Annotated in this window: 209 protein-coding genes, 2 tRNA genes and 3 pseudogenes (2 of these 214 only partly in view); 75 read left to right on the top strand and 139 right to left on the bottom strand. The window is 64.6% G+C overall.

The window, feature by feature from the left end:
* Together OIK44_RS02355 and OIK44_RS02350 are read right to left on the bottom strand one after the other, a co-directional pair.
* Window positions 1-37, bottom strand: the beginning of a protein-coding gene (locus OIK44_RS02355) for an FxDxF family PEP-CTERM protein (protein ID WP_273669053.1). Its footprint begins 503 nt before the window's first position; only the first 37 of its 540 coding nucleotides appear in the window; it begins with the start codon at window positions 35-37; the stop codon falls past the left edge of the window.
* A 243-nt stretch (window positions 38-280) separates the two neighbouring features.
* Window positions 281-1171 (bottom strand): LysR family transcriptional regulator, encoded by an 891-nt coding sequence (locus OIK44_RS02350; RefSeq protein ID WP_273669052.1) that lies wholly within the window; start codon window positions 1169-1171, stop codon window positions 281-283.
* Window positions 1172-1285: 114 nt separating this feature from the next.
* Between OIK44_RS02350 and OIK44_RS02345 the strand changes: the two genes are divergently transcribed.
* The 3 genes from OIK44_RS02345 to OIK44_RS02335 all read left to right on the top strand — a co-directional run bounded on the left by OIK44_RS02345 (window position 1286) and on the right by OIK44_RS02335 (window position 6297).
* Window positions 1286-2275, top strand: a complete 990-nt coding sequence (locus OIK44_RS02345; protein WP_273669051.1) for a cyclase family protein — start codon at window positions 1286-1288, stop codon at window positions 2273-2275.
* Window positions 2276-2343: 68 nt separating this feature from the next.
* Window positions 2344-4074, top strand: a complete 1731-nt coding sequence (locus tag OIK44_RS02340) for a CehA/McbA family metallohydrolase (RefSeq protein WP_273669050.1) — start codon at window positions 2344-2346, stop codon at window positions 4072-4074.
* A 153-nt stretch (window positions 4075-4227) separates the two neighbouring features.
* Window positions 4228-6297: a prolyl oligopeptidase family serine peptidase gene (locus tag OIK44_RS02335; RefSeq protein WP_273669049.1), complete on the top strand. Its 2070-nt coding sequence runs from the start codon at window positions 4228-4230 to the stop codon at window positions 6295-6297.
* Between the two features lie 47 nt (window positions 6298-6344).
* On the opposite strand, the gene OIK44_RS02330 is transcribed toward OIK44_RS02335, so the two are convergent.
* The 3 genes from OIK44_RS02330 to OIK44_RS02320 all read right to left on the bottom strand — a co-directional run bounded on the left by OIK44_RS02330 (window position 6345) and on the right by OIK44_RS02320 (window position 9139).
* Window positions 6345-7121: a LytR/AlgR family response regulator transcription factor gene (locus OIK44_RS02330; RefSeq protein ID WP_273669048.1), complete on the bottom strand. Its 777-nt coding sequence runs from the start codon at window positions 7119-7121 to the stop codon at window positions 6345-6347.
* Window positions 7114-8388 (bottom strand): histidine kinase, encoded by a 1275-nt coding sequence (locus OIK44_RS02325; protein ID WP_273669047.1) that lies wholly within the window; start codon window positions 8386-8388, stop codon window positions 7114-7116. The genes OIK44_RS02330 and OIK44_RS02325 overlap by 8 nt, the downstream gene beginning before the upstream one ends.
* Before the next feature lie 121 nt (window positions 8389-8509).
* The gene (locus OIK44_RS02320; RefSeq protein WP_273669046.1) at window positions 8510-9139 is read right to left on the bottom strand and encodes a LysE family translocator; all 630 of its coding nucleotides are present in this window, start codon (window positions 9137-9139) and stop codon (window positions 8510-8512) included.
* Window positions 9140-9222: 83 nt separating this feature from the next.
* Between OIK44_RS02320 and OIK44_RS02315 the strand changes: the two genes are divergently transcribed.
* Window positions 9223-10548, top strand: coding sequence for an aminotransferase-like domain-containing protein (locus OIK44_RS02315; RefSeq protein ID WP_273669045.1), 1326 nt, complete (start codon window positions 9223-9225; stop codon window positions 10546-10548).
* A 4-nt stretch (window positions 10549-10552) separates the two neighbouring features.
* On the opposite strand, the gene OIK44_RS02310 is transcribed toward OIK44_RS02315, so the two are convergent.
* Window positions 10553-11584, bottom strand: coding sequence for an RNA methyltransferase (locus OIK44_RS02310; RefSeq protein ID WP_273669044.1), 1032 nt, complete (start codon window positions 11582-11584; stop codon window positions 10553-10555).
* 233 nt (window positions 11585-11817) lie between these two features.
* Between OIK44_RS02310 and OIK44_RS02305 the strand changes: the two genes are divergently transcribed.
* Entirely contained in the window at window positions 11818-12123 is a 306-nt protein-coding gene (locus OIK44_RS02305) for a hypothetical protein (protein WP_273669043.1), read from the top strand.
* Between the two features lie 360 nt (window positions 12124-12483).
* Here the strand turns inward: OIK44_RS02305 and OIK44_RS02300 are convergent, their stop codons facing one another.
* Window positions 12484-12981: a VOC family protein gene (locus OIK44_RS02300; protein ID WP_273669042.1), complete on the bottom strand. Its 498-nt coding sequence runs from the start codon at window positions 12979-12981 to the stop codon at window positions 12484-12486.
* 193 nt (window positions 12982-13174) lie between these two features.
* Here OIK44_RS02300 and OIK44_RS02295 point away from each other — a divergent pair, with 193 nt between their 5' ends.
* A complete protein-coding gene (locus tag OIK44_RS02295; RefSeq protein ID WP_273669041.1) occupies window positions 13175-13582 on the top strand; it encodes a hypothetical protein in 408 nt (135 codons plus the stop codon).
* A gap of 161 nt (window positions 13583-13743) precedes the next feature.
* On the opposite strand, the gene OIK44_RS02290 is transcribed toward OIK44_RS02295, so the two are convergent.
* From OIK44_RS02290 to OIK44_RS02255, 8 genes are all read right to left on the bottom strand, one after another.
* The gene (locus OIK44_RS02290) at window positions 13744-14196 is read right to left on the bottom strand and encodes a hypothetical protein (protein ID WP_273669040.1); all 453 of its coding nucleotides are present in this window, start codon (window positions 14194-14196) and stop codon (window positions 13744-13746) included.
* A 507-nt stretch (window positions 14197-14703) separates the two neighbouring features.
* Window positions 14704-15552, bottom strand: a complete 849-nt coding sequence (locus tag OIK44_RS02285) for a hypothetical protein (RefSeq protein ID WP_273669039.1) — start codon at window positions 15550-15552, stop codon at window positions 14704-14706.
* Between the two features lie 146 nt (window positions 15553-15698).
* Complete coding sequence (locus tag OIK44_RS02280) at window positions 15699-16322, bottom strand: hypothetical protein (protein WP_273669038.1); 624 nt, start codon at window positions 16320-16322, stop codon at window positions 15699-15701.
* Window positions 16323-16941: 619 nt separating this feature from the next.
* Entirely contained in the window at window positions 16942-17214 is a 273-nt protein-coding gene (locus OIK44_RS02275) for a hypothetical protein (protein WP_273669037.1), read from the bottom strand.
* Window positions 17215-17305: 91 nt separating this feature from the next.
* Window positions 17306-17500 carry a KTSC domain-containing protein gene (locus tag OIK44_RS02270; RefSeq protein ID WP_273669776.1) on the bottom strand — a complete coding sequence of 65 codons (195 nt, stop codon included), beginning with the start codon at window positions 17498-17500 and terminating at the stop codon, window positions 17306-17308.
* A 79-nt stretch (window positions 17501-17579) separates the two neighbouring features.
* On the bottom strand, window positions 17580-17795 hold the full coding sequence (locus OIK44_RS02265; protein ID WP_273669036.1) for a DUF6434 domain-containing protein: 216 nt from the start codon (window positions 17793-17795) through the stop codon (window positions 17580-17582).
* Window positions 17796-17909: 114 nt separating this feature from the next.
* The gene (locus tag OIK44_RS02260) at window positions 17910-18587 is read right to left on the bottom strand and encodes a ribonuclease T2 family protein (protein WP_273669035.1); all 678 of its coding nucleotides are present in this window, start codon (window positions 18585-18587) and stop codon (window positions 17910-17912) included.
* A 105-nt stretch (window positions 18588-18692) separates the two neighbouring features.
* Window positions 18693-20516: an ATP-binding protein gene (locus OIK44_RS02255; RefSeq protein WP_273669034.1), complete on the bottom strand. Its 1824-nt coding sequence runs from the start codon at window positions 20514-20516 to the stop codon at window positions 18693-18695.
* A 226-nt stretch (window positions 20517-20742) separates the two neighbouring features.
* On the opposite strand from OIK44_RS02255, the gene OIK44_RS02250 reads away from it, so the two are divergent.
* The 3 genes from OIK44_RS02250 to OIK44_RS02240 all read left to right on the top strand — a co-directional run bounded on the left by OIK44_RS02250 (window position 20743) and on the right by OIK44_RS02240 (window position 28406).
* Window positions 20743-22587, top strand: a complete 1845-nt coding sequence (locus tag OIK44_RS02250; protein WP_273669033.1) for a putative bifunctional diguanylate cyclase/phosphodiesterase — start codon at window positions 20743-20745, stop codon at window positions 22585-22587.
* Between the two features lie 120 nt (window positions 22588-22707).
* Entirely contained in the window at window positions 22708-27576 is a 4869-nt protein-coding gene (locus tag OIK44_RS02245; RefSeq protein ID WP_273669031.1) for a response regulator, read from the top strand.
* Window positions 27564-28406, top strand: a complete 843-nt coding sequence (locus tag OIK44_RS02240; protein WP_273669030.1) for a CheR family methyltransferase — start codon at window positions 27564-27566, stop codon at window positions 28404-28406. The genes OIK44_RS02245 and OIK44_RS02240 overlap by 13 nt, the downstream gene beginning before the upstream one ends.
* Before the next feature lie 40 nt (window positions 28407-28446).
* Here OIK44_RS02240 and OIK44_RS02235 read toward each other — a convergent pair whose 3' ends face one another.
* The 3 genes from OIK44_RS02235 to OIK44_RS02225 form a co-directional block, all read right to left on the bottom strand.
* The gene (locus tag OIK44_RS02235) at window positions 28447-29160 is read right to left on the bottom strand and encodes a hypothetical protein (protein ID WP_273669029.1); all 714 of its coding nucleotides are present in this window, start codon (window positions 29158-29160) and stop codon (window positions 28447-28449) included.
* Between the two features lie 138 nt (window positions 29161-29298).
* Entirely contained in the window at window positions 29299-29859 is a 561-nt protein-coding gene (locus OIK44_RS02230; protein WP_273669028.1) for a neutral zinc metallopeptidase, read from the bottom strand.
* 212 nt (window positions 29860-30071) lie between these two features.
* A complete protein-coding gene (locus OIK44_RS02225; RefSeq protein WP_273669027.1) occupies window positions 30072-30698 on the bottom strand; it encodes a glutathione S-transferase family protein in 627 nt (208 codons plus the stop codon).
* A gap of 267 nt (window positions 30699-30965) precedes the next feature.
* Between OIK44_RS02225 and OIK44_RS02220 the strand changes: the two genes are divergently transcribed.
* Window positions 30966-33620, top strand: coding sequence for a M1 family metallopeptidase (locus OIK44_RS02220; protein ID WP_273669026.1), 2655 nt, complete (start codon window positions 30966-30968; stop codon window positions 33618-33620).
* A gap of 530 nt (window positions 33621-34150) precedes the next feature.
* On the top strand, window positions 34151-34858 hold the full coding sequence (locus OIK44_RS02215) for a YceI family protein (RefSeq protein WP_273669025.1): 708 nt from the start codon (window positions 34151-34153) through the stop codon (window positions 34856-34858).
* Between the two features lie 4 nt (window positions 34859-34862).
* Here OIK44_RS02215 and OIK44_RS02210 read toward each other — a convergent pair whose 3' ends face one another.
* Entirely contained in the window at window positions 34863-35492 is a 630-nt protein-coding gene (locus tag OIK44_RS02210; RefSeq protein WP_273669024.1) for a LysE family translocator, read from the bottom strand.
* Between the two features lie 200 nt (window positions 35493-35692).
* Between OIK44_RS02210 and OIK44_RS02205 the strand changes: the two genes are divergently transcribed.
* Together OIK44_RS02205 and OIK44_RS02200 are read left to right on the top strand one after the other, a co-directional pair.
* A complete protein-coding gene (locus tag OIK44_RS02205) occupies window positions 35693-38527 on the top strand; it encodes a hybrid sensor histidine kinase/response regulator (protein ID WP_273669022.1) in 2835 nt (944 codons plus the stop codon).
* A gap of 93 nt (window positions 38528-38620) precedes the next feature.
* Entirely contained in the window at window positions 38621-39160 is a 540-nt protein-coding gene (locus tag OIK44_RS02200; RefSeq protein ID WP_273669021.1) for a hypothetical protein, read from the top strand.
* 13 nt (window positions 39161-39173) lie between these two features.
* Here the strand turns inward: OIK44_RS02200 and OIK44_RS02195 are convergent, their stop codons facing one another.
* Window positions 39174-42278 carry an NAD(P)-binding protein gene (locus OIK44_RS02195; RefSeq protein WP_273669020.1) on the bottom strand — a complete coding sequence of 1035 codons (3105 nt, stop codon included), beginning with the start codon at window positions 42276-42278 and terminating at the stop codon, window positions 39174-39176.
* A 117-nt stretch (window positions 42279-42395) separates the two neighbouring features.
* On the opposite strand from OIK44_RS02195, the gene OIK44_RS02190 reads away from it, so the two are divergent.
* A complete protein-coding gene (locus OIK44_RS02190; RefSeq protein ID WP_273669019.1) occupies window positions 42396-43058 on the top strand; it encodes an HD domain-containing protein in 663 nt (220 codons plus the stop codon).
* 440 nt (window positions 43059-43498) lie between these two features.
* Window positions 43499-44386, top strand: coding sequence for a PAS domain-containing protein (locus OIK44_RS02185; RefSeq protein ID WP_273669018.1), 888 nt, complete (start codon window positions 43499-43501; stop codon window positions 44384-44386).
* A gap of 455 nt (window positions 44387-44841) precedes the next feature.
* Here OIK44_RS02185 and OIK44_RS02180 read toward each other — a convergent pair whose 3' ends face one another.
* Window positions 44842-45030 carry a hypothetical protein gene (locus tag OIK44_RS02180; RefSeq protein WP_273669017.1) on the bottom strand — a complete coding sequence of 63 codons (189 nt, stop codon included), beginning with the start codon at window positions 45028-45030 and terminating at the stop codon, window positions 44842-44844.
* Between the two features lie 224 nt (window positions 45031-45254).
* Here OIK44_RS02180 and OIK44_RS02175 point away from each other — a divergent pair, with 224 nt between their 5' ends.
* Genes OIK44_RS02175 through OIK44_RS02165 form a run of 3 tightly spaced genes read left to right on the top strand, consistent with a single transcriptional unit; the run spans window position 45255 to window position 46712 of the window.
* On the top strand, window positions 45255-45512 hold the full coding sequence (locus OIK44_RS02175; RefSeq protein WP_420213808.1) for a hypothetical protein: 258 nt from the start codon (window positions 45255-45257) through the stop codon (window positions 45510-45512).
* A gap of 43 nt (window positions 45513-45555) precedes the next feature.
* A complete protein-coding gene (locus tag OIK44_RS02170; RefSeq protein ID WP_273669016.1) occupies window positions 45556-46131 on the top strand; it encodes a chromate transporter in 576 nt (191 codons plus the stop codon).
* Entirely contained in the window at window positions 46128-46712 is a 585-nt protein-coding gene (locus OIK44_RS02165) for a chromate transporter (RefSeq protein ID WP_273669015.1), read from the top strand. Before OIK44_RS02170 ends, OIK44_RS02165 begins: the two co-directional genes overlap by 4 nt.
* A gap of 31 nt (window positions 46713-46743) precedes the next feature.
* Here the strand turns inward: OIK44_RS02165 and urtE are convergent, their stop codons facing one another.
* The 5 genes from urtE to urtA form a co-directional block, all read right to left on the bottom strand.
* On the bottom strand, window positions 46744-47442 hold the full coding sequence (gene urtE / locus OIK44_RS02160) for an urea ABC transporter ATP-binding subunit UrtE (RefSeq protein WP_273669014.1): 699 nt from the start codon (window positions 47440-47442) through the stop codon (window positions 46744-46746).
* Window positions 47443-47444: 2 nt separating this feature from the next.
* Window positions 47445-48284 (bottom strand): urea ABC transporter ATP-binding protein UrtD, encoded by an 840-nt coding sequence (gene urtD / locus OIK44_RS02155; protein ID WP_273669013.1) that lies wholly within the window; start codon window positions 48282-48284, stop codon window positions 47445-47447.
* The gene (gene urtC, locus OIK44_RS02150) at window positions 48281-49372 is read right to left on the bottom strand and encodes an urea ABC transporter permease subunit UrtC (protein WP_273669011.1); all 1092 of its coding nucleotides are present in this window, start codon (window positions 49370-49372) and stop codon (window positions 48281-48283) included. The genes urtD and urtC overlap by 4 nt, the downstream gene beginning before the upstream one ends.
* Window positions 49369-50982, bottom strand: coding sequence for an urea ABC transporter permease subunit UrtB (urtB, locus tag OIK44_RS02145; RefSeq protein ID WP_420213807.1), 1614 nt, complete (start codon window positions 50980-50982; stop codon window positions 49369-49371). The genes urtC and urtB overlap by 4 nt, the downstream gene beginning before the upstream one ends.
* Before the next feature lie 76 nt (window positions 50983-51058).
* The gene (urtA, locus tag OIK44_RS02140; RefSeq protein WP_273669009.1) at window positions 51059-52312 is read right to left on the bottom strand and encodes an urea ABC transporter substrate-binding protein; all 1254 of its coding nucleotides are present in this window, start codon (window positions 52310-52312) and stop codon (window positions 51059-51061) included.
* A gap of 289 nt (window positions 52313-52601) precedes the next feature.
* Between urtA and OIK44_RS02135 the strand changes: the two genes are divergently transcribed.
* Window positions 52602-56231, top strand: coding sequence for an AAA domain-containing protein (locus OIK44_RS02135; protein WP_273669008.1), 3630 nt, complete (start codon window positions 52602-52604; stop codon window positions 56229-56231).
* Window positions 56232-56237: 6 nt separating this feature from the next.
* Here the strand turns inward: OIK44_RS02135 and OIK44_RS02130 are convergent, their stop codons facing one another.
* Window positions 56238-57011, bottom strand: coding sequence for a DUF4349 domain-containing protein (locus tag OIK44_RS02130; RefSeq protein WP_273669007.1), 774 nt, complete (start codon window positions 57009-57011; stop codon window positions 56238-56240).
* A gap of 36 nt (window positions 57012-57047) precedes the next feature.
* Window positions 57048-57806 (bottom strand): SDR family oxidoreductase, encoded by a 759-nt coding sequence (locus OIK44_RS02125; protein ID WP_273669006.1) that lies wholly within the window; start codon window positions 57804-57806, stop codon window positions 57048-57050.
* 483 nt (window positions 57807-58289) lie between these two features.
* Here OIK44_RS02125 and OIK44_RS02120 point away from each other — a divergent pair, with 483 nt between their 5' ends.
* The 3 genes from OIK44_RS02120 to OIK44_RS02110 are packed head-to-tail and all read left to right on the top strand — an operon-like array spanning window position 58290 to window position 63567.
* A complete protein-coding gene (locus tag OIK44_RS02120) occupies window positions 58290-58868 on the top strand; it encodes a DUF2760 domain-containing protein (protein ID WP_273669005.1) in 579 nt (192 codons plus the stop codon).
* Window positions 58865-60730, top strand: a complete 1866-nt coding sequence (locus OIK44_RS02115; RefSeq protein ID WP_273669004.1) for an Hsp70 family protein — start codon at window positions 58865-58867, stop codon at window positions 60728-60730. The genes OIK44_RS02120 and OIK44_RS02115 overlap by 4 nt, the downstream gene beginning before the upstream one ends.
* Window positions 60727-63567: an Hsp70 family protein gene (locus OIK44_RS02110; RefSeq protein ID WP_273669003.1), complete on the top strand. Its 2841-nt coding sequence runs from the start codon at window positions 60727-60729 to the stop codon at window positions 63565-63567. The genes OIK44_RS02115 and OIK44_RS02110 overlap by 4 nt, the downstream gene beginning before the upstream one ends.
* Before the next feature lie 46 nt (window positions 63568-63613).
* On the opposite strand, the gene OIK44_RS02105 is transcribed toward OIK44_RS02110, so the two are convergent.
* Both OIK44_RS02105 and OIK44_RS02100 read right to left on the bottom strand, forming a co-directional pair.
* Window positions 63614-64885, bottom strand: a complete 1272-nt coding sequence (locus tag OIK44_RS02105; RefSeq protein ID WP_420213806.1) for a YncE family protein — start codon at window positions 64883-64885, stop codon at window positions 63614-63616.
* Between the two features lie 2 nt (window positions 64886-64887).
* The gene (locus OIK44_RS02100) at window positions 64888-65721 is read right to left on the bottom strand and encodes a creatininase family protein (protein ID WP_273669002.1); all 834 of its coding nucleotides are present in this window, start codon (window positions 65719-65721) and stop codon (window positions 64888-64890) included.
* Window positions 65722-66052: 331 nt separating this feature from the next.
* On the opposite strand from OIK44_RS02100, the gene OIK44_RS02095 reads away from it, so the two are divergent.
* Window positions 66053-66898: an alpha/beta fold hydrolase gene (locus tag OIK44_RS02095; protein ID WP_273669001.1), complete on the top strand. Its 846-nt coding sequence runs from the start codon at window positions 66053-66055 to the stop codon at window positions 66896-66898.
* A 15-nt stretch (window positions 66899-66913) separates the two neighbouring features.
* Here the strand turns inward: OIK44_RS02095 and OIK44_RS02090 are convergent, their stop codons facing one another.
* The 3 genes from OIK44_RS02090 to OIK44_RS02080 form a co-directional block, all read right to left on the bottom strand.
* Window positions 66914-67798, bottom strand: a complete 885-nt coding sequence (locus OIK44_RS02090; protein WP_273669000.1) for a CPBP family intramembrane glutamic endopeptidase — start codon at window positions 67796-67798, stop codon at window positions 66914-66916.
* A gap of 169 nt (window positions 67799-67967) precedes the next feature.
* Complete coding sequence (locus tag OIK44_RS02085; protein WP_273668999.1) at window positions 67968-68366, bottom strand: GFA family protein; 399 nt, start codon at window positions 68364-68366, stop codon at window positions 67968-67970.
* A 178-nt stretch (window positions 68367-68544) separates the two neighbouring features.
* Complete coding sequence (locus OIK44_RS02080; protein ID WP_273668997.1) at window positions 68545-69111, bottom strand: YceI family protein; 567 nt, start codon at window positions 69109-69111, stop codon at window positions 68545-68547.
* A gap of 318 nt (window positions 69112-69429) precedes the next feature.
* Between OIK44_RS02080 and OIK44_RS02075 the strand changes: the two genes are divergently transcribed.
* The 5 genes from OIK44_RS02075 (at window position 69430) to OIK44_RS25650 (ending at window position 75729) form a co-directional block, all read left to right on the top strand.
* Window positions 69430-69921, top strand: coding sequence for an RNA polymerase sigma factor (locus OIK44_RS02075; protein ID WP_273668996.1), 492 nt, complete (start codon window positions 69430-69432; stop codon window positions 69919-69921).
* Window positions 69918-70940 (top strand): FecR family protein, encoded by a 1023-nt coding sequence (locus OIK44_RS02070; RefSeq protein WP_273668995.1) that lies wholly within the window; start codon window positions 69918-69920, stop codon window positions 70938-70940. Before OIK44_RS02075 ends, OIK44_RS02070 begins: the two co-directional genes overlap by 4 nt.
* 108 nt (window positions 70941-71048) lie before the next feature.
* Complete coding sequence (locus OIK44_RS02065; protein ID WP_273668994.1) at window positions 71049-73952, top strand: TonB-dependent receptor; 2904 nt, start codon at window positions 71049-71051, stop codon at window positions 73950-73952.
* A gap of 20 nt (window positions 73953-73972) precedes the next feature.
* Window positions 73973-74554 (top strand): biliverdin-producing heme oxygenase, encoded by a 582-nt coding sequence (locus OIK44_RS02060; RefSeq protein ID WP_273668992.1) that lies wholly within the window; start codon window positions 73973-73975, stop codon window positions 74552-74554.
* Between the two features lie 11 nt (window positions 74555-74565).
* Entirely contained in the window at window positions 74566-75729 is a 1164-nt protein-coding gene (locus tag OIK44_RS25650) for a TonB family protein (RefSeq protein ID WP_337587189.1), read from the top strand.
* Between the two features lie 30 nt (window positions 75730-75759).
* Here the strand turns inward: OIK44_RS25650 and OIK44_RS02045 are convergent, their stop codons facing one another.
* Genes OIK44_RS02045 through ssuE form a run of 5 tightly spaced genes read right to left on the bottom strand, consistent with a single transcriptional unit; the run spans window position 75760 to window position 80218 of the window.
* Complete coding sequence (locus OIK44_RS02045) at window positions 75760-76617, bottom strand: ATP-binding cassette domain-containing protein (protein WP_273668991.1); 858 nt, start codon at window positions 76615-76617, stop codon at window positions 75760-75762.
* 9 nt (window positions 76618-76626) lie between these two features.
* A complete protein-coding gene (gene ssuC, locus OIK44_RS02040; protein ID WP_273668990.1) occupies window positions 76627-77397 on the bottom strand; it encodes an aliphatic sulfonate ABC transporter permease SsuC in 771 nt (256 codons plus the stop codon).
* A gap of 2 nt (window positions 77398-77399) precedes the next feature.
* The gene (ssuD, locus tag OIK44_RS02035; protein WP_273668989.1) at window positions 77400-78548 is read right to left on the bottom strand and encodes an FMNH2-dependent alkanesulfonate monooxygenase; all 1149 of its coding nucleotides are present in this window, start codon (window positions 78546-78548) and stop codon (window positions 77400-77402) included.
* Window positions 78549-78564: 16 nt separating this feature from the next.
* On the bottom strand, window positions 78565-79545 hold the full coding sequence (locus OIK44_RS02030) for a sulfonate ABC transporter substrate-binding protein (RefSeq protein ID WP_273668988.1): 981 nt from the start codon (window positions 79543-79545) through the stop codon (window positions 78565-78567).
* 49 nt (window positions 79546-79594) lie between these two features.
* The gene (ssuE, locus tag OIK44_RS02025; RefSeq protein ID WP_273668987.1) at window positions 79595-80218 is read right to left on the bottom strand and encodes an NADPH-dependent FMN reductase; all 624 of its coding nucleotides are present in this window, start codon (window positions 80216-80218) and stop codon (window positions 79595-79597) included.
* 277 nt (window positions 80219-80495) lie between these two features.
* On the opposite strand from ssuE, the gene OIK44_RS02020 reads away from it, so the two are divergent.
* The 5 genes from OIK44_RS02020 to OIK44_RS02000 are packed head-to-tail and all read left to right on the top strand — an operon-like array spanning window position 80496 to window position 85455.
* Window positions 80496-81716, top strand: a complete 1221-nt coding sequence (locus OIK44_RS02020) for an acyl-CoA dehydrogenase family protein (RefSeq protein ID WP_273668985.1) — start codon at window positions 80496-80498, stop codon at window positions 81714-81716.
* A gap of 6 nt (window positions 81717-81722) precedes the next feature.
* Entirely contained in the window at window positions 81723-82562 is an 840-nt protein-coding gene (locus OIK44_RS02015) for a methionine ABC transporter ATP-binding protein (RefSeq protein WP_273668984.1), read from the top strand.
* Window positions 82555-83217 (top strand): methionine ABC transporter permease, encoded by a 663-nt coding sequence (locus OIK44_RS02010; protein ID WP_273668983.1) that lies wholly within the window; start codon window positions 82555-82557, stop codon window positions 83215-83217. Before OIK44_RS02015 ends, OIK44_RS02010 begins: the two co-directional genes overlap by 8 nt.
* A gap of 30 nt (window positions 83218-83247) precedes the next feature.
* A complete protein-coding gene (locus OIK44_RS02005) occupies window positions 83248-84078 on the top strand; it encodes a MetQ/NlpA family ABC transporter substrate-binding protein (protein WP_273668981.1) in 831 nt (276 codons plus the stop codon).
* A gap of 9 nt (window positions 84079-84087) precedes the next feature.
* Window positions 84088-85455: an LLM class flavin-dependent oxidoreductase gene (locus OIK44_RS02000; RefSeq protein WP_273668980.1), complete on the top strand. Its 1368-nt coding sequence runs from the start codon at window positions 84088-84090 to the stop codon at window positions 85453-85455.
* Between the two features lie 33 nt (window positions 85456-85488).
* Here the strand turns inward: OIK44_RS02000 and OIK44_RS01995 are convergent, their stop codons facing one another.
* Complete coding sequence (locus tag OIK44_RS01995) at window positions 85489-86217, bottom strand: pyridoxine 5'-phosphate synthase (RefSeq protein ID WP_273668979.1); 729 nt, start codon at window positions 86215-86217, stop codon at window positions 85489-85491.
* Between the two features lie 210 nt (window positions 86218-86427).
* The gene (locus OIK44_RS01990) at window positions 86428-87192 is read right to left on the bottom strand and encodes an SDR family oxidoreductase (protein WP_273668978.1); all 765 of its coding nucleotides are present in this window, start codon (window positions 87190-87192) and stop codon (window positions 86428-86430) included.
* A gap of 190 nt (window positions 87193-87382) precedes the next feature.
* On the opposite strand from OIK44_RS01990, the gene bla reads away from it, so the two are divergent.
* Both bla and OIK44_RS01980 read left to right on the top strand, forming a co-directional pair.
* The gene (gene bla, locus OIK44_RS01985; protein ID WP_273668977.1) at window positions 87383-88276 is read left to right on the top strand and encodes a subclass B3 metallo-beta-lactamase; all 894 of its coding nucleotides are present in this window, start codon (window positions 87383-87385) and stop codon (window positions 88274-88276) included.
* 105 nt (window positions 88277-88381) lie between these two features.
* Window positions 88382-89242, top strand: coding sequence for a hypothetical protein (locus tag OIK44_RS01980; protein WP_273668976.1), 861 nt, complete (start codon window positions 88382-88384; stop codon window positions 89240-89242).
* Window positions 89243-89416: 174 nt separating this feature from the next.
* Here OIK44_RS01980 and epsC read toward each other — a convergent pair whose 3' ends face one another.
* Window positions 89417-90364, bottom strand: a complete 948-nt coding sequence (epsC, locus tag OIK44_RS01975) for a serine O-acetyltransferase EpsC (RefSeq protein WP_273668975.1) — start codon at window positions 90362-90364, stop codon at window positions 89417-89419.
* 162 nt (window positions 90365-90526) lie between these two features.
* Between epsC and OIK44_RS01970 the strand changes: the two genes are divergently transcribed.
* On the top strand, window positions 90527-91708 hold the full coding sequence (locus OIK44_RS01970) for a multidrug effflux MFS transporter (RefSeq protein ID WP_273668974.1): 1182 nt from the start codon (window positions 90527-90529) through the stop codon (window positions 91706-91708).
* 106 nt (window positions 91709-91814) lie between these two features.
* Here the strand turns inward: OIK44_RS01970 and OIK44_RS01965 are convergent, their stop codons facing one another.
* Window positions 91815-92255 carry a carboxymuconolactone decarboxylase family protein gene (locus OIK44_RS01965; RefSeq protein ID WP_273668973.1) on the bottom strand — a complete coding sequence of 147 codons (441 nt, stop codon included), beginning with the start codon at window positions 92253-92255 and terminating at the stop codon, window positions 91815-91817.
* Between the two features lie 169 nt (window positions 92256-92424).
* On the opposite strand from OIK44_RS01965, the gene pdxR reads away from it, so the two are divergent.
* Window positions 92425-93858 (top strand): MocR-like pyridoxine biosynthesis transcription factor PdxR, encoded by a 1434-nt coding sequence (pdxR, locus tag OIK44_RS01960; protein WP_273668972.1) that lies wholly within the window; start codon window positions 92425-92427, stop codon window positions 93856-93858.
* A 5-nt stretch (window positions 93859-93863) separates the two neighbouring features.
* On the opposite strand, the gene OIK44_RS01955 is transcribed toward pdxR, so the two are convergent.
* Window positions 93864-94292, bottom strand: a complete 429-nt coding sequence (locus tag OIK44_RS01955) for a hemerythrin domain-containing protein (protein ID WP_273668971.1) — start codon at window positions 94290-94292, stop codon at window positions 93864-93866.
* 188 nt (window positions 94293-94480) lie between these two features.
* Between OIK44_RS01955 and OIK44_RS01950 the strand changes: the two genes are divergently transcribed.
* From OIK44_RS01950 to OIK44_RS01935, 4 genes are all read left to right on the top strand, one after another.
* Window positions 94481-94924, top strand: a complete 444-nt coding sequence (locus OIK44_RS01950) for an RrF2 family transcriptional regulator (protein WP_273668970.1) — start codon at window positions 94481-94483, stop codon at window positions 94922-94924.
* Between the two features lie 103 nt (window positions 94925-95027).
* Window positions 95028-95264 (top strand): hypothetical protein, encoded by a 237-nt coding sequence (locus OIK44_RS01945; protein WP_273668969.1) that lies wholly within the window; start codon window positions 95028-95030, stop codon window positions 95262-95264.
* A gap of 154 nt (window positions 95265-95418) precedes the next feature.
* Window positions 95419-95913, top strand: a complete 495-nt coding sequence (locus tag OIK44_RS01940; protein ID WP_273668968.1) for a GNAT family N-acetyltransferase — start codon at window positions 95419-95421, stop codon at window positions 95911-95913.
* Between the two features lie 17 nt (window positions 95914-95930).
* A complete protein-coding gene (locus OIK44_RS01935; protein WP_273668967.1) occupies window positions 95931-96902 on the top strand; it encodes a hypothetical protein in 972 nt (323 codons plus the stop codon).
* A gap of 4 nt (window positions 96903-96906) precedes the next feature.
* Here the strand turns inward: OIK44_RS01935 and OIK44_RS01930 are convergent, their stop codons facing one another.
* Complete coding sequence (locus OIK44_RS01930) at window positions 96907-97545, bottom strand: Rossmann-fold NAD(P)-binding domain-containing protein (protein ID WP_273668966.1); 639 nt, start codon at window positions 97543-97545, stop codon at window positions 96907-96909.
* Between OIK44_RS01930 and OIK44_RS01925 the strand changes: the two genes are divergently transcribed.
* The 8 genes from OIK44_RS01925 to OIK44_RS01890 all read left to right on the top strand — a co-directional run bounded on the left by OIK44_RS01925 (window position 97538) and on the right by OIK44_RS01890 (window position 103997).
* Window positions 97538-97888, top strand: coding sequence for a hypothetical protein (locus OIK44_RS01925; protein ID WP_273668965.1), 351 nt, complete (start codon window positions 97538-97540; stop codon window positions 97886-97888). The two genes, OIK44_RS01930 and OIK44_RS01925, sit on opposite strands and share 8 nt — an antisense overlap.
* Before the next feature lie 5 nt (window positions 97889-97893).
* Window positions 97894-99561 carry a malonate decarboxylase subunit alpha gene (gene mdcA / locus OIK44_RS01920; protein ID WP_273668964.1) on the top strand — a complete coding sequence of 556 codons (1668 nt, stop codon included), beginning with the start codon at window positions 97894-97896 and terminating at the stop codon, window positions 99559-99561.
* A gap of 116 nt (window positions 99562-99677) precedes the next feature.
* Window positions 99678-99992 carry a malonate decarboxylase acyl carrier protein gene (gene mdcC / locus OIK44_RS01915; protein ID WP_273668963.1) on the top strand — a complete coding sequence of 105 codons (315 nt, stop codon included), beginning with the start codon at window positions 99678-99680 and terminating at the stop codon, window positions 99990-99992.
* The gene (locus OIK44_RS01910) at window positions 99989-100885 is read left to right on the top strand and encodes a biotin-independent malonate decarboxylase subunit beta (RefSeq protein WP_273668962.1); all 897 of its coding nucleotides are present in this window, start codon (window positions 99989-99991) and stop codon (window positions 100883-100885) included. Before mdcC ends, OIK44_RS01910 begins: the two co-directional genes overlap by 4 nt.
* Complete coding sequence (gene mdcE / locus OIK44_RS01905; RefSeq protein ID WP_273668961.1) at window positions 100885-101601, top strand: biotin-independent malonate decarboxylase subunit gamma; 717 nt, start codon at window positions 100885-100887, stop codon at window positions 101599-101601. The genes OIK44_RS01910 and mdcE overlap by 1 nt, the downstream gene beginning before the upstream one ends.
* Window positions 101585-102238, top strand: coding sequence for a malonate decarboxylase holo-[acyl-carrier-protein] synthase (gene mdcG / locus OIK44_RS01900; protein ID WP_273668960.1), 654 nt, complete (start codon window positions 101585-101587; stop codon window positions 102236-102238). The genes mdcE and mdcG overlap by 17 nt, the downstream gene beginning before the upstream one ends.
* Window positions 102238-103101 carry a triphosphoribosyl-dephospho-CoA synthase gene (locus OIK44_RS01895; RefSeq protein WP_273668959.1) on the top strand — a complete coding sequence of 288 codons (864 nt, stop codon included), beginning with the start codon at window positions 102238-102240 and terminating at the stop codon, window positions 103099-103101. The genes mdcG and OIK44_RS01895 overlap by 1 nt, the downstream gene beginning before the upstream one ends.
* On the top strand, window positions 103098-103997 hold the full coding sequence (locus tag OIK44_RS01890) for an ACP S-malonyltransferase (RefSeq protein ID WP_273668958.1): 900 nt from the start codon (window positions 103098-103100) through the stop codon (window positions 103995-103997). The genes OIK44_RS01895 and OIK44_RS01890 overlap by 4 nt, the downstream gene beginning before the upstream one ends.
* A gap of 42 nt (window positions 103998-104039) precedes the next feature.
* Here the strand turns inward: OIK44_RS01890 and OIK44_RS01885 are convergent, their stop codons facing one another.
* From OIK44_RS01885 to OIK44_RS01870, 4 genes are all read right to left on the bottom strand, one after another.
* On the bottom strand, window positions 104040-104729 hold the full coding sequence (locus OIK44_RS01885) for an aspartate/glutamate racemase family protein (protein ID WP_273668957.1): 690 nt from the start codon (window positions 104727-104729) through the stop codon (window positions 104040-104042).
* Window positions 104726-105184, bottom strand: coding sequence for a thioredoxin TrxC (trxC, locus tag OIK44_RS01880; RefSeq protein ID WP_273668956.1), 459 nt, complete (start codon window positions 105182-105184; stop codon window positions 104726-104728). Before trxC ends, OIK44_RS01885 begins: the two co-directional genes overlap by 4 nt.
* Before the next feature lie 9 nt (window positions 105185-105193).
* A complete protein-coding gene (locus tag OIK44_RS01875) occupies window positions 105194-105688 on the bottom strand; it encodes a hypothetical protein (RefSeq protein ID WP_273668955.1) in 495 nt (164 codons plus the stop codon).
* Between the two features lie 107 nt (window positions 105689-105795).
* The gene (locus OIK44_RS01870) at window positions 105796-106401 is read right to left on the bottom strand and encodes a LysE/ArgO family amino acid transporter (RefSeq protein ID WP_273668954.1); all 606 of its coding nucleotides are present in this window, start codon (window positions 106399-106401) and stop codon (window positions 105796-105798) included.
* An 89-nt stretch (window positions 106402-106490) separates the two neighbouring features.
* On the opposite strand from OIK44_RS01870, the gene OIK44_RS01865 reads away from it, so the two are divergent.
* Window positions 106491-107384: a LysR family transcriptional regulator ArgP gene (locus tag OIK44_RS01865; protein ID WP_273668953.1), complete on the top strand. Its 894-nt coding sequence runs from the start codon at window positions 106491-106493 to the stop codon at window positions 107382-107384.
* Window positions 107385-107401: 17 nt separating this feature from the next.
* Here the strand turns inward: OIK44_RS01865 and OIK44_RS01860 are convergent, their stop codons facing one another.
* From OIK44_RS01860 to OIK44_RS01820, 9 genes are all read right to left on the bottom strand, one after another.
* The gene (locus tag OIK44_RS01860) at window positions 107402-107887 is read right to left on the bottom strand and encodes a carboxypeptidase regulatory-like domain-containing protein (protein WP_273668952.1); all 486 of its coding nucleotides are present in this window, start codon (window positions 107885-107887) and stop codon (window positions 107402-107404) included.
* A gap of 164 nt (window positions 107888-108051) precedes the next feature.
* Window positions 108052-108729 carry a phasin family protein gene (locus OIK44_RS01855; RefSeq protein WP_273668951.1) on the bottom strand — a complete coding sequence of 226 codons (678 nt, stop codon included), beginning with the start codon at window positions 108727-108729 and terminating at the stop codon, window positions 108052-108054.
* A gap of 337 nt (window positions 108730-109066) precedes the next feature.
* Window positions 109067-109654 (bottom strand): C39 family peptidase, encoded by a 588-nt coding sequence (locus OIK44_RS01850; RefSeq protein ID WP_273668950.1) that lies wholly within the window; start codon window positions 109652-109654, stop codon window positions 109067-109069.
* 50 nt (window positions 109655-109704) lie between these two features.
* Window positions 109705-110391, bottom strand: a complete 687-nt coding sequence (locus tag OIK44_RS01845) for a hypothetical protein (protein WP_273668949.1) — start codon at window positions 110389-110391, stop codon at window positions 109705-109707.
* Window positions 110392-110841: 450 nt separating this feature from the next.
* Window positions 110842-112506, bottom strand: a complete 1665-nt coding sequence (locus tag OIK44_RS01840) for an NYN domain-containing protein (protein ID WP_273668948.1) — start codon at window positions 112504-112506, stop codon at window positions 110842-110844.
* Between the two features lie 118 nt (window positions 112507-112624).
* The gene (locus tag OIK44_RS01835; protein WP_273668947.1) at window positions 112625-113746 is read right to left on the bottom strand and encodes a dienelactone hydrolase family protein; all 1122 of its coding nucleotides are present in this window, start codon (window positions 113744-113746) and stop codon (window positions 112625-112627) included.
* Between the two features lie 235 nt (window positions 113747-113981).
* On the bottom strand, window positions 113982-114521 hold the full coding sequence (locus OIK44_RS01830) for a nitrogen fixation protein NifQ (RefSeq protein ID WP_273668946.1): 540 nt from the start codon (window positions 114519-114521) through the stop codon (window positions 113982-113984).
* Window positions 114518-115060, bottom strand: coding sequence for a molybdopterin-dependent oxidoreductase (locus tag OIK44_RS01825; RefSeq protein ID WP_273668945.1), 543 nt, complete (start codon window positions 115058-115060; stop codon window positions 114518-114520). The genes OIK44_RS01830 and OIK44_RS01825 overlap by 4 nt, the downstream gene beginning before the upstream one ends.
* Before the next feature lie 15 nt (window positions 115061-115075).
* On the bottom strand, window positions 115076-117067 hold the full coding sequence (locus tag OIK44_RS01820; RefSeq protein ID WP_273668944.1) for a TonB-dependent receptor plug domain-containing protein: 1992 nt from the start codon (window positions 117065-117067) through the stop codon (window positions 115076-115078).
* 246 nt (window positions 117068-117313) lie between these two features.
* On the opposite strand from OIK44_RS01820, the gene OIK44_RS01815 reads away from it, so the two are divergent.
* Window positions 117314-117646 carry a flagellar basal body protein gene (locus tag OIK44_RS01815; RefSeq protein ID WP_273668943.1) on the top strand — a complete coding sequence of 111 codons (333 nt, stop codon included), beginning with the start codon at window positions 117314-117316 and terminating at the stop codon, window positions 117644-117646.
* 32 nt (window positions 117647-117678) lie between these two features.
* Here the strand turns inward: OIK44_RS01815 and msbA are convergent, their stop codons facing one another.
* Window positions 117679-119526 carry a lipid A export permease/ATP-binding protein MsbA gene (gene msbA, locus OIK44_RS01810; protein WP_273668942.1) on the bottom strand — a complete coding sequence of 616 codons (1848 nt, stop codon included), beginning with the start codon at window positions 119524-119526 and terminating at the stop codon, window positions 117679-117681.
* A 210-nt stretch (window positions 119527-119736) separates the two neighbouring features.
* Between msbA and OIK44_RS01805 the strand changes: the two genes are divergently transcribed.
* The 3 genes from OIK44_RS01805 (at window position 119737) to OIK44_RS01795 (ending at window position 123933) form a co-directional block, all read left to right on the top strand.
* The gene (locus tag OIK44_RS01805; RefSeq protein ID WP_273668941.1) at window positions 119737-121431 is read left to right on the top strand and encodes a SulP family inorganic anion transporter; all 1695 of its coding nucleotides are present in this window, start codon (window positions 119737-119739) and stop codon (window positions 121429-121431) included.
* Window positions 121432-121553: 122 nt separating this feature from the next.
* Window positions 121554-122141: a GNAT family N-acetyltransferase gene (locus OIK44_RS01800; RefSeq protein WP_273668940.1), complete on the top strand. Its 588-nt coding sequence runs from the start codon at window positions 121554-121556 to the stop codon at window positions 122139-122141.
* A gap of 217 nt (window positions 122142-122358) precedes the next feature.
* Complete coding sequence (locus OIK44_RS01795) at window positions 122359-123933, top strand: oleate hydratase (protein ID WP_273668939.1); 1575 nt, start codon at window positions 122359-122361, stop codon at window positions 123931-123933.
* A 71-nt stretch (window positions 123934-124004) separates the two neighbouring features.
* Here OIK44_RS01795 and OIK44_RS01790 read toward each other — a convergent pair whose 3' ends face one another.
* The 11 genes and pseudogenes from OIK44_RS01790 to OIK44_RS01745 all read right to left on the bottom strand — a co-directional run.
* Window positions 124005-127124: a DUF748 domain-containing protein gene (locus tag OIK44_RS01790; protein WP_273668938.1), complete on the bottom strand. Its 3120-nt coding sequence runs from the start codon at window positions 127122-127124 to the stop codon at window positions 124005-124007.
* A gap of 249 nt (window positions 127125-127373) precedes the next feature.
* Window positions 127374-128136: pseudogene (locus OIK44_RS01785) on the bottom strand (transposase); the annotation flags it as partial.
* A 323-nt stretch (window positions 128137-128459) separates the two neighbouring features.
* Entirely contained in the window at window positions 128460-129764 is a 1305-nt protein-coding gene (locus tag OIK44_RS01780) for a TolC family protein (protein WP_273668937.1), read from the bottom strand.
* Window positions 129761-130468, bottom strand: a complete 708-nt coding sequence (locus tag OIK44_RS01775; RefSeq protein ID WP_273668936.1) for an ABC transporter ATP-binding protein — start codon at window positions 130466-130468, stop codon at window positions 129761-129763. Before OIK44_RS01775 ends, OIK44_RS01780 begins: the two co-directional genes overlap by 4 nt.
* Window positions 130469-130477: 9 nt before the next feature.
* A complete protein-coding gene (locus OIK44_RS01770) occupies window positions 130478-131743 on the bottom strand; it encodes an efflux RND transporter periplasmic adaptor subunit (protein WP_273668935.1) in 1266 nt (421 codons plus the stop codon).
* A gap of 195 nt (window positions 131744-131938) precedes the next feature.
* Window positions 131939-133153, bottom strand: a complete 1215-nt coding sequence (locus tag OIK44_RS01765) for an ABC transporter permease (protein WP_273668934.1) — start codon at window positions 133151-133153, stop codon at window positions 131939-131941.
* Between the two features lie 8 nt (window positions 133154-133161).
* Window positions 133162-134481: an ABC transporter permease gene (locus OIK44_RS01760; RefSeq protein ID WP_273668933.1), complete on the bottom strand. Its 1320-nt coding sequence runs from the start codon at window positions 134479-134481 to the stop codon at window positions 133162-133164.
* A 77-nt stretch (window positions 134482-134558) separates the two neighbouring features.
* Entirely contained in the window at window positions 134559-136184 is a 1626-nt protein-coding gene (locus OIK44_RS01755; RefSeq protein ID WP_273668932.1) for an ABC transporter transmembrane domain-containing protein, read from the bottom strand.
* Between the two features lie 14 nt (window positions 136185-136198).
* A complete protein-coding gene (gene lanKC / locus OIK44_RS01750; protein ID WP_273668931.1) occupies window positions 136199-138904 on the bottom strand; it encodes a class III lanthionine synthetase LanKC in 2706 nt (901 codons plus the stop codon).
* Between the two features lie 420 nt (window positions 138905-139324).
* Window positions 139325-139432 (bottom strand): class III lanthipeptide, encoded by a 108-nt coding sequence (locus OIK44_RS25670; protein ID WP_420213805.1) that lies wholly within the window; start codon window positions 139430-139432, stop codon window positions 139325-139327.
* A 670-nt stretch (window positions 139433-140102) separates the two neighbouring features.
* A pseudogene (locus OIK44_RS01745) lies at window positions 140103-140390 on the bottom strand (integrase core domain-containing protein); the annotation flags it as partial.
* A 138-nt stretch (window positions 140391-140528) separates the two neighbouring features.
* Here OIK44_RS01745 and OIK44_RS01740 point away from each other — a divergent pair.
* The gene (locus OIK44_RS01740; RefSeq protein WP_273668930.1) at window positions 140529-141506 is read left to right on the top strand and encodes an IS481 family transposase; all 978 of its coding nucleotides are present in this window, start codon (window positions 140529-140531) and stop codon (window positions 141504-141506) included.
* A 179-nt stretch (window positions 141507-141685) separates the two neighbouring features.
* Here the strand turns inward: OIK44_RS01740 and OIK44_RS01735 are convergent.
* The 9 genes and pseudogenes from OIK44_RS01735 to OIK44_RS01695 form a co-directional block, all read right to left on the bottom strand.
* Window positions 141686-142054, bottom strand: a pseudogene (locus tag OIK44_RS01735) (IS3 family transposase); the annotation flags it as partial.
* A 229-nt stretch (window positions 142055-142283) separates the two neighbouring features.
* Window positions 142284-142360, bottom strand: a tRNA-Arg gene (locus tag OIK44_RS01730).
* A 79-nt stretch (window positions 142361-142439) separates the two neighbouring features.
* Window positions 142440-142516 (bottom strand) — tRNA-Pro (locus OIK44_RS01725).
* Window positions 142517-142637: 121 nt separating this feature from the next.
* Complete coding sequence (locus OIK44_RS01720) at window positions 142638-144191, bottom strand: ShlB/FhaC/HecB family hemolysin secretion/activation protein (RefSeq protein WP_273668929.1); 1554 nt, start codon at window positions 144189-144191, stop codon at window positions 142638-142640.
* Between the two features lie 181 nt (window positions 144192-144372).
* Window positions 144373-151002, bottom strand: coding sequence for an MBG domain-containing protein (locus tag OIK44_RS01715; RefSeq protein ID WP_273668928.1), 6630 nt, complete (start codon window positions 151000-151002; stop codon window positions 144373-144375).
* A gap of 517 nt (window positions 151003-151519) precedes the next feature.
* The gene (gene glmM, locus OIK44_RS01710) at window positions 151520-152857 is read right to left on the bottom strand and encodes a phosphoglucosamine mutase (RefSeq protein ID WP_273668927.1); all 1338 of its coding nucleotides are present in this window, start codon (window positions 152855-152857) and stop codon (window positions 151520-151522) included.
* 34 nt (window positions 152858-152891) lie between these two features.
* Complete coding sequence (folP, locus tag OIK44_RS01705; RefSeq protein WP_273668926.1) at window positions 152892-153731, bottom strand: dihydropteroate synthase; 840 nt, start codon at window positions 153729-153731, stop codon at window positions 152892-152894.
* A 102-nt stretch (window positions 153732-153833) separates the two neighbouring features.
* A complete protein-coding gene (ftsH, locus tag OIK44_RS01700) occupies window positions 153834-155717 on the bottom strand; it encodes an ATP-dependent zinc metalloprotease FtsH (RefSeq protein ID WP_273668925.1) in 1884 nt (627 codons plus the stop codon).
* Window positions 155718-155925: 208 nt separating this feature from the next.
* Entirely contained in the window at window positions 155926-156609 is a 684-nt protein-coding gene (locus tag OIK44_RS01695) for an RlmE family RNA methyltransferase (RefSeq protein WP_273668924.1), read from the bottom strand.
* Window positions 156610-156651: 42 nt separating this feature from the next.
* Between OIK44_RS01695 and OIK44_RS01690 the strand changes: the two genes are divergently transcribed.
* The gene (locus OIK44_RS01690; protein ID WP_273668923.1) at window positions 156652-157125 is read left to right on the top strand and encodes a YhbY family RNA-binding protein; all 474 of its coding nucleotides are present in this window, start codon (window positions 156652-156654) and stop codon (window positions 157123-157125) included.
* A 42-nt stretch (window positions 157126-157167) separates the two neighbouring features.
* Here the strand turns inward: OIK44_RS01690 and OIK44_RS01685 are convergent, their stop codons facing one another.
* From OIK44_RS01685 to carA, 4 genes are all read right to left on the bottom strand, one after another.
* Complete coding sequence (locus tag OIK44_RS01685; protein WP_273668921.1) at window positions 157168-157617, bottom strand: DUF4149 domain-containing protein; 450 nt, start codon at window positions 157615-157617, stop codon at window positions 157168-157170.
* On the bottom strand, window positions 157617-158093 hold the full coding sequence (gene greA, locus OIK44_RS01680; protein ID WP_273668920.1) for a transcription elongation factor GreA: 477 nt from the start codon (window positions 158091-158093) through the stop codon (window positions 157617-157619). The genes OIK44_RS01685 and greA overlap by 1 nt, the downstream gene beginning before the upstream one ends.
* Window positions 158094-158199: 106 nt before the next feature.
* Window positions 158200-161430, bottom strand: coding sequence for a carbamoyl-phosphate synthase large subunit (gene carB, locus OIK44_RS01675; RefSeq protein ID WP_273668919.1), 3231 nt, complete (start codon window positions 161428-161430; stop codon window positions 158200-158202).
* Complete coding sequence (carA, locus tag OIK44_RS01670) at window positions 161423-162595, bottom strand: glutamine-hydrolyzing carbamoyl-phosphate synthase small subunit (RefSeq protein ID WP_273668918.1); 1173 nt, start codon at window positions 162593-162595, stop codon at window positions 161423-161425. The genes carB and carA overlap by 8 nt, the downstream gene beginning before the upstream one ends.
* Before the next feature lie 493 nt (window positions 162596-163088).
* On the opposite strand from carA, the gene OIK44_RS01665 reads away from it, so the two are divergent.
* The gene (locus OIK44_RS01665; protein WP_273668916.1) at window positions 163089-163508 is read left to right on the top strand and encodes a fucose-binding lectin; all 420 of its coding nucleotides are present in this window, start codon (window positions 163089-163091) and stop codon (window positions 163506-163508) included.
* A gap of 63 nt (window positions 163509-163571) precedes the next feature.
* Here OIK44_RS01665 and OIK44_RS01660 read toward each other — a convergent pair whose 3' ends face one another.
* From OIK44_RS01660 to pstS, 9 genes are all read right to left on the bottom strand, one after another.
* Window positions 163572-163976 (bottom strand): GlcG/HbpS family heme-binding protein, encoded by a 405-nt coding sequence (locus OIK44_RS01660; RefSeq protein ID WP_273668915.1) that lies wholly within the window; start codon window positions 163974-163976, stop codon window positions 163572-163574.
* A 74-nt stretch (window positions 163977-164050) separates the two neighbouring features.
* Window positions 164051-164956, bottom strand: coding sequence for a patatin-like phospholipase family protein (locus OIK44_RS01655; RefSeq protein WP_273668914.1), 906 nt, complete (start codon window positions 164954-164956; stop codon window positions 164051-164053).
* A gap of 135 nt (window positions 164957-165091) precedes the next feature.
* Window positions 165092-166408, bottom strand: coding sequence for a phosphate regulon sensor histidine kinase PhoR (gene phoR / locus OIK44_RS01650; protein ID WP_273668913.1), 1317 nt, complete (start codon window positions 166406-166408; stop codon window positions 165092-165094).
* Window positions 166409-166413: 5 nt separating this feature from the next.
* Window positions 166414-167103, bottom strand: a complete 690-nt coding sequence (locus OIK44_RS01645; protein ID WP_273668912.1) for a response regulator — start codon at window positions 167101-167103, stop codon at window positions 166414-166416.
* Window positions 167104-167108: 5 nt separating this feature from the next.
* Window positions 167109-167816, bottom strand: coding sequence for a phosphate signaling complex protein PhoU (phoU, locus tag OIK44_RS01640; protein ID WP_273668911.1), 708 nt, complete (start codon window positions 167814-167816; stop codon window positions 167109-167111).
* Between the two features lie 44 nt (window positions 167817-167860).
* The gene (gene pstB / locus OIK44_RS01635) at window positions 167861-168661 is read right to left on the bottom strand and encodes a phosphate ABC transporter ATP-binding protein PstB (RefSeq protein ID WP_273668910.1); all 801 of its coding nucleotides are present in this window, start codon (window positions 168659-168661) and stop codon (window positions 167861-167863) included.
* Between the two features lie 24 nt (window positions 168662-168685).
* The gene (pstA, locus tag OIK44_RS01630; RefSeq protein WP_273668909.1) at window positions 168686-169549 is read right to left on the bottom strand and encodes a phosphate ABC transporter permease PstA; all 864 of its coding nucleotides are present in this window, start codon (window positions 169547-169549) and stop codon (window positions 168686-168688) included.
* Window positions 169546-170562 carry a phosphate ABC transporter permease subunit PstC gene (gene pstC / locus OIK44_RS01625; RefSeq protein ID WP_273668908.1) on the bottom strand — a complete coding sequence of 339 codons (1017 nt, stop codon included), beginning with the start codon at window positions 170560-170562 and terminating at the stop codon, window positions 169546-169548. The genes pstA and pstC overlap by 4 nt, the downstream gene beginning before the upstream one ends.
* Before the next feature lie 124 nt (window positions 170563-170686).
* Entirely contained in the window at window positions 170687-171736 is a 1050-nt protein-coding gene (gene pstS / locus OIK44_RS01620; RefSeq protein WP_273668907.1) for a phosphate ABC transporter substrate-binding protein PstS, read from the bottom strand.
* Between the two features lie 276 nt (window positions 171737-172012).
* Here pstS and ppk1 point away from each other — a divergent pair, with 276 nt between their 5' ends.
* Complete coding sequence (gene ppk1, locus OIK44_RS01615; protein ID WP_273669772.1) at window positions 172013-174106, top strand: polyphosphate kinase 1; 2094 nt, start codon at window positions 172013-172015, stop codon at window positions 174104-174106.
* Between the two features lie 25 nt (window positions 174107-174131).
* Window positions 174132-174590, top strand: a complete 459-nt coding sequence (sixA, locus tag OIK44_RS01610) for a phosphohistidine phosphatase SixA (protein ID WP_273668906.1) — start codon at window positions 174132-174134, stop codon at window positions 174588-174590.
* Window positions 174591-174879: 289 nt separating this feature from the next.
* On the opposite strand, the gene OIK44_RS01605 is transcribed toward sixA, so the two are convergent.
* From OIK44_RS01605 to OIK44_RS01400, 42 genes are all read right to left on the bottom strand, one after another.
* Window positions 174880-176010, bottom strand: coding sequence for a polyamine ABC transporter substrate-binding protein (locus OIK44_RS01605; RefSeq protein WP_273668905.1), 1131 nt, complete (start codon window positions 176008-176010; stop codon window positions 174880-174882).
* Window positions 176011-176152: 142 nt separating this feature from the next.
* Window positions 176153-177511 carry a flagellar filament capping protein FliD gene (gene fliD / locus OIK44_RS01600; RefSeq protein WP_273668904.1) on the bottom strand — a complete coding sequence of 453 codons (1359 nt, stop codon included), beginning with the start codon at window positions 177509-177511 and terminating at the stop codon, window positions 176153-176155.
* A 185-nt stretch (window positions 177512-177696) separates the two neighbouring features.
* Window positions 177697-178017, bottom strand: a complete 321-nt coding sequence (locus OIK44_RS01595; protein WP_273668903.1) for a PilZ domain-containing protein — start codon at window positions 178015-178017, stop codon at window positions 177697-177699.
* Between the two features lie 62 nt (window positions 178018-178079).
* Window positions 178080-179459 (bottom strand): DNA repair protein RadA, encoded by a 1380-nt coding sequence (gene radA, locus OIK44_RS01590; RefSeq protein ID WP_273668902.1) that lies wholly within the window; start codon window positions 179457-179459, stop codon window positions 178080-178082.
* A gap of 67 nt (window positions 179460-179526) precedes the next feature.
* Window positions 179527-180615, bottom strand: a complete 1089-nt coding sequence (gene alr / locus OIK44_RS01585; protein ID WP_273668901.1) for an alanine racemase — start codon at window positions 180613-180615, stop codon at window positions 179527-179529.
* 238 nt (window positions 180616-180853) lie between these two features.
* Window positions 180854-181153, bottom strand: coding sequence for a hypothetical protein (locus OIK44_RS01580; protein ID WP_273668900.1), 300 nt, complete (start codon window positions 181151-181153; stop codon window positions 180854-180856).
* Entirely contained in the window at window positions 181150-181503 is a 354-nt protein-coding gene (locus OIK44_RS01575) for a hypothetical protein (protein WP_273668899.1), read from the bottom strand. The genes OIK44_RS01580 and OIK44_RS01575 overlap by 4 nt, the downstream gene beginning before the upstream one ends.
* On the bottom strand, window positions 181500-182015 hold the full coding sequence (locus OIK44_RS01570; RefSeq protein WP_420213804.1) for a glycoside hydrolase family 19 protein: 516 nt from the start codon (window positions 182013-182015) through the stop codon (window positions 181500-181502). The genes OIK44_RS01575 and OIK44_RS01570 overlap by 4 nt, the downstream gene beginning before the upstream one ends.
* Complete coding sequence (locus OIK44_RS01565) at window positions 182012-182263, bottom strand: hypothetical protein (RefSeq protein ID WP_273668898.1); 252 nt, start codon at window positions 182261-182263, stop codon at window positions 182012-182014. The genes OIK44_RS01570 and OIK44_RS01565 overlap by 4 nt, the downstream gene beginning before the upstream one ends.
* Window positions 182260-182628, bottom strand: coding sequence for a hypothetical protein (locus OIK44_RS01560; protein ID WP_273668897.1), 369 nt, complete (start codon window positions 182626-182628; stop codon window positions 182260-182262). Before OIK44_RS01560 ends, OIK44_RS01565 begins: the two co-directional genes overlap by 4 nt.
* 65 nt (window positions 182629-182693) lie before the next feature.
* Window positions 182694-184349 carry a tail fiber domain-containing protein gene (locus OIK44_RS01555; protein ID WP_273668896.1) on the bottom strand — a complete coding sequence of 552 codons (1656 nt, stop codon included), beginning with the start codon at window positions 184347-184349 and terminating at the stop codon, window positions 182694-182696.
* A complete protein-coding gene (locus OIK44_RS01550; RefSeq protein WP_273668895.1) occupies window positions 184346-185176 on the bottom strand; it encodes a hypothetical protein in 831 nt (276 codons plus the stop codon). Before OIK44_RS01550 ends, OIK44_RS01555 begins: the two co-directional genes overlap by 4 nt.
* A gap of 7 nt (window positions 185177-185183) precedes the next feature.
* A complete protein-coding gene (locus tag OIK44_RS01545) occupies window positions 185184-185783 on the bottom strand; it encodes a DUF4376 domain-containing protein (RefSeq protein ID WP_273668894.1) in 600 nt (199 codons plus the stop codon).
* Between the two features lie 58 nt (window positions 185784-185841).
* The gene (locus OIK44_RS01540; protein WP_273668893.1) at window positions 185842-186609 is read right to left on the bottom strand and encodes a hypothetical protein; all 768 of its coding nucleotides are present in this window, start codon (window positions 186607-186609) and stop codon (window positions 185842-185844) included.
* Complete coding sequence (locus tag OIK44_RS01535; RefSeq protein WP_273668892.1) at window positions 186606-186887, bottom strand: hypothetical protein; 282 nt, start codon at window positions 186885-186887, stop codon at window positions 186606-186608. The genes OIK44_RS01540 and OIK44_RS01535 overlap by 4 nt, the downstream gene beginning before the upstream one ends.
* Window positions 186884-187723 (bottom strand): hypothetical protein, encoded by an 840-nt coding sequence (locus tag OIK44_RS01530; RefSeq protein ID WP_273668891.1) that lies wholly within the window; start codon window positions 187721-187723, stop codon window positions 186884-186886. The genes OIK44_RS01535 and OIK44_RS01530 overlap by 4 nt, the downstream gene beginning before the upstream one ends.
* Complete coding sequence (locus OIK44_RS01525; RefSeq protein ID WP_273668890.1) at window positions 187720-189192, bottom strand: hypothetical protein; 1473 nt, start codon at window positions 189190-189192, stop codon at window positions 187720-187722. The genes OIK44_RS01530 and OIK44_RS01525 overlap by 4 nt, the downstream gene beginning before the upstream one ends.
* Window positions 189189-193991, bottom strand: coding sequence for a phage tail length tape measure family protein (locus OIK44_RS01520; RefSeq protein ID WP_273668889.1), 4803 nt, complete (start codon window positions 193989-193991; stop codon window positions 189189-189191). Before OIK44_RS01520 ends, OIK44_RS01525 begins: the two co-directional genes overlap by 4 nt.
* A 31-nt stretch (window positions 193992-194022) precedes the next feature.
* Window positions 194023-194286, bottom strand: a complete 264-nt coding sequence (locus tag OIK44_RS01515) for a DUF1799 domain-containing protein (RefSeq protein ID WP_273669770.1) — start codon at window positions 194284-194286, stop codon at window positions 194023-194025.
* Window positions 194287-194333: 47 nt separating this feature from the next.
* A complete protein-coding gene (locus OIK44_RS01510) occupies window positions 194334-194735 on the bottom strand; it encodes a phage tail assembly chaperone (protein ID WP_273668888.1) in 402 nt (133 codons plus the stop codon).
* A gap of 91 nt (window positions 194736-194826) precedes the next feature.
* Window positions 194827-195474 (bottom strand): phage tail tube protein, encoded by a 648-nt coding sequence (locus OIK44_RS01505; protein WP_273668887.1) that lies wholly within the window; start codon window positions 195472-195474, stop codon window positions 194827-194829.
* A 108-nt stretch (window positions 195475-195582) separates the two neighbouring features.
* Window positions 195583-195933 (bottom strand): DUF3168 domain-containing protein, encoded by a 351-nt coding sequence (locus tag OIK44_RS01500; protein ID WP_273668886.1) that lies wholly within the window; start codon window positions 195931-195933, stop codon window positions 195583-195585.
* A complete protein-coding gene (locus OIK44_RS01495; protein WP_273668885.1) occupies window positions 195930-196334 on the bottom strand; it encodes an HK97-gp10 family putative phage morphogenesis protein in 405 nt (134 codons plus the stop codon). Before OIK44_RS01495 ends, OIK44_RS01500 begins: the two co-directional genes overlap by 4 nt.
* Window positions 196331-196666: a phage head closure protein gene (locus OIK44_RS01490; protein ID WP_273668884.1), complete on the bottom strand. Its 336-nt coding sequence runs from the start codon at window positions 196664-196666 to the stop codon at window positions 196331-196333. Before OIK44_RS01490 ends, OIK44_RS01495 begins: the two co-directional genes overlap by 4 nt.
* On the bottom strand, window positions 196663-197268 hold the full coding sequence (locus tag OIK44_RS01485) for a head-tail connector protein (RefSeq protein WP_273668883.1): 606 nt from the start codon (window positions 197266-197268) through the stop codon (window positions 196663-196665). Before OIK44_RS01485 ends, OIK44_RS01490 begins: the two co-directional genes overlap by 4 nt.
* A 10-nt stretch (window positions 197269-197278) precedes the next feature.
* The gene (locus tag OIK44_RS01480; protein WP_273668882.1) at window positions 197279-199474 is read right to left on the bottom strand and encodes a hypothetical protein; all 2196 of its coding nucleotides are present in this window, start codon (window positions 199472-199474) and stop codon (window positions 197279-197281) included.
* Window positions 199475-199488: 14 nt separating this feature from the next.
* The gene (locus OIK44_RS01475; RefSeq protein ID WP_273668881.1) at window positions 199489-199677 is read right to left on the bottom strand and encodes a hypothetical protein; all 189 of its coding nucleotides are present in this window, start codon (window positions 199675-199677) and stop codon (window positions 199489-199491) included.
* A 48-nt stretch (window positions 199678-199725) separates the two neighbouring features.
* Entirely contained in the window at window positions 199726-201126 is a 1401-nt protein-coding gene (locus tag OIK44_RS01470) for a phage major capsid protein (RefSeq protein WP_273668880.1), read from the bottom strand.
* Between the two features lie 9 nt (window positions 201127-201135).
* Window positions 201136-201822, bottom strand: a complete 687-nt coding sequence (locus OIK44_RS01465) for an HK97 family phage prohead protease (protein ID WP_273668879.1) — start codon at window positions 201820-201822, stop codon at window positions 201136-201138.
* Entirely contained in the window at window positions 201800-203017 is a 1218-nt protein-coding gene (locus tag OIK44_RS01460) for a phage portal protein (protein ID WP_273668878.1), read from the bottom strand. Before OIK44_RS01460 ends, OIK44_RS01465 begins: the two co-directional genes overlap by 23 nt.
* Window positions 203017-204684, bottom strand: a complete 1668-nt coding sequence (locus OIK44_RS01455) for a terminase large subunit (protein WP_273668877.1) — start codon at window positions 204682-204684, stop codon at window positions 203017-203019. Before OIK44_RS01455 ends, OIK44_RS01460 begins: the two co-directional genes overlap by 1 nt.
* Window positions 204681-205175 carry a terminase small subunit gene (locus OIK44_RS01450; protein ID WP_273668876.1) on the bottom strand — a complete coding sequence of 165 codons (495 nt, stop codon included), beginning with the start codon at window positions 205173-205175 and terminating at the stop codon, window positions 204681-204683. Before OIK44_RS01450 ends, OIK44_RS01455 begins: the two co-directional genes overlap by 4 nt.
* A gap of 75 nt (window positions 205176-205250) precedes the next feature.
* Window positions 205251-205535: an HNH endonuclease gene (locus tag OIK44_RS01445; protein WP_273669769.1), complete on the bottom strand. Its 285-nt coding sequence runs from the start codon at window positions 205533-205535 to the stop codon at window positions 205251-205253.
* A gap of 295 nt (window positions 205536-205830) precedes the next feature.
* Window positions 205831-206274, bottom strand: coding sequence for a hypothetical protein (locus tag OIK44_RS01440; protein WP_273668875.1), 444 nt, complete (start codon window positions 206272-206274; stop codon window positions 205831-205833).
* 82 nt (window positions 206275-206356) lie between these two features.
* Window positions 206357-207430 carry a tyrosine-type recombinase/integrase gene (locus tag OIK44_RS01435; RefSeq protein ID WP_273668874.1) on the bottom strand — a complete coding sequence of 358 codons (1074 nt, stop codon included), beginning with the start codon at window positions 207428-207430 and terminating at the stop codon, window positions 206357-206359.
* The gene (locus OIK44_RS01430; RefSeq protein WP_273668873.1) at window positions 207427-207777 is read right to left on the bottom strand and encodes a hypothetical protein; all 351 of its coding nucleotides are present in this window, start codon (window positions 207775-207777) and stop codon (window positions 207427-207429) included. Before OIK44_RS01430 ends, OIK44_RS01435 begins: the two co-directional genes overlap by 4 nt.
* Window positions 207778-207795: 18 nt before the next feature.
* Complete coding sequence (dnaB, locus tag OIK44_RS01425) at window positions 207796-209136, bottom strand: replicative DNA helicase (RefSeq protein ID WP_273668872.1); 1341 nt, start codon at window positions 209134-209136, stop codon at window positions 207796-207798.
* On the bottom strand, window positions 209133-210005 hold the full coding sequence (locus OIK44_RS01420; RefSeq protein ID WP_273668871.1) for a hypothetical protein: 873 nt from the start codon (window positions 210003-210005) through the stop codon (window positions 209133-209135). Before OIK44_RS01420 ends, dnaB begins: the two co-directional genes overlap by 4 nt.
* Window positions 210002-210922: a DNA cytosine methyltransferase gene (locus OIK44_RS01415; protein ID WP_273668870.1), complete on the bottom strand. Its 921-nt coding sequence runs from the start codon at window positions 210920-210922 to the stop codon at window positions 210002-210004. Before OIK44_RS01415 ends, OIK44_RS01420 begins: the two co-directional genes overlap by 4 nt.
* The gene (locus OIK44_RS01410; RefSeq protein WP_273668869.1) at window positions 210919-211260 is read right to left on the bottom strand and encodes a hypothetical protein; all 342 of its coding nucleotides are present in this window, start codon (window positions 211258-211260) and stop codon (window positions 210919-210921) included. The genes OIK44_RS01415 and OIK44_RS01410 overlap by 4 nt, the downstream gene beginning before the upstream one ends.
* A gap of 164 nt (window positions 211261-211424) precedes the next feature.
* A complete protein-coding gene (locus OIK44_RS01405) occupies window positions 211425-211667 on the bottom strand; it encodes a hypothetical protein (protein ID WP_273668868.1) in 243 nt (80 codons plus the stop codon).
* 68 nt (window positions 211668-211735) lie between these two features.
* Window positions 211736-212179, bottom strand: a complete 444-nt coding sequence (locus tag OIK44_RS01400) for a phage regulatory CII family protein (protein ID WP_273668867.1) — start codon at window positions 212177-212179, stop codon at window positions 211736-211738.
* Between the two features lie 131 nt (window positions 212180-212310).
* On the opposite strand from OIK44_RS01400, the gene OIK44_RS01395 reads away from it, so the two are divergent.
* Window positions 212311-212505 (top strand): hypothetical protein, encoded by a 195-nt coding sequence (locus OIK44_RS01395; protein WP_273668865.1) that lies wholly within the window; start codon window positions 212311-212313, stop codon window positions 212503-212505.
* Window positions 212506-212524: 19 nt separating this feature from the next.
* Here OIK44_RS01395 and OIK44_RS01390 read toward each other — a convergent pair whose 3' ends face one another.
* Window positions 212525-212896, bottom strand: a complete 372-nt coding sequence (locus tag OIK44_RS01390) for a hypothetical protein (RefSeq protein ID WP_273668864.1) — start codon at window positions 212894-212896, stop codon at window positions 212525-212527.
* 150 nt (window positions 212897-213046) lie between these two features.
* Window positions 213047-213364 (bottom strand): helix-turn-helix domain-containing protein, encoded by a 318-nt coding sequence (locus OIK44_RS01385; RefSeq protein ID WP_273668863.1) that lies wholly within the window; start codon window positions 213362-213364, stop codon window positions 213047-213049.
* Between the two features lie 83 nt (window positions 213365-213447).
* Between OIK44_RS01385 and OIK44_RS01380 the strand changes: the two genes are divergently transcribed.
* From OIK44_RS01380 to lplT, 14 genes are all read left to right on the top strand, one after another.
* Window positions 213448-214236, top strand: a complete 789-nt coding sequence (locus OIK44_RS01380; RefSeq protein ID WP_273668862.1) for a LexA family transcriptional regulator — start codon at window positions 213448-213450, stop codon at window positions 214234-214236.
* Between the two features lie 65 nt (window positions 214237-214301).
* On the top strand, window positions 214302-214751 hold the full coding sequence (locus OIK44_RS01375) for a hypothetical protein (protein WP_273668861.1): 450 nt from the start codon (window positions 214302-214304) through the stop codon (window positions 214749-214751).
* 138 nt (window positions 214752-214889) lie between these two features.
* On the top strand, window positions 214890-215537 hold the full coding sequence (locus OIK44_RS01370; protein WP_273668860.1) for an Lcl C-terminal domain-containing protein: 648 nt from the start codon (window positions 214890-214892) through the stop codon (window positions 215535-215537).
* A 69-nt stretch (window positions 215538-215606) separates the two neighbouring features.
* Window positions 215607-216008: a hypothetical protein gene (locus tag OIK44_RS01365; RefSeq protein ID WP_273668859.1), complete on the top strand. Its 402-nt coding sequence runs from the start codon at window positions 215607-215609 to the stop codon at window positions 216006-216008.
* A 102-nt stretch (window positions 216009-216110) separates the two neighbouring features.
* The gene (locus OIK44_RS01360; protein WP_273668858.1) at window positions 216111-216299 is read left to right on the top strand and encodes a hypothetical protein; all 189 of its coding nucleotides are present in this window, start codon (window positions 216111-216113) and stop codon (window positions 216297-216299) included.
* A 21-nt stretch (window positions 216300-216320) separates the two neighbouring features.
* On the top strand, window positions 216321-216671 hold the full coding sequence (locus tag OIK44_RS01355) for a CYTH domain-containing protein (RefSeq protein WP_273668857.1): 351 nt from the start codon (window positions 216321-216323) through the stop codon (window positions 216669-216671).
* Entirely contained in the window at window positions 216668-217498 is an 831-nt protein-coding gene (locus OIK44_RS01350; RefSeq protein WP_273668856.1) for a DUF2303 family protein, read from the top strand. The genes OIK44_RS01355 and OIK44_RS01350 overlap by 4 nt, the downstream gene beginning before the upstream one ends.
* Before the next feature lie 34 nt (window positions 217499-217532).
* Window positions 217533-218141: an Lcl C-terminal domain-containing protein gene (locus tag OIK44_RS01345; protein WP_273668855.1), complete on the top strand. Its 609-nt coding sequence runs from the start codon at window positions 217533-217535 to the stop codon at window positions 218139-218141.
* A gap of 67 nt (window positions 218142-218208) precedes the next feature.
* Window positions 218209-218706, top strand: a complete 498-nt coding sequence (locus OIK44_RS01340) for an Lcl C-terminal domain-containing protein (RefSeq protein WP_273668854.1) — start codon at window positions 218209-218211, stop codon at window positions 218704-218706.
* 17 nt (window positions 218707-218723) lie between these two features.
* Window positions 218724-219080, top strand: coding sequence for a four helix bundle protein (locus tag OIK44_RS01335; protein ID WP_273668853.1), 357 nt, complete (start codon window positions 218724-218726; stop codon window positions 219078-219080).
* Between the two features lie 229 nt (window positions 219081-219309).
* Entirely contained in the window at window positions 219310-220473 is a 1164-nt protein-coding gene (locus OIK44_RS01330; RefSeq protein ID WP_273668852.1) for an RNA-directed DNA polymerase, read from the top strand.
* 18 nt (window positions 220474-220491) lie between these two features.
* The gene (locus tag OIK44_RS01325; protein WP_273668851.1) at window positions 220492-220677 is read left to right on the top strand and encodes an excisionase; all 186 of its coding nucleotides are present in this window, start codon (window positions 220492-220494) and stop codon (window positions 220675-220677) included.
* On the top strand, window positions 220677-221786 hold the full coding sequence (locus tag OIK44_RS01320) for a tyrosine-type recombinase/integrase (protein WP_273668850.1): 1110 nt from the start codon (window positions 220677-220679) through the stop codon (window positions 221784-221786). Before OIK44_RS01325 ends, OIK44_RS01320 begins: the two co-directional genes overlap by 1 nt.
* A 112-nt stretch (window positions 221787-221898) precedes the next feature.
* Complete coding sequence (gene lplT / locus OIK44_RS01315) at window positions 221899-223161, top strand: lysophospholipid transporter LplT (protein ID WP_273668849.1); 1263 nt, start codon at window positions 221899-221901, stop codon at window positions 223159-223161.
* A 1-nt stretch (window position 223162) separates the two neighbouring features.
* Here lplT and OIK44_RS01310 read toward each other — a convergent pair whose 3' ends face one another.
* Genes OIK44_RS01310 through tsaB form a run of 4 tightly spaced genes read right to left on the bottom strand, consistent with a single transcriptional unit; the run spans window position 223163 to window position 226200 of the window.
* Window positions 223163-224134, bottom strand: coding sequence for a DUF1853 family protein (locus OIK44_RS01310; protein ID WP_273668848.1), 972 nt, complete (start codon window positions 224132-224134; stop codon window positions 223163-223165).
* The gene (locus tag OIK44_RS01305) at window positions 224118-225023 is read right to left on the bottom strand and encodes a uracil-DNA glycosylase (RefSeq protein ID WP_273668847.1); all 906 of its coding nucleotides are present in this window, start codon (window positions 225021-225023) and stop codon (window positions 224118-224120) included. The genes OIK44_RS01310 and OIK44_RS01305 overlap by 17 nt, the downstream gene beginning before the upstream one ends.
* Window positions 225020-225490, bottom strand: coding sequence for a ribosomal protein S18-alanine N-acetyltransferase (gene rimI, locus OIK44_RS01300; protein ID WP_273668846.1), 471 nt, complete (start codon window positions 225488-225490; stop codon window positions 225020-225022). Before rimI ends, OIK44_RS01305 begins: the two co-directional genes overlap by 4 nt.
* On the bottom strand, window positions 225487-226200 hold the full coding sequence (gene tsaB / locus OIK44_RS01295) for a tRNA (adenosine(37)-N6)-threonylcarbamoyltransferase complex dimerization subunit type 1 TsaB (protein WP_273668845.1): 714 nt from the start codon (window positions 226198-226200) through the stop codon (window positions 225487-225489). The genes rimI and tsaB overlap by 4 nt, the downstream gene beginning before the upstream one ends.
* A 153-nt stretch (window positions 226201-226353) precedes the next feature.
* Between tsaB and OIK44_RS01290 the strand changes: the two genes are divergently transcribed.
* Window positions 226354-226714: the 5' portion of a thioredoxin family protein gene (locus OIK44_RS01290; RefSeq protein WP_273668844.1), read on the top strand. The gene runs 68 nt beyond the window's last position; 361 of the gene's 429 nt are visible here — the first part of the coding sequence; its start codon is at window positions 226354-226356; its stop codon lies off the right edge, out of view.

The following is a 226714-nucleotide window of genomic DNA, read 5'->3' as shown; positions in this document are numbered from 1 at the left end:
CCGAACCGGCGGCTTTAGCAAAAAAAGAAACATTCATTGTAAAACTCCTATTTTTATTACGAAATTAACGAAATGCTTGCATAAGATGACCATCTTGGTTCCGAAGGGAAACATGATTTCCATCAAGTTCAATCAAGGTCGCTAATGTAACACAAAATATACAGATGGCAATATAAAAATGAAATCTTTCATGTTTTTGAGACAAGCATCAATACGCCGCTAAGAAGCCTGTGCTGCGGTTCCGCGCTTTTGCGTCCCCGCCGTGGGCGCGCGCCGCCTCTCACGCGGCACTGAGCGCCTCGGCAAGAAAATCGACGAACACCCTGACCTTTTGCTGCGGGTGGCGCTGGTCCGGGTAGAGCGCGTAAATGCCGCGCCGCGCCATGCGCCGCCCCGGCAGCAAGCTCACCAGGGCACCGCTGTCGATCAGCGGGCGGGCAATAAAGCACGGCAAGGAACCGACGCCGAGGCCGGCCACCAGCATATCGGCCAGCAACATGCTGTTGTCGGCCGACAGGCGCGTCGGCAGCGCGATGCTGACCGCGCCCTCATCGCCCTCCAGTTGCCAGACGCCGGGGTGCTCGGCCAGGCGGTAGGCCAGGCAGTCGTGGCCGCGCAAATCCTCGGCCCGCTGCGGCGTGCCGCGCCGCGCCAGATAGGCCGGCGCGGCGCAAATCAGTTGCTCGACCTCGCCCAGGCGGCGCGCCACCAGCGAGGAGTCGGCCAGTTGCGTGCGCACCCGCAGCGACACGTCGAAACCCTCGGTGACGACGTCGAGCAGGCGGTCGTTCAAGGTCAGCTCGACGCGCAACTGCGGATAGCGCGCCATGAACTCGGCCAGCAGCGGCGACAACACCTTCAAGCCGAAGGACAGCGGCGCGTTGACGCGCAGGCAACCGGCGACGGCGCCGGCGCCGGCCGCCGTGGCCCGCTCCAGCGCGTCCAGCTCGTCGAGCAGGCGGCAACATTCGGCGTAGTAGACGCGCCCCGCCTCCGACAGACTCATGCGCCGCGTCGTGCGCAGGATCAACAGCGTGCCCAGACGCTCCTCCAATTGCCGCACCTGCTTGCTGACGGCCGCCGCCGATTGGCGTAAATCTTCGGCCGCCTTGCTGAAACTGTCACGCTGCACCACCTGGCGGAACACGCGCATGGCCGCGACCACATCCATATACTTTCCTTTTGGTTGAATATATCTGCACAAATTCAGCGATTATCATCGAATCGAATAATAATATCATGCACTCCTCGCCTCCCTGGAGGCCCACACAGACAGGAGTCACACATGCAAACAAGCACCCCCATCCGCCGCCTGCGCGCCCTCCCCCTGCTGCTGGCCCTGCTGGCCGGCGGCGCCTGCGCCGCCGAGCAAGTCGGCGTCAGCCCCTGGGGCGCCAAGGATGAAATCGGCCGCCTCAACCTGATCACGCCCGCCTCGCGCGCCGCCATCCTGGCCCGCGTCAGCGGCAAGCAAGCCTACGACCTGGCCGTCGACTACTTCGTCGGCATGCCCAGCTGGCAGGCGGCCGGCGACCCGCCCTACCAGATGTGGCTGACCCACACGCCGCACGGCAACATCGTCGCCGACCCGATGCAAGTCGGCGCGGACATGAACCGCCACGTCAGTTACACGGGCTCGGCCGTGTCCATGTACGCCCACATGGGCACCCACATCGACGCGCTGAACCACTTCGGCCTGAACGGCAAGATCTGGAATGGCTACACCGAGGCCGAGCACCTCGGCGACCGCGGCTGGACCGTCACCGGCGCGGAAAAACTGCCGCCCATCGTCGCCCGCGGCGTGCTCATCGACATCGCCGCCGCCAAGGGGCTGGCGCAACTGCCGGACAATTACCGCGTGACCCGCCAGGACTTGCGCCAGGCGCTGGAACGGCAGCAAACCAGCCTGCGCGAAGGCGACGTCGTGCTGATACGCACCGGCCGCATGCGCGACTACGACAACGCCCAGGTCTACATGGCCAATCCGCCCGGTCTGAGCCTGGACGCGGCCAAATTCCTCGTCGAGGACGGCGGCGCGATGGTGGTCGGCGCCGACAACCTGAGCTTCGAAACCTTCCCGTCCGAGGTCAGCGGCAACTACCTGCCGGTGCACACCTACCTGCTGGCGCAGAAAGGCGCGCCCATCCTCGAACTGGTCAACCTGGAGGCGCTGTCGCGCGACCGCGTCTACCAATTCGCCTTCATCGGCGCCTCGCTCAAATTCCGCGGCGGCGACGCCGCGCCGATCCGCCCGATCGCCCTGCCGATCGACTAAGGCCGGCGAACTTCCGCGGCCGCCGCGCAGTCTAACTGCAGGGCCATCGGGGCGCTACGGGAGGGGATATGGGCACGATAGCGGCATGCATGCTGCTCGGCATGCTGGCGGCGGCCGCGACGACGGGCGCGACTGCGCAGGCGCCGTTCGAGCACCGCGAATTCGACGCCACCCTGGACGCGCCATACCGGGCCGCGCCGGCGCAGGGGCGCAGCCCGGGGCGCGCCTTCACGCTGCACTTCAGCTACCCGGCCGCGCTGCGCGAACAAGCCGTCACCTGGCGCCTGGAATTGCTGGCGCCGTCGGGGCAGCCCGTGCAGCAGTGGTTCGGCGTGGCCCGCCTGTTCGAGCGCGCCGTCACGCTGCGCATCCCCTGGGGAGCAGGCAAGGACGCCGCCGCCCTGCCCGACGGCAACTACCAACTGCGGCTGCGCGCGCTGGCGCAAGAGCGCCGCGCCGGCATGGCGGCGCCGCTGGCGCCGCGCCGGGCCGCCGCCGGCGACCCCGGCCTCGCGGCCGCCGCGCGCACGCTGGCCGAGGGACAAGCCGGCCTGATCGAACAACGCTGGGACATCCTCGTCGGCAACCCGGCGCCGCCGGCGATGCCGGCCTTCCGCGCCCTGCCCGCGCGCGCCGCCCCGCCCGCCGCCGCGCCGGCGCCGGACGCGCTCCCCTATACCGTCTATTACGGCAACCTGCACAGCCAGACCCGGCACAGCGACGGCGGCGGCGACGTCGCCCACTGCAGCGGCGCCCAGGCGCCGCAAAGCGGCGCATTCGGCCCGGCCGACGCCTACGCCTTCGCCCGCGCGCACGGGCTCGACATCCTCTTCACGTCCGAGCACAACCACATGTACGACGGCTCCGACGGCACCAACGGCGACGCCGACGCGGCGGCCGCCAAAGCCCTGTACCACGCCGGCCTGGACATTGCCGCCGAATTCAACGCGGCCCACCCCGACTTCCTCGCCATCTACGGCATGGAATGGGGCGTCATCAACAACGGCGGCCACCTGAACATCTTCAACAGCGAAGAACTGCTGGGCTGGGAAGTCAACAACAGGAACGAGTTGCTGGCCGACACGCTGACGCCGAAAAACGACTACGCCAGCCTGTTCGCGCTGATGCGCCAGCGCGGCTGGATAGGCCAGTTCAACCACCCGGCCCTGAACGGGCAATTCCGCGTCGGCGGCGTCCCCTTCGGCTACAGCGCCGACGGCGACGCCGCGATGGCGCTGTGCGAAGTGATGAACAGCTCGGCCTTCTCGACCAATATGACGGAAACGGAAAGCCGCCGCAGCAACTACGAACTGGCCTGCAACAAAGCGCTCGAAGCCGGCTACCACCTGGCCTTCAGCAGCGACCAGGACAACCACTGCGCCAACTGGGGCGCGTCCTACAGCAACCGCACCGGCATCCTGATCCCGAACGGCGTGCCGCTGTCGCAGGCGAGCGTGCTCGACGCGCTGAAGGCGCGGCGCGTATTCGCCACCATGGACAAGCACGCACAACTGGTGCTGAGCGCCAACGGCCACCTGATGGGCGAGCGCTTCAACAACAGCGGGCCGCTGCGCCTGCTGGTCAACTACGCCAGCCTGGCCGGAGGCAGGGTCGCGACCGTCGCCATCTACGAAGGCGTGCCCGGCCGCAACGGCACGGTGACGCAACTGGCCAGTGTGGCGGACACCACGATCACACCGGCCAACGGCGAGCATTTCTACTACGCCAAAGTGACGCAGGACGACGGCAAAGTGCTCTGGTCGGCGCCCGTGTGGGTCAGCCAGGGCGCCTGCCCCTAAAGGGCCGCCAGCCGGGGACAGACCACGATTTCCCGGCAATCTTTCTTGAAAATCTTGGTGCTTATGGCAATTTGTGCCACATTATGGTTCTGGCCGCCCTATTGGAGATGGCGGCACCACCATGAAAGACATGCAATGCGATCATATCGAAAAATGGCCACCAGCGTCCTGCTGGGACTGGCGGCAGCGGGCGGCGCGCACGCGCACGGCGGCGCCGACGCCTACCAGTGGCTGGAAGAGGTCGGCGGCGACAAGCCGCTGGCCTGGGTCAAGGCCCACAACGCGGCAACCCAGAAGGAACTCGAAGGCCGGGAACAGTTCGCCCCCATGCACGCGCGCCTGAAAACCGTGCTCAACTCCAGCGAACGCATCCCCTACGTCAGCAAGAACGGCGACTATTACTATAATTTCTGGCGCGACGCCACGCATGTGCGCGGCATCTGGCGCCGCACCACGCTGGCCCAGTTCCAGCTGCCCGAGCCGGCCTGGGAAACCGTCATCGACCTCGACCAGTTGGCCAGGGACGAGCAGGAAAACTGGGTCTGGGGCGGCGCATCCTGCCTGTACCCGAAAGGCGAGCGCTGCCTCGTCTCGCTATCGCGCGGCGGCGGCGACGCCCACGTCGTGCGCGAATACGACATCGGCCAGCGCAGCTTCGTCAAGGACGGCTTCGCGCTGCCCGAGGCCAAGGGCGGCGCCTCATGGATCGACCAGGACACCGTCTTCGTGTCGACCGACTTCGGCGCCGGCTCGCTGACCAGTTCCGGCTACCCGCGCATCGTCAAGGAATGGCGCCGCGGCACGCCGCTGGCGCAGGCCCGCCTGCTCTACGAAGCGAAGAGCGAAGACCTCGGCGTCGGCGCCTACCGCGTCGTCACGCCCGGCTACGAGCACCAGTTCATCGAGCGCCAGATCGGCTTCTACAGCAGCGAACTGTTCCTGCGCAACGGCGACACCCTGACCCAGGTGGCCAAGCCGGACGACGCCAACGCCTACACGGTGCGCGACCAGCTCATCATCGAACTGCGCTCGGACTGGCGCGTCGGCGGCAAGACCTATCCGCAGGGCGCGCTGCTGGCCACCGACTTCCTGCGCTTCATGAAGGGCGAGCGCGTGTTCGAGCAATTGTTCACGCCGACGCCGACCAAATCGCTCGACGGCGTCACGGCCACGCGCAGCGCGCTGCTGCTCAACGAGCTGGAGAACGTCAAGAACCGCATCGTCGAACTGCGCCGCGTCGACGGCAAGTGGCAGCGCCGCGCCGTCGACGCGCCGGCCTTCGGCACGCTGGAGCTGGGCGCGCTCGACGCCACCGAGTCGGACCAGTACTTCCTCACCGTGACCGACTTCCTCAACCCGACGACGATGTATCTGGCGCAGGCCGGCGACAATGCCCGCACGGCCGTCAAGGCGCTGCCCGCCTTCTTCGACGCCAGCCCCTACGCCGTCAAGCAGTTCGAGGCGACGTCGCCGGACGGCGTCAAGGTGCCCTACTTCGTCATCATGGGCAAGGAAACCAAGCTGGACGGCAAAAATCCGACCGTGCTGTACGGCTACGGCGGCTTCGAGGTGTCGCTGAAGCCGTTCTATAGCGGCGTCACCGGCGAAGCGTGGCTAAAAAACGGCGGCGTCTACGTGCTGGCGAATATACGCGGCGGCGGCGAGTTCGGCCCGCGCTGGCACCAGGCGGCGCTCAAGGACCAGCGCCAGCGCGCCTACGACGACTTCATCGCCGTCGCCCAGGACCTGATCGCGCGCAAGGTGTCGAGCCCGCGCCACCTCGGCATCATGGGCGGCAGCAATGGCGGCCTGCTGGTCGGCGCCGTCATGGCGCAGCGCCCCGAGCTGTTCAACGCCGTCGTCTGCCAGGTGCCGCTGCTCGACATGCAGCGCTACAGCAAACTGCTGGCCGGCGCCTCGTGGATGGGCGAATACGGCGACCCGGACGATCCGGCGCAATGGAACTACATCAGCAAATATTCGCCCTACCACAACGTCTTCAAGGACAAAAAGTATCCGCGCACGCTGTTTACCACCTCGACGCGCGACGACCGCGTCCATCCTGGCCACGCGCGCAAGATGGTGGCGAAGATGCAGGAACAGGGCCACGACGTGCTGTACTGGGAAAACATGGAGGGCGGCCACGCCGGCGCGGCCAATAACGACCAGCAAACGCAGATGTGGGCGCTGACCTACACCTTCCTGCTGAACCAGCTGAAGTAAGCCGGCGAAGGCGGCGGCGGGCCTGGCGCCTGTCCGCCGCCAGCGCTTCACATATTGCGGAACAACGCCATGAAGGGCTGGCTCACCTGCAGCGTTTCCGGACGCGTCTTCAAACGCATCACCCCCTTGCCCATCTCGTCGCGCGTGACCGAGGCCACCGCCCGCAAATTGACAATCGTCGAGCGGTGGATCTGCTTGAAGATCGTCGGGTCCAGCGCGTCGAGCAATTCGCGTATCGGCTTGCGCAACAGCGCCTCGCCCTGCGGCGTCATCACCACCGTGTACTTGTTATCGGACTGGAAGTAGGCGACGTCGTCGACCATGATCAGGCGCGCCTCGTTGCCGGCGCTGGCCGTCAGCCACACCAGCGGCGGCGCCTTGGCCACCGGCGGCAGCGCGCCGCCCAGCTGGCGCAGCAGCGCCGCCAGCGCCGCGTCCGGCGCCGCGCCGGCTGCGGCGCGCGCCTTCAGGCGCTGCACGGTCGCCTGCAGGCGCGCCGCCGCGACCGGCTTCAGCAGGTAGTCGACCGCGCCCTTGTCGAAGGCGTCGACGGCGTACTGGTCGTAGGCGGTGACGAAGACGATCTGCGTCTTCGGGCTGGCCTCGGTCAGCGCCGCCGCCACTTCCAGGCCGCTCAGGCCCGGCATGCGGATGTCCAGGAAGGCCACGTCGGGCCGCAGCCGGGCGATCGCTTCCAGCGCGCTGCCGCCGTCGTCGCAGGCGGCGACGATCTTCAATTCCGGCCAGATGCCGGCCAGTTGCTCGATCAAGGCGTCGCGCAGCAACGCCTCGTCTTCCGCAATCACACAAGTTATTTCAGACATGTTCGCTGCCTATCAAGGTGGTGGTCGCCAGCGCGGCGGCCGGCACGGTGATGGTGGCCGCCACGCCGCCGGGGAAGTTGGCGATGATCGAGAACGAGGCCGTCGCGCCATACAGCAGTTGCAGGCGCTCGCGCACATTGCGCAGGCCGATGCCGGTGCCGCCGCCGTCCTGGCTGAAGCCGCGGCCGTCGTCGGCCACCGTGACCGCCATCGCGCCGCCGATGGCGCGCACGGAAATCCAGATGGCGCCGCCGCCCGGCTTCGGCTCCAGGCCGTGCTTGATCGCGTTCTCGGCCAGCGTTTGCAGCATCATGCCGGGGAAAGCCTGTCCGAGCAGCTCGGGCGCCACCTCGATGTGCAGGCTCAGGCGCGCGCCCATGCGTATCTTCATGATGTCGAGGTAGGCGCGCGTGCGCTCCAGCTCCGCGCCGATGGTCGAGGGCGCGTCGTCGGCGCGCGGCACCGCGTGGCGCAGGTAGAGGATCAGGTTGCCCAGCATGGCGTCGGCGCGGGCCGGGTCGCTGCGCGTCAGAATCTGCGCGCTGGCCAGCGTGTTATAGAGGAAGTGCGGCTCGACCTGGGCATGCAGCAGGTTCAGCCGGGCCATGGTCAGCTCCTTCTCGACGGCGCTCTGCCTGGCCTCGGCCTGCTCGCCGCGGCGGCGCTGCGCCACCCGCCGCGTGATGGCGCGGCCGATGGCCTCGGCGTTTTCCAGATTGCTGCCGTCGTCGACCAGGAACAAATCGCACCAGGCGGCCCGGCCCGGCTCGCAGATCAGCGTCACGCTGCCGGCGTCGCCGTTCGGCACCACCGTCGCCAGTATCTGGTTCGGGCGCAAGTCGAACCACTGCAGTATCCGCAAAGAGTCCAGGCCGCCGCCGCTGTATGGCGCCATGCGCTTGACCCGCGCGCGCACCTGCAGGCTGTCGCGGGCGCTCTCGATGGCGATACTGCCGGGCAGTTCGCGGATCGCCGCGTCGATCATGTCGAATCCCTCGCCGGCCTCGTATGGGATCTCGATCTGGCGCCGCTGGCGGTTCGACAGCGTGCTGTTGTTGACGACGCCGGCGACCAGGCGCACCCGCCGCAGATGCGAAAACGCGCTGACGATGGCGGCGCCGACCAGCATGAAGCCGATGAAAACGAAGATGTTGCCTTTGCGGCTGCCGTCGCTCAGCATGATCGAGGCCAGCGTCACCGCGATGAACAAATACGCGAGGAACCACGCCGCGGCGATGCGAAAAATGAACAGAACACTAGTTATCATGATGGCTTCCAAAGTGACGAGCTGACGCACACAATAGCAAGCGCCGGCGCGCCCGCCGCGTATTATGCGACGGAAGCCATGTTTACTGCGACGAAATGGCTGATTTCCGCCCCTCCCCCCGCTACGCGGGCCGCTGCATCAGCACCAGGCGCAGCGCCAGCGCCAGCATCAGCGCGGCCAGCGCATACGGCTGCAGCCGGGCGGCGGCCGGCCGGTCCGCGAAGAAGCGCCGCGCCGCGCCGCCGACGGCGCCCAGCAGGGCGTGGAAGACGACGCTGATCGCGGTCAGCACGCAGCCCAGCAGCAGCAATTGCGGCGCCACGGCGCCCCGCCCCAGGTCGGTGAATTGCGGCAGGAACACCATGAAAAACAGCAGCGCCTTCGGATTCAGCAGGCTGTTGAGCATGGAGCGCAGGAACACCGTCGCCAGCCCAATGCGCGCCCCCTCCTGCGCCTGCGGCGCGGGACGGCGGCGCAGCGCCTGGCCGGCCAGGTACAGCAGATACAGCACGCCGGCGTAGCGGATCAGCTCGAAGGCGGCCGGCCACGCGGCCACCACGGCCGTGACGCCGGTCGCCGTCGCCAGCGTCAGCAGCAAATCGGCGGCGCCTATGCCCAGCGCCGCCGCGACGCCGCCGCGCGCGCCGTGGCTGGCGCCCTGGGCGATGACGAAGGCCATGTTCGGGCCGGGCGACAGCAGCAGCATCGTCACGGCGGCGGAAAACATCAAGAGGGTGCTGAATGCGATCATGTTCAAGCCCAGGAAGTAAGCAAGTTTCCAGCATAACCGCGTTACCTGATACAGTTAAGGAATTGTCCTAGATACACGCCGCCATGCCCACCGTGCGCTACAAAACCATCGTCGACGACTTCCGCGCCCGCATCGGCAGCGGCGAACTGCGCCCCGGCGCGCAACTGCCGCCGCTGCGCGCGCTGATGCGCCAGCAGCGCATCGCGCTGGCCACGGCCACGCGCGTCTACAGCGAACTGGAGGCGGCCGGCCTGGTGGCCGGCGAAACGGGCCGCGGCACCTTCGTGCGCGACACCTCGCTGCCGCGCGGCCTGGGCCTGGAACAGCAGGCGGCGCGCCACGACGCCGTCGACCTGACCTTCAACTACCCGGCCCTGCCCGGCCAGGCCGAGATGCTGCGCGAAGGCTTGCGCAAGCTGGCCGGCGCCGGCGACCTGGACGCGCTGCTGCACTCGGCGCCGCAGGGCGGCCGCCCGCACGAGCGCCAGTCGGTGGCGCGCCACCTGCGCAACCGCGGCATCCGCGTGCCGGCCGAACAGGTGCTGATCGTCAACGGCGCGCAGCAGGGCCTGTCCACCGTCGTGCTGGGCCTGCTGAAACCCGGCGACGTGCTGGCCGTCGACGCCCTCAGTTATCCCGGCATCCTGCGCCTGGCGCAGCTGTTCCGCCTCGACGTGGCGGCGCTGCCGCAGCGCGACGGCGTCACCTGCCTGGACGCGCTGGAGGCGCTGTGCCGGCGCCGCCCGGTGCGCGCGCTGTACACGATGCCGACCATGCACAATCCACTCGGCTCGGTGATGGCCGAAGCGCCGCGCCGCCGCCTGGCCGCGCTGGCCGCGCGCCACGACTTCCTCCTGATCGAGGACGGCGCCTACGCCTTCCTCGCCGAACCGGCGCCGAAGCCGCTGTTCACCCACGCGCCGGAGCGCACCGTCTACGTCTCCGGCCTGTCGAAAAGCGTCGCCTCGGGCCTGCGTTTCGGCTTCGTCGCCGCGCCGGCGCCGCTGATCCCGGCGCTGGAACGGGCCATTCGCGCCTCGACCTGGAACACGCCGTCGCTGACGGTGGCTCTCGGCTGCGACTGGATCGAATCGGGCCAGGTAGACGCGCTGGAGGAGCGCAAACGGGCCGACGCCCGGCAGCGCCAAAGCCTGGCGCGGCGCGCGCTGCGCGGCTGCGCGATCACCGCGCACCCGAACTCCTACTATTTGTGGCTGACGCTGCCTGAGGAAGGGCGCGCCGACGGCGTCGCCGCGCAACTGCAGCGCCAGGGCGTGATGGTGACGACGGCCGAACCGTTCGCCGCGACGGCCCACGCGCCGCAGGCGCTGCGCCTGGCCATCGGCTCGGTCGCGTCCGAGGCGCTGGAGGCGGCGCTGCGCCAGGTGCGGCTGGCGGCGCTGGGCTAGGCCCTCAGGCGGAACGGATGGCGATCATGCCCGGCGCGGCGGCGACGGCGCGGGCGCGCAACTGGCCGCAACCGCCGTCGACCTCCTGCCCGGCCGAATCGCGCAGCTTGGTCAGCACGCCGCGCTGGCGCAGCGCGGCGGCGATCGCCCGCGCCCGCTCCCAGGTGGGGCGCTTGAATTCCAGGTCGGCGACCGTGTTGTAGGGAATCATGTTCAGCACCGCGTACTGGCCCTTGAGCAGGTCGACGATGCCGTCCATCTCGTCCTCGCCGTCGTTGACGCCTTCGAGCAGCGTCCACTGGTACTGGACCGGGTAGGCGGTGGCGCGGGCGTACTCCTGCCCCAGTGCGACCAACTGGCGCGGCGTCAGGCGCGGCGCGCGCGGCAGCAGCTTTTCGCGCAGCGCGGCCTTGGTCGTGTGCAGCGACAGCGCCAGCGCCGGCTTGACGGCGCCCTGCGGCAGGCGCTCGAACACGCGCACGTCGCCGACGCTCGAAAAAACCAGATTCTTGTGGCCGATATTGCCCTCGGTGCCCAGCAACTCGATGGCCTCCAGCACATTGGCAAGGTTGTGGGCCGGCTCGCCCATGCCCATGAAGACGACCTTCTTGACGGTCCGCAGGGTGCGCGCCAGCACGACCTGGGCGACGATTTCGCCGCTCGTCACCTGGCGAATCAAGCCGTCGCGGCCCGTCATGCAGAACTGGCAGCCGACGGCGCAACCGACCTGGCTGGACACGCACAGGCCGTCGCGCGGCAACAGCACGCTCTCGACGCTCTGGCCGTCGCCCAGGCCGACCAGCAGGCGCGCCGAGCCGTCGTCGGCGGGGTGGCAACTGAGCAGGCGCGCCAGCCCGTGCAGCTCGGCGTCCAACGCCGGCAGCGCCTCGCGCACGCCCTGCGGCAGGAAGTCCTGGGCGCGGCGCCGGCCCTGGTCATGCGGCTGGGCCTGCACCCAGTCGCGCAGCACGCGTTGCTCGTGCAAGGGCTTGGCGCCCAGCGCGCGCAGACGCTGGCGTATCGTTTCAATTTGCATGGGGTCGGCGGATAACGGAAGTCTGCCGTAATTTTATACGTTCAGGACCGCTCTGCCATAATTGTGACGACCTGTGATCCGCTTGGATTCCATGACAGGCTTTCGCCAGTATAGTTTGAGCGAAGGAATTTTGAATGACTCGCGGGTGTCTAGCAGACTCGTGGCGATTCACAATGGGCCTGGCGAGATTTCCCGCATTGGTCAAACAATGGTCGTTAATCAAGGAAATTGACATGCGTAACTCATACATATTTTTATTGCTTTTACTAACTTCCTCATTAGCTCTCCCTGTTGAAAACTCACCTCCAGACGTAAGGAAATTTATCTACAATGCGGGAGCTTGCGAACATCTTGGCGGAGAATATGACGGAGAGCTACCAAAGGAAGAAAAAGAGAAAATACGGAAAGATATTGACAAGTATTGCGGTGGCGCAAAAAGTCAATTTTCAGTTCTAAAAAATAAATACAAGAACAATCCAACATTACTCAAAAGAATAAAAAATAACTATAACGACAGTGTTGACAGCTATAGAAAATAATCCTAAAAAATAGGGCTATTCTTAAAATTTAATCGCCGCCTCTATCTCTATATGGCACTGTGCGATTAGCTGTTGAGAATTGGTGCAGTCGCCTTCTGAATATGACAGGAAAGCCGATCGGCGACGGCCCCCGAACGTTCAAAAAACCTGTCCTGTATTCAAAGCCCGGCCATCGGCGAAATCTGCAGGGTGATGGGCATTTCCAAGTCGACGCTCCACAACTACCTCGACAAGGCTGGACGCGATGGCTGCCGCCTGCCCCGCAAGAGTCCCGAACGGGCTCTTTGGGCGAGCTATATAGCTTCTCCACCACGTCGGTGGACCGCGCGCTGAAGGATTGTCATCGCCGGGATGGCGCCGCTAACCGGCGTGGGCGCGGCGCAATTCCTCGATGTCGAGTTTTTTCATCTTCAGCATCGCCGCCATGGTCCGCTGCGCCTTCTGCGGATCGGCGTCATTGAGCAGCTCGCCGAGCACCCGCGGCACCACTTGCCACGAGGCGCCGTATTTGTCCTTGAGCCAGCCGCATTGCTGGGCGTTGGCGTCGCCGCCCTCGGACAGCCGGGTCCAGTAGTGGTCGACCTCTTCCTGGCTGGCACAATTGATTTGAAACGAAACCGCCTCATTGAACTTGAAGACGGGGCCGCCGTTGAGCGCGGTGAAACCCTGTCCGTCCAGCTCGAAGGCGACGACCATGACACTGCCGGCCGGCTTGCCGTGCACTTCCTGGCCCGCCTCGCTGTAGCGCGACACGCTGGTAATTTTCGAATGGGGGAAGATGCCGGTGTAGAAATTGGCGGCCTCTTCGGCCTGGCTGTCGAACCACAGGCAGGGGGTGATCTTTTGAACGCTTTGCATGGTGTGTCTCCATTTAAAGGTTGGCGGCAATGCGGATGGCGGCGCGCCGTCCGCACGCCAGCATAACCCGCTGCGCCGCATGCGGGCGCGCCGCTGGCGCGGCTTGACAGTGCCGCAGTGGCAAAGGATACTTGTGTTGCGCCGCCGGCCATTGCGCCGCGCACGACCTCCCCCCCTCTTGAGTGCGGCCCCTATGCCAGAAGCGATCCCCTTCCCCATGCGCCAGGAATGCCCCCCCGGGGCCTGCGTCTGCGAGCGGGATGCGCTGCTGCGCGATCCGCAGGGCGACACGCGCATCCTGCGCCTGACGCGCGAAGAGGAAAAGAAGCTCATCCATCACATCGACACCATTTCCAGCTATGCCGACTTGCGCAAGCTCGGCGAGCGCATGCAGGCCCAGCTGGGCGTGGCGCTCGACATCACGCCCAGCGCGCGCGGCGTGCGCACGGTGCGCGGCTTCACCATCGCGCTGGCCGAGCGCCCCGGCCTGTGCCGCAAGACGCGGCAAACTGTCCCGGCGGCCGTGCGCAAATGTCTGGAACGCAATCCCGAAATCGTCTACGCGATCCTGAACGAGCGCGACTTACTGGGCCAGGGCTGAGGGCCGCAGCTTATCTGTAGTAACTCAGACTTGAGCTGACAACGACTGTCAGATGGATTAGAGTCTTCCTGGGGTGCAGTAGTTCCGACTTGTTCTGACCCACAACGTCCGATTCGCGACCGGCAGCATCCGCCCCATAGCGGACATTGGGGCTTGGCGGTTCATTTTTGATGAAGCCACTGCCCGGAGCCAGAGAACACCACTTGACGTGCAAGGTCAGTCCGGTCTTTGTCATTCCAAACAGAACACCGAATAGAAGGCCCAGAGGTAATCTCGCACTCACCGGATGGGTAGAAAAACTCACCGCCAAGCGCTTCGTCGTACAGCTTCTCGACCTGATAAATGGCACGGTCGCTCACGCCCGTAGCAGGTGCCGCAGTTACAAAAAACCAAGCCCGGTCGCCATTTATCAGTGGGAAGATGAACATCGGCTTAATGAGATCTTTCGCGTCAATGCCGACAAAGTGGTCGCAGACAGGGGGCGTTTTTGCCCCCTTCAGAAACGTTTGGGAACATCCGCCCTCAACGCGATAAGTACCTGGACTCAGTAAGCCTTGAGCTAACGCTGGAACACTGAAGGCTGCGAGGATCACTAGACTGGTGGAGTATTTCATACCGATTCGATTTATGAAGGTAAAGCGCTGCCGTGAAAAACAAAATGAAGGTCCGCTAATGGCCGAGAGCGGCGGGAAACTCATCGGCCCGTTGTACTCTTTCGTAACAGGCGTCGAGCAAGTACCTCCCCAAGAGGCTTATCGGCTGACTTCCGCCACTGCCTCGACTTGGTTGAATGAATGCTATTCTCTATCAAGGCTAGCTGCTCATCGTCGTTCGATTTCAACGTCTCCAACAATAAATGGTCTTGCGAGTGACGCTCAGCCCTGATGGCGAGCGCCTTCGATAAGGGAATGTTCTTGCGAGAAGCTTTACTATTTTCGCCGTAAGTATTTCGACGATCCTTCTGGTAGCTAAGACTTTTCTTTTCCTGAGGTGTTTTCAACAGTTTATCACTTTATCGCTTGTCATTTTCTTGGTGAACGGCCGCAACTGGCCGGTTGCCACCGTTGACAGATTACGCCCCCGAAGCCGCCTATCGTCCCGAAACAGATAGTGGGATACGGTCACTCCGCCGGCCAAGACAATTGAGTCTCTTCAGCAGATTTCGTCTGCTTAGCATTCTTATAGATTCCACTCATTCCTTGGAACGTGCTCTCAGACCTCATCGAATCTATCGTGTAAAACAACGGGACAGCATCAATCGATATAGCTCTATTAAATTGTCGTTCATCGTTTTCGAGGTAGAAGTCAAACTGCTGTATTGAGAAAAATGGCTGCCTTTTGAGCAAGCCTGGAAAAACTACTCCGTGCTTTTCTCTCCAGAATGAAGGGACAATCCTTACGATATAGCCTGCAAGAGAATCCCCACCCAGAAGGAATTTACGCATGCCCTCGATAAGAGATGCTTCCAGGGGCATTACTGAGCAGTGCTCCCAGTTGTCGAACGTCGATTTCCAGAACATGCCAATCACAAAATGATACAGCTGCCGAGAATCTATAGCCCGGAATAAATTGCTGCCTATGCTCAAAATCATATTGGGGCCATAACCGTTCCCAGGTGTTTTCCATAAATGCATAAGACTTTCTTTAAGAATTTTATACGCGGGGGACGGCATCTTGTTCTTGACGTCTACCCTGAGCATCATTTTTGAGTAGTAATCCTCACCTCTTACTGACATTAGTCCCTCGCACGTATCACATAACAGTGCTTGAACTATCTGTTTTCCCATTGAAAATACTCTGTTCTTCTTTGAAGTCCGGAGTAATAGCTTGGTATTCTCAGATTTGGATAGGTTAAGATATCTATAGACAGACTTTGGTAAGAAATGACTTTGGCGCAGAACCCTTGTTTGCCCATTATCCGGACCGCATAGAGCACATAGTCCCATCACTTCATCTATTTGGTTAGCCATCTAAATTTCTTTCTGCAAATAATTCATCGGCAAGCGCACACGTCCATAGGTATAAGGGCGTGGTATTGCGACGTCCGCTTTTGGCCGGTTGCTGTCCTTGGCGGCCTCCGCCCCGTTGCGGACGTCCAGCATTCCTAATTTCTAACCTATCTTTTATTGTAAAGGCGAAGTCGCGCAACCAGTATTCCGCAATACATTGAAGCTGCATTCTCCAATTTACCATCTTTTCGAAGGAGACGGGCCGCCATCAACTTCAGGTCAGTGTCATCTTCAATATTCTTGCTCCAATATGCGTCGCCAATTGCATCAAGCCCTCCTTGGCATATCTCAATGGCACTTTCATACTTGCGTTGAGAAATCGCGGACTCCCCATCCTGTAGCTGCCTGCTGACTTCCTCAACATCAGGCGCATGCCCTGGTACTATCCCTTCACTATTTTCTCGCAGCCGAGAGGACACAACCCATGCCGTAATTTCCCGGTCACTCTTCTTCATGGCGATGAATGAGACTTTTGTAAATCCTTTGTAATCGAACTTTGCAAACAGAGTATCTCCGGGAAGGACAAACCGGCCAGCCATCTTGCAGCTTACATCTGGTGCTGAATAAAACTGCAACCGCCCATCTCCAATAATATCGCGACCCGAACCGTAATCCGGAATGACGTTTGCAATATTATCACCAGCTTTGTCTAGCTTGTCACAGTCAACTCCGGCAAAAGCCTTAAATGGTAACAAAACGAGCGCGGCGAACAAAAACTTAATGATGCTCATGCTGTGTTTAATATATAAAATTTTTAAACCACTGTCGGATTCCAGCCGGAAAAGGTTAATCGCATCCGACACCCAATGTTACGAGTTGCCATTTCTTGTCGATAAATCGCAGCCCGAAAAAGTCCCAGCAAGTGTCATTGGCGGAGTAGTAGATGACCAAATCCTCTGCCTCTTTCCGAACTGACGGTCCCCACGCTCTCCCAGCTGGAAGTTGTTGTTGTTGGAGTTCATGATTGATGTCTTCCACAGGCCTTTCTTCAAATCCTGTTGGTGCTGCAATTCTGAATACTATTGACTGCGAGTGGGCTTTTTCAAATACCCGCTGGGCCCTGTTCTTGCCTGCACACAAAAACGTTTCAACAAGTTGCCAAGCACTCCCGGCATCTTGCCTAGTAAGCCCATAGACCTCTTGTCGTAGGCTTGCCTTTGTATTCGATGAGCACGCTTCCGGCAAGTTTGGAGGGGCGACAACATCCGTATTTGCAGACGCTATACCAGCGGTACTTACAAGAATTGTTAGCGAAAAGAGCCTCAATTTTATAAACCGCATGTGAATCATAAAGTTCTAGCGTTCATGTCAAGTGCTGAAGGTCCGGTGTTGGCCGGTACGAGTCATGTTCTAGTTGTTGAGGCGATAGATGCGCTCAACTTCGTCCAAGGACAGCTTTGTAAGGCCACCTTCTATTTCTTGCAACAGTGCAGATACTGGAAAATGTAAGGTGACAATTTCACCGCCTGGTCGTTCGACGGTAGTCCGGTAATCGTAAACTAGGTCGCAATCATCACCGAGGTAGTCTTCGATGAAGTCAGCAAGCTCATAGTCGCCCACAACAACGATGACATGCTCATCATTATGAAATCCAATTTGAATATGGGGCAAGACTTGCTTCATATTTTTCCTGCAAATTCAAATAAAAGCACCGATGTCGACCGACAGCTTTTGACTGACTGCCGACTAGTTCAATTTTTAGGCCAAATGCCGATTAACATTGATATCGGTCTTTGATGTGTTCATTGTAGTAAATACCCTTGGAGTAGGCACGCATAAACGCAGCATGCACATTCGGAGGTACTCGACAAAAATCATAACTATGCCCTTGCTGAAATTGGATTCGCATGCGAGCTGTTTGCTCGTCGTAACCAATCGCAACAATGGCACTGGAATGTACTCGAACCATTTGCATGGTAGCTCCCGAAAGTGTTAAAACTCAAAATGGTAAAGGCTGTTCGGTTGGGAAGGGCTGCTCCTGGCCGAACTCAGCCGCGCCCTTCGCGGCGTCGCACCCATTCGTCCACCACGTTGCCCATGTTCTTCGAAATACCGTTACGCACCCACGCCATCAGTTTACGGTCAAATTTAAAATCTGGCCCGCACTGACTACAAAGAAAGCGCCGAACGTTTTGCGTGTTCTTATAATCAGAATCAATTTCGGTTGTGCGCAAAATCACTCCTCCGTGCCAATCGAATTTCATCGTCAAATTCCTGCTATATCAAAAAACGTGAACGGCAGCTGTTGGCCGGTAGCGGCCTCTCAGAACTTTAACTCACCTGACAGCTAGTGCCAGGTGAAGTCTGAGCTAATACAGCTATCTGACGTTCGGCATCAGAAAACTCGCCTGGCCGCACGATTTGTTCGAGCGCCTGACCTCCTGGGCGCTGCAGCTTTGCGCGCCGCCGCTCTTGTCAAAGCAGGCGCGCATCTCGCTCAGGAAGCGGCCGCCGTCGCTGCAAAACGGCAGCACGGCGTTCGCCGGCATGGCCGGATTGGCCGCCATGAACGCCTGCACAAAATCGGCATTGCTGGCGCGCACGGGGCTGGCGGGCTGGCGGTAGGCGGCCGGAATGACGATCTGCTCCTTCAGCTTGGCCGACAAGTCAAAATAGGCGGCCTGCTCCAGCCCCGAGCAACTGCCGTGCTTGGCCCACTCGTGCCCGATCAAGCCCGGCGACGGGTAGATCGACGCGTATTTCGCCCTGACCGGCGGCGACAGCTTCGCCGCCGTGCAGTTCTGCGGATAGCCGTTGACGTACTGCGGCCACAAGCCATGCAGCACGAAGCCGAGCCGGCGCCCTGCCGCGCACTGGCCGGGGTCGTCGCGCTTGGCGCAGAAGGACGGCGACCAGCTCAGCGCCACCGCATAGTAATCGAACTCGCCGGCCACGCCGGACTGCTGCTGCGCGTCGCGCTGCGGGCGCCGCTCCGCCTGTGCGCCGCACGCCAGCGCCAGCAAGGCGACGAAGCAGAATGTTTGCCTTGATTTCAATGCATACTCCCAGTTGGTGGAAAAAATCTCGCCGCCTGCCTGCCGGGCCGCTTCCCGCGCTACGGGGGCGGGCAGCGGCCCGGCAGACTGACGCATGTCGGCCGTCTATAGGGCAGCGGGAAATCGCGGCGGCGCCTCTTCCGGCAGGCGGCGCGGCAGCGAAAACACGAAGCGGGCGCCCTGCCCCGGCGCGCTGTCGAGCCGCACGCTGCCCTTGAAGATCGCTTGCACGATGTTGTGCACGATCGCCAGCCCCAGCCCGGAGCCACCCTGCCCCATCTTGGTCGTGTAAAACGGGTCGAAGACCTTGCTCTGCAACGATTTCTCGATGCCGCAGCCGTCGTCCTCGTAGACCAGCTCGACGCACTCGCCCCGCTGCGCGGCGCTGATCGTCACGCAGCCGCCGCTGCGGCCCTCGAAGCCGTGGTTGATCGAGTTCGTCACCAGGTTGGTGATGATCTGGTCCATCGAGCCGGGGTAGCTGTCCATGCCGATGCCGGCGGGGATGCGCACGTCCAGCGTCGCCCGCGCGCGCCGCGTGATCGGCCCCAGCGCCGCCACCATTTCCAGCACCGTCTTGCGCAGGTCGAACACGCGGCGCTGCTGGCTGGCCTGGTCGACGGCCACCTGCTTGAAGCTGGTGATCAGCTCGCCCGCGTGCAGGCCGTTGCGTTCGATCAGCTCGCAGGCGCCCTTGCCGTTGAGCAGAAATTCCTCCAGCCCGGCCTGGGTCAGGCGCTTGCCGGCGGCGAGCTGGCCGACGCCGTCGATGGCCTCCTTCAGCGTCGACGAGGACAGCACGATATTGCCCAGCGGCGTGTTCAACTCGTGGGCGACGCCGGCCACCAGCCGGCCCAGCGACGCCATTTTTTCCGTGACGATGATTTGCTCCATGGCCTGCTGCAACTCGGCCGTCCGGGCGGCGACGCGTTCCTCAAGCCGGTTGTTGAGCGTGAGCAGCTCGACCTCGGCCAGCTTGCGCGCCGTGACGTCCGAATACGTGCCGATCAGCCGCAGCGCGCGGCCCTCGCCGTCACGGCTGACCACCATGCCGCGCGTGAGCAGCCATTTCCACTGGCCGCCGACCTGGAAGCGGTGCTCGCTGGTGAACTGGCTGGTGCGCCCATCCAGGTAGGCGCGCACATCGTCCATGACGAGCGGCAGGTCGTCCGGGTGCACATGCTGTTCCCACAAGGCGAACGGGACATGGTCGTCCAGTCCGCAAAAACCCAGTAATTCCAGGCAGCGCGACGAATAAAACACCGTCGCGGCGCCGACCTCCCAATCCCAGACGCCGTCGCCGGCGCCCTCCAGCGCGAAATGCCAGCGCTCCTCGCTCTCGCGCAGCCGCGCCAGCGCCTGCTGCTCGCCGGCGCGGATCTGCTGGAACTCCAGGCGCACCCGTTCGGCCTCGTCGGCGCGCAGCGCCGCGTCCTCGCGGGCGCGCACCCAGTCCGTGTGGATTTGCCGCAGATCGGCCTCGACGATGCCGCGGAATTGCTGCAGCAATTGCAGGAACAGCGAGCTGTACGGGTTTTCCTGCTTGTCGAGCACGCAGATGGTGCCGAAGACATGTTCGTCCGGCCAGATCAACGGCAGGCCCATATAGGAAATCATGCCCAGCTTGACGTCCGGATTGTTGCACCAGTGGGGGTCCGCCAGCGCATCGGGGACGATCAGGTGGCGGCGCGTGGCCATCACCGTTTCGCAGTACAGGCCGGTGCCCAGCGGCGCCAGCTCGTGCTCTTCGTAGGGGTTGCCCTCGGAATGGCTGGACAGGAAGACTTGGATCGACGGCGGCTCGACGCGCATGATCAGCGCGGCCGGAATCTTGACTATATTCGTCAGCAAGTCGAGCACATCTTGCCATTTTCGCAAAATATTCTGGCCGACCGCTACGTCGCGGGTGTCGATGCTTACTAAGTTCACCTGCCCTCCCTCTCGAAAACGACCAAGCCTGCGCCCGTCCCGGCGCCTTGCCGCGCGGCGGGCGAACGGCTTGCCGTGTTGCCTGCGGCTCATTATAAGTCAGAACCCGGCAAATATTCGCCACCGCGGCGGGCGTAATTAGGTCTTGACTCCGCCGGGCACTGGAGTATCTTTTAGACTTTACGCCGGTAGCGCCGACGCCCTCCGCCAAGGACCGACATCGAACGTGCTGATCCCCAAAGTCCTCCTCGTCAATGACGACCCGGCCAGCCTGCTGGCGCTCGAAAGCCTGCTGCTGGAGGCCGCCGCGCGGCAGGAATACGAGCTGCTCAGCGCCGGCTCGGGCAAGGAAGCGCTGCGCCAGGTGCTGCGCCACGACTTCGCCGTCATCCTGCTCGACGTCGGCATGCCCGGCATGGACGGCTTCGAGACGGCCGAGGCGATCCACTCGCACCCGCGCTCCTACGCCGTGCCCATCATCTTCATCACGGCCCATTACGCCGACGAAATCGACCGCCTGCGCGCCTACCAGGCCGGCGCGGCCGACTACCTGTTCACGCCCATCATTCCGCAAGTGCTGCAGACGAAGGTGGCCGTGTTCGTCGAAATGGCGAAAAAAACGATACTGCTGGAGAGCAAAACGGCGCAGTTGGCCAAGCTCAACCAGGACTTGCGCGTGCAGCGCCTGCAAGACCTGGAGCGCATCAACGCCGAGCTGGAGCAGGAGGTGGCCGAGCGCAAGCTGGCCGAGCAGCGCGCCAGCGAACTGGCCATCCGCGATCCGCTGACGGGCCTGGTTAACCGCCGCTCGCTGATCCAGCAGCTGGAACACGCCGTCAGCCTGGCCGACCGCCAGCGGGGCGAATTCGCCCTGCTCTTCCTCGACCTCGACAAATTCAAGGACGTCAACGACAGCTGCGGCCACGAGGTCGGCGACGAGCTGCTGCGCCAGGTGGCGGCGCGCCTGGTGGCGGCCGTGCGCGCCTCCGACGTCGTTGCGCGCCTGGGCGGCGACGAATTCGTCGTCCTCGTCGAAGGCAGGGTGGCCGCCGCCAACGCGGCCCGGGTGGCGCGCAAGATCGTCCAGGCGCACAGCCGCCCCTACGCCATCGGGCGCCGGCAGGTGCGCACCTCCAGCAGCATCGGCATCGCCCTCTACCCGCAGGACGGCGCGTCGGCGCAACTGATCATGAAGCACGCCGACCTGGCCATGTACCACGCCAAACAGCTGCAGCGCGGCGGCGTCAGCTACTTCCACGAAGCGTTCAACACCCGCGAGGCCGAGCGCGAGCAATGGCGCAAGGAACTGCGCGCGGCCCTCGACGACGGCCAGCTCGAACTGCGCTACCAGCCCATCGTCGACATCGCCGGCGGCGGCGTCGACGCCGTCGAGGCCCTGCTGCACTGGCACCACCCGCGCCTGGGCCTGCTGGCCGCGCGCGCCTGGCAGGCCCAGGTGCCGGACCTGGGCCTGCTCGACCGCTTCGACGAATGGAGCGTCGCGGCCGCCTGCGAGCAGGCCGCGCAATGGCGGGCGCAGACGCCGCCGTGGTCGGTGCCGCGCATCTGCGTCAACCTGATGGGCGCGCAACTGCGGCCCGAGCTGGCGCACCAGTTGCTCGGCCGGCTCAAGCGCCACGGCCTGGCGCCGGACAGCCTCGGCGTGGAACTGCCCGAAACGCTGCTGTGCGGGGCGGCAGCGCACTCGGACGCCGTGCTGGGCCTGCTGCGCGGCGCCGGCGTGCGCCTCAGCGTCGACCACTTCGGCAGCGCCGGCGCCGCCCTGGCCGTCTGCAAGACCCTGCCGCTGGACGAGCTGAAAATCGACGCCGGCTTCATCGCCGCCGTCGGCGACGGCGGCGGCGGCACCGACATGGTCGCCGCCATCGTCCTGCTGGCGCGCGCCCTGTCGCTCGACACCGTGGCACTGGGCGTCGACCACGCGGCGCAACTGGCGCAGCTGGCGGCGCTCGGCTGCCGGCGCTACCAGGGCGCGCTGGCGGGCGCGCCGCTGAGCGCCGCCGTCCTGCAACAAAAATGGCAGGAAGCCGACCGGCAAACGGCCGCATAATTGCCTGCTCCACATGATGTCAAGTCTGAAGCGGGCAAAAAACCGCCATGTCTAGACCTGACCCCAAAGTTGTTGTGCGAACATATTGCTTCAATCGCTGTGTCGACGAGGATCGCGCGTATGAATGGAATGACGGAGTTGGGCGGGGAGCTCGATGTGAAGCTGTTGCTGGCGACCTTGATGGCGCTGAAGAAGGGCGATTTTTCGGCGCGCATGCCGTCCGATTGGACTGGCATGGCCGGCAAGATCGCCGATACGCTCAACGAGATCATCGAGACGAAGGAGAATATGGTGCAGGCCGTCACCGAGGTCAGCCGCGTGGTCGGCCGCGAGGGCCGCCTGACCCAGCGCGCCTCGGTGCCGCATGTGGCCGGCGGCTGGGCCACCATCATCAGTTCCGTGAATACGCTGATCGACGATCTGGTGCGCCCGACCACGGAGATGGCGCGCGTCATCGGCGCCGTCGCCAAGGGCGATCTGTCGCAGACCATGGCGCTGGAGGTCGACGGCCATCCGCTCAAGGGCCAGTATCTGCGCGCCGCCACCACGGCCAATACCATGGTCGAGCAGTTGTCCTCGTTTTCCTCGGAGGTGACGCGGGTGGCGCGCGAGGTCGGCACCGAGGGCAAGCTCGGCGGCCAGGCCCAGGTCAAGGGCGTCGCCGGCACCTGGAAGGATTTGACCGACTCCGTCAATTCGATGGCCGGCAACCTCACTTCGCAGGTGCGCAATATCGCCGAGGTGACGACGGCCGTGGCCAACGGCGATTTGTCGAAGAAGATCACTGTCGATGTGCGCGGCGAGATTTTGCAGTTGAAGGACACCATCAACGTGATGGTCGACCAGCTGCGCTCCTTCGCCTCGGAGGTGACGCGGGTGGCGCGCGAGGTCGGCACCGAGGGCAAGCTGGGCGGCCAGGCTTATGTGCCCGGCGTCGGCGGCACCTGGAAGGATTTGACCGACAACGTCAATTTCATGGCCTCGAACCTGACCGGCCAGGTGAGGAACATCGCCGCCGTGACGACGGCCGTGGCCAACGGCGACCTGTCGAAGAAGATCACGGTCGACGTCAAGGGCGAAATTTTGGAGCTGAAGAACACCATCAACGTGATGGTCGACCAGTTGTCCTCCTTCGCCTCGGAGGTGACGCGGGTGGCGCGCGAGGTCGGCACCGAGGGCAAGCTCGGCGGCCAGGCCCAGGTCAAGGGCGTCGCCGGCACCTGGAAGGATTTGACCGACTCCGTCAATTCGATGGCCGGCAACCTGACCGGCCAGGTGCGCAATATCGCCGACGTCACCACGGCCGTGGCCAACGGCGACTTGTCGAAGAAGATCACGGTCGACGTCAAGGGCGAGATCCTGGAGCTGAAGAACACCATCAACGTGATGGTCGACCAGCTCAATTCCTTCGCCTCGGAGGTGACGCGGGTGGCGCGCGAGGTCGGCACCGAGGGCAAGCTGGGCGGCCAGGCCAACGTGCCCGGCGTGGCCGGCACCTGGAAGGATTTGACGGACGGCGTCAATTCGATGGCCGGCAACCTGACCGGCCAGGTGCGCAACATCGCCGACGTCACCACGGCCGTGGCCAACGGCGACCTGTCGAAGAAGATCACGGTCGACGTCAAGGGCGAGATCCTGGAGCTGAAGAACACCATCAACGTGATGGTCGACCAGCTATCCTCCTTCGCCTCGGAGGTGACGCGGGTGGCGCGCGAGGTCGGCACCGAGGGCAAGCTGGGCGGCCAGGCCTACGTTCCCGGCGTCGGCGGCACCTGGAAGGATTTGACCGACAACGTCAACTTCATGGCCTCGAACCTGACCGGCCAGGTGCGCAACATCGCCGCCGTGACGACGGCGGTGGCGCGCGGCGACCTGTCGAAAAAGATCACCGTCGACGTCAAGGGCGAGATCCTCGAGCTGAAGGACACCATCAACGTGATGGTCGACCAGCTCTCCTCCTTCGCCTCGGAGGTGACGCGGGTGGCGCGCGAGGTCGGCACCGAGGGCAAGCTGGGCGGCCAGGCCAACGTCTCCGGCGTGGCCGGCACCTGGAAGGATCTGACCGAGAACGTCAACCAGCTGGCGGCCAACCTGACCAACCAGGTGCGCGCGATCGCCGAGGTGGCCACGGCGGTGACGCGCGGCGATTTGTCGCGCTCGATCCAGGTGGAGGCGCGCGGCGAGGTGTCCTACCTGAAGGACAACATCAACGAGATGATACGCAACCTGAAGGAAACCACGCAGAAGAACGCCCAGCAGGACTGGCTGAAAACCAATCTGGCGCGCTTCACGCGCCTGCTGCAGGGCCAGCGCGACCTGCAGGCGGTGACGCGGCTGATCCTCTCGGAGCTGGCGCCGCTGGTGTCGGCCCACCACGGCGTGTTCTACATGATGGACTCGCAGGAGCACGACGCCCGCCTGCGCATGATCGCCAGCTACGGCTACCGCTCCAGCCGCAAGCTGCCGACCTCCTTCCTGCCCGGCGAGGGGCTGGTCGGCCAGTGCGCGCTGGAGAAGCTGCGCATCTGGCTCACCGACGTGCCGCGCGACTACATCGTCGTCTCGTCCGGCCTGGGCGCGGCGCCGCCGACCAACATCGTCGTGCTGCCCATCCTGTTCGAGCAGCAGGTCAAGGCCGTCATCGAGATCGCCTCGCTGGACCGCTTCACGGAAACCCATCTGTCCTTCCTCGACCAGCTGATGGAGTCGATCGGCGTGGTGCTCAACACCATCGAGGCGAACAGCCGCACCGAGTCGCTGCTGACGCAGTCGCAGTCGCTGGCCCAGGAGCTGCAGCAGACCAACCAGGAGCTGGCCGAGAAGGCGCGCCTGCTGTCCGAGCAGAACATCGAGGTCGAGCGCAAGAACCGCGAGGTCGAGCAGGCCAAGATGGCGCTGGAGGAAAAGGCCACGCAGCTGGCGCTGTCGTCGAAGTACAAATCCGAGTTCCTGGCGAATATGTCGCACGAGCTGCGCACGCCGCTCAACAGCCTGCTGATCCTGGCCCAGCAACTGGGCGACAACCCCGAGGGCAATCTGTCGGGCAAGCAGGTGGAGTTCGCCAAGACCATCCACGGCTCCGGCAGCGATTTGCTGACCCTGATCAACGACATCCTCGACCTGTCGAAGATCGAGTCCGGCACCGTCACGCTGGAACTGTCCGAGTACCGCTTCCAGAACCTGCGCAACTACGTCGACCGCACCTTCCGCCACATGGCCGAGGCCAAGCACCTGAGCTTCTCGGTGGAGCTGGCCGAGGCGCTGCCGGCGGCCATGATGACGGACACGACGCGCCTGCAGCAGGTGCTCAAGAACCTGCTGTCGAACGCCTTCAAGTTCACCAACCACGGCCAGGTCGCCCTCGACATCGGCCTCGTCACCAGCGGCTGGACCAGCGAGCACCCCAACCTGGCCCAGGCCGACGCCGTGCTGGCCTTCACGGTGCGCGACACCGGCGTCGGCATCGCCGCCGACAAGCTGCAGCTGATCTTCGAGGCGTTCCAGCAGGCCGACGGCAGCACGGCGCGCAAATACGGCGGCACCGGCCTCGGGCTGTCGATCTCGCGCGAGCTGGCGCGCCTGCTGGGCGGCGAGATCCGCGTCGAAAGCGTGGTCGGCGCCGGCAGCACCTTCACGCTGCTGCTGCCCTACAACCGCGCCGGCTTTGTCAACTACGAGCAGGGCCGCCAGGCCGCGCCGGCCTCGCTGGTGGTGTACGCCGCCCCGCCCCGGGCCGCCGCGCCGGCGCCCGAAGCGGCGCCGCAGCCCGCCGCCGAGGACGCCCCGGCCTGCGACGACCGCGCCCTGATCGCGCCGGGCGAAGCGTCGGTGCTGATCGTCGAGGACGACGCCCGCTTCGCCAAGATCGTCCTCGACTACGCCCGCGAGAGGAATTTCAAGGGCATCGTCACGCAGCGCGGCGACTCGGCACTGAGCCTGGCGCGCGACTACCTGCCGTCGGCGATCCTGCTCGACATCGACCTGCCCGACATCGACGGCTTCACCGTGCTGGAGCGCCTCAAGCGCGACCCCGGCACGCGCCACATTCCGGTGCACGTGATGTCGGCGCTGCGCGAGCGCGAGCGGGCGCTGCGCCAGGGCGCCATCTCGTACATGAACAAGCCGGTCGGGCGCCCGGCGCTGCAGGAGGAGTTCAAGCGCATCCACAAGTTCCAGCAAGGCGGCAAGCGCAGCCTGCTGGTGGTCGACGACGAGCCGATGCAGCGCGACGCCATCGTCGCGCTGATCGGCGACAGCGACCTGCGCATCGTCGCCGTCGACAGCGGCCAGGCGGCGCTGGACGCGCTGCGCGAGTCGCACTTCGACTGCATGGTGCTGGACTTGACGCTGCCCGACATCAGCGGCTTCGACGTGCTCGACCTGGTGGGCAAGCAGCCCGGGCTGCGCGACCTGCCGGTGGTCATCTACACGGCGCAGGACCTGAGCCGCAAGGAGGTGGCGAAGCTGAAGCGCTACGCCAAGACCATCGTCATCAAGGACGCCCGCTCGCCCGAGCGCCTGCTCGACGAGACGGCCCTGTTCCTGCACCGCTCGCACGCCAGCCTGCCCGAGGCGCAGCGCCGCATGCTCGACGAGATCCACGCCGCCGACGGCGGCCTGGCCGGACGCAAGGTGCTCATCGTCGACGACGACCTGCGCAACATCTTCGCCCTCAGCTCGCTGCTGGAGCGCCAGCAGATGCAGGTGTCCTTCGCCGAAAACGGCCGCGACGGCATCGAGGTGCTGGAAAAGGACCCGGGCATCGAGATCGTCCTGATGGACATCATGATGCCGGAGATGGACGGCTACGACACCATGCGGGCGATCCGCCGCATCCCCAAGTTCAAGTCGCTGCCCATCATCACGCTGACGGCCAAGGCGATGAAGGGCGACCGCGACAAATGCATCGCCGCCGGCGCCTCCGACTACATCACCAAGCCGGTCGACGTGGCGCAACTGCTGTCGCTGATGCGGGTATGGCTGCATTGAGGGGCGCCGCCCCGGCGCCCGACGTCGAGGAGCTGGAAATCGCGCTGCTGCTGGAGGCGCTGCTGCAGCGCTACGGCTACGACTTCCGCGCCTTCGAACGCGCCGCCGTGCGCCGCAAGCTGCGCGGCGCGCTGCGCCAGCGCGGCCTGGCCAGCATCTCGGCGCTGCAGGAGCAGGTGCTGCACCAGCCGCAGGCCGGCGCGGCGCTGCTGCGCGCGCTCGGCGTGGCGCCGGCCGCGCCCTTCGACGACCCCGCCGAGGCGCGCCAGTTGCGCGCCGTGCTCGGCGCCTGCCTGCCCGCGTCGGCCGCGCCGAAGGTGTGGCTGGCCGAATGCGCCGGCGCCGGCCAGGCGTGGACGCTGGCAATCCTGCTGCAGGAGGAGCGGCTGCAGGCGCGCACGGAGATTTTCGCCACGGTCGCCAGCGAGCAGGCGCTGGCCGAGGCGGCCGACGCCGGCTTCCCGGCCGCGCGCCTGGACGAGTACGCGGCGCACTACCGGCGCAGCGGCGGCAGCGCCCGCTTCGCCGACTACTTCGAGCTGGGCGGCGGCCGCGCCGTGCTGCGGCCGGCGCTGCGCAGCCGCATCACATGGGCGCAGTACAACCTGGTGACGGACGCGTCCTGCAACGAATTCCAGCTGATCGTGTGCCGCCGCGCCCTGCCCGACTATGGCCCCCTGCTGCGCCGGCGCGTGCTGCAACTGTTCCACGACAGCCTGGCGCGCTTCGGCGTGCTCGGCATCGACGCCCCGCTGCGCGCCGACGACGCGCTGGCGCACTGCTACCAGGCGCTGGATGCCCAACAGCCATGGTACAAGCGCATCGCGTAGACGGCGCCAAGCGGGACCGGTCCCGCCGCGCCGCTCCGGCTCAGGCGGCCTTGCGCTTCATCCCGTTCAGCTCGGCGGTGATTTTCGCCGCCCTGGCGCCGGCCTCCCTCTTCAAGCCGTCGCTGGCTTGCTGGGCCGCCTTGGTGCTGCGGAACCAGTCGGCGCTGATGCTGTCGCCCATCCGCTCGGACACCAGATGCCAGGCATAGGCTTCCGCCAGATTATTCTCCTGCAAATACAGTTCGGCGATGATGCCGGCCGAGCGGATGTTGCCGGCCGCCAGAGCCTCCTTGAACGACTGCTTGGCCGCCAGCGCATAGTCGGTGCCGCTGTCGTACTCGGGATTGGCCTTGTTGCCGTTGAGCTCGAAATAATATTTTTCCCCCAGGTGCACCATCGCATAGGCGTCGCCGCCCTTGGCCAGCATGCGCAGGGTCTTCAAGTCCTTGCTGTAATAATCCGGCGGCACCATATACCCGAGGGCCGCCATTTTCTGCCGCCGCGCCGCTTCCGCCGCCGAGATCACTTCCTTCTCCGGCTGGCCGGCGGCGGGCGCCGCGCCGGCGCCGCCGGCCAGCACGTCCGACACCGGTGCACCCGGCCCGAACGGCGACTGCAGCTCGGGGTTGCCGAGCAAAACGCTCTTGCCGGCGCCGGCCGCGCCGGCGGCAGCGGCCGCCCCGCCCGGCGCCGCTGTAGCATCGGCCTGCGCCGCGCCGGCCGCGCCGCCGGCCGCGCCGACGCCGGGGGCCACAGGGCCTGGCCAGAAGAAATAGGTGGCAAACGCGGCGCATGCCAATGCGACGCAAATCCAAATGCGATGCGATGTTCTCATGTCTGATCCGATGGGTATCCCCGGCCCGCGCAAACGCCCGGACCGGGGCGCCGCCGTTTAAGCGCGCGGCAGGTTATTGAAGCAATTCAGCACGCCGTTCGCATAGCCCCAGCGCGTGTAGTAGTCACGCTGGGCCGGCGTGCCGTGCTCGCCGTAATCGGCGGCGGCGCGGGCGCTGCTGACGGCGCCGGCCAGGAAGGATGCGTAGCCGAGGTTGTTTTGCGCGTAGCGGATGAAGGAACCCCCGGTGCAATCGGCCTGCAACTCATTGTAGGGCGCGAGGTTGTTGATGTTGTGGGTGAACTGGATCGAATGGCCCCACTCGTGCGCCAGCACCATCTTGGCGACATAATTGCCGTGCTGGTTTTCCTGCGATTGCAGGAAACCGGTGCCGACGCTGATGATGCGCGGGCCGCAAGCCACCGCGCTCGGCGACGGTTCGCCGCAGGCGTTCTGGTTGATGTAGATGGTCGGCTGCGCGTACTGGCCCAGCTGGCCGCGGATTTCATTGCCGCTGTTGTTGATGTAAGTGCTGTTGACGGGGACGGAATTGGCGCTTTGCGACAGGCTGCAGAACACCAGTGCGACGGCGACGGACAAACGGGCTTGCTTTCTCATGTAGTCTCTCTCCAAGTTATAGGACAGCGTTGGCCTGCCCCTGCATAGGGGAACTTGTGCAAACTTCCCTTCTGTGAGGGCCTTGTTTATATGATATGAAGCAATGCCAGTGTGCCACACCTTTTTGAGCAATATTTAACTTTTTATATACTTGTTGTTTGTTTACCATACCAATACAACACCAGCGCCGTTCCGCGGCGCCGGCTTGCTGTCTAGTACGGCGCCGCCGCGCTGGGCCGCGCGGCGATGCGGTCGCGGTAGGCTTGCAGATGCGCCAGGCCCTCGTCGCCGGGGCGGTATTTCATCAGTCCGCGGGCGAACTCCAGGGCGCAAAAAGCGGTGATGTCGGCGATCGTGAAACGCGCGCCCGCCAGGTAGGGCTGGCCCGCCAGCGTCTGGTCCAACCAGCATGCGACGTCGCGCATCTTCTCGCCCTGCGCGGCGCCGAAGGCGGAGAACTGCGGCTGCTCCAGCACGGCCAGGGCCGGATGGCCGTGGCGCGCCCAGTTGGTGACGCTGACGAACAGGTGCAGTTCGGCGCGGCGGTCGGCCATTTCGATGAATGCCCGTTCCTCGTAGCCCTCGCCCATCAGATTCGGCTCCGGCTGCAATCCTTCGATATAGGTGCAGATGGCGCGCGTCTCGGTCAGCAGGCGGCCGTCGTCGAGCTCCAGCACCGGCACCCGGCCAAGCGGATTTTTCGCGCGGAACGATGGCGCGTTTTGCGCGCCCGCCAGGATGTCGATGTCGACCAGTTCGACGCCGCTTATGCCTTTTTCGGCTAAAAACATGGCGACGCGGCGCGGATTCGGTGCGCGTGTGCTGCTGTACAGTTTCATGTCCTCTCCTTGGTGGTGGCCGCGACGACCCGGCGCCGCCGATGCGGCAGGCCGCTCAATCGCTACGCCCGATCATAGCGCTAATTATCCGGCCATGCTTTAAGTATAGGCATGATTGGCATGTTGACATGCCCCCGCTTTCACTTTAGATTGTCCGAGGGGAAGCGCTGCCAAACCGCATCAGCGATGTCCCATGTCCTACCTCCCGGACGCGGGCCCCAGCGGCGCGCCGTCCCGGCCCTCCATGCTTACATAAACAGGGATTCCATGCATCGCAAACTCATCTCCAGCGCCGTGCTGACACTGATCGCCCTGGCCGGCGTCCCGGCCGCCGCGGCTGCGGCGCCCGGCGCCGCCGTGCGCGCCGAAGCGACCACGCAATTGCCGCGCGGCGTCAGCCCGAGCCATTACCAGCTGTCGATCACGCCCGACGCCCGCGCCGCCAGCTTCAGCGCGAAGGCGGCCATCACGCTGACCGTCAGCGAGCCGACGGCCACCATCACGCTGCACGCGAACGAGCTGCGCTTTGCCGGCGCCGTGCTGCAGGCGGCCGGCCAGCCGGACCAGGCGGCCAGCGCCATCACGCTCGACGCGGCGGCGCAGACGGCCACCTTGCGCTTCGCCCGGCCGCTGGCCAAGGGCCGCTACATCCTGGCGCTCGACTATAGCGGCAAGATCCGCAGCCAGGCCACCGGCCTGTTCTCGCTCGACTACGACAGCGCCGAGGGCAGCAAGCGCGCCCTCTACACCCAGTTCGAGAATTCCGACGCGCGCGCCATGATCCCGTGCTGGGACGAGCCGGCCTACAAGGCCACGTTCGCGCTGGACGTGACGGTGCCGTCCGGCGAGATGGCGGTCGGCAACATGCCGGCGACCGGCAGCACCGAGCTGGGCGACGGCCGCAAGCGCGTCCAGTTCGCCACGACGCCGAAGATGTCCACCTATCTGCTGTTCCTCGCCGTCGGCGACTTCGAGCGCGCCACGGCGATGGTCGACGGCACCGAGCTGGGCGTCGTCACCAAGCGGGGCGCGCTGCCGCAGGCCCGCTACGCGCTCGACGAGTCGCAAGCCCTGCTGCGCGAGTTCAACAACTACTTCGGCGTGCGCTACCCGCTGCCCAAGCTCGACAACATCGCCGCGCCCGGCCGCAGCCAGTTCTTCGGCGCCATGGAAAACTGGGGCGCCATCTTCACCTTCGAATACGCGCTGCTGGTCGACCCGCGCATCTCGACCCAGTCCGACAAGCAGGGCATCTACATGACGCTGGCCCACGAGATGGCGCACCAGTGGTTCGGCGACTTGGTGACGATGCGCTGGTGGGACAACCTCTGGCTCAACGAGGGCTTCGCCTCGTGGATGGAGGCGCGCACCACCGAGCGCCTGCATCCGGAGTGGAACACCCACATAGGCGCCGTCGGCGCGCGCGAATCGGCCTTCGCCAGCGACGCGCTGCAGACCACCCATCCGATCGTGCAGCCGATCGCCACGGTGGAACAGGCCAGCCAGGCCTTCGACAACATCACCTACCAGAAAGGCGAGGCCGTCATCCGCATGCTCGAAGCCTATGTCGGCGCCGACGCCTGGCGCCAGGGCGTGCGCGCCTATATGCGGCAGCACGCCTACGGCAACACCGTCTCGGACGACCTGTGGCGCCATGTCGAGCGCGCCGCCGGCAAGCCCGTCACCGCCATCGCCCACGACTTCACGCTGCGCGCCGGCGTGCCGCTGATACGCGTCGGCGACGCCGTCTGCAGCGGCGGCCAGAGCCGCCTCACGCTGACGCAGGGCGAGTTCAGCAAGGACCGCCCGGACAAGAAGCCGGGCGCCTGGCGCGTGCCGGTGCTGGCCCAGACCCCGGGCAAGGTCGCCGTGCGCGCCCTCGTCAGCGGCGGCAAGGCCAGCATCAGCGTGCCCGGTTGCGGGCCGGTGCTGGTGAACGCCGGCCAGAGCGGCTACTACCGCACGCTGTACACGCCGCGCAGCTTCGCCGCCGTCGCCGCCGGCTTCGCCGCGCTGGCGCCGATCGACCAGCTCGGCGTGCTGTCGGACACCTACGCGCTCGGCATGGCCGGCCTGCAGCCGACCTCGGACTTCCTCGAACTGGCCAGGGCGACGCCGCTGGACGCCGACACCCAGGTGTGGGGCAAGATCGCCGCCATCTTGCGCAGCTTGCACGACAACTACCAGGGCGAGCCGCAGCGGCAGCAGAAATTCGCCGCCTTCGCCATCGCCCGGCTGGCGCCGCTGATGGCGAAAACCGGCTGGACGCCGCGCGCCAGCGAACCGGACACGGTCGCCAACCTGCGCGCCGAACTGATCGCCGCGCTGGGCCGGCTGGGCGACCCGGCCGTCATCGCCGAGGCGCGCCGCCGCTACGCCGCCCAGGCCGGCGACCCGGCCGCGATGCCGGCGGCGCTGCGCCGCACCATCCTCGGCGTCGTCGCGCAGAACGCCGACAGCGCCACCTGGGAATCGCTGCACGCGGCCGCGCTGAGCGAGAAGACGCCGCTGGTGCGCAACCATCTGTACGACATGCTGGCCTACAGCAAGGACGGCGCGCTGGCGCAGCGCGCGCTGGAGCTGGCCCTCACCGACGAACCGGGCCTGACCAACAGCCCGGCGATGATCAACATGGTGGCGGCGCACCACCCGGACCTGGCATTCGACTTCGCGCTGGCCCACCTGCCGCAGGTGAACGCGCGCGTCGACTCGAACTCGCGCAGCCGCTACTTCCCGCGCCTGGCCTCCGGTTCGGCCGATCCGGCCATGATCGCCAAGGTCAACGCCTACGCCAGCAGCCATCTGCCGGCCGACGCGCGCGCCGACGCCGCGACATCGGTGGCCAACATCAAGTACCGCATCAAGCTGCGCAAGGAGCGCCTGCCGACGATCGACGCCTGGCTGGCGCGCACGCAGCAGTAAGGCGCGGGCAAAAAAAAAAGGCCGGCCCCGCGTACTGCGGAAGCCGGCCGAAACGCTGTCTGAAGGCGTCGGGATAAAACCTGGGACGGCTGCGGCCTTGGCGGCCGGAGCGGAATTTGTGCCGGTCATGAGGTGTCCGGCAGCCTTGCGCGCGGCGAATACCGCGCGCCACATGCACACTGTGCCAGCAATCGGGAGGGGCAGGCTTAAGATCGTCTTAAGCCTGCGGTGGAGGGTGTGCCGGGGGCGGGGAAATCTGGTGCCGGTGCTCGAGGTCACCGGCTAACCTGCTGAGACTCGTGCCGTGAAATCCTACGTCTGCTTGGGGCGTAGCGACCAACTTGGAGCGAGCTGAAGCCAGCGAAACGAATCATAACGACACCATGTTACGGGCGCATGACGCAGCGCAAAGAAATGGCGCGCGCGGCGAAAAAATCCGTGGGCGGCGGCGGCAAGGCCGGGAGAAACGGCGGCAATGGCGCGCGGCGCATATGTATGATTGCAACAGATAATCGGGGGAAAGTTCATTGATGCCAATTCGCACCACACCACGCCGCCTCATCGCGCCCATCGCGCTGGCCTGCCTGCTGGGCGCCTGCGCGCCGGCGCCGCGCGTGCCACCCGCCGCGCCGGCGGCGCCGGCCGCCGCCGACGACTTCGGGCAAGCCTATTATGCGCGGCTGCAGGCCGGCGGGCAGACGGTGTTGCGCATCGACCCGCAAGCCTCGCTGATCGGCGTCACCGTGCGCCGCGGCGGCGTGCTGGCGCGCATGGGCCATGACCACATCGTCGCCAGCCGCGGCGTCGCCGGCTTCGTCGCCCCGGCCCTGGGCCGCGCCGACTTCCATTTCCGCCTCGACCAGCTCAGCGTCGACGAGGCCGGCCTGCGCCAGGAGGCCGGCCTGGACAGCAAGCCCTCGCCGGCCGACATCGAGGGCACCCGCAACAATATGCTGACGCGCGTGCTCGACGCCGCCCACTTCCCCGACGTGCTGGTGCACGCCGAGCGGACGGCGGCCGACGCGCCGCTGCGCGTGTCGATCACGCTGCACGGCGTCACGCGCACGCTGGACATCCCCGTCGCCATCGAGGCCGGCGCCGATGGCCGCGGCCTGGTCGCCAGCGGCAGCGTGGCGCTCAAGCAGAGCGACTTCGGGCTGGTGCCCTTTGCCGTGTTCGGCGGCGCGCTCGCCGTGCAGGACCGCATGGAGCTGCGTTTCCGCCTGGTCAGCCGCTAGCGCCTCAGCGCGCGATCATCAGGCGCAGGCCCAGGGCGACGAAGATGCCGCCGGCGACGCGGTCCAGCCACAGGCCGGCGCGCGGCCTGTGGTTGAGCCATGTGCCGACGGCGCCCGAGAAATAGCCCAGCAAGCCGAACAGCACACAGGCCTGGGCCGTGAAGATCAGCCCCAGTTGCGCCGTCTGCCAGCTGACGCCGCCGCGCTCGGCCAGCACGAATTGCGGCAGGAAGGACAGGAAGAACAGCACGACCTTCGGATTGATGCTGTTGGCGAACAAACCCTTGGCGAACAGGCGCGCCAGCGATTCGTCCGGCACGGCGGCGCCGTCGACGCGGGCGCCGCCACGGCTGCGCAGCGCGCCGATGCCGAGCCAGACCAGGTACAGGCCGCCGCACACCTTGAGCGCGGCAAACGCCGGCGGCGAGGCGGCGATCAGCGCGCTCACGCCCAGCGTGGCCAGCAGCGTGTGGCTCAGGCAACCGAGCGCGCAGCCGAGCCCGAAAACCATGCCCTGGCGGCGCCCGCGCGACATGCCGACGCCCAGCACCATCAGGTTGTCCGGTCCCGGCGAGGCGGTGATGAGGAGCGCGGCGGCGAGAAATCCGAAAAACTGTTCTGGGCTGATCAACATGGGAAACCGTTCTGATTGGTAATAAATCGCCATGATACAGGGGGCGCGGCAGCGGCGCAGCCCGCGCCGCGCAACGCTTTGAGAAAGCGGCATTAGCGCCAGATACAGTTTGTCGATTAAAATGTTGACCAACTAGCGCACCCCCTCCGCACCCGCATCGCACCGGCGCAAGCGGCATTTCACTGAGCACAACTGGCAATATGGCCAAATTTCCGACCACATTCCTGTCGTTTGCCCGTCTGCGCGACCTCGCACTGTTGCTGCTGCTATTGCTGCTGGCCTGGCCGCCGTGCCGCGCCGACGCGGTCGGGGCGCCGCTGCCGCTGCGGGAACACCTCGTCGGCCAGCTGGCCGACGGCGCCCGCCTGTTCGCCGCCGGCGCCGAGGCGGCGCCGGCCGACGCAGCCGCGCTGCCGGCCTGGCTGGCGACGCTGCGTCCGCAGTCCCACGTCGACCTGTTCGGCGGCAGTTACTGGTTGTACGCGCGGGTGCGCAACGACAGCGCGCACGAAGCCTGGGTGCTGGACGCCAACGACACGCTGATCGACAGCATCGAGGCCAGGGTCTACGAAGAGCGCGGCGGCGCCGTCACGCTGCATAGCGGCTACCGCCAGCCGCACGATTACATGCTGCACTATGGCAAGGACATCACGCTCAAGCCGGGCGCCACCTACCATGTGCTGCTGCGCTTCTCCAGCCCCTACTTCGCGCGCGCGCCCGTGTTCGCCGTCAGCCCGCGCGACGCCTACCGGCGCCTGGTGGCGCGCGAAAACACCCTCATCATCGGCGCCATCGGCGCGCTGCTGGCGATGGCGCTGTTTAATTTCTTCATCTTTTCGATTACCCGCGACCGCTCCTCGGTCTATTATGCGCTGTACGTGCTCAGCTACGGCATCGCCTGGGCGATGACTTTCCACCTGCCGACCGACCTGTTCGGCTGGCACCAGTTACAACTGCATTATGTGCCGTTCTTCCTGCTGCCCGTGTTCGGCACCCTGTTTTACCTCAACTTCCTGCAACTGGCCGAATTCTCGCCGCGCCTGGCGCGGCTCAGCCGCGTCAATCTGTTGCTGCCGCTGCTGCTGTTGCCCAGCTGCCTGGTCGCGCTGCCCTACGCCCACACGCTGGCCACCATCGTCATCGCCATCTGGATGGCGCTGGCGCTGCTGTGCGGCATCGCCGCCTGGCGCCGCGGCTTCCAGCCGGCGCGCTATTTCGTCTGCGCCTTCATCGCCCTGATACTGCCCGGCCTGGCCGTGCTGCCCGCCAACCTGGGGCTGATTCCGGCCGTCGTCGACAACGCCCAGTTGTTCACGCTGCTCGGCGGCACCCTCGACAGCCTGCTGCTGGCCTTCGCGCTGGCCGACCAGATCCGCCTGCTGCGCAACCACCTGGAGCGGCGCGTCAGCGAGCGCACCTTCGAGCTGAGCAGCACCAACGACGCGCTGACGCTGGCCAAGGAGCGCGCCGAGGTGGTCAGCCGCCACCGCATCGACTTCCTGTCGGCGATGAGCCACGACATCCGCACGCCGCTGGCCGGCGTCATCGGCATGCTCAAGTTCGCGCTGCGCGACCAGTCCGTGCGCGGGCGCACCGAGGAATACCTGCGCATCGGCCTGCACAACGGCGAAGCCCTGCTGGTCATCCTCAACGACATCCTCGACTTCGCCAAGATCGACGCCGGCAAGCTGAGCATCGAAGCGGTCGACTTCGACCTGCTGGCGCTGCTCGACGACGCCGTCGGCATCGTCCAGGGCCACGCCGACGCCAAGAGCCTGCTGCTGCGGCGCGAACTGGCGCTGGACTTGCCGCGCTATGTGCGCGCCGACCCGACCCGGCTGCGGCAAATCCTCATCAATCTGCTCGGCAACGCGATCAAGTTCACGGCCAGCGGCGAGGTGCGGCTGGCCGCGCGCCCGGCCGGCGGCGGCGTCGCCTTCAGCGTCAGCGACACCGGCCCCGGCATCGCCGCCGAGACGCAGGCGCGGCTGTTCCGCAAATTCGAGCAGGCCGACCAATCGACGACGCGGCAATACGGCGGCACCGGCCTGGGCCTGGCGATCTGCAAGGAACTGGTCGACCTGATGGGCGGCAGCATCGGCGTCGACAGCGCGCCCGGCGCCGGCGCGCGCTTTCACTTCACGCTGCCGCTGGCCCCGGGGGCGGCGCCGGCGCCCCGGCCGGCGGCCGCTGCGCCGGCGCGCCACGCCCACCGCCTGCGCGTGCTGTGCGCCGAGGACGTGCGCACCAACCAGATCATCATCGCCACCCTGCTCGAAGGCATGGGGCATCAGGTGCGCATCGTCGACAATGGCGCCGATGCCTTGCGCGCGCTCGCCGAGGCCGGCTACGACCTGGTGCTGATGGACGGGCGCATGCCGCTGATGGACGGCGAGCAGGCGGCGCGGCTGATCCGCGCCGGCGGCCACGCCGGGCGGGCCGTGCTGGACCCCAACGTGCCCATCGTCGCGCTGACGGCCAACGCCGGCGAACACGAGCGCCGGCGCTACCTGGCCGCCGGCATGGACGGCTTCCTCAGCAAGCCCATCGACGAAGCCCTGCTGCACCGGCAGATCGAGGCGACCATCGCGCTGCTGCGCAGCCGCGGCCAGCCGCTGCGCCCGGCCGATACGGCGCCGGCCGAGGCCGACGCCGACGCGCTGGCGCGGCAATTCGGCGTCGCCGCGCCGCCGCCGGCGCCCGCCGGCGCGATCCACATCCTGCCGCTGGCCGGCCTGTCGCCGCAGCACATGCGGCGCATCGCGCTGGCCTTCCTCGACGAGGCGCCGCGGCGTCTGGCGCTGGCCCGCCACGCCGTCGACAACGGCAACGCCGGCGCCGCCGCGGCCGCCTTCCACGCCCTCAAGGGCAGCGCCGGCTATCTGAGCGGCCAGCACCTGCACGGCCTGTGCCACGCGATGGAGGCGCTGGCCGGCGACGGCGCGCTCGACGCCGTGCGCCAGGCGCTGCCGGAAGTGGGCGCCGCGCTGGAGCGGGCCTGCGCCGACCTGCGCGGCGCCGCGCCCGGCATCTGAGGCAGGACAAACCTGGGGACAAAAGAAACAATTCCCCTTCGCAATATTGTAAGATGTCTACAGTATTTGCCACCCATCCAAAGAAAGCCCACCATGCGTCTGTTCAGCCCAGCCCAAGGCATCCTCATTTTGTGCGCGGCCCTGTTGTCGGCCTGCGGCGTCAGCGTCGAACAGGGCGCCGGCGACAAAGTCGCCATTCCGGCGGAAGTGGCCGGCAAATGGCAGGTGCAGGTCAAGGACAGCGCCGACAAGGCGATGCAGATCGCCGCCGCCGGCGACACGATGAGCTTGCAATGGAGCGGCGCCGGCAAGGACGACTTGCCGGGCACGGCCTTCCTCTACCAATTCCGCGGCAAGGAATATGTGCTCATCGACAATGGCGAGAAAGCCGGCGGCTACACGCCGCTGCAAGTGTCCTCGCGCAGCGCCAGCGACATCAAGCTGCGCGCCCTCGATCCGAAGCGCGTCGCGCTGCGCCTGAAGAAGATGAAAAGCCCCGTCACCTACCGCAAGCAGTGGTTGCGCCAGGAAATCTATCTTGAGGCGGGCATGTTCGAGAAACTGCTGACGCTGCACGAAGAGGCGATCTTCCAGAAGGAAATCGCGATTCACATGCAGAAACTGCCGGAGTAAGCGGCGGCCCGCCTCAAAAATCCGTCTCGCCCCGGACCAGCCCGGGGCTGCCGCAGATGGCCCGCGCCGCTTGCATGCCGGCCATCACGGCCGCCTCGACGCAGCCGGCGTTCAAGCCGGTCTTGATCCAGTCCCCCGTCAGATACAGATTGGCAAAGCCGGACTGCTGCGTCGCCAGCCGGTAGCGCGAGCTGCCCACCACCGACATCACATACCGTTCGGCGGGGTCGACGTTGGCGCGCCAGTACTGGCCGTCGAAGCGCGCCGCCCCGCTGCCCTCGTGCGCATCGACCAGCCACTGCCACGGGAAGGCGCCGGCCGGCCCGGCCGCCGGCCACAGCGCGCCTATCTGCCCGCACAACTGTTTCAGCGCGCCCTGCCTGACGCGCTCATTGCACTGCGCCACGAAGCCGCCGTCGTTGAACGGCGGATAGGCCGCCACCGCCAGCGCGCCGCAGAAGTACGCGACGCTCTTCGGCGCCGCCCCGGCCGGCCAGTCTTCGCGCGCCAACACCTGGTCCATGGCCGCCCAAGTGTCGAAGGGCGGCGCGAACGCGCTCAGCAACGGCTGCTGCCCGCCCGGCCGCCAAGTCCAGCCCAGTTGCGCCAGGTCCCGGTTCAGCCACAGCTGATACGCCTGCGTCGCCACCGTCCGCAGCTTGACGGATGTGGCCTTCAGCGCCGGGCTGAGCTCCAGCAATTGCGGACACAGGGCCGGCAGCGCGCCGACCGGCACGCCGAACACCACCTTGTCGAAGTCGACCCCGCGCCGCAGCGTGACGCTGGGCGGCGGCTTGCCGAAATGCCGCTCGTGCATCTGCGGCCAGTCGCTCCAGTACGATTCGAGGTCGACGGCGCCGGCCCGCAGCAGCGCCGCCTGGGCCGGCTCGACCTGGCCCAGGTCCGGCGCGCCCGGCCAGCAGGCCAGCCCCCTCACCGTCACCAGCGGCTGGTACTCCTGGCCCGGCGCGGCCAGCGCCACCTGCTGCGTGACGCGGATGCTGTCGATGTCGCCCCGCAGCGCCAGCAGCTCCTCGACCTTGTGGAAGAACTTGAAGCGCACGCCGCGCCGGCGCAGCAACTCGTACAGGGGCGCGAAGACGCAGTCGCCCATGCCGGCCTGCATCTTGAACATGATGCCGCCCCGGTAGCCCAGGCAGATCCGCGCCATCGCCCGCAACAGCGTGCCCGCCTCGACATTCGGCCGGCCGGTGTCGCCGTCCTCGTAGGCGAACACCAGGTCGTAGCAGGCGCGCACCGGGGCCGAGTTGACGCACCATTCCTCGTCGCCGCCGTGCTTGCGCAGCCAGTCGCGCAGGTCGATGTCGTTGATGACGTCGAAGCCGTGCCGCAGCACGCCATCCTCGAACAGGCCGCGCAGCACCGTGATGCCGAGGTCGAGGCAGATCAGCAGGCGGCGCAAGTCGTCGTTGCCGTCAAGGGCGGCGCGGTAACGCGCGTGCAGCCAGGTACGGATGCCGGCCAGCGTCGCCGCCAGCATGCGGTGTTCGGCGCTGCCGTGCAGGCGCGAATCGGGCGCCAGCCGGCCCGCCAGCGTCGCCAGCGCGGCGGCAGCCAAGGCCACGTCCAGGCCCAGCTCGCCGGCCTCGCCCGCCACCGCGTCGGCCAGGCGCCGCAGCCAGCCCGGCCACTTGCCGTTCGGCGTGGGCGCCATGGCTTCGGCCTGGCGCGCGCTTCGGCCGATCTGCCCGGCCCAGGCGGCAATCCAGCCGAACAGCGCCAGCGCCATCTGCCATGGCGTCAACTCACCGCCCGCATCGCCCGGTTCGCCCGGCAGCGCCGGAAAAACCATCGACCAGTTGCGCCACTGGCCCTGCACGTCTTCGGCCAGCGCCACATAGTCTTGCAGCTTGAAGGCGTCGCGCCACGTCGCCAGCGGCGCGCCGGCCGGCCTGTCCAGGCTGGCGTAGACCTGGCGCATCATCGCGAAGGCGTTGGCGTAGCAGCCGAACCAGACGTGCAAGCCATGCTCCTCGATGCGCTGGCTGGCCGCCGCGTTGCGCCCGCTGGCGCCCTTGCCGCCCAGGCGCCAGCCGGACTGGTAGACGGTGATCGCGTACCGGCCGGGCTGCTGGCTCAGATAATAGGCGGCCGTCATCGCGCCGACGCCGCCGCCGAGGATGGCGATTTTTTCCGCCGCGACGGCGGAATTGTCGACCAGTTCCTCGCCCGGCATGGTCGTGAAGTCGAACTGTATGTGGAAGGGCAGGACGGCGCTTTGCGGCCCCAGTTGCAAGCCGAGCGTCTGGTCGAGCGGAAAGCTGGCAAAGGCGTGCACGCTGCATTCGTACTCATAGCCGAGCAGGCGGCCGCTGTGCAGGCGCTCGATGTCGGCCGGCACCGCCAGCAGCGCCTGGTACACCGCCTTGACGCCCGCGCTGTCGGGAAATTGTTTCAGGAGAATCTGGTCGACGCGGGGGCGGCGCAGCAGCGACAGGATATGCGCCCAGCCGGCCCCGTCCATATTGAGGAAATCTGGGACCGACTGCAACAGCGCAAATGCCTGTTCGATCAGGTCGGCAAAACCGTGGACCGGCTTGTGTTCGCCCGTTTTCACGGTGGCGTTCACCTCCAGCAAGGGATGCCGGGCGATTTTGGTTTCCCGCGCAAACGGCTGGAAGCCCCGCAGCGCCACCGCGCAACGCAGCGGCTCCGCGCCGGCGGCCGGCATCGCGTAGTCGCACAGGTATTTCGAGTAACCGAACAGTTCGCGGCCGTTCACCAGCGCCATCGCGTCGTCGACGAAGATATGGCAGGGATGCCAATACAACTGCGCCGGCTTGCCGGCCCCGTCCATCGCCCCGACCATGATCCAGGTGATGACCTCGCCCTCGCTGAGCCAGCCCTTGGCGCGGTCGGCCGGATCGGCCGAATCGGCGTGCCCGATACGGTTGAAGGTCAACAGCACATATGGCGACAGCGCCTTCAGCGTCAGGCGCCCGGCCGCCACCTCGTTGAGCGTCGTGTCGATGGTCGCCTGCAGTTTCGCCAGGTCGCCGCGGACGAAAAAACCGTACATGTCCGACTGTTGCAACTGCATGGGCGCGTGCATCAACACCGAGCCACCCTGGTAAATATAAGCAGGTCTGGTCGCCATCGCCGCCCCCGATTGTGTTCATCATTTCACAATCCCGAGTGTATTTTCAAAATGCCGATTGAAAAACGCGAAATATCAAGGCGTGTCGCCTAGGCGGAACGAGGTGTAGGATAGGGAGTGCCGATCCCGCTTGCGGCAGGACATGGCACTTCTGGAAAACCCTCTCAGGGCGAGGACTTTACTGCGATGCAATTCGACTTATTGAACAAACCCGATGGCCGCACGGCAATTTTGCTGCCATCGGGGTTCGTGCTGGATTTATTGGCGCCGGATGCGACCGGCTTGCCCATCAGCGACATTTCCCTCTGCCTGGCGTCGCAACCGCGCTGGGGCGGCGCGGCAAGGCCGTGGTACTCCGTGGCCGAGCATTCGCTGATGGTGTCGCGGCTGGTGCCGCCCGATCTCGCTTATGCGGCGCTGCTGCACGACTGCGAGGAATTCCTTGGCGACTGGCCGTCGCCGGTGAAAATCATGCTGGGCCGGGACTATCTGAAGGAACGCCTGCACCCGGTCAAGAACACGCTGCGCCGCCGATTCGGCTTCCAGGACGAGCATCCGGCCATCAAGCACGCCGACCTGGTCTGCATGGCGACCGAACTGCGCGACTTGCTGCCGCCCGCATGGATGGACTGGGGCCATCTGCCGCCCCCCCATCCAGACAAGATCGTTCCTGTCGGCCCCGAGCGCGCCCATGCACTCTTCCTGGAGCGCTTCGAGGAGTTGAAACATTTGGCGGCCGCGCCGCCGCGGGAGCCGCGCAAGCGCATGAAAGTGCCGTGACAGGCCCGATATTCCCCGGATCGGCGCCCCGCTCGCCCGAATTCTCACGAGGCGCAGCTAACTGCCAGTGTTTGCAGGAGGTTTTTCTAGATATCCACAGCTACTGTGGATAAAGTTGTTGATAAGGCCCACTTGACAAGCCGCAACGCCAGCACTGATGCGGGTTTCAACAAATTGCCCATTCCGAAGGCAATATTTAAAATGAATAAAATCAATGACTTAGCAAATGCGTTTGCGTTACATCAAATGCATTTTTTATATTTTTAAGAAATATTTTCTCGGCAGACATGCTAGCGCCGCCCGCCGGGCGGGAATGCTTTGACAAAAGTTCTGCACTGGAATAGTGTCGTCATGCGGCGCATGCACATCTGACAGCGCAGCGTGACAATAGGGGAACGGTTCCCTGTTTTGACTGTGACGGACAAGGCATGGATGCGAAAATGGCTAGCGACGAATCCGACTCGAATTGGTTGATCGAAGAGGACTTACCGGAAACGGACAACCAGACGGACGGCGCGGGCGCGCCGCCGCCGTGGCGCGTATTGATCGTCGACGATGATGTCGATGTGCACGTCGTCACCAAGTTTTCATTGAGCAACAGCTCCTTCCTCGGACGCCGCCTCAGCTTTCTGCACGCTTACAGCGGCGCGGAGGCGCTGACGGTGCTGCGCAACACGCCGGATATCGCCGTGGTGCTGCTCGACGTCATCATGGAAAGCAACGACGCCGGCTTGCAGGTGGCGCGGCGCATCCGCGACGAGCTGGGCAACAAACTGGTACGCATCGTGCTGCGCACCGGCCAGCCCGGCCAGGCGCTGGAACACAGCATCATCGTCGACTACGATATCAATGACTTCTGGTGCAAGACCGACCTGACGACACGCAAGCTGTTTACCACCGTCATTTCTTCGCTGCGTACCTATTCCAGCCTGTCGAAGGCGGAACAGCGCGTGGCCAGCCTGGGCGCGGCGCTGGACAAGGCGCGCCGGCTGGAAACGGCGCTGGAGCGGCGCACGCTGCTGCTGACGCTGGACCGCGACGGCAATATTGCCGGCGCCAACGAGGCGCTGTGCGCCCTGCTCCACTACAGCGGCGAGCAACTGCTGGGACAGCCGCTGAGCATGCTGCGCGGGCCGCATGCGGACCAGGCCGCCTGCGACGCGGCCGTCCGGACGCTGGCCCAGGGACAAGCCTGGGCCGGCGACGTCGCCGCCCGCGCCAGCGACGGCGCCGCGCACGCCTTGCGGGCGCTGATCGTGCCGCTCGACAAGGACGGCGGCCAGGCCGCGCATTACCTGGCGATACTCACTCCCCCGGCGGCGCAGTAAGGCGGCAACAACGCTTTATTTTTGGGTTAAAACAACTACCACCCCAATACCACTGGACATGCATCCAGTGGAAAATACCGCCCTGAAAATGGCGGAAAAATGGGCCAAAAAACACTGTTCCCGACATGCTTGCGGCTAAGTGGCGGATTGTTAAGACCTTTTTCAGATATCCACATTGACTGTGGATATCTTTGTGGATAAGCGCCTATTGACACCCCCGCGAGCCAGTGCCTATGCGGGTTTCAATAAACTGCTCATTCAAACAGCAAAAATAAACCACATAAAAATCAAGCACTTACAAACCATAAGTTTGTGTTCGGAAAATATTTTGGGGAATTTCTTGTCGATATAATTTGTGCATAACTTGCCATTTGCATGGCAAAAATAACAATGCGCGACGCCACTGAAAAGTGCCGTCGCCGGGGTGGCGGAGCGTGGACGCGAACGCCGCGCTCTCAGTGCTGGGTTTTGCGGCGCAGTTCGGGATGCAGCAGCACCCTTTCGATCACCTGGGGAGCGACATTGCGCGACTTCAGGTATTCGATCGCGCACATCGTGTTGAACGTCGATTGCACGGAAATACCTTGATTGACGATGTGGTGACCCTCCTCATTGACGCGTTGTTGATACAGTTCCGTAATCATGGGGGAACGAAGAGCTTGAAGCAGTCTCGGCGCATTCATCACTTTCCTTCACTCAACTAATGACATCGTGGGGCGGATCGGACGTGAACGGCCAGTTCACAGCAAGGAGTATCGGCGAAGAACTTGCAAAGTCAATGTCAGCTTTCTATCGTGCCGCTAAATTTTTCTTCAGCGCCATGGAGCGCCTTGGCGCGGCATCTTGCGCCAGCTCAAACCAAGCGTCGATGGCCGGCCTAGCATGGAAGCAGGCGCCCCAGGGCGGCAGCAGCGGCGAGGACAATATGCACACTCCAACTTACCATTCCACCATCGTTCTGGAGCAGGAGGCGCTGAACCCGGGCGACGAGGCGGCGCCCGGCACCCCGGGCAGCGGCGAAAACGTCTGCGGCCATTGCCGCGCCCGCGGCATCATGGAGGATGGCCGCGCCTGCCCGATGTGCGGCGGCACGGGCATCGTCACCGCGGGCATAGGCGGCGGCTAATTGTTCGTGGACAAGCCGGCTCGGCCGGGGCGATAATGGCGCGATGACTTCCGCCACCGTAGCCGAACGGCCCCAACCGACCTCCCTGAGCGACCTGTTTATTTCCTTCACGCTGCTGGCCCTGCAAGGCTTTGGCGGCGTGCTGGCCGTGGTGCAACGCGAACTGGTCGAACGCAAGCGCTGGCTGACGCAGGAGGAATTTGTCGAAGAGTGGGCCGTCGCGCAGATCATGCCGGGGCCGAACGTCGTCAACCTGTCCCTGATGATAGGCGGGCGTTACTTCGGCCTGCCCGGCGCCCTGTGCGCGCTGGCCGGCATGCTGGCCGTGCCCCTGGTCATCGTCATCCTGCTGGCCTTGCTGTACACGCACTATTCCCACCTGCCCGGCATAGGCGGCGCGCTGCGCGGCATGGCCGCCGTCTCCGCCGGCCTGATCGCCGCGACCGGCTTGAAACTGGCGGCGACGCTGAAAAAGCATCCGCTGCCGCTGCGCCTGACGGTTCCCCTGTGCCTGCTCGGCGTGCTGATGGTGGCCGTCTTGCACTGGCCGCTGCTCTACATCCTGCTCGGCCTGGGCGGCCTGGGTTGCGTGCTGACCTACCGGAAGATCGCGCCGTGAGCGCCCCGCTGCACCTGGTGCTGAGCTGGGGCGACTGGCTCAACCTGTTCGCCCAGTATCTGCTGCTATCGCTGATGTCGATAGGCGGCGCCATTTCCACCACCGCCGAAATGCACCGCTTCCTGGTCGAGCAGCACCACTGGCTGACGCAGGCGCAATTCAACGAATCCATCGCCATCGCCCAGGCGGCGCCGGGACCGAATGTGCTGTTCGTCGCCCTGATGGGCTGGAACGTCGGCCTGAACGCCGGCAGCTACGTCGCCGCCCTGCTCGGCGTGGCCGTGACGATGGTCGGCATCATGCTGCCCAGCACGACGATCACCTACCTGGCCGCGCAGTGGGGCCACCGCAACCGCGACCTGCGCGCCGTGCGCGCCTTCAAACAGGGGATGGCGCCTACCGTCATCGCGCTGCTGATTTCGACCGGCATCATCCTGGGCGGCGCCAACCACGCCTGGCGCAGCGACTGGCCGCTGTGGACGCTGTCCCTGGTCAGCGGCCTGATCATCTGGCGCACCAAATTACATTTGCTGTGGCTGCTGGGCGCCGGCGCCGCGCTGGGTTGGTGCGGCCTGGTCTAAAGCGCCGCGCCGGCAATCCGGGCTCCGCCCCTCATACGGCCAGGTGGCGCCTGACGTCGTCGCCATCCATCAGCTCAGGCGCGCCGCCGGCCAGCACCTCGCCGCGCGACAACACGATAAATTTGTCGGCCAGCGCGCGCGCAAAGTCGAAATACTGTTCGCATAGCAAGATGGCGATGTCGCCGCGCTGGCGCAGCAAACGGATTACCCGCTCGATGTCCTTGATAATCGACGGCTGGATGCCCTCGGTCGGCTCGTCGAGCATGATCAGTTGCGGCCGCGCCAGCAGGGCGCGCGCGATCGCCAGTTGCTGCTGCTGGCCGCCCGACAGGTCGCCGCCGCGCCGCGCCAGCATCTCCCTCAGCACGGGAAACAACTCGTACACGGCGCCGTCGATCTGCCTCGCGGCCCTGCCCGGCCGCGCCGCCATGCCCATCAACAGGTTCTCCTCGACCGTCAGGCGGGCGAAGATGTCGCGGCCCTGCGGCACATAGGCGATGCCCAGCCGCGCCCGCTCGTGCGGCGTCAGGCGCGTGATGTCGCGGCCGTTGAAACGGACGCTGCCCTGCGCCACCGGCAGCACACCCATCAGGCATTTCAGCAAGGTGGTCTTGCCGACGCCGTTGCGCCCCAGCAGGGCCAGGCATTCGCCCTTGCCCACCGACAGCGACACGCCGCGCAGCGTGTGCGAGGAAGCGTAATATTGGTTTAATTGTTCGACTTCCAGCATCGTCAGCGTCCCAGATACACTTCGATCACCCGCTCGTCGGCCTGCACCTGCTCCATGCGCCCCTGCGCCAGCACCGCACCTTCGTGCAGCACGGTGACGATGCCCTGCTGCGCGATCTCGGCGACGAAGCCCATGTCGTGCTCGACCACCATGATCGAATGCTTGCCGCGCAACTCATTGAGCAACTCGGCGGTGCGCGCCGTCTCGGCGTCGGACATGCCGGCCACCGGCTCGTCGAGCAATATCAATTGCGCTTCCTGCATCAGCAACATGCCGATTTCCAGCCACTGCTTCTGGCCGTGCGACAACAGGCCGGCCAAACGGGCCGCCTGGCCGTGCAGGCGGATCAACGCCAGCACGGCGTCGATCTTGCCCTTCTGCTCGGAACTGAGCCGGGAAAACAGCGTCGGCCGCACCCGCTTGTCCATCTTCATCGCCAGTTCCAGGTTCTCGAACACGCTGTGCTGCTCGAACACCGTCGGGCGCTGGAACTTGCGGCCGATACCGGCGTGGGCAATGTCGTACTCGCTCATGCGCGCCAGGTCGAAGCTCTGGCCGAACCAGGCCGTGCCGGAACTGGGCCGCGTCTTGCCGGTGATGACATCCATCATCGTCGTCTTGCCGGCGCCGTTGGGGCCGATAATGCAGCGCAGCTCGCCGACGGAAATATCCAGGCTCAGCTTGTTCAGCGCCTTGAAACCGTCGAAGGACACGGTGATCTCTTCCAGATACAGAATCGCGCCGTGGCGGGTGTCCAGGCCCTCGCCCTTGACGCAACCGTAGGAAACGCCCTGCCCGCCATGCCGGCCCGCATAGCGTTCGCCGGGAGCCAGCAGGTTCATGGTGCCCCCCTGCGGCCGCGCCCCAAGGCCTGCAACAAGCCGGCTATGCCTTTTTGCATGAACAGCGTCACGAGGATGAACAGCAGGCCCAGCGCGAACAACCACCAATCCGGCAAGGCCGCCGTGAACCAGCTCTTCAGGCCGTTCACGGCGAAGGCGCCGACGATGGGGCCGAGCAAGGTGCCGCGCCCGCCGACGGCGGCCCAGATCACCATCTCGATCGAATTAGCCGGCGACATCTCGGACGGGTTGATGATGCCGACCTGGGGCACGTACAGCGCGCCGGCGATGCCGCACAGCACCGCCGACAGCGTCCAGACGAACAGTTTGAACCACAGGGGGTTGTAGCCGATGAACATCAGGCGCGACTCCGCGTCGCGCACCGCCAGCAGCACGCGCCCCAGCTTCGACTGGACGATGGCGCGGCACAGCAGCAGCGCGCCGAGCAGGAAGGCCAGCGTCAGCAGGTACAGCGCGGCCTTGGTGGCCGGCGCCGTCACGCTGAAGCCGAGGATGCGTTTGAAGTCGGTAAAGCCGTTGTTGCCGCCGAAGCCGGTGTCGTTGCGGAAAAACAGCAGCATGAAGGCATACGTCATGGCCTGCGTGATGATGGAAAAATACACGCCCTTGATGCGCGAGCGGAACGCGAAGAAGCCGAACGCGAAAGCCAGCGCGCCCGGCACCAGCACGACCAGCGCCATGCAGTACCAGAAGCTGTCCGTCATCGCCCAGTACCAGGGATAAGCCTTCCAGTCGAGGAAGACCATGAAATCCGGCAGATGGCTCTGGTAGACGCCGTCGCGGCCGATCGCCCGCATCAGATACATGCCGTGGGCATAGGCGCCCAACGCGAAAAACACGCCGTGGCCGAGCGACAGAATGCCCGTGTAGCCCCAGACGAGGTCCAGCGCCAGCGCCGCCAGCGCGTAACACATGAACTTGCCGACCAGCGCCACCATGTAAGCGGACACGTGCAGCGCGTGGCCGTCGGGAAAGGCCAGATTCAGCAGCGGCAGCAGCGCCGCCAGCAGCGCGCAGCCGGCGATGGCGCACCAGGCGCGGCGCGAGAACAGCGGTGCGGCAATCATGATTCGGCGCTCCGCCCCTTCATCGCGAACAGTCCTTGCGGCCGGCGCTGGATGAAGACGATGATGAAGACCAGAATGGCGATCTTGGCCATCACGGCGCCGGCCAGCGGCTCCAGGAACTTGTTGACCTCGCCCAGCCCCAGCGCGGCGATGACGGTGCCGGCCAGCTGGCCGACGCCGCCCAGCACCACCACCATGAAAGAATCGACGATGTAGCCCTGCCCCAGGTCGGGGCCGACATTACCCAGTTGCGACAAGGCCACCCCGCCCAGGCCGGCGATGCCGGAACCCAGGCCGAAAGTCATCATGTCGATCTTGCCGGTGGAAACGCCGAGGCAATCGGCCATGCGCCGGTTCTGCGTGACGGCCCGCACGAACAGGCCGAGCCGGGTCTTGTTCAGGATCAACCAGACGGCGGCGACGACGAACAAGGCGAAAAAGATGATGACAATGCGGTTGTACGACAACACCAGCGAACCGAGCACGGTGACGCCGCCCGACATCCACGCGGGGTTGGCGACCTCGACGTTTTGCGCGCCGAACAGCGTGCGCACCAGTTGCATCAACATCAGGCTGATGCCCCAGGTGGCCAGCAGGGTTTCCAGCGGCCGGCCGTACAGCCAGCGAATCACCGTGCGTTCGAGCGCGACGCCGACGGCGCCGGCGACGAGGAAGGCGGCCGGCAGCGCGGCGGCCAGATAGGCGTCGACGGCGCCGGGCAGGTACTGGCGGAACAGCCATTGGCAGACATAGCTCGTGTAGGCGCCTATCATCAGCAATTCGCCGTGCGCCATATTAATGATGCCCATCAGGCCGAAGGTGATCGCCAGCCCCAGCGCGGCCAGCAACAGCACGCTGCCCAGCGATATGCCGTAGAACAGCTTGCCGACGAATTCGCTGCGCTGGACCCGGCCGCGGATCTCGCCCAAGGTGGCGACGACGGCGATGCGCACCGCCACGTCCGGCTCCACCTGGCTGCCGTCGGGATGTTTCTCCAGCATTCTTTGCAGTTGCGGCAGCAAGCCGGCGTCGCTGCTTGGCGCCAGCCCCCGCACGGCGGCGAGGCGCAGCGCCGCGTCGGGCGACTGCAGGTTGGCGGCGGCGATGAGCAGGTACAGCACGGCCCTGATGTCGGCATCCGCCTCCTGCGCCAGCGCCTTGCGGATCAGCGGCAGTTGCGCCGGCGCTATCGACTTTTGCAATGCCAGCGCCGCCGCCATGCGCTGCGGCGGCTCCGGCGCAAACAGTTTCAGGCCCGCCAGCGCGCCCTCGACGGCGCCGCGCAAACGGTTGTTGACGACGATGGCGTCGGCGCCGTCCGGCAATGGGCCGCTCTGGCCCGTGCCCGGGTCGTATGCCTTGTCGTCGTCGACGATGCGCACGCCGCCGTCCGGCGCGGCGTACAGCGCGGCATTCTGCAGCGCCTGCAAGACGCGGGTGGCGTCGGCATTGGCCAGCGCGGCGATCTGGCCGACCGCCTCGATGCGCGCGTCCGGGTCGGCGCCGGCCAGCGGCTTCAACAGCGCCGCGTCGATGGCGGCCCGGGCCGCGAACGGCGGCAGGCACAGGCAGGCGAGCAGCAGCATTTTGTTTATCGGCAGCATTCGCATCGTGTCCAAGGCGCGTGGGCGCAGTATCAACAGCAACAAGGTGGAGCCGGGGCCGGCCCCGGCATGCTTGACGCGCTTACAGTTTCTGCTTCGCCTCGTTACCGGCGATATACGGGCTCCACGGCTGCGCGCGGATCGGCGCCTTGCTCTTCCACACGACATTGAACTGGCCGTCGCCCTTGATTTCCCCTATCATCACCGGCTTGTGCAGATGGTGGTTGCTCGGGTCCATCGTCAGCGTAAAACCGGACGGCGCCTTGAACGTCTGCCCGCCCATCGCCGCGATCACCTTGTCGGTGTCGGTCGACCTGGCCTTTTCGACGGCCTGCTTCCACAGATGGATGCCGACATAGGTCGCCTCCATCGGATCGTTGGTCACCGCCGTGGCCGCGTTCGGCAACTTCTTGGCCACGGCATACGCCTTCCATTGCTTGATGAAGCTGCTGTTGACGGGATTTTTGACGGACTCAAAATAATTCCACGCCGCCAGATGGCCCAGCAAAGGCTTGCTGTCGACGCCGCGCAACTCTTCCTCGCCGACCGAGAACGCGACGACCGGCACATCGGTCGCCTTCAGGCCCGCATTGCCCAGCTCCTTGTAGAACGGCACGTTGGAATCGCCGTTGATGGTCGATATCACCGCCGTCTTGCCGCCGGCCGAGAACTTCTTGATGTTGGCGACGATGGTTTGATAGTCGGCATGGCCGAACGGCGTGTAGACCTCGTCGATATCGCCATCCTTCACCCCCTTGCTTTTCAGGAAGGCGCGCAGAATCTTGTTGGTCGTGCGCGGATAGACGTAATCGGTGCCGAGCAGCACGAAGCGCCTGGCGCCGCCGCCATCCTTGCTCATCAGGTACTCGACGGCCGGGATCGCCTGCTGGTTCGGCGCCGCGCCCGTGTAGAACACATTCTTTTCCAGCTCCTCGCCCTCGTACTGCACCGGGTAGAACAATAGGCTGTTGAGCTCCTTGAACACCGGCAACACCGACTTGCGCGACACCGAGGTCCAGCAACCGAACACCACCGCCACCTTGTCGCGCGTCACCAGTTGCCGCGCCTTTTCGGCGAACAAGGGCCAATTCGACGCCGGATCGACGACCACCGCCTCCAGCTTCTTGCCCATGACGCCGCCGCCGGCGTTGATCTCGTCTATCGTCATCAGGGCGACGTCCTTCAACGACGTTTCCGAAATCGCCATCGTCCCCGACAGCGAATGCAGAATGCCGATCTTGATCGTGTCGGCCGCCATCGCCGCGCCCGTCAAGGACGAAGTCGCTAACACCAAAGCGCCGGCTGCGCTCGCTTTCAGAAGAATACGTCGGGACATGGTTGCTCCTGGGTGGTTGAAATCGAGAAATATTCAAAAAAGACGTGCACCTTTTCTTTAGCAGAATGTGTGCCATGCCTTGTTCACCCGATATTCAAGCCCATCCTCGTCGTTTTGGTGCGGCCCTGCTTCGTCCTGGTGATGTTTGCGCCCGGCGCTTGGGCCGGCGTCTTAAAACGGTGCAAAATCAAGACAGCGGCGGCCCGCCGGATAATAGCCCCCATGCCCGATTATCAAATCGGTGCAGATGGTCTATCATTCTTTTCTCCACTTATTCACCAAGGTAGCAATGAAGCAAGGAAACGCAGAGGCTTTAGTTAATGCAACTAATTTCTGGGCGGGAATTGAATGCCTGAGTCCAAATAGCGCGCCGAAAATTGGAATTGATGAGGCAAGCAATTCAATTAGCTGGGATATTGCCTGCGATCGCGACATGCCATGGGCCGACCCGGGAAAACTCGCGCTTTTAGCGGCGCGAACACGCAAGGCCGGCGCCCACGCCAACAACACCTGGCGCTTCGTCGCCTATTGTTCTCTCATGGAAATGGCTCCCGTGATTCAGGAATTGCGCGACAGTTTAGGCGTGACTGCGGATGAGTTCGGCGAATACCGGGCAAGCAATCCCGCTGCAACGCTTGCCTTTCCGCTCAACATAGACGGCATGGTCACCGATCTGCCTTTTATTAGCAGCATGCCTTGGGCTATTGCTCAAGTAAAAGCAACGAAACCGGGCGAGCGCATTAATTTTTTCGGATTTTTTGGCTTCAATCAATTCCAGCAGCAATTGAGCAATACAATCGTCGAATTATTGTTGCAGCGTGGCTGCCTGGCGAGAAATGGCAGTGAGGCCCTGGCCGCCGCCATGCCGAAAGACGTCAAACTCGATTCCGATGTCAATGGCCGATGCCCACTCTCCCTGCAAGACGTGGGCGATTTTTGCCGGCTGGCTTTTCAACGCTGCGGCTGGACGCCTCCGTCCATCGCCCAGGAACTCAGGGTGCAAGCCAAGGTGGTCAGCGCCAAGAGCGCGAAGGCTGCGGCGGGTGGCGCCGATGGCGTCGACATGCTCAACAGTTTTTTCGTCGAAGACATTTTAATGGTGGAACGCGCCATCCGAGACGACAATCTCGGTCCGGCCGCCGCCGCGTTCATGGCGGCGCGGTGGCGCAGCGACCGGGTCGATGTCCGCGCGGACGGCAGGCAGGCGCTGGCCGAGGCGGTCGAACCGGCCGCCACGCCGCTGGCCTGCTGGCCGTCCGAACATCCGCTGGTGCTGGCGCAGCAATTCGCCGTCAACACCATCCACCAGCGCCTGGCGGACGGCGCCGGCCTGTTCTCAGTGAACGGTCCGCCGGGCACGGGCAAGACCACGCTGCTGCGCGACGTGATTGCCGACATTGTTGTCGAGCGCGCTATCGTGATGGCCAGCTTTGCCGATCCGCAGTCCGCGTTTGGCGAAGAGATTGGCGTCACGGTCAACACCTTCGGCCAAAAAGCCTGGACCGTGGACCCCAGGCTGTGCGGCGGCAGCATCGTGGTGGCATCCGCCAACAATGGCGCGGTGGAAAACATCACCAAGGAATTGCCGGCGCGCCAAGCGCTACCGAAGGGCTCAGCGTTGCAGTATTTCCCGACCGTGTCGGACTCGCTTGCCGCCTCGACCAGCACGCGGGAGCGCAAAGTGGGCGCAAGCTGGGGCTTGTTCGCGGCCGCCCTGGGCAGCAAACAAAACAGGAAGGCATTCTTTCAACAACTGCGCTGGCCGCCCGCCAAGCTGGACAAGGGCGAGGCGCCGCCGGCACACCCGAAACAATCCTTATGGGAAGTGATCCAGGGCCAGCACCAGGCCAAACCGTGGCAGCAAGCGCGGGCGGACTTTGCCGCCGCCATACAACGCGCGACCGCGTCCCGCCAGAGAATGCAGCAGATCGCTGATGCCTTGCGCAGCATCGGCAAAGTCAGCGCCGCCCACGAAAACACAGCGGCGCGACTGAAAGCGCTACGGACCAGCGTGGAGCTGCTCGGGGCAACCCGCACCGAGCTGTCGGTGCGCGACGCCGCCGCCGGCAGGCACTACCAGATGCTGGCAGGCAGGCACGCGGCCGCCGCCGGCCAGCGGACGGCGCTGGCACAACTGGCCGCCATCGACAAGGCATGGACAGCGGTGGCCGATGCGCCGGCGCTGGCGCGTACCCTCGATGACGAGCAAACCGCGGCAAGCGAGCAGTTGCGCCAATGCGAACTGCTACTGACATCCCATGTGGCGAACAAACCCGGCTGGTGGCATCGCCTGCGCGATTGGCAAGTGAAAGCGCGCTGGAGCGCCAAACTGGACGAAGCCCGGCTGGCCTTCCAGCAAGCGGCCGTGGATAAGGAGCGCACGCGCCTGGCCTTGCAGGCCCAGCGCAAGCTGCTGCAGCGTCACGCGGATCTGGCGCCGCAACGGGCCAAGGCGCAGACCGATTGCCAGCTCAGCGCCGCCGCCTGCATCCGTGCCGGCCTGGACCCGGCTCTGGCGGACAAGCTCGATCCCGCGACCCTGGCCAAGGCGCGCGCCAGGCGCGACGCTTGCGCCGACGCGCTGCAAGCCGTCGACGCCCAGTTGGCGCCGTTGCAGGCGCGGGAACTGGCCGCGCAGCAGGAGGCGCAGGACCAGCGCACGGTGCTGGAGACGCAGCGCAGCCTGCTGCGCCTGTGGGCCGTGGACGAAAAAATGGCCGCGAACTGGCTCGGCAGCGGCCGCTCGGACGAGCAACTGCAACTGGCCGCGCCCTGGCACGATCAAGAGCATTTCGAGGCCAGGCAGGCGCTGTTTTGCGCCGCGATGGAATTGCAGGCCGCCTTCGTCGTCGCCAGCTGGCCCAAGCTGTCGGGCACCCTGGGCATCCTGGCCCAGCTCAACCTGGGCACAATTTTGCCCAGCCAGATCCAGGGCGACCTGACACGGCTATGGCAAGCACTGTTCCTGCTCGTGCCGGTCGTCTCCACCACCTTCGCCTCCTTCCCGCGCATGTTCAAAAGCTGGGGCCGCGAAAGCATAGGCTGGCTACTGATCGACGAAGCCGGCCAAGCCAGCCCGCAGCAGGCGCTGGGCGCCATTTGGCGCGCCCGACGCGCCGTGCTGGTAGGCGACCCGCTGCAACTGGAGCCGATCGTCAATCTACCGGCCGAGGCGCTCGATCCACTGCGCATCCGCTGCGGCGCGCGCACCGAGTACGACCCGAACCGCTCCTCGGCGCAGGTGCTGGCCGACATGGCCAATCCCGTCGGCACCCTGCTCGGCCAAGGCGAGCAACAACGCTGGGTCGGCAGTCCGCTGCGGGTACACCGGCGCTGCCTGGAAACCATGTTCCGGGTGTCGAACGCCATCGCCTACGACGGCATGATGGTCTACGGCACCAGCAAGGACGAACGTCAACTGTGGTTCGGCGACAGTTGCTGGATCGACGTGCCGGCCCGCGAGGCCAAAGGCAATTGTATTCCCGCGCAAATCGAGCGCGCCATCAGCATGGTCAAGGAATTCAAGCAGGAATACGGCTTGAAGAAGGACGGGAAATTCAATCTCTACCTCATCACACCGTTCCGTGACGTCAACGGCGCGCTCGAACAGGCGCTCGGCGAGCTGCTGGGCGAGGCCAAGGACGGCATGCACGGCACCGTCCATACCTTCCAGGGCAAGGAAGCCGACATCGTCATTCTCGTGCTCGGCGGCGATCCAGCGAAACCCATGCTGATTCCAGGCTTCGCGGCGGCCAAGCCGAACCTGCTCAATGTTGCCGTTACCCGCGCCAAGAAGCGCGTGTATGTGATCGGCGACCACGCGCAATGGTCCGGCCAGCGCTTTTTTGACACGCTGGCCATGGCGTTGGGCGCACCGGCCGAAGCCCCGCTGATCCGCGGCGTCCCGGCGGGCGCGTGAACGGGATCAGGGGCGCAGCTTGCGCCAAGCCTTGCGCGCCAGCGGGAACAGCAGGGCGAAGGCCAGCAGCCACGGCAGGATGTAGGCGAAGCCGGTGATCGCGCCGGATATGCCGTTCGATAAATTGCCGGAGAACTCATCCAGCGCCAGCCCCACCGGCTTCCAGAACGCCCGCTTCATGCGCGCGCCGATCGACACGTTCAGCACGTCCTTGTTGACCCGCTCCAGCAGGCGCGCATTGTCGCCGCTGGCCTGCTCCAGCTCCGACTGCACCGAGGCCAGCTCGCGCGACACCTTGATCAAGGCGTCGACGTCGCGGTCGGCGCGCCGCTCCAGCTCGCGCAATTTCTGCTGGTACTGCTTGAGCATGTCGAGGCGCTTGTTGCTGTCGACAATAGGCCCGGCCAAATCCTCGACCTTGGTCGACTGGCTGGCCAGCTCGCCGCCGGAGGCGGCCAGGCCGATCAGGCGCTGCACGCCGGCGGGCGTGGCGCGGAAGCTGACGCGCGCGTCGACGCTGCGCCCGCCGCTGAGGCTGGAATCGAGCACGACGCAGCCGTCGGCCGGCTCGGCCTTGCACGCGGCGATCAGGCTATCGTGCAGCCCCCTGACATCGGCCTCGGCGGTATCCACCGACAGCGCGTGCACATACGCCAGGTAAGCGCCGCGGCCCCTATCGGCCACCTTGGCCGCGCCGCCCTGGCTATCCGCATCCCCGCCCTTCGAACTGCAACCGCCAAGCAACAACATACCCAACAACACCGTCAATGCAATCTTCATTACTTCTTTCCTGAGTGGGGCAGGCCCCGGTGAATATCAGGCGGTGAAACCGCCGTCGACCAGCAACTCGGCGCCGGTGACAAACGCCGCCTGCGCGCTGGCCAGGTAGGCCACGGCGGCGGCCACATCGTCGCCGCTGCCGTAGCGCCCCAGCGCGATGCCCGGCTTGACGAATTCCGCCAGCGGGCCGTCGGCCGGGTTCATGTCGCTGTCGGTCGGCCCCGGATGCACGGTGTTGACCGTGATGCCGCGCGGCCCCAGGTCGCGCACCAGTCCGCGCGTGAAGCCGCTGATCGCGCCCTTGCTGAGCGTGTAGGCGGAGGCCGTGGCGATGCCGGCGTACTGCACCATCGAGCTGCCGATGTGGACGATGCGGCCGCCCTGCCCCATGTGGCGCAGCGCTTCCTGGGTTGCCACGAACACGCCGGTGACGTTAACGTCGATGACGCGCTGGTAATCCTCGAAGGCAATCTCGTCGACCGCGCCGAGCACGCCGACCCCGGCATTATTGACGAGAATATCGATCTTGCCGAAGGCGGCGGCCGCCTCGGCGACGGCGGCGCGCACGGCTTGCGGCTGGCCGGCGTCGGCCTGGATGGCGATGGCGCGTCCGCCCGCCGCCTCGATGGCGCGCACGACGCCGGCCGCCTTCTCGGGCGAGGCATGGTAGGTGATGGCGACGGCCGCGCCGTCGGCCGCCAGGCGGCGCGCAATCGCCGCGCCGATGCCGCGCGAGGCGCCCGTCACGATGGCGGCCTTGCCCGCCAGGGCCAGAGCTGTTGCTGCACACTGCATAGTCAATTCCCTTCCTGAAATAATGCCCGGCGCCGCGACCTTGGACATTGCTTTTATGAAAAAGATGCATATTACCCCATCCGGCGGCGGCGGCAAGTCCGCGCACGCAGGCCCAAGACCTAGATCTGAAACAAGAAATTTGCAAAAAAACCACCAAAAATCCTGAAAAATCGACAACACTATGGTGCATCGCAGCATGAAAGCCGGGGACAGACCACGATTTCCCGGCAATTTGGCCGGGAAATCGTGGTCTGTCCCCGGCGGGCGGCAACTGGTATCATGCGAACCGACTTTGGGGCAGGCGATCCAATTTGTTGCCTGGAGCGCGATTGCACCGTGTTGCGGCGCACCTACCGGATAGGCGCACCGCCCGGCCCGCCGCCCGGCCCCATTTGCATCAGCATCACATTCATCGGGTCCGCCTCGCCTTTGCCTGGCGCCGGCCTTATTTTATTTAGAACCCTTCCTATTCATGGGCATCCAATGAGCAACTCGACCCCCCATCCGCAGCCGCTGTCGTTCTGGAGCAGAATCCCGCTCGCCTTCGGCGCCTTCTTCAGCACCCTGTCCGACCCGGCCTACGCGGCCCGCGTGCGCGCGCTGTCCGAGCCGGCCGCGGCCCCGGCCCCGGCCGCGCCGACGCGCGCGCCCGAGCCGGCGCCCGTGCGCGCGCTCAAGGAAGCGAGCCCGGACGCCGCCCTGCAACTGCTGGCCCTGCTGCAGCGCGAGGCCCGCCTGATCGATTTCACGCAGGAAAACCTGAGCGCCTATTCCGACGCCGACATCGGCGCCGCCGCCCGCGTCGTCCACGAAGGCTGCGGCAAGGTCTTGCGCGAGCATTTCACCATCGAGCCGGTGCGCGGCGAGGCCGAGGGCAGCCGCGTCGTGCTCGACGCCGGCTTCGACGCCGGCGCCGTGCGCCTGACCGGCAATGTGGTGGGCAGCGCGCCCTTCCGCGGCAGCCTCAGCCACCGCGGCTGGCGCGCCGCCAGCGTGCGCCTGCCGAAGCTGACGGAGTCGCACGACGCCACCGTGCTGGCGCCGGCCGAGGTGGAGTTATGAGCGCGGCCCGTTTCGCCATCGGCGTCGACCTCGGCACCACCCACAGCGCGCTGGCGTATGTCGACCTGGACGCCAGCGACGGCGAGCGATCGGCCCACGCCGTGCTGGCCGTGGCGCAGCTGACGGCGCCCGGCACCGTCGCGGAACTGCCGCTGCTGCCGTCCTTCCTCTACCTGCCGCACGCCGAAGAAATGGCGCCGGGCGAGCTGGACCTGCCCTGGCGCGAACAGGGCGATGAAGCCGCCCTGGTGGTCGGCGAGATGGCGCGCAGCCGCGGCGCCACCACGCCGATCCGCCTCGTGTCGAGCGCGAAGAGCTGGTTGTGCCACCCCGGCGTCGACCGCCGCGCCGCCATCCTTCCCCACGACGCGCCGGCCGAGGTGGCGCGCGTGTCGCCGATCGCCGCCTCGACCCATTACCTGGAGCACCTGCGCCAGGCCTGGGACGCGGCCCACCCCGAGGCGCCGTTCGCCGAGCAGGAAATCACCGTGACGATCCCGGCCTCCTTCGACCCGGCCGCGCGCGCGCTGACGGCGGAGGCCGCCACGACGGCCGGCTACGCCTCGCTGACCTTGCTGGAAGAGCCGCAGGCGGCGCTGTACAGCTGGATCCAGGGCAGCGAGGGGCGCTGGCGCAAGCAGGCCAAGCCCGGCGACATCATCCTCGTCGTCGACGTCGGCGGCGGCACCAGCGATTTTTCGCTGATCGCCATCCTCGAACGCGACGGCAATCTGGAACCGCACCGCGTCGCCGTCGGCGACCACATCCTGCTGGGCGGCGACAATATGGACCTGGCGCTGGCCCACCTGGTGGCGCGCAAGGTCGCCGCCGCCGGCACCCAGCTCGACCCCTGGCAAATGCGCGCGCTGACCTACGGCTGCCGCAGCGCCAAAGAAAGCCTGCTGGCCGACGCCAGCCTCACCGCGCTGCCCATCGTCGTGCCGAGCCGCGGCTCGAAGCTGATCGGCGGCTCGATCCGCACCGAGCTGACGCGCGCCGAAGTGAGTACCTTCATCCTCGACGGCTTCTTCCCGCAGGTGGAAGCCTCGGCCCGGCCGGCCGTGCGCGCGCGCGCCGGCCTGACCCAGCTCGGCCTGCCCTACGCCCAGGACGCGGCCATCACGCGCCACCTGGCCGCCTTCCTCGGCCGCCAGGTCGAGGCCACCAGCGCGCTGGAGGGCTTCGCCGGCAAGTCGAACGCCGAGGCCAGCTTCCTGCACCCGACGGCCGTGCTGTTCAACGGCGGCGTGTTCAAGTCCGACATCCTGGTCGAGCGCATCCTCGCCACCGTCAACGACTGGCTGTACATGGAAGGGGCGGAGCCGGCGCGCATGCTCGGCGGCGCCGACCTCGACCTGGCCGTGGCGCGCGGCGCCGCCTATTACAGCTATGTGCGGCGCGGCAACGGCGTGCGCATACGCGGCGGCACGGCCCGCTCCTACTATGTCGCGGTGGAATCGGCGATGCCGGCCATTCCCGGCATGGAGCCGCCCATCCAGGCCCTGTGCCTGGCGCCGTTCGGCATGGAGGAAGGCAGCGAGGTGGAATTGCCGAGCCAGGAATTCGGCCTCGTCGTCGGCACGCCCGTGCATTTCCGCTTCTTCGGCTCCTCGGTGCGCCGGCAAGACCAGATCGGCACGATACTGGACTTCTGGCAAGCCGACGAATTGCAGGAACTCAACGAGATCCACGCCACGCTGTCGGCCGAGGGCCGCCAGGCCGGCGACGTGGTGCAAGTCAAGCTGCACGCCAAGGTCACCGAGGCCGGCACGCTGGAGCTGATGGCCGTCTCGCGCAGCGGCGAGGAGCGCTGGAAGGTCGAGTTCGACGTGCGCGGCGCGGGCCAGACCGACGGGCAATGAAGCAATACGTCGTCAGCATCGACCTCGGCACCACCAACACGGTCCTGGCCTACGCGCCGATAGGCGCCGCGGCGGGCCGGGACGCGATCGCGCTGTTCGACATCGAACAGCTGCTCGCGCCGGGCGAGGTGGGCGCGCGCGCGCTGCTGCCGTCGCTGCGCTACCACCCCGCCCCCGGCGAGCTGGCGGACGGCGCGCTGCAACTGCCCTGGCCGCAGACGGACGTGGCCGGGCTGGAGCGGGTCGTCACGGGCACGCTGGCGCGCCAGCTGGGCGCGCAGGCGCCCGGCCGCCTCGTCGCCAGCGCCAAAAGCTGGTTGTCGCACGCGCAGGTGGACCGCCTCGCGCCCATCCTGCCCTGGGGCGCCGAGGCCGACGTCGCCAAGGTGTCGCCGGTGGCCGCCAGCGCCAGCTACCTGGCCTATGTGCGCGCCGCGTGGAACTGGCGCTTCCCGCAGCAGCCGCTGGAACAGCAGCAAGTCGTCCTGACCATCCCCGCCTCCTTCGACGACGCCGCCCGCGCGCTGACGATGGCGGCGGCGCGCCAGGCCGGCCTGCCCAGCCTGCGCCTGCTGGAAGAGCCGCAGGCCGCCTTCTACGACTGGCTGTTCCGCCACCGCGCCGCGCTGCAGAGCGAGCTGGCGCACACCCGCCTGGTGCTGGTGTGCGACGTCGGCGGCGGCACCACCGACTTCAGCCTCATCAAGGTCGAGATGGCCGATGGCGCGCCGCAAATGAGCCGCATCGGCGTCGGCAAGCACCTGATACTGGGCGGCGACAATATGGACCTGGCGCTGGCCCATCTGGTGGAAACGCGCCTGGCCGCGTCCGACCCGGCGCCGGCGGCGCGCCTGTCGGCCGGACGCCTGTCGCAACTGATGGAGCGCTGCCGCGCCGCCAAGGAGCAATTGCTGGCCGCCGACGCGCCCGAGCGCGCCACCGTCACCCTGCTGGGCGCCGGTTCGCGCCTGGTCGGCGGCAGCCGCTCCGTCGAGTTGACGCGCGCGGAAGTCGAAGGCCTCGTCGTCGACGGCTTCTTCCCCCTCGTCGGCGCCGACGCGGCGGCCAGGCCGGGCCGCGGCGGCATCGTCGAATTCGGCCTGCCCTACGCCAGCGACGCCGCCATCACGCGGCAACTGGCCAGCTTCCTGCAACAGCACGCGACGGCGGCGCGCGCGGCCCTCGGCCTGGACGAGGACGACGCCGCGCCGGCGATTCCCGACACCCTGCTGCTGAACGGCGGCGTGTTCCGCGCCGACGCGCTGGCGCGGCGCCTGGAAGCGACGCTGGCCGGCTGGCGCGGCGCGCCGCTGCGCCTGCTGCACAACGACAATCCCGACGTCGCCGTCGCCCGCGGCGGCGTCGCCTACGCGCTGGGCCAGCTGGGCCGCGCCCCCGTCATCGGCGGCGGCTCGCCGCGCAGCTACTTCCTCGTGCTCGACCAGGAGAAGGAGGATGGCGCCGGCGCGCGCCGCGCCGTCTGCATCCTGCCGCGCGGCAGCGCGCAAGGCCGGGAAATACGCTTGACGGAGCGCAGCTTCGCGCTGCGCCTGGGCCGGCCCGTGCGCTTCCACCTGGCCTCGTCGATTGCCGAGGCCGGCAAGCCGCCGCAACTGGGCGAGCTGGTCGACCTGGGCCAGGGCGACTACCTGCGCCTGCCGCCTATCGCCACCGTGCTGCAGGCGGGCGCGGCGAAAGAGCAGCGCGACATCCCCGTGCAACTGGCGACGGCCTTGACGGAGGTGGGCACGCTGGAAGTGCATTGCGTGGCGGCCGACGGCGACGCCGCCTGCGGCCAGCGCTGGCTGCTGGAATTCCAGTTGCGCAAACAGGACGCGGAGGCCGCCGACCCGCCGGCAAGCGAGCACAGGCTGCCGCCCCGCTACGCCGAGGCGCTGGAGAAGATCGAGCGCATCTTCGGCAGCAAGGGCCAGCAAGTGGCCCCCAAGGAAGTGCGGCAATTGCGCCAGCACCTGGAGCAGCTGCTGGGCGGCCGCGACGGCTGGCCCACGCCCCTGCTGCGGCAACTGTTCGACGCGCTGCTGCAACGCGCGCGCGGACGGCGCCGCTCGGCCGAACACGAACGGGCCTGGCTCAACCTGGCCGGCTACTGCCTGCGCCCCGGCTTCGGCCACCCGCTCGACGCCTGGCGCATCGAACAACTGTGGCCCCTGTTCGAGGCGGGCGTGCAACACCACAAGGACAGCCAGGTCTGCGCCGAATGGTGGACGCTGTGGCGCCGCGTCGCCGGCGGCCTGGACGCGGCGCAACAACTGCGCCTGCTCGACGACTTCGCCTTCAACCTGCAAACCGACCCGGAGGAACAACGGCGGCGCCCCGCCACCCTGGTCAAGGGCAGCGACGAGGACATGATGCGCCTGGGCGCCTCGCTGGAACGCATTCCCGCCGGCTACAAGGCGGAAATCGGCGCCTGGCTGCTGGGCCGGCTGGACAGCGGCGCGCCGCAGGCCGACGGCATCGACAGCCGCAGGCTATGGGCGCTGGGCAGGATAGGCGCGCGCCAGCCGTTCTACGGCAGCGCGCACGACGTCGTGCCGCCCGACAGCGTGGCCGACTGGCTGGCGGCCGTGCTGGCGCTGGACTGGAAACGCGTCGAACCGGCCGGTTTCGCCGCCGCGCACATGGCGCGCATGACGGGCGACCGCTCGCGCGACGTCGACGACGCGCTGCGCGAAGCCATCCTGCGCCGCCTGGCGGCCGTCAACGCGCCGGCCACGTGGAGCGCGATGGTGCGCGAAGTCGTGCAACTGGACGCGGTGAACGAAAGGCGCATGCTGGGCGAATCGCTGCCGCCGGGGCTGAAGCTGATCAGCTAAGCCGGGGGCGCGCCCCCGGCCTGCGGCTGGAAATGCGGCGGCAAGGTCAGCGCAAATTCCCGGTGTGGCCGACCGAGTAGCGGCCCGGCTGCGGCCAGACGGTCAGGCCGTGCGGCTCCTGCCCGACCTTGACCTGGGCCACCGCCCCGGTGCCCGTGTCGAAGCGGTAGACGACGTCGTCGAAGCGGCCCGACAACCACAGCGACTTGCCGTCGGCGCTGACGTTGCCCATGTCCGGACTGCCGCCGCCGGGAACCGGCCACTGCGCCACCACCTTCTCGCTGGCGAAGTCGATCACCGTCACGCCGCCTCGGCCGCGCCGCGCGCCGTGGATCTTGTGCGTGCCGCGGTTGGCCACATACAGCTGCTTGCCGTCGCGGCTGGGGTACAGGCCGTGCGCGCCCAGGCCGGTGGGGATGAAGCCGATTTCCTTGAAGGCGTCGCCGTCGACCACGTGCACGCCGTCCGCCTCCATGTCGGCGATGTAGAAGCGCTTGCCGTCCGGCGCAATGCGTATGTCCTGCGGCATGCCCTTGCTCGAACTGCAGATTTCACTGGCGCCCGGGCCGTCCGGCACCGGCGCGTCCTTCATGCGCGTGCGCGGCATCTTCAGTTTCAGGTAGCCCAGCACGCTGCGGTTGACCATGTCGATCTTGGCGACGCTGCCCTCGAACTCGCAGGTGAACAGCGCGTAGCGGCCGTCGATGGAAAAATCGGCGTGGTTGATGCCGCCGCACTGCGGCACGTCGATCGAGTACTGCAGCGCCATCGTCTGCGGCACGCGGAAGTCGAGCCGGTGCTTGGCCTCGGCGACGATGATGGCCGAGCGGCCGTCCGGCGTGAAATAGACGTTGTACGGATCGTCGACGTCGATGGCCTTGCCCGGCTTGCCCGTCTGCGGATCGATCGGCGTCACGCTGCCCTTGTTGGTGCGCTCGGCATTGTTGGCCACCCACAACGTGCGCAAGTCCCAGGACGGCACCACGTGCTGCGGCGCCTTGCCGACTTTAAACTTGTCCACCACTTTCATGCTGGCCGGATCGATCACGTAGACGTCGTTCGAGCGCAGGTTCGGCACATACACGCGCTCTAGGTCGTCCTTGACGGTCGCGCTGAGGCGGTTGGCCGCCGTTTCGCTATAAATATTGAGCGGATTGATAACGGGCGGCATGCCCGGCACCGTCACGATGGCCGCCGGCTTGGCCGGCGCCGGCGCGCCGGCGGAGGCCGCAGCGACGCTACGCAGGGCGACGACGCCGCCGGCAACGGCCAGCAGGCCCAGGGCTGCGCCTGCGCGCAAGGTTTTTGTCGATTTCAAGATCATTTCCTGTTCATGGTTGGGGCGGCGCCATGCTGGCGCTCGCGTATCAATGTGCGGATGGCGGCGACGGAGGCATCGACGATGCGCTGCACGCCGAGCTGGCCCAGTTCGGCCGTGGCGCGGCGCGGGTCGCCGTGGACGCCGTCGGCGGCGCCCGGCTTGCCGGCCCGCGCCAAGGCATCGGCGCGCACCAGCGATGTGTCGATGGCCAGCGTCAGCGCCGTGTCGGCCAGGCCGGCGTGGGTGCCGATCTCGGCGTCGCCGAAGCCGCGCCGCTTCAACTCGGCCACGTAGGCCAACTGCGTGCTCTGGTAATACTCGGGCGGCGCGTGCACGCGGCAGGCCGGGTCGGCCGCCCATTCGCGGTTCAGGCGCGCCGCCACCCTGCTGTCGTTTTGCTGGTAGCCGCCGTGGTCGCCGAGGAAGACGACGTCGCGGAAGCCGTGCTGCTTGAAGCTGCGCGCGGTCGCCTCCAGCAGCGCCTCGAAGACAGCGTCGGGGATGGAAATGGTGCCGGCGAAGCGCATGTGGCCGGCCGGCGGACGGATCGCCCCTTCCGGCACATAGGCCAGCACGGGCGCGACGACCGTGTTGCCGAGGCCGTGGGCGATCTGCCCGGCCAGCACGCGGGCGCGCACATTGTGCTTGCCCAGCGCCAGGTAGGGACCGCTCTGCTCGGTGCCGCCTATCGGCACCAGCACCGTGGTGGCGCCGGCGGCGATGCGCCCGCGCAGTTCGGACGTCGTCAAATCTTCAAGATAGACGCTGGCCGGGCCGGCCGCGGCGGCCCACACCGGCTGGGTGGCGGCGCAAGCGACGGCGCAGACAAGCAAAAACCGCCCGCGCGCAGAATGGCGCAGGCTCAAAACACCGTCAAACAGGCAGTACAATTTCATGCTGGGCAATTTAAAAGAGCGACGGTGCCCCAGTGTCCTCGCTTGAATGGCAGATTTCATTGATGTAGATCAAATGACATGCAAATGCCGCCCTGCCATATTGCCTAAGCATTACTATCACGCCCCCTCGCAGCATGGCCGCTTGCATATTAAAACCACATCAGGTATAAATAATGTGGTTTCAAATTAAAACCATTTTGGAGAAAGCGAGACATCCATGTTCCATTTCCCCTTCCCGGCCCACTACAGCGACGCACCCGGATTCCGCATGCACTACGTGGACGAAGGCGCGCGCGATGCGCGCATCGTGCTCTGCCTGCACGGCGAACCCACCTGGAGTTACCTGTTCCGCCACCTGATCGCCGCGCTGCGCCCGAACTACCGCGTGATCGCGCCCGACCACATGGGCTTCGGCAAAAGCGCGACGCCACAGGACCGCAGCTACTGGCTGCAAGACCACATCGACAATCTCGAACGGCTGGTGCTGGCACTCGATCTGCGCGACATCACGCTGGTGATGCACGACTTTGGCGGTCCGGTCGGCATGGGCCTGGCCGCGCGCCACCCGGACCGCATCCGCGCCATCATTTCCGTTAACGGTCCGACGCCGTTCGGCCAGCCGGACCTGATGGAGCGGCTCATCGCCAATGCCCAGGTATCGCCATGGTTCCAATGGATACTCAAGGCGGAAGCGCAAGGACGGCTGGAAGGCGTGCTTGCCGAATCGGGCTACAACATCCTCAGCACGCTCGCACTGAATGGCTTTGAAAACAAGAAGCTGATCACCGATGAATGGCTGCACGCCTACGCCGCACACTACGCCACGCGGGAAGATTGCGCCGGCGTGATCGGCTGGGCCAAGGGCTTCGCCACCAATGCGCACCGGTTCGAGGCGCCCGGCGAGGAAGCCAGACGCGCGATCAGCGCCAGGCCCGCAATGGCCATCTGGGGGCAAGCCGACCGCACGCTGCACGCACAGCACTTCCTGCCGCTGTTCGGCGCGCTCTTCCCGCATGCCCAACAACACCTGCTGCCCGGCGTGGGGCACTACAGCCTGGAGGACGCGCCGGACGCGATCAACACCCTCATCGCCGGCTTCCTGGCGACGGCATAAGGGCCGCGCAGGCGCCTAGGCGGCGCGCACGCGCGCGCCGCGCCGGGCGGCCGACGGCGCAACGGCTTTTTCTCCCCGCCAGCACGCCAGCACGACGGTGGCTCCCACCAGAATGATGGTGCTGGCGGCGGAAGCCTCCAGGCCAAACGCGCCGCCGGTCAACCAGTCGGGGCGGCCATGGAAGACCGGCGCATACCAGCCGTGAACGTCGGCGCCGCCGACGCCGAATCCCAGGCTTTGCTGAGCCCAGTTCCATCCCATGTGCACGCCGATCGAGGCGGCCAGCGAGCCGGTTCGGACATAGCAAATGCCGGCGATGATCGCGAAAAGAAAAATGTTCAGCATCACGAGCAGCATCATTGCCACGCTCATGCCGCCATTTAACGGGTGGCTGGCGCAGAAAATGACGGCGAATAGCAGTTGCGCGCCCAACACGCCCATGCCCCGGATCGCCCGCTGGAAGGCATAGCCGCGATAGGCCAATTCCTCCATCGCGGCGATGCCCAGCATCAAAACGGCACCCTTGAGCAGATTCGGCAAGGCGGCATGCGATGCGACGACCAGGTGATAGCCGTTGCTCATGCGCACCAGCAGCGCCACCAGCAGCAGCGCGCCGACGCCGCCGGCCAGGCCCAGGCCGAACTGCCGCCCGAAGCGCCGGTCCAGCCGGCAGCCGACGCTGGCGAGGGAGCGGCCCTCGGCGCGCAAGCACAGCCAGGTGGCGGTCAGCACGCCGACGACGAGGAAAACAATCTTGGGCGCATACATTCTTAGCTCAGGCGGCAGCGTCTTCAGAACAAGAACCGAAGGGAAGATGAGGCTGGCCGTCACGGCCAGGAAGGCGAGTATTTTCCAGCCGTTACGCAACTGATGCTGCTCATCGAAAAAGAAAATTTTCATAGGACTCCGCTCGTGGTGGTTGAAGTCTCGCGCGGCAAACGCTGAGAAGTGGAGTATATTGAAAACTTGCTTATTAGTACAAATTTTGCGATGAACTGCACATAGGCCGCGCAGTATGCAGTTTGGCGGGTACGACCAAGGCGCCATGGCGGGGCGCGGGCGGCCACGCTCAGCCGTCCGCGCGCGCTCCCCGATAGGTGGGCAAGCCGTCCGCCAGCTTGACCCAGCCGAGCTGGCTGCGGGTATAGATATGCTGCTGCGGCGGCAGTTGTTCGGGATCATCCAGGCTGCAAGTGGTGACATCGAGCTCGTCCGGGCGGCCCGCCTCCTCGAACGTCAGTTGGGTGCCGCAACGGGGACAGAAGGTGCGCGTCGCCATCGGACTGGAGTGGAAACGCGTCGCTTCGCCCTGGACGAAGCGGAACCCGGCGCGCGCCACGGTGAACCAGGCAAGGAAGGGCGCGCCGCTGGTGCCACGGCACATCGTGCAATGGCAATTCGTGCGGTGCGCGGCCGCGCCCGTCGTTTCGTAACGCAGCGCGCCGCAGAAGCATCCGCCGTGTAACATGGCATCTCCTTTCATCCTATCCAGGCATAGTACGTCGCCGGCGGAGCAAAGGGGGCGCGCGCGGGCCGGCCGGCTGCGCCAGCGCAAAAACCCATGAAAAAATGGCGGTGCAGACTCAGCCGCACCGCCATTTCAAGCCACCGTATCAGACGTCCAAGCCAGAGACGGGGAACTTAACTCATTCCTTCAGCGACTCAACCGCAAAGCTCAGCGTGACATCGTCGCCGACGTTCGGCGCGTATTTGCCGGCGTTGAACTCGGTGCGCTTGATTTTCGCCACGGCGTTCGCGCCGCAAGCGTCTTTTTTCATCATCGGATGGGGCGCGCAATGGAAGGACGTCACCGTCAGCGTCACCGGCTTGGTCACGCCCTTGATGGTCAGATTGCCGTCAACGGAGGCCAGCTTGTCGCCAACGAAGTTGAGTTTGCTCGACTGGTAGGTGATGGTCGGATACTTGGCCGTGTCGAGGAAGTCTTCGCCCTGGATGTGGCCGTTGAACAGCGCGAAACCGGTGTTGACGGATTTGGCGTCGATGACGACGTCGACGGAACCGGTCTTGGCGGCGCGGTCGAGCACGATCTTGCCCGTGGTCGAATCGAAACGGCTCAGCTGGTTCGAGAAGCCCAGGTGGTTGTATTCGAAGCGCGAGGCCGTGTGGCTGCTGTCGATGACATAGGTTTCCGGGGCGGCGACAGCGGCCATCGAGATCCCGGCGACGGCGGCAAAAGCGAGCAATTTCTTCATGGGTGAGACTCCAAGGTTAATAGTTGTATGCGTCAATTCGGGCAGTCCAGGCCGCATGGCTGGCCATGCCCGACTTGCTTGCGGTAGTGAGAACGATTATGCATGCCAAAAACCACGCTGTAAAACGCAAATTTTACGTGTTTACTATCGAAAATATCGATAATATGCCCCGGCGTCCCTCGCGCCAGACACAGCAAATATAGCATTACCCCAGATTGCATTGGCAATATAACATTAACAAAAGTAAATGAGAATGATTCTTGTTATTATCTATTCCTCTTGGTATCATGCCTTCCTTTTTCAACAGGGCAGGATGCGGTGTTTGAACGCTATTACCAGGAATTGCTGCGCTTGATGTCGCGCGCCACCGGCTGCCGCGACAAAGCGCAGGACGTGGTGCAGGAAGCGTATGCGCGGGTGCTGGCCGCCAAGCGCGGCGGCCATGCCCCGGCTCCGGACGGCAGCGAGCGGGCGCTGCTGTACGTGACGGCGCGCAACATCGTCATCGACCAGCAACGCTACCACCTGCACCGCCAGCACGAGGACATCGAACACCACGAACCGCGCGCGCCGCGCGCCGACGAACCGGAACAACGCCTGGCCGACAGACAAAACATGGACCGCTTGCTCGCCATCATAGACAATCTGCCGCCGCGCTGCCGGCAAGCGTTCGCGCTGTATAAATTCGACGGCCTGAGCCATATCGAAATCGCCGCCCAGATGGGCATCTCGGTGAACATGGTGGAAAAACACATCATCAACGGCATGGTCGCGTGCAAGAAAGCGCTGGCCGAAGGGAGCGGCGCATGACACCTTTCGGCTTGAAGCCTGTCGACCAGGCGGCGCGGGCCGCCAACATCGACATCGCGGCGGCGCAATGGCTGCTGCGGCGCGACGCCGGCCTGGGACCGGACGACCTGGCGGCACTGCAACAGTGGCTGGACGCCGACCCCGCCCACGCCCTCGCCTGGGCGCAGATGTGCGACACCGACGCGCTGCTGGCACGCCTGCCGGCCGCGCGCGTGGCCGCCTTCGACCGCAGCGGGCGCGGCCACGCCGCCCCGGCGCCGTGGCTGCGCTGGCTGCGGCGCTGCGGCGGCGCGGCGCCGCGCCGCGCGCTGACCGCCTGCGCGCTGGCGCTGTGCTGCCTGGCCGGCTCCGAGCTGCTCTACGAGCACGGCCGGCAGGCGGACTATGCGCAAACCTTCGCCACGGCCAGGGGCCAGTACGCCAGCCAGACGCTGCCCGACGGCAGCACCGTCGAACTCGACACGGGCACGGTATTGCAAGTGTCCCTGTATGACGACCGCCGCGAAGTGCGCCTGCTGCGCGGCCAGGCCATGTTTCACGTCAGCCACGACGCAAGCCGGCCCTTCCGCGTGTACGCGGAAGCGGCCAGCGTGACCGTGCTGGGCACGCGTTTTTCCGTGCGCAACGTCGGCGGCATGGTGAATGTCGCCGTGCAGCAGGGCAAGGTCGCCGTGGCGGCCCCGGGGCGCGATGCCGCCGCCGCGCCGCTGTGGGCCGGCGACGGCCTGAACCTGGCGGCGAACGGCCAGTCCACGCCCGCCAATGTGGTGCCGGCCGCCGTCGGCAGCTGGCGCGACGGCCGCGTCAATTTCGACAACGCCACGCTGGCCGAGGCGCTGGCCGAATTCGAGCGCTACGCCGACACCGGCCTCGTGCTTGGCGATCCGGCGCTCGGGCAGTTGCGCCTGAGCGGCAGTTTCGACGTCGGCAAGCCGGCCCAGTTCGCCGCCGCGCTGCCGCTGGCCCTGCCGGTGCGCCTGGTCGGCGACGGCCGCGCCCAGCGCATCCTGGCGCGCTGAGCGGGCCGGCGCCGCCGCGTCAATATATTTTCATCCCGGACGTCAGGGTAAATGAGTCTCATTCGTTTTAACTATGAGCGATACACAACGTCACCATAGGAAACAACGATGCATCCAATGATACGCCGCAGTCCCCTCCCCCTCTTGCTGGCCCTGGCCTTCGCCACGCCGCCCGCCGCGCTGGCGGCCCCGGCCGCCAGCGTCGCCTTCAGCATCGCCGCCCAGCCGCTGGGACGGGCGCTGAACGAGCTGGCGCGCCAGGCCGGCATGGTGGTGCTGGCCGACGCCAGGTTGACGGCGGGCCGCCAGAGCCCGCCGCTGCAGGGCGCCTACAGCGTCGCCGAGGCGCTGCGCCAACTGCTGGCCGGCAGCGGCCTGCGCGCCGAGGTGCGCAGCGACGGCAGCATCATCCTGACGGCGCAGCCGCAGGCGGCCGCAGGCGCCGTGCAGATCGGCACGCTCAACGTGCAGGGCCAGGCCGGCGCCGGCGCCTGGAGCGGCGACGAGGACACCGACCCGGCCGACCTGCCCTACACGCAGTCGGCCTCCTCGGCCTACATCGGCCGCGAGCACATCGAGCGCTTCCGCGGCACCTCGCCGGCCGACATGTTCAAGGGCACGGCCGGCGTGCAAGTCGGCGACAGCCGCAACAGCGGCGCCGTCGACATCAACGTGCGCGGCCTGCAGGGCCAGGGCCGGGTGCCGGTGCTGATCGACGGCAGCCTGCAATCGTCGACCGTCTACCGCGGCTATGCCGGCATCGCCGACCGCAGTTACATCGACCCGGACCTGATCAGCAGCGTGCGCATCGACAAGGGGCCGAACCTGTCGGCCCAGGGCGCCGGCGCCATCGGCGGCATGGTCAGCATGCAGACGCTGAAGCCGGAAGACATCCTGCTGCCGGGCGCGCGCAACGGCGTGCGCCTGCGCGGCGGCCTGCAAAGCGCCAGCAAGGCGCCGCCCGACGACTTCGCGGCGGCGCCGCGGCGCGACCGCAACGACCTGTTCGGCGCCCGCAGCGGCTTCGGCAGCGTCGCCGCCGCCACCAGGCAGGACAATTACGAGCTGGTGGCCGCCTACAGCCGCCGCCGCATCGGCAACTACTTCTCCGGCAACAAGGGCTTCGCCGGCTACCAGATGCCCAATGAATGGGGCGACGACGACGGCGTGACGCAGTTCTTCAAGGCCGGCGACGAGGTGCTCAACACCTCCAACACCACCACCTCGGCCCTGCTGAAAGGCGTGCTGCGCCTGCCGCGCGAGCAGACGCTGGAACTGGGCTACCGCTATTTCGACAGCGCCTTCGGCGAAGTGATGCCCTCGCAAATCTACCGCAACAGCACCGGCACCATTCCGCAATGGCTGCTGAGCCAGGTGCGCACCAGCGCCTGGACCGCGCGCTACGACTGGAAGCCGGCCGGCCAGCCGCTGATCGACCTGAAGGCCAACGTCTGGCTGACCGACATGCACAGCGCGGCCCGCAACGGCGACATTTTCCACAACCCGCTGGAGGGCAAGCCGAATCCCGGCGACCACGAATGCGCGGCCTGCGTCGAAACGCTGTACCTGGCCAAGACCCAGGCGCGCCGGCTCGGCGCGGACCTGAGCAACACCTCGCGCCTGGACACGCGCTTCGGCCCGCTCAAACTGAACTACGGCCTGTCGCTGCAGAACGAAAGCATCGGCCCCGGCGCCGGCGTGCGCGTGGTGGACGAGGACGTCAACCATAACCGCACCCAGCGCGACGGCCGGCGCCACGAGGAAAGCGCCTTCGTCGCGCTGCAGTGGCAGCCGCGCGATTGGCTCAGCGTCGACCTGGGCGGGCGCTACCAGCGCTACACGACGCGCGACCGCAACCGCATGGCCGAGCAACTGCACGACCCGCGCGGCTGGCAGTGGGTGACCCTGTACGACAAGGACGGCAACAACTTCGGCAGCGTCAAGTGGCGCCAGGACGACGCCGGCCAGTTCACGCCCGCCACCAACCCGGTGCTCAGCGGCATCGGCATGGTCGAGAACTACGGCCAGGCGCCCGTGCCGATCGACCCGTCCAGGGTCGACTCCTGGCAGCCCAACGACTACGTCTACCACGACGACATCCCCGGCGCCTTCAAGTACAGCCAGCCGATGCGGCGCAAGGACAGCGGCTTCGCGCCCTCGTTCGGCGTGACGGCGCGCGTCGCCGACGGCGTCAGCGTCTACCTGCGCGCCGTGCAGGGCTTGCGCATGCCTAGCCTGTACGAATCGACACTGGGCTTTTCCGCCACCTACTTCTCGCCGCTGAAGGCCGAGCGCAGCGACAACCGCGAAATCGGCCTGAACCTGCTCAAGGACGGCCTCTGGAGCGGCGCCGACAAGCTGCGCGTCAAGCTGGCCTACTTCGACAACACCACGCGCGGCTACATCACGCGGCGCCAGATCCCCGGCCTGCAGGTCTGGGCGCAGAACTTCTCGATGGCCAACGCGGACAGCTACAGCGTCTCCGGCTTCGAGCTGCAGTCGTCCTACGACCGCGGCGACCTGTTCGGCGACTTCTCCGGCACGCTGAACCGCAAGACCCTGATCTGCGACGCCGCCACCGCCGCCTACCTGCGCACCAAGGGCAGCTTTTTGCCGCGCATGAAGGACACGCCGGACTGCTCGCCGATCGGCTTCACCAGCGCCTATGTCAGCAACCACATCCAGCCCAAGCTGAGCATGAACGCCACGCTGGGCGCGCGCCTGCTGGCGCAACGGCTCAGCGTCGGCGCGCGCCTGACCCACGTGGGCGCGCCGCTGGCCGTCGAGGACAAGCAAGCGCAGTGGCAAAACGCCAGCGGCACCTCGGCCCAGGTGCTGACCCGCGCCTACACGCTGGTCGACCTGTTCGCCAGCTACAAGGTGGCGCCGAACGCGACGCTGGACCTGGCCGTCGACAACTTGAGCGACCGCTACTATCTCGATCCGCTGACCCTCAGCCTGATGCCCGGACCGGGCCGCACCATGCGCCTGTCACTCGGCGTAAAATTCTAACCAACCGCAAAAGGAAACACATGAACGCAGTAAGCGAAATGACCCGCAGCCAACGCCTGAAAGCGAAAACCGTCGCCACCCACGAAAAGCTCGACCACAGCATCATGGCCAGCGCGCCCTTCTCCACCAAGGAGAACTACGCCCGCTTCCTGCAGGCCCAGTACAGCTTCCTGCGCGACGTCGACGCGCTGTACGACCACGCCGAACTGGCCGCGCTGCTGCCGGCGCTGGACGAGCGGCGCCGCTACGCCCGCATCGCCGCCGACCTGGCCGACCTGCACAGCCCGCTGCCGGAGGCCGGCCCGGAAGCGCCGCTGACGGCCGACCTGGATCTGCCGACGGCGCTGGGCTGGCTGTACGTCAGCGAAGGCTCGAAGCTGGGCGGCGCCGTCCTCTACAAGCTGGCCGGCAAGCTGGGCCTGGACGAGCAGTTCGGCGCCCGCCACCTGGCCGGCCACGCGGACGGCCCGGCGCGCCACTGGCGCGAATTCACGACGGCCCTCGACAGCGTGCCGCTCGACGCCGAGCAGGAAGCGCGCGTCGTCGCCGGCGCCGAAGCGGCGTTCAACCGCATGCACGGCCACGTCGGCCGCGCGTTCTGATGGCCCAGCCGGTGCCATTGCGGAAGGCGGACGCGTCCGGCAAGGCGCCGGCGGGGCGCCTGCTGCGCTGGGGCTACACGGCGCTGGGCGTGCTGATGGTCGCGCTCGGCGTGATCGGCGCGCTGCTGCCGGTGATGCCGACGACGATCTTCCTGATCCTCGCGCTGGCCTGCTTCAGCCGCGCCTCGCCGCAACTGGAACACTGGCTGCTGAACCACCCGCGCTTCGGCGCGCCGCTGCGCCAGTGGCGCGAACACCGCGCCGTCTCGCGGCGCGGCAAGCGCATGGCCTGCTTCGGCATGGCGCTCGGCTTCGCGCTGATGTGCGCCGGCCGGCCGCCGTGGTGGGTGGTCCTGCTGGTGGCCGTGGTGGAACTGGCGGTGCTCGCCTACCTGCTGCGCCGCCCCGAGGGGCCGCTCGACGCCGCCGCGCCGGCGGCCGCCGCGCCGCGCCTCGGCGTCCGGCCGCTGATCGCCGGCATCGTCATCGCCGCCCACGGCGCCCTGCTTGCTTGGGCGCTGTACGGCCACGCGGCGACGCTGCACGTCGTCGCCGCCGAGCCGCTGGCGGCGCAGGCGCCATTACTGATGTACGTGCCGGCGGCGGCGCCGCCGGCACCGCTGGAGCTGCAACAGGCCGAACGCGTCAGCGCGGCCGCCGCGCCCGCGCCCGAGCGCGCGCGGCGCGAGACGCCGCCGTTGCCGCAGGCCGCGGCGCCGAAGATGGCAGCGGCGCCGCTGCCGCCGCTCGCCGAGGCGCCGCCCGCCGGCGCGCCGGCGCCGGCCATGCCGCGCGCGGCGGCGCCGGCCGACACGGCCTCCGTCGCGGCGGCACCGCCCGCGCCGGCGTTGCCGCCGGCGCCGCAGGAAGTACGCAGCGGCAGCAATAGCTGGGAGGGCAAGGTACTGGCGCGCATGGAGCGCTTCCGCCGCTATCCGGCGGCGGCGCGGGCGCGCGGCGAGGAAGGCATCGTGACGCTGCGCTGCCGCGTCGACCGCGAAGGCCGGGTGCTGGCGGCGGCCGTCGAGCACAGCTCCGGCCACCCGGCGCTCGACCAGGCGGCGCTGGACACGCTGCAGCGCGCCGCGCCGCTGCCGCGCATCCCCGACGAGCGCCCCGAACAGCTCGAACTGTCGATACCGGTACAGTTCCGCGTCCGCCAGCCCGGGGTCTGACCCCGGCCTCCTGGGGTCAGACCCCTGCTTTCAAACCGCCCAGCGCAGCTGCGCCAGCGGCGGCACCGGAGCCGCCCGCTGCGGCGCCGGATGGCGCAGCACCTGCGCCAATATGCGCTGCTCGATGGCGGCGAACCCGGCGCTGCCGCGCGCCCTCGGCCTGGGCAAATCCACCCTGACGTCGAGCGCGATGCGCCCATCCTCGATCAATATCACGCGGTCGGCCAGCGCCACCGCTTCCGCCACATCGTGGGTGACCAGCACGGCCGTAAAACCGCGCGCCAGCCACAGCGTTTCGATCAATTGCTGCATCTCGATGCGCGTCAGCGCGTCGAGCGCGCCCAGCGGCTCGTCGAACAGCAGCAATTGCGGCTCGTGCAGCAGCGCGCGGGCCAGCGCGACGCGCTGCTTCTGCCCGCCCGACAGCGCCGCCGGCCAGTCGTCGGCGCGCTCGGCCAGCCCGACGGTCCACAGCGCCGCGGCGGCCGCGCCGAGCGAACGCGGCATCCCCAGCGCGACATTATGCAGCACCGTTTTCCACGGCAGCAGGCGCGCCTCCTGGAACATAATGCGCACTTCCGGCTTCAACTGGCCGGCGCCGACGACGATGGCGCCGGCGTCGGCCCGCTCCAATTGCGCGATGGTGCGCAACAGCGTGCTCTTGCCGCAGCCGCTGCGCCCGACCACGGCGACGAACTCGCCGGCCTTCAATTCCAGGCCGACGTCCTTGAGCACGCTGCGCCCGGCATACGCCTTGCTCAATCCGCGCAGCGCCAGCGACACGCCCTGGCGTGCCTTCGGCAGACGCTCGACGGGGTCTTCGACGGGATCGAACTGCGTCAGCAGCGACAGGAAATCGGATTCGAGTTGGGCGGGGGCGAAGATCATCGGGTTCCTTCAGCGGTAAGCGGGATTCCAGCGCAGCAGGCGTCTTTCCAGCGTGCGCGAGAACAGGTCGGCCAGTTTCCCCAGCAGGGCGTACAGCAGGATGCCGACCAGCACAATGTCGGTTTGCAGGAATTCGCGCGCGTTCATCGTCATGTAGCCGATGCCGGCCTGCGCCGAGATGGTTTCGGCGACGATCAGCAGCACCCACACCAGCCCCAGCGAAAAGCGCACGCCGACCAGTATCGCCGGCAGCGCCGTCGGCAGAATCACGTCGCGGTACAGCGGCCAGCCGGACAGGCCGTAGCTGCGCGCCACCTCGATCAAGCCCTGGTCGGCCGAACGGATGCCGTGGAAGGTGTTCAGGTAGACGGGAAAGAAGACGCCGACGGCCAGCAGGAACAGCTTGGCCGCTTCGTCGATGCCGAACCACAGGATGACCAGGGGGATCAGCGCCAGCGCCGGGATGTTGCGCACCATTTGCAGCGTCGTGTCGAGCAGCGTTTCGGCCCGTTTGACGCTGCCCGTCAGCAGTCCCAGCGCCAGGCCCAGGCCGGCGCCGATGGAAAAACCGACGGCGGCGCGCCACAGGCTGGTCCGCAGATGCCGCCACAGTTCGCCCGACTCGCCCAGGCTCCAGAAGGCTTTGGCGACGGCCCACGGCTGGGGCAGAATGCGGCTCGACAGCCAGCCGGCCTGCGCCGCCACCTGCCAGGCCAGCACCAGCGCGGCCGGCAAGGCCCACGGCGCGAGCGCGGCGAACCAGGCGCGGGCGGGGCGCATGCTCAGGCCGCCTTTTTCGGCACGATGTCGCTGGCCATGACTTCGCCGAACGGCCCGGACAGCGACTGCTCGCCGGCCGCCCTGCCCTTGCCCAGCAGCGGGAACACCAGTTCGGCGAAGCGGTAGGACTCTTCCAGGTGCGGATAGCCGGAGAAGATGAAGGTGTCGATACCCAGCTCGGCGTACTCGCGCATGCGCGCCACCACCGTCGGCGGGTCGCCCACCAGCGCCGTGCCGGCGCCGCCGCGCACCAGGCCGACGCCGGCCCACAGGTTCGGCGACACTTCCAGCTTGTCGCGGCGGCCGCCGTGCAGCGCGGCCATGCGCCGCTGCCCCTCCGAATCCATCTTGCCGAAGGCCGTCTGGGCCGCCGCGATGATGTCGTCGTCGAGGTGGCTGATCAATTCGTCGGCGGCGCGCCAGGCCGCCTCGTTCGTCTCGCGGACGATCACGTGCAAGCGGATGCCGAAGCGCACCGTGCGGCCGTGCCTGGCGGCGCGGGCGCGGATGTCGGCGATCTTCCCGGCCACGGCGGCCGGCGGCTCGCCCCAGGTCAGGTAGACGTCCATCTGCTCGGCGGCCAGCTCGTGCGCCGGCGCCGACGAGCCGCCGAAATACAGCGGCGGATACGGTTTCTGCACGGCCGGATAGAGGGTTTTCGCGCCCCTCACCTGGATGTGCTTGCCCTCGAAGTCATAGCCGGCGGCGCCGCCCTCGCCCGCCAGCGTGGCGCGCCAGACGCGCATGAACTCGGCGGAAATCTCGTAGCGCTTGGCGTGGTCGGCGAACAGCCCGTCCGCCTCCAGTTCGCCCTGGTCGCCGCCCGTCACCACATTGATCAGCAGGCGCCCGTTCGACAGGCGGTCGAAGGTGGCGGCCATGCGCACCGCCAGGCCCGGGGTCGACAGGCCCGGCCGGACCGCAACCAGGAATTTCAGTTTTTGCGTGACGCCGATCAGCGACGAGGCCACCACCCAGGCGTCTTCGCAGGAGCGCCCGGTCGGCAGCAGCACGCCGTCGTAGCCGAGCGTGTCGGCCGCCACGGCGCACTGGCGCAGGTAGTCGGCATTGACCGGGCGGGCGCCCTGCGTCGTGCCAAGGTAGCGGCTGTCGCCGTGCGTCGGGATAAACCAAAAGACATTCAAAGACATGTTCGCTTCCTTTACATTACAACTTGAGCGGCAGCAGCGCGTCCTTGACGCTGATGGCCCTCGGGATCAGCTTCAGGCCGGCGAAGGCGTCGGCAACCTTCTGCTGTTCGGCGACGACGTCGACGCTGATCAGCTTAACGCCGTAGGCATAGCGCGCGGCGGCCAGTTCGACGACGCCGGTATCGAGGCCGGTCTGCGCAGCGAGGATCGCCGCCACCTCCTTGAGGTTGGCGCGGCCCCATTCGTCGACCCTGGCCAGCTCCTCGATGACGATGCGGACGATGTCCGGGTTCTTTTCCGCGTAGGGCCGCGCCGCCAGGTAGAACTGGTGGTTCGACACCAGGCCCTTGCCGTCGGCCAGCACGCGCGCGCCCAACTGCTTTTCGGCGGCCGCCAGGAAGGGATCCCAGATCGCCCAGGCGTCGACGCTGCCGCGCTCGAAGGCGGCGCGGGCGTCGGCCGGCGGCAGGAACACGGTTTCGATGTCGCGGTAGCCGACGCCGGCCTTTTCCAGCGCCCGCAGCAGCAGGTAGTGCACGTTCGAGCCCTTGTTCAGCGCCACGCGCTTGCCCTTCAATTCGCTCAGCGCGCGGATTTTCGAGTCTTTCGGCACGACGATGGCCTCGCTCGACGGCGACGGCGGCTCGTTGCCGATGTAGACCAGGTTGGCGCCGGCGGCCTGGGCGAAGATGGGCGGCGCCTCGCCCACCGTGCCGAAGTCGATGCTGCCGACGTTGAGGCCCTCCAGCAGCACCGGGCCGGCCGGGAACTCGGTCCATTTGACGTCGACGCCTTTTGCGGCCAGGCGCTTTTCCAGCGTGCCGCGACCCTTCAGCAGCGTCAGCGTGCCGTATTTCTGGTAGCCGATGCGCAGCACCGCTTTCGCCTGGGCCTGCGCGGCGCCGGGCATGCCGGCCGCCAGCACGCCGGCCGCGGTGGCGAACAACAGGCCCAGCGTGTGGCGGCGCGACAGGCGCTCTTCGTGGCGTGTACTCATGTTTCTCCTTGATGGCGCGGGGCGCGACGGCAAAAACCCGCGGGTGTAATCAATTCAGCGGCGATACGGCGTAAGGGTGGCCTTTCAGCGAACGGCTCGGCAGCGCCGGCACGGCGGGCTCGGGCGCCGTGGCGCGCGCGTGGCGCAGCGCGCGCAGCCCCGCCGACAATTCCTCGACGCCGGCCTCGACGCGCGCCGCAAGCGCCGGGTCCAGCGTCAGTCCGCGCTCCTCGCTCCAGTCGAGCTGCTGCGCGGTGGCATAGATGCTGGTCAGCACGTGCCTGGCGGCCAGGGCGTGCAGCACCGGCCGCAGCGCGTAGTCCAGCGCCAGCAGGTGCGACTGGCTGCCGCCGGTCGCCAGCGGCAGCACCAGCTTGCCGGCCAGGCCGTCCTGCGGCAGCAGGTCGAGGAAGGCTTTCAGGATGCCGGCATAGGATGCCTTGTAGACCGGCGTGGCGACGATGACGACGTCGGCGGCGGCCACGGCGGCGATGGCGCGGGCAATCGTGACGTCGGCATGCTCGGCGTGCAGCAGCGCCCGGGCCGGCAGGTCGCGCACGTGCAGCTTGCTGTAGCGGTGGCCGTGCACGGCCAGCTTGTCGCCGATGTGCAGCAGCAGGCGGCTGGAGCTGGATGGGAGCTGCGGGCTGCCACTCAATAATAGTATGTTCATGCGTGAGAAATTCCCGTGAATGTGCTGCGTTGCCGCGGCCTGCCCAGCGCCAGGATCTGCGCTTGTGGCTGGAATCGGGCCGCCTTCAGTGAGCAGATTACGACCGCGCCGGCGAAATCAGAACGAATGCTTTCGCGCTTCGATATGTGTTTTCCGGATATCGTCGCCGGCGTTTACTGAGGATTTACGCATAAGCAAAGACAGAATAAATCGTTCACAAGTGCTATGCCGCACTGCAATACTTGCGCTACCGATACCATTTCAACGGCTTTGCACAATGTCACAAGCATTTTCCGGCGCGCCGCATGGCCACCATGCCGACGCCCCCGCAGCACCCTCGCAAGACCCGCTCCAGATCGCCACGGCGCTGGCCGCGCGCCTGGCGCAGTCCGCCAACGCCCGCGACCAGGCCGGCGGCCACGCCGCCCGGGAACGCGAATGGATACGCGAATCGGGCCTGCTGACGCTGTCGATCCCCACGGAATTCGGCGGCCAGGGCGCCGCCTGGCCCGTCGTCTACCAGGTGATCCGCATTCTGGCGCGGGCCGACAGCGCGCTGGCGCACGTGTTCGGCTTCCACCACCTGCAACTGGCCGGCATCCGGCTGTACGGCAGCGCCCAGCAACAGCGCCGCCTGCTGACGGACACCGTCGCACAGCGCCTGTTCTGGGGCAATGCCCTGAACCCGCTCGACCGGCGCACCACGGCCACCGAGGCCGCCGACGGCTACACGCTGGACGGCGTCAAGAGCTTCTCCTCCGGCTCGGTCGGCTCCGACTGGCTGACCGTGTCGGCCTGGCACGCGCCGACCCAGAGCGCGCTGATCGGCGTGCTGCCGACCCGCCAGCCCGGCGTCGCCGTGCAGGCGGACTGGGACGCCTTCGGCCAGCGCCAGACCGACAGCGGCAACGTCCACTTCGCCGGGGCGGCGCTGCCGGCCGGGCAGGTGCTGCAGGCGCCGGCCCAGCCGGCCACGCCTCAGGCGACGCTGCGCTCGCAGGTGGCGCAGCTGATCATGGCCAACCTCTACCTGGGCATAGGCGAAGGCGCCTTCGAGGCGGCGCGCAACTACACCCGCGACGAAGCCCGGCCCTGGTTCGCCTCCGGCGCGGCCAGCGCCAGCGCCGATCCGCTGATACAGCACCGCTACGGCCAACTGTGGCTGCTGCTGCGCCCCGCCGTGGTGCTGGCCGACCACGCCGCCGTCGAACTCGACAGGGTTTTCAACAAGGGCGCGCAGATCAGCGCCCGCGACCGCGGCGAGCTGGCCGTCGCCGTGGCCGAGGCGAAGTGCCTGGCGCACCGCGCCGGCGTCGAGATCAGCAGCCAGATGTTCGAGCTGACGGGCGCCCGCGCAACGTCGGCCAAATACGGCTACGACCGCTTCTGGCGCAACGTCCGCGTGCACACGCTGCACGACCCGATCGACTACAAATACCGTGACCTGGGGCGCTTCGCCCTGGAAGGCACGCTGCCCGAACCCACCGCCTACTCATAAAACGATATGACCACACCAACCAACAACATCGCCGCGCTGCCGGACGCGAAGCGGGCCACCGTGATCCGCGTCGACGCCGCCAGCAAATCGTTCGCGCTGCCGCGCGGCGAACAATTCCACGCCGTGCGCAACGTCAGCCTGGACGTGCGCGAGGGCGACGTCTTCGGCCTGATCGGCAAGAGCGGCGCCGGCAAATCGACGCTGCTGCGCCTGCTGAACCTGCTGGAGCGCCCCGACAGCGGCAGCGTCACCGTGGCCGGCCGCGAACTGACGGCGCTGGGCAAGCGCGAGCTGCGCGACGCGCGCCAGAACATCGGCATGATTTTCCAGCAGTTCAACCTGCTGCAAAACGCCACCGTGTTCGACAACGTCGCCTTCCCGCTGATCATCCACGGCAAACTCAAGGGCGAGCAAATCGCCGCCCGCGTCGAGGAATGCCTGGCGCTGGTGGAACTGAGCGGCAAGGCCGCCAACTACCCCGCGCAACTGTCGGGCGGCCAGAAGCAGCGCGTGGCCATCGCCCGCGCGCTGGCCAGCCGCCCCGCCGTGCTGCTGTGCGACGAGCCGACCTCCGCGCTGGACGCGGAAACCACCCGCGCGCTGCTGGAGACGCTGCGCGACATCAACCGCAACCTCGGCGTGACCATCGTCATCGTCAGCCACGAGCTGTCGGTGCTGGGCGCCATCTGCAACCGCGTCGCCGTGATCGAGGACGGCGCCGTCGCCGAACAGTTCGCGCTGGCCGACACCCACACCGTGCGCAAGACCGCGCTGGGCCGCGAACTGGCCCACTACGGCACCCCCGCCTTTGAAGCCACCGCCTGGAAGGAGCGCGCTCATGCTTGAAAATATCATCTCCATGCTGCCTGAGCTGTGGACGGCCATGGGCCAGACCCTGACCATGCTGGCCATCGGCCTGAGCGCCGCCGTCGTCATCGGCGGCCCGCTCGGCGTGCTGCTGTTCCTCATCGCCGACGGCCAGTCGCTGCAAAACCGCCCGGCCGCGCTGGTGCTGGGCTGGCTGGTCAACGTCGTGCGCTCCTTCCCCTTCATCATCCTGCTGGTCGCGCTGGTGCCGTTCACCCGCCTCATCGCCGGCACCTCGATCGGCCCGCTGGCTGCCGCCGTGCCGCTGTCGTTCGCCGCCATCCCCTACTTCGCCCGCATGGTCGAACAGAACCTGCGCGAAGTGCCGCGCGGCGTCATCGAGGCGGCCCACGCGATGGGCGCCTCGGAACTGCAGATCGTGCTGCGCGTGCTGCTCGTGGAAGCCCGCTCCGGCCTGGTGCTGGCCCTGACCGTGCTGTCGATCAGCTTCCTGTCCTACTCGGCCGTGGCCGGCGTGGTCGGCGGCGGCGGCATCGGCGACCTGGCCATCCGCTACGGCTACTACCGCTTCGAGACCGACATCATGGTCGCCACCGTCGCCGTGCTGGTCCTGATGGTGCAAACCATCCAGTTCACCGGCAACCGCATCGCCAAACGCCTCGACAAACGCTAACACCCACTTCATCTTTTTAAGGAAAACCACATGAGCATCGCCCGCCGCACCCTGATCCTGAGCGCCCTGACCCTGGCCCTGGGCGCCAACTTCGCCAACGCCGCCAAAGACCCGAAAGAGATCGTCATCGGCACCAGCGCCGGCCCCTACGCCGACCAGATCAAGCTGGGCATCAAGCCTATCCTGGAAAAACAGGGTTACAAGATCAAGCTGGTCGAGTTCAACGACTACGTGCAGCCGAACTTCGCGCTGGCCGAGGGTTCGCTCGACGCCAACGTGTTCCAGCACGTCGTCTACCTGAACAAATTCGCCGCCGAGCACAAACTGGCGCTGACCGACCTGGTGACGATCCCGACCGCGCCGATCGCCATCTACAGCAAAAAACACAAATCGCTCAACGAAGTCAAAGACGGCAGCACCGTCGGCGTGCCGAACGACCCGAGCAACGAAGCGCGCGCCCTGGTGCTGCTGGACCAACTGGGCTGGATCAAGCTGCGCGCCAACTTCGACCCGGTGCGCGCCTCGGAGAAGGACATCGTCGGCAATCCGAAGAAAATCAAGCTGGTGCCGCTGGAAGCGGCGCAACTGCCGCGCTCGCTGGGCGACACCGACTACTCCTTCATCAACGGCAACTACGCGCTGGCGGCCGGCATCAAACTGACCGAGGCGCTGATCGCCGAAAAAATCTCGGCCAACTACATCAACCTGGTCGCCGTGCGCAGCGCCGACAAGGACAAGCAGTTCGCCAAGGACCTGGCGGCCGCCTACCGCTCGCAAGCCTTCCTCGACATCACCAACAAGCACTTCGCCGGCTACTCCAAGACCGACTACCAGCTGGCCCTGGAAAAAGCGAAGAAGTAAGACGGCGGCATGGCTAAAACGATCCGCTTCAACGCCTTCCAGATGAACACGCTGGGGCACCAGTCGCCCGGGCTGTGGACACACCCGCGCGACAACAGCCACCGCTACACCGATCCGCAGCACTGGACCGAGCTGGCGCGCTTGCTGGAGGCGGGCCGTTTCGACGCCATCTTCCTGGCCGACGTGCTGGGCGTGTACGACGTCTACCAGGGCGGCCTCGACGCCGCCCTGCACCACGGCGTGCAAGTGCCGCTGAACGACCCGCTGGCCCTGGTGCCGCTGATGGCGCAGGCGACCAGCCACCTCGGCTTCGGCGTCACCTGCGCGCTGACCTACGAGCACCCGTACAGCTTTGCCCGGCGCCTGTCGACGCTGGACCACCTGACGGGCGGACGGATAGGCTGGAACATCGTCACCGGCTACCTCGACAGCGCCGCCCGCAACCTCGGGCTGGAACGCCAGCTCGGACACGACGAGCGCTACGACCTGGCCGACGAATACCTCGACGTCGTCTACAAGCTGTGGGAGAAAAGCTGGGACGACGACGCCGTCGTCAACGACAAGGCGGCCGGCGTCTACGCGGACCCGGTGCGGGTGCATCCGATCAAGCACGCGGGACGCTACTACAAGGTGCCCGGCATCCACCTGTGCGAACCGTCGCCGCAGCGCACCCCGCTGCTGTACCAGGCCGGCACGTCGCCGCGCGGCACCGCGTTCGCCGCGCGCCACGCCGAATGCACCTTCGTCAGCGGCCCGAGCAAGGCGGTGGTGAAGCGCTACGCCGACGCGCTGCGCGCGGCGGTGCGCGCGGACGGCCGCGACGGCGAACAATTGCTGATCTACGCACAGGCCCTGATCGTCACCGGCGCCACCGGGGCGCAGGCGCAGGCCAAGTATGAGGAATACCGCAGGCACGTCGACATCGAGGCGGCGCTGACGCTGCTGTCCGGCTGGACCGGCGTCGACTTCAGCCGCTTCCCGCTGGACGCGACCATCGACTACATCGACTCGGACGCGGGGCGCTCGGCGCTGGCCTCCTTCAGCCAGGCCGACCCGAACCGCAAATGGACCGTGCGCGAGGCGGCCGAGTTCATCGGCATCGGCGGCCGCGGCCCCGTGCTGGTGGGCGACGCGGCGCAGGTGGCCGACCAGTTGGAGGCGTGGATGGACGACACCGGCATCGACGGCTTCAACCTGGCCTTCGCGGTGGCGCATGAAAGCATGCGCGACGTGGTCGAGCACATCGTGCCGGAGCTGCAGCGGCGCGGCCGCTACCGCCGCGACTACGAAGACGGCGCGCTGCGCCACAAGCTGTTCGGCCAGGGCGCGCGTTTGCCGGAGCGGCATCCGGGCCGCCGGGTCCGCATCGCGGACTAGGAAAAAGTCCTGCGGCGCGGCGGCTGCGCCGGTTTATCCGGCGCCGACGATTGCGCCGTAGCGGCCCAGCACCTTCTCCATCCCCAGTTCGATGCACTCGGCCACCAGCGCGTGGCCGATCGACACTTCCAGCACGCCGGGAATCGCGAGGAAATGCGCCAAGTTGTCCAGGTTCAGGTCGTGGCCGGCGTTCACGCCCAGCCCCAGGGCGCTGGCGCGCGCGACGGCCTGGCGGAAGCCGGCAAAGGTCGCCTCGCCTTGCGGCGTGCCGAAGTGCTCCGCATACGGCTCCGTGTAGAACTCGACTCGCTCCGCGCCCACTTCGCAAGCCGCCTCGATATGCGGATAGTCGAAATCGACGAACAGGCTGGTGCGGATGCCCAGCGCCTTCAACTCGCCGACGACGCGGCGCAGCAAGGCCGCTTCCTTGACAATATCCCAGCCGTGGTCCGAGGTCAGTTGGCCGGGCGCGTCCGGCACCAGCGTGCATTGTGCGGGCCGGACACGCTTGACAACCTCGAGAAACTGCTCGGACGGATAGCCCTCGACGTTCAACTCGCAATGGCGCTCGGCGCATAAAACCGCCAGCTCGCCGACATCGGAATAACGCGCGTGGCGCTGGTCTTCGCGCGGATGCAGCGTGATGCCGTGCGCGCCGAGGTCGAGGCAGCGCGCGGCGAACGCCACCACGTCGGGGAAATTCCGGCCGCGCGAATTGCGCAGGAGAGCAATTTTATTGATATTGACTGATAGCTTGGTCATCGTCTTACATCATTCATATAGTCGTTAAGTGTCAAAAATGGGCCGTGCAAGAAAAGGCTTCGGAATCGGCACGCCTTGCGAATGACCCATTTTTCGAATCGACGTTTTCATGCATCCTCCACCAAACAGCAGTAAACATAATGTTATTACAGTTAAGCATGCATGTGCGCGGCGTTTTTCGGCGCCGCCGCGCCGGCAGCATCGTTCACGTCAAGTCCTGCTGATCGAGACGCCGCCATCGACCAGCAAAGCCGTGCCCGTCGTGAAACTGGCGGCGTCGGACGCCAGGTAGAGCACCGATCGCGCGATCTCCTCGGGCGTGGCGAGGCGCTTGAGCGCGTGCAGGCTTTCGACGAAGGCGCGCGCCTCGGCGGAATCGGCGACGGCGCGCCCCATCGGCGTATCGGTGCCGCCGGGAAGAATGGCGTTGACGCGTATCCCCGCCGCGCCGAACTCGGCGGCCAGGGATTGCGTCAATCCGACGATGCCCGCCTTGCTCGCCGCGTAAGCCGCCATGTTCGGCATGCCGACCGTGTAGCCGACAAAGGTCGACGTGAACACGATGGCGCCCCGCCCTCGCGCCAGCATGGCCGGGAGCTGGTACTTCGCCCCCAGGAACGCGCTCGTCAGGTTGGCGTCCAGGGTGTCGCGCCAGGCGTCGAGGGCAATACCGGGCGTGGCGCCCATCGCGCCTAGCGTGCCGGCATTGTTGAACGCGATGTCGAGGCCGCCGAAGCGCTCGACGGCTGTGTCGACGGCGGCCTTGGCGCAGACTTCGTCCCTGACATCGCCGACGAGCGCCACGGCCTCGGCGTCCGCCGCCGCAAGTTCGGCGACCAGCGCGTCGAGTTCCGCCCGGCGCCGCGCCACCAGCACCAGCCTGGCGCCCTCCTGCGCGAACAGTTTCGCTGTCGCATAGCCGATTCCGGAACTGGCGCCGGTGATGATGGCGACTTTATTGCTCAGTAAATGCATGTCCGCTCCCACGTAATGAATAAAATGTGGGGGCACGATAATCGGGCAAGGCAGTGGCCGCCATCCGTTTCTTGCCGTGGAAATAATTACGTTCAAGACCCATCCCCGGCCACCATGTTGCTGTTGCCTAGGCAACCTTTCCGTGGCAGCATACGGCACCTCGGTCCGACCGCACACAGTGAGAAACGCCATGCCACAACCATTTACCATCCGCCTGGGCGCCGCCGCCCTGCTCGCCGCCGCGCTGTCGGGCGGCGCGGCGCGCGCCGACACGCCGCCAGATTGCGAGTTGTGTGCTCAGTGGAATGCGCCGCAAAAACCCTATCAAGTGTTCGGCAATACCTATTATGTCGGCCCCAAGGGCGTCGGTTCGGTGCTGATTACCTCGCCGAGCGGCCACGTGCTGGTCGACGCCGGCCTGCCGCAGTCGGCGCCGCTGATCGCCGCGAGCATCCGGGCGCTCGGCTTCAAGGTGGAGGACATCAAGCTGATCCTGAATACGCATGCGCATTTCGACCACGCCGGCGGCATCGCCGAGTTGCAGCGCCTGAGCGGCGCGCCGGTCGTCGCCAGCGCCTCGGCCGCGCTGGCGCTGGCGACGGGCCAGGTCGGTCCGGACGATCCGCAGTACGGCGAGTTGACGCCGTTTGCGCCGGTGCCGGACATGCGCCTGGCGCACGACGGCGAGACGCTCTCGGCCGGCGCGATCGAGGTCACCGCCCATGTCACGCCCGGGCATACGCCGGGCGGCATCAGCTGGACATGGAAGTCGTGCGAGGGCAAGGTCTGCGCCCATATCGTTTTTGCCGACAGCGTCGGGGCATTTTCGCGCAAGGGCTTCAAGTTCAGCGCCAACGAGGATTATCCGAACGTGCTGCAGGATTTCCAGCGCAGTTTTGCGACGCTGGCCGCGCTGCCATGCGATGTGCTGCTGACCGGGCATCCGGACGCGGCCGACGTGGCGGCCAGGCTGGCGCGGCCGCGCGAGGCCGGCAAGAGTGCGTTTGTCGATCCGGAAGCCTGCCGCAAGTATGTGGCCAAGGGGCGCGACAATTTGAGCCGGCGCCTCGCGACGGAGCGCTGATACTAGCGACGAAGCAGCAGGCCGCCTTAGTGTGCGGCCTTTTTTCTTTGTTGCTGTTACCCTTCGGCAATTATCACTCTCTCGCGCACGCGCTTCACTGTACACATGAACGATTTACTTCAAAGCGGCGCCACGGCACTCGCGGCCGGCATCGGCGACAACCTGGGTCAATACGCGGGCAGCCTGTTTTTGCGCGTGTCGCCATGGGCGCTGCTATATGGCCTGCTCGGCCTGCTGGCGTCGCTGCCCCTGCTTGTCTATCTGGCGCGCAAGGGGCTGCTGAGCCGCAAGCCGCGGCCGTGGAATGTGCTCGCCAAACTCAGTTACCTCGTGATCCTGGTCGCCTTCACGGCCGGCGGCGCCGCCCTCGGCATGCTGTCGCGCACCCACGGCATGCTGTCCGAGGGCTTGACGGCCGCCGTGCAGCCGGCCATCGAGGCGCACATGCCGGCGCTGCGCACGTATGTGACGGCGCAAGTGGCCGTCTACGGCCCGGACCAGGTCATCACGGCGAAGGATCTGGTCGAACCACTGCTCAAGCGCCTGTATTACGTGCCGAAGTCGGACAGCCTGTGGGAGCGCGGCAAGGCCGGCGCCGTCAACTGGATCGTGCTGAACTACGGCGCGGCGGCCTTGACGGAGGCGCTGCAGAAGACCCTGATCGGGAAAATCGAGGCGCTCAGCACCGCCGCCAAGATGGACTTGCGCGGCCAGGAGCGCGGCGAACTGAGCAAGCTGGCCAGCGACGTCGTGGCGCGGCTGGCCACGGACAGCGCCCGCCAGCTCGATTTCACCAAGCTGGACAAGACGCTGCCGCAGATTCTCGTGCGCGCCCTGCAAAAAAATCTGGACGGGCACTTTTCGTCGATGTATGCGGGCGTGGGGATCGCCTTCGTGCTGCTGGGACTGCTGATCGGCGGCGAGATGCTGCTGTACTTCCGCTGGTATCTGCGGCGCGCCGTGTAGCTAGGCGGGCCTAGGGAAGCGCTGATTTATTCATGAGGGCGGACTTGACCGCGAAAATAGGCGTCCTGCGGCGTTGCAAAATCTTGCAATAGCTCGCTATTGCTGCGATTTCGCGCCTTGCAGGCCACCTTTTTCGCTGGCCAATCCCAACCCTCAGAATAAATCAGCGCTTCCCTAGCGCGGTTTCGCCTCGGCGCAGTCGTCGTGGCGCATCTGCGCTTGCGACACGTTGCTGCCCGGCGGCACGCTCTGGGTTAGCCAGACGTTGCCGCCGACGGTGGAGCCGGCGCCTATCGTGATGCGGCCCAACACGGTCGCGCCGGCGTAGATGACCACGTCGTCCTCGACGATGGGATGGCGCGGGATGCCCTTGACGAGGGCGCCGCTGGCGTCGGCCGGGAAGCGTTTCGCGCCCAGCGTGACGGCCTGGTACAGGCGCACGCGCTGGCCCAGGATCGCCGTTTCGCCGATGACGACGCCGGTGCCGTGGTCGATGAAGAAGCTGGCGCCGATGCGCGCGCCGGGGTGGATGTCGATGCCCGTCAGCGAGTGGGCGATGTCGGCGATGAGCCGGGCCAGGAATGGCGCGCCCAGCTGGTGCAGGCTGTGCGCCAGGCGGTGGTAGAGGATGGCGATGGTGCCCGGATAGCACAGCATGATCTCGGCCACCGAGGTGGCGGCCGGGTCGCCGGCGAAGGCCGCCTGCACGTCCGAGACGAGCAGCGCGCGGATCGCCGGCAGGCCGGCGGCGAAGGCCCGGGTGATGTCGTCGGCGCGCTCGGCCAGCGTCGCCTCGCCCGCCGCGTCGGCCGGCGCCGAAAACAGCAGGCCGCGCCGGACCTGCTCGGTGAGGCGGTTCAGCGTCGTGTTCAAGGTGTCGCCGACGAAGTAGTCGATGCTCTCGTCGGTCAGATTGGGCCGCCCGTAATGGGTGGGGAACAGCACGGCCGAGAGGTCGCTGACGATGCCGGCGAGCGCCTCGCGCGACGGCAGCTCGCGGATGCGGCCGTGGTGGCGGATATTGTGCGCGGCCTCGCGCGACACGCGCAGCCCGTCGATGACGGCATCCAGGTTCCAGCGCGACGCCCTGGCGCCGGAGAGGTCGAAGGTGTCGATTTTCATGGCTACTCCAAGGGATAGACGAACCAGCATAATGACACGCGCGGCGAAACCGAACGAAGCGTTTCGTTGCCCCATATGCGCAAAGCGCATATGGGCGCCCCCGCCGCCAGCTGAAATGTCCGCGCTGGCGTAAAATGCCGGGCTAACAACACGTCGCGAACAATGAATATCTTACTGACCCTGATACTGGCGGGCTTGACGATGGTCGGACCGCTCGCCATTGACACCTACCTGCCGTCCTTCCCCGCCATCGCGCAGGAATTTTCCGCCACGCCGCTGCTGATCCAGCAAACCCTGAGCGTGTTCCTGTTCACCTTCGCCTTCATGATGCTGTTCTACGGCACCCTGTCGGACTCCTTCGGCCGGCGCCCGGTGATCCTCGCCTCGCTGCTCGTGTACATCGTCGCCTCCGTCGGCGCGGCCGCCGCGCCCTCGTTCGGCTGGCTGCTGGCCTGCCGCGTGCTGCAGGGCCTGGCGGCGGGCGCCGGTTCCGTGATCGGGCGCGCCATCGTGCAAGACCGCTTCTCCGGCGCCGAGGCGCAGAAAATCCTCTCCCACATCATGATGGTGTTCGGCCTGGCGCCGGCCATCGCCCCCGTGCTGGGCGGCTGGCTGCAAGTGTCGCTGGGCTGGCGCGCGATCTTCTGGTTCCTCAGCGGCTTCGGCGTGCTGATGCTCGTCGTCGTCTACCGCGCGCTGCCGGAAAGCCTGGACAAGCAAGACCGCCACCCCTTCCACCTCGGCGCCATCGCGGCCAACTACTGGAAGGTGCTGTGCCACCGCCAATTCCTGCTGCTGTCCGTCGCCGTCGGCACGACCTTCGGCGGCTTCGCCCTCTACATCGGCTCGGCGGCCTACTTCGTCATCAACATCCTGCACCTGCCGGAAACCGCCTTCGCCTGGCTCTTCATCCCTTTGATCAGCGGCATGGTCATCGGTTCCGCGCTGTCGGCCAAATTCGCCCACCGCTACAGCAAGCACCAGCTGATCTGGAGCGGCTACGGCCTGATGCTGCTGGCCGGCGCCGCCAACGTCGGCTACAACCTCTTCTTCGCCGCCGCCGTGCCGTGGGCCGTGCTGCCGCTGTTTTTGTACTCGTTCGCGCTGGCCATCGCGATGCCGCCGATGACACTGATCGCCCTCGACCACTTCCCCAACAACAGCGGGCTGGCGTCGTCGCTGCAATCGTTCATCCAAATGCTGATCTTCGCCCTCGTCTCCGGCCTGGTCGCACCGCTGCTGTTCGACAGCGCGCTGAAACTGGCCTACGGCGTCATGGCCGGACTCGTGCTCAGCCTGATCTGCTGGTTCTGCGTACTGGCCGGCGGCAAGCGCGCGGCCTAGGCAATTGTTGCAAACCGCCTTGGGGTCAGGTCTAGACATGGCGGTTTTTTCTACCAGGCATGCAGTAAAAACCGCCATGTCTAGACCTGACCCCATTGTTGGGATTTTACAAGGCCGGCATTTTGCGGAAGCCTACGCCCAGGCGGTTCCAGCTGTTGATGGTGTTGATGGCCATGCTGACGTCGACTATTTCTTTTTCGCTGAATTGGGCCGCCAGCGCGGCGTAGTCGGCGTCCGGCGCGTGGCTCGTCGCCAGCAGCGTCAGCGCTTCGGTCCAGCCCAGCGCGGCCCGCTCGCGGGCGCTGAAGAACGGCGTTTCGCGCCAGTGGGCGACGAGGTGCAGGCGCCGTTCGCTGTCGCCCCCTTTGCGCGCGTCGCTGGCGTGCATGTCGACGCAGTAGGCGCAGCCGTTGAGTTGCGAGGCGCGTAGTTTGATGAGTTCGATCAGCGCCGGTTCCAGCCCCAGTTTGTTGACGGCTATTTCCAGGTCCATCATGGCTTTCATGGCTTCGGGGGATGCGGCGTAGTAGTCTACTCTCGCTTGCATGGTGTTTTCCTGTCGGTGTAGGTAAGGGAGGCTCATTGTAGGTCGGGCAAGGTGGCCCGGAGGGTGCCAATCCGGCGTTTTTCGGCCGCTCCATCGGCGCCGGAGGTTGCCAATCCGCGCAAAAACGGGCAGGCTGTGGCGCTTTCAATGGTCCCCAGGAAAGGTGCGCATGGAGTTGCATATCGTTTTGGACGGCGGCAGGGATTTGGCCGGCCAGGTGTATCGCCAGTTGAGCGAGGCCATCCGCGCCGGACGCTTGGCCGACGGTCAGCAGGTGCCGCCGTCGCGCCTGTTGGCGCAGCAGCTGGGTTTGTCGCGCAAGACGGTGGCGCAGGCGTATGCGCGTTTGACGCTGGAGCGTTTGCTGGTGGGCCGGGTCGGCGTCGGCAGTTTTGTTTGCGCCCCCGCCGCCGCGCGCCCGCGCGTGCAGGCGGCCGCGCAGTTGGCCAGTGCCGCCGTGCTGCGCAAGTGGGAGGCGATGGCCACGCCGCTGCGCCGCGCCGCGCCGCAGTTGCGTTCGCGTTTCGATTTTTTGGGCGGCAGTACCACGCCCAGCCATTTTCCCCAGGATGCCTGGCGCCGTTGTGTGTTGCACGCGCTGCGCCAGGATGCCCAGGTGCGCGGCCGCTATGCCGCGACGGAGGGGTTGCCGGCGCTGCGCGAGGCGATCGCCCGCCACACGGCCTTTTCCCGCGGCCTGGTGTGCACGGCGGCGCAGGTGCTGGTGACGAACGGTACGCAGCAGGCGCTCGATTTGCTGGGCCGGCTGTTGCTGGAGCCGGGCTGCAGTGTCGCCGTCGAGGAGCCCGGCTATCCGATGGCCCGGGCGCTGTTCGCCAGCCACGGCGCGCGGGTGCTCGGCGTGCCGGTCGACGCCGAGGGCATCGTCGCGGCGTCGATACCGGACGGCGTCAGTCTGATTTATGTGACGCCCACCCATCAGTTCCCGCTCGGTATGCCGATGAGCGTGGCGCGCCGCCACGCGCTGCTGGCGCGCGCCCGCGCGATCGGCGCCATCGTCGTCGAGGACGACTACGACAGCGCCTTCCGCTACGAGGGCCGGCCGGCCGATTCCCTGCAAAGCCTGGACACGCACGGCATCGTCGCTTTCGTCGGCAGTTTTTCGAAGGTCTTGCTGCCCGAGCTCAGGCTCGGTTATGCGGTCTTGCCGCAGCCGCTGTTGCCGGCGGCGCTGACGGTCAAGCATTTGAGTGACTGGCATTGCGCGACGATGCCGCAGCACGCGCTGGCCAAGTTTATCGACGACGGTTATCTGCTCAAGCATATCCGCCGCTGCCACGCGCTGTACGCGGCGCGGCGCGAACGGCTGCTGCAGTGGTTCGCCGGCCCGCTGGCGCCGTGGTTCCGGCTGGTGCCTGCGTCGGCCGGCTTCCATGTGGCGGCGCTGTGCGTCGTCCCGCTCGACGTGGCGCTGCTGATCCGCCTGGCGCGCCGCGCCGACGTCGGCCTGTATCCGCTGGCGCAGTTTTACGCCGATTCGCCGCCGCAGCAGGGCTTGCTGTTCGGCTATGGCGCCATCGACGTCCTCGACATCGACGTGGCGCTGGCCCGCGTGCGCGATATTTTGCTGGCGATGGCTTAGGCGGTTTAGGCCGCCAGCGCCGCGTCGGCGTGTTCGATGGCCGGATAGAATTCGCGGTCTTCGCGCCGCATGCGCTCGTAGAGCACCTTCAGCACCTGGTTCGCCTCGGCGCGGAATTGTTCCGGCTGGGTTTCCAGGCGGGCGGCCAGGTTCCAGGTGCCGGCGAACGCCAGGTAGGCGCGCGCGATGCCCTGCATTTCGCCCTGGTAGACGGCGGCCATGCGCGCCAGCGCCGCGTTGCCGCTCGTTTGCAGCGCCGGGTAGAGCACGCGGTCTTCGACGGCCAGGTGCAGTTTGATGACGCCGCTGATGGCGACGATGCGCTCGGCGATCTGGCCCGCGTGCGCGGCGATGCCGCTCTGCACCAGGCGGCGCAGTTCGGCGATGCCGTCGAGGATGTCCAGATGCTGGTGCTTGAATTTGTCGATGTTCATGGCAGTTTCCCTTGTTTTCCCTGTGGATAGCGATAGTGTAGCTCGGCAACATTAAAGATGCAAACAAAATACCTGTTAAGTGGCGTTGATGTTTCCGGCTTGCATTGAAGGCAAGACCGTCGCCATCAAGTAAAATGGCGCAAGGGCCGCCTTCGCGGCACATGCGACAACTTTTTTGGACGTGATTGATGCGACTGACCTCCTACACCGATTACACCCTGCGCACGCTGATGTACCTGGGCGTGAACCGGGACCGGCTCGTGACGATTCAGGACATCGCCGATCTGCACGCGATCTCGAAGAACCATCTGATGAAGGTGGTCTACCAGCTGGGCTTGTCGGGCATCGTCGAAACGGTGCGCGGGCGCAACGGCGGCCTGCGCCTCAAGCGCGAGCCGGCCGACATCAACATCGGCGCCGTCGTGCGCGAGACGGAGACGGATTTCTTCATGGCCGAGTGCTTCGACCGCGCCAGCAATACCTGCCCGCTGACGCCGAACTGCAAGCTGAAATCGGCGCTGGGCCAGGCGACCCAGGCCTATCTGGCCGTGCTCGACAAGGTGACGCTGGAAACGCTGCTGGCGCAAGAGCCGACACCCAGCCACACGGTGCGCTTCCACCACAACGCCTGAGTCGCGCCGCGCCGCCCAAAACGGGCTCGCCTTTCCGTGCGCCGCCGCCGTGACAAAGTTGTTACATTGCGGGGGTCTCAATTAGCACAGAAAGGTAGACACCGTGATCGATCCCGCTACCGCGCGACTCTACAAGACCGCCATCTTCACCGACCAGGCACGCGAGGATTTCCCTTGCGATAACCTGCCCGACACGCCCGTCCATATCCAGTTTTTCATGCGCATCCGCCTGTCCGGCCAGGACGCCTGGGAGAACGTGTTCGCATGCTGGCGCGACATGAACGAATCCGAATTCATCGGCCGTTTCCTTGGCCGCACGCTGAAGGATTTCGGCAAATAGGCGGGCGAATCTGAAAATACCTGTCGCAGTTGCGGAAGACCGCCGCCGCCGCGTTTTTTATAATAAGCTGTCGCGCCGCGCAGCCCCCAGGCGCACGCCGGGGCATGCGCGGCGTTGCGCCGCCCTCCCCCGTCCAACCCACCACGAAAGCCCCATGAGCACATCTCCCGCGTTTTCCATCCGCCCGGCCCAGCCGGCCGACGTCGCCCCCATCTACAGCATGATCCTGGAGCTGGCCGTGTTTGAAAAACTCGAACACATGGTCGTGGCCACGGAGGCGATGCTGCACGAGGGTCTGTTCGGCGCCAAGCCCGCCTGCGAAGCCATCGTCGGCGTCGAGGACGGCGAAGTCGTCACCTTCGCCCTGTTCTTCCACAATTTCTCGACCTTCCTGACGCGCAAGGGCATGTATCTGGAAGACTTGTACGTGCGCCAGGCGCACCGCGGCAAAGGCTACGGCCGCCAGATGCTGGTGGCGCTGGCGCAGCTGGCGCTTGAGCGCAACTGCGGCCGCTTCGAGTGGAGCGTGCTGGACTGGAACGCCAACGCCATCAAGCTCTACACCGGCATGGGCGCCGAGCTGCTGCCGGAATGGCGCATTTGCCGCGTCGCCGGCGACGCCCTACGGCAGATGGCGGCACCACGTTGAGCGGCGCGGGGAAAAACATGTCAGAGACTTCTTTCGTGACGCAGCAGGATATCGAGGAACAGCGCGATAGCATCGAAGCCCGCCTCCACAGCGCCCAACTGGCGCTGGGGGACGATATGGAGCCGTTCCAGCAGCAATGGCATGCCGATCCGGCGACGGCGTTCGTCGCCTGCGCCAGGGACGGCTGGAACGAGCGCGGCGCCGACTGGCTCGATGCGCAGGCGGCGCTGTTCGACCGCGACGCGTGGCTGGAGCTGGGCGGCATGGTCGCCAAGGGCGAGCCGCCCTCCTCCGACCCGGCCGGGGAAGGCGACGATGAATGGGAGTGGTGGCACACGGCCATCGCCGAACGGCCCGCCGCCACGCCGGCGGCCGGGCAGGCGGCCGGCGCCGCGACGGTGCTCGGCGACGCCGGCATGGCGCAGAAAATCTACCGGCACCGCGACGCGGTTCTGGCGCTGACGACGCAGATCGGCTGCGAGGGAAAGGCGGCCGTGCTGGCATTCCTCGACAGCGCGCTGGCCGATATCGACGCGGAACTGGCGGCGGCCATCGTCAACGACGCGCATTTCCCGGTGGTGCTGGAGCTTCTCGACGACCACGACAGCGCGCTGCTGTATTGCGCCTACGCCGAGTTGATGCTGGAAGCGATACCGCCCAATTTCTACGCCCATGTCGCCGGCAAGGGCGCGCCGCATCTGATGCTGGAAGTGGCACTGCTCGTCGGTATCGCGCCTTTAAGCACCGGCAACGCGGTGCGGCAGCGCATCCATGCGCTGACCGAGCGCCTGGAGCGGGGCAACGCCGGCGCGGCGCACAACCCGGCCCGCGTCGCAGTCGAGACTTTTATCCGCGTGATCGACGATTTCGGCCGCGCCGCCGACACAATGCACGCGCTCGGCGCTGACCTGATCCAGCTGCGCAAGCAGTCGCTTGAAACCAGGAGCCTGACGCAGAGGCTGCGTTCATGGATCGGCATGCGCGGCTGAGATTTCAGGCCGCAATCCGTTCCGATTCGATGATGCGCACGCCGGGGCTGGGCTGCAAGGCGGCACGCAGCATCGCGGCGGCCACGGCGCCGGTGCGAACGGCCCGGTAGCGGCGCGGCAGCAGCGGCGCCAGCCGGCGCGCCAGCCACAGGGCGGCGCTTTCGCCGGGCCGGGCGTCGGCGCGCGCCGCGCCGTCGAGCAGCGAGGGGCGCACGTGGCAGACGCTGGCGAATCCGAGGGCGTCCAGATCGCGCTCGGTTTCCCCTTTCACGCGCAGGTAGAGCGAGCCGGCCGCCGCGTCCGCGCCCACCGACGAGTTATACACGAACACCGGCGTGCCGGCGTGGCGCGCCAACCCGGCGGCGATGAGGACGTAATCGTGGTCGATCTGGCGGAAGGCGGCGTCCGAGCCGGCCAGCCGGCGCGTGCTGCCGAGCGCGCACAAGACGGCGTCGGCGGCCCACCAGGACGCGTCGGCGGGCAGCGCGCGGTAGTCGACCAGGGGATTGAGCAGCCTGGCGTGGGCCGCCAGCGGCTGGCGGGTCGGCGCGACGACGCACCCGACGGCCGGGTCGGCCAGGGCCTGGGCGACGATCTGCCGGCCCACCTGGCCGCTGCCGCCGAGCACGAGCAGCGTGCTCAATTTATTCTACCGCTCTGTAATTCGGACATCATCGACAACTCCAGCTCGGCGTGGCAACGCGCGCCACCTGCCGTCATGCTTCGACGGCGCGATGGCGCCCCGGGCCGGCAGCGTGGCCCTGGCGTCGATGCTAGCCGCATTGGGCGTTTTCTTCAAGCCCAAGCCGCCCCCACCCGCCGCCCCGGCGCCGCAACATGCTCCGCACATGATTTTTCTGATAACATTCCTGTTTTACTTCTTTCTATTGCCCATTTCGATTATCCTGATGGCCGCAATGCCCATCCTGCCGCCGCCCGGATGGACCACCTTCGTCATGAAACAATCGCCGCCGCTATGGGAGTGAAGTGAATGAATGCGCCGTCTCGGGTATGGAACACCTTGCAAGCGAACCGCGCCCAGCGCCTGCAGCGGGCGCGCGCCGCGCTCGGCTGCGCGCTTGACGGCAAGGTGCTGCCGGCCGCCCACATCGGCGATCTGCTGCACGGCGTGCTCGAATGCGGCGACCGCGTCTGCCTGGAGGGCAACAACCAGAAGCAGGCCGACTTCCTCGGCCAGGCGCTGGCCCGGCTCGACCCGGCCCGCATCAACGGCCTGCACATGCTGCTGTCGGTGCTGGCCCTGCCCGAGCACCTCGACGTGTTCGAGCGCGGCGTCGCCGCGCGCCTGGACTTCTCCTTCTCCGGCCCGCAGGCGGCCCGCGTGGCCAAGCTGGTCGCCGCCGGCAAGCTGAACATCGGCGCCATCCACACCTATCTGGAGCTGTTCGCCCGCTATTTCGTCGACCTGGCGCCGCGCGTGTGCCTGGTCGCGGCCGAGGCGGCCGACCGCCACGGCAATCTGTACACCGGCCCGAACACCGAGGACACGCCGGCCATCGTCGAGGCCACCGCGTTCAAGAACGGCATCGTCATCGTCCAGGCGAACCGCATCATGGAGACGCTGCCGCGCGTCGACATTCCCGGCGACTGGGTCGATTTCGTCGTGCAGTCGCCCAGGCCGTACTACATCGAGCCGCTGTTCACGCGCGACCCGGCGCAGATCTCGGAGATCCAGGTGCTGATGGCGATGACCGCCATCAAGGGCATCTACGCCGAATACCAGGTCGAGCGCCTGAACCACGGCATCGGCTTCGACACGGCCGCAATCGAACTGCTGCTGCCGACCTACGCCACCGACCTCGGACTGAAGGGCAAGATCGCCCGCCACTGGGCGCTGAACCCGCATCCGGCGCTGATTCCGGCGATCGAATCGGGCTTCGTCGAGTCGGTGTACTCGTTCGGCTCTGAGCTGGGCATGGAAGACTATGTGCGGGCGCGGCCGGACGTGTTTTCCGTCGGGCCGGACGGCTCGATGCGCAGCAACCGCGCGCTGTGCCAGGCCGCCGGCCACTACGCCTGCGACATGTTCATCGGCTCGACCCTGCAGATCGACTTGCAGGGCAACTCGTCGACGGCGACGCTGGGGCGCATTTCCGGCTTCGGCGGCGCGCCCAACATGGGCGCGGACGCGCGCGGGCGGCGCCACGCCAGCCCGGCCTGGCTGAAGGCGGGACGCCAGGCGCGCGAGGGCAGGAACGCCATCCCGCGCGGGCAGAAGCTGGTGGTGCAGATCGTCGAAACCTTCCGCGAGCACATGCAGCCGGCCTTCGTCGAGCGGCTCGACGCCTGGGAGCTGGCCGAGCAGGCCGGCATGGCGATCCCGCCGGTGATGATTTACGGCGACGACGTCACGCACATTTTGACCGAGGAAGGCATCGCCAACCTGCTGCTGTGCCGCGACGACGATGAGCGCGAGCAGGCGATACGCGGCGTGGCCGGCTACACGGCGGTCGGCATGGCGCGCGACAAGCGCATGGTGGAGAACTTGCGCGACCGCGGCGCGATCGTGCGGCCGGAGGACATCGGCGTGGACAAGCGCCTGGCCACGCGCGATTTGCTGGCGGCGAAAAGCATGAAAGACCTGGTGCGCGCCTCGGGCGGCCTGTACCAGCCGCCGAAGCGGTTCAGGAACTGGTAAAACCTAAAAGCCCGGGTCGGACCCGGTTGGCGCCCCTGGGGTCTGACCCCGGCTGTCGGGGGTCGGACCCCGGCTTTTGGTGGTGCAGCCAAGCGGCATATTTTTGTGGAGCGTAGATGGAAACCTTGACTTACCATTTCGAGCACGGCAGTTGCACGCTGCCGCTGCGGGCGCAACTGGTCGGCGTGGCCGGCTCCGGCAACCTGGAGGTGCTGATCGAGCCGGCGCAGCTGGACGGCGGCTGCTGCGTCGAAGTGCGCACGGCGGCGGCCGGCTTCGGCGCCACCTGGGCGGCGGTCATACGCGACTTCAACGAGCGCTGGCGCCTGGCCGACGTGCGCGTCGCCATCAACGACGTCGGCGCGACGCCGGCCGTGGTCAGCCTGCGCCTGGACCAGGCCGTCGAAACGATGATGGGGGAAACCCGATGAGCAGCTATCTGGAAGCGAGCGCGCGCGAGCGCCTGCGCCGCCTGTGCGACGCCGGCAGCTTCGAGGAGTGCGTGGCGCCGTCCGAACGCGTGGTCAGCCCGCACCTGGCGCAGCTCGATTTGCCGGTGGCCTTCGACGACGGCGTGGCCGTCGGCCGCGCCCGCCTCGACGGCGCCGCCGTGTTCGTCGCGGCGCAGGAAGGCGGCTTCATGGGCGGCGCCGTCGGCGAGGTGCACGGCGCCAAGCTGACCGGCATGCTGCGCCGCGCCGTCGCCGAACGCGCCGACGCGGTGCTGCTGCTGCTCGACACCGGCGGCGTGCGCCTGCACGAGGCCAACGCCGGCCTGATCGCCGTCTCCGAGGTGATGCGCGCCGTGCTCGACGCGCGCGCCGCCGGCGTCGCCGTCATCGCCCTGGTCGGCGGCGCCAACGGCGCCTTCGGCGGCATGGGCATCGTCGCGCGCTGCGCCAACGCGGTGCTCATGTCGGAGGAAGGACGGCTGGCCATGTCCGGCCCGGAGGTCATCGAAACGGCCAGCGGCGTCGAGGAGTTCGACTCGCGCGACCGGGCGCTGGTGTGGCGCACCAGTGGCGGCAAGCACCGCTACCTGCTGGGCGATTGCCAGGCCATCGTGCCCGACACGGTGGCGGCCTTCCGCGCCGCCGCCATCGCCGCCGTCGCCGCCGCGCGGCGCCAGCCGGTGGAACTGACGCTGGACGCGCTGGAGCGCGAACAGCAGTTGCTGGCCGCGCGCATCGACGCCTTCGGCGCGCTGCACGAGCCGGCCGATATCTGGGCGACGCTCGGCATGGCGAACGCGGCCGCCATCCCGATGCTGGAGATCGACAGCTTCGCCGCCGCCGCCGAAGCGCACCGTCTGGGAGTCAAATAATGCAATGGCAAACACTGGCGGCGACGCTGTTCCCGCGCGGCCACGCGATCGTGCAGCGCGACGATTTCCTGTGCGGCAGCGCGCAGGTCGGCGCCGACATCATCGAGGTGATCGGCACCACCGGCCACGCCCCCATCGGCGTCGAAATCGCGCTGGCGCAGGCGCAGGCGATCCTGCGCATCGTGCGCGAGCACCCGCGCCGCGCCATCCTGCTGCTGATCGACACGCAGGGCCAGCGCCTGCGCCGGCGCGACGAGATGTTGGGCATCAACAGCTATATGGCGCACCTGGGAAAATGCGTGGACCTGGCGCGCCGCCGCGGCCACAAGGTCATCGGACTGGTGTACGACCAGGCGCTGTCGGGCGGCTTCATCGCCAGCGGGCTGATGGCCGACGCCTGCTACGCCCTGCCCGGCGCCACCATCCGCGTGATGGGACTGGCGGCGATGGCGCGCATCACCAAGGTGCCCGAGGAGCGCCTGGCGGAGCTGGCCGCGAGCAATCCGGTGTTCGCGCCGGGGCCGGAAAACTACCTGCGCATGGGCGGACTGGAGGCGATCTGGGACGGCGACCTGGCGGCGCACCTGGCGCAGGCGCTGGCATGCGATGGCGTCGAGGACACGCGCAGCGCGCTCGGGCAGCAACGCGGCGGCCGCCGGCTGGCCCAGCCGGTGATCGACGCCATTCTGGAGGGACGCCATGTACGCGCGGCATAGCCTGGTCTGGCTGACGGCCGACGGCTGGCGGGCGGCCGGCGCCGCCGCGCCCGAGCACGCCGGGGTGCTGGCGCGCTGGCAGGCCGCCGACTGGCCGCTGGTGTCGCGCCGCCGCGACGACGATGCCGGCGACGACGAGCTGTGCCTGGGGCTGGCCCTGCCGCCCGACCCGGCCAGCGGCGCCAAGCTGCGCATCGCCCTGCGCGCGCCGGCGGCGCAGGTGGCGCGCAGCACCCCGCCGCTGTCGCTGAAGGCGGTGCTGGCGACGGCGCCGGAAAAATGGCGCCGCCAACTGGCGCTGCTGAACGACGACAGCGTCGGCCTGAGCCTGCGGGTGTACGGCTCGCTGGCGCTGCAGACGCTGACCGGACAGGCGTATCTGCAGCCCTCCTCCGACATCGACATACTGTTCTACCCGGCCACGGCGCAGCAACTGCGCTCCGGCCTGGCGTTGCTGAGCACCTTCGGCGCGACGCTGCCACTGGACGGCGAAATCGTCTTCCCGAACGGCGAGGCGGTGGCATGGAAGGAGTGGCGCGCGGCTGTCCAGCATCCGGCCCACGTGCTCGCCAAAGGCAGCGGCGCGGTGCGCCTGGCGCCGCTGGAGTCGCTGCTCGCGACGCTGCGGAGCGAGTGATGCAGCGCGCCGCAGCGTCCCCGGCGCCGCGCGCGCGCGCGGACCGCGCCTTCTGCCACGGCACGGCGCGCCTGGCGGTGCGCTGCCTACACGCCGAACTGACGCTGCATCCCAAACCGGGGCTGGTATCGCTGCTCGACAACGGCAGCCACGACGACATGACGGCCGTCACCTTCATGCGCAGCCTGTTCGCGCTGCGCCACTACTTCGCCCGCATCTGCCAGGCCGGCATCGACGGCGCGCCCTTCGCCGCGCTGAAACGGCTCGGCATCGACGCCGAGCTGCGCATGCTGCGGGTGACCGGCGGCGTGAACACGCACCGCGGCGCGATCTTCAGCCTCGGCCTGCTGTGCGCGGCCATCGGCCAGGCGCGCGCGCGGCGCACCGACCTGTCGGCGGCGGCGCTGCGGGCGATCCTGCTGACGCGCTGGGGCGACGAACTGGCCGCGCACATGCACGCGGCGGCGCCGTGCCGGCAGGGGCCGCGCCCGGCCGGCGGCGCGCGCGAGGAAGGCGCGCTGGGGCTGCCGTCCGTGTTCGAGGTCGGCCTGCCGGCGCTGCACAACACGCTGGGGGCCGGACGCGGCATGCGCCACGCCTGCATCGACGCCTTGTTCGCGCTGATGGCGCACATCAGCGACAGCAACGTCTTCCACCGCGGCGGCAGCGACGGCGCGCAGACCGTGAAGCAGCAGGCGCGGCGCTTTCTGGCGCTGGGCGGCACCGCCCATCCGCAGTGGCAGGAGGAGGCGCTGAGCTGCCACCGCCTGTTCGTCGGCCGCAGGCTGTCGCCGGGCGGCGCGGCCGACCTGCTGGCCGCCACCTGCCTGGTGCACGCCGCCGTCGCGCGCGGGCTCGCATGAGCCGGCGCCTGCTGATACTGTGCTCCGGCCAGGGCGGCCAGCACGGCGCCATGTTCGATCTGGCGCGCACGCACGCGCGCGCCGCCGCGCTGCTGCAACAAAGCGCGCTGCCGGCCGACCCGGCGCCGCTGTTCGCCAACCGCGTCGCGCAGCCGCTGATCGTCGCCGCCAGTCTGGCGATGTGGGAAGCGCTCCGCGACGTCGCGCCGGCGCCCGCGCTGGTGGCCGGCTACAGCATCGGCGAACTGGCCGCCTACGGCGTCGCGGGCGCGCTGGCGCCGCGCGACGCGATGGCGCTGGCGCACACGCGCGCCGGCTTGATGGACGGCTGCCTGGCGGCCCAGCCGGAGCAGGCGCTGGCCGCCGTCTCCGGCCTGGCGCTGGCGCGGACCCGCGAACTGCTCGCGGCGCAAGGCTGCCATATGGCGATTATCACCGGCGAGGACAGTTGCATCGCCGGCGGGCCGGCGGCCGCGCTTGAGGCACTGGCGCAGAGCGTCGCGGCGGCGGGCGGCCGCAGCAAGCGCCTGCCGGTGGACGTCGCCGCGCACACGCCGTACATGGCGGCGGCGGTGGCGCCGTTCGCCGCCGCGCTGGGCGCGACCAGCTTCGCCGCGCAGCACACGCCGCTGCTGTCGGGTATAGCCGCCAACATAATCGCCGGCAAGGCGGCGGCGGTCGAGCACCTGTCGCGCCAGCTGGCCGAGACGATACGCTGGATGGACTGCATGGACGCCTGCGCCGAGGCGGGCATCACGGTGGCGCTGGAGTTGGGGCCGGGCGCGGCGCTGGCGCGCATGCTGCAGGCGCGCCATCCCGGCATCGCCTGCCGCTCGGTGAGCGACTTCCGCAGCATCGACGGCATCGGGCAGTGGCTGGCGCGGCAGTTCGACTAAGTCAATCGGCGCGGGCCAGGCCGAATCCCGCCTCAAGGAGAACTAGCGCAGCGCGAATTCCACGGCCGCCTCGCAATGAATTTCGGTGGTGTTGAAGATGGGGATGTCGACGTCGTGCTGGCCGATCAGCAGCGGAATCTCGGTGCAGCCCAAAATCACGCCGCCGGCGCCGGCGTTCTCCAGCTCCTTGATAACGCGGACGAAGACGGCGCGGCTCGCGTCGCTCAAACGGTTATGCACCAGCTCCGTGTAAATAATCTGGTGAATCAAATCCTGGTCGCGTTCCGCCGGGGTCAGGGTGGCCACGCCGCAGGACTCCAGGCGGTCGTGGTAAAACCGTCCCGCCATCGTCTGTTTCACACCCAGCAGCCCGACCGCCTTCAAGCCCGACGCCTGCACCCGCTGCGCCGTCGCCTCGACGATGCTGATAAACGGCATTCCGATGCGCGGAATCAGATCGTCGGCGAAGCGGTGCACGCCGTTCGCGCAGAAAAGGAAAAAATCGGCGCCGGCGGCCTTCAGGCGCGCCGCCTCGCCGACCAGAAAGTCGAGGATCGCGGCGCGCTCGTCTTGCGCCGCGCGCGATGTGAAATCGTACTGGTCAAGGCTGAGCAGGATGATTTTTGCACTGTGCGCGTCGCCCAGGCGCGCGCCGACCGACTCGTTGATGAGACGGTAGTATTCGGCCGTGGAAGCCCAGCCTATGCCACCTATCAGTCCGATGGTCTTCATGCCAGCCGGGCCTTGTCGCGCGCCCACGCCATGATGTTGGCGGCATCCATCGCGCCCGCTTGGCGCGCCACTTCGCGGCCGTTGCGGAACAGCGCCAGCGTCGGGATGCTGCGGATCGCGAAGCGCGCCCCGATATCCTGCGCCGCCTCCGTATTGACCTTGACGACGCGGAAACGCGGCTCCAGCTGTTGCGCCGCCAGCGCGTAGGCCGGCGCCATCGAGCGGCACGGGCCGCACCACGGCGCCCAGAAGTCGACCAGTACGGGGATATCGTTGCGTTCGATGTGCTTCAGAAAGCGCGCACTGGCCAGCTCGACGGCCTGGCCGCCGAACAGGTCCTTCTGGCATTTGCCGCAGCTCGGTTGCTGGCCGAGCCTGGCGGCCGGCAGCCGGTTCACCGCGTCGCAGTGGGGGCAGACGATGTGCAGCGACTCGGGCTGGGTGGATGGGTTCATCGCCGGCTCTCAGTCGAAGGATGGAATGTCGAGCACGACGTTGTAACTGAGGCGCTTGCCCTGCCACAGGCCGCCGCCGCGCACCCTGGCGTCGCAGGACGTCGGCAAGCCGGCCATGCCGCCGCGCCCCAGTTTGCGGCGCAGGTTCAGCGCGTCTTCGCGGGCCAGGTAGCCGACCAGCTGGCCGGCGACGAACACGGCGACGGCCTTGTCGTCGTAGGCGTTGAGGTCGTCCGGCACCAGCACGGCCGGGAATGGCGCGTCGGCGCCGCGCTCGCCGGGTTCGCCGGCCAGCGCGCGGATGACGCCCTGGAATGCCGACTCGACCACCACCTCGGTGGCGTAGCGGCCGCCGTCCTGCCAGTGGCAGGCGGGTGCGGACGCCGGCGGCGCCAGCACATGCTTGCGCAGCGGCGCCGCAGCGGCATCGCGCCGCGACGGCGCCCTGCTCTTGAACACCCAATATATGACGCCGATGGCCGGAATAAGGAGCAATAACTGCATGGAAACTCTCAAAAAGCGGGAAGCCATCATGTTACAGGAAAGACCAGCCGGGGACAGACCACGATTTTCTGGAAAATATTTCCCGAAAATCGTGGTCTGTCCCCAGCTTAGAGAAACAGGGACAGCGCGATCGCCCACATGACGAGGGCGACGAGGGCGTCCAGCACGCGCCAGGCCGAGGGCCGGGCGAACAGCGGCGCCAGCAGGCGCGCGCCGAAGCCCAGGCTGATAAACCACAGCACCGAGGCGACGATGGCGCCGGCGGCGAAGTGCCAGCGCCCCGCCCCGGCCTGCTGGCCGCCTATCGAGCCCAGCAGGATGACGGTGTCGAGGTAGACGTGCGGGTTGAGCAGGCTGAAGGCGAACGCCGCCGTGGCGACGGCCAGGTGGCTGGCCGGCGGCTGCGCCGCCGCGGCCGCCGGCGGCGCCGGGCGCCACGCGGCGCGGGCCGCGCGCATGCCGTAACCGACGAGAAAAAGCGCGCCGGCCGTCTTGATCCACAACAGCAGGGCCGGATGGCCGGCGATCAGGCTGCCCATGCCGGCGACGCCGGCGGCGATCAGCAGCACGTCGCAGACGACGCAGATGCAGACGCAGCTGAGCACGTATTGGCGCTGCAAGCCCTGCCGCAGCACGAAGGCGTTCTGCGTGCCGATGGCCACAACCAGGCCCGCGCCCATTCCCAGCCCCTTGAGAAATACCGCACTGTGCATAGCGCCTCCGTCGTTTGAATGGGGGGCAGCATAGGGCAAGCGCTACTATAAGTATAATGAATATTATTTACCAAGCATAAGAGCCGCTTATGAGAGCTATCGACTACCGCGCGCTGGCCGCGCTCGACGCCGTCATCGGCCACGGCAGCTTCGAGAAGGCCGCGGCGGCGCTGGCGATCAGCCAGCCGGCCGTCTCGCAGCGCATACGCACGCTGGAAAACGCCGCCGGCACACTGCTGGTCGTGCGCAGCCAGCCGCCCCAGGCGACCGCGGCCGGGCAGCGGCTGATCGCCCACTTCCGCCAAGTCCGGCTGCTGGAAGCGGCGCTCGAGGCGCCCGCCGGCCCGAGCGCGCAATTGCCGGCCCTGGCGATTGCCGTCAACGCCGACAGCGCGGCGACGTGGATACTGGAGGCGCTGGAGCCGCTGCTGACGCCGCCCTCGTGCACGCTCGACATCCGCCTCGACGACCAGGACCACACGCTGAGCCAGCTACGCGAGGGCCGCGTGTTCGCTTGCGTGACGAGCGAGACGGTGCAAGTGGCCGGCACCACGTCGACGCCGCTGGGCGTCATGCACTACATCTGCGCGGCCGCGCCTGCCTTTGCCGAGCGCTGGTTTGGCGGCGGCTTCACGGCCGACGCGGTGCGGCGGGCGCCGGCGCTGGTGTTCGACCAGCGCGACGCGCTGCTGGACCGCTATGTGCTGCAGCAGCTGGGCGCGCCGCAACGCTATCCGCGGCACTCGCTGGCCTCGTCGGAAGCCTTCGTGCGCTTCATCGAAGCCGGCGTCGCCTATGGCATGGTGCCGCTATTGCAGGTGGGCGCAGAGCTGGCGGCCGGCACCCTGGTCGAGGTGGTGCCGGGAGCCGGCCTCGACGTGCCGCTGATCTGGCACGCCTGGGATATCCAGACGCCGCTGACGCGCCGGCTCTCGGCGCAGATTATCGCCACGGCGAGGAAGCGGCTGCGGCAAGCGCCATGAGGGCGCGGGCCGGGCCGCTAAGGCGCCAGCGCGCCCTGCAAATTGCCGGCCGGCGCAGGCTCGATGAGCCGGCTCGGCCACACCATCGAGACGGCACTGTGGCGGCCGCGGCCGCTCACCCTGACGACGCGGTTCAACGGATGGCCGTCTACCTCGGCCTTGACCCGGTACGTGCCCGCCTTCGGGAAATTGACCAGCATGATGGGCGCGTCGCAAGTGGTCTCGAGGATGGTGTTGCCGCGCGCATCGCTGATGTTGACGCCGACGTTGGCCAGGTAGGCGCCCGTGTTCTCGGCAAAGGTCAGCATCAGGTTATAGGCCGAGGCGTCGCGCTTCATTTGCGCGGCCTCGGTCGAGCCGATGCCGCCGCACAGATAGGTGACGCCGTTTTCCGTCGTCGGCGCCAGGTGCGCCGCGACATCCCTGCCGGCGGCGCCGCTCTGCGCCAGCGCGGCGCCGCAGGCCACGCCGCAAGCCATCAATAGTGCAAATTTCGCTTTCATGGTCCGGCACTCCTTCCAAGGTGTACGAGGATGACAAACTTGTACATTGGATGCCGTGGCGCGGCGCCAGTTCCGCGCCGGCCCCGCTGCGACGGCGCAAAAAAAAACCCGGCCACAGTCGGCCGGGCGCTGGCGGCCATGCCCGCGCATGGCCCGCGAGGTCATTACTCTTTGCGGGCGCCGGGCTGCTGCTTGCCGGCCTGGGCGGCGCTTTGCTGCGCGGCCTGCTGGGCGGCGCTCGCATGCATGCCCGAACCCTGGGCGCTGCCGCCTTGCATCGAACCCTGGCCTTCGCGGCCTTCCATGCCGCCTTGGCCGGCGCTCTGCAGGTTTTCGCTGCCGCGCATTTCATTGCCCCGAACCTGGCGGTGCTGCATGCCGTCGGCGAATTGCTCGAACGGGTCGGCGAAACGTTTCATCGCGTCCTGCTGGCTGCGCATGCTCTTTTCCGTTTCCTCGGTCGCCACGCGGGCCACTTCGTCGGCCAGCGCCTTGGCGGTGCGGCTCGTTTCCGACACATGCTCTTCGGCCACCTTGGCCAGGTCGACCTGGGTATCGGCGGCCAGGCGCGACACATGCTGCTGATAGGCGCGCACCTTCCCGGCGGCCGGTTGGGCATGGGCGGCGGCCGCGTTCAACAGTTCCGTCGGCTGTTCCGCGGTGATCATCTCGTGGCTGGCCGAGGTCGTTTCCTCCAGCAGCGTTTGAACCAGTTGCATATTCAGATCGGTGAATTGCTGGGCCGAGCGAAACAGCGATTTGGACATGGCGTTAAAAAAAGACAGCTGCGCGTCCAGATGGGTCTTGGCAGCCGGTGTGACAGAGCGATTGAATGGATACATAAATGCCTCGAAAAAAATAGTCGGTGATGGGATGGGTTTGCTTTCGGTACTGCGAGACAGGCACACCTATCGGACAATGCCGAAGGTCGCGTTGCCGAGACTGCACGCGGTGAAAACAGCATCGTCCTTGGTCCGCTGGACGACACGTCTGCAGCACGAGACACAAGACTACGTTAGCGAGACGGGGCAGATATGATCTTAATCAAAGGTGTGGTGCGCGTTCCGCCAGCGCGGCGCCGCCACGAAACTTGGGGACAGACCACGATTTCCAAGAAACTATTTTCAGGAAATAGTTTCTTGGAAATCGTGGTCTGTCCCCAAAGCCGCCGAAGCCGTTCTAACCGTTGATGTTCATGCGCTGGGTGTGGGTCCACTGGTGGTCGGAGGCCGACACCGCCGAATTGTAGCTGCGGTAGGTCTGCCCTTCCCCCGGCCACGGGTTCATGATGTAGATGTAGTTGCTGCCGTTCGCCGTCTCATAACCGCGCCCCACCATGATATGGCCGCCGCCGCTGCGCCAGCCGTAGCGGATCACGAACGGCCGGTTGGCGTTGATATCGGCGACGACGCTGTTCCACGACGAGGCCACGCTGTACGCGGTATTCGGCACGCTCCACGCCTTTAATATGTTTTGCACGCTGCCATTGCTGCCGTACATATTATTCGGCTGGTTCGCATTACTATTCCAATTGAAGTTGCTATTGCCGCAGGCGTAATTCAAGCCGAACGCCCAATTGACGATCTGGCATTGACTGGGGTTTTTATTATAGAAATTGAGCACCGCCCGGCTGGCGCCCGCCCAGCACCATTGGCTATGCTCCTGGGTGACCAAAGCAATATTCAGGGTGCGCGTCTGGGCGTGGGCGAACTGGAACGCCAGCAACAGGCTGGCGCCGACGACGATGCGGCTAGGAAGTTGTTTCATCTGATTGTCCTCGAATGAAGTCGAATGCGGGGCCGGAAGCGGCTACGCGCTCAGCGGAAAGCGTCCATATTGGTCTTGACCGCCGCGCGCAGCGGCTCCAGGATGTCGGCGGCGTCGAGCAGGCCGTCGGCGCCGGCGCCATTGGTTTTCTGCGCGCGCTGCTGCAGCAACAGCGATTCCCGCGCCGAATGCAAGGGCGCGAAACGCACCTTGGCGTCGGCGCCGGACTGCACTTCGAGGAAATCCGACTGGGCCTGGAAAACGCGGACGAAGCGCAGGTTGGAACGTTGCGCATTGCCGTGGAAGGCCATCAGGGCGTCGACGTCCTTGGACAGCACGGCGCCGCCGTAAGCCACGGTGGTCCAGGCGCCGGCGCTCTGCTCGACCGTGGCCAGGCCGATCGGCCTGTCATGCAGGCGGATGATGAAACGCCAGACGCCGGTCGGCTTGACCATGCTGTGCAAGGCGGCGCGCCCGGCGACGATGTCCTGCGGGTCGAGGGTGTAGACCTGGAAGCCGTAGCCGACGCTGGCGTCTTGCAAGTCCTGGATATCGTTGATGTCGAGCGGAAAGCCGTCCGGCAAGCCTGCCTGGCGGGTGCGCAGATTGTGCTGGACGAACTGGGCAAAGTCCCGCCGGGCGGCGAGGCCGGCCGCCTGGGCCTGGTTTATATCGGCCATCGGCTGCGCCGCCGGCGCGGCGGCCGATTGCGCCAGGACGGGTGCGGCGGCCAGCATGACGGCGGCGCCGAATAATATGGCGGAAACGCGATGCGATTTGCGACTGGAATGCATTATTGATTTCTCCTCGTATCCGGTTGAAATTCAAATACATAGCTCAAGCCAATCGGCCGCCCAAGCGCGCGCAGCCCTGCAGGCCCGCATGAATTGTACCGAGATTCCAATGCAAGAGACTTCGGATTGTGCCTAATTTATTATTGGCTTTACTGCAAATCAATTTAATTTCGCTATATAGAAATTACCGCCGCCAAATTTGAATTTATCGCCCGACAACAATACATACCAGGGAGATTCACGCCAAAAATCACCAGGCAGAATAATCCGCTTCGCACGCGGCCGGCGGCGTTGTCGATATCGCCGCCCGCTTACCGCAAGCCATGCCGGAGGACGAAAAAAAACCAGCGGCTAAGCGCTGGTTTTGTGCGTGCGTTTAACGGCGCCGGGCGCTCATTCCGCGCTGTCCGGCGCGACCTCGGCCTTGCGCGAGCGGCGCGCGCGCGCCGCCGGCTTGTCGGCCGACTTCGCGGGCGTCTCGTCGGCGTCGGCCTGCGCCACCGGCACTTCCGGCACCACGTCCGACTTGGCTTTGCGGGCCGCCGGCTTGCGCGCCGCGCGGGCTTTGGCTGCGGGCTTGCTCTCGACGACAGCGTCCTCGGCCGGCAGCTCCGGCACGGCCACGACGTCGACCGCTTGCGCCGCCTCGGCCGGCTGCGCGCCCTTGCTGTTCGCGGCCGCTTTCGGCTTGCGCCCGCCGCGTTCCTTGCGGCGCGGTTCGCGCGCGGCCTCGGCCGGCTCGGCCTCGACCACCTCGACCACGTGCTCGATGTCGAACACCGGCTCAAAGGCCGCCTCGACAGGCGCCGCCGCCTGATTGCGGTTGCCGCCCGACGCGGATTTATCCTTGCGTCCGCCGCGGCCGTTGCGGCGCGGTTCGCGCTGGCCGGCGGCCGGCTGGGCCGCTACCGGCGCCAACTCGCGCTCTTCCAGCTCCAGCTCGCGCGCCTGTTCGAGGTCGAACACCTGCATCGATTCCACCGACTGCGCCAGCACAGCCGCCGCCGGCCCGCCCTGGCCGCGCCGGCCGTTCGCCGCCGCCGGACGCTCGTTGCGGCCGGAATCGGCGGACTTGCGCCCGCCGCGGCCGTTGCGGCGCGATTCGCGCTTGCCGCCACCGCCACCGGCGTTGCTGCCGCCGACGCTGTTGCCCGGTTCAGGCGCATCCGCCGGCGCCGCCGCGTCCACAGCCAGTTGCTCGACCGGCTGCTCGGCCAGCGCCTCGACATTGGCCGCCAGGCCGCTGCTGCGGTACACATACGCGCCGGACTTCTCGTCGCGGCCGAATTCCAGCAGGCCGCGCGCCTGCGCCTCCTCCAGCAGGTTGCCGAAGGTGCGGAAGCCATAATAGGATTCGCTGAAGTCCGGTTTGCGGCGCTTGATCGCCTCTTTCAGCATCGAGGCCCAGATCTTGCCGCTGTCGCCGCGTTCGGACACCAGCGCGTCGAAGGTTTCGACGGCCATCTCGATGGCCTGGGTCTTGCGCGTCTCGTACTTTTCCTTGCGGCGGATTTCCTCGTCCGGCGTGCGCTTGGCGGCCGGGGCTTCGCGCGCGTCGCGCTTGGCGGCCGTGCGGCGGCTCTCGCGCACCAGATCGTCGTAGAAGATGAATTCATCGCAGTTGGCCACCAGCAGGTCCGAGGTCGACTGCTTGACGCCGACGCCGATCACCTGCTTGGCGTTCTCGCGCAGCTTCGACACCAGCGGCGAGAAATCGGAGTCGCCGCTGATGATGACGAAGGTGTTCACGTGCGACTTCGTGTAGCACAGGTCGAGGGCGTCGACGACGAGGCGGATGTCGGCCGAGTTTTTGCCGGACTGGCGCACATGGGGGATCTCGATCAGCTCGAAATTGGCCTCGTGCATGGTGGCCTTGAAACTCTTGTAGCGATCCCAATCGCAGTAAGCCTTCTTGACGACGATGCTGCCCTTGAGCAGCAGCCGTTCCAGGATGGGCTTGATATCGAATTTTTCGTAGTTCGCGTCACGCACGCCGAGGGCGACGTTTTCAAAGTCGCAGAACACTGCCATGCTGAGGTTGTCGGGGGAGGACGCCATATGATTTGTTATTCTCTAAAGATAGGTTGGCTTGCAGCGGTGATTATACCCAACAACATCGCGGCGTCGCGCAGACGGCGCGGCGCGCCACAAAGCCGCGGCGAAAAGCCGGCGCCCCTCAGTCCGTGCCGCCGGCGGCCATACCAGCCGGCCACACCACATAATCGTCGACCGAGTACAGCCGGCACGGCTGGCTGCTCTTGACCTGGCAGGCGGCGATCGCGCGCTGGTCCGGCGCCTCGCCCTCCTCCGCCCAGCCCCAGGCGCCGCTGGCCGACAGCGCGAAGGCGCGCGGCGTCATCCTGTCGAGGAAGGCGCGGTAGGCGTCGCGGCCGCTGTCGGGCAGGAAGGGCACGGCGGCGACGTCGCCGAGCGCGGCGAAGTCGGTCCTGGGCGGCGGCGCCGCTTCATCGACCGCGTACACCTGCTCGGTCGGCATGCCGATGCGGCGCAGGAAGCGCTCCGTTTCGGCCAGCCAGATTTGTTCGCCGTCGCGGCTGGCCAGCATCATGTGGGCGTCGCGCTTGAAGGCGCCGAAGGCGCGCAGGGTCGCCGTGCCGCCGGAGTGCACGAAGGAGCGGTACATGCGCCCGACCAGGTTCGGGCCGAAATAGGAGTCGTTGGCGCCGTACATCCACAGGCTGGCGATCTGGTTCTTCGCGCCGAAGTTGGCGAATGCCTTGACCAGCGCCGACTGCCAGTCGCAGACGCCGCCGTCGATGCGCAGGCCGCCGGCGAAATTGAGCACGCCGCGCACGCCCGGCACGTCCTGCGCCGCCAGCGCCATGCTGGCCAGGCCGCCGTAGGACTGGCCGGCGACGACGATGCGGTCGGCGTCGACCCAGCTCTGGCGGCGCGCATAGTCGATGGCATCGAGCACGTCCTCGGCCTGGGCGTAGCCGTTGGCCGTCATGTCGCAGCCGAAGTCCGTGTAGACGCCGGTCGAGCGGGCGAAGCCGGTGCGCATCGGCACCATCACCGCGTAGCCGCGGCGCACGAAGGCCGTGGCCATGTGGATGAAGCGCTCGCGCTGCTGCAGATGGGGGTTGCCGGCCTGCTTGCCGTGGTTAATGACGAGCAGCGGAAACGGCCCCGCGCCGCTGGGCCGGAACAGCGTCGTTTCCAGCAAGACCTCGCCGTCCGGGCCGGCCGGCACCATGACGATCTTCTCGTTCAGGCGGCCGTCCAGGATGACCACCGGGTCGAAGGCCGAAGACGGCGTCAGCAGGCCGCACAGCACGGCTGCCAGGGCCAGGTGACGGCGTTGTGGTCGGCGACGAATGATGATGCGCTCCGTATCATGGCTGCTGAGGCAATTTCTTGATTCTATGCAGCGGTATTCCCGAAGGCAATATCAAAACGCCAGTTGCGGCAACTCTTTCGTACATGAGTTCGTTTAGAGGAAAGCCGGGGACAGACCACGATTTCCGCGCAATATTGCGCGGAAATCGTGGTCTGTCCCCGGCTGTGTGCCCTCAAGCGGCCGGGAAGCAGGCGGCGAATTGCTCGCAGCCGCCGCAGCCGGGCGGGCGCAGCCCCGGCTTGCCCTGGGCCGCGCCCAGTTCGGCGAACAGGAAGCGCTTCCATTTGAGGTTGGCGGTGTTGCGCTCGTACAGGGGACGGAAGTGGCGGCGCAGCAGCGCGGAGACGGCTTCGCGCCCGCTCAGCCCCAGGTCTTGCCACAGGTGGCGGCTGCCCAGGCTGGCCGTGGCCAGCGCGTGGGCCAGCCAGTCGACGCGCACGGCGTCGGCGTCGGCCGAGCGGTTCGCCCGCAGCAGGCCGAGCAGTTCGGCGAAGGCCGGCGGCGCGCCGGCGACGATGGCGGCGTACTGGCGCTCCGGCAGCGGCTCAAGCGCGCCCGGTTCCGCGTAACCGCGCTCCAGCAGCGCCAGCAGGACCGCCTGCGGCAAGCCCAGCGTCCAGGCGAAGCCCGGCAGGTGCCCGGCCAGCGCCTGCCCGACCGTGCCGGCGACGGCCTCGAAGATGGCGTCGTCGCCGCCGCCCGGGCCGCTCATTCGGCCAGCTTTCTGACTTCGATAGACTGCAGCCATTTGACGTGGCGCGGCCCGGTGCGCGTGTCCTTCATCGACACCATGGCGATGCGCCCTTCCTCGTCGCCCAGGGCCTTGCCGTCCTTTTCAAAGAAGACCATGACGCCGTCGCCGATCTCCGAGTTGAACAGCTCGGCCCAGGAAAATACCGCCTTGTAATGGTCGCTGGCGGTGGCGATGATGGCCATGCTTTTGACGCTGTTGTGGCCGGAGCTGGCCAGCACGGCTTTTTCCAGGATGTCGCGCAGGCGCACGCCCTTGAAATTTTCCAGCTTGCCCATGTTGGCGCCGGACTGGCAGATCAAGCCCACTTCGCGCACCGCGTGCTGCGGAAACTCGCGCAAGGCCTCGACGCTGAGCTGGAGCGGGTGTTCGACGGCGCCGCCGACGCTGATGCTGTGGGTGACGTAGACCGAGGGGTCGGCCGGTTTGTGTTCGGCATGGGCCGGCCCGCCCAGCATCAGGGCGACGGCGGCGGCGATGCCGCATAAGGTATGGCGCATGGTGTTTCCTCTCTATCAGAACGAATAACTGGCGTTGAGCAGCCAGGTGCGGCCGGCGCTGGGGAAGCCGTCGGCCAGCGCGTAGTGTTTGTCCGTCAGGTTGGCCACGCCCGCTTCCAGCGCGACGCCTTGGGCGACCCGGTAGATGGCTTTCAGATTCAGCGTCGTGAAGCCGGCCAGTTCCAGCGTGTTGCCAACCCAGCGGCCGCTGTTGTGCTCGGCGAAGCCGATCACCTCGACGCCAGCGGCCGGACGCAGCAGCGCGTGCGCCGTGATCTTGTGGCGCGGAATGTCGGTGACCTTGACGGCGGCGGCGCTGACGTTTTTGAGGTCGGTCAGGGTATAGTTGCCGCCCAGTTCCAGCCACGGCGCGAGCGTGCCGCGCAAGCTCAGTTCCACGCCGGCCACCCGCACCTGGCCGGCGTTTTGCATCTGCGCGCGGTTGCCGGCGACGTTCGCCACGCTTTGGATTTTGTCGTCGATGTCGCTGTAGAAGACGGCGGCCTCGGCCTTGGCGCCGCGCCACGGGCTGCCCTGGTAGCCCAGCTCGTAGTTCAGCGACACTTCCGGGCGCAGCGCCGGGTTCTCGATATAGGTGCCGAGGCGCTGCGAGTAGCGGTCCTTCAGCGTCGGCAGCCGGGTTTTCCGCGCCACGCTGGCGTACAGCCGCGCCGTGGCGCTCCAGTCGTAGAACAGGCCGGCCTGGGCGTCGTTCGCCGTCGCCGTCGCCGGCAGCGTGTAGGCGTTGCCTAGGCTGAACACGCTGTCCGGGCGCAACTGGTGGCGCGACAGGCCCAGCGACAGGCTCAGGCCGGGCTGGAGTTCGATGGTGTCTTCGCCGGCCAGCGAAACGAGCGTGTCCTTGAAGGTGGTCGTGTTGCGCCCGTTGCCGTCCAGTTCCTTGTGCTCGTCGGCCTTGTAGTGGCCGACCAGGCGCAGCGTGTGGCTGGCGAAGCGGAACGACTCCAGCTCGACCGAGCCGCCGTTGCTGCGGTCGTTGTAGACGCTGCGGCCGGTGCTCAGGCTGCCCGGACCGCTGCTCTTGACGGTCGTGTAACTGCCGTCCTTGTACGAATCGACGGCGTTGTCGTAGCGGTCCAGGTAGAGCCGCACTTTCAGGCGCTCGGACGCGCCCAGCGCCGTGCGCGACACCCAGTACAGGCTTTCCTTGTTCCAGTACGGCCATTTCCAGTAGCGCGCCGCCGACGGCACGGTCGACGGCGGTTGGCCTTTTTCGCCATCCTGCTTGTAGTAGCTGAGCGCGTATTCGTCGCCGCCCTTGGGCGTCAGGCCGACCTTGAGCGAGATCTTGCTGTCCTTGCGGAAGGCGTTGTCGCGCATGCCGCCGCCCTCGCTGGCGGTGGGACGGTAGTCGGACGACATGGGGAAACCGTCGCCGCGGATGGCCGACACGCCCGCCTGCAGATACCACAGGCCCTGGTTGGTGCCGACGTTGGCCGACATCTGCCGCTCCTGGCCGGAGGCGAGGCCGGCCGAGACGTCGCCCTCCAGCGCCGCGCGCGGTTTGCGCGAAATCAGGTTGATGGCGCCGCCCAGCGTGTTCGGGCCGTAGGCCACCGAGCTGAAGCCTTTGGCGACCTGGACCGCGGCCAGGTCGGCCGTGCTGAAGCGGTTGAAATCGACATAGCCGTCATACGGCACGTAGACGGGGATGCCGTCGATGAACAGCGGCACCTGGCGCGAGTCGAAGCCGCGCACGGCGATGGTTTTTTCGTTGCGCGAATTGGTCGACAGGGTGACGCCGGACAGCAGGTTGAGGGCGTCGCCGACGTTGTCGCGGTTGAAGCGGCGCATGTCGGCGCGCTCGACAACGGAGGCGACCTGGTCCTCGCCCACTGCGCCGACGGCGGCGCGCTGGCCGACGACGGTGACGCTGCCCAGTTCAAACGGCGTGGTCTGGGCCAGCGCCCACGACGGGCCCAGCGCGAGCAGGATGGCGGCGGCCAGGGCCTTGCGGGCGGCGCCGGGGATAGTGTGTTGCGGCATGCTGACATCTCCATCGGTGCGCTGTATAAATAGTTATATAGCGCAGTGCAAAAAAACAGACCGGGGAAGTGGCCGACCTGCGTTGATTTCGCGCAAAGTTTGCGCGAGCAACGCAATATACCCAGGTATACAGCGGACCTCAAGGCGCCTTGCGCAAAAACTTGATTTACGACATGTTTAGCGGCTTCGCGGCGCATTCCCGCGGACAAAGGAGTACACTTGCCGATATTCCTGAAGGGAAACTAAATGTCCATTTCCGCCCTCAACGCCGGCGTCTCCGGCCTCAACGCCAACCAGCGCGCGCTCGACGTGTCCGCGCACAATGTCGCCAACGTCGGCACGGCGGGCTTCCAGCCGCAGGCCGCGGCGTTCCAGGAAAGCAGCCCGGCGGGCGGCGGCGTCAGCCTGTCGGTCGAGGGGCGCAGCCTGTCCAGCGCCAATCCGGCGCAGGCCAACGGCGTCGACGTGGCCAAGGAAATCACCGACGCGCTGGTCTACGAGGCGGGCGTCAATCTGTCGGCCAAGGTCGTCAAGACGGCCGATGCGACGCTGGGCAGCCTGCTCGATATCCGCGCCTGAGCCGGCTGGCGCGCCGGGGCCTGGCGCCGGCCTTACGATTTGACGGCCGCGCCCTGGTGTTTCTGCGTCTGGTAAAAGCGCGCGTACAGGCCGCCTTGCTGCAGCAACTCGGCGTGGCGGCCGATTTCGGCGATTTTGCCGGACTCCATGACGACGATGCGGTCGGCGTTTTCAATCGTCGACAGGCGGTGCGCGATGATGACGGTGGTGCGGTTTTGCATCAGCACGTCCAGCGCCGCCTGCACTTCGCGCTCGGACTCGGTGTCGAGGGCGCTGGTGGCTTCGTCCAGAATCAGGATGGGCGCATCTTTGTAAATGGCGCGGGCGATCGCCAGGCGCTGCCGCTGCCCGCCCGACAGGCGCAGGCCGTTCTCGCCGACCTGGGTCTGGTAGCCCTGGCTCTGGCGCACGATGAATTCATGCGCATAGGCCGCGCGCGCCGCCGCCTCGATCTTCTCCTGGCTGGGCGCCGGGTCGCCATACGCGATGTTGGCCGCCAGCGTGTCGTTGAACAGCACCACGTCCTGGCTAACCAGGGCGATCTGGCGCCGCAATGCCGCCAGTTGCACCTCGCGCAGGTCGACGCCGTCGAGCAGGATGCTGCCGCTGCCGACGTCGTAGAAGCGCGGCAGCAGGCTCGCCAGCGTGGTCTTGCCGCTGCCCGAGCTGCCCACCAGGGCAATGGTTTCGCCGGGCGCGATGTCGAGCGACACCCCGTCCAGCGCCGGCGCCGCGTCGCCGTCGGCGGCGTCGTAGCGGAAGCCGACCGAGCGCAGCGCGATGCCGCCCTTGGCCCGCTCCAGCCCGGCCTTGCCGCTGTCCGGCTCGGCCGGCATGTCGATCAGGCCGAACACCGAGGCGGCGGCGGCCAGGCCGCGCTGCAGCGGTTCGTTGAGCTTGGTCAGATTCTTGATCGGCGACTGCATCGCCATCAGCGAGCCCATGAAGGCGACGAAGGCGCCCGGCGACAGCACGCCCAGCTTGGCGCGCAGCAGCGCGAAGTAGATCACCGAGGAGAGGGTGATGCCGACCAAGAGCATGATCGCGCCGGAATTCAGCGCCGCCGTCGAGGCGTGCTTGACGGCCAGTTGGCGGTTCTTCTTGACGACGCCGGCGAAGCGCGCCTGCTCGTACTGCTGGCCGCCGAAAATCTTGACGACGCGCTGGCCGCCTATGCTCTCGTCGAGCACGTGGGTCAGCTCGCCCATCGCGGCCTGGGCGCTGTGGCTCAGGCGGCGCAGGCGGCGCCCGGCCAGCGTGACGATGGCCGCCACCAGCGGCAGCAGGCCGAGGCAGAACAGCGCCAGTTGCCAGTCGATGCTGAACAGGGACACCAGATAGCCGACGGTGGCGACGGAGTCGCGCACCATCACGTTGACGATGTTCAGGCCGGCCTGCGACACCTGGCTGGCGTCGTAGGCGACGCGCGACAGCGTGGTGCCGGTCGAGGACTGGTCGTAGAAGCTGTTGGGCAGGCGCAGGATGCGGGCGAACATGTCCTCGCGCAGATTGGCCTGGACGCGGCTGCTGAGCCAGGCCGAGCCGTAATCGCCGGCGAAGCTGGCCAGCATGCGCACCACGGACAGGCCGACGATGATGGCGGGGATGGCCCACAGCGCCAGTTGCGCGGGCGTGCTCGGCAGCACGGCGCCGATCCAGCCCTGCACCATGCCCAGCAGGCCGGTGGCGCCCAGGTGGGCGCCGGGCAGGGCCGCCGTCTCGGCGGCCGGACGCAGCGCGTCGACGACGTTCTGCAACTGGCGGATCAGCAGCACGTCGGTCAGCGAGGCGATGGCGACCGCCAACAGGGTCGCGACGGCGGCGCCGCTATAGGGGCGAAATTGCTGGAGCAGGCGGAAATACAGTTGGCGACTTTGCACTTGGCGAACCGGACGATCGAAGAAAGGCTACATTGTAACCACCTGGCGGCGCTTCCGTTGCCGAAATGCGGAGGCGCGGGCGAGGCTGCCGCGCCGCGCGGCAGGCGGATGTTGCGCCGCTGGTAAAAAGGCCGCACCGTTACGCCATTCGATGGCGGCGCGCCGCCCCCTGGATTAAGATGGCTAGTCGCGAAAAAATGCCTGCACACCATGATTGCACTGCTTGAAGCACACCGCGCCGGCCTGCTGCGCCGCGCCCACTGGCTGCCCAACATCGTCGCCGGGGTCATCGTCGGCGTCGTCGCCCTGCCGCTGGCGATGGCCTTCGCGATCGCCAGCGGCGCCAAGCCGGAGCAAGGCCTGTACACGGCCATCGTCGCCGGCCTCATCGTCTCCACCCTGGGCGGCAGCCGCCTGCAGATCGCCGGGCCGACCGGCGCCTTCATCGTCATCCTCGGCGGCATCACCGCCAAACACGGCATCGACGGCCTGCAGATCGCCACGCTGATGGCCGGCTGCATGTTGCTGCTGCTGGGCGTGTGCCGCATGGGCGCCGTCATCAAGTTCATCCCCTCCCCCGTCATCGTCGGCTTCACCGCCGGCATCGGCGTCATCATCTGGGTCGGCCAGTGGCAGGACTTCTTCGGCCTGCACGGCGTCGCGGCCCGGCATTTCCACGAAAAGCTGTGGCTGCTGCTGCAGGCCCTGCCGCAACTGCACCCGGCCACCACGACGCTGGCCGCGCTGTCGCTGGCGCTGCTGCTGCTGACGCCGCGCCTGCCCGGCCTGCGCCACCTGCCCGGCCCGCTGGTGGCGCTGGTGTTCGCCACCAGCGCGCAGGCGCTGCTCCACTGCGAAGGCGTGGCCACCATCGGCAGCGCCTTCGGCGGCATTCCGCAGGGCCTGCCGGCGTGGCGCGTGCCCGACGTGACGCTGGTGCGGGTGATCGAACTGATTGGCCCGGCCTTCGCCATCGCCATGCTGGGCGCCATCGAGTCGCTGCTGTCGGCCGTGGTGGCCGACGGCATGGCCGGCACGCGCCACGACTCGAACCAGGAGCTGATCGGCCAGGGCCTGGCGAACATCGTCGCGCCGCTGTTCGGCGGTTTCGCCGCCACCGGCGCGATCGCCCGCACGGCCACCAACATCCGCAACGGCGGCAGCGGCCCGCTGGCCGGCCTGGTCCACGTGCTGACGCTGGTGCTGGTGGTGCTGCTGCTGGCGCCGCTGGCGGTGCACGTGCCGCTGGCCGCGCTGTCGGCGATCCTGTTCGTGGTGGCCTGGAACATGAGCGACCTGGCGCATTTCATGAAGATGGCGTGGCGGGCGCCGCGCGCCGACGTGCTGATCTTGCTGGTGACCTTCGTGCTGACCGTGTTCGCCGACCTGGTGGTGGCGGTCAACATCGGCGTCATCCTGGCGACGCTGCACTTCATGCGGCGCATGGCCTCCAGCGTCGAGGTGCAGGCGCTCGGCGAACAGGAGCTGCGCCAGGAGCTGGCGCACCAGGGCTTCGACCAGCTGCCGCCCGGCGTGCTGGTGTATGCCGTCGAGGGGCCGCTGTTCTTCGGCGCGGTGGAGAACTTCGAGCGCGTGCTGGCCATCACCCACACCGATCCGCACGTGCTGATCATCCGCCTGCGCTGGGTGCCCTTCATCGACATCACGGGCCTGCAAACGCTGGAGGACGTGGTGCTGGACCTGCACCGGCGCGGCGTGCGCGTGATCCTGACGGGGCCGAACGAGCGCGTCATGGCCAAGCTGGAAAAGGCCAAGCTGGTCGCGCTGGTGGGGCGCGACAACGTCTGCGCGACGCTGACGCAGGCGCTGGCGATGTGCCGCGCCAGCGTGCGCGACGCCGACGCGCAAGAAATCGCGGCGGCCCCGGCCGAGACGCGGCCTTGAGGCGGACAGCCGGGGACAGACCACGATTTTCAAGAAATAATTTCTTGAAAATCGTGGTCTGTCCCCGGCTGTGGCAACATACGGCAACGCGGCGCCCCGCCCGCCCCTACTTGGAGTCCAGCTTGCCGACAAGCACCGCAGCATCCCTGCAGATTTTCCCGCCCACCCTGGCCGACGCCGAGGAGTTGCTGGCCTTCGAGTCCGACAACCGCGCCTATTTCGAATCCTGGATCAACGCCCGCAGCGACGGTTACTATCACATCGCCGCCGTGCGCGCCGCCATCGAGCAAGCCGCGCGCGAGCGCGACAACGACGTCGCTTACCAATTCCTGGCCAAGGTCGGCGGACGCATCGTCGGCCGCGTCAATTTGACGGCCGTGGTCCGCCGCTATTTCAACAAGGCCGCGCTCGGCTACCGGATCGCCGAACAGGCGGGCGGCCAGGGTTACGCGTCGCGGGCCGTCGAGTTGGCGGTGCGCGAAGGCTTCGGCGCCATCGGCCTGTGGCGCATTGAGGCGGACGTGCGCGCCGCCAACACCGGCTCGCAGCGCGTGATGGAGCGCAATGACTTCCGCCTCTATGGCAAGAGCGCCCGCAGCATGCGCATGCACGGCAGCTGGCACGACGTACTGCACTTTGAGCGCCGCCGCGACGAAGAGCCGTCCTCATTCGATGACGTCGACGCCCTGCTGCCCGCCTCGCAACGCTAAGACCATCACAATGGCGCCGGCCTATTTTGATCCAAATCAAATAATGCCGACTTTCTGCGGACAAAATGGCAATTCGCCCCCTGTATTAGAGTATCCGTTCAATTTTCATGAAATTCGCTTTGCTAGAATGAAATTCAGCCTGGATTGCGGTTCATACCGAATCGCAAGGTTTCCAGCGACGCAGTAGCAATACGCGCCTTCATTGCATTGGAATAGTATGAACAAGAACATCAAAGCCTATTTGGTCGGCGGCGGCATCGGTTCCCTGTCGGCGGCGGCATTCATGATACGCGACGGCGGCATTGCCGGCGGCAACATCACCATCTTCGAGGCGTCGTCCCTGTCCGGCGGCAGCCTGGACGGCGGCGGCAACGCCGAGCACGGCTACACGCTGCGCGGCGGCCGCATGCTCACCAGCGACAACTACGAATGCACCTGGGACTTGTTCAAGTCCGTGCCCTCGCTGGAACACCCGGGCCAGAGCGTCTACGACGAAACCATCGCCTTCAACAAGGTCAACATCCCGCATTCGATGGCGCGCCTGGTCGACCAGAACCGCTTCAAGGTCGACGTCAGCAGCATGGGCTTCAGCATGCAGGACCGGCTTGAGCTGCTCAAGCTGAGCGAGGCGGACGAGGCAACGCTGGGCACCACCTGCATCACCGACTGGCTCTCGCCGGACTTCTTCAAGACGGAATTCTGGTTCATGTGGGCCACGACCTTCGCCTTCCAGCCCTGGCACAGTGCCGTCGAGTTCAAGCGCTATCTGCACCGCTTCATGATGGAGTTCTCGCGCATCGAAACGCTGGCCGGCGTCAAGCGCACCGTCTACAACCAGTACGACTCGCTGGTGCGGCCGCTGCTGGCCTGGCTGCAGGCGCAGGGCGTCAAGGTCGTGATGGATTGCACCGTCACCGATTTCCAGCTGAGAACCGTGGACAGCAAGATCAGCGTCACCGGCATCTACTGCCGGCGCGACGGACGCGACGAGCTCGTCGACGTGGCCGAGGGCGACCTGGTGTTCTTCCAGAACGCCTCGATGACGGACGCCTCGACCTACGGCTCGATGCACAGCGCGCCGCCGCGCCACACCAAGCAAGACAGCGGCGGCTGGCAGTTGTGGGAAAAACTGGCGCAGATCAGCCCGGAATTCGGCCGGCCGGCCGCGTTCAATTCCAGCATTCCGGAATCGTACTGGCACTCGTTCACGACGACGCTGAAGGACACGGCCTTCTTCGACCAGATGGAGAAATTCACCGGCAACCGCGCCGGCACGGGCGGCCTGGTGACGTTCAAGGACTCCAACTGGTTCATGTCGGTGGTGCTGGCGCACCAGCCGCATTTCGCCGGCCAGCCGGACGGCGTGCAGGTGTTCTGGGGCTATGCGCTGCACCCCGACCGCATCGGCAACTTCGTCGCCAAGCCGATGGCCGACTGCACGGGCGAGGAAATCCTGCGCGAACTGTGCGGCCACCTGAACTTCGACATGGACACGACCATGGCACAGGCCAATTGCATCCCCTGCCGCATGCCTTACATCACCAGCATGTTCATGCCGCGCGCCCTTAGCGACCGGCCGCTGCCGGTGCCGCGCAATTCGACCAACCTGGCGTTCGTCAGCCAGTTCGTCGAAGTGCCGGACGATGTCGTGTTTACGGTGGAGTACTCGGTGCGCGCCGCGCAGATGGCGGTGTATGAATTGCTGAAGATCGAACGCGAAGTGCCGCCCATCAGCCAGCACGACCACTCGCTGAAGGTGAAACTGGATGCGGTGATCAAGGCGTTTAAATAATCCGCCTGCGCCTTATATAAAACCGGGGACGGGACGCGGCGCCCGTACCCGGTTTTTTCAGGCCGCGCCGGCTATTTCAACGCGAAGTCGACGCGGTTCGGCGCGCCCTTGTCGTTGATGCCGTCCACCGTCATTTTCGGCGCGATCAGGTAGATCCGCTCGGCCGGAATACTGCCCTTGCTTTCGAAATAGCCGCGCACGGCCTCCGCACGCCGGCTGGCCAGCGCCCGCAGGGCATCCTGGGTGACGGGCGTGTTGGCCAGGATGAGCTTTTCCATCTCGGCCACCGGCAAGCTCTTGACGAAGCCGATGGCGTTGCGCGGCTTGTCGAATTTCTGCGCCGCGTACACTTTACCCATGTATTTTTCCTTGTCGGCGTCCGTCACGGCGGCGTCTTCCGCCTGCGTCTCGCCGCCCTTGTCGAGCGAGTCCTTGCGCTTGAAGGCGTTCAGCTTGCCGCGCAGGATTTGCTGGCGCACGCCGTCGGCGTCGCTGGCAGGGTCGACCCGGCCGATCAGGTCGATCTTCAGGCCGGGTCGCTCCGTCAGCGCCTTGCCGATGGAGTCGAGCTTGCTCTGCGTGGCCGCCGTCAGCGCCGCCGAACCGGGCGCGAATTCCGCGTAACCGAGTTCGTCGCCGCCGCCGAAGGCCGCGCCGATCAGCGCGAACGGCGACGTCACGGCCTTGACGATCAGGTTCAGGAAGATGCGCATAATGATGCCGCCCACGGAAAACTCCGGGTCCGACAGCGTGCCCGATATCGGCAGGTTGATGTTGATCTGGCCGTTGCGATCCTTCAGCAGCGCGACCGCCAGCATCACCGGCAGCTTGGTCGCCGTCGGGCTGTCGATCTTGTCGCCGAAGGTCAGCTGGTCGATGCGCACATCGTTTTGCGCCAGCAGCTTGTCGTTCTCGACGCGGTAGCTGACGGCCATCGACAACTTGCCCTTTTCGATGGCGTAGCCGGCGTACTTGGCCGCGTAAGGCGTCAGCCGCGGCAATTCGACGCCGTTGGCGCTGGCCTTGATGTCGAGGAACATCGGCGAAAACAGCGGATTCAAGGTGCCGGAAATGGCCACGGCCGCGTCATTGTCGATCTTGCCGCTCAAGTCCAGCGGCGCCGGCTGCGGCTTGTCCGAGGCGATGGCGCCGACGGTGCCGTTCATGCCCGTCATGTTGGCCGTATAGTTCGGCTTGACGAAGTTGTCCGTGTAATTGATGTTGCCGCCCTTGACGACGATCTGGCCGATGCGGATCACCGGCGCGTTGGCCTTGGCTGGGGCCGGCGCGGCGACGACGCGCTCGGTGGCGGCGGCGCCCGCCTTCGGCAGCGGCGCGCTCGGCGCGGCCGTCGTCAGCGACGGCGCCGGCGCGCCGGCGGGCGCATTCTTGGACACGACGATGTCCTGCAGGTTCAGCTTGGCCTTGTCCGACAGGATGACGCGCGCGTAGAAATCGCTGAGCGCGATTTTTTCCATCGCCACGTCCTGGCGCGGACCGCCAAGCTTGACGTTGATGCCGCTGATGTCGAGGGCGCGCCACTTCAGGAAGTCGGCGGCGTTTTCCTTGTCGAGCATGCGCACATTGGCCAGCCGCAGCGTGCCGCGGTAAGCCGTGCTCGTCTCCTGCTTGCCGCTGGCCAGCACCAGCGCCAATTTGCCCTTGCTGCTGGCCTGGCCCGAGGCCAGCGTCACGTTCAGGTAATCGGCGAAATACGGCTGCAAGGTCGCCACTTGCAGGCTCTGCGCGTCGATGTCCAGGTCGATGGCCTTGAATTGCGGCGCGATGCTGCCGTCGAGCGCCAGCTTGCCCGTCTTGTTGAGCTGAGTGCGCAGCGCCAGCTTCAAGGGCTGGTCGAACTGGCTGGAAATGTCGTCCAGCGTCAAATTCAACTCGTCGGCGCGCACCTTGACGGCCGGCTTCACGCTGTTGTCGACATAGGCCAGTACGCTATCGCTCACGGCGAACTGCTTGAGCGTCGTCACCCAGGCCGGGCCGGCCGGCTTGGCCGGCTCGGCGCCGCCCGCCCCGCCGAACCTGGCGGACAACTGCTGCACATTCAATTTACCCTTGGCGTCGCGGCGCACCTCGGCCTGCAAGCCGGCCAGGCGCAAGACCTCGGCGCTGACGGTGCGGGCGGCGCTGTCGACGCTGGCGTTCTCCAGGCTCAGGCGCTCCGCGCCGACCGTGTCGTCGCCGGTCGCGTTGAGCCAGACTTGCGGCTGCAAGAATTCGAGCTTGTCGAGGGCGACGGCGCCGGCCAGCACGTCCACCTTACGCAACTGCACCTCGATCGCCGCCGCCTTCAGCAGCGGCGCGGCGGCCCGGTCGGACAGCGCCACATCGGCCAGCTTGACCGTGCCCGACAACACCAGCTCCGGCTTGTCCTGCTTGCGCACGAAACTCAGGTCCAGCTTGGTCGACAATATCGCGCTCTGCAAGGCCAACGGCAGGGCCACCGGCGAAAACGACACATAGCTGGCCAGATCGAGCTGCTCGATATCCAGCGCCAGCGTGGTGTCCTGGCTGCCGGCGAACGGCTTCGCCCGCCCCTTCAACTCGAACAGGGAACCATTCACCTTCGCCGACAGGCGGGGTTGGACGAAGGTGTCGACCTTGTCCGGGAAATTCGAGACGAAGGGCAAACCGATATGCAGCCCGTCAATATTGACCTGCTTGCCGGTGACCTTGTCGTCGAACTTGATCGCGCCATTCTCCAACTGGATATTGGCGACGGAAAACAGCGTCGGCTTCTCGCTCTTCGGCATCGCCAGCACGCGTTCGATGACGTCGGAAAAATTGTAGCGGCCCACGCCGTCGCCGCTTGTGCGCACGATGTGCAGGCGCGGCTCGACCAGCTTGACTTCGCTCAGCAGCGGCGCCAGACGGAACAGCGCGGCAGGCGCCACGTTCACCGTCAGCGCCTTCGCCGAGAACGCGGCGCTGGTCTTGTCCTGCTCGTACAGCGTGAAATCGGCGACGTCCAGGACGAGGGTGAAGGGATTGAAGGCCAGCGCGCCGACGCTGGCCTTGCGGCCGAGCTGGGTTTCGATTTGCTGCTCCGTCAAATGCTTGGCCAGCGGCGGAAACGCCAGCCATGCGGCGCCCAGCAACAGCAGTACGGTCAGCAGGGTAAAGCCCAGCCAGCGCAAAGCGCGCAGAGGCCGGCGGGGGGGCGATGGATTTGCCATGTTTTTCCTTATTATCGACAATGACCGCAGCGCGCCGCGGAGCCATCGCACTAGTATAAATATTATATCCAACAGCTGAATGAACTGCCTGCAAGCGCTCCCGGCGCCGGCACAGACGGTCCATAGTGTAAAAGTCAGTATTATCGCTGATAACTAGTGGTGCTGTTCGGCTCAGCATGTATCGAAGCGGCCCCGCTCGCCTGCCGGCAATGCGAAAGGTGGAGCTGCGATCGGTGCGTGTCAATGATTTTAAAACACCTGGTTGAATCGATGAGAGTCTACGTCTCGGGTTTCAGGCAGCTTCTGCGGCTGCGGCATGCGGTGTTTGAAGCGGTTCGGGGTGCGCTGGAAGGCGTTTTCCAGCGTGGCTTGTCGTCGCTTACGAACCTCGGCGGCGCGGCCGGTGTGAACGCCCTCATGCGTCATCATGTCGATACCGGAATGGCGGTGCTACTGGTTGTACTACGCGAAAAACTGGACGCAGTGTGCGCGCGTCGGCGAACGAGCCAAAGCGTGCCAGGAAGCCTGGCTGGTATTTCATGGTTTTGAACTGCGCCTCCGAGTATGAGTTGTCGTCGGAGACGTAGGGTCTGCTGTGCGATTTGGCGATGCCCAGGCCGCGCAGCAACGTAGACACCGGCATGGAGCGCATGCTGCTGCCACGGTCGGCATGCAAGGTCGGCGCGCCCGGCGCGATGCATTCCTTGGCGGCGCTGTCGGCGATGAGCTGCTCGGCCACCATCCAGCCGACGACATAGCGGCTGAAGATGTCGAGGATGACATACAGATGGAAACAGGTGCCCCTGATCGGCCCCTTCAATTTCGTGATGTCCCAACTCCAGACTTGGTTGGGCGCCACGGCCAGCAGTTCCGGTTTGGCGTACTCGGGATGACGCAGTTGGCCGCGGCGCTCGCGCACGGCGGCACAACCTTGCAACAGACGGTACATGGTGCGCACCGAGGCCACATAACGTCCCTCGTCGAGCAACTGGGCATGGATCGCCGCCGGCGCGCAATTTGAACAAGTCCGCTTTGACCAGCTTGGCCCGCAGAGGCTCGACTTCGTTTTTAATCGGGTAGATGTCTCAAATTATATTGGCACAGGGGGAGGCGGACTGCGAGGGCTTGAGGCGTCAGATTATGATACTCATCGAATGCGTTTAGCCCGGCTAGCCTTACTCGGTAAGGTTTCAACTCGGGTAACTGTCAGATCAGATCGCGATTACTACATGTTATACCTAAACGTAGAGATACTTTTTAAGTATACCACTCGATTTCCAGTACGCTAACGCCACCGTTCATAGACGAAAATAATCTGTGCTCAAAACTCATGCATCATGGCATAGGCCTTGATGTTTTTTCAAAGTCAAATTCTAATAACCCATTGACGGTTACAAGATCATCTACGCTTAACCGCCCTACGGCCTGTTTAAGTTGCAACAGAGCTACCAAATTGCGGTGACGCGCTTGAGTGAGTTGTAATTGCGCCTGCCCATTAGTCTGAATTGCATTGAGTACGTCGGTCAGAGTACGGGTACCGTATTGGTGGCCGGCACGGTTTGCGGAAAGTGCCCTCTCTGCGGCCTCAGCACCGGGCTCGGCTATTGCGATCTCGGCCACGCTGCCCCGAACTGTCTGCAGTTGTGCTTCCACGTTACGAATGATACTTCGACGGGTCGCTTCAACTTGCGCGGCAGCAGCGTCCCGTGCGTATAACGCCTGTCTTGTTAAGGCGAATGTTGCGCCGCCCGCGACTATGGGGAAAGTGAGTGTCAAGCCGAGCGTGTTATTTGTGACTTGCCGACCACTGGAAGCTCCGTCGATGGGTGCACGATACGTAGTAAAAGACACATCCAAGGTAGGCAGATTTGCCGCGCGCGTTGCCTTCGCACGTTGTTCTAACGCAAGCACGCCCGCGTTGCCAGATTGAAGTGTCGGATTGTCAACTAAAGCTTCTTCTACCCATGCGTCCGAATTTGTGGGGTGAGGTACGGCCGGTTTAAATCCCTTTTTCAGCCGCTTGAGCGACAGTGGCAACTGTCCGGTGAGTTCCTGCACAGCTTGGCGTGCGTCGGCCAAAGATTCTTTCGCCCGCTGGGTGGATGCTTGAGCAAGGCCAAGATAGGCACGGGCTTGATCAACATCAACTGCAGCGGATAGACGCTCAGCCACGCGAACCATGCTTTGCCGAACCAGCTCAGCAACGGCTGCCTCATTGGCGGCAAGTGTATCGAGTTGGCTTTGTGCTGTGAGCAATGCAAAATATCGTACTGCGACCTCAGCCATTAGCGCCTGCTCGATAGCACGCAGTGTGGCCGTCTGAGCGCTGGCGTCGGCGCGCGCCGCACGCCAAGTGTCTAGTGCTGCCAAGTTAACGATAGTTTGGCTTATTTTGCTAGTTACGGTACTCGTCGTTACACCTGTCGTACGCCGAGGCGTTGCGCTAATTGTCCACTGCGGCATGAGTGCGGCTTGATTAATATCAACAGCGGCGTCGCTCGCCCCAAGCTGCGCTACTGCCTGTTGTAGCATAGGATAGTTGGCGCGGGACTTGCTATATAAGCTAACCAGGTCATCACTAGGTTCTGCTACGGCATTTGTGCACGCTATCAAAAATGAGACGTAGAGCAATCGTTTCATACAACACTGCCGTCCAGACTGTGTAACCGTGTACCGCGCTGAATCTCAGAAACTTGCCCATCCATCACTTTCACGATACGCTGAGCTCGTTCAGCCAAATTCAGATCATGGGTGACCATAACGATAGTTGCGCCGCCGGAATGTAGCTCTTCCAACAATTCCATCACTCCCCCCGCCATTTGCGTATCGAGATTGCCGGTAGGCTCGTCGGCTAGCAGCAGCGGTGGGGTTCCGGCTAGCGCACGAGCAATGGCGACACGTTGTTGCTGACCGCCCGAAAGCTGACCTGGATAGTGCGTTGCGCGTCCCGAAAGACCTACTTTAGCTAATGCAGAGTGAGCAAGCTCTCGGCGATCCGCCGCTCTCAAGCCCCGATAGCCGAGCGGAACTTCGATGTTATCAATGAGATTTAGGTCCGGTATTAAATTGAAGGCCTGAAAGATAAAGCCAATTTTTTGGTTCCGCAAGTGGCTACGCTGGTTATCGTTCATCCTACTTACATCGATTCCGTCTAAAACATAACGGCCGTCACTTGGCGTTTCAACTAAACCCGCAATACTCAAAAAAGTACTCTTTCCTGAACCGGAGGGGCCGGTTACGGCAACAAATTCTCCCTGAACTACACTTAGATTGAAATCGCGTAACGCTGCGGTTTCGACGGTTTCGGTCCGGTAGACTTTGGCAATGTGATGCATTTGCAGCATGGTAATCCCTTACTGAATTAATTGAACTTGACTCGCGCCCTTAAACACGTCAGCGCCCGCGACGACAATCTGTTCGCCGGCTTTGAGGCCATCTAGAACTTCTATCTGCGTCAGACTTTGTACGCCTAGGCGAATCGGACGTTTGGTGGCGACATTGTTCACTACGACATATGCCCAGTGTCCGCCGCCTTCCTCAACAAAGGAACCGCGCGCCACGCGCAATACGCGCTCTCGATGGCCAAGCATGACTCGAGCAGAAAGACGTTGGTTTTGGCGCAGCGCCTCCGGGTGAACACCATCAAAACGAAGTCGGGCGGCCACCTCACTATTGACCACCTCAGGTGAGACGCTACTAATACGGCCGCGCCAATGCTGTCCATTGCCGCTAATTTCCCCAAGCATTCCGGGAGCCAGTTCACGTGCTTGACTTTCGGCTACCTGGATTTGGACCTCCAGCTTGGTCAAGTCGATAACGGCCAATAGCTTGGCGTCCTTAGCGACGGTGGATCGATCGGCCACGAAGACTTGGCCTATCTGACCATCGACTGGCGCACGAACAGTTAGATCAAGTTGTTGACGTTGTAAATCGGTCACCTGCAACTCGGCACGCTCGTGAGCTTGCCGACGGGCCGCAAGCTCGAATCTTGTTGCATCATCTTTGAGCGTTAGTGCCTGTAGCGATTGCTCGTGCGTAATGCGAGCGCGGGCCAGCGCGTCGCGAGCTTGGTCGACCGCAATACCTGCGGCCGCCCCAGCCTCGAAAGCACGGGTCTGCCGAGTGAGATCATTTTCGGCTGAAGTGAGCCCTAGTGCTGCGGTCTGCACGCTCGCATTGGCTGCGGCACGGGCTTGACGGGCATCGGCTTGAGCTCGCAGCCAGTCGCTCTTAAGAGCGTCCGCAGCGCTGCGCAATTGGGCAAGATTTGCCTGTAACTCAGGGCTAGCGATCTGGGCCACAACTTGGCCGGCTTTAACAGTATCGCCAGGCTGGACTGCAAGTGTGACCGTGCCATTAGAGCCAGCGTAGAGTGTAGGCGCTGCGGCAGCGACTACACGTCCTTCAGCAGCTACGTCTCGTGTCAATTCGCCCCATTCCACGTTAGCAAAAGTAAGACGATCACTATTGACGCTGCCTCCTCCCGATAGCGCATCTTTAAAATGCCCCCCCAAAAAAGTGAGTAGCGCAACGGCGACAAAACCGGCGGACAGCCATATCCACTTACGTGGCCGGGCTAGAGGAAGGCGAGTGTCCTGTGCGGAAGTGTCAAGTATCATCGTTTATTAATTGAGAAATTAGCGGCAGCAAATTCGGCGAGTGCATATTCGACAGTTGATTTATCTCTTGCGCATAACAGTGCGGGTAGCCAAGTAAAGGCATGGAGCGCTGGCCTTGCCCAATTCGCACGCTGAGTGCCATAGGTATCGACCGATCTTCGTCAAGATAGCTAGCTCGTGTTTTAGGGACCACTCCTAGACCGCCTTGATCGCTAGCATTGGTGGGATCGCCGATGCGCGAAGCGCCGGCGCCAGCACAGCAAGTTGACCAAGAATCCATAGTGTGGCCGCTCCTATCGCCAAGTACCAGATCGGCAAGCGCGGCAGTTCATAAAACCTCATCAACCCAAAGTTGAGAGCATAGGCTAGCAGCATACCGATGAGGATTCCGAACGAAACAATGATAAAGTTTTCGATCTGGAAATAGCGTAGTATGTCGCCGGTGGTGGCGCCAAGGGCACGCCGAATCCCGATTTGTTTGCGTCTCTGTGTTACCCAGAAACTGGCCAACCCGATGATCCCGAGTGCTGTCGTGCCCAACAGCGCAACGCTGACGCCCATCAACAGCGCGACCATGACATAACTACTATTGAAGTAACTCTCGCGCAGTTCAAGCAGCGTATTACTCTGTTCTGTGTCCAGCACCGCATCGGGAGCAGCCTTAACAACAGCCGCCTTAGCGTTGTCGCTTATCCGAGCGATATCTGAGGTGCGTCCTCGGAGAATATATCTCCCCGCCAGGTTTGCCCCTGCAATTGCTGGCACAAAAACAGCCCAATCAGCATCTGCACTTTGCCCCCCTCCTGGAGCGGCGACTGTCAAGTGTGCGACCACGCCCACTACTCGGAATGCCGTGCCCATTGCCCAGAATTGCCGCCCAAGGGGAAGTTGACCTGGCCAGAAATGGGCTGCCAGCGACTGTGTGATTAGCACGGGGGGACTAGACGGAACAGTTTTGCCGATTGGTGCGTACTCGTCTGCCAGCGGAAAACGGCCCGAAACTAAGCGTAAGCCAAATGTCTCAATCGCTTTGGAGTCGCCGATATAGAAATCAATTACGCCGCCAAAGCGCTTACGCTCCTGATCTAACCTTACGCCAGCGCTGGACACAGATTCGCCGAATGGCACCATGTTAACCACGCTGACGGCCTCTATCCCGGCCACGCCGCGGAGCGCTTCGACTACTCGGGCGTTAACGTCCACCGCTTGTTCAGGAGCGAACCCAGAAAGCTTGATAGTGGCCAGCGAAGCTTCGGCCACCCCACTTTCAATCTGCATTGCGTGGACGCGTTGCACGACAAGAAAGAAAGCATTGCATAGAACCGCGCATGCCAAGGAAATTTGCAGGGCAATCAGAAAAGTGGCCAACCGGTGCTTACGTAACGAGGCGAGGATATAACGAGTCTGCATAGCGGCCCTTATAGCTGTTTCAACTGCGTCGCCGGCTGCATCAGAGCGGCGCGTAAGGCTGGTAACATCCCTGCCAACAAGCTGACAAGCAAGGATATGGCGAAGGTCAACCAGAACATCGAGACGTCCAAATACGCCCCGTCCGCATAGGGGACTGGCTGATGACGCACCAAATATAGCCCGAGTAAAGATAACATCAGTCCCCCTACGCCGCCGAGCACGCCAATGACCGCCGATTCGACCATACAGTGGGAAAACACCGCACTACGCGTGGCGCCAAGTGCCCGGCGTAGCCCAGTCTCAGTACTATGACGCAAGAATTTGGCCGACAAAAGACTCAATACATTGGTCAGACAAATCCCAAGAAACGCAAATGCTAGGATTGTCTGCAGTTTGGCGTCACTTGGCACTACGCGATTGTAGTCAAGCCATTGCATCAGTGATCGTAAGCGTGTGTTTTCTGCGTGTTTAATATGTCCCAAGGCTTTTTGTTGGGAGGCATAGTTCCGCAGGAAATGATTATAGGCCGCCACCTTAGCTGGATTGCTCAGCCGAACCCATAGAGCCACCCATGCACAAGGAGCACTCTCTAAATGACCTGGCTGCTCAGGCGCTCCCCAGCAAGTAAACGGCTGAAAATTTCCCCTATTGACATCCAGGCTCGCAGAAAAAGGAAGGAATACATCCTCGCTTTTATCGTAAAAAGCTGAGGTGTCGCCATTGGCGAATCTACCGCCGCGGACCTGATAAAACAATGGGAACGGACGCCATGGTGCCATCACGCCAACGATCCGTACGTCGAAATCTCCTAAACGTATGATACGGCCGACACTGTTCGCGCCCCCGAATAGTTTTTCATTCAGTTTAAAAGAGATGATTGCCACACGAGAGCGTAATTCATCATCTCCATGACTCCACCCTTTTCCATACGTGAGAGGAACATCAAACATCGTGAAGAAATCTGCCGTAACGGAAGCCATGGAAAGCATAATGGGTGGTAACGACGTATCCGGTGCACGAAGCTTTATCTGACTACGTGCGACGATGGTCTGCTGGTCCGCTTGTTTGGCGCTCCAAAGGTCCATCGCCGTCCTATAGTCGAGTACATCTAAAGGCTCGCGACCATTTGATTCAGGAACGACATCGACTTGTGGATAATAAATGTCTTGACTTCGACCAGGCAATGGATCACCAGACAATAATTTCGTTACTGTCAACGCAGTCATGCTTGCGCCAATGCCGACTGCAATGGCCATAACCATCAAAATGGTCAGCGCCTTATTGCGCCTCGTGTTGTGCAAAGCCACTTTTAGATAATAATTTAACATTAAATATAGTATAAATTATGAAATTAATTTTTATTTAAATATCAATCAGAAGAATGGGGAAAAATTTCGATGAATCGTCACGTATTAACGACCTTGAGTGATTCATTCTGAGTGAGAGCGCTTCCTATATTGTATGTCTTATCAAAAATAGCGGAATACTCTTCACCGCCATGCATTATCATCACCAGCATCCTTCCGGAAGTACGTCGCTGAATCTCTTGCATAGCAATAGCTCGGCTGGGCACATCCAAATTGGCCAACGGCTCATCCAAGATGTAAAGTTCTGCGTCGTGTGAGAGTGAAAGCGCAAGCGATAGCTTCTGTTGCTGCCCCGCAGATAGTTGATCAGGATACCCCTCCAGAATATCGAGCGCATCTATTTTAAAGGCTTGCAAAAGTTCACTATCTATGCCTAGCTCGCCAACTTTAAGGGGGGGGAATTGAATTGGCAACGTTACTGCACTTATCCGCACAGGCAATTTTAGCTGCCCCTCAGATGGAGTCAGATAACCAGCCAAAATATTAGCCAAGGTGGTTTTTCCTGATCCATTGCGACCGGCGACGAGGACGCTTTGACCTGGCTCTACGATCATTGAAAATTCAGAAATGACCCGATTGGCTCCGTAACAGTAGCTGATATCTGTTACTAAAACAGATCCTTCAGCCTTGTGATGAAGCTTAAGAGGCCGTTCTTCCATAAACGATATCAGGCGAGTAACCGTTGCGTTGTGGCCGTGAAGTTCGGCCCATTGTCTAAAAATTTCGATGAGCGTTGTAGCTGAGCGCCAAAAAGAATTCATAAAGCCAATGTATGAGCCGACTGTCATGGTCTGCCGGAAGACAAAAAATGCTCCCACAAAAATACAACATGCATCGGACACCACCATCGTTATGTCACTTCCGCGCTGAAGTCCGTTAATTACCCGAAATTTTTTGTATCCAGAGTCAAGGACGGACTCCATTTTTCTTGAAAATGCGTGAATGGTTTGAGATGCCATATTGAAGGTACGAACCATTTTGAACGCGCTCACTGACTTAGTGAGTGTATCCAAAAGTGAGGCCTCATTATCGCGTTCAATATTAGTTAACCCTCGAATTTTTTTACTCACCGTAATGCTTACTGCTGTTGCAACCGGAATTATGGCAAATAGCACAAGAAAAGCCTTCAAAGAGATGTATATTAAAACGGAGATAAAAACAACAAACATGACAATGTTCACCACCATTTTCCTTACCAACGGCAACATCGGCACTAAGCCATCCTTCACGTCGGATCGTATACGACTTATGTAATAGCCGGTCCCCTGCTGCATGACGTCACCGTAATCTTTAAAAAAATAGGCTTGCAAAAGGTCTTCGCTGGCCTTCTCAACAATCCTATTGTCCAGCTTTTGCTGCCAGAGAGATAACAGAAAACTTAGTATATTCATGGACACCCCCAGAGCGAAGTAACAACCGGCAAGGTACATAAACCGATCAAAATCCGCACGAAGGGTCACAGCGTCGAAAATAGCAGTTAACAACAATGGGTGTAACAATGCTCCGACCCCTCCAATCAGAGCAGCGCATAAGGTGGCCAATGCATACTTGCTTCGGTACTCCCCAAGCAGCAGCATAAAGCCGTTGAGCGACGATGAATGGTGCTGGTCTGCTGAAGATGCCATCCCTGTATCGCTTTCTTGAATTTTTTCTCTTAAGCGCATAGTTCAACCTCAATTTATTTAAGCAAAGTACGCTTGGTTGCGCTGTGTCCGCTCAAATTATCGAGCTCATCTAAACAAAATTCGTCAGGCAGAAGGTTGGACCATCTATGGAGAGTTTTCATAACGCCAGCAATACCAGTGGCGTAATCACAAGATATTCGGAATAAGCCGTCTCCAGGGACTGCATAACCATCCCCACTCTCGAACAGGAATATATCTCTGAACCCCTGCAGCGGTCTTTCTGCCATGTCCAAGTATTTTTTATCCTGCGAGTAAAGATATGCGTCAAGCAAGACGTCAACAAACCCAATCACGCCATAGGAAAGGCCCGCGAACACTGCATATTTTCTATGAGCATCAGCTAAAATATTATCAATTTCACTCCATAGCCCATAACGGATGGCCACTTTTGCAATGCCGGCACTACCTTGTTCTATGTAATTATCATAAGTATTCGTCTCGTCGGGGGCGCACGGGAAGCAGCCTACTCCAGGCTCCCGCTCGAAGCAGAACGAAAGGTCATATTCTAGTGCCTTCTTGCCTAATGCATGCCACTTCGGCACATTCGTCATTTGATATAGACGGAGGAAAAAGAGGGCAACCCCGCTCTGGCCATATCCGAAACCAATTCGCGTCTCAACGTCGTCATTCCAATATATCCCGCGCTCACTCGTTAATGCCGTGGCTGCCAACGTCTCAGCGAGATCGATTGCGACGTTCAGATAGTGCTGTGCGTCCAGCATGCGAAAGGCAGCTAGATTTGTCATGCCAATTCCAGCCATCCCATAGTAGAGCGAATGGTGCTCACGTAGGAGAGGACTGGAGTTTGCGGCCAGCAGGAATTTTTTCCCATCTTCCAATTTTTCAGTTGACAATAATGTCCAGGCGATGCCGGCTGCACCGATCCAAAATCCTGGAGCTAATTTTTTTGGATCGATAGCATCAATCTCATTTTGATATCGCTGCAAGGCAGGTCCTGGAGTCTCAAAACCGCACTTCAAAAGTGAATGAATAATACCGGAGGACCCAAATCCTAAACTTATCGGGTTGAAACTGCTTCCAAAAGGATCAATCGGGAACAATGTGTAGGGGGCATCCAATCGGAAGTTGCTATTTATAAATCGCGCCATCCCTCGGCATATTTCCTCCAACGGCAGAACGGCTGGGGCCGCCTTTCTTGTCATCGGCTGTTCAATAATGGATCGGCCGTTCAGCAGTTCGATAGCCTCACGGCAAGTAATAGAATTAGTGATGAGCTGTTCGATGACGTGCTGGACCGGGGTCTGCGACCATCCTATATCAGCCAAAACTATGGGCGCAATTTTAGTAAAAAGATCAGCTCGAAGGTACGCCATAGCAGCTATTGGGAATATCCCGTATAACATCATTGTGCCTATTGCATACAGGTCATCATGGAAATTGCTTTCTTTCGGTCGACCTTTATGCTCTGAGCGAAAACCTGGTGTAAAGAGGGTTTCTGCGTCCTCAATCGAAGGCCGGTAAGCGCCCTCAAGATCGATGATCCGCACACTCATGGTGGTCTTCTCAATCAAAATATTTGTTGGCGAAAGATCGCCAATTATCATGCCTTTGGCGTGAATTTGATCGACGGCGTTTAGCACACCAATAAATATATTTTTGTAGCTCTCGTAGAATGCTTTGCTATCTGCAAGCGTTGGATAAGCGAGAACAAGAGGGCTCTTCATCACCGTCAGTTCGCGTATGTCGAAGGCGTCGAAATATTCTTCTACGAGATAGTGATTTTCCCAATCTTGAAATGAAGTATAGACCTCCGGCGCAATCCCTAAACCAGTTAGCGCACGCAAGTTATTTTCTTCTTTAGCGAGCCGCGTTGTAGCATCCGCGCCGTTTGCCCCGAGCTCCACATAGGGACGCGCCTCCTTAATGACGACCTCCTTGCCGGTTACCGTGTCGATTGCCAGGTAAACTCCGCCTGTATTCGAAAATCCCAGGGCGCTCTTCACCTCGTATCGCCCATCATTAAGTGTCATTTCCCCCTCATCGAGCTCTTCTTGGGGAAATGGATCTGGTGCCCACGAAGGACTCTCATAATATGGAGTTCGGCGGTCCTCAACCTCATCACCGTCGGGCGAAGTAAGCATGTGGATTTTTGTGCCCATGAAGTGCAGCCGACTAGATAGGTTGAAACCACCGTACCGATAATAGAGACATCGACAATCTTTATATCGTCGGTCTGACAAGATATACGATCCAACGTCATCTTTCAATATTTCATACGCGTATTCAATAAACTCTCGAAAGAATTTTTCCGTGCAAGGGTAGAGCGTAATAAATTTTCCGGAGCCACCTCGGGGCCAACGCTTTGATGTCATCAGCTTCAATGTATTGACATCGTTAGCAAATTTAAAATGAACGTTATGCTCAAAGGCTAGCTCAGAAACTTTATTTAGAATATCTCGGCAATTGGATTCTGTAGCGGAAACGTGAATCTTCCATCCTTGGTTTGGCAGATTGACCGGCACACCATTGAAAAACGGTATAACATGTGTCCATACATCAGTTCGATGTGTTCGCCATGACGCGCCACGGGCCGCAATCAGGGAGTCAACCGAAGACTTCAATTCATCTGAAGGGTGATAATGCGGGTAATTTGGTTCGTAAAAGAGTTCGCTGGAACCACGGTAATACGCCTTATCGATGTGACGTCTCTCTCGCAGCGATTTTGCCCTACGTACCATAATCCACTCCATTTCGAACTTTGAATATAAATTGCAATTTAGCCACCAAGAATTTTTACTGAAGTTGCAATTTAATTTTCTATATTGCACTGCAAAAAAACCTCTTGAACCATTTTAGAATGTAGCCAAGTATTTATGTAGAATTTTTATAGGAAAAATTTACATGGAATCATTGACAATAGAACTTATCGCGGTTAGGGGCAATGACATTGAACCATCACCACTCTTTGCCCACATCAGATGGGATCATTTTTACAGCAGTCGCTTTGAGAGCTGGTTAAACCAATAACTGCGCCGATTAAATTGGCTTCGTATTGAGGGCGTTGCAGATTAAGGATACGATTCAATTGACACCTCGATAGCGCAATTTATCGAAGCGAGAAGCAGTAATACAGAAGCACTGCTCCTCGCCCTAATTCATCAGGTAGGGTCGTTTTTGCAGCAATCACTACCCGAGCTAGTGAGGCTCACCGCTGTGAGTTCGTTGATGTCCAGAGCCATGCGTTGCAGATTCAAAACACGTTTCATTTTACGCCTCTTAAATATTAAATTATAAATAAATTATCAAATTGAAATATTTGACGGTTAAACTTCTACCAATAGAAAAATTTCAAAAAATTTGAATATCTTCCCACTAGTTCTGCCCGAGCGCCACGTTGCTATCCTAGTCCAACAACAAGCTGCTGGCTTGAATGTAATTTTGCTAATGTTGTCAGGCATTTACATTCTGTAATTTTTTGGCATCAGTGTCAACAACCAAAAATAATTTATATTTTTATATTTGTGACAATTGGTGATATTTTTTGTGAATCTTCGTGATAGCTATGTAAGTTAATCTTACCTTTTCCGAATACTTGAATTTTAATGAAATGTTAAAGATGGGATATGATCGTACGAAACTAAACAATTAATTGCATCAAGCGCTGGCCAGAATGCCGACGCCGCAGACGGGCATCGAGCCGCCGGCCGGTATCAAGCCGCGGGCCGGCGATCAGCACCAAGATGACCGACTCCTACAGTTGGTGCGCGCAGGGCGGTTGCCGGCAACGGTCGAAATTGACTATCCGGGTTGGAGAACGGGTGTCCTATTTAAAATTCCGAAAGGCACCCACTTTAAAATGCAACTCGGTGTCCGGCTTGAGATAAAAATTAGTCTCCGGATTAATGAGAATATTCAGTTGTGTGCGATTCACGGACATCATTTCAATTTTCGCAGCGCCAGTTCAACCCGACAGTTCTGTTCCTGAAGATGCTCTTTTGACGGGTCAAATTTAGCGCTGACCTCCTCCCATAGCAGCGCCTTGTCGGAGAGTTCGGTAAGGCTCTCGACAGGCGTTTTGTCGTCAAGAGAGCTGTGCGGTCTATCCCAGTTGTAGTAATGCTGCCATTCCGCGAGCAAGTCTGGGAGCAACGGATCCTTGATATCGACCGTGGAATAGAACTCGTCGAGATCAGTTCGTTGCGATCTCTCCACCTTGCCGTTTAGGCGCTTAGTTTCGTGCGATCATATCCTCTGTCGCAGCATGGCCCTGTTTCGCGCCAAGGCCGTGCTTGACAAGCTGGTCGCCGGCTTGCCGCCGCGATCCCTTACCCATCGCAGTACGTCACCGAAACGTTTGAGCGCATGAGCACACGCATCCATCCGCAGGCCCGCACTACCCCGAAGATTCGGCAGGAAATCAAGGACTCCGGCCTGTCGGACCGCCAGGCGGCCAAGGTCTTCAACATCACCCGCGCCACCGCCGCCAAGTGGCTCAAGCGCGACGATGTGCAAGACCGCTCGCACCGCGCCCACACCCTGCACACGACCTTGAGCGCAACGCAGGAGGCCATCGTGCTGTCGCTGCGCCAGACGCTCTACTTGCCGCTCGACGACCTGCTCTACGTTACCCGGCAATACATCAACGCCGAGGTGTCCCGATCCGGCATCGCCCGCCTGCTCAAGCGCGAAGGCATGGCGCGCCTTGAAGACGTCATTCCCAAGGCCGAGGGTGAAACGATCTCGGCCAAGAAGACCTTCAAGGACTACGAGCCTGGCTTCGTTCACATCGACATCAACTACCTGCCGCAAATGCCCGACGAGACCTCGCGCCGCTACCTGTTCGTGGCCATCGACCGCGCCACGCGCTGGGTGTTTCTGCACATTGACGGCGACATGAGCGACCGCAGCAGCGTCGATTTCCTGCGCCGGCTCAAGCTGGCCTCGCCGGTCAAGATCACCAAGATTCTGACCGACAACGGCTCGCAATTCACCGACCGCTTCGCCATGAAGGACAAGAAGCCAAGCGGCCAGCATGCTTTCGACAAGGTGTGCGCCGGCATGGAAATCGAGCATCGTTTGGCGCCGCCTCGCCACCCAAAAACGAACGGCATGGTGGAGCGCTTCAACGGCCGCATCAGCGAACTGCTGCAGCAAACCCGCTTCGATAGCCAGGCCGACCTGGAGACGACTTTGCTCAACTACCTGAAGCTTTACAACCACCACACTCCCCAACGCGCCATCGGCGCCAAAACGCCCATTCAGGCGCTCAAAGAATGGCAGGATCGAAAGCCGGAATTATTCGTTAAACGCGTCTATGATCAAACGGGACTGGACATTTAGGTGGGGCGAGGCTGGTTTGATGGGGCGAAATTTAAGGCTATGTCACCGGTAAGTGTGGAACTGCTCGCTAGGAATGAAGTCTGATCTGTAGGGACTTCATTCTTGGGGGACGCAATGAGAGAGCGAGACTTCAAGCAACTGGTTGGCAAGCTGGACGAGCTTGAATCGCCACGAGTCTGCTAGACACCCGCGAGCCGTTCAAAATGCCTTCGCTCAAACTCTACTGGCGAAAACCTGTCATTGAATCCGTGACGGCGCTTCGGATTGTAGAACATCTCGATGTAGTCGAAAATATCCTGTCTGGCGTCGTCCCTGGTTGCATAGGTCTTGCGCTTGATGCGCTCGCGCTTTAAAAGTTGGAAGAAGCTTTCAGCGACAGCATTATCATGACAATTTCCACGCCGGCTCATGCTTGGCTCCAACCGATGCGCCATCAAGAAATCGCGCCGGTCCTTGCTGGTGAACTGCGAGCCCTGATCCGAATGAACCATCACAGGATCCGCTGGCTTACGTCGCCAAACAGCCATCAACAGCGCATTCATCGCCAAAGCAATTCTGGTTCTACGACCTGCGCGCAAAGGCGGCTGATGATGTGGGCGACGAGCGCGGCGCACAGGCGGCGACCGACCTTCTCGGGCATGACAGCCAGCGGACGACGGACAAGCATTACCGTCGCCGGGGCAAGATCGTCGAACCAACAAAATAGCGTTTGCGGAACTATCTCAGAATTGAGGAATTTTTGCGACGTGGATAACTAGCTGAAACCCGCATGGATACTGGCCTGCCCAACAGGAATCGAACCTGTGACCCTCAGCTTAGAAGGCTGATGCTCTATCCAACTGAGCTATGGGCAGAGTGAGAAAATGGCGATGCCTGGAATGCTACGCGCAATGAAAAGCGGGCTGTCAAGAATCTGACAGCCCGCTTATATTTTGGTCGGAGTACAAGGATTCGAACCTTGGACCCCCTGGTCCCAAACCAGGTGCGCTACCGGGCTGCGCTACACTCCGAAGACAAGATAATAAAGCCTGGCACACATTCCGTCAATGGCCCATGGCGATTTAAACGGAAATGGCTATCGCCACAGGCGCCGCCATTGCCTGGGCCGGTTCCGGCGCAGCCCTGCCCCGCTCAAAACCGGTAGCCGGCCATGCACCACAGCCGCGGATTGTGCTCCACCTTGTCCGACTGCACCGCCCCTCCGCGTCCGCGCCACGCCAGCGTGGCGTCCAGGCTCCAGCCCTTGTACTCGACCCGGGCGCCGACGCCGGCGCCGGAAATGCTGCGCGTGAGCCGCGAATTGGCGTCCCAAGGCTGGGCATTGACGTGGGTCTTGCCCGCGTCGTAAAAAATGAAGGGGGTCACCGGCCCGCTCGGATAGCGCAACTCCGTCTGCAGCAGATAGCCCTTGTCGCCCATGCCCTCGCCGGACGGATAGGCGCGCACGCCGTACACGCCGCCCAGGCCGAAGCGCTCCGACGAGTCGAGGTTGGTGCGGGTCCACTGGGCCGAATAGCGGCCATAGAAGACTACATTGGCCGGCAATTTCTGGATGCGCGCCACGTCGAGGTTGAATTTGTGCGAGCGCCCCGCCGTTTTCGCGCTGCCGGCATCGGCGGCGGCCAGGCCGCCATCAAGATTGAGCTTGCCGCTGGTCCAGCTCACGGAGCCATAGGTGATGCCGCCGCCGGCGAAGCCGTCGCGCCGGTCGAACTGCAGCGCCACCGGCCAACTGTTGCTCGTTTTACGCGCCGACGCGTTCACGGCGCCATAGCGGTCTTCCAGATCCTTGTGCAGATAGGTGGCCGAGAGCAGCACATTGCTCGCCTGCGAACGTAGCAAGGGATAACTGAATTTCAGCGTCGACACCTTGGCAAAGCCGGACGCGTCAAGATAGGCGAAGTCCTTGCCCAGTTGATAGCTGGTGTGGGCGTAGCCGAGCTGGCCGCGCAAGCCGCTGCCGCCCAGCGGCAACTCGTAGTCGAGCGAACCCAGCCACAGCCGCTCGTCGGTGACGATGCTGCGCAAGCTCAGCTTGTCGCCGAACAGGAAGGGGCTGTCGGCGTAGACATTGGCCCGCAGCCGGTATTCGCCGGTGTAGCGGCTGCCGGTATTGTCGAAGCCGATGTCGCCGCCATACGACGATTCGCGCACCACCTTGACCGACAAATCGCCGCTGCCCGTGGCCTCCCCCGGGCGTATCACGGGCACGATTTTCATGCCCGGCTGATCGTCGAGGATCAGCATGACGCGTTCGAGGGCCGTGCTTTCGATGAAGCCGCCAGCTTGCAGCCGGGAGTCGAGAAACGGCTGGCCACCGCGCGCCAGCGGCGCTTCGCCGGCGGCCTGGATGCGTCCGTAGCGCCCTTCGAGTATGTCGATGCGCAGCACACCGTCTTTGACGTCCTGCGGCGGCAGCACGGCCGAGGTGAACGGGTAGCCGTGGGCGCGGTAGAAAGCGGTGACGCGGTCAGCCAGCAGTTGCAGGCCGGCCAGGCCCTGGTGCGGCCCCGTCACGTTGCCCATGGCGGCCTGCAAGGTCGCCGCGTCAAAGATCGTGTTCCCCGAAAAGGTCACCGATGTCAGCGTGATTTGCTCACCGCCCGGCGGTGCCGGCGCCCCGGGTTTCGGTATGTCGACCTGGATCGGTTTGCTCTCAGGACGCAGGGCCGGTGGCGGGGTCATCTGCTGTAGCATCTGACCCGCGTCGGGGGGAATTTGGCCCGCGGCTTGCACCGCCATACTGGAAAATGCAAGCGGCCATATCTGAAACGCTTTGATTTTTCTCATGCTCCAATATTAACATCCAGACATCCCCCCGACGCAACGCGCATATGCGTATTTTTCTCACCGCATCGCCGCGCTGTTACTTCGACACGACAAATCCCGCCATATTGATGCCGCCATCCACGACAAAGACATTGGTCGGACCGGCGGGCGCGACCGGCACACCGTTCACCACCAGATCCGCGCCGGCTCCTGCTACCGTTGTCGTGCCGGCGTTGCTTGCCGGCGCCTCGGCGGCGACGGCCGGGCTGCCACTGCCGCTGTTCAACATCACATAGCTGAGGCTGTCCGGGCTGACCACCGTTGGGTTGGACAGCGGCAGATTGCTGCCATTGTTCAAGAACTGCTGCACGGGGAAGGTGCGTGGCACGAACTGCTGCGCATCCGCCGCGACGGCGAGCACGACCGGATCAGCAACGCCGGTAACAGGGGTAGGCGCTGGAATGACCGGAGTAGGAACGACGACCACTGGATTTGGCGTCGGTATAACTGGCGTAGGCGTAACGACGACGACTGGGTCCGGCGTTGATGGGGTTGGAACAATGACGACAGGTGGCGGAACAGGGGTCACCGCAGCCTGCGTGATGGTCAGCGCAGCAAGGTTAGCGTCGGCTTGAACAAATTGGTAATTGCCGTTGTTGGCATTCAAGCCAGCGCCATTAATCGCATAACGACCTGCGCCGCTTGTGCCGTCAGCGGGGCTGGAAAACGCCAGGGTGCCGCTGGTTGCCGATGCCAGAGTCTCGTCATTGACGAAGCCACTGACACTTCCGCTAAACACGGGGTTGGCAATGCCAGTGGACCTGTTGGCCGCGTTGGCAATGTAGCTCAATGTCGCCGGCGTGATCGTCAACGCGCCGTTGACGTAGCTGACCGCATAGTTCGACGCTTTGAAGGTGCCGCCTGCGGCTTCGCTGGCCGTGATGGCATATGGGCCGCCATTGACGCTGGCGCCGGCCGCACCGCCGGCGCTGGCCAGGGTGACGCTACCGACGGTTTCGCCGTTTTGCAGGCCGCTAGCGCTGAAGCCCGTCAGCGACGGCGTCTGGCCATAGACCTTGCTGGCGTCGTTCGCCGTCACCGTCAGCGTCGCCGGATTGATCGTCAGCGCGCCGGCGTTGCCGCCAGCCTGGACGAAGGTGTAGTTGCCGTTGTTGGCGCTCAGGCCGGAACCGTTGACGGCGTAGCTGCCGACGTCGCTGGTAGCCGTGGCCGCGCTGCCGAAGGCCAGCGTGCCGCTCGTCGCCGAGGCCAGGTTGTCGTCGTTGACGAAACCGCTCACGCTGCCGCCGAACGCGGGGTTGGCGCTGCCATACGCCCTGCTGGCGCCGTTGGCGCTGTAGCTCAGCGTTGCCGGCGTGACCGTCAACGCGCCGTTGACGTAGCTGACCGCATAGTTCGAGACATTGAAGGTGCCGCCGCTGGCGCCGCTGGCCGTGATGGCATATGGGCCGCCGTTGACGTTGGCACCGGCTGCGCCGCCGGCGCTGGCAAGGGTGACGCTGCCGACGGTTTCGCCGTTTTGCAGGCCGCTGGCGCTAAAGCCCGTCAGCGACGGCGTCTGGCCGTAAACCTTGCTGGCGTTGTTTGCCGTCACCGTCAGCGCCGCCGGATTGATCGTCAACGCGCCGTTGACGTAGCTGACCTCATAATTCGACGGTTTAAACGTGCCGCCTGCGACGCCGCTGGCCGTGATGGCATATGGGCCGCCATTGACGCTGGCGCCGGCCGCACCGCCGGCGCTGGCCAGGGTGACGCTGCCGACGGTTTCGCCGTTTTGCAGGCCGGAGGCACTGAAGCCCGTCAGCGACGGCGTCTGGCCGTAGACCTTGCTGGCGTTGTTCGCCGTCACCGTCAGCGCCGCCGGATTGATCGTCAGCGCGCCGGCGTTGCCGCCCGCCTGGACGAAGGTGTAGTTGCCGTTGTTGGCGCTCAGGCCGGAACCGTTGACGGCATAGCTGCCGACGTCGCTGGCAGCCGTGGCCGCGCTGCCGAAGGCCAGCGCGCCGCTCGTCGCCGAGGCCAGGTTGTCGTCGTTGACGAAACCGCTCACGCTGCCGCCGAACGCGGGGTTGGCGCTGCCATACGCCCTGCTGGCGCCGTTCGCGCTGTAGCTCAGCGTTGCCGGCGTGACCGTCAACGCGCCATTGACGTAGTTGACCGCATAGTTCGAGACATTGAAAGTTCCGCCGCTGGCGCCGCTGGCCGTGATGGCATACGGGCCGCCGTTGACGTTGGCACCGGCTGCGCCGCCGGCGCTGGCAAGGGTGACGCTGCCGACGGTTTCGCCGTTTTGCAGGCCGCTGGCGCTAAAGCCCGTCAGCGACGGCGTCTGGCCGTAAACCTTGCTGGCGTTGTTCGCCGTCACCGTCAACGCCGCCGGAGTAATCGTCAACGCGCCGTTGACGTAGCTGACCTCATAATTCGACGGCTTGAACGTGCCGCCTGCGACGCCGCTGGCCGTGATGGCATATGGGCCGCCGTTGACGCTGGCGCCGGCCGCACCGCCGGCGCTGGCAAGGGTGACGCTACCGACGGTTTCGCCGTTTTGCAGGCCGCTAGCGCTGAAGCCCGTCAGCGACGGCGTCTGGCCATAGACCTTGCTGGCGTCGTTCGCCGTCACCGTCAGCGCCGCCGGATTGATCGTCAGCGCGCCGGCGTTGCCGCCCGCCTGGACGAAGGTGTAGTTGCCGTTGTTGGCGCTCAGGCCGGAACCGTTGACGGCGTAGCTGCCGACGTCGCTGGTGGCCGTGGCCGCGCTGCCGAAGGCCAGCGTGCCGCTCGTCGCCGAGGCCAGGTTGTCGCCGTTGACGAAGCCGCTCACGCTGCCGCCGAACGCGGGGTTGGCGCTGCCATACGCCCTGCTGGCGCCGTTCGCGCCGTAGCTCAGCGTTGCCGGCGTGATCGTCAATGCGCCGTTGACGTAGCTGACCGTATAGTTCGAGGCTTTGAAGGTGCCGCCGCTGGCGCCGCTGGCCGTGATGGCATACGGGCCACCGCTGACGCTGGCGCCGGCTGTGCCGCCGGCGCTGGCAAGCGTGACGCTGCCGACGGTTTCGCCGTTTTGCAGGCCGCTGGCGCTAAAGCCCGTCAGCGACGGCGTCTGGCCGTAGACCTTGCTGACGTTGTTCGCCGTCACCGTCAGCGCCGCCGGATTGATCGTCAGCGCGCCGGCGTTGCCGCCAGCCTGGACGAAGGTGTAGTTGCCGTTGTTGGCGCTCAGGCCGGAACCGATGACGGCGTAGCTGCCGACGTCGCTGGTGGCCGTGGCCGCGCTGCCGAAGGCCAGCGTGCCGCTCGTCGCCGAGGCCAGGTTGTCGCCGTTGACGAAGCCGCTCACGCTGCCGCCGAACGCGGGATTGACGCTGCCATACGCCCTGCTGACGCCGTTCGCGCTGTAGCTCAGCGTTGCCGGCGTGATCGTCAATGCACCATTGACGTAGCTGACCGTATAGTTCGAGGCTTTGAAGGTGCCGCCTGCGGCACCGCTGGCCGTGATGGCATACGGGCCACCGCTGACGCTGGCGCCAGCTGTGCCGCCGGCGCTGGCAAGGGTGACGCTGCCGACGGTTTCGCCGTTTTGCAGGCCGCTGGCGCTAAAGCCCGTCAGCGACGGCGTCTGGCCGTAGACCTTGCTGGCGTCGTTCGCCGTCACCGTCAGCGCCGCCGGATTGATCGTCAGCGCGCCGGCGTTGCCGCCAGCCTGGACGAAGGTGTAGTTGCCGTTGTTGGCGCTCAGGCCGGAACCGTTGACGGCGTAGCTGCCGACGTCGCTGGTGGCCGTGGCCGCACTGCCGAAGGCCAGCGTGCCGCTCGTCGCCGAGGCCAGGTTGTCGCCGTTCACGAAGCCGCTCACGCTGCCGCCGAACGCGGGGTTGGCGCTGCCATACGCCCTGCTGGCAGTGTTCGCGCTGTAGCTCAGCGTTGCCGGCGTGATCGTCAACGCGCCGTTGACGTAGGCAATCGTGTAGTTCGACGGACTGAACGTGCCGCCGGTGGCACCGCTGGCCGTGATGGCATACGGGCCGCCGTTGACACTGGCGCCGGCTGCGCTACCGGCGCTGGCAAGCGTGACGCTGCCGACGGTTTCGCCGTTTTGCAGGCCGCTGGCGCTAAAGCCCGTCAGCGACGGCGTCTGCCCGTAGACCTTGCTGGCGCCATTCGCCGTCACCGTCAACGACGCCGGCGTGATGTTCGCGCTGGTGGAGATGGCCCCGCCCGGGACCGTGTAATTGCCCGCGTCGCTGCCCGACAGGCTCACGCCGCTGGCATTGACGGCAATGTTGTTGCCGACATTCGAGGACGCAAAGCCGGCGCCGGTGGCACTGAGAACCACATTGTCGCCCGCCAGGATGCCGCTGGCCGTGATGGCCGCCGCATTCGTGCCGTCATACACTTTGTTGGTGGCCTGTACATTCGTTAATGCCAGCGGCGTGATGCTGTAACTGCCGTGGTAATAGCCGATGGCGTAATTCGTCGAGTAATTCGTCGGATTGCAGGTCGCGCCCTTGCAAATCTGCGTGGAGGAATACGTGCCGACATTTTTGCTGCCGGTCGAGAAGGTCAGCGGAGCGCCACCGAGGTAGGTGGTGGTCGCCGCATTATCGGTGCCGCTCGGGCCGCCCAGCGAGGACAGCGTCAGGCCGCCGGAAATCAGGCTGGCGCCATCGTAGACCTTGCTTCCGTCCGGGGTAAACACATAAATACCCTGGGTCGCCATGTTCACGGCCTGGTAGTTGGCGTACAGATAACTGCCATTTGAACCGGGAACCACCAGCGTGCCGCAGTTCGGGTAGGACGAGCCGCACGGCGGCTTGATGGTAAAACTGGTCAGCTGCGGGTTGCCGTTGAGCTTGAACAACATGTCGGCGACCGACGGCGCGATAAACTGAATCCGCGCCTGTCCGCCGTTGTTGACCAGACCCAGCGCGCCATCCACATTCACCTGGTTGACGGCGTCGACTATCAGGTGGCCCGTCGTGCCGGACGTGGTGAATGTGGTCACGGTGCCCGAGTTGCCCTCGACGGCGAAACCGAATTCCTTGGCGGCGGTGGTGCTGATGCCGCTCATGTTGATGTTGCCGCCGCCGCTGTTGATGGCGGCGCCGGACTTGACATAGACGCCGGCCCCTGTGCCGCTGTAGTTGGAGCTGGTGGCCGAGGATTTTCCGTTGATGGTGATGTCGCCGCCGCCGGACAGGATGGATTTGCTTTGCTCGATGGTCACGGCCGGCAGGGCGGCGCTGCGGTTCAAGGCGTAGCCGATGCCATTGCTGGCGGTGCCGGCCGCGCCGCCGATCAAGATGCGGCCGCCGTTGGAGCCGAGGTTGGCGTTGATGTCGACGCCGCCCGTGGTGGCGCCGGCCGCGTTGCCCGCCGACAGGGTGATGTTCAACGCGCCGCTGCTGGACGTGATGTCGCTGTTGACGATGATGTTGTTATCCGCGCGCAAAGTCAGCGTGGCGGCGCCGCCGCCCGATTTGGTGATCGCGCTATTGACCGTGATGTCGCCGGCGCCGCTGCCGGTCGCGCCGTAACTGGCGCTATTGGACTGGGTCGTCACCGTCACGCTGGTGCCGCCGCTGAGCGTGCTGGCGATGAGGTAGGCAGAAGTTCCCGGCGTGCTGCCGCTGATCACATAATCATAGGGGTCGATCAGCCACTCGCCGCCCTTGCCCGTTTTGGCGCCGGCGTCGACCAGCAACTCGGGCGCCGTGTTGACCGTCGCCGCCGAGGTTTCGATAAAGCCGCCGTTGCCGCCGTGGGGGGCGCTGGCGTCGAGTTTGCCGCCGACCTCGATGCGGTCGTTCGTCATGTCGCCGAGCAGGCGGATTTCGCCTTTTGCGCCGCTGGCGAGGGTGCGCGCCTGGATCAAGCCGGTGTTATTGATGGCGGTGCTGGCCAGGTCGCCGGCCGCCTTCGCGCTCAGCAAAATGGTGCCGCCGTCGGCGCGGATCGCGCCGCCGTTGGCGATCAGGGCGTCGATGGCCGCCGCCGTCACTTGCACCTTGACGGGGCCGCCCAGGTCCAGCGTAACGGCGCTGCCGGCGCCGAGCGCCACGTTGCCGCCGTCGGCCAGCAGCGTGCCCGTGTTCTCGATCCGGGCGGCAATCAAGGCGATGCTGCCGCCGTGTTGCGCCGTGATGCTGCCGCGGTTGACGACGGCCTTGTCGCTGGCGCCCTGGAATTTGTAATTGCCCGCCATGAAATCATCGGTGGACAGGTTCAGCGTCGAGGCCACCAAGGCGCCGACGTTAACCTGGGCGCTAGGCGAGAACAGCACACCGTTCGGGTTGATCAGGAACACCTGCCCGTTCGACTGCAGCGCGCCTTGAATATTGGACACGTCCGCGCCCAGCACCCGGTTCAGCGCCACGGCGTCGCGCGAAGGCTGCACGAAGGTCACGGTATTGCCCTGGCCGATGCTGAAGCTTTGCCAGTCGGCCGCCATTTTCGGGCTCAGCTGCGTGATCGTCGTGCTCCTGGCCGCCTGACTGATGCTGCCGGCGCCGGCGACGATCTGCCCGCCCGTGGGCAAGTCCGCCGCCCCCGCCCCCGTCCCCAGCAACAAGCTCAACACCGCCGCGACGCCGCCGCGGCTGCGCGGCTTCTTGCCGCCCTTCTTGGCATTCTCGGCAACGGCGACAAAGGCGCCGGCATGATGACTCCAGATGAGGCGGTAGACGTGGTTGAGTGAAGGCCGGTGCATGATTGATCCTTATCAAAAATGGACTGCTGCTGGAATTAGAATATATTGACCTTCGGCAATACTCAATCAGTAATTGCGGGCCGGGAGAATAAAACAACAGCTTCGGCAAAAATAAAGCGGTGACACCAGGCGTAATGGACGTTTGATAAAAATGAAAAATATTGCACTGAATATTTTAGCAATTTTGTGATTTGAAATTTAGAATATTTTATTGTTTGGCGCACGATGACGGCACCAAAAAATACCAATTCTCATAGGAGAAAATGCAGGAACGAGGGAGACGGCGCGCGATATGATTTTTCGATAAACATTACGTTAACGCTTATTGAAAATATGGACAATGAAAACACATTCGAGTCGCTATCGATTAACAAGGAAGTTTTCGATGCAATAATCTGTGAGTTTCTCAAGCTATTGAATTGCCATCCGCCGCAAACGGCGCGGAGAATAAAAAAAGCGGGCTGTCGAATATGACAGCCCGCTTTGCCGAACAATGGCCGCAGCCGCGCTGCTTCTATCAGGCGGCGACCTTGTCGGCGATGCGTTGCGCCATCGCCTTCGCGTTATCGGCGCTTTTCGCCTCCACCATCACGCGTATCAAGGGCTCGGTGCCCGAGGCGCGTATCAGCACGCGGCCGGTGTCGCCCAGTTCGCGTTCGACTTTTTCCTTCTCGTCGACCATGGCCGGGTTCTTTTGCCAGTCGAAGCCGGCCGTCACGCGCAGGTTGATCAGCGTTTGCGGGAACAGCACCAGCTCGCTGCAGCACTGCTCCAGGCTCTTGCCGCTGCGTTTCAGCGCCGACAGCACTTGCAGGGCCGACACAATGCCATCGCCGGTGGTGTGCTTGTCCAGGCACAGCAAATGGCCCGAGCCCTCGCCGCCCAGTATCCAGCCGCGCTCCTTCATCACTTCCAGCACATAGCGGTCGCCCACCTTGGCGCGGGCGAAGCCGACGCCCATTTCCTTGAACAGCACTTCCAGCGCCATATTCGTCATCAGGGTGCCAACGGCGCCCGGCACCGGCCCCGTCGCCAGGCGGTCCTTGACCATCACGTAGAGCAACTCGTCGCCGTTGTACAGGCGGCCCTTGGCGTCGCACATGATCAGGCGGTCGGCGTCGCCGTCGAGGGCGATGCCGAGGTCGGCGCCGTGCTCGACGACGGCCGCCGCCATCGCCGCCGGGGCCGTCGCGCCGAAGCCGGCGTTGATGTTGAAGCCGTCCGGCTTGTTGCCGATGGCGATCACTTCGGCGCCCAGCTCATGGAACACGTGGGGGGCGATGTGGTAGGCGGCGCCGTGGGCGCAGTCGACGACGATTTTCAGGCCGCGCAGGTCGAGCTCGTTCGGGAAGGTGCTCTTGCAAAATTCGATGTAGCGGCCCTGGGCGTCGGCCAGGCGCTTGGCGCGGCCGAGCTTTTCCGAGGCCACGCAAGCCATCGGCATGTCCAACGCGTCCTCAATTTCCAGCTCGACGGCGTCGGGCAGCTTGGTGCCCTGGTCGGAGAAGAACTTGATGCCGTTGTCGTGGAAGGGGTTGTGCGAAGCGGAAATGACGACGCCGGCCGCCAGCCGCAGGGCCCGCGTCAGGTAGGCGATGGCCGGAGTCGGCATCGGGCCGGCCAGCATCACGTCAACGCCGGCGGCCGAGAAGCCCGCCTCCAACGCCGCTTCCAGCATATAGCCGGAAATGCGCGTGTCCTTGCCGATCAGCACGGTCGGCTTCACCGCCGCCGTCTGGGCCTTGGCCAGCACCTTGCCGGCCGCATAGCCGAGGCGCATGACGAAGTCCGGCGTGATGGGGCTTGCGCCGACGAGGCCACGGATACCGTCGGTGCCAAAATATTTACGCGTCATAGTGTTCTCTTCTCAATAGTTAATATCTGTACTCTCAATGCGCCGCCCGCCAGACGCTCAGCGCGTCGACAGTCTCAGCTACATCATGCACCCGGATGAGGTCGGCGCCATGCGCTACCGCAGCAAGCGCGCCGGCAAGACTGCCCGCCAGGCGCTGCTCGACCGGTTTGCCGGTGACGGCGCCCAGCATCGACTTGCGCGACAGGCCGGCCAGCATCGGCAGACCGAGTTCGGCGCGGATCTGCCCGCTGGCCTTGAGCAGCGCGTAATTGTGTTCGACCGTCTTGCCGAAACCATAGCCGAGGTCGATGCAAAGGCGCTCCCTTTCGATGCCGGCCGCCGTCAACTCTTCGACCCGCCGGCGCAGGAAATCGCTGACCTCGCGCACCACGTCGACGTAGTCGGGTTGCCGCTGCATGGTTTCCGGCGCATTTTGCATGTGCATAATACACAAGGCGCAGTCACTGTCGCGCACGGCTGAAATGGCGCCCGGCGCGCGGAAGGCGTTGATGTCGTTGATCATGTCGGCGCCGGCCAGGATGGCCTCGCGCATCACCTCGGGTTTATAGGTGTCGACCGACAGCGGCTTGCCGCAGTCGCGCAAGGCGTACAGCACCGGCATGACGCGCCGCAATTCTTCCTGCAGCGATAACTGCGGCGCGCCGGGACGGCTCGATTCGCCGCCGATATCGATGATGTCGACGCCGTCGGCAAGCATCTGCTCGGCGCGCGCCAGCGCGAATTCGAGCGACTGGAACTGGCCGCCGTCGGAAAAGGAATCGGGCGTGACGTTCAGTATGCCCATCACCAGGGCCTTGCCGCCCGGCGTCGTCAAGTTGAAGCCGAAGCGGCCGAACTGAAAATAGTGTCGCATGAAGTGTCAGTGAAACGGGGCAAATATTGCTTGCGTATTATACAATGAAAAAGGGCAAGGATCGCTCCTTGCCCCTGTCAGGCACGTGCCGGCCCTAGCGCATCAGGCTGGCGCCGTCACATTCGGCGAAATGCCGCCGGCGCCGCTGTCGCCGGAATTGCGGCGTGGCGGCACGCCCGTTTTCGGCAGGCGCGGCTCCAGGCCGGCCATGATGTCGTTGATCTGGTCGGCGTCGATGGTTTCCCATTCGAGCAGGGCCTTCGTCATCACTTCGACCTTGTCGCGGTTTTCTTCCAGCAATTTGCGCGACAGCGCGTACTGCGTGTCGAGCATGGCGCGGATTTCGGCGTCGACCTTTTGCTGGGTCGCCTCGGAAATCGTCTTCGCCGAACCGCCGAAGAAGCCGTCCTGCTGGCTGTCCTCGTAGACCATGACGCCCATGCTGTCGGACATGCCGAAGCGCGTCACCATCGAGCGCGCCAGCTTGGTCGCGCGCGAGAAGTCGTTCGAGGCGCCCGTCGACATCTGGCCGACGAAGATTTCCTCGGCGATGCGGCCGCCGAACAGGATGGAAATCTCTTCCAGCATCTTGTCCTTGTAGCCGGACAGGTTGTCATGCTCGGGCAACTGCCAGGTCAGGCCGAGGGCGTAGCCGCGCGGCATGATGGTGACCTTGTGCACCGGATCGGCCTTGGGCAGCAGCTTGGCGACGACGGCGTGGCCGGACTCGTGGTAAGCCGTGTTGCGGCGCTCTTCCTCGCGGATGATCATCGACTTGCGCTCCGGACCCATGAAGATCTTGTCTTTCGCGTCTTCGAAGTCGGCCATTTCCACCAGGCGCTTGCTGCGGCGGGCGGCGAACAGGGCCGCCTCGTTGACGAGGTTGGCCAGGTCGGCGCCGGAGAAGCCCGGCGTGCCGCGGGCCAGCAAGTCGGCCTTGACGTCGGTGCCGATCGGCACTTTGCGCATGTGCACGTTCAAGATCTGTTCGCGGCCGCGGATGTCCGGCAGGCCGACCGAGACTTGGCGGTCGAAGCGGCCGGGGCGCAGCAGCGCCTTGTCGAGCACGTCGGCGCGGTTGGTCGCGGCCACGACGATGACGCCGGAATTGGCCTCGAAGCCGTCCATTTCGACGAGCAGCTGGTTCAAGGTTTGCTCGCGCTCATCGTTGCCGCCGCCCATGCCGGCGCCGCGGTGGCGGCCGACGGCGTCGATCTCGTCGATGAAGATGATGCACGGCGAATGCTTCTTGGCGTTTTCAAACATGTCGCGCACGCGCGAGGCGCCCACGCCGACGAACATTTCCACGAAGTCGGAACCGGAAATCGAGAAGAACGGCACTTTCGCCTCGCCGGCGATGGCGCGCGCCAGCAGGGTTTTACCGGTGCCCGGCGGGCCGACCATCAGCACGCCGCGGGGGATGCGCCCGCCCAGCTTCTGGAACTTGGTGGGATCCTTGAGGAAGTCGACCACTTCGTTGACCTCTTCCTTGGCCTCGTCGCAACCGGCGACGTCGGCGAAGGTGACGGTGTTGTTGGCCTCATCCATCATGCGCGCCTTCGACTTGCCGAACGAGAAAGCCCCGCCCTTGCCGCCGCCCTGCATCTGCCGCATGAAGAACACCCAGACGCCGATCAACAGCAGCATCGGGAACCATGACACGAACACTTGTTGCAGGAAAGACTGCTCTTCCGGCGGACGGACGTCGAAACGCACGCCGTTTTCGCGCAGGTCGCCGATCAGGCCGCGGTCCAGTCCGGTGGCGGTGGCGCGCACCTTGCTGTCGTCGGTGCGGGTGGCGGTAATCGCCGCGCCCTCGATCAGCACTTCCTTGATGCGCTTGGCCTTGACTTCATCGAGCAAATCGGAATAAGCGATGGTCTTGCTGCCGCCCGTGCCGCTGTGACTGTTGAATTGATTGAACAACATGAACAGCAGCAGCGCGACGACTACCCAGATGGCAGATTTGGAAAACATGTTATTCACGAAGACTCCTTGGATGCGGTAGGCATCTTTTTCCTATAGCAGAAACACGATTTTACTCGCAATAAGCGGGCCGTGCCAAAGCCCGCCGATCCGTGCACGCAAAAATACCACGGCCCGCGGGCGGCGCAACGCCGGCAGGCAAGCCGCACTAGCCTTGCGATGCTCTCATGACATCACCCTTCCCTGCCTGGATGTGCGGCCACAACTGTTAAATATCAAGGGGCGTTTCGTCATGGGCCGGCTTATTTTCCACCGGGTGCTTGACGCCCCGTCCCAGCAGGAAGATTTCCGACGACTTGTCGCGGCTGGCCTTGGGCTTTTTCTGCGTGACGACCTTGAACTCGGCGCGGAACTTCTCGACGATCTGGCTGTAACCCATGCCGTTGAAGCACTTGACCAACAGGCAACCCGACGTTTTCAGGTGCAACTGCGAAAATTCGATGGCCAGGTCGATCAAATGCTCCATGCGCGCCGCGTCGGCCGTGGCGATGCCCGACAGATTCGGCGCCATGTCCGACAAGACCAGGTCCGCTTTGCGTCCCTGCAACACCACCTCCAGCTGGCGCAGCACGCGCGCCTCGCGGAAATCGCCCTGGATGAAGTGGAAGTCGGCGATCGGCTCCATCTCCAGCATGTCCAGGCCGATCAAGGTGCCGTCGATGCCGCCGCCGTCCTTGCCGGCCAGCTTGCGCCGCGTGTACTGGGCCCAGCTGCCGGGGGTGCAGCCGAGGTCGACGATGACCTGGCCCGGCTTGATGAGTTTTTCGTCCTCGTCGATTTCCTTGAGCTTGTAGGCGGCCCGGGCACGGTAGCCCTCTTTCTGCGCCAACTTCACATAAGGATCATTTATGTGGTCGTGCAACCAGTTTTTGTTTAATTTCTTCTTTGCCATTCGCGTAGAATACTGCTTTTAAGGGAATTACTAAAAATTATTATGCTAAAACTTACACCCGTTGAGCGCAGCGCACTGCGCGCCGAAGCACACGCGCTGAAGCCTATCGTCATCATTGGCGAAGCGGGCTTGACACCTGCCGTACTCAAAGAAATCGATCTGGGCCTGGATTCGCACGGTCTGATTAAGGTCCGCGTGTTCGGCGACGACCGCGAAGCCCGCGTCGGGATGTACGAGACGATTTGCGGCGATCTCGGCGCCGCTCCGGTACAACATATAGGCAAACTGCTGGTGCTCTACCGTCCGAAAAAAGAAGTGGTCAAGGAACGCAGCGCCACCACCGGCAAGGGTATGCGCGAAGTGACCATCGTCAAGGCCAGTGCCAGCGGGACCAAACGTCCATCCGTCACCAAGGTCATGATCAAAGGCAACGAACGCGTCACCGAAGGTGGCTCCATCAAGCGCGCCAAGCCGCGCCAGAAGAGCGCCAAGAAAAGCGCGCTGGGCAGCAAGTAAGCCCAGCCAGGCTGTCCGCCCGCCATTTTTTTGTCCCGCTATTTACTCTTGCTTCCAGATCAACACGGCGGCCAGCGCGCTCTGCGCCAGATACACCAGCATCGAGACGCCGTGCAGCATGCCGAACAGCTTGCGCTGCGGCGAGGCGTCCAGGCCGCCCGGGCCGGCCGCCTCGCGTATCGCCGCGATGAGGGGCTGGATGCCCAGGTAGTTCAGCAGCACGCAAGCCAGCATGGCCAGCACCAGGCCGGTCAGCAGGCGGCGCCGGCGCGGCGCCAAGCCGGCCGCGTCCCGGCGCAGCAGCGCCAGCATCAGCAGCGCGAAGGCGGCCGACAGCACGGCGCCGTTGCGGAACATGCTGCCGGCGATGCTGCCGGCCAGCGCCCGGTCGGACAGGGTGGCGAACAGGGTAGGCGCCACCAGATAGCCGACGGTCCACAGGCTGCCGGCCCACAGTGTTGCAACTACGACACGCAAACGGGCCAGCGGCATCAGATGTACAGCACTTCCAGGATTTCGTATTCGCGCGGGCCGGACGGCGCCTGCACCTCGACGACGTCGCCGGCATACTTGCCGATCAGCGCGCGGGCGATCGGCGAGGTCACCGACACCTTATTGAGTTTCAGGTCGGCTTCATCCAGGCCGACGATCTGGTAGGTCACCTTGGTGCCCAGTTCCAGGTCTTCCAGGTTGACGGTCGAGGCGAACACGACGCGGCCTTCCGCGTCCAGCGTGGTCGGATCGATGATTTGCGCGGCGCCCAGCTTGCCTTCGAGCTCGGCGATGCGGCCCTCGACGAAGGCCTGGCGCTCCTTGGCGGCATCGTATTCGGCGTTTTCCGACAGGTCGCCGTGGGAACGCGCTTCGGCGATCGCGTCGATCACGAGGCGGCGCTCTTTGGTCTTCAAATGGTGCAGCTCTTCCTTCAGGAGTTCTGCGCCGAATTTGGTCAGTGGGACTGTGGTCATGTTTTATCTACTATGTTGTCGGTGGAGCGGGTCCACCAAGTGAAAACCACAGAGGCCGCGCAAAACTGCCGCGCGGGGCTCTGTGGTCAAAGGTGCCGCAAAAAGCTTAGTGTAAGGTTTTATGCAGACCTTGTAAATCATAGACGCGCAACTCGTCCAGATGGCGGATGCCCTCCACGGCCGCCTCGGCGCCGGCGATGGTCGTGTAGGTGGTCACGCGCGCGGCCAGGGCCGAGGTGCGGATGGCCCGCGAATCGACGATGGCGCTGCGCTTTTCCTCGACGGTGTTGACGACCAGAACGATTTCATGGTTCTTGATCATGTCGACGATGTGCGGACGGCCTTCGATCACCTTGTTCACCGGCGTCACGGGGATGCCGGCGGCGGCGATGACGGCGGCCGTGCCTTTCGAGGCCACCAGCGTGAAGCCGCTGTCGACCAGGTCGCGCGCCACCTGCACGGCGCGCGGCTTGTCCGATGCCTTGACGCTGAGGAAGACCTTGCCCGACTTCGGCAGCTTGACGCCGGCGCCCAGCTGCGACTTGACGAAGGCTTCGCCGAAGGTCATGCCCACGCCCATCACCTCGCCGGTCGACTTCATCTCCGGTCCGAGGATGGTGTCGACGCCGGGGAATTTGACGAAGGGGAAGACGGCTTCCTTGACGCTGAAGTAAGGCGGCACGACTTCCTCGGTGACCCCCTGCGAGGCCAGCGACTGGCCGACCATGCAGCGGGCGGCGATCTTGGCCAGCTGCAGGCCGGTGGCTTTCGACACGAAAGGCACGGTGCGCGAGGCGCGCGGGTTCACTTCCAGCACGTAGACGACGTCCTGCATCTGGCCGTCGACGTCCTGGCGCTGGATGGCGAACTGCACGTTCATCAGGCCGACCACGTTCAAGCCCTTGGCCATCAGCGAGGTCTGGCGCTTCAGTTCGGCGATGGTTTGCGGCGCCAGCGAGTACGGCGGCAGCGAGCAGGCCGAGTCGCCCGAGTGCACGCCGGCCTGTTCGATGTGCTCCATGACGCCGCCGATGAAGGTGGTTTCGCCGTCGGAGATGCAATCGACGTCGACTTCGATGGCGTCGTTGAGGAAGCGGTCCAGCAGCACCGGCGAGTCGTGCGACACCTTGACGGCTTCGCGCATATAGCGCTCCAGGTCGCGCTGCTCGTGGACGATTTCCATGGCCCGGCCGCCCAGCACGTAGGACGGGCGCACCACCAGCGGGTAGCCGATTTCCTGGGCCAGGGCCAGCGCGTCCGCCTCGGTGCGGGCGGTGCGGTTAGGCGGCTGGCGCAGGTTCAGCGCGTGCAGCATCTGCTGGAAGCGCTCGCGGTCTTCGGCCGCGTCGATCATGTCGGGCGAGGTGCCGATGATGGGCACGCCGTTCGCCTCCAGGTCCAGCGCCAGCTTCAGCGGCGTCTGGCCGCCGTACTGGACGATGACGCCGACGGGTTTTTCCAGCGCGACGATTTCCAGCACGTCTTCCAGCGTCAGCGACTCGAAATACAGGCGGTCCGAGGTGTCGTAGTCGGTCGACACGGTTTCCGGGTTGCAGTTGACCATGATGGTCTCGTAACCGTCTTCGCGCATCGCCAGCGCCGCGTGCACGCAGCAGTAGTCGAACTCGATGCCCTGGCCGATGCGGTTCGGGCCACCGCCCAGCACCATGATCTTCTTCTTGTCGGTCGGCTGCGACTCGCACTCCTCGTCGTAGGTCGAGTACATATACGCCGTGTCGGTCGAGAATTCCGCCGCGCAGGTGTCGACCCGCTTGTAGACGGGGCGGATGTTGAGCGCGTGGCGCTTGGCGCGCACGGCCGTGTCCGTGGTTTGCAGCAGGAAGCCCAGACGGCGGTCCGAGAAGCCCTTCTGCTTCAATTTGTACAGCGTGGCCTTGTCCAGGGTGTCAAGCGACTGGGTGTCGAGCCACAGTTCCAGGTCGACGATTTCCTTGATCTGTATCAGGAACCACGGGTCGATGCGGGTCAGCTGGTGCACCTCTTCCATCGTGAAGCCCTGGGCGAAGGCGTCGCCGACGTACCAGATGCGCTCCGGGCCAGGCTCGCCCAGCTCTTCCTCGATCTTCTCGCGGTCCTTGGTCTTCTCGTTCAGGCCGTCCACGCCCACCTCCAGGCCGCGCAGGGCCTTCTGGAACGATTCCTGGAAGGTGCGGCCGATCGCCATCACCTCGCCCACCGATTTCATCTGCGTGGTCAGGTGGTGGTCGGCGGTGGGGAATTTCTCGAACGTGAAACGGGGGATCTTCGTGACCACGTAGTCGATCGACGGCTCGAACGAGGCCGGGGTGGCGCCGCCGGTGATTTCGTTGCGCAACTCGTCGAGCGTGAAGCCGACCGCCAGCTTGGCGGCGATCTTGGCGATCGGGAAGCCGGTGGCCTTCGAGGCCAGCGCCGACGAGCGCGACACGCGCGGATTCATCTCGATGACGATCATGCGGCCGTCGGCCGGGTTGATCGAGAACTGCACGTTGGAGCCGCCCGTGTCGACGCCGATCTCGCGCAGCACCGCCAGCGAGGCGTTGCGCATGATCTGGTATTCCTTGTCCGTCAGCGTCTGCGCCGGCGCGACCGTGATCGAGTCGCCGGTGTGCACGCCCATCGGGTCGAGGTTTTCGATCGAGCAGATGATGATGCAGTTGTCCGCCTTGTCGCGCACCACTTCCATCTCGTACTCTTTCCAGCCGATCAGCGATTCCTCGATCAGCAATTCCTTGGTCGGCGACGCCTCCAGGCCGCGCTTGCAGATCGTCTCGAACTCTTCCTCGTTGTAGGCGATGCCGCCGCCGGTGCCGCCCATGGTGAACGAGGGGCGGATGATGACGGGGAAGCCCAGCTCGCGCTGCACGGCCCAGGACTCGTCCATCGTGTGGGCGACGCCGGACTTGGCCGAACCCAGGCCGATCTTGGTCATCGCCTGCTTGAACTTGGAGCGGTCCTCGGCCTTGTCGATGGCTTCCGGCGAGGCGCCGATCAGCTCGACGTTGTACTTGCTCAGCACGCCGTTATTGTGCAGGTCCAGCGCGCAGTTCAGCGCCGTCTGGCCGCCCATCGTCGGCAGGATCGCGTCGGGGCGCTCCTCGGCGATGATGCGCTCGACCACTTTCCAGGTGATCGGCTCGATGTAGGTGACGTCGGCCATTTCCGGGTCCGTCATGATGGTCGCTGGATTGCTGTTGACCAGGATGACTTTGTAACCCTCTTCGCGCAGGGCCTTGCACGCTTGCGCGCCGGAATAGTCGAACTCGCAGGCTTGACCGATGACGATCGGGCCGGCGCCAATAATCAGAATACTTTTAATATCTAAACGTTTAGGCATTTTTCTTTTTCTCCTCCGCAGCCATCAAAGCGATGAAGCGGTCAAACAGGTAGGCAACATCCATCGGGCCGGGCGACGCTTCAGGGTGGCCCTGGAAGCAGAAGGCCGGCTTGTCCGTGCGGGCGAAGCCCTGCAGCGAGCCGTCGAACAGCGATTGGTGGGTGACGCGGCAATTGGCCGGCAAGGTGGCGACGTCGACGGCGAAACCGTGGTTCTGCGAGGTGATCAGGACCTGCTTCGTTTCCAGGTCCTGCACCGGGTGGTTGGCGCCGTGGTGGCCGAATTTCATCTTCAGCGTCTTGGCGCCGGAGGCCAGCGCCATGATCTGGTGGCCCAGGCAGATGCCGAACACGGGGATGCCGCGCTCGATCAGCTCCTTGGTTGCGGCGATCGCGTAGTCGCACGGCTCCGGGTCGCCGGGGCCGTTCGACAGGAAGATGCCGTCCGGGTTCAGCGCCAGCGCGTCGGCGGCCGAGGCCTGGGCCGGCAGCACCGTCACCTTGCAGCCGCGCGCCGTCAGCATGCGCAGGATGTTGCGCTTGACGCCGTAGTCGAAGGCCACCACGTGGTAGGCCGGGTCGGCCAGCTTGCCGTAGCCTTCGCCCAGGGTCCACTCGGTTTCCGTGTACTCGTAGGCGTTCTTGGTCGAGACCACCTTGGCCAGGTCCATGCCGGTCAGGCCGGGGAAGGAGCGGGCCAGTTCCAGCGCCTGCGCGGCGGACGGCTCGTTGCCTTGGGTGCCGACCAGGATGGCGCCGCTCTGCGCGCCCTTTTCGCGCAGGATGCGGGTCAGCTTGCGGGTGTCGATGCCGGCGATGGCGACGATGTTCTCCGCCTTCAGGTAGTCGGACAAGGACTGGGTCGAGCGGAAGTTCGAGGCGAGCAGTGGCAGGTCGCGGATGATCAGACCGGCGGCGTGCACCTTGGACGATTCCACGTCCTCCGGGTTGACGCCGGTGTTGCCGATATGCGGGTAAGTCAGGGTCACGATCTGGCGGCAGTAGCTCGGATCGGTGAGGATTTCCTGGTAGCCGGTCATGGAGGTATTGAATACCACCTCGCCCGTCGTGTGACCGGCGGCGCCGATAGAAAATCCTTTGAAAATCGTTCCATCAGCAAGCGCTAGAATGGCTGGAACGGCAGGGCCAGAAAAAAATGGCGGCAAGGGCAACTCCTGATAAAGTTACCGTAGCTGCGCCACGTCAGACCGACCGCCAAGCGTCCCCTGCAGCGTAGCGGCAAGGGTGTCGGCGGTCATAATGAATGATGGGATGGTGGTAGTCGCTACGGTATGTGTAAGAATGGCTAAACCTTGCAATTATAGCGCAAACACGCCTTTCCGGCAATCGCGGCAAGGGCGAAAACCGCCGGAAAACGACGCCGCGCCTACCTCTGCAGGCAACATTATCAAAGTGTGCATACCCGCCCTTCCCCGCCCGCCGGATTATCAAAAATCAAGTGGAGGCAAGTTTGCGCTGCGGAAATGACATTTGAATAGAATCCCGGCCCGGCGCGCCCCTACACTGGATTCAATGCTCGCGGGCGCCACCCGCCGCAGATTGCGCGACACTCCCAATGTCTCTTATCGACACACCCGGCAAGCCCGCAGCGCATGGCGCTGACGCCCCCGGCGGGCAGCCTTTTCAAGGAGAGCACTTATGTCTGACATCTCGAACGTGGCATCGATTAACTGGAATGGCGGCAATTCGATCCGCGTCTACGCCAGCAACGGCACGACGGTCACGGAAAAATGCTGGGACGGCGGCCCCTGGTACGTCGGCGCCTTCCGGGCCACCGGCCAGACGGTCGGCGCGGCCAGCTGGGTCGACGGCGGTGGGCAGGTACACATCCGCGCCTATGTCAGCAATCAGAACAAGATCACTGAATACTGCTGGGATAAAAACGAGTGGAATATCGGCGCCTTCAGCAGCGAGGGCTCAGCCTCGTCCGCCACGGCGTGGACCGACAACAATGGCGTGCACCTGCGGGTCTACGTGAGCAAATCCAGCGGCCAGATCCAGGAGCAATGCTGGGACGGCAACGGCCCGTGGTATGCGGGCGCCTACGCCCCAGGCTGAGAACGGCGCCAGCCAGAGCCGGCGCCAGTCATTGCCCCCGCGCGTGACGCGGGCGGCAGGCGTTTATGCCAGCGCGGCGATGCCGGCTCTGGCGATCTGCGCGTCTTCCGCCGATTTGACACCCGACACGCCGACGGCGCCGACGTAGTGACCGTCGATGACGATGGGCACGCCGCCTTCCAGCATGCCTTCGATTTCAGGCGCGCTCAGGAAAGAGACGCGGCCGTTGTTGATCATTTCTTCATAGATGCGCGACTCGCGCTGGCCCAGCGCGGCCGTCTTGGCCTTGGCCGGGGCGATGTGCGCGGAAATCGGCGCGACGCCGTCCATCCGTTGCAGCCACAGCAAATGGCCGCCTTGGTCGACGATGGAGATCACCACGGCCCATTTGTTGGCGACGGCTTCCGCCTCCGCGGCGGCGGCGATTTTCTTCACGTCATCCAGTGTCAAGATTGGTTTCAATTGCATCATACGTCCTTTTAAAATGAGTCCAGATTGTACGCCAGCGCCACCGGCCGCGCAGCACGGTGTTGCGCGCCCGCCTATTGTTCGCGCCTGAGCTTGAGTTTTTGCTTAATCTGGGGCATGACGGCGAAGGCGGCCTGCTCGCCGGCCAGGATGGCCTGGTTGCGGCCATTGAAGTCGTTGCCCTTCATCAGGCCCAGGCTGGGCTGGATGACCACGTCGGCGTCCTTCAACTCGAACTGGTTGATGCGCTGGCCCATGATGCTGAAAGTCTGCAGGATCACTTCCATCGAACTGATCGCCGCCTGCGCGTCCGTCTGCGTCGAGATGTTGACGGCGATGATGAAGTCGGCCCCCATGTCGCGCGCGAAGCGCACCGGCACCGGCGCGACGAGGCCGCCGTCGACGTAGTTGTGACCGCCGATGGCGACCGGCTGGAACACCCCCGGCACCGACGAGGAGGCGCGCACGGCCATGCCGGTGTTGCCGCGCTGGAAGAGGATCGGCATGCCGTTCTTCAAGTCCGTGGCCACGGCGCCGAAGGGGATCTTCAGCCTTTCCATCGGCTGGTTGTTGACGGCCTTGTTCACATAGCTTTGCAGGGCTTCGCCCTTGAGCACGCCGGAGGACTTGCCGAACAGCGGCACGGCCCAGTCGGAAATGGCGGCCTCGTCCATGTCGAAGGCGATTTTTTGCAGCGCAAAGCCGGAGTTGCCGGCCGCATACAGCGCGCCGACGACGGCGCCGGCGCTGGTGCCGACGACGACGTCGGCCTGGATGCCCTGCGACTCCAGGGCCTTGATGACGCCGATGTGGGCGAAGCCGCGCGCGGCGCCGCCGCCCAGCGCCAGGCCGATCTTGATCTTGCGCGGCGGCTGGGGCGCGGCGACGGGCGCCGCCGCCGGCGCGACGGGAGCGGTGCTTTGGCAGCCGGCCAGCAGCAGGGCCGCGACGGCGATCAGCGAGAAACGGCGTGTGTACATATATATAGGGGGAATCTGCGACATAGCGGGCAGATTGTAACGCACTTGCCGCGGCCGGCGGCCGGGATGGACTTGAACTTCAGGCAAAAGGCCGGCGGCGGCCCCGGCACGCCGCCGCCGCCAAGGCAGGCCGACTTATTGCGGCAGCAGCTCGCCGCCGACCGGCGTGGTCACCGACTTCGGCAGGTTGACGATGAAGCTGCTGCCCTTGCCCGCCTCGGACTTGATGGTCAGCGTGCCGCCGTGGCGCAGCAGCACGTGCTTGACGATCGCCAGCCCCAGGCCGGTGCCCTGGGTTTCCCGCGAGCGGCTCTTGTCGACGCGGTAGAAGCGTTCGGTCAAGCGCGAAATATGCTCGGGGCTGATGCCGATGCCGGTGTCCTGGACGATGAATTGCGGGCCGCCGGCGCCGTCCTGCCAGAGCAGATGGATGCTGCCGCCGGCCGGGGTGTAGCGCACCGCGTTCGAGGCCAGGTTGCCGAAGGCGCTGTGCAATTCCTCGAAGCCGCCCAGCACGTCCGGGCCGGACACGGCCAGGGTGATGGTGTGCTTGCCGGCCGACAGCGCGCGGGCGTCGCGCAGCACCTGTTCCATCAGCTTCTCGATGTCGACCCGCTCGGGCCGCAACGGGTAGTCGACAGACTCCAGCCGCGACAGCGTCAGCATGTCCTCGATCAAATGCTGCATCCGGTGCGCCTGCTCGGTCATCAGCTTGACGTGGGCGGCGCGGGTGGGCGCGTCGAGGTCGAGCTCGGTGCCGGCGATTTCCAGGAAGCCGACGATCACCGTCAGCGGCGTGCGCAGCTCGTGCGAGGCGTTGGCGATGAAGTCGCGGCGCATCATCTCGATGCGCTCCGTTTCCGTGGCGTCGTGGGTGACGAGGATCTGGCGCCGGTTCTCGAAGGGGATGATCTGGACGATCAGCTTGCGGTTGCGGAAGGTCAGCGTCAGCGGCTGCTCGTAGCGGCCGAGGATGATGTAGTCCATGAATTCCGGACTGCGTATCAGATTGGTCACGCGCATGCCCTTGTCGCGCTCGTGCGTCAGGCCCAGGTGCTGCTCGGCGGCCGGGTTGCACCATTCGAGGAACAGGACGTCGTCCATGATGACGACGCCGTCCGGCAGCAGGTGCATGGCCTGGCGGAAGCGCGCCAGCCATTCGCTGAGCTCGGCCTGGCTTTTCTCGTCGTCGCGGCGCAGCCGGTACAGGCGCGAGAAGATGTTCGTCCACGCGCCCCAGCCGTCGGGCAGCTTGGCGCTGTGCGGGTTGTCGAGCCAGTTGCTGAGCTGGTAGAGATAGGACAGTTGCACGAAGACCATGACGACCATCAGCGCGAAGGCGACGACCAGGGCGGTCAGCACGCCGAAGAGGAACCACAGCACGCCCACGCCGGACAGCACGAGGGCCATGCGCAGCGCGGCCGGCACCCAGAACAACAGTTTCGGATTCATATCACTTATTTTTCAGACAGCATGTAGCCGACGCTGCGTACGGTTTTGATCAGGCTTTCCGCCTCCTTCAAGGCTTTGCGCAGGCGCAGCACGTGCACGTCGACGGTGCGCTCCTCGATGACGACGTGGTCGCCCCAGACCTTGTCGAGCAGCTGGCTGCGGGAAAACACCCGCTCCGGATGGGCCAGCAGGAATTTGAGCAGCTTGTACTCGGCGTGGCCGATGTCGATTTTCTGCTCGTCCATCATCACCGTGCAACTGACCGGGTCCAGCGCGACGTTACCGGCGCGCATGGGGGCCTGGGCGTGCTCCGGGCTCTTGCGGCGCAGCAGGGCCTTGGCGCGGGCCAGCAACTCGCGCGGCGAAAACGGCTTCGTCACGTAGTCGTCGGCGCCGCTGTTCAAGCCGGCCAGCTTGTCCTCTTCCATGCTCTTCGCCGTCAGCATGATGACGGGGATTTCATTGAACTGGCGGTCGGCGCGGATGCGCGACAGCAGGCGCAGGCCGGTCTGGTCGGGCAGCATCCAGTCGAGCAGGATCAGGTGCGGCGTGCGGTGCTGGATGAAGTCCCAGGCGTCCGCGACGTTCTGGACGGAACAGCAGTTCCAGCCGGCTTCGCGCAGCGAATAGGTGACCAGTTCAACGATGGCCGGTTCATCTTCTACTATCAGTACCGTGGTTTTATCAGATGCCATAAATCTTACTCAGGGATTGCTTCGGCCGGCGGCGGCGTCGTGCGGGAGTGGCGGATGTCCTTGCCCTCGACCACATAGATCACGTACTCGGCGATGTTTTTCGCGTGGTCGCCGATGCGCTCGATGGCCTTGGCCACCCACAGGGTGTCCAGCGCGGCCGAGATGGTGCGCGGGTCTTCCATCATGAAGGTGATCAGGTTGCGCATGATCGAGCGGAATTCGTGGTCGATGATGGCGTCCTGGGCGATCAGCTGCAGGGCCTGGTCGCCGTCGTTGCGGGCGAAGGCGTCGAGGGCGTCGTGCAGCATGTCGCTGGCGTTGTTGGCGATGCCGCGCACCATTTCATAGTGGTTGACGACGCCGTTGCCGCGCGCGTGCAGGTTCTTGGCGACGCGGGCGATCTTGGTGGCTTCGTCGCCGATGCGTTCGAGGTCGGTGATGACCTTGATCGTCGCCATGATGGTGCGCAAGTCGTTGGCGGCCGGCTGGCGGCGCACGATCAAGTGGCTGCAGGCGTCGTCGAGCGACACTTCCAGCTGGTTGACGGCGTCGTCCTCGCGCATGACGCGGTCGGCGCGCTCCGGGTTACCGATGCGGAAACAGGTCATCGCGTCGAGGAATTGCGTCTCGACTATGCCGCCCATCAACAGCACCTTCGAGCGTATCGCCTCCAGTTCGTTGTCGTATTGCTTGGATGAATGCTCACCTAACATTGCTGTGTCTCCGTGTTCAATTGAGTGGCTGCGGGCGGTTCGGCTTAACCGAAGCGGCCGGTGATGTAATCCTGCGTCTCTTTGCGCGCCGGATTCATGAATATCTGGTCGGTTTCGCCGAACTCGACCAGCTCACCCAGGTACATATACGCAGTGTAATCGGAACAGCGCGCGGCCTGCTGCATATTATGCGTGACGATGGCGATCGTGTAGTCCTGCTTGAGCTCGCTGATCAATTCCTCGACCTTCGACGTCGAGATCGGGTCCAGCGCCGAGGTCGGCTCGTCGAGCAGCAGCACGTCCGGCTTGACGGCGACGCCGCGGGCGATGCACAGGCGCTGCTGCTGGCCGCCGGACAGCGACAGGCCGCTCTTGCTCAGCTTGTCCTTGACCTCGCCCCACAGGGCCGCCTTCTTCAGCGCCCATTCGACGCGCTCGTCCATCTCGCCCTTCGACAAGTCTTCATACAGGCGCACGCCGAAGGCGATGTTGTCGTAGACGGACATGGGGAAAGGCGTGGGCTTCTGGAACACCATGCCGACCTTGGCGCGCAGCATGTTGACGTCCTGGTCGGCGTCCAGCACATTGCGGCCGCGGTACATGATCTTGCCCTCGGCCCGCTGGCCCGGGTACAGATCGTACATGCGGTTGAGCGTGCGCAGCAGCGTCGACTTGCCGCAGCCGGAAGGGCCGATGAAGGCCGTGACCTTTTTCTCGTGGATGTCGAGGTTGACGTTGTGCAGGCTTTGGGTCTTGCCGTAAAAGAAGTTCAAGCCCGTAATTTCGATGGTCTTTTTCTTTGGCGCCTGGTCGGCGGCCGTCTCGTGGCTCATTTGCGTATTCATGTATCGATCGCTCAATTAGATAGATTAATTCGGGATTTTCTGGCTGAACAGGGTGCGCGACAGGATGTTCAGGGCCAGCACGCTGAAGGTCACCAGCAAGGCGCCGCCCCAGGCCAGTGCGCGCCAGTTGTCGTACGGGCTCATCGCAAACTGGTAAATCACATACGGCAGGTTGGCCATGGGCGCGTTCATGTCGAGGCTGAAGAACTGGTTGTTGAGGGCCGTGAACAGCAGCGGCGCCGTCTCGCCGGAGATGCGCGCCAGCGCCAGCAGCACGCCGGTGACGACGCCGGCCTTGACGGCGCGCAGGCGCACCAGGGTGGCCACCTTCCAGCGCGGCGCGCCGAGGGCGAAGGCCGCCTCCAGCAGGCTGTTGGGCACCAGGCGCAGCATATTGTCGGTGGTGCGCACGACGACGGGCACGGCGATCAGCGACAGGGCGATCGACCCGGCCCAGCCGGCGAAGTGCTTGACGTTGGCCACGTACAGGGCGTAGACGAACAGGCCGATGACGATGGACGGCGCCGACAGCATGATGTCGGTGACGAAGCGGGTCACCTGGGCCAGCCAGTTTTCCTCGCCGTACTCGGCCAGATAGACGCCGGCGAAGATGCCGATGGGCGTGCTGATGACGGTGGACAGGCCGACCATCATCAGGCTGCCGACGATGGCGTTGAGCAAACCGCCGCCTTCGCTGCCGGGCGCCGGGGTGTTCTGCGTCAGCAAGTTCAGCGACAGGCCGTCGAAGCCCTTGATCAGCAGCGTGGCCAGGATCCAGACGAGGAAGATCAGGCCGATCGACATGGCGGCGACGGACAGGGCGATGCCGGCGCGGTGGATCAGCAGGCGCTTGCGGTAGACGGGATTCATTGCGGGGACTGGGCTCATTTCACGCCTTCCTTGCGGGACATTCCGGCCAACATGATTTTGGCGGCCGACAGAACGATAAAGGTAATTGCAAACAGGATCAGGGCCAGCGCGTACAGCGAGGACACATGCAGCGTCGACTCGGCCTCGGCGAACTCGTTGGCCAGCGTCGAGGCGATGCTGTTGCCGGCGGCGAACAGCGACCAGGACAGCTTGTTGGCGTTGCCGATGACGAAGGTGACGGCCATCGTCTCGCCCAGGGCGCGGCCGAGGCCCAGCATGACGCCGCCGACGACGCCGGTCTTGGTGTAGGGCAGCACGATCTTGCGCACCACTTCCCAGCGCGTGCAGCCGAGGCCGTAGGCCGATTCCTTCAGCACGGCGGGGACGATTTCAAAGACATCGCGCATCACCGAGGAGATGAAGGGGATGATCATGACGGCCAGGATCAGGCCGGCGGCGAGAATGCCGATGCCCATGATCTGGCCGGAAAACAGCATGCCGACGATGGGCAGCGCGCCCAGCGTCGCCTTCAGCGCCGGCTGGATGTAGTCGGCGAACAGGGGGGCGAAGACGAACAGGCCCCACATGCCGTAGATGATGCTGGGCACGCCGGCGAGCAGCTCGACGGCCGTGCCCAGCGGGCGGCGCAGCCAGGGCGGGCAGATTTCCGTGAGGAAGAGCGCGATGCCGAAGCTGATGGGAAAGGCCACCAGCAGCGCGATCAGGGCCGTCGACAGCGTGCCGGCGATGGCGATCAGGGCGCCGAACTTGTCGTTGACGGGATCCCATTCGACGGTCGTCAGGAAGGCGGGGCCGAATTCGTGGAAGGCCGGCCAGGCGCCTATCATCAGCGAGATGATGATGCCGACGAGCACCAGCAAGACCGAGGTGGCGAACAGCATCGTCACCTTATGGAAAATGAAGTCCTGTATGCGCTGCTTGCGCATCGTCGAGTGCATCGCGCTCAGGCTGGCGTCAACCAAGGATGGGTCGGGCATGGTGCTCAGGGTGGAAGATAAATGTGCGCTCATAGTATGCCATTAGATGTGGGCTAGCCGGGAACGCCTGAGTGTTTTCCACCCAGGCGGCCCCGGCTAACTCCCTCCCGGCCGGGAGCGCCATGCTGCGCCAACCGTCCGGGAGGGATGATGGGGATTAGTAGAGTGCCTTGCCCGAAGCGTCTTTCAGGTTGGCTTTCCACGCGTCCTGCACCAGTTTCACGACCGATGCCGGCAGCGGCACGTAGTCCAGTTCGGCGGCCGAGGCGCCGCCGTTCTTGAAGGCCCAGTCGAAGAACTTCAGCACTTCCTTGCCCTTGGCCGCGTCGGCCTGGGTCTTGTGCATCAGGATGAAGGACACGCCGGTGACGGGCCAGCTGTTCTTGCCGGCCTGGTCGGTCAGCACGACGCCGAAGCCCGGGGTCTTGGTCCACTCGGCGCTGGCGGCGGCGGCCTTGAAGTTGTCGTCGTCAGGCTGGAGGAACTGGCCGTCCTTGTTTTTCAACTGGGTGTGCGACATCTTGTTCTTCTTCGCGTAAGCCCACTCGACGTAGCCGATGGCGCCCTTGATACGCTGCACGTTCGCGGCCACGCCTTCGTTGCCCTTGCCGCCCACGCCGACGACCCACTTCACAGCCGAGTTGGCGCCGATCTTGGCCTTGAACTCGGGGTGGACCTTCGACAGCCAGTCGGTGAACAGGAAGGAGGTGCCGGAGCCGTCGGAACGGTGCACCACGGTGATTTCCGTGTCGGGCAGCTTGGCGCCGCTGTTCAGCGCGGCGATTTCAGGCGCGTTCCACTTGGTGATCTTGCCCAGGTAGATGTCGGCGACGACCTGGCCCGTCATCTTCAGCTGGCCGGGGGTGATGCCGTCGAGGTTGACGACGGTGACCACGCCGCCCATGATGGCCGGGAACTGCATCAAGCCTTCGCTGTCCAGGTCTTCGATTTTCAGGGGCATGTCGGATGCGCCGAAGTCGACGGTTTTTGCCTTGATCTGTTTGATGCCGGCGCCGGAGCCGACGGACTGGTAGTTCAGGCCGTTGCCGGTGGCGGCTTTGTAGGATTCAGCCCATTTCGCATAGATCGGGTAAGGGAAGGTTGCACCCGCGCCCGTCATGTCCGCTGCCATCGCGGTGGCGGACGACAGCGCCATCACTGCCGAGGCGCCAACGGCGAAATATTTAACGATTTGCTTCATTTGCATATCAAGTCCTCTGGGTTGTGACGGTGCTCCGCGCTCCCGCCAATGCTGCGCAGTCTACAACGCAAATATGACAGGTTTATGACATGGGCGATTTCAGGCAAAAATAGGCCCTCTCCCCCTGCCGCGCCGGGGGATTGTCATAATATTGCAGGCGGCGGGCGGGCATTGTCACAAAGTTGTCATATTTCACAATTACACTCACACGACGCCAAAAAGGGCTAGAATTAACTATCTGCAAAGACAAAAACACAAATGAAACCTGACCTGCACGCGCATATGAAGCATGAACAGCACGCGGAAATTAACAAATCGGGCACCCTGCTCGACCGCGAATTGTCGCAACTGGCGTTTAACCGGCGCGTCATGGCCCAGGCCGAGGACCGCAGCATCCCCCTGCTGGAGCGGCTGCGCTACCTGTGCATCATGAGTAGTAATATGGACGAGTTCTTCGAGGTGCGCGTGGCCAGCCTGCTGGCGGCCGGCCACGCCGGCGGCGAACTGGCCGACCACCCGGCCCTGGTGGCGACGCTGGCGCGCATCAGCAACGAGTGCCACCAACTGGTGCAGCACCAGTACGAGATACTGAATACGGAAGTGCTGCCGCAGCTGCGCGCCAAGGGCGTGCACCTGCTGCGCCACAACGACCGCAACGAGGCCCAGCGCGCCTGGGTGCGCGCCTACTTCGACCGCGAGGTGCGGCCGCTGCTGACGCCGATCGGCCTCGACCCGGCCCACCCCTTCCCCCAGGTGGTCAACAAGAGCCTCAATTTCATCGTCTCCCTGAGCGGCAAGGACGCCTTCGGCCGCGGCACGGCCATCGCCATCGTCAAGGCGCCGCGCGTGCTGCCGCGCGTGATACGCCTGCCCGACGAACTGTCCGGCGGCGGCGTCGCCGTCTGCCTGCTCTCGTCCATCATCCACGCCCACATCTCCGACCTGTTCGCCGGGCGCGAGGTGATCGCCTACTCGCAATTCCGCGTCACCCGCGACAGCGACCTGTGGGTCGACGAGGACGAAGTCAAGAACCTGCGCCAGGCCCTCAAGGGCGAACTGGTGGGGCGCCAGTTCGGCACCTCGGTGCGCCTGGAGGTGGCCAAGAACTGCCCGCCCGAGCTGTCGCAATTCCTGCTCGACCAGTTCAACCTGGACCAGAGCCGCCTGTACTGCGTCAACGGCCCCGTCAACCTGGTGCGCCTGACCGAGCTGATCGAACACGTGCAGCAGCCGGCGCTGCGCTTCGCGCCCTTCTTCCCCGGCGTGCCGCAAAAGAGCGCCGTCGCCGACCTGTTCGGCGCGCTGAAAAAACACGACATCCTGCTGCACCACCCCTTCCAGTCCTTCCAGACCGTCATCGACTTCATCCGCAGCGCCGCCTACGACCCGGCCGTCGTCGCCATCAAGCAGACGATCTACCGCACCGGCATGAACTCGGACCTGATGGAGTCGCTGATCGCCGCCGCGCGCATGGGCAAGGAAGTGACCGTCATCGTCGAGCTGATGGCGCGCTTCGACGAGGAAGCCAACATCAACTGGGCCGACAAGCTGGAACAGGCCGGCGCCCAGGTCGTCTACGGCGTCGTCGGCCTGAAGACCCACGCCAAGGTGGCCCTGGTGATACGCCGCGAAGAAGGCGCGCTGCGCTTCTACGCCCACCTGGGCACGGGCAACTACCACCCGACCACGACCAAGCTGTACACCGACTTCGGCCTGCTGACCTCGCGCCAGGAACTGGCCGTCGAAGTCAACGAAGTGTTCATCCACCTGACCAGCCTGACCAAGCCGCACAACCTGAGCCACCTGTGGCTGGCGCCGTTCGGCCTGCAGAGCGAAATCATCAAGGCGATCCGCAACGAGGCCAAGATCGCCCGCGCCGGCCGGCCCGGCCGCATCATCGTCAAGGTCAACGCCCTGGTCGACGAGTCGGTGATACGGGCGCTGTACGCGGCCTCGAACGACGGCGTCAAGATCGACCTGATCGTGCGCGGCGCCTGCACGCTCAAGCCGGGCGTGGCGGGCCTGTCGGCGAACATCCGCGTGCGCTCCATCATCGGCCGCTTCCTCGAACACAGCCGCATCTACTACTTCCGCAACGACCTCGAACACGACGTCTACCTGGCCAGCGCCGACTGGATGAGCCGCAACCTGTTCCGCCGCGTCGAAGTGGCCTTCCCCGTGCTGGACCGGGCGCTGAAACGGCGCGTCATCGCCGAGGGCCTGAACCCCTACCTGAAAGACAACAGCAACGCCTGGGAGCTGGAATCGAGCGGCCACTACACGCGGCGCAAGCCGCGCGCGCGCCAGCCCCACTTCAGCGCCCAGCAGCACCTGATGCACACGCTGGGCATGCCGAACACCGGAGCGCCGGACTAGCCACCATTCACACGGGGAGAACAGCATGGATCTGATCTTGTGGCGCCACGCCGAAGCCGAAGCCGGCATGCCGGACCTGGAGCGCGCCCTCACGGCCAAGGGCCATAAGCAGGCGCGCCGCATGGGCGAATGGCTCGCCTCGCAACTGCCGGAAAGCTGCCGCATCCTCGTCAGCCCGGCCCTGCGCACGCTGCAAACGGCCGAGGCGCTGGGGCGGCGCTTCAAGCTGCACGCGGAACTGGCGCCGGGCGCCGAGGCCGAGGACGTGCTAAAGGCGGCCAACTGGCCGGCCTCGAAGGAAACCGTGCTGATCGTCGGCCACCAGCCGACGCTGGGCCAGACGGCGGCCCTGCTGCTGACGGGCGAAGAGCAAGATTGGGAAATGCGCAAGGCCGCCGCCTGGTGGTTTTCGCAGCGCGAGCCGGGCGACCCGAGCAGCATCTACCTGAAGGCCGTGATGGCCCACGACCTGGTCGTCAAGTAAGGCCATTTTCCTTGCTTTGCGCTCTTGTAAAGCCAGCCTGTTCTGCTAGAGTTTAGTTGTACCAACTCTAGGGAGGGACCGCCGAACGGCGGTTGAAATCGCCATGTTCAGCCTTTTCATCATCGGTATTTTTGCTGCAATGATCGGCCTCATCGTCGTCGAAATGGTCGATGAAATGCGTAACAGCAGGCATAAACTGGTGGACCGCTACCACGAATAGCGCCACCGCCAGAGAGCCCGCGGCGCCAGCGGCGATCCACCCTTTTCGCTGCTCGCGCCGAGCCCGTCTTTACATCCCGGTCTTGAACTTGGTATAGATGCGCGTCACCTGACGCCGCACCTCGGCCGTCGTCGCCTCGGGCGCGGCCATGCGCTGCTTGTCCTGCTCGGACAGGAAGATCGCCTTATTGTCGGCGATATCCTTGCGCACGAATTTCACGCTGGCCGTGTTCGGGTTGGCGTAGAACACCTTGTTGCTCAAGCCGGCATGCACTTCCGGGCGCAAAATATAGTTGATGAACACATGCGCGTTGTTCGGATGGGGGGCGTCGGCCGGGATCGCCATCGTGTCGAACATCAGCGCCGCCGTCTTCGGCACCAGCACCTGGATCTGGTTGCCGTTCTTGGCGTCGAGGGCGCGCTGGCGCGCGATGTTGATGTCGCCGGACCAGCCCAGCGCCACGCAGACGGCGCCGTTGGCCATGTCATTGATGTAGCCGGAGGAGCTGAACAGCGTTACATACGGACGGATCGCCTGCAACACCTTGGCGGCGTCCTGGTAGTCGGCGGCGACCTTCGAATAGGCCGGCTTGCCCAGATACTGCAGGGCGGCCGGCAACACCTCGGACGGCGAATCGAGGAAGGACACGCCGCAGGACTTCAGCTTGGCGGCGTACTTCGGATCGAAGATCAAGTCCCAGGCATTCTCGGGCAGCGGCAAGCCGCCCAGCGCGGCCTTGACCTTGTTGACATTGATGCCGACGGTGGTATAGCCCCACAACCAGTCGACCAGATGCTCATTGTTCGGGTCCAGCTTGGCCAGCTTGGCCTGGATGGCCGGATCGAGGTTGGCCAGATTGCCGAGTTTGCTCTTATCGAGCTTGCGCAACAGGCCGGCGTCGATCTGCAGGCGCGCCCACTGCGCCGTCGGCACGACGATGTCATAACCGGACTTGCCGGCGACGAGCTTGGCGTTGAGGATTTCGTTATTATCGAAAACATCATAACGGACCTTGATGCCGGTTTCCTTCTCAAAATTCTTCACCGTATCGTCGCCGATGTAATCGGACCAGTTATAGATATTGAGAACCTTCTCCTCCTGCGCCCGGGCCGGCAGCGCCAACGTCGCGGCGGCGGCCAAAGCGCCCAAACCCAGCCCGAGGCAACGTCCCAGACGCGCCTGCCAATTCACTGCCACCATACTCGTCTCCTGTCGAAAGCAAACACACCATGCCCAAACCGCAAGGCCAAGATGATACAAAAAAAATGGGGACAGACCACGATTTTCGAGAAATATTTCTCGAAAATCGTGGTCTGTCCCCAGCTGTGCCGCCCCTGCGGCCTCAGGCCATGAAGTCGAACAGCGAGCGGCCGCCGCCTGCGCCGGCGCCGGCCTGTTGCGAGTAGAGTTGCGCCAGCGCATTGGCCTGCGCCGTCAGCGCCTTCGCCATCACGGCTTTCTTGTTGGTCAGGGCCGTGATTTCCTTGCCCACGGACGCCGCTTCCTTCTTGACGACGCCGCTCTCGCCGGTCAGGGCGGCAATTTTCGTCGCGAACTGGTCGGCCACGCCCTGGCCGTTGTTGGTGAACAGCTTGCTGACGGCGTCGGGGTCGGCCGCGATCGCGCTTTTGAGTTTTTTCTCGTCCAGCAGCAATTCGCCGTTCTTGCCCATCGTGATGCCGGCCTCGGCCAGCACGGACTTCGGCACGCCGTTGCTGCCCGACGTCAGCACCTGGGCCAACTGGTTGCCGGCCTGCGCGGCGGCGCCCGATTTCAGCTCGCCCTCTTTGAGCGACTGGATCTTGGTGTTCAGGCTGTTGTAGGCGCTGACCAGGCCGGCGACATTGCTGGCGATCTGGCTGGTATCGCGCGCCACGACGACGCTGCTGCTGCCCTTACCCGCCAGCGACAGCGTGACGCCGTCAATGGCCGTGGCGACGCTGTTGCTGGCGCTGGTGACGGCCTTGCCGTTGACGGTCAGCAGCGCGTCCTGCGCGGCGGCCGTCTGCACCATGCCCTTGGTGGCGCCGGGCTTGTAGGCCAGCAGGTCGCTGACGGCGGCGTCGCCGCCGACGCTGATGCGCATGCTGGCGGCGGCGCCGCTCTGCCCGTTCAAGGCCAGCGCGTAGCCGCCCTCGCCCTTGATGACCTGGGCGTCGATGCCGGCCTCCTTGAACGCCGCAGCGATCCCTTGCAGCGTGTTGTTGCCGCTCTTGATCGTGATGGTTTTCGCCTTCTCTTCGCCCGGCGTGAAGGTCTTGCCGTCGCTGCTGCCGAATTCCACCTTGATGGTGGCCGGCGCGCCGGTGCCGATGACGGCGTCGGCCGAGGCCCGTCCGGCGCTGGTCAGCGTCTGCCCCCGCGCCAATTGCTGGACGTCGACGGCGTAGGTGCCGGCGGCGGCCTTGCTGGTGGTGGCCGCGCCCAGCACGCCCTTGGCCGACGAAGTCGCCGAGGTCGCCAGGCCGCTGCCCGACATGCCCTGGGCCACGCCCTGGAAGCTGGCCAGCGCATTTTGCAGCTGGCCCAGGCCGGACAGTTTGATCTGGTCGCGCGCCAGCGCGTTGTTCAGTTTGAGTACGCCCTTGTTTTGCGAGGACATCACTTTTTCGACGCGGGCGTAGACGTCCGCGGAGACGCCGCCCTGTGGGGCGCCGGCATTGTAGGGGTTGTTTCTATTGTTAATTGGTGAGCCAAACATGATTGCGCGTCCCGTCTCGGTTGGTCGATATGGCATGGCGCTGCCGCCCCTGCCCCGCAAGAGACGGAGCGGCGACGCTGCTGGCGTGCCGACGGACGATCTCTCAGTTGTTAATTATAAACTCTTAACAAAAACAATAATGTGGCGAACAGAAGCGGAATTCACCTTCTTACCGCAGTATGGCCTCAGTGCAGGTAGCGGGAGATCGCATTGGCCATCGCGCTGTCCAGGTTGACGAACTGCAGGCCGACCTTGAAGCCGTCGTGGCTCAGTATGCAGTAGTTGGCCGCGACCTGGCCATCCACCAGTTGTAATTTGCCGTCGACCAGCATCTCGAACACGATGCGGCCCTTGTGCCCGACGGCCAGCGCCTCGTCGACGACGGCGGCGACGCCGCTGGCGCCGATATCGAGCGTGTGCGCGGCGACGGCGGCGGCGCCGTCCATCACCAGCATCGCCCTGGTCCGCAGGATTTTACGCGGCGGCTGTCTTTGTTCAACTGACAATTTCTAATCCAATGCACAAGATTGCGATTAGATTATTATAGCCCAAGCGGCCAGGCCGCCGGCTAGTCGTGCTCGCGCAATTTGTTGAAGGCCTCGTCGATGCGCTCGACGGCGATGATGGTCATGCCCTCGATGGCTTGCTTGGGCAGGTTGGCCTTCGGAATCATGGCCAGCGTAAAGCCCAGCTTGGCCGCCTCGCGCAGGCGCTCCTGGCCGCGCGGCGCCGGACGGATCTCGCCGGCCAGGCCCACCTCGCCGAAGACGACGAGGCCGCGCGGCAGCGGCTTGCTGCGCATCGAGGAGTTGATCGCCAGCAGCACGGCCAGGTCGGCGGCCGGCTCGGTGATCTTGACGCCGCCGACGGCGTTGATGAAGACGTCCTGGTCGAAGGCGGCGATGCCGGCGTGGCGGTGCAGCACGGCCAGCAGCATCGCCAGGCGGTTCTGTTCCAGGCCGACCGACAGCCGGCGCGCGTTCGGCAAATGGCTGGTGTCGACCAGCGCCTGGATTTCCACCAGCAGCGGCCGGGTGCCCTCCTGGGTCACCATCACGCAGGAGCCGGGCACCTGGTTGTCGTGCTGCGACAGGAACAGCGCCGAGGGGTTCGAGACGCCCTTCAAGCCCTTTTCCGTCATGGCGAACACGCCCAGCTCGTTGACGGCGCCGAAGCGGTTCTTGATGGCCCGCACCAGGCGGAAGCTGGAATGGGCGTCGCCCTCGAAGTACAGCACCGTGTCGACGATGTGTTCGAGCACGCGCGGCCCGGCCAGCGCGCCCTCCTTCGTCACGTGGCCGACCAGGATGATAGTCACGCCGGTCTGCTTGGCCATGCGCGTCAGTTGGGCCGCGCACTCGCGCACCTGGGCCACCGAGCCGGGGGCCGAGCTGAGCGCGTCCGAATACACGGTCTGGATCGAGTCGATGACGGCCACCTCCGGTTTCAGCTCGGCCAGCGTGCCGAGGATTTTCTCCAGCTGGATCTCGGCCTGCAGCTTCAGATCCTTGGCGTCTATCATCAGGCGCTTGGCGCGCAGCGCGATCTGGGCGCCGGACTCCTCGCCGCTGACATAGAGCACGCGCTTGTCGTGCGACATGTTCGCCAGCGCCTGCAGCAGCAGCGTCGACTTGCCGATGCCGGGGTCGCCGCCGATCAGCACGACGCCGCCGGCCACCATGCCGCCGCCGAGCACGCGGTCGAATTCCTCGATGCCGGTGCCGAAACGGGGCACGTCGATGGCGTCGATGTCGGCCAGCGACAGCACCGGCGCCGTCTGCGCCAGCGACATGTGCTGGGGGTTCGAATAGCGGTTGTTGCCGCCGGCCGCCTCGGGGACTGTCTCGACCAGCGTGTTCCACTGCTGGCAGGCGGCGCACTGGCCCGTCCACTTGTTGCTGACGCCGCCGCATTCGCTGCAGGTGTAATTGGTTTTGACTTTTGCCATCGGGGCTGGAACTTTCTGTAGAACACTTATGAATGGGGAGGGGGACCGGCGGCGGCGCGGACCGGCCTCATCCCTCTTGCACGGGCACGCGCGGCGCCAGCGCGCACATCAGCTCGTAGCCGACGGTGCCGGCCGGCTCCGCCACCTCGTCGATCGGCAGGCCGCGCCCCCACAGGGTGACGGCGCTGCCGACGCCGGCGCCCGGCACCGGCGTCAAATCGACCGTCAGCATGTCCATCGAGACGCGGCCGATGACGCTGGTGCGCACGCCGTCCACCAGTACCGGCGTGCCGTGCGGCGCATGGCGGGGATAGCCGTCGGCGTAGCCGCAGGCGACCACGCCGACGCGGGTCGGCGCCGCCGCCCGGTAGCCGCTGCCGTAGCCGACCACGTCGCCGGCGCCGATGTCCTGCACGCCGATGATGGCGCTGCGCAAGGTCATCGCCGGGAGCAGGTCGAAGGCGGCGGCGGAAACGCCGCCCGGCGTGCCGCCATACAGCATGATGCCGGGGCGCACCCAGTCGCTGGCCGCCTGCGTGCCCTGCCCCGCCCGGAGCAGCACCCCGGCCGAATTGGCCAGGCTGCGCGGCGCCGGCAAACCGTGCGCGCCCAACTGGAAGCGGCGCAGCTGCTCGCCCGTCGGCAGGGCCGGATGGGCCGCTACCTCGGCGTTGGCGAAGTGCGTCATCAGCGTGATCGTGCCGACGCACGGCAGCGCGCGCAGGCGCGCATAGGCCCGCGCGAAGGCGGCCGGCGTGAAGCCGAGCCGGTTCATGCCGGTGTTCATTTTTAAATGCACGTCGATGCTGTGCGGCAGGCGCGCCGCCTCCAGCATGGCGATCTGCGCCTCGCAATGGACGGCGCCGTTCAGGCCGTGGGCCGCCATCAGCGCCAGGTCGGCCGCGTCGAAGAAGCCCTCCAGCAGCAGGATGGGCTTGCGCCACCCCAGTTCGCGCAGGCGCAGCGCATAGTCCGGTTCGACCAGGGCCAGGCCGTCGGCGTCGGCGAAGCCGCGCACGGCCCGCTCCAGGCCGTGGCCGTAGGCGTTGGCCTTGACCACCGCCCACACCTTGGCCTGCGGCGCGCAGGCCCGGGCGCGGGCCAGATTGTGTTGCATGGCGTCGAGGTGGATAGTGGCGACGATGGGCCTGGGCATAAAGATTCTGCTGGGTAATGACTAAGTCCGTATTCTACCGGACAGCGCCTCCGGGGCCATGCGCAAGTTTGGGAATACCTGATATTCATGGTATGAGGAAGCGCGACAAAGAGGCTTTTACCTATGAAATCATCGGTTTACCACCATAAATTGAGGTCACATATACGCACACAGAACCACTGTATAAAACGCCAATTAACAATGGCTTACGTACTGTATATTCAACGAATTTGTGCCCCTACCGGCAGCCCTCAATGACCGCTTCCAGCTCGCCCTCGTATTTCCGGGCGCGCGGCCAGTCCCGCGCCAACGCCAAAACCTTCTCGCCGTCCGATGCCGCCGGCGCCAGCCGCGCAAACTCGTAGTCGGGCCTGGCCGGCACAGCCGTCAAACACGGCACGTAGACCGGCACGCGCACCTCGACGGACGCAGGCGGCACGCCAGCGCACCCGGCGAGCAGCATGCAGGTGGCGAACAAAACTGCAGGTGGTGCTGGCCAAGCAGAAAAGCGCAGGTGTTGCAGGTGCTGGATTTTCATCGCACGCTCTCCAGTAATTGATTGACCGCCGGCATGGCCTCGTCGCAGGTTGTCGCGCGGGCGTCCGCCAGTCGCACGAGCGCGGCGTCGTAGCGTTTGCCGTTCGCCGCGGCGAGCTGCCGGGCGGTCGCGCCGCGCGCCTCGGCGGCGGTCTTGGCGGCGGCCAGCGCGTCGACCGCTCGGTTTTGCTCGCGCACCTGGTCGCCCAGGTCATCGGCGCGGCGCCGCTCGACAGCCAGCTCGGCCTGGGCCTGGTTCCGGTCGTGCGCGGCCAAGCCCCAACCAATGCCGGCGCCGGCCGTTGCGGCCAGCAGCCCGGCGGCCAGCAGCCTTTGCACCAGCGCGCTCACGCCAGCACCCGCTGCGCCACCGAGAACAGCGCCAGGCGCTCGGCCAGCCCGTTCGTGCCGCCGTTGATGCGGCGCGTCACGCGCACCTGGTCGCCGGCGTCGGCCAGCTCGTTCAGGCCACGCGCCTTCCAGAACCACGCGGCCGAACGGCAGGCGTTGGCCGGCTGTTCGAGCAGCGCAGGCGCGCCGACGAGGTCCAGCCCCAGCGCGGCGCCGGCCGCCTGGTAGTTGGCGCGCCCGGTGATCTGGATCAGGCCGCGCCCCCGGAACCGCACGCCATCGCCGGCCACGACGTTGCCCAGGTTGGTACGACCCTCGTAAGCGGCGCCGCTGGCCAGCTCGCGGACGTGGCGGAGCTGGCCCGACTCGTGCCCGATCTGCGCCAGAAACGATGCCTGGCGCGCCGGTGTGTTGATGCCAAACTCGGCCATCGCAGCGTTCAGCGGCGCCAGAAACGTAGCGGCGCGTGCGCGCGCCAGCGGCATGATGGCCAGCAATTGGTCGATGGTCACGATTTCACCTCGCAAATTTGTCCACGCCGGTCGATGCAGACCAGGGCGGCAATGCCCCAGTGCAGGGCGACGTCGGGCCAGGTCGGCGCCGCGCCCGACAGCAGCACGCCGGCCGCGCTGGCCGTCAGCAGCAGCCAGGCGGAGCGAATCGCCAACCCGGTGCCGGGGCACATGTGATTGAGCGCGATCACTCCGCGCAGCAGCACCAAGAGCGCCGCCGTCATGTTGAGGGTGTTGAGGGCCATCATTGCGATTCTCCTTTGCGACGCAGCCATGCGAACGCGGCCGGGATGATGACTTGTGCGCACAGGCCCAGGGCGGCGGCGGCCGCGATCCGGATGGTAGGCTCGCCGGTACCGGTGACGAACGGGAGGTAGTTCACGGCGGCGGCGCTGGCCAGCGGCGCGAACCACCCGCCGAGCAGCGCGGACCCGGCGACGCTCCCCGCAATCCGGCCCCACGTCGTTGCTGGCAGATAGGATAGCGACACGAGGCCACCGAAAAAACCGGCGAGGAGCGCGTCGTACTGCACGCCCAGGACGGAACCCGTGAGGGTGATGGTGCCGGCGGCAATGGCAATACCGACGGTGGAGCTTGCTACTGGTTCAGCCATAAAAGCCCTTTCGGAAATGAAAAAGCCGCCCGGAGGCGGCGTGGTTGACGTGCAGAGAAATGAAATCAGGCCGCTTCCAAGGCCGCCAGGCGCGCCTCGAAGCCGCGCGCGAGGAAGAGATTCAGTTCGTCAAAGCGGAAGGCGTAGCGGCTGCCCGCCGGCGTTGGCACGCCCGTGTCAACGTTCTCCGCCTCGGCCCACTCGTCAAAACAGATGAAGCCGTAGCGGAACGGGTCCAGGCCGTGCTGCGTCATCACCTCGATGGCGCGCTGGACCGTCATGCCGATATGGTCGCGGGCGGCGCCAGCCTTGTCGGCCACTGCGGACAGCCAGCGGTAGGCGCCGATCTCGCTGGCCAGCGCCTTGGCGGCGGCAATCTCCGCCGCCGTCAGGCCGCGCACCGGCGTTTTTTCGCGGGCGTCCGACGTGTTGATCGCACCGGTGGTCGAGTAAATCACGCCCCAGCGATAGGACCCAATACCCAAGTTGCTCTGCCCGTCAATGAAGGGCCGAATAGTCCCGTTGTCTGACTGCAAAATCAGATCCTTGGTAGCCCGAATGCCAAAGTTTATCCCCGCCCCGCCGCCAACAATAGCGCCGCCGTCGGTGCCAATAAAACCTGCCGCCGGCCCACTACCACTTGCCCCGGCACACGCAAACGTCATGTAGGACTGGGCTACAGTGTCAGCGGAAAAGTGGCTCCACCCGCTCGATTTGCTGCGAATAGTCAGTGAGGCGTCGAGCAACACCTCGCCGCCGCGGAACGTCGCGACAGGATTGATGCTACTGCCGACCGAAATGACAAATGGTTTCGCGCCGGCGCTGGCCGAATAGGTGGAGTGCAGGTAGCTGACCCCGCCATTGTTCCAGAGGCGGAGATAGGCATCGTTGGTTGGATTAAACGCCACAAGGTATCCCTGATCGCCCATGCCTGACCTGCCGGCATGGATCGTGCCATAGGCAATAAGGTTGCCAGTGATGGCCACCTCTCCCGTATGAGTCAGCGCTCCCATCGTTGCTGGATTGGCGATGTTGACCTTGCTCGCGCCCAGGTCGGCGATCTGTTTTTGCAGTTTCCCCATCGCCACCAGGATGGTGTCGGCGGCGGCCACAGCGGTGCCTGACGCCAGCGACAGGCCGCTCAGCGCGGCGCCGCGCACGTCCGCGGCCAAGTCACGCCAGGACTTATCGCCGCGCCAGTATTGCGCCGCCGTTCCAGGGGCAATCCCTGGCTCCTTCTCGGCGTCGAGCTCGACCAGGGCCGCCTGCACGTCGGTCGCCGCGATGCCGCCGGACGGCGTGCAGGCCACGGCCTCGGCCACGTTTGTCGGCACCGTGTTCCAGCCCCCGCCGGCCCAGACGCGCAGGCAACCGCCGTTCAGCACGGCATCCCAATACAGCGCGCCCGGCATCAGTGCGCCGCCGTGATTGTCCGCCGCCGGCGCGACCGGCTTGGCGCCCAGGTAGCGCTCGCCGAACGAATTGAGCGCAACCTCGGCGGCGTCCTCGCTGGCGCCGGCGGCGGCGGCGCTGGCCGCTGCAGCGAGTTCGGACGCGTGCGCGTGGTTTTCGGAGGCGAGCGCGGCCGCCGCAGATTCGGCGGCCGCCGCGGCGCTGGCCGCCGGCGCCGGCACGGCGTCGAGCGCCGCGCCGAATCGCTGGTCCATAAGATTGAGCTCGGCCACATAGTCCTGCTGGCCATCATAGAAACGGTTTGTCATATTTCCTCGAAATCGAGTTGGGCTGCATATCGCAGGTAGTTCGGCGTGCTCATGGCTGGCGACGTGACGAGCCGGCAATACATCTGGTGCGCCTGTTCCAGCAGTGGATCAGCGTTGGCCGGGCACACGCTCAACAGCAGCGGCCGCGCCATGCCGTTGCCCCGGGCGATCGCGTACAGCGCAGCGCGATCCTCTGCCGACAGCGCCGACAGGTTGAGCGACTGTTTGCGGTGCTGGGTGCCGCGGCTGACCATCATGTCGCCGGCCTCATTGCGGTACTGCGCGCTGCGGTCGATCACCGTCAGCGGCGCGCCGTAGTCGGCGTTGTGCGTTGGCGACCAGTAGTAGCCGCAAACCAGGCGGGCGGCCTCGACGTAGCCGGCGGCATTGCCGACGTCGACGATGTCGATGACGAGCTTCTGCACGACATGCGAGGGCTCGATCCAGACGCGGCCGTGCGCCCCGCCGCCGTAGGCGAACGCGTTCACGCCCAGCGGCGCGCCCCACTCCCACACGCCCAGCGGCAGCGCCGGGCAGGCGAACACCGCCCCCGTGTCGAAGACGGGCGCAGCGTCCGTCGCCCAGGTGTAGCCGCGCACGCGCACCGTCGCGCCGCTGCTGAGGTTGCAGAACGGCAGATGCACGCCGCCGATGCGCTCGCCGGCCGGCCAGACGGCGGTGAGCGTGGCCGACGTGCCTGCCGCGCGCCACACCTGGCCCTTGATGTCGGTCAGCAGATTGGCCGCGCCCAGCCCGCCGGCCTGGCTCGACACGCTCAACACCGCGCGGTCGGCCGCGTTGTCGGAAATGATTCTCAGGTTCGTCATGTTGCCCCTATTGCGCCGGCGCCGGCCACTGCACGGCACCGACCTGCTCGATGGTGGCCGCCGCGTCGACCTGGTCGCGCAACGCGCGCGCGGTGGAGAATGCGGCGTCGACGTGCTCGGCCAGCGCGTCGGCGACGGCGATCATGCCGGCGCCGTCCAACTGCCGGACCGAGTTATCGGCAAGAATCCATGCCACGGTGTACGGCAGCGCCGCGGCGCGCTGCGCCAGCGCCGACTGCGCGGCGACGGCGATGCGCTGGGCCGAGCGCTGGTCGCTGTCGTAGCGTCCTCCGGCGCAATCGAATCCGCCAGCCTCGACCCGGTCGCGCCGCGCTTTGATGTCCGCCCAGCGGCGCGATTTCGCGCACTCCAGCGAAAGGCTGCGGTCCGCGACGACGGTGCCGCCAGCAAACGGGCTGCCGGCGGCCGTAACGAGCCAGGCATCTACTGAGCCAGGCGTCAGCCCCCCGGCCCCATCCAGCGGCATGGACACCTGGCTGCTCCAAACAGATCCGGCGCCGGCGAGATAGCCCTCCTCGCTGGAGTAGCTCAGGACGGTGAGCTGCGCCGACGAAAAAGGCATGTTGGCCTCTATCCGTCTGACCACATGCCACCCAGCGGCCGCGCCATTTGGCGCGGTAAATTCTTTGATAATCATGACGGCCCTAATCGTAGATTGCTGCGTTTATGACAGGCATCGTCAAACCGAAATTTTTGCTGTAGTAGGTCGGCTCGGGATATCTCGGATTCTCGTCGCTGAAATAAAACGGAAAATCTTCCGATTTCACCAGGCTGCTATACAGCATCCCTCCGCTCCGGCGCGCGCAGCCAAGCCGCTCCTCGATCCGGACATACACCCACGGGCGGTTGCTGGTAACGGTTGTTTGCGCCACTGCGGGGATGAGAAATGCAGGTTTCTCCGGAACGAAAATACGCATTTCGCCAACGCCGTCCTCGGGCATGGAAATGTCCGACAGTACTGAATGCATATTTAAATGCTCATGGCCGCTGTCGAAAATTAACCGCCCCTTTTCGTCCCATAGGCGCATACAAAACTGATCGGATGACGGAAGCGCCTTGTCGAGCGCAAATGCATATCCCTCTGGCAACTCCGAACTGGCCAGCGACCTCGGCCGAAATATCCTGACTGTGGTGGTCGTGGCGTCAGACCCATGCCAAAAATAAACGTGATCCGGGTGGATCCAGATATCCTCAGTAGTACTCGGCAACGTCCAAAAAATCATGATTGCCCTGCCCGCTGCCTGGGGCAGCACGCCGCTGTAGGTGTATGACGTATATGGTGACTCGGGGTGCATCTCCGTAACGACCGGCACTGGGGACAATACAATTTTGCCAATAAATTCCGGCACCATGAAATTCTCGTCGAGCTGCCGCTCGCCCCGAACCGTGCTGAACCTCACCCCGACCGTCATGCCGCAAACACCAATAGCCCCGTTGTGCCGCCATTGGCGCCATGAGGGGGCGAAAAAACAATCATAGGTGCGCCATTGCCGTCCACGCCAAGCACCCAGGTAAAACAACCGGACCAGACCTCAAAAACACGCAGCGTCATGCCCTGTAGATTTGTATATGAACGGGTCAATGGGGCACTGGCGGTTTGAACCCACGTCTCAATGTACAGGCCGCCAGCACCATCCGGCACGAGCAGCGGCGTGCCACTTGCGCGAAATGTTGTGATGCCAAACGTCATAATGTCTGATCCCCTATTTTCATCCGCAGGTTGTTGAACGGGTCATAAAGCTTGATCACATTGTCCGAAATCTCAACCCGCCCGCCTGTCGCTGCAGTGCGCAACATGCCGATGTTGGCCGACAGCGCGGCCAGGTTGGGTGTCACGATTTTGTCGGCCGCGACGCTCTGGATGTAGGTACTGGCAAGTTTTCCGCCGGCGCCCAGGATCAGGGTGCCGTCGGCCGCCCGAATTGTCAGATTGTTCGTATTGATCGCCGCCGCGCTCACCGAGCCAGTGACCAGCATGCTGCCGTCGAGCACGACACCCGGTGGCACCCAGGCCGCACCATTCCATGTTTTCGTCAGCGCGAACACGCCGTTGTTCGAGATCGTGACGGTGTCGCCCAGTTGGTTCGCCCCCGTCGTCGCCGCGTCAGCCGCCGCGTCCGACCAGGCCGCGCCGTAGATGTAGAGCGCCTGCGAGCCGCGCGGGCCGGCAGAGCCGTCGGCCACCTTGGCGATGAGCTGCGTTGCCGTGTACGCCACGCCCTGGTAGGTCACGGTGGCCGTCACCGTCGCCGTCGGCGCCGTCATCGCGGCGTAGGCAAGCGTGCGCACATTGCCGGCGCCCGTCAGCGTGCCGCCGACGATGCCGAACGCGATGTCGTCGGGCGGCAGGTTCAGCGGCAGGGCCGTCAGCGTGATCGGCGCTGGGTCGGCGCCGCCGGCGGCCGGCGTCTTGAAAATCTGCGCGCTGGCGGCCAGCAGCATCAATCTGCCCGAGCCCTGGTCCTCAAAACGCGGATAGGTCGCCTGGATCAGCACGTCGCGGTCGTTGAGCATTTGCGTCGTCATACGAGTACACCCACTTTCACGCGCGCGCTTTCCCAGTTCGGCGCCAGCGAAATGACGATGCCCTGCACGCCGCCGGCCATGCCGTAACGCCGGTGGTGCAGCGTGACGGCCTGCCCCAGCTCCAGTGCCAGCATTTCGGGCGTCCCTTCAAATTCATAGACCGTCCGCGGCACCCGCCACAGCGCGAGGCGGCGCGCCGCCTCCGCGTCGGCGTCGACCTTGCGCAGCAGCAGCGTGTCCTGCTGCACGGGCTCGGCGTCGAGCCGGTACAGCGCCTGCACGGCGGCGTCGGCCCGCGTCGTCGTCAGCCACTCGGCCTTGTACAAGTCCTTGTGCTGCACGGGGATGCCGGTGTCGAGCTTGTCCTGCACCGTCCAGTTCTTGCAAAAGCCGAGCTTGACGGCCGCCGCCACGTTCGTGCGGCTGGCCGGCGCCAGCGTTCCGTCGACCATGTGCCAGGGGTGGATGGCCGTCGGCACGCCGGTGCCCGGCAGCGAAAGCTGGATCAGGCGCAACCGGCCAAGGCGCGACATGGCGACCTGGGCGCCGACACTGCTGGCCAGCATCTGGCATGCGTTCAGCACGTTGGTGCGGTCCGACAGATAGAGGCCGACAGGCTGCTGGTGCGCGACCTCGAAGGCGGCCATGTTCGCGGCGTCGACGTCGCCCGCCGTGAAGCGGTCGGCCACCTTGCCATAGCCGGTGACGATGCGCTGCACCAGCGCCGCCACGGTGTTGCGATAGCCGCCCACCGTCTCGCCCTTGAGCGAGACGGTGACGGCGGCCGAGGCGTTGGCGACCTTGAGCGTGAACTTGCCGCGGTCGTTGTCGAGCGTGGCGCTGACCGGCACGCCGTTGGCGCGCACCTCGTCGATGCGCTCGACGGCGCCGCCGTGCACCTGGAATTCCAGCGTGCCCGGATCGCTCAGCAGCGGCGTGACGTTGTGCGCCTCGCCCCAGCACAGCGGCAGCAGGGCGTCGGCGTTCGGCGTGGCGCCGCCCAGCTTGGCCTCGCTGACCGGCGTGTTCAGGCGCTGCAGCTTGTCGCGCAGCTTCAGGGCCAGCTTGTCGGCGCCCTTCGGCGCGATGTCCGCCACGACGCCGTTGAAAATCATGCGGAAGTCGGCGCGCGGCCAGCGCGGGTCGCCGATCCAGGCACGGATCGGCCGGTTGGCCCAAACGTCGCCCAGCCAGCCGTCGCGCACGCCGGACGGGTTGTGCACCTCGATGTCGCCGGCCGACAGGCTCGCCTCGCCGGTCAGCGACAGCTGCTCGGCGAATTGGATGCCCGTCGACACAATCGCCTCGTAGCAGGTGTTGGCCGGCGTGTCCGTCGGTGCCGTGACGTAGCTGCCGGTGGACAGGTAGCGCGTCGTTTCGGCGCCGGCGACGCGGGCCTCCACCTCGATAAGCGCAACCCTGATCGCGGCCGGACTTTTCAGCCAGGCCAGGAAGTATTCGTCGTTCATATCAGTTCCGCCTTCATTTGTTGTGCGTAGATGGATACCTTGGCCGCCTCTTTCGCGCCGCAGCTCACCATTTCCGCGTTGCGCTCGGCGGCGCCCTCGATGCTGGCGATGGTGTCGCCGGTCTGCTGCGCCTTGTCGGCGCGCAGACCCTTCACCTCTTCGTGCAGCCGACGATTGTCTTCCCGCAGCCCGCGGATCTCGGCGACCAGCGCCCCGCTGCCGACGTTCGATTGCGCCGAATAATTCCGGGCCTCGAACGCAGTCAGCACCCGCTCCCCCTCATGCAACTCGGCGACGTAGCCATCGAATGGCACGCGCGACAGGCCGCCGGCATGCGAGCCATTGACCCGGCCGACAGTGACGTCGACCTGGCCGGCGGCGCGCAGCGCGACGCCCAGCGCGATGATGGCGTCGCGCGTGCTGAGCACGGATTCGTTGATGGTGACCAGGCCACCGACCTGCTTTTCGAGCGCGGCCAGTTGCTTATCCGCCTCGGTGGCCTGTCCCAGCGCGATCTTGGCCAGCTCCGCCAGGTCTGCCTGGACCTTGGCGGCGTCCGCCGCATACGAATCGCTGCTCGCCTTGATCGCCTGGTCGGCGCTCAAATAGGCGTTGGCCGCCTCCCTGATGCGCGACTGCGCGCCGGCGTCGCCGGCCTTGGCCTGCGCCAACGTCAGCTCGTACTGCCGCTGCGCCTCCGCCTGCCGCTGCGCCGGCGTCAACGTCGACAGGCTGCCCAACAACATCGCATCGCGCGCCTCCAGCACCGAGGTGGCGAACGTGCGCATGCGTTCGGCCGTCGCCTTCAGCGCGTCGGCCTGAGCCTTGGCCGCCGACTGCAGCGCCCCGCGCGCCTGGTCGATGGTCTGCTGCAGTTGCTCAGGGTGCACCTGGGCGAACGCCTCCTGCAGTTTCATCATCGCCGCATACTGTTTGGCGCCGGCATCCGTTGTCAGGTCGAGCCCCAGAATCGTCTGTTTGAACTGGTCGCGCGTTTTGATGCCCGACAGTCCCAACGACGCCATCGCCGCATCGAGCGCCTTGCTCACCGGCGCCAGGCGTTCGGCCTCGCTCAGGTAATTTTGGGCGAAAAATGCAGTCTGACTGCCGAACGCGGCGACGCCACCGGACAAATCGATCAAACGCTCTCGCGCTATGACCGAGGACAGGCCCAGCGACCCAAACGCCTGCTCTACCGTTTTGCCCAGGAGGCCGGCCAACACGTTGGTGACCTGAAACTCGTCACTCAGACGCTGCAGGGTTACCGACGCCGTCTCTCCGGTTCGCGTGAGCGAGGAGATGGTCGGCACCAATTTGGTCGCCAACTCGTCACCCAGCGTCGAAAAGAACTTGGTGATTGCCTCGGCGTCCTTCGTGTTGTCGCCCGTGAGAGCGATATCGAATTTTTTCGAGAAACCATCGAGCGCCGAGCCGCTGACGTCCAGGTTTTTGGCGAAATCGACCGATAACACCTTGAGCTTGGCGAACCCGCTGGTCAGCGAATTGATGGCGTCGGTGCCGAGCGCGCTTCTCTCCGTATCGCCCTTATCGCTGCGGAACAAGCCGCCCTTCTGCTTCCACGTGTAATAGCTTTCGCCAGCCGCACCCGCGTCCGACAAGTTGCCGCGCATCCCGCGCGCAGTAACTTTTTTCTCGCCCATGCCAAACAGGCGGTTACCGATGCCGCCGATAATGCCGCCCAGCGCGCCACCGATTGCCGCACCGACTGGCCCGCCCAAAAACGCGCCAGCGATTGCGCCAACCCCGGTCCCAGCGTTGACGGTCGAGCGACTGCCAAACTGGCCGGAGATCAAACTGCCACCCAGCACGCCGGCCGCGATGCCGGCTGCCGCTGTCACAGCTGCGCCTGCGTAGGCGCCGCCAGTGATTGCCGTGCCGGTTCCCCCCATGCCGGCAGCGGTGTAAGCGCCGGCGGCAGCGGATGCCTGGGCGCCCGTCAAGCCCATGCCCGCGCCAAACGCCGAAATACTGGACGAGCCGAGCATCCCGCCAACGCTCGCAATTCCAGCGCCCATGCTGGTGATGGCTGCAGTCAATCCACCGCTAATCACCTTGTATACACCGGAGGCCATCTGCGCCATACCAATAACGCCCGACATGCCGCCGCCAGCGGCACCGTCAGCAGCACCGCCAGCATCCATACCAGCAGCCTGGGCCAAGCCAGAAAATCCGGTTACAGACGCGCCAATCTGGAAAATCCATTTCTTGATCGTCATCTGGTACAGCATGTCCAACAGGCCGTTTTTCAGCGTGTCGCGCAAACGGTCAAAAGTGTTTTTACCACTGTCGAAAATAGAAACGAATGTGTCGTGGGCAGTACGGTCGATCGATTCCCAAATTTTCTTTTGTTCGTCGAATGCGGTCGACTTCTTCGCGCCTTCACGCTGCGCGGCTGACAAATCTCGCATCTTGGCGGCGCTGTCACGCAAAGCGGCCGCCTCCTTTTCCCTGAACGGAATCGTATCGAGGATTGCTGCCTCAACCTCCCGGCGAATTGCAACCTCCTCCACCTGAGCTGCGTTGAAGTTTTCGATCTCCTTGCCGCTTTTGCCGATCAAGCTGTTGGCGTCGAGCTGCGCCTGGATCTGCTTTTTTAACGCCTCGACGTCGGCCTCACGCTTCTCCACGACATCCGCGTAAGCGCTGGCCGCTGCGCGCGTCGCCTTAACGTCCAACACGAACAACTCGCTCGCCAGCGCCCTCTTGCGGCTGTCGATTTGCGCATCAATCACCAGAGCCTGGCCGCGCAGTGCCGCCTGCTCCTTTTCACTATCCGCCTTACCCTTGGTGAGAGCGAGCTCCTCTTCCAGCTCTCGCTTACGCCGGCTGAAATCGGCAATATCGCGCGCCGCCACGGCGGAGGCGAAATCGTTCTGCGCTTGCAAACTGCTCGCCAGGCCAGCGTCGCGGTTCGCAACAAGCATCGCCATCGACCGCGCCGACACGACATCCTCAACTGCGGCACGCCGCTTGAGGGCCTCGATTTGCGAGTCGATACCAGCATTGAATATGTCGGAATACTCCCGGCGTATCGCCAACTCGCGTTTCGCAATTTCCTCGTCGGCCACGCCGGCGGCCAGACCGCGGTCGCGGCTGACCTTGATGGCCCTCAACAACGAATCTTTTCTAGCCAGAAACTTCTCGCCCTCCTCTGCCCAGGCGATGCCGTCCTCGTCCAACTTCGCCGACTCAGCCTTGGCTCGCGCATTCCATTCCGAGGCATCCCGCTCTTCTTTGAGCAGCGCCACTTTTTTTTCCGCAGTGGCCAATGCGGCGGCGCCATCCGAACCGCCGCCGGCGAAGTTAAATCGGTTACGCTGTGCCTTCTCTAATGCATCATTGGCCTTAACCAATTTTTGCTCGAACGTGTCGTCACGCCACACATCGAGGAAGGCGTCCCCCGCCCGTTTTGCAGCGCCTCCAACTGCGGCCCATGCCCTGGACATCCGCCCCAGTGATTCGGCAACGCGCTTTTCTCTGCTGGCGAGCGCATCGGCATAGGCGTTCTGCGCCACCGCAGCCGCCTCCTCCATTTTTCCCTGATTCTGCAGCGCGCTGATCTGGCTATGGACTGCGAACGTCAAATGGTGATACTGCTCATTCAGCGCCTTGCTGGCCTGCAGAGGGGTTTTCCCGAGATCCGCGAAATCTTTTACCATATCCGCGACGCCAATGCCGAGGACCTTCTGCGCTTTCACGGCGACAGTGGCGAAACGCTGAAAATTCTCCGCGCCAACCTTGCCCGTGGATACCAGCGCGACCAGCGCCTCGGCGGCGGCACCTTGCGTCCCGGCGCTTTTACCTATCGCTCTCGCCATATCCGAAAGTTGGTCGGCCGTGACGCCTGCGACATTACCGGTCATGGTCAGCGTGCGTGTGTACGCTGCTGCCTCTTTACTGGCCTGGTAGTAGGCCACCGCAGCAGCAGCGGCCGCCAACGCAACGGCCACGACAGATGCGACTGTGGCCATGCTGACGCTTCCGACGCCGGCCAGCGCGGTCCTGGCGTTCGTCGCGGCATCCGCGGCCGTGTTGGCATCGCCGGCCAGGTCGCCCAGGTTTTCGCCAGCCTGCTCCGCGCCTTCGGCCACGGCAGTTTGTTTTTTCGCCACGTCGGCCAGCGCGCCACCCAGATCGGCCAGCCCACCGACCTCAGCGCCCGCTCCCGCCACCGACGAAAAAAACGATTTAACCTCCCCGCCCAGCACGCTGAACGTGTTGGCAATGCCGCCAAACGAATCCTTGATCTGGCCGCCCTGCTGGATCAGCACCAGTAGCGGGTTTTGCCCGCCGGCCAGACTGGTGAAGATGTCGGTCAGTTGCGCTGGCATCTGCCGCAATGCGGCAGACGTTTGCGCCGCAGACACGCCGACCGACTTCATCGCCGGATCGGCAGAACGCATCGCGTTCTCGGCAGTTTTTTGCTTTGACGCAACAGCATCCAACTGGTCAAGGTACGGACGCAGGGCGTCGACACTCACACCACGCTGACTGGCAAGTGCCTCAAAATACTGAGCGCTCGTGCGCGAGCCCGCCTCCATCACGGCGGTCGTTCGCTGAATGGAGCTGATCAGACTGGCGGTCGACCGCTCGACTTTTTTCGCGGCCCCGCCGCCGCTGTTCCCCATCCCGTCAAGCGCGGCGGCGCCTTTTCCGCCAAGATTTTCCAGCGTGCGGCCGGTGCGCACCACGGCCCGGTCTACACGCTGCAATCCAGACTCAACCCCGGCCGAATCCACCGCCAGTTCAATCGTTGCGCTGCCGACGTTACTTGTCATTTAGTATCCATTTTTGTGCCGCTCAGGTCGGCTATGACTGCTGGCGCATCACCCTCATCGCCTCGTTTTCCATCACGCGCAAATCAATCTCCATGACCTGGTAATCGTCCGGCGACAGCGCCATGCGGTCCATTTTGTGGAATGCCACGTTGTAGTCCAGTCCGGTAGGGCCATTCATGCCGACTCGCCATTGCGTGCCCATCATGTTGAATAGCTCGTAAACTTGAACGTTGTCAGGAAAAATCTCCACCGGGTCGCTTGCAAAGTCCTCCGCCGGGAATCCCGACTGCTCGATTTCTTGAGCCGTCGGGCCGCGCTCATAAATTGCCCTTGCAAGCGCGATCAGTTTTTTGTGCGGACCTCGGCGACGGCCTGGCGATAGGCGGTCGCAATCGCAGCCAGGGCGCCGGGGTTCTCGTCCTCCAACTGCAACAGCGATTTTTCAATGAACGGGTCTTCCAGATCCCAGCCATCGGCGATTTTCAGCACGAATTCGACGGCCCCCTCATCGGCCAGCCGGAACCATTCCGCAACAGTTTTTTCCGGAGCCGGACTGTCGGCAACCGCCGGGGCGGCCGCGCTGGCAATTCGCGCGTCGACCAGCGCGGCAAACTGCGAGCGAGTGCGATACTGGTAGCTGATCTCGATCGTTTCGACGGAGCCGTCCAGCATCACAATTTCGACACTCTTCAGGAAGCTCTTCGGAGTGCTGCCTAACTTCAATTTTTGTTTTTGCGTTGCCATGTTGCTCTTTCAGGAATGTAAAAAAGCCCGGCAATGTGCGACCGAGCGGATATAAATGGCTCGCAGCGCGAGCCGGGGATAGGCAGGACTGTTACGCTGCGTAACGGGTGAGGCGGTTATTGCCGTTGAAGGCAACGGATACCTGATTGATCTGGCCATCCTGAAATTTCACGGCCTCGTTCAGCGCCACGGTGCACGGCTGAAGGATCAGCGCGCCGGAACGGCTGACCATTTTGAGGCAGGTGTCGGTCTGGACCTCGGTGAGCGCCTTGCATGCGGCGTAGCCTGGCGAACCGATCGAATCGGCGTCCAGGTTCGCGGTGTAGCCGGAGGCGGCGAATCCGTCGTTAATCGAGTACTCGGCGTCGGACTCCATAAACTTGAAGTTGACGGTTTTCGGCTCGCCGCCGGTCGACGCGGGATTCATCACCGTCGTAATTTGCGTGAACGTAGCGATCTTGCGCACCGAACCGGCGCCGTTTCCGGCCGGGTAAAAAATGATGCTTGTGGTGTCCATGCCTTCGAGTACATATGTGTCTGCGGCAGGCGCCTTGACGCGGAAAACGCGGCGGTTGATCCGGCCCCAGCCCGAGGTGTGCTCGACGATGTCGCCTGCGGAAAAACCATGCGCTGGCGACGAAACGACAGCCTCGATAGCGTTGCTGACGCCGGTGACGACTTTGGGCGGCCCGTAGGCGGACGCGATGAAAAACATCGTACCGGTGGGTACTTGTGCCATATTATTTCCTTTTCAATGGACGTAAAAAAAGCCGCTTAGCGGCCGGATGAGAAGCCCTTGCGGGCGGGAAGTAAGGTTCACCAGGAACCGGGCGGTCAATGGCGACGCTCAGTACCAGAAACTGAAATCCTGCCTGGTGCCGCGCAGTTTTGTCTCGGTGTCGTAGGTCGCCACGCGCGCTCCCAGCACGGTGGTTTGAAGTGCCGACGCGGCGCGCAGCGCATCCTCAATCTGCCGGCCAAGCGCGGAGGCAACGAGACGGCTCGGCGCCCACACGTTGACCTGGACGCGGGCATTTTCCGTGCCGGGACTGGTGCCCTCGACAAAGTTAATGGCGTCGCCACCGACCTGCTGATAGGTGATGTAGGGTGCTGCAGCCCCTTCGGCAGCCACGTCCGGGTACACACGACCGGCAACCATAGTTTTCAGCGCGTCGACAATTTGAGGTTCGAGGATCACGATTTACCGCCCAGCTCCGCCAGCTTCTCGGCGATACGCGTTCTGCCGGCATCGATGGCGTCCGGCAATTTGGATAACGACGGCCGGATAAACGGGTAGGCGGGCGCGCGCGATGTGCCGAACTCAAGCAGATGCCCATGTGGTGCCCTGCGTTTGTTCCAGCTCACGCGATAGGTCTGCCGCGCATCGCCTGACTTCTCCGGCGAGTACTTTCGATAAATGGCGCTCAACAGCAAACCGCTTTTTTTGTTCTTGGAGGCGTTCAGCTTGACTTCCGTGTACACCACCGTCGCCATTGCCGCAACGCCAGCTATCGCCACCTCATCCTGGACCTTCTGCCCGAATTTCTGTATCTGGCCGCTCAGGCCGGCTAGCTGGGCAATGTCAATTTTAAATGTCATGCAATACCTCGTGAGCACATAAGCAGTAACTGCCGGCCATCCCGGCCCAGCACCGCTTCGATGTTATAAATGTCGGCCCCATGCAGCACCCGCATCGCCGCAGCAATACCGCCCCGATGACGGATTGTGATTGTTGTCAGCACCGTGTTTTGCGTGGCGCCGGCAGCGACGAACTCCCGGCCGCTGACGTCGCGCACCTCGGCCCACAACTTGCCGTCGCCATCGGCGACAACATTCACCCAGGCGGCCGGCAGCGGTTCACCGGCCTCGTCCTGCGCTACGCTCCGCACCTGCAACAAGACGCGCTTATTTAGGCGCGCACCCAGACTCACACGTAGCTCCTGCAGGCGTCGAGCAAGCGGTCGATGAAGACCGACTGCACGGTGTCGCGCTCCAGGCGCGTGGCCGGGTCGAATTGCTCGACCAGCTTTGCCAGGATGTAGAGCTGTACGTTCTCGGGAGTGCTGGCGGACGTACTGCCGTAGCCGCATTGCACGGAGACGACCACGGCGTCCGCCTCGTTGGCCGTAGCCGGCCAACGAGTGCCGAGCTTCGGTATCAGGTAACTCTGGTAGCGCTGCACCACCAGCTTGTAGGCGGACGGCGCCAGGGTCTGCTCGACGCCGGCGATATCCAGGTACTTGACGGAGGTGACTGCGAGCACCGGATGCGGTAACGCGATCGCCGCTGAAACCCGACCGGAGTCGGTGCCGCCGACACTCCATGGCGAGATACCTGGAAACACGTCCAGCCGAACCGCCCACGTCTGCTCCATGATGCACTGGTCGATCTCGTGCTCCAACACCATGATGATGCCCTTGAGCCACAGAGTGAGAAGTCCATCCATGTGATCGCCGTCGATGCGCATGTTCGCGCGGGCTGCGGCCAGGTCGACGGCCAGCTCGGTCGGCGCCACGGTTTGGATTTTTGTCATATATGCAGCCTTAGATGAAATCCCAGCCCACGCTATTGCTCTGCAGACGGAATACTTGGTTTTGCGTGGTCGCGGTCTGCGTGTTTGATCCGCCAATAGATTCTGAAAGGTGCCCTTTCAATGTGGCAACATTGCCACTTGCATCCACCTTAGAAAAAATGATAATTTGCCCCACGCCGAACGCAAACGCCGATGCCGCTGGTGGCAGGGTTGTAGTGAAGGCTCCCAACGTTGCATCGGCGCGGATTGCATAATCCGACAGTGTGGCCGTGTAGGCCGCAGTTTTTTTAACGGTGCCGCGCGCGGAAAATGGCACAGGCATTGTGGTCTTGAGGATGCGTAGATTGGCGATCCGCACGCGGTAAGACGTGGTTGTGCCGGCGTAAGTCACGACCTGAGCAAAGGCATTGAGCATGTTGGCCGAGCAATCCGGCACGCGCATCGGCGGGCAGACTATTTTACGAACATACGGCGCGGTTGGCACATGCAGATAGCCGTCTGACACCGTTTTTTCGACCGGGATAAACGTAAAGTATGTGCCGCTGGGCGCCTGCAAGTTGACATCCACGCCCCAGCCCAAGACATTGCTCGGCGCGCCGCCGGCACCGTCGTCAATGACCAAATCAAATTCTACTTGCACCGCATCGCCAGCCGCATATTGCGTGGTAGGCGCCACGCCAAATATCGGCATGTCCAATTTAGAGACAAATGCTGCCAGCCCTGACGGCGCGAGTGCCTTGGCAATGCCGTCAAACGTCTGCGGCGTCACAACATGCTGCTGCCACAGCGTGGCGCCAACCTGTACGACGGTCGACACTGACGCGTTGGTGCCGACGCCGGCGTTGTTGCTTTTACTAAAGCCGGACGCCAGCCCCGACGCCACAGCAACCATGGCCGGCGCCGCAAAACCGTTGCCGTTTGCCGCACGCTCGGGGGCCACCGATGCGTAGTTGTTGATCGGGGCCGTGATGCCAGCCCAGGCCAAGATCGCCGGGACAACAGCAGCGGCGACCGCCGTTCCACCTTCTTGCCCCTCATGCAAGCCGTCGTCGCTCAGCCCGGGCAACCATGCTCCTGTAACGGAATCGACGCAGGTCTTGCGCACGTCGGCCAAACCACACGGGAAGCCGAGCGAGGGGATCAGGGTGGTTTCGATATACGCCGACGCGGTGCGAAACGCATCGACGCACGCAGCGACATCGGCGTTTGTCATGCCGGCGGTGGTCGCGTACGGCCCCGGCGAAAATCCGCCCAACTGCCGATAGATCGGGTACATGCCGAGCATATTTGCACGCGTCAGCATAGCGACCAAGTCCGCATAGCCAGCAGCGAGCCATGCGGCAATGGCGGCTGGCGTCGAACTAGCCCGGACCTGCTGGACAATATTGTTGGTCAGCGACGAGATGACGCACACCTGCGCGCCCAGATTTGCCGCGTCGGTCAGCGCTTTGCGCGTGCCGGATACTGCGGCCGCATCGCGTGCCAGTTGTGTGCCGGACTGTGTGCCACCGATGCCGCAATCCGCCACAAACCGGATGCGCCCCCGCGAGTAGGATGGCACGTTGACGCCCATACGTGGACCATGAAACACAAGTCCGGTAGATGCTGACGTGATCGCCGATACGTCGTGCAGGGGCATCGTTGATATAGTTGCCAGGCTATCGCCAAATGACGCAGCCAGAATCGGTAATGCAACCCGTGCTGGCAACGGAATCGCGCCACCGGGGCCGGAAAGTGCCAAACCGCCCCCGCCAGCTCCATTAACAACCTGCGCCGCCCCAAGCACCGCATTTCCAACGACCGCCTCGATGCTCCCTACCGAGCACGTTACCAGCACCCGTTGCTGGCCGGCGAACGGACCGATAGTGGCAAGCGCGCCGGCGCCGATGGGCCAGGACTGCGACGAGCTTGCGCCGCCCTGCGCTGGATCCAGCAGGTAGGCGACGCCTGTGGTATTGGCGGCGCCGGTGATGGTCAAGGCTTGGCCCTCGGGCAGAGTGACTACACGTTTCTTGTAAGCCGAGACGTGCACAGGATACTGTGAGGTTTCTTGCAATAGTACAAACTGACCTGTCAGCAGCAACATCTCCGCCTCCGAGTCCGAGCGTTGCTCTTGCTGCGAAATGCGCCATATTGCCTGGCCGCCAGTAACGGCAAGCTCTGGCCAGCGATCAACGGCTCCAATATACTTAATTGTCTTCGACATGACAGGTCTTCCTGTTACGCTTCTTTATTTTCCGGGGAGCCATTCTTTGCCTTTGTGCGCATATCTTTGGCCCATCCCTCAGCCAGCGCCACAGCGATAAGGTCCGCATCGTCCGTTTCGATACTCTGGCCTTGAGCAAACTGCTCGATCTCGACGCCGCGGTGCGCCCAGCTAAATGCCTGCTTTGCGATCAATTCCATCATCACTCCGTTCAATTGAAATGGCCCGCATCGGCAGGCCATGGTTGGCGATTAGGCGGCGGTGATTTTCAGCAGCTTGATCGCCTGGGTGTTGCGCAACTTACCGCCCACCCGGCGGCGCACATAGAATTTCACAAAACCCGGCGTGGTGATCTCATCGCGGGTGATGCGCATGCCAACGCGGTCGCAAATCAGGTAACCCTCCTTGAAGTCGCCGAAGGCGAGCGGGAAGGAGTTGGCCGCGACGGCTGGCATGTCCTCGGCCTCGGTGATGCCATAGCCCAGGAAGGTTGCCGGCTGGCCGGCGGTCAGCGCAGGCTGCCACAGGTACTGGCCGTCGTTGTCCTTATACTTGCGCAACGCGGCTAACACCGCTTTCGCAGTCAGCCACTGCGCGTTTGTGCGGTAGCGGGCGCGTACGCCATAGACCATGTCCAGGAAAGTATCTTGGCTGCTCGGCAGCGCGGATGCCTGGCCGGAAGCGAAGTACTGCAACGTGCCGAATGCGCGCGAATTGTCCGCAGTGGCCACCGGCGTCGGGCCGGACAGGATACCGGTGGGCTTCTTGACGCCGTTGCCGGAGATGAAAGCCGCACCCTCGCCGCCGGCCATCGATTCGCCGGCCGACATGATCAGCCAGTCCTCGACATTGAAGAACAGATCGTCCAGCGATTCCTCCGACGCCTGCGGCTTCGCGCTGGCCATGCCGAAGGTAGGCACAATTTCAGCCAGGTCTGCGGTGTTGGTCTGGTTGCGGGTGTCGCCCTCGCCCAGCCATTCAAAGCCGGCGCCGTTGATGTCAAACAGCTCGTGGTAGTCGGTGGTGCCGACCGTGCGCACGGTGGCGATCTGCCGGATCGGGGAAACATCGATCGCCAGGCGCGCGATGGCGCTTTCGATAACCTTGGGCAACGCGTAACCGCCGGCGGCATTGGTGCCGACCACCACCTGCGCCGAGCGCGATTCGCGGCTGTCGGCGGCCGCCTTGGATTCCAGTGCCTTGAAGGTCTGGCTCAGGCGCTGCTCGCAGCCAGGGTCTTTCGGCGCGCGGATCCAGTCGAAGAAGGCGCTCTTGTAGGCGAGCGACTCGTCGCTCTCGCGCTTCTCGCGGTCACCGCCGCCGAAAGCGCCCGGGCGCGCCAGCTTGGTTTCCATCTTTTCCAGGCGGCTCTTGGCGTCCGTGATGGCTTCGATGTGCTCGTCCATGCGTGCCAGCTTGGCTTCCAGGGCTTCGGTGCTCTTGCCGGCCTTGATTGCCTCGATGCGCTGGTCGTTGGTCTGCTTGTATTCTTCGAACGCCGTGGCGATCTTGTCGATCGCATCCGCAACCGACTTGATGCTCGGGTCGTCGCGCTGCTCGTAGAACTGCAGATCGGCGGCCTTGGCCTGGAAGGCGGCGAAGTGCAAGGCCATGGTGGCGGCCAGGGTGGTGCCGATGATTTTCTTTTTCATAAACATCTTTCAGGTATTGAGTGAGGAGAGAAGGCGGGTTGCAGCATTCATTGCTTTGGCGGTCGAGTTGGCGGAATCCCTCCGCTCCTCTCCCATCCGCATGACGCGCGACACAAGGGCCGTGGCGTCGGACTTGCTGAATCCGGCCTCGCGCAGGATCCTTTCAGCATCTTTCGGTGCCGACACATCGTCGGCCGATTTCACGCTGGTGATGCGGGCGGCCTCGTTGGCCGGGAAGGTGACCATGGACACCTCCCACAGATCCACTTCGGCCAGGATGCGCAGCTCGGCTTCGTACGACCATTTTTTCGACATGAAGCCGATCGACAGGCCATTCAGGGCGCCCATTTTCAGGAGCGCATATGCTTCCTTGCCCCTGGCTGTCTCCAGGGCCAGCATGCCCTTCATGCGCAAGCCCTTCGCATCCTCGACGATATCGGTCCAGATGCCGATCGGCTCCGTGGCGTCATGCTGCCAAAGCATCGCAGGCATGGTGCCGGCGGCCCGGTGCGCGACCAGCGACGCCTGAAAGGCGCCGGCCACAATCACATCGTCGTAGTTATCGCGGACGCCAAACACCGAGCCGTAGCCCTCGACTGAGCCGTCGTCGCCGGCCGCTTTGATCTGGAGCGCGAACGAGCGCACCTGCCGCCCGCCGGCGGCGTGGCGCACCTCAAGCGTCTGCCGCTGTTTCATCTGTTTTTCCTTTCTGCTGACCGCTGGTCATATTCATCGGCGTAAGTGGTTCATCCAGGCCGGGCAGCGGGTCTTTGCCCTCCTCGTCGCGGATCTCGTTGCGGGTGTAGATGCCCATCTCGGCCATCGTTCTTGCCCACTGCGAACGGGCTACCATCGAGCCCTCGGTCATGTACCGGGTGTCGAACTCGGCGAATAGCGGGCCGGAGCCGTCCAGCAGCATCTCGTCGATGCGCTGCGTCCAGGCCTCATGCCACGGCGCCAGGGTGTGTTTGACGTGCGCGGCGAAGAAGGCTTCCGAACTGGCGAAGGTGGCCGACTTGTCCGAGTGCCCGACCATGATCGGGAACACGCCATAGATGCGGCAGATTTCCTCGATCTGCAGGCGCCTGGTCTCGACGTGCTGCGCGTCGACGCCCGAGATGGCGGTGCTCATCCATTTCGCGGCGCGGTCCAGCACCATCGGCGTGCCGGCGTTGCGGGCACCGGCCTGGGCCTTGATCCACTTTGTAAGGCGGCCGTGCTGCTCATCGTTCAAGCTACCTTCCACGGAATAGGTGCCGCTCGGGCGCAAGCCGTTCTCGTGCATGGCCGCCTGGCTCTGCTCCGTCACCATGGCCAGCCCGATGGCCGAGCGCGCAAGTGCGATGGCGTTCAAGCTCTGCGTCCAGTCCCACTGGATGCCGTTGAGCAGGAACACGTCGTCAGGCGAGAACTCGCCGATCAGGCCGAATTCATCCCAGCAGCGGTACAGCAATTCGTATCTGGATGTGCGGGTCACGGTCCAGCTGCCGGGCTGCACCGGGATCAACTCGCGAACGCGCCGATTGTCGCCGCGCACCTTGATGGACAGCCCCGTGCCGGTCAAGGCGGCATGGATCGTCATCTGCCGGCGCCATTCAAGCGAGGTTTGCCACTCGTTCGGCCGGCGCGCCAAGAGGCGGTACTCGGGAATATTGGCGGCCTTCTGACGCCGGCCGGCACTGTCCTCACGGTAGACGTGCAGTTTCGGCGTGGCGCAGCCATCCGCGATCACCTTTACGCAGGCCAGTACCGTCGACACCTGCAGCGCCGTTTTGGCGGTAACGGTCGCGCCCGCGAAGCGACTGCCACCCGTGCCGTCGATCAGGTCCGCGACCTGGTCGTACGTCAGCGCGGCCGCTTTGCGTCCGAACAATTTTCCAAAAAAGCTCATTAGTTATCCCAGAATGAAGCGCCGCTGGCTGCTGGATTCAGCGACATCAGCGAAACAGCGTTGAGCAGTGCCATGAGCGGGTCGATCTTGGCCGAGCCGCTGGCCTGCTTGGTGATGAGCACAGCATTGCCGCGCGGCTCGATCTTGGCATTGCCGATGCACCAGGCCATCAACGGCTGGCCGCCATGCACCAGCACACCCTCGGCCAGTTTTCGCTCGGCCGTCTTAATGGAGCCGGTCATCTTCCAGCCCTGCGAAATGCCGATGATCTTCTCTTCCGGCACGTCGGCGGCCAGCATCGCGTCGAGGATGCCGCCCAGGCCGCTCGGGTCAACACCGATCTTGTCCAGCTTGCCGGACTTTTCCAGTTGCGCGGCGATGGCGGCCACTTCGTCGACGTCGTCGCCGATTCGCTTGACGAGCACCAGGTGGCCGTCCCGCGCGAAGTCCTCGAAGCGCGCAGCCTCCGACTTGCGGCGCTCCAGCACGGAGGGATGCGCCCATGCGCGGCCCCAGCCCAGCCAGCGGCGTGTCGTCGCGCAGCGGCCGATCACATACGCGCCCAGCAAATCATCCAACCCACCGCCATCGACGCCGGCGTCGATCACCTCGCTGCGTGCAATCAGATCCTCCAGCGAGAACGTCCTCTCGAGCAGCCCTTGCCGTTCCCAGAAGTCGGCGCCGGCCCAGCGGTTCGACATCAGGGCCAGACCGATCTGCACGTTCAGGTGCTTCGCCAAAAATCCGCGGAACTCGGCCTCGCCCTTCTCCTGCGCCTGGCGGTAACCGCGCGCGATGAACTCCTCGTCGACCGAGTAACCCATGTTCGGGTTCGTCACGTAAGCGTTGCGCACATCGCGGTGTGCGCCGGCATCGAGCATGTGCTGGGGGAACTCGTACAGGATCGGGTAAAAGGCCGGGTCATCGATCTTGCCGTCGCGGACCCCGCGCGCGTACAGCAGGCGCGACAGGAAGGCGCCGGCCGGCGGGTCGTCTGATTGCGTCGTCGCGTAGATGACGAAGCCCTCTGGCCGCGACGCCAGGCCGCCAGTGGCCTCCAGCAGCATCGCGTCGGCGCGCGGGTTTTTGCCGAACAGCCACAGCTCATCGATGAAAACCCCGATGGCCTTCTTGCCGGACACCGTCTCGCCGTCGGCGGCCACCACTTTCAACGTGGCGTTGGTGGTCAGGTGCGTGATGGTGCGGATGTGGTCCTGCACCTTCAATAGCGCGCCCAACTCATCATCCGCGCGGATCATCGCCGCGATCGGCTTGTAACTGTTGTCGGCCACCTCCTTGGTCGGTGCCAGGACGATGTATTCGCCCTCCAGTCGCCAGTTCAGCAGCAAGGCGGTCAGCATGATGCCCGCCGCGATCGTCGATTTGCCGTTCTTCTTGCTGATCAGGAGCATGAACTCTTTGATCAGCCGGCGGCCGGTCTCGGCGTTGTAGGCCCCGAAAATTCCTTCTACGAATTCCCGCACCCAAGGCTCAACCACATCGCCCATGCGCGGGCTGTCGGGCGCATCAACCATGCGCAGCTCGGAGAAGATCGCCCAGGCTGCGGCGGCCTGCTCAGGAAACAGCGGCGGACACGGCGTGAGTGTCTGTCGGGCGACGATGCGCGCCTCCCAGTCCGGGCAGGAGGTGACCCATGAGAAGCTCACGTCTTACCGCCGGCCACCAGCCGGGGCGGCGCCGGCGGCGCTCCGAAGCGACCTCGTCCAGCCACCTTTGCCGCCTCCGCCTTCTCATCCTTCTTGCCTCCCTCGCCTTTCTTGGGGTGCGTGTACTGGACGGCCGCGATTGCTGCTCTGACCTGCGTGGTGGTCGCCAGGGTTCGGCCGAGAGCGACGTCCTTGAGAAGCTGAAGCATGTCGGTCTCCTCGATTGGGACCTGGCCGGCCTTTGACCGCTTCAGCGCGCCGCCGTGCGCCTGCGGTTCTGGAGACACATCAACGGCGGACGCACCGGGCATTTTTTCCGCCGGGCCGGCGCCCCGACTCAGCCACGCTTTAACATCCGGGTCTTTAACAAGTCGCGAGCCGGCCGCCGAAGCGGTCTTGGCGCTGTAGCCCGCAGCAATTGCCGCGTCTTTATTGGAGAAACCGGCTAGAACGGCATCCGCAAACCGCTGCTTCTTGCCTGTTAAAGCCATTAACAAATCCTCCAACGGGAAATAAAATCTGCGCGTGGGATACAGTGTGGTCTAGAGAAATATTCCTCCAGACATTCACCCTCCCCCACCTCTTGCCTCTTCGCGCTGCTTGGTCGACGAGTGGCACGGCGCGCACAACGACTGCCAGTTGCTCCTATCCCAAAACAACGCCATATCGCCTTGGTGTGCGACGATGTGGTCGACCACAGTAGCGGCCCGGGTAAGCCCGGCCTTCGCACAGTAGACGCACAACGGGTACTTGCTCAGGTAGCCGGCGCGCGCCTGCTGCCACTTATAGCCATAGCCACGCTGGGTACTGCTCTTATCTGTGCGCCAAGAGCCGGGCTGGATTACAGCCATCCTGGCCGGTGCCACCTGCAAGCGCGGCTTGAGAGTCTGCAACTTCGCCATCTACTCGTCTGACGACGCAGGGCGCCTATTCTCGGGGATCAGATTCCAGCCTAGCTGCTGCCGGATCTCCTCTGGAGTCGGCGGCGGCTCGACTTGATGCGTGCGGCGGTCCAAGTATTCTCGAACCGATTCCTTTGATGGATGTGTTGTCTTAGTCATCGCGCGCCCAATGCAAAAAGCCCGCGACCGGGAAGGTGGCAGGCTTTGTTTTAGGCGTGCAGAGTCCGCCTATGCACGAATAATATCAGAACAAGACCGCCGTGCAAACGTTATTTTTGAGGCGTCGAGTCAGCTCGCTGCGCGCCTCCAACGCGACATCGACGAACGACGCATTCGGGAAGCGCCAGGGTGTGGCCTGGCTGCACGAGGTGTAGATGGCCCAGATGTGGATGCGCGCCATGCTGTCGATCATGGCATCGGTGGCGCTTGCGATCCGCATATCGCTGGCCTGCTGCGCCTCGCTCGGGTCGACCCCGTGGCCGTCGCCCTCACCGCTCATGCCCCGCATCGTTTTGGTGCCAAGGTCGCGGTCGACGTCATGGGCAATCCATGCCTTCCACAACTCCAGGCACAGGTCGAGCCCGTCTGGCTTCACCCATGAATCGACACGGACATCGGCCTTGCGGACACGGCGCAGAGTTGTCGCCTGGACGGCAATGGTAGTGCTGTGCTTGGTCGCTTGTTGCATTCTTGCCTCTATGGTTGTGATCTGTTGTTGTTTGTGCTATTTGCTGTGCATCGTATGGCTTATAACTGATGACTCTTGATAATCATGAACTTGAGGATTCGTGCGGCTTGGCGGCGTGGTGTTCGCCACTTTCTCGCCGAGCAAAACCAATCTTTTCGGCTATTGATGCCTGCGCCAGCGCCGCCGTGTCGTGGCGCTTCTCCAGGTAGGCCATGGTCGTCATCGGGCTCTTGTGGCGCATGACGCCCTGGATGGTCTGAATGGGCACGCCGGCCTCGGACAGCAGCGTGGCGAACGTGCCGCGCAGGCGATGCGGTGTGATGCCCTTGACCTTGCAGTGGGCGTTGGCGACCTGCATCGCCTTGCGGGCGAAGCCGGCCGGCTGCTGGGCGCCGTCGCGGCCCGGGGCAATGAGGCCCTCGCTCATGCGCTGCGGCGCCAGGTGGCCGACCAGCCAGCTTGGAATCGGCACAGGCTCGGCCTCGCGGCCCTTGGTGACGCCCGGCGTGTAGGTGGCGCGCTGCCAGTCGATCCATTCCCAGCGCGCGCCGGCGGCCTCGCCCTCGCGCAGGCCCAGGCCGAACATCAGGCGCACTGCAATGCCCACCGTCGGCGCGCGCACGCACGCCCCATCCACGGCGTCGAACCATGCCTTGGCCACATCGAGCGGCAGCGTCGCGCGCGGGCGCTTCTGCACCTTCAACATGGTGACGCGCCATGGCAGGCGGGCGATGATGTCGCGCTTGACCGCCCAGTTGGCGATCAACTTCATGACGCGCAGCCAGTGGTTGGCGGTGGCCGGCTTGTGTTCGAGCAGGTGCTGGTTGCGCGCCAGCTCGATGTGCGCGGTGGTCACATCGGAAACAGCCAGGCCGCCCAGCTCGTACATGTGCAGGCGGTGCACCACGTCGACGCTGCGCACGTGCGCCGCGCTCGACACCGGCCCCTGCACCTCCAGCCATGTCTTGAACAACTCGTCGAGCGTCGGCACCGGCTGGCCGCCGTTGGCGCGCACGACGGCGTCAGCATAAGCTTTTGCCGCGACAGGCTCGGCCTTCGCGCGTGTGCGCTCCCTGGTGCTGCGCTGCACCCGACCGCCGTCCACCTGGAACCGGTAATGCCACACCTTCTTCACGCGGAACAGGGTGGCGCTCATGATACCCCCCCTGCCTTGGCTACGCGGCGCGCCAGCCGGTGCGTCGCCGCCGCTACAATCGCAAAGCGCAGGGCGGTATCGCGGTCCGCAAAGGCATCGAACCGGACGTACACGCCACCGGCGCAGCCGCCGGCGCCCATTGCCTCAACCATCAAGCCGTGCTCGCCGATAAGCGGGCCCGCCGCCGACCAGTCACCGCACCAGTCAGGCACCATCGCTTGGCCCCGGCCTCGCTCACCGCCATCCGGCGGCCTGCCCATCAGCGCGCCCCCGACATCCACCATGTTCGTCCAGCCCTTCAGTGCGGCCAGGCGGGCATTCGCATCCATCACCAACGAATCGTCCATTCATTCCTCATTTTCAAATTACAAATGCCGCGCCAGGCCCTTGCTGTAGTTCTGGGCCGGGGCGGCCGGGCGCGGCCGCGTGCTGTCAGAAAATTGCGTGTACATACCCTCGTACGCCAGCATCACGTCGTCGATCCGGCCCTGCCGGTTCTTGGCGATGAAGACGTCGGCGCAGCCGCGCAGGTGGCTCTGCGGATTGTCCACCTCGTCGCGGTGGACGAACATGACGATGTCGGCGTCCTGCTCGATGGCGCCCGAGTCGCGCAGGTCCGACAACTGCGGGCGCGACTTGTTCGCCGCGTTGCGCGATAGCTGCGACAATGCAAGCACGACTATGTTGAGCTCCTTGGCCAGCGCCTTCAGGCCGCGGCTGATTTCCTCGATCTGGCTGTTCCGGTTGTCGCCCTCGCCGCTCATCAGCTGCAAATAGTCGACGACCAGCAGGTCCAGGCCATGCTTGCGCTTGATGAGGCGCGCCTTGCCGCGCACGTCCAACAGGGTCAGCGCCGGCTGATCGTCCAGATGCAGGTTCAGGTCGTTCAGCCTGGCGTTGGCGGCGCCGAAACTGACCCAGTCGGCGTCATTCAGGTCGCCACGGATCACCGACCCGAGCGGAATGTGACCGAGCGCCGCCAGCGCGCGGTCGAGCAGCTCGCCGTTCTGCATTTCCTGCGACAGGAACAGCACCGAGTAATCGCGCGCCACGTTGGTGGCGATGTTCAGCGCCAACGCGGTCTTGCCCATCGACGGGCGCGCACCCAAAATCACCAATGCCCCCCGGTTAGGACCGCCCGTCAGCAACGCGTCGATCTCCGCGAAGCCGGTGGGGATGCCGGTGTACTTGCGGCCGACCCGGTCGTCCAGCACGTCGATGTGCGCCATCATGGCCAGGCTGGCCCGGACCGGCTCGCGCAGGGCGCGCGTCTCGGCAAGCGCCGACAGGGCCGACTGGGCGGCGTCGAGCACCTCGCCGGCGGTGCGCGAGCCCGGGTTGAGCGCCAGCGCGGCCATCTCGTCCATCGCCGCCATCAGGCCGCGCCGCAGCGCCCGGTCACGCACCAGATCGGCGTAGCGACCGATGTTGGCCGCGCTTGGCACACTTTGCGCGATCGCGTTCAGGTAGGCCATGCAGTCGGGCACCGTCTGCGCCAGCGCCATGCCCACCGACACCACGTCGCAGCCCTTGCCCGCCGTGATCTGGCGCAGCGTCTCGGCGAAGATCATGCCGTGGTCGTGGCGAAAAAAATGGCCAGCGCGAAGCTCGCCCATCCGGTCCAGCGCGCCGTTCTCGCGCAACAGCGCACCGATCACCGACTGCTCCGCCTCCAGCGCCACCGGCACCGCGTTGCGTCCGCTCATGCGGCCTCCTGCTTTTCTTGAAATTTAGCGGCCTGCTTGCCCTGCGCCGTGAGGAAATATTTTCCGTCCCGGTCGATCGCCCACAGCTTGAAATAATTGTTTTCAACGTACTTGCGGAACGTACAGCGCCAGTCCTTTTGCCGCTTCTCCGGCTGCACGCCACCCGGCAGGAAGCGGCGACGGAACTCGGCCCAGGCCAGGGCGACGTGGTCGTCCTCGATACCGGCGGTCGCGACGTAGGCCCACAGCGGCGCGTAGTCGCGCAGCGGCCGCTCCCCGCTGGCCCTGCACTCGTCGAGGAAGGTGGCCAGGGCGATGCCGTTGGTGCGAGGCTTGGCGGCAGGCCCCGCGTCAGCGGGGTTTGGGGCTTTAGATTTTATTGTAGATGTAGATGGAGATGAAGGGCCGTCACCCACCGGGGCACCAATGCCCCCCTTTGGTATGGGGTCTGGTGCGCGCTTTGGTGGCTGGTTTTCAGGTGTGAATCGCGTTGCGCTGCCGCGTTTTTGGCGCACCCACTCGTCACGGACGAGGCGGCTGCAATACCAGCATGGGCCATCGCCCGGCACCAGCAGCGTGGCGGGCTCGCCGTTCTTTCCGGCGTGGCGCGGCGTGTACACATAGGACTGGGCGCCCGTGTCGGCGCCCTTAAGCACATCCTTTGCGGACAGTTCGCGCACCAGTTTGATGGGCACGCCAGCGGCGCGCGCCAGCTCGTCGAGCGGCCAGCGGCAGACGCCGTACTCATCGCTGTCGTGCAGCAGACAAAGCACGTCTATCCAGGCGCCGCGCGCGGCCTCGGAACAACGTCGCAATTTTGAGTTATTTTTCCAGTCCGCCGGGTAAAATTGGAACGATGGGCGCTTCATGCTGCGGCCTTGATGGCCAGGATAACGTCGCGCGCCACCGGCGGCGCCACTGCGTTGCCGAGTATGTGCACGGCCAGGCGATGCTGGGCCGGCAGCTGGTAGTTGGCCGGGAAGCCCATCGCCGCGCGGCACTCCCATTTCGACAGCATCCGCATACGGTCACCATCAATGACAGACCAGCGGTCCCGCGTCGTGATCGCGCCGATTGGGCGGCCCAGGCTGCGGCCAGTCTCGCCGCTTCCGGACCCGTAGAACGGCGCCAGAAAGCGTTTGCCGTGCTGCGTGCGGCCAGCGCCGACACGACGAAGCGTCGCCGCGCTGCGTCCGGGTTTGTTGATCGGCTGCCAGGCGCCGGCCTCGAAGTCGACGAAACTGCTAGCTGGCACGCGGTCAAGGATCGGAAACTGCAGCATCAGCGGGTGCTTGCTGCGCGTGGCGACGATGAACAGCCGCTCGCGATGCTGCGGCACGCCGTGGTTGGCCGCGTCGATGATGTGTGGCGCCAGGCAGTAGCCGAGCGCCTCCAGCGCCATGCGCCAGGCCGGATACAGCGACCAGGCCGCGAAATCGACGACGTTCTCGATTACGACGATTTGCGGACGGTGGTGCTCCGCGGCCGACACCACCGCCCACGCCGTCGAGCGGCTGGCGTCGTGCTGCGGGTTGCCGGCCAGCTTGCCGCGGGCGCGGCTGTGTCCCTGGCAGCACGGCGACGCCAGCAGCAGATCATGGGCGGGCACGTCAGCCCACGCGGCCTGCTGCAGGTCCTGACACGCGTGGATGGTTCCGGGATGGTTGAGCGCGTGCGCATCGACAGCACTCTGCCAGTGATTGGCGGCCCAAACAACGGAGCAGCCGCCCATGACGGCGCCGGTCGTGAAGCCGCCCGCGCCGGCGAAGAGGTCAATGGCCCTCATGCGCGCACCACCAGCACCGGCATCGCCGCCGCGGCGCCGCGGAAGTGCGGCGCCGCGACTTGCCCGCAGGCCGGCACCGCCGGCTCCTCCAGCGCAAGGCGGGCGCGCAGCGTGACCGAATAGAGGATGCCGTCCAGCTTTGCCACGCCGGTCGCGAGCATGCCCTCGAATAGCCCGCGCAAGAGAGGTTCGGCGCCGGGCTGCTCGATGTCCAGCCCCGCGCGCTCGCAGACCTGGTAGAACGTGCCGGCGCCGGCCAGCAGCGCCTGCAAAAGGCGGTAGGGCCGCGAGTTGATGCGGGGGAGTTTAATGGTGTGGGATTGTGCTATAGTTCTCATTGAAGCCTTTCAGTAGTTGTTGTGCTAAGCCCGCCTTAACCGCGGGCTTTTCTATTTCTGCCCAGCCGCTTCGCGCGCCAGTCGTTCGTAGCGCTCCCGGGTCATCACGTGTCCAGGGTCCGGCTGCGGCGCACCGGCGCAGCCCTGCTCTTCTTGCCGCTGCGTCATGCCGACGGGGCCGCAAGCAGCTTGCGGATTTCGGCGACCGGCAAGCCGAATTTTTCATGAATCAGCAGGATCAGGCGGTCGCCGACTTCCAGGCGGCCGTGCGTGATCTTGCTGATGACCGGCGGCGCCACCTGCAGCGCGCGCGCCAGCGCGGCGTAGTTCTTCAGTTCCAGCTTGCTCATCAGGTGAGCGAACAGACCGCCTGATGCATCTCGTGTTGCGGGTTTTGCTTCTGCCATGCTTGCTCCTTTGTTGACTAAAAATAAAGTGACTGTTTTGGGCCGTGCGACGATGCATTCGTGGTGCGCTATTTTTCGGCCATGCCGTACAGGCGGCCACGCAGTTCGAGCAGCGCGCGCTGGGCCTGGTAGATCGCGACCTCAACCTTCACCACCTCGCGCTTCTCGACCCGGCCATCCGCCAGCGCGCGATGCACCTCGGCGCCGACGTCGCCATTGGCCGACCAGACGCGGGTGACGACCTCCAGCACTGCCATGTCGCTCGCGCTGACGTCGGCCTCGACCTTGATGCACACGAAGCCGTGGTTCGCCGCCAAGGCGTGCAGGACTTGGAAATCGCCGGTGATGCCCATGACGCGGTCGGCGTCCTCCAGCAGCGCCTTGTTGGAGGCGTTGTTCGGGTTGGCCTTGTTGCGCAGCACCTGCGCGCTCATGCCAAGCCGCACGGCCAGTGCCTCGCAGCCGCCTAGGGCAGCGTGGACCGTCTTGTGGAACGCATCGGCGATGTTCATATGAAAACCTTTAAACAAATGGCGAAATTATCAAAAAGAAATGTGATACTTCTTAAAATAAATATGGCGAGGGTTGCAAATGCGTTACTATTTCATTTCCGCAACATCAACAGCAACACGAAGGAACCCTCATGGAACACGATTACGCCAGACTTGCACTGGCCGCCCATATCCGCAGCGAAGCACTCACGCAGATGAATGTTCAGGGAATAGGCTACAAGCCGGGCCTGCCAGTGCATACCAGCCCCGAGGCCACCTACGAACAACATGTCTACGACCTGATGGACGAGGTTATAAAACCGCAGGCATCATCGACTCGTATTTAGCGACTCCACGGGCGCACGACTAGTTCCTGTTGACGCGGCGAACGAGCGAGGAGTACTCCTCCGCAATGGGGCGCTCCGCTTCATCGATACGCTGCTGAGCCGCGACACGCGCATACATCGCCTTGACCCCTTCGCGCGCCGCCGTGGCGACCACCGTGTCGGCGCTCAGCGCGCGGATCTCCAGCAGCGTCAGGATCGATGTCACGTCGCCATTCCCGACATTCTTCGGAAGGTCCGGCATGCTGCGGTCGATTGCCTCGTGCATTTCGACAAGCTTCTGCAACCGCTTGTGCATCAGTGCGCGCTCTTCCTTGGTTTGCGGTCCCGTGGCTCTCCAGGCAGCAATTCCCGTGAGGGCAGTTTCTTGAAGCGGGGCGTCTTGGTTGTTCATGCTTTTCCTTCGATTGAGGTGGTGGTTGCGCCGGCGATAGCACCGGCATGATTAGTAGCACCGGGAAAGATGTCTTTCCAATCCGCGCCTTGGTGCTGTTCCGCGAACAAGTCGGGATGAGCTGAACGAGGGTTGTGAGCGCGCGACTATTCAGCCGCGCGATATTTCTTTCGGTGGAAATGTCGTTACCACGGCGCACTCGGGCACCATGTCGAGGATTTGGTGGGGCGACGGGGATTGGCGACCGGCGTGGCCAACAATGGGAGGTTGAACTAACCCATATATTTGCTCAAACGTCACGACCTGACCCATAGTCAGCGCGTAGGCGATAAGACGCTTTGCCATCTCAGGAGGGATACCTTGTCCGCGTTCGTAGTGCGAGATATTTCCCTGCGTTACGTTCAGGGCCTCTGCCATTGCAGATTGCGTGACGCCGAGCTGTGCTCGGATGCGTGCGATAGGGTTCATGCGGCTCATATTAGTCCGACTGCTTAATTGTGTCAACAGTCAGACTAATTGAGATTTATTAGTTTTCCTTATATTCTTGCAAAATGCCAGCCCTCCCCCTCTCCAACGAACAGCTTGCCGAAGCTGCAAAACTGAAACTTCTCTTCCAAAATTGGCAGAGGGAGCGGCGTGATGCGAAATTGCCTGCTTCGCAAGAGGCCGCATGCGAGAGCCTAGGCTTTGGTCAAAGTGCCCTTGCCCAATACCTAAATGGGAAGATCCCGTTGAACGTCGAAGCTGGGATTAAGCTTGCGAATCTATTGGGAGTTGCCCTTGCCGACTTTAGTCCGACCCTCGCTGGGCAGGCAACAAAGTTCGCTGAGGCGGTCATCCAACATACAGAAGACATGGAGAAAGTTGCTGAGCAGTTTGGAGCTCGTCGGGTTACAGCCGATGATGATCATGCTCCCGCAACAATCCCCATAAGGATGGTTTCTTTCCATTTACAAGCTGGCGTCACTGGGTTTGAGACCGTCGAAAACTTCGATGATGGCGGAAAACTACACGTCCCACGGCAATGGGTTGAAGAGAACGACCTCGACCCCCAATGTCTACTCGCTGTCAAGGTCAAAGGCGAAAGCATGGTTCCATTGATGTACGAAGGCGATATCGCGATCATCAACGTACACGACCGACAACGTGTCAGTGGCGGCGTATTCGCTATAAACTTCAACGGCCAAGCAGTGGTGAAGCGGCTAAAATATGAGCGGCGGGAGTGGTATCTAACGTCGGAAAATCCTACGTATCGTCAAGAACCATGCCGCAATGGTGAATGCCAGGTGGTAGGCCGTGTCGTACGATTTGAGCCTAGAAACTTCAGGGATCGCCTTTAGTTGCTGCATAAGGTGACTTTTTGATACCGAGTCTATTCAATACTCCCTCTACTAGGAGAAGATCAATGAGGCGATTAATTGCAACCTTGCCACTCTTATTGGCGACATCGTTTGCTGGTGCAAATGACAAGAGCATTCTGCGGGATGCATGCGTTTCCTTGAAGTCTCCGACAAAGAGGGCTGCCTGCCTTGATGCAGTAGAACGTTTGGCTTCGGGGGGAGTGACAAGCACGAGTGGCTCGCCGGTCCGTAAGAAATCAACAGAGGAAGCGTTGATCGCAAAGGCTCAGGAGCAAATCGTAAGCATGTTAAATGACCCCGAGTCAGCGAGGTTTTCCGGAGTGGCAGTATCACCAAGTACCGGCGCAGTTTGCGGCATTGTGAACGCCAAAAACGCCATGGGCGGTTATGGCGACCCTCGGCGTTACATTGTGACAACAGAGACTGCACGGCTAGAAGACGCCGACAAATGGAAGATGGACTTCCGCTGGTCTGAGCTTTGCAGTGACATTTAGCAACCAAATAGGCAACTTCTCACATCTACATCGGGCAGGATGTTTTCTTTTCGGTAAAATTTATTAGTCCGACTGTTGACACCGCACAAGCAGTCGGACTAATATACTCCATCGACTCACCAACCGATGGAGAACAAGATGGCCCCAACACCCGCAACACCCGACGCAGTCTCCGCAACCATCCCCGCCAGCGGCGTCCCCGTTGCCATCGGCGCCCGGCTGGCCGGCGGCTTCTACGCCGGCCGCATCGCCTTCGATGGCGCCGAGTATGCACTGATCGCCTCACCGGCCGCCGGCGCGCTCAAGGGAGCCTGGAGCAACTCGACCTCCCGCGTCGATGGCGCCGAGCACTTCGCCGACGGCATGGCGAACACCAAGGCCATGGCCGCAGCCGGCAGCGCGCTGGCCGCCACCGCGCTGGACCTGGTTATCGAGGGTTTCGCAGACTGGTACATCCCCAGTCGCGACGAGCTTGAGCTGCTCTACCGCCATTTCAAGCCGACCGACTGGGAAAACTTCGCCGACGGCCTCGATGGCGTCAATGCGCACAGCGTTCCAGCGGGCGTCGCATACACGGACGATGTGCCGGGCGCGACCGCCACCGAGGGCTTCCAGCCCGGTGTCGGCGCGGACTCGCTGGGCGTGCACTGGTACTGGTCAAGCACGCAGTACGCAGCGTATCCCTCCGACGCGTGGGGCCAGGATTTCGACGATGGCTACCAGAACGGCTACCGCAAGTCTGACGAGGGCCGCGCGCGCGCCGTCCGCAGATTAAAAATTCAGTAATTCATCAATTCGAATCCCGGGGCGGCGGCGCATAGCCGCCCTCATTGTCACCAGACACGGATGGACACCATGAATGCAGCAACAGCATCAGCAGCTATCGACCAGCGCCTTTCACGCGGCGATTGCACTGCCATCACGAACACGCAGCGCCAAGCAGATCACATCCAGGCGCACGCTGATTTTCTGACCGAGCGCCAGCGCAAGAGCGGCATCCGCACCCGCCTGTGTTCGACCGGCTGCTACTCGATGTACGACGCCAAGGGCTATTTCATCGGTCGCACGCCGCCACCGGGAACGCTGCTTGGCGTCGACGGCGCCTCACTGCGCGAGGCGGCGGCGCGCATGGCGATGAGCGCCGAGTTGCTCGGCGCCTGCCGCCTGGTTGATCAGGACTGGACCGCTGCCGGCGCCGTCTCCGCTGAAACCGTCGCGCAAATCCGTGACCTCCTCTCATCGCTGGCGGCCAAATGATGCGCACGATTTTTAACCTGCACCGTTTTTACCGTCGGCGCGGCGCCGACGCCTGCACCGCCGTGCGGCGCGCCATGCACGTCTACCGCAACGGGTTTTGACGTGGAGCGCCCCGAGCCCGACCGTGCCGCGCTGGAGATAGCGCACCGGGCGCTGCAGTCAAAGCAGCCGCTGGACGAGATGCTGCGGCACCCGGGCCTGGCACTGATTCTGAAGCTGCTCGCCCGCCGGCATGTGCGGCGCCGGATGCGCATCGATGTGAAAAAGCTGCAATCGAACGACTACGATTAACTACACCAAGGAGTTGCCATCATGGCACAAAGAGCATTTGCCGTTTTCCTGCAGGAGCTGCGCGACGGCCGCACGCACACCGAACTGACCGCCAGCCTTGAGTCCCTGCTGGCGGCCGTGAAAAACACCGGTAAGGGCGGCTCGATCATGCTGGAGATCAAGGTCAAGCCAGCCGGCCGCGGCGCCGACGTCGACAAGGTCGTGATCATGGACTCGGTCACAGCTAAGCTGCCGAAGCCTGAGCGCAGCGAAGATTTCTACTGGCTCACCGACGAAAACGATCTGTCCCGCAACCACCCGAAGCAAAGCACCCTCGACCTGCGCGAAGCCGCCCCGGCTGCGCCACTCACCTTTAAGGAAGCATCGAAATGAAGCAAGAGCACATCCACGTCGATTCGTCGATCGTTGAAAGCGTCGGCGCCCTGACCCTGGCGGCCAGCGCCATCCAGGAGGAAAACGGTTCCTACCACCTGGTGGTGCCGGATGGCTTTACCCACATCGACATCACCAAGGCCGTGCAGGCCGCCGCCGAGGCGCCGGTGCGCAAGGCCGGCACGGTCACGCTGTCGTCGGTCGAGTCGTTCGTCGAATACGTCAAGGACCAGGGCGTGGCCACCCGCTGCTACATCTACGCGGATCCGGATGCGCGCACGCTGACGGCGGTGCTCAACGAGAACGAGGCAAGCTCGCCTGAACCGGGCTGGCGCGACTTTCGCGCTGTGTTCAAGCTTGAACTGAGCCGCGAGTTCGCAAACTGGATGGGCGGCAACGGCAAGCAGATGGAGCAGGAAGCCTTTGCCATTTTCCTTGAGGACAATATCGCCGACATCGCGGAACCGTCCGGCGAAGTGCTGATGGCTGTGGCGCTGACGCTGCAGGCCAAAACGGAAGTGAATTTCAGCGGCCACCGCCGGCTCGACAACGGTCAGGTTCAGCTCGCCTATTCGGAGGCGGTGTCGGCCAGCGCCGGCGGCGACAGCAGCATCGAGATTCCGCGCGAGTTCGCGCTCGGCCTGCGCCTGTTCAAGCAGGGCCAGGGCTACAAGATCAAGGCGCGCCTGAAGTACCGGCTAGCTGGCGGAAAAGTCAAGTTCTGGTATGAGCTGGACCGCGCCGAGAACGCCGTCGAGGACGCCTTTGCCGACTACGTGGCCGTTGCCCGCGAAAGTGGCTTCACCGTGCTGATCGGCAAGCCGTAAAGCGCCCAACCCTGTCATTTTTCGAAAGAACATCATGAACCTGAACACCAGCACCATCCCGGCCGCCATCGGCGCCGCATTCGGCGGCGGCTTCTACGCCGGCCGCATCAACGTCGACGGCGTCGCCTTCGCGTTGATCGTCTCGCCAAAAACGTTCGGCGAGTTCAAGGGTCGCTGGTCGCCCAACGACGACAACGTGCCGGGCGCGGAGCATTATGCCGACGGCATGGCAAACACCGAGGCCATGGCCGGCGCCGGCAGCGTGCTGGCCGCCAAGGTCCTGCAGCTCGACATCGGCGGCCTAGCCGACTGGTACATCCCAAGCCGCGACGAGCTTGAGCTGATCTATCGCAATCTGAAACCGAGCGATGACGAGAACAGCGAATCGTTCCGCTCTGGCGACAACCCAAGCAGCTCACCAGTCGGTTTCCCCTACACCGAGGCGCTGCCGGCGCAGACCACCGTCGACGCATTCCAAGAGGGCGGCAACGAAGCGTTGGAGCCGTTCTGGCACTGGTCCAGCACGCAGTACGCAGCGGTTCCCTCCTACGCCTGGATCCAGTTTTTCGACGATGGCAGCCAGGGCTACACCCTCAAGTCTTACGAGGGCCGCGCGCGCGCCGTCCGCAGATTAAAAATTTAGTAATTCATCAATTCAAAAGCCCGGCCCAGCCGGGGCCGACCTACCGCTACATCATCCGGAGAATGACATGACCGCAGTAACCGAAAACGTTACCCTGCAACTCGGCGACGCTGAGCTCAGTGTGCCAAAAGAAACACTCGTACTGGCCTGGCTACAGAACATGCTGGCCGACGCCAGCCGGCCGGCTTCGGCCGCGCCTTTGCACCGAATCGGCGCCGAGTGGTTGGACGAGGTCGGTCTCTACGCCGGCATCATGCGCGGCGACGCCGGCGCACCGGACTACCACCTGTTCCTGTTGCCAGGCGAGCTAGTGGATGCCGGCTGGGACAAGGCTGTCGAGTGGGCTGAATCGGCCGGCGGCACGCTGCCTACCCGGCGTGAGCAGTCCTTGCTTTTTGCGAACCTGAAGGAGGAGTTCGAACCAGCCTGGCACTGGGCAGGTGAGCAGTTCGCAGCGGATCCCTCCTACGCGTGGCTCCAGTATTTCGACCTTGGCCTCCAGGGCAACGGCCTCAAGTCTTACGAGGGCCGCGCGCGCGCCGTCCGCAGATTAATTATTCAGTAATTTAACTATTCCAGACCATGGCCATCCATACCGATCTTCCGATTTACAAACTCGCCTACGAGCTGTTGAGCGTGACCACCGACCTTATCAAAAACATGCCCCGCGATTACCGCGTGGCGATCGGCGGAACGATGCGCGAAGAGTGCGTTGAGCTGACGGTGCTGGTCTTTCGCGCCAACAGCGCGCGAGACAAGACGCCGCACCTCGACAAGCTGCTGGAGCGGGTTCAAGTGGCCGAACTGCTTTTCAGGCTGTCGAGGGACAAACGTCTCATTTCGACAGGCCAGTATGCGAAAGCGATCGCCATCACCGACAAGATCGGTAGGCAGGCCAATGGCTGGCGCAAGCATTCCGCATCGTCGCCTGTCGCTTGACCGTCAAGGCAGTCAAGCCCGTGCGAATTTAATCTGGTCGTGCCGCTGACCAACAAGGTCACCGCCAAGCGCACCACAGGCACCACCCGGCAGCATCCGGCAGCATCCGGGCAGGCCTGGCGCAGTTACCCCGCTGATCGGCCCATGCCTTCGGTGCGGCGACGTAGATAGCACGAATAGACGCAGTACGCAGCGAATCCCTCCAACGCGTGGAACCAGAATTTCGACAATGGCAACCAGAACAACAACCACAAGTCTTACGAGGGCCGCGCGCGCGCCGTCCGCAGATCAACGCGATGCAGACTTCACGCTTGAAGCGCTGGCGGTCGCATATTTCGACTGCCGTAAGCGCAAGCGCAACACCCCCAGCGCTCTTGCGTTCGAACAGAACCTGGAGCGCAACCTCATTCAACTGCGCGACGAGCTGGTCGACGACAGTTACACGCCAGGCGTCTCGACCTGCTTCATCGTCACCCGCCCGAAGCCGCGGGAAGTCTGGGCCGCTGACTTCCGCGACCGCGTCGTGCACCACTTGCTGTACAACAAAATTGCGCCCCGGTTTTACGCCACCTTCATTGCCGACACCTGTGCCTGCATTCCAGGGCGCGGCACGCTCTACGCCGCCCAGCGCCTGGAGGCGAAGATTCGCAGCATCACCCAGAACTGGATCCGGCCCGCCTGGTATTTGAAATGCGATCTGGCGAACTTCTTCGTCGCCATCGACAAGGCCGTGCTGCACGCGCAGATCCAGGCACGCGTCCCGGAGCCGTCGTGGATGGGCTTGGCCGAGACGATCCTGCTCCACGACCCGCGCAGCAATTTCCAGCTGCGTGGCACGCCGGAGTTGATCGCGCGTGTGCCACCGCACAAACGCCTGCTGAACCAGCCAGACCACCTGGGCCTGCCAATCGGGAACCTGTCGTCGCAATTCTTCGCGAACATCTACCTGGACGTGCTGGACCAGCACGCGAAGCATCAGATCCGGGCCCGGCACTACATCCGCTACGTCGATGACTTCATCCTGCTCCACGAGTCGCCGCAGTGGCTGAACGCCGCGCTGGCCAACGTCAACGAGTTCCTGCCGCGCGTCCTGCATGCGCACCTGAACCCGACCAAGACCATCCTGCAGCAGGTCGAGCGCGGCGTCGACTTTGTCGGGCACGTCATCAAGCCCTGGTGCACCAGGACACGGCGGCGCACCGTGCACGAGGCGACCAACCGTATCGCCAGGATCCACGCCACCGACGTCTTCACCTCAGCAAATAGCTATTTCGGCCTGCTGCGCCAGTCGGCCAGCAGTCACGCCGATCGCGTCGCGCTGGCGCGGGCCGTCCTGCGGCGCGGCCACTGCGTCAACCAGGCATTCACGAAGACTTACCGAAAATCAATATAAACCAAACAGGCAAAAAAAATGACCACAAAAGCCATTGAGCCGCGCTACATCACGCTGTCCGAGTGGGCGGCCAGAATGTTCAGCAAGGTTCCGCACAACAATACATTGCTGAAATGGGTACATGAGGGGCGCATCCAGCCCCAACCAAAAAAAATGGGCCGTGCCTGGCAAGTCCGACCAACAGCTGAGTATCAGGCTGATTGATGGGACGCTCACGCTTGGCAAAAAACAAGGGATTCCCGCCGAACCTGTATCAGAACTCGGCCGGCTATTTTTATTACGTCGACCCGGATAGGGGCGAGAAACGAACTAAGGGCATGGGCCGGGACAAGGCCGCGGCGTTTCGCGAGGCGCGCGCCGCAAATGCTGTCGTGGCGACGCGCGCGCCCTCCTCCCTGGTCGACTGGGTGTCGGGCAAACAGGATTACACGCTGGCGGAATGGCTGCCACTGTACAAGGAGCTTTGGCTGAAGAAATCGACACCAGCACTCGCCACCCTGCGCAACACCAGCGGCTACCTGGGCCGCATCGCCGAGTCCGATTTTGCCTGGCGCAAACTCACGGAGGTCACGACCGCGCACGTGGCGGCGTGGCTGGACACCGCGCGCGAGGAGCGCGGCGCGGCGACATCACTGCATTTACGGTCACGCCTCAGCGACGTTTTCAGGATGGCCGAAACCCAGGGTCTGGTCGAGGTTGGGCGCAACCCGGCCGCCGCCACCTACACACCCGACCGCACTGTGAAGCGCGAGCGGCTGACCCTGGAGCAGTTCAACGCGATACGCGCGGCGGCGCCGGCATGGCTGCAGCGAGCCATGAATCTGGCGCTTTTGACTGCGCAGCGCCGCGACGACATTGCACAGATGAAGTTTGCCGACTGCAAAGATGGCTACCTCTACATTGTGCAGGGAAAAATGAAGGGAGATGTGCGCCTGCAACAGGACGTGAATATCAAGCTTGATGCAGTCAACCTATCCATCGGCGACGCCGTGGCGAATTGCCGCGACCTCATCGTAAGCCGCTACATGATCCACCACGTCGCCAAAACCGGGCCGGCCAAGCCGGGCGACCGCGTGAACGCCAACGGCCTGACCCAGGCGTTCCAGGTCGCCCGAGACAAAGTTGGCATCAAGGCCGCTGACGGGCGCACGCCGCCGACCTTCCACGAGATCCGGTCCTTGTCGGAGCGCCTTTACCGCGAGCAATACGGCGCCGAATTCGCGCAGGCAATTCTGGGACACAAGAATGCCAAGACAACATCGAAGTACGATGACCTGCGGGGTAGCGGATGGCAGGTTGTTGGCGTAAAGTGATTTCGGAATATTTTCAACGAATTCTAGTAAACACCCCTGAAGCCCGCAGGGGTAGGTGCACCGGAGTATTTATGGTATAAAGCAAGCCATATATGATTTCAGGCATCCAAGAATGAATCGTGGTTTCTACACCATCATGTCGGCGCAGTTCTTTTCCTCGCTGGCTGATAATGCGCTGCTGTTCGTCGCCATTGACCTGCTCGTCTCCATGAAGTCGCCGGCGTGGATCACGCCGCTGCTGAAACTCTCCTTCGTGCTGTTCTATGTGCTGCTGGCCGCCTTCGTCGGCGCCTTCGCCGACGCGCTGCCGAAGGGGCGCGTGATGTTCATCGCCAACCTGATCAAGATCTTCGGCTGCGCCCTGATCTTCGTCGACGTCCATCCGCTGCTGGCCTACGCCGTGGTCGGCTTCGGCGCGGCGATCTACTCGCCCGCCAAGTACGGCATCCTGACGGAGCTGCTGCCGGCCGAAAAACTGGTCGCCGCCAACGGCTGGATCGAAGGCTTGACCGTCACCTCGATCATCCTCGGCACCGTCATGGGCGGCGCCCTGGTCAGCAACCGCGCCTCGTCCTTCCTGCTCGGCTTCGACATGCCCGGCCTCGACACCGGCATCAACACGCCGACCGAAGCGGCGCTGTGCATCGTCGCCGGCACCTATGTGCTGGCGGCGCTGTTCAACCTGAGAATCCCCGACACCGGCTGCGTCTACGCGCACCAGGAGCGCAATCCGATCAAGCTGATCACCGATTTCGCCAACTGCTACACGATCCTGTGGAAAGACAAGCTGGGCCAGATCACGCTGGCCGTGACGACGCTGTTCTGGGGCGCCGGCGCCACCTTGCAACTGATCGTGCTGGAATGGGCGAAAAAATCGCTGCACATGCCCTTCGACAAGGCTACCAGCCTGGTCGGCGTCGTCGCCGTCGGCGTCGCGCTGGGCGCCGCGCTGTCGGCCCGCTTCATCCCGCTGCGCAAATCGCTGACCGTGATCCCGCTGGGCATCGCCATGGGCGTCATCGTCATGCTGATGACCCAGGTCACCTCGGTGTGGCTGGCCTACCCGCTGCTGGTGCTGATCGGCGCGCTGTCGGGCTTCTTCGTCGTGCCGATGAACGCGCTGCTGCAGCACCGCGGCCACGTGCTGATGAGCGCGGGCCACTCGATCGCCGTGCAGAACTTCAATGAAAACCTGTCGATCCTGACCATGCTGGCCGTGTACTCGGTGATGATACGGCTGCACCTGGACCTCGACATCATCATCGTCGCCTTCGGCATGTTCGTCGCCGGCACCATGTTCATGATCATGCGCAAGCACGCCGCCAGTCAGCGCGAACACGATTCGCTGGCCTTGATCGGCGAGCACAAGCACTAAGCTACTGCGGCAACTTGCCCGCCGCGCGACGCGCGGCGGCCTGCTCGGCCCAGTCATCGGGCACGATAAAGCCGCGCCGCCACTCCACCTCCCAGCCGTTTGCCTCGTGCACGGCCGCCACCATGACGGCGGCCGGCGCGGCGGCGAACTGCAGCGCCAGCGCCTCGCGCAGCGCGTCGCGGCTCAGCACCGCGACGCCGGCCGCCACCTTCAAGGGCGCCAGCCATTGCAGCCTCGGCAGAACGACGAAGCGCTCGCCCGCCAGCGCGTCGAGCTGAGCCAGCGTGCTCCAGAACCCGTGGTTATGCGCCGCCGCGATGCCCTCCATCGGCTGCACCGCCCCGCCCGGATAAAACAACCAGCCCTTGACCAGCGCCTGCGCGCTGTCCACCTGGCCCGGCAACAGGCTTTGCGCGGCCGGATGGCTGGCCAGCGACAGTTGCTTGTCGATGATCTTGCGCATCTTCAGGCCGAGGCTATCGGCCAGGTTCGGCCCGATCAGGCGATTGAAGCGGCCGGCGTCCGGCGCGCCGTCCAGCAAGTAGAACTTGGTCGCGAATTCCCAATGCGCCAGCGCGCCGTCCCGCCGCAGCAGGAAGTCGAACTCGCCGACCGTGTCGTTTTTGGCGGCGCGCACCTGCAGGCCGTGGGCGACCAGCACGCCGCGCTGGGCGAAGTAGAAGGCCAGCAGTTTTTCGGCGTACAGGCCAAGGCGGGAGTAGTGGCGCGTGCCCAGCGCCGCGTCGAGCAGCGCCGGGTCGTGCTGCAGCGCCGCCAGCCAGTCGGCGTCGGCGGCGCCGACGGCGTCCAGCGTGGCGATGCGGCCGCCCCACTGCATGCTGGCGGCATCGAGCAGGTCTGGCGCATCGAGCAACCAGGCCAGCGCGCGCACGTGCGGCCGCGTCAGATGCCCCCAGCGGCGCGCGAAACGCGCCTGGCATGTCTCGGGCGGCTGTTTAGTCCCGTGCGGCATGGGTGCGCCGGGCCAGGCACAGGTCGCCCCACGCCTTGGCCTTGTTGCCGCTGTCGCGCAACATGTCGTCCGGGTGGTAGGTGGCGATGACGGGAATGGCGCCAAGCCGGCGCACGCTGCCGCGCGCGGCGGCCGGGCTGCGTATCAAGCCGGCGGCGGCGGCCTGGCCGATGGTCAGGATGATGCGGCCCTCAGTCAGCGCCAGTTCGCGCTCCAGGAAAGGCCGGCAGGCGGCGCTCTCCTCGGCCGTCGGCGCCCGTTCGGCGCCGTCGGCGGCGGCCGGGCGGCATTTGACCAGATTCGTCACGTAGACGTTAGACGTCGCATCCAGGTCGATCGCCAGCAGCATGTTGTCGAGCAGCTTGCCGGCGGCGCCGCTGACGGCTTGCGCGTCGCGCTCGTCGGCGCGGTTCGGGCCGCTGCCGACGACCAGCCAGTCGGCGTCGCGGTCGCCGCGGCCGAAGACGACGTTCTTGCGGCTGCTGCACAGCGCGCAGCGCGTGCATTTGGCGATGGCCGTCTTCAATTGGTTCCAATCCATCGCGGCGATCGCCTCGTCCGACACGGGCGCCGGGGGCGGCGGCGCGGGCGCGTCGTCGAACCACGCCGTCGACGCATCATCCAGCGCCGGAGCCGAGGCCGGGACCAAGGCCGGAGCCGTCACCGGCACGGCCTGCGGCGCCGGCGCGATCATCGGCGCGGGCGGCGCGGGCGGCGCGGCGGTAGCCGCCACTGGCTGCGGCTGCGCTTGCGCCGCGACGCGCGGCGCCTCGGACTCGGCCGGGGCCGCTTCTATTTCAGGCTGCGCCAGCGCGTCGCGCAACTGCCACAGCGCGCCCACGCCCATCTCTTCCAGGAAAACCGCGCTGCGGCCAGTGATCTGATTCATATGTCGAGCCGCATGACAATGGCGTCCTCGCGTTGCTGGTCGGCGGCCGGATAGTAAGCCTTGCGCCGGCCGATTTGCGAAAAGCCGTAACGTTGATAAATCTCCAGCGCGCGGGTATTCGACGGCCGCACTTCCAGCAGCACCGACTCCATGCCCAGGCCGCGCGCGCAAGCCACCGCCTGGTTCAGCAGGAAGCGGCCCAAACCCTGGCCCTGTATCGCGGCGCTGACGGCGACGTTGAGCAGATGCGCCTCGTCGACGATTGCCATCAGCAGGAAATAGCCGAGCAAGGTGCCGTCGCGGTCGCGCAGCACCCAGGCTTGATAGCCGCTGGCCAGCGAATCGACGAAATTGCCGCGGCTCCAGGGATGCGGATACACGCACGCCTCCAACGCCACCACCTCGGCAAGGTCGTCTTCGCACATCGGCTCATAGTTCAGCCGGGCCAGATCCCACACCTGCGTCATACGGCGGCCTCGGCGGCGGCCTTGGCGTTCTTCATGTCGAGGCGCTCGGCGCTGGTGAAGGCGATCTTATTGCGCAAATACAGCGGCTGCGCGTCGGCCGGCGCGACATAGGCGCCGGCGGCGAAGGCGATGCGCGCCAGCTGCGCGATCTGCACCGCGTGCGGCATGATGTCGGCGTGCGCGGCGGCGGCGAAAGCCCGCCCGGCGAAGGCCGGCGCGTAGGCGGCCAGGCCGTTGCCGCAGGCGCTCACGCGGCCCTGCGCCTGCACGTCGGCGGGCGCCGACAGCGCCGGCGCCAGCACCGTCTGCAAACCGCCCGCATAATGATACTGGGCCCAGTACACCTCGCCCATGCGCGCGTCGAGCACGGCCAGGATGGCGTCGGCCTGATGGCGCTGATGGCAAGCGAGGGCCATCGCGTCGAGCGTCACCACCGGCACCGCCGGCAAGCCGGCGCCGAAGGCCAGGCCCTGGGCGATGCCGCAGGCGGTGCGCACGCCGGTGAACGAGCCGGGGCCGGAGCCGTAGGCGATGGCGTCGCAATCGGCCAGGGTGATGCCGGCCTCTTCGAGCAAGCCCTGCACCATCGGCAGGATACTTTGGGAATGGGTGCGCACGCCGGACGAATCGCGGCTGCTGACTACGTCGCCGCGCAACAGGGCGCAAGAGGCGAGTTCGGACGAGGTTTCAATGGCGAGAATGGTAGACATGGCGTATTTTAACCCGCCGCACCCCGCCGGGGACAGACCACGATTTTCAGGCAATTATTTCTTGAAAATCGTGGTCTGTCCCCGGCGGGGTGCGGACTGGGCAGGGTAGAATACGCGCATCCGGCGCCAGTGGCGCCTTTTGGCTTTGATACTATGTTCAGCATGACCTTGAATGACGACAACCGCGATGATGTCGCCGCCGCGCTGGCCAGCCCGCGCTGGGCCGTCGCCTGCCTGTGCGCCGGCTGGTGCGGCACGTGCACCACTTACCGCGCGACCTTCGAGGAGCTGGCCGCGCGCCATCCGGATAAGTTGTTCCTGTGGATAGACATCGAGGACCAGGCCGAGGTGGTCGGCGAGCTCGATATCGAGAATTTCCCCACGCTGCTGATACAGCGCGACGATCAGGTGGCGTTTTTCGGCACCGTGCTGCCCGATCCGGGCCTGGCGCACCGCCTGGTGCAGGCGCAGGCCGCCCACAGTCCCGCCGAGCTGGCCGCGCTGGCCGCCGCCA

The sequence above is a fragment of the Janthinobacterium fluminis genome, assembly GCF_028595325.1.
Taxonomy (GTDB): Bacteria; Pseudomonadota; Gammaproteobacteria; order Burkholderiales; family Burkholderiaceae_D; genus Janthinobacterium; species Janthinobacterium fluminis.
This window is presented reverse-complemented; position numbering and strand designations above follow the sequence as displayed.

Bases quoted from the DNA above. Each gene is read 5' to 3' on its own strand.
- OIK44_RS01965 (WP_273668973.1), bottom strand. From the start codon at position 92,255: ATGCAAGCGAGAGTAGACTACTACGCCGCATCCCCCGAAGCCATGAAA.
- OIK44_RS01795 (WP_273668939.1), top strand. From the start codon at position 122,359: ATGAACAAGAACATCAAAGCCTATTTGGTCGGCGGCGGCATCGGTTCC.
- OIK44_RS02215 (WP_273669025.1), top strand. From the start codon at position 34,151: ATGCCAATTCGCACCACACCACGCCGCCTCATCGCGCCCATCGCGCTG.
- OIK44_RS01555 (WP_273668896.1), bottom strand. From the start codon at position 184,349: ATGACAAACCGTTTCTATGATGGCCAGCAGGACTATGTGGCCGAGCTC.
- ssuD (WP_273668989.1), bottom strand. From the start codon at position 78,548: ATGTCTTTGAATGTCTTTTGGTTTATCCCGACGCACGGCGACAGCCGC.
- OIK44_RS02230 (WP_273669028.1), bottom strand. From the start codon at position 29,859: ATGAGAAAGCAAGCCCGTTTGTCCGTCGCCGTCGCACTGGTGTTCTGC.
- fliD (WP_273668904.1), bottom strand. From the start codon at position 177,511: ATGTTTGGCTCACCAATTAACAATAGAAACAACCCCTACAATGCCGGC.
- phoU (WP_273668911.1), bottom strand. From the start codon at position 167,816: ATGTTAGGTGAGCATTCATCCAAGCAATACGACAACGAACTGGAGGCG.
- urtC (WP_273669011.1), bottom strand. From the start codon at position 49,372: ATGATTGCCGCACCGCTGTTCTCGCGCCGCGCCTGGTGCGCCATCGCC.
- OIK44_RS02175 (WP_420213808.1), top strand. From the start codon at position 45,255: ATGGCCGGCCTAGCATGGAAGCAGGCGCCCCAGGGCGGCAGCAGCGGC.
- OIK44_RS01510 (WP_273668888.1), bottom strand. From the start codon at position 194,735: ATGGCAACGCAAAAACAAAAATTGAAGTTAGGCAGCACTCCGAAGAGC.
- OIK44_RS01560 (WP_273668897.1), bottom strand. From the start codon at position 182,628: ATGGCTGAACCAGTAGCAAGCTCCACCGTCGGTATTGCCATTGCCGCC.
- OIK44_RS02070 (WP_273668995.1), top strand. From the start codon at position 69,918: ATGACACCTTTCGGCTTGAAGCCTGTCGACCAGGCGGCGCGGGCCGCC.
- OIK44_RS01935 (WP_273668967.1), top strand. From the start codon at position 95,931: ATGTCAGAGACTTCTTTCGTGACGCAGCAGGATATCGAGGAACAGCGC.
- OIK44_RS01805 (WP_273668941.1), top strand. From the start codon at position 119,737: ATGATTGCACTGCTTGAAGCACACCGCGCCGGCCTGCTGCGCCGCGCC.
- OIK44_RS01815 (WP_273668943.1), top strand. From the start codon at position 117,314: ATGTCCATTTCCGCCCTCAACGCCGGCGTCTCCGGCCTCAACGCCAAC.
- OIK44_RS02340 (WP_273669050.1), top strand. From the start codon at position 2,344: ATGGGCACGATAGCGGCATGCATGCTGCTCGGCATGCTGGCGGCGGCC.
- OIK44_RS02225 (WP_273669027.1), bottom strand. From the start codon at position 30,698: ATGAAACTGTACAGCAGCACACGCGCACCGAATCCGCGCCGCGTCGCC.
- OIK44_RS01460 (WP_273668878.1), bottom strand. From the start codon at position 203,017: ATGAGCTTTTTTGGAAAATTGTTCGGACGCAAAGCGGCCGCGCTGACG.
- OIK44_RS02265 (WP_273669036.1), bottom strand. From the start codon at position 17,795: ATGAAATTCGATTGGCACGGAGGAGTGATTTTGCGCACAACCGAAATT.
- OIK44_RS02285 (WP_273669039.1), bottom strand. From the start codon at position 15,552: ATGGCTAACCAAATAGATGAAGTGATGGGACTATGTGCTCTATGCGGT.
- OIK44_RS02020 (WP_273668985.1), top strand. From the start codon at position 80,496: ATGTCACAAGCATTTTCCGGCGCGCCGCATGGCCACCATGCCGACGCC.
- OIK44_RS01385 (WP_273668863.1), bottom strand. From the start codon at position 213,364: ATGAACCCTATCGCACGCATCCGAGCACAGCTCGGCGTCACGCAATCT.
- OIK44_RS01525 (WP_273668890.1), bottom strand. From the start codon at position 189,192: ATGAACGACGAATACTTCCTGGCCTGGCTGAAAAGTCCGGCCGCGATC.
- OIK44_RS02325 (WP_273669047.1), bottom strand. From the start codon at position 8,388: ATGATAACTAGTGTTCTGTTCATTTTTCGCATCGCCGCGGCGTGGTTC.
- OIK44_RS02300 (WP_273669042.1), bottom strand. From the start codon at position 12,981: ATGCAAAGCGTTCAAAAGATCACCCCCTGCCTGTGGTTCGACAGCCAG.
- OIK44_RS01390 (WP_273668864.1), bottom strand. From the start codon at position 212,896: ATGAACAACCAAGACGCCCCGCTTCAAGAAACTGCCCTCACGGGAATT.
- greA (WP_273668920.1), bottom strand. From the start codon at position 158,093: ATGACCACAGTCCCACTGACCAAATTCGGCGCAGAACTCCTGAAGGAA.
- OIK44_RS01820 (WP_273668944.1), bottom strand. From the start codon at position 117,067: ATGCCGCAACACACTATCCCCGGCGCCGCCCGCAAGGCCCTGGCCGCC.
- OIK44_RS01485 (WP_273668883.1), bottom strand. From the start codon at position 197,268: ATGACAAAAATCCAAACCGTGGCGCCGACCGAGCTGGCCGTCGACCTG.
- OIK44_RS02280 (WP_273669038.1), bottom strand. From the start codon at position 16,322: ATGAGCATCATTAAGTTTTTGTTCGCCGCGCTCGTTTTGTTACCATTT.
- OIK44_RS01395 (WP_273668865.1), top strand. From the start codon at position 212,311: ATGGAACACGATTACGCCAGACTTGCACTGGCCGCCCATATCCGCAGC.
- OIK44_RS01310 (WP_273668848.1), bottom strand. From the start codon at position 224,134: ATGCCGCACGGGACTAAACAGCCGCCCGAGACATGCCAGGCGCGTTTC.
- OIK44_RS01720 (WP_273668929.1), bottom strand. From the start codon at position 144,191: ATGACCCCGCCACCGGCCCTGCGTCCTGAGAGCAAACCGATCCAGGTC.
- OIK44_RS01955 (WP_273668971.1), bottom strand. From the start codon at position 94,292: ATGAACATCGACAAATTCAAGCACCAGCATCTGGACATCCTCGACGGC.
- OIK44_RS01430 (WP_273668873.1), bottom strand. From the start codon at position 207,777: ATGGACGATTCGTTGGTGATGGATGCGAATGCCCGCCTGGCCGCACTG.
- OIK44_RS02305 (WP_273669043.1), top strand. From the start codon at position 11,818: ATGCGTAACTCATACATATTTTTATTGCTTTTACTAACTTCCTCATTA.
- OIK44_RS01780 (WP_273668937.1), bottom strand. From the start codon at position 129,764: ATGAAACGATTGCTCTACGTCTCATTTTTGATAGCGTGCACAAATGCC.
- OIK44_RS01505 (WP_273668887.1), bottom strand. From the start codon at position 195,474: ATGGCACAAGTACCCACCGGTACGATGTTTTTCATCGCGTCCGCCTAC.
- OIK44_RS01665 (WP_273668916.1), top strand. From the start codon at position 163,089: ATGTCTGACATCTCGAACGTGGCATCGATTAACTGGAATGGCGGCAAT.
- OIK44_RS02275 (WP_273669037.1), bottom strand. From the start codon at position 17,214: ATGAAGCAAGTCTTGCCCCATATTCAAATTGGATTTCATAATGATGAG.
- OIK44_RS01565 (WP_273668898.1), bottom strand. From the start codon at position 182,263: ATGATGGCCCTCAACACCCTCAACATGACGGCGGCGCTCTTGGTGCTG.
- OIK44_RS02210 (WP_273669024.1), bottom strand. From the start codon at position 35,492: ATGTTGATCAGCCCAGAACAGTTTTTCGGATTTCTCGCCGCCGCGCTC.
- OIK44_RS02045 (WP_273668991.1), bottom strand. From the start codon at position 76,617: ATGATCTTCGCCCCCGCCCAACTCGAATCCGATTTCCTGTCGCTGCTG.
- OIK44_RS01380 (WP_273668862.1), top strand. From the start codon at position 213,448: ATGCCAGCCCTCCCCCTCTCCAACGAACAGCTTGCCGAAGCTGCAAAA.
- epsC (WP_273668975.1), bottom strand. From the start codon at position 90,364: ATGAAAATCGACACCTTCGACCTCTCCGGCGCCAGGGCGTCGCGCTGG.
- OIK44_RS01740 (WP_273668930.1), top strand. From the start codon at position 140,529: ATGAGCACACGCATCCATCCGCAGGCCCGCACTACCCCGAAGATTCGG.
- OIK44_RS01695 (WP_273668924.1), bottom strand. From the start codon at position 156,609: ATGGCAAAGAAGAAATTAAACAAAAACTGGTTGCACGACCACATAAAT.
- OIK44_RS02120 (WP_273669005.1), top strand. From the start codon at position 58,290: ATGAGCAACTCGACCCCCCATCCGCAGCCGCTGTCGTTCTGGAGCAGA.
- OIK44_RS02115 (WP_273669004.1), top strand. From the start codon at position 58,865: ATGAGCGCGGCCCGTTTCGCCATCGGCGTCGACCTCGGCACCACCCAC.
- rimI (WP_273668846.1), bottom strand. From the start codon at position 225,490: ATGACGCAGGTGTGGGATCTGGCCCGGCTGAACTATGAGCCGATGTGC.
- OIK44_RS01465 (WP_273668879.1), bottom strand. From the start codon at position 201,822: ATGAAACAGCGGCAGACGCTTGAGGTGCGCCACGCCGCCGGCGGGCGG.
- OIK44_RS01855 (WP_273668951.1), bottom strand. From the start codon at position 108,729: ATGTATCCATTCAATCGCTCTGTCACACCGGCTGCCAAGACCCATCTG.
- OIK44_RS01870 (WP_273668954.1), bottom strand. From the start codon at position 106,401: ATGCACAGTGCGGTATTTCTCAAGGGGCTGGGAATGGGCGCGGGCCTG.
- OIK44_RS01480 (WP_273668882.1), bottom strand. From the start codon at position 199,474: ATGTCGAAGACAATTAAGTATATTGGAGCCGTTGATCGCTGGCCAGAG.
- OIK44_RS25670 (WP_420213805.1), bottom strand. From the start codon at position 139,432: ATGAAACGTGTTTTGAATCTGCAACGCATGGCTCTGGACATCAACGAA.
- dnaB (WP_273668872.1), bottom strand. From the start codon at position 209,136: ATGAGCGGACGCAACGCGGTGCCGGTGGCGCTGGAGGCGGAGCAGTCG.
- OIK44_RS02170 (WP_273669016.1), top strand. From the start codon at position 45,556: ATGACTTCCGCCACCGTAGCCGAACGGCCCCAACCGACCTCCCTGAGC.
- OIK44_RS02200 (WP_273669021.1), top strand. From the start codon at position 38,621: ATGCGTCTGTTCAGCCCAGCCCAAGGCATCCTCATTTTGTGCGCGGCC.
- OIK44_RS01645 (WP_273668912.1), bottom strand. From the start codon at position 167,103: ATGGCATCTGATAAAACCACGGTACTGATAGTAGAAGATGAACCGGCC.
- OIK44_RS01875 (WP_273668955.1), bottom strand. From the start codon at position 105,688: ATGCAGTTATTGCTCCTTATTCCGGCCATCGGCGTCATATATTGGGTG.
- OIK44_RS01440 (WP_273668875.1), bottom strand. From the start codon at position 206,274: ATGCAACAAGCGACCAAGCACAGCACTACCATTGCCGTCCAGGCGACA.
- OIK44_RS01690 (WP_273668923.1), top strand. From the start codon at position 156,652: ATGCTAAAACTTACACCCGTTGAGCGCAGCGCACTGCGCGCCGAAGCA.
- OIK44_RS01345 (WP_273668855.1), top strand. From the start codon at position 217,533: ATGAACCTGAACACCAGCACCATCCCGGCCGCCATCGGCGCCGCATTC.
- OIK44_RS01980 (WP_273668976.1), top strand. From the start codon at position 88,382: ATGAACGATTTACTTCAAAGCGGCGCCACGGCACTCGCGGCCGGCATC.
- OIK44_RS01760 (WP_273668933.1), bottom strand. From the start codon at position 134,481: ATGTTAAATTATTATCTAAAAGTGGCTTTGCACAACACGAGGCGCAAT.
- OIK44_RS02130 (WP_273669007.1), bottom strand. From the start codon at position 57,011: ATGAAGATTGCATTGACGGTGTTGTTGGGTATGTTGTTGCTTGGCGGT.
- OIK44_RS01890 (WP_273668958.1), top strand. From the start codon at position 103,098: ATGAGCCGGCGCCTGCTGATACTGTGCTCCGGCCAGGGCGGCCAGCAC.
- bla (WP_273668977.1), top strand. From the start codon at position 87,383: ATGCCACAACCATTTACCATCCGCCTGGGCGCCGCCGCCCTGCTCGCC.
- OIK44_RS01970 (WP_273668974.1), top strand. From the start codon at position 90,527: ATGAATATCTTACTGACCCTGATACTGGCGGGCTTGACGATGGTCGGA.
- urtB (WP_420213807.1), bottom strand. From the start codon at position 50,982: ATGCGAATGCTGCCGATAAACAAAATGCTGCTGCTCGCCTGCCTGTGC.
- OIK44_RS01940 (WP_273668968.1), top strand. From the start codon at position 95,419: ATGAGCACATCTCCCGCGTTTTCCATCCGCCCGGCCCAGCCGGCCGAC.
- OIK44_RS02000 (WP_273668980.1), top strand. From the start codon at position 84,088: ATGGCTAAAACGATCCGCTTCAACGCCTTCCAGATGAACACGCTGGGG.
- OIK44_RS01860 (WP_273668952.1), bottom strand. From the start codon at position 107,887: ATGAAAGCGAAATTTGCACTATTGATGGCTTGCGGCGTGGCCTGCGGC.
- OIK44_RS02005 (WP_273668981.1), top strand. From the start codon at position 83,248: ATGAGCATCGCCCGCCGCACCCTGATCCTGAGCGCCCTGACCCTGGCC.
- OIK44_RS02125 (WP_273669006.1), bottom strand. From the start codon at position 57,806: ATGCAGTGTGCAGCAACAGCTCTGGCCCTGGCGGGCAAGGCCGCCATC.
- OIK44_RS01605 (WP_273668905.1), bottom strand. From the start codon at position 176,010: ATGGTGGCAGTGAATTGGCAGGCGCGTCTGGGACGTTGCCTCGGGCTG.
- OIK44_RS02195 (WP_273669020.1), bottom strand. From the start codon at position 42,278: ATGGCGACCAGACCTGCTTATATTTACCAGGGTGGCTCGGTGTTGATG.
- OIK44_RS01410 (WP_273668869.1), bottom strand. From the start codon at position 211,260: ATGAGAACTATAGCACAATCCCACACCATTAAACTCCCCCGCATCAAC.
- OIK44_RS02180 (WP_273669017.1), bottom strand. From the start codon at position 45,030: ATGATTACGGAACTGTATCAACAACGCGTCAATGAGGAGGGTCACCAC.
- OIK44_RS02220 (WP_273669026.1), top strand. From the start codon at position 30,966: ATGCATCGCAAACTCATCTCCAGCGCCGTGCTGACACTGATCGCCCTG.
- OIK44_RS01910 (WP_273668962.1), top strand. From the start codon at position 99,989: ATGAGCAGCTATCTGGAAGCGAGCGCGCGCGAGCGCCTGCGCCGCCTG.
- OIK44_RS01685 (WP_273668921.1), bottom strand. From the start codon at position 157,617: ATGCCGCTGGCCCGTTTGCGTGTCGTAGTTGCAACACTGTGGGCCGGC.
- OIK44_RS01520 (WP_273668889.1), bottom strand. From the start codon at position 193,991: ATGACAAGTAACGTCGGCAGCGCAACGATTGAACTGGCGGTGGATTCG.
- OIK44_RS01845 (WP_273668949.1), bottom strand. From the start codon at position 110,391: ATGCTGGCCGCCGCACCCGTCCTGGCGCAATCGGCCGCCGCGCCGGCG.
- OIK44_RS02320 (WP_273669046.1), bottom strand. From the start codon at position 9,139: ATGATCGCATTCAGCACCCTCTTGATGTTTTCCGCCGCCGTGACGATG.
- OIK44_RS01325 (WP_273668851.1), top strand. From the start codon at position 220,492: ATGACCACAAAAGCCATTGAGCCGCGCTACATCACGCTGTCCGAGTGG.
- OIK44_RS01375 (WP_273668861.1), top strand. From the start codon at position 214,302: ATGAGGCGATTAATTGCAACCTTGCCACTCTTATTGGCGACATCGTTT.
- OIK44_RS01335 (WP_273668853.1), top strand. From the start codon at position 218,724: ATGGCCATCCATACCGATCTTCCGATTTACAAACTCGCCTACGAGCTG.
- OIK44_RS01540 (WP_273668893.1), bottom strand. From the start codon at position 186,609: ATGACGGTCGGGGTGAGGTTCAGCACGGTTCGGGGCGAGCGGCAGCTC.
- OIK44_RS01305 (WP_273668847.1), bottom strand. From the start codon at position 225,023: ATGAATCAGATCACTGGCCGCAGCGCGGTTTTCCTGGAAGAGATGGGC.
- urtD (WP_273669013.1), bottom strand. From the start codon at position 48,284: ATGAACCTGCTGGCTCCCGGCGAACGCTATGCGGGCCGGCATGGCGGG.
- urtE (WP_273669014.1), bottom strand. From the start codon at position 47,442: ATGCTGGAAGTCGAACAATTAAACCAATATTACGCTTCCTCGCACACG.
- urtA (WP_273669009.1), bottom strand. From the start codon at position 52,312: ATGTCCCGACGTATTCTTCTGAAAGCGAGCGCAGCCGGCGCTTTGGTG.
- radA (WP_273668902.1), bottom strand. From the start codon at position 179,459: ATGGCAAAAGTCAAAACCAATTACACCTGCAGCGAATGCGGCGGCGTC.
- OIK44_RS02330 (WP_273669048.1), bottom strand. From the start codon at position 7,121: ATGTCTGAAATAACTTGTGTGATTGCGGAAGACGAGGCGTTGCTGCGC.
- OIK44_RS01655 (WP_273668914.1), bottom strand. From the start codon at position 164,956: ATGTACACACGCCGTTTCTCGCTGATCGCCGTCGCGGCCCTGCTGCTG.
- OIK44_RS02310 (WP_273669044.1), bottom strand. From the start codon at position 11,584: ATGCAAATTGAAACGATACGCCAGCGTCTGCGCGCGCTGGGCGCCAAG.
- OIK44_RS01950 (WP_273668970.1), top strand. From the start codon at position 94,481: ATGCGACTGACCTCCTACACCGATTACACCCTGCGCACGCTGATGTAC.
- pstA (WP_273668909.1), bottom strand. From the start codon at position 169,549: ATGAGCCCAGTCCCCGCAATGAATCCCGTCTACCGCAAGCGCCTGCTG.
- OIK44_RS02080 (WP_273668997.1), bottom strand. From the start codon at position 69,111: ATGAAGAAATTGCTCGCTTTTGCCGCCGTCGCCGGGATCTCGATGGCC.
- OIK44_RS01715 (WP_273668928.1), bottom strand. From the start codon at position 151,002: ATGCACCGGCCTTCACTCAACCACGTCTACCGCCTCATCTGGAGTCAT.
- OIK44_RS02010 (WP_273668983.1), top strand. From the start codon at position 82,555: ATGCTTGAAAATATCATCTCCATGCTGCCTGAGCTGTGGACGGCCATG.
- mdcE (WP_273668961.1), top strand. From the start codon at position 100,885: ATGCAATGGCAAACACTGGCGGCGACGCTGTTCCCGCGCGGCCACGCG.
- lplT (WP_273668849.1), top strand. From the start codon at position 221,899: ATGAATCGTGGTTTCTACACCATCATGTCGGCGCAGTTCTTTTCCTCG.
- OIK44_RS02350 (WP_273669052.1), bottom strand. From the start codon at position 1,171: ATGGATGTGGTCGCGGCCATGCGCGTGTTCCGCCAGGTGGTGCAGCGT.
- OIK44_RS01435 (WP_273668874.1), bottom strand. From the start codon at position 207,430: ATGAGCGCCACCCTGTTCCGCGTGAAGAAGGTGTGGCATTACCGGTTC.
- OIK44_RS01865 (WP_273668953.1), top strand. From the start codon at position 106,491: ATGAGAGCTATCGACTACCGCGCGCTGGCCGCGCTCGACGCCGTCATC.
- OIK44_RS02065 (WP_273668994.1), top strand. From the start codon at position 71,049: ATGCATCCAATGATACGCCGCAGTCCCCTCCCCCTCTTGCTGGCCCTG.
- pstS (WP_273668907.1), bottom strand. From the start codon at position 171,736: ATGCAAATGAAGCAAATCGTTAAATATTTCGCCGTTGGCGCCTCGGCA.
- OIK44_RS01350 (WP_273668856.1), top strand. From the start codon at position 216,668: ATGAAGCAAGAGCACATCCACGTCGATTCGTCGATCGTTGAAAGCGTC.
- mdcC (WP_273668963.1), top strand. From the start codon at position 99,678: ATGGAAACCTTGACTTACCATTTCGAGCACGGCAGTTGCACGCTGCCG.
- OIK44_RS01370 (WP_273668860.1), top strand. From the start codon at position 214,890: ATGGCCCCAACACCCGCAACACCCGACGCAGTCTCCGCAACCATCCCC.
- ssuC (WP_273668990.1), bottom strand. From the start codon at position 77,397: ATGCGCCCCGCCCGCGCCTGGTTCGCCGCGCTCGCGCCGTGGGCCTTG.
- OIK44_RS01840 (WP_273668948.1), bottom strand. From the start codon at position 112,506: ATGGCGTCCTCCCCCGACAACCTCAGCATGGCAGTGTTCTGCGACTTT.
- OIK44_RS01415 (WP_273668870.1), bottom strand. From the start codon at position 210,922: ATGAGGGCCATTGACCTCTTCGCCGGCGCGGGCGGCTTCACGACCGGC.
- sixA (WP_273668906.1), top strand. From the start codon at position 174,132: ATGGATCTGATCTTGTGGCGCCACGCCGAAGCCGAAGCCGGCATGCCG.
- OIK44_RS02110 (WP_273669003.1), top strand. From the start codon at position 60,727: ATGAAGCAATACGTCGTCAGCATCGACCTCGGCACCACCAACACGGTC.
- OIK44_RS01420 (WP_273668871.1), bottom strand. From the start codon at position 210,005: ATGAAGCGCCCATCGTTCCAATTTTACCCGGCGGACTGGAAAAATAAC.
- OIK44_RS01450 (WP_273668876.1), bottom strand. From the start codon at position 205,175: ATGGCTTTAACAGGCAAGAAGCAGCGGTTTGCGGATGCCGTTCTAGCC.
- OIK44_RS01320 (WP_273668850.1), top strand. From the start codon at position 220,677: ATGGGACGCTCACGCTTGGCAAAAAACAAGGGATTCCCGCCGAACCTG.
- OIK44_RS01765 (WP_273668934.1), bottom strand. From the start codon at position 133,153: ATGCAGACTCGTTATATCCTCGCCTCGTTACGTAAGCACCGGTTGGCC.
- OIK44_RS01775 (WP_273668936.1), bottom strand. From the start codon at position 130,468: ATGCTGCAAATGCATCACATTGCCAAAGTCTACCGGACCGAAACCGTC.
- OIK44_RS02295 (WP_273669041.1), top strand. From the start codon at position 13,175: ATGCCAGAAGCGATCCCCTTCCCCATGCGCCAGGAATGCCCCCCCGGG.
- OIK44_RS02335 (WP_273669049.1), top strand. From the start codon at position 4,228: ATGGCCACCAGCGTCCTGCTGGGACTGGCGGCAGCGGGCGGCGCGCAC.
- OIK44_RS02240 (WP_273669030.1), top strand. From the start codon at position 27,564: ATGGCTGCATTGAGGGGCGCCGCCCCGGCGCCCGACGTCGAGGAGCTG.
- ppk1 (WP_273669772.1), top strand. From the start codon at position 172,013: ATGAAGCATGAACAGCACGCGGAAATTAACAAATCGGGCACCCTGCTC.
- ssuE (WP_273668987.1), bottom strand. From the start codon at position 80,218: ATGAACATACTATTATTGAGTGGCAGCCCGCAGCTCCCATCCAGCTCC.
- OIK44_RS02060 (WP_273668992.1), top strand. From the start codon at position 73,973: ATGAACGCAGTAAGCGAAATGACCCGCAGCCAACGCCTGAAAGCGAAA.
- OIK44_RS02245 (WP_273669031.1), top strand. From the start codon at position 22,708: ATGAATGGAATGACGGAGTTGGGCGGGGAGCTCGATGTGAAGCTGTTG.
- OIK44_RS02015 (WP_273668984.1), top strand. From the start codon at position 81,723: ATGACCACACCAACCAACAACATCGCCGCGCTGCCGGACGCGAAGCGG.
- OIK44_RS01850 (WP_273668950.1), bottom strand. From the start codon at position 109,654: ATGAAACAACTTCCTAGCCGCATCGTCGTCGGCGCCAGCCTGTTGCTG.
- trxC (WP_273668956.1), bottom strand. From the start codon at position 105,184: ATGAACCCATCCACCCAGCCCGAGTCGCTGCACATCGTCTGCCCCCAC.
- OIK44_RS02085 (WP_273668999.1), bottom strand. From the start codon at position 68,366: ATGTTACACGGCGGATGCTTCTGCGGCGCGCTGCGTTACGAAACGACG.
- OIK44_RS02135 (WP_273669008.1), top strand. From the start codon at position 52,602: ATGAAGCAAGGAAACGCAGAGGCTTTAGTTAATGCAACTAATTTCTGG.
- OIK44_RS01770 (WP_273668935.1), bottom strand. From the start codon at position 131,743: ATGATACTTGACACTTCCGCACAGGACACTCGCCTTCCTCTAGCCCGG.
- OIK44_RS01340 (WP_273668854.1), top strand. From the start codon at position 218,209: ATGACCGCAGTAACCGAAAACGTTACCCTGCAACTCGGCGACGCTGAG.
- OIK44_RS01830 (WP_273668946.1), bottom strand. From the start codon at position 114,521: ATGAGCGGCCCGGGCGGCGGCGACGACGCCATCTTCGAGGCCGTCGCC.
- OIK44_RS01355 (WP_273668857.1), top strand. From the start codon at position 216,321: ATGGCACAAAGAGCATTTGCCGTTTTCCTGCAGGAGCTGCGCGACGGC.
- OIK44_RS01495 (WP_273668885.1), bottom strand. From the start codon at position 196,334: ATGACATTTAAAATTGACATTGCCCAGCTAGCCGGCCTGAGCGGCCAG.
- mdcA (WP_273668964.1), top strand. From the start codon at position 97,894: ATGAATGCGCCGTCTCGGGTATGGAACACCTTGCAAGCGAACCGCGCC.
- OIK44_RS01330 (WP_273668852.1), top strand. From the start codon at position 219,310: ATGGCAACCAGAACAACAACCACAAGTCTTACGAGGGCCGCGCGCGCG.
- OIK44_RS01660 (WP_273668915.1), bottom strand. From the start codon at position 163,976: ATGCAATTGAAACCAATCTTGACACTGGATGACGTGAAGAAAATCGCC.
- OIK44_RS01530 (WP_273668891.1), bottom strand. From the start codon at position 187,723: ATGACGACGCAAATGCTCAACGACCGCGACGTGCTGATCCAGGCGACC.
- OIK44_RS02205 (WP_273669022.1), top strand. From the start codon at position 35,693: ATGGCCAAATTTCCGACCACATTCCTGTCGTTTGCCCGTCTGCGCGAC.
- pdxR (WP_273668972.1), top strand. From the start codon at position 92,425: ATGGAGTTGCATATCGTTTTGGACGGCGGCAGGGATTTGGCCGGCCAG.
- OIK44_RS02315 (WP_273669045.1), top strand. From the start codon at position 9,223: ATGCCCACCGTGCGCTACAAAACCATCGTCGACGACTTCCGCGCCCGC.
- mdcG (WP_273668960.1), top strand. From the start codon at position 101,585: ATGTACGCGCGGCATAGCCTGGTCTGGCTGACGGCCGACGGCTGGCGG.
- lanKC (WP_273668931.1), bottom strand. From the start codon at position 138,904: ATGGTACGTAGGGCAAAATCGCTGCGAGAGAGACGTCACATCGATAAG.
- OIK44_RS01400 (WP_273668867.1), bottom strand. From the start codon at position 212,179: ATGAACATCGCCGATGCGTTCCACAAGACGGTCCACGCTGCCCTAGGC.
- OIK44_RS01475 (WP_273668881.1), bottom strand. From the start codon at position 199,677: ATGATGGAATTGATCGCAAAGCAGGCATTTAGCTGGGCGCACCGCGGC.
- alr (WP_273668901.1), bottom strand. From the start codon at position 180,615: ATGCCCAGGCCCATCGTCGCCACTATCCACCTCGACGCCATGCAACAC.
- OIK44_RS01995 (WP_273668979.1), bottom strand. From the start codon at position 86,217: ATGACCAAGCTATCAGTCAATATCAATAAAATTGCTCTCCTGCGCAAT.
- OIK44_RS01790 (WP_273668938.1), bottom strand. From the start codon at position 127,124: ATGGCAAATCCATCGCCCCCCCGCCGGCCTCTGCGCGCTTTGCGCTGG.
- tsaB (WP_273668845.1), bottom strand. From the start codon at position 226,200: ATGTCTACCATTCTCGCCATTGAAACCTCGTCCGAACTCGCCTCTTGC.
- pstC (WP_273668908.1), bottom strand. From the start codon at position 170,562: ATGAGCGCACATTTATCTTCCACCCTGAGCACCATGCCCGACCCATCC.
- OIK44_RS01470 (WP_273668880.1), bottom strand. From the start codon at position 201,126: ATGAAAAAGAAAATCATCGGCACCACCCTGGCCGCCACCATGGCCTTG.
- OIK44_RS01895 (WP_273668959.1), top strand. From the start codon at position 102,238: ATGCAGCGCGCCGCAGCGTCCCCGGCGCCGCGCGCGCGCGCGGACCGC.
- OIK44_RS01580 (WP_273668900.1), bottom strand. From the start codon at position 181,153: ATGAAAATCCAGCACCTGCAACACCTGCGCTTTTCTGCTTGGCCAGCA.
- OIK44_RS02345 (WP_273669051.1), top strand. From the start codon at position 1,286: ATGCAAACAAGCACCCCCATCCGCCGCCTGCGCGCCCTCCCCCTGCTG.
- carB (WP_273668919.1), bottom strand. From the start codon at position 161,430: ATGCCTAAACGTTTAGATATTAAAAGTATTCTGATTATTGGCGCCGGC.
- OIK44_RS01365 (WP_273668859.1), top strand. From the start codon at position 215,607: ATGAATGCAGCAACAGCATCAGCAGCTATCGACCAGCGCCTTTCACGC.
- OIK44_RS01535 (WP_273668892.1), bottom strand. From the start codon at position 186,887: ATGACGTTTGGCATCACAACATTTCGCGCAAGTGGCACGCCGCTGCTC.
- OIK44_RS02185 (WP_273669018.1), top strand. From the start codon at position 43,499: ATGGCTAGCGACGAATCCGACTCGAATTGGTTGATCGAAGAGGACTTA.
- OIK44_RS02095 (WP_273669001.1), top strand. From the start codon at position 66,053: ATGCACTACGTGGACGAAGGCGCGCGCGATGCGCGCATCGTGCTCTGC.
- OIK44_RS01825 (WP_273668945.1), bottom strand. From the start codon at position 115,060: ATGCGCCATACCTTATGCGGCATCGCCGCCGCCGTCGCCCTGATGCTG.
- OIK44_RS02270 (WP_273669776.1), bottom strand. From the start codon at position 17,500: ATGGTTCGAGTACATTCCAGTGCCATTGTTGCGATTGGTTACGACGAG.
- OIK44_RS01990 (WP_273668978.1), bottom strand. From the start codon at position 87,192: ATGCATTTACTGAGCAATAAAGTCGCCATCATCACCGGCGCCAGTTCC.
- OIK44_RS01755 (WP_273668932.1), bottom strand. From the start codon at position 136,184: ATGCGCTTAAGAGAAAAAATTCAAGAAAGCGATACAGGGATGGCATCT.
- glmM (WP_273668927.1), bottom strand. From the start codon at position 152,857: ATGACGCGTAAATATTTTGGCACCGACGGTATCCGTGGCCTCGTCGGC.
- pstB (WP_273668910.1), bottom strand. From the start codon at position 168,661: ATGAATACGCAAATGAGCCACGAGACGGCCGCCGACCAGGCGCCAAAG.
- OIK44_RS02030 (WP_273668988.1), bottom strand. From the start codon at position 79,545: ATGAGTACACGCCACGAAGAGCGCCTGTCGCGCCGCCACACGCTGGGC.
- OIK44_RS01445 (WP_273669769.1), bottom strand. From the start codon at position 205,535: ATGGCTGTAATCCAGCCCGGCTCTTGGCGCACAGATAAGAGCAGTACC.
- OIK44_RS01550 (WP_273668895.1), bottom strand. From the start codon at position 185,176: ATGACGAACCTGAGAATCATTTCCGACAACGCGGCCGACCGCGCGGTG.
- OIK44_RS01405 (WP_273668868.1), bottom strand. From the start codon at position 211,667: ATGGCAGAAGCAAAACCCGCAACACGAGATGCATCAGGCGGTCTGTTC.
- OIK44_RS02290 (WP_273669040.1), bottom strand. From the start codon at position 14,196: ATGAAATACTCCACCAGTCTAGTGATCCTCGCAGCCTTCAGTGTTCCA.
- folP (WP_273668926.1), bottom strand. From the start codon at position 153,731: ATGCGACACTATTTTCAGTTCGGCCGCTTCGGCTTCAACTTGACGACG.
- phoR (WP_273668913.1), bottom strand. From the start codon at position 166,408: ATGAATCCGAAACTGTTGTTCTGGGTGCCGGCCGCGCTGCGCATGGCC.
- OIK44_RS02090 (WP_273669000.1), bottom strand. From the start codon at position 67,798: ATGAAAATTTTCTTTTTCGATGAGCAGCATCAGTTGCGTAACGGCTGG.
- OIK44_RS01885 (WP_273668957.1), bottom strand. From the start codon at position 104,729: ATGAAGACCATCGGACTGATAGGTGGCATAGGCTGGGCTTCCACGGCC.